This window comes from Sorangium sp. So ce321, assembly GCF_051530195.1.
Lineage (GTDB): Bacteria > Myxococcota_A > Polyangia > Polyangiales > Polyangiaceae > Sorangium.
Genome location: NZ_CP150329.1, coordinates 4,584,215 through 4,814,900, shown reverse-complemented (window position 1 = coordinate 4,814,900; position 230,686 = coordinate 4,584,215). Strand labels below are relative to the sequence as shown.

The 230,686-nt window shown below is 72.0% G+C and carries 169 protein-coding genes, 1 tRNA gene and 4 pseudogenes (1 of these 174 only partly in view); 85 read left to right on the top strand and 89 right to left on the bottom strand.

The features are described 5' to 3' along the window. Positions 1 to 117 carry the beginning of a LysR family transcriptional regulator gene (locus WME89_RS18325; RefSeq protein WP_438010402.1) on the bottom strand. 954 nt of this gene lie to the left of the window's left edge, so 117 of the gene's 1,071 nt are visible here — the first part of the coding sequence; its start codon is at positions 115 to 117; the stop codon falls past the left edge of the window. On the opposite strand from WME89_RS18325, the gene WME89_RS18320 reads away from it, so the two are divergent. From WME89_RS18320 to WME89_RS18300, 5 genes are all read left to right on the top strand, one after another. Further along, positions 65 to 784, top strand: a complete 720-nt coding sequence (locus tag WME89_RS18320) for an SDR family oxidoreductase (RefSeq protein ID WP_438010401.1) — start codon at positions 65 to 67, stop codon at positions 782 to 784. The genes WME89_RS18325 and WME89_RS18320 overlap by 53 nt on opposite strands. A 211-nt stretch (positions 785 to 995) precedes the next feature. Beyond that, positions 996 to 3,395, top strand: a complete 2,400-nt coding sequence (locus WME89_RS18315) for a hypothetical protein (RefSeq protein ID WP_438010400.1) — start codon at positions 996 to 998, stop codon at positions 3,393 to 3,395. Between the two features lie 314 nt (positions 3,396 to 3,709). Beyond that, positions 3,710 to 5,392, top strand: coding sequence for a DUF1592 domain-containing protein (locus WME89_RS18310; RefSeq protein ID WP_438010399.1), 1,683 nt, complete (start codon positions 3,710 to 3,712; stop codon positions 5,390 to 5,392). Continuing rightward, entirely contained in the window at positions 5,389 to 6,753 is a 1,365-nt protein-coding gene (locus WME89_RS18305; RefSeq protein WP_438010398.1) for a DUF1552 domain-containing protein, read from the top strand. Before WME89_RS18310 ends, WME89_RS18305 begins: the two co-directional genes overlap by 4 nt. 42 nt (positions 6,754 to 6,795) lie before the next feature. Then, a complete protein-coding gene (locus WME89_RS18300; protein WP_438010397.1) occupies positions 6,796 to 8,280 on the top strand; it encodes a discoidin domain-containing protein in 1,485 nt (494 codons plus the stop codon). A gap of 18 nt (positions 8,281 to 8,298) precedes the next feature. On the opposite strand, the gene WME89_RS18295 is transcribed toward WME89_RS18300, so the two are convergent. Further along, entirely contained in the window at positions 8,299 to 8,580 is a 282-nt protein-coding gene (locus WME89_RS18295; protein WP_438010396.1) for a hypothetical protein, read from the bottom strand. A gap of 57 nt (positions 8,581 to 8,637) precedes the next feature. Between WME89_RS18295 and WME89_RS18290 the strand changes: the two genes are divergently transcribed. The 5 genes and pseudogenes from WME89_RS18290 (at position 8,638) to WME89_RS18270 (ending at position 13,990) form a co-directional block, all read left to right on the top strand. Further along, positions 8,638 to 9,141 carry a hypothetical protein gene (locus WME89_RS18290; protein WP_438010395.1) on the top strand — a complete coding sequence of 168 codons (504 nt, stop codon included), beginning with the start codon at positions 8,638 to 8,640 and terminating at the stop codon, positions 9,139 to 9,141. A gap of 788 nt (positions 9,142 to 9,929) precedes the next feature. Next, the gene (locus WME89_RS18285) at positions 9,930 to 10,052 is read left to right on the top strand and encodes a hypothetical protein (protein ID WP_438010394.1); all 123 of its coding nucleotides are present in this window, start codon (positions 9,930 to 9,932) and stop codon (positions 10,050 to 10,052) included. A gap of 681 nt (positions 10,053 to 10,733) precedes the next feature. Beyond that, positions 10,734 to 11,417 (top strand): annotated as a pseudogene (locus WME89_RS18280) (transposase zinc-binding domain-containing protein); the annotation flags it as partial. Then, positions 11,375 to 12,313, top strand: a complete 939-nt coding sequence (locus WME89_RS18275; RefSeq protein ID WP_438011945.1) for a transposase — start codon at positions 11,375 to 11,377, stop codon at positions 12,311 to 12,313. The pseudogene WME89_RS18280 and the gene WME89_RS18275, both read left to right, overlap by 43 nt. 396 nt (positions 12,314 to 12,709) lie before the next feature. After that, the gene (locus WME89_RS18270) at positions 12,710 to 13,990 is read left to right on the top strand and encodes a hypothetical protein (protein WP_438010393.1); all 1,281 of its coding nucleotides are present in this window, start codon (positions 12,710 to 12,712) and stop codon (positions 13,988 to 13,990) included. Positions 13,991 to 14,095: 105 nt separating this feature from the next. Here WME89_RS18270 and WME89_RS18265 read toward each other — a convergent pair whose 3' ends face one another. After that, entirely contained in the window at positions 14,096 to 14,710 is a 615-nt protein-coding gene (locus WME89_RS18265; protein ID WP_438010392.1) for a helix-turn-helix domain-containing protein, read from the bottom strand. A 120-nt stretch (positions 14,711 to 14,830) separates the two neighbouring features. Here WME89_RS18265 and WME89_RS18260 point away from each other — a divergent pair, with 120 nt between their 5' ends. Continuing rightward, positions 14,831 to 15,802 (top strand): alpha/beta hydrolase family protein, encoded by a 972-nt coding sequence (locus WME89_RS18260; protein ID WP_436616909.1) that lies wholly within the window; start codon positions 14,831 to 14,833, stop codon positions 15,800 to 15,802. A gap of 110 nt (positions 15,803 to 15,912) precedes the next feature. Here WME89_RS18260 and WME89_RS18255 read toward each other — a convergent pair. The 3 genes from WME89_RS18255 to istA form a co-directional block, all read right to left on the bottom strand. Further along, positions 15,913 to 15,997, bottom strand: a tRNA-Ser gene (locus WME89_RS18255). A 568-nt stretch (positions 15,998 to 16,565) separates the two neighbouring features. Further along, a complete protein-coding gene (locus WME89_RS18250; protein WP_438003039.1) occupies positions 16,566 to 17,327 on the bottom strand; it encodes an ATP-binding protein in 762 nt (253 codons plus the stop codon). Beyond that, positions 17,324 to 18,811: an IS21 family transposase gene (gene istA, locus WME89_RS18245; protein WP_438003040.1), complete on the bottom strand. Its 1,488-nt coding sequence runs from the start codon at positions 18,809 to 18,811 to the stop codon at positions 17,324 to 17,326. Before istA ends, WME89_RS18250 begins: the two co-directional genes overlap by 4 nt. A 51-nt stretch (positions 18,812 to 18,862) precedes the next feature. Between istA and WME89_RS18240 the strand changes: the two genes are divergently transcribed. The 7 genes from WME89_RS18240 (at position 18,863) to WME89_RS18210 (ending at position 24,152) form a co-directional block, all read left to right on the top strand. Beyond that, on the top strand, positions 18,863 to 19,327 hold the full coding sequence (locus WME89_RS18240; RefSeq protein ID WP_438003041.1) for a hypothetical protein: 465 nt from the start codon (positions 18,863 to 18,865) through the stop codon (positions 19,325 to 19,327). 450 nt (positions 19,328 to 19,777) lie between these two features. After that, positions 19,778 to 20,230, top strand: coding sequence for an IS66 family insertion sequence element accessory protein TnpA (gene tnpA / locus WME89_RS18235; RefSeq protein ID WP_438010391.1), 453 nt, complete (start codon positions 19,778 to 19,780; stop codon positions 20,228 to 20,230). Continuing rightward, complete coding sequence (gene tnpB / locus WME89_RS18230; RefSeq protein WP_438010390.1) at positions 20,227 to 20,583, top strand: IS66 family insertion sequence element accessory protein TnpB; 357 nt, start codon at positions 20,227 to 20,229, stop codon at positions 20,581 to 20,583. Before tnpA ends, tnpB begins: the two co-directional genes overlap by 4 nt. 50 nt (positions 20,584 to 20,633) lie before the next feature. Next, positions 20,634 to 22,523, top strand: coding sequence for an IS66 family transposase (gene tnpC / locus WME89_RS18225; protein ID WP_438010389.1), 1,890 nt, complete (start codon positions 20,634 to 20,636; stop codon positions 22,521 to 22,523). Positions 22,524 to 22,586: 63 nt separating this feature from the next. Beyond that, complete coding sequence (locus WME89_RS18220) at positions 22,587 to 23,147, top strand: JAB domain-containing protein (protein WP_438010388.1); 561 nt, start codon at positions 22,587 to 22,589, stop codon at positions 23,145 to 23,147. A gap of 202 nt (positions 23,148 to 23,349) precedes the next feature. Continuing rightward, positions 23,350 to 23,763 (top strand): hypothetical protein, encoded by a 414-nt coding sequence (locus tag WME89_RS18215; RefSeq protein ID WP_438010387.1) that lies wholly within the window; start codon positions 23,350 to 23,352, stop codon positions 23,761 to 23,763. A 68-nt stretch (positions 23,764 to 23,831) separates the two neighbouring features. Then, positions 23,832 to 24,152: a hypothetical protein gene (locus WME89_RS18210; protein ID WP_438010386.1), complete on the top strand. Its 321-nt coding sequence runs from the start codon at positions 23,832 to 23,834 to the stop codon at positions 24,150 to 24,152. A gap of 45 nt (positions 24,153 to 24,197) precedes the next feature. Here WME89_RS18210 and WME89_RS18205 read toward each other — a convergent pair whose 3' ends face one another. Then, positions 24,198 to 25,139, bottom strand: coding sequence for a poly(ethylene terephthalate) hydrolase family protein (locus tag WME89_RS18205; RefSeq protein WP_148314137.1), 942 nt, complete (start codon positions 25,137 to 25,139; stop codon positions 24,198 to 24,200). A gap of 1,372 nt (positions 25,140 to 26,511) precedes the next feature. Between WME89_RS18205 and WME89_RS18200 the strand changes: the two are divergent. Next, a pseudogene (locus WME89_RS18200) lies at positions 26,512 to 26,721 on the top strand (LysR substrate-binding domain-containing protein); the annotation flags it as partial. 3 nt (positions 26,722 to 26,724) lie between these two features. Here WME89_RS18200 and WME89_RS18195 read toward each other — a convergent pair. The 4 genes from WME89_RS18195 to WME89_RS18180 form a co-directional block, all read right to left on the bottom strand. Then, complete coding sequence (locus tag WME89_RS18195; protein ID WP_438010385.1) at positions 26,725 to 28,329, bottom strand: hypothetical protein; 1,605 nt, start codon at positions 28,327 to 28,329, stop codon at positions 26,725 to 26,727. A gap of 684 nt (positions 28,330 to 29,013) precedes the next feature. Next, positions 29,014 to 31,518: a M60 family metallopeptidase gene (locus tag WME89_RS18190; RefSeq protein ID WP_438010384.1), complete on the bottom strand. Its 2,505-nt coding sequence runs from the start codon at positions 31,516 to 31,518 to the stop codon at positions 29,014 to 29,016. Between the two features lie 297 nt (positions 31,519 to 31,815). Continuing rightward, positions 31,816 to 32,241 (bottom strand): hypothetical protein, encoded by a 426-nt coding sequence (locus tag WME89_RS18185; protein ID WP_438010383.1) that lies wholly within the window; start codon positions 32,239 to 32,241, stop codon positions 31,816 to 31,818. A 325-nt stretch (positions 32,242 to 32,566) separates the two neighbouring features. After that, entirely contained in the window at positions 32,567 to 33,478 is a 912-nt protein-coding gene (locus WME89_RS18180; protein ID WP_437985133.1) for a sigma-70 family RNA polymerase sigma factor, read from the bottom strand. Between WME89_RS18180 and WME89_RS18175 the strand changes: the two genes are divergently transcribed. Beyond that, on the top strand, positions 33,459 to 38,327 hold the full coding sequence (locus WME89_RS18175; RefSeq protein ID WP_438010382.1) for an nSTAND1 domain-containing NTPase: 4,869 nt from the start codon (positions 33,459 to 33,461) through the stop codon (positions 38,325 to 38,327). The genes WME89_RS18180 and WME89_RS18175 overlap by 20 nt on opposite strands. A gap of 593 nt (positions 38,328 to 38,920) precedes the next feature. Next, positions 38,921 to 39,508, top strand: a complete 588-nt coding sequence (locus WME89_RS18170; RefSeq protein WP_438010381.1) for a hypothetical protein — start codon at positions 38,921 to 38,923, stop codon at positions 39,506 to 39,508. A 47-nt stretch (positions 39,509 to 39,555) separates the two neighbouring features. Here the strand turns inward: WME89_RS18170 and WME89_RS18165 are convergent, their stop codons facing one another. From WME89_RS18165 to WME89_RS18150, 4 genes are all read right to left on the bottom strand, one after another. Continuing rightward, positions 39,556 to 41,082 carry a hypothetical protein gene (locus WME89_RS18165; protein ID WP_438010380.1) on the bottom strand — a complete coding sequence of 509 codons (1,527 nt, stop codon included), beginning with the start codon at positions 41,080 to 41,082 and terminating at the stop codon, positions 39,556 to 39,558. Positions 41,083 to 41,119: 37 nt separating this feature from the next. Next, entirely contained in the window at positions 41,120 to 42,766 is a 1,647-nt protein-coding gene (locus WME89_RS18160; protein WP_438010379.1) for a hypothetical protein, read from the bottom strand. 15 nt (positions 42,767 to 42,781) lie between these two features. Further along, entirely contained in the window at positions 42,782 to 43,930 is a 1,149-nt protein-coding gene (locus tag WME89_RS18155; protein WP_438010378.1) for a hypothetical protein, read from the bottom strand. A 145-nt stretch (positions 43,931 to 44,075) separates the two neighbouring features. Then, positions 44,076 to 44,282, bottom strand: a complete 207-nt coding sequence (locus WME89_RS18150; RefSeq protein ID WP_438010377.1) for a c-type cytochrome — start codon at positions 44,280 to 44,282, stop codon at positions 44,076 to 44,078. A gap of 370 nt (positions 44,283 to 44,652) precedes the next feature. Between WME89_RS18150 and WME89_RS18145 the strand changes: the two genes are divergently transcribed. The 5 genes from WME89_RS18145 to WME89_RS18125 all read left to right on the top strand — a co-directional run bounded on the left by WME89_RS18145 (position 44,653) and on the right by WME89_RS18125 (position 52,224). Further along, positions 44,653 to 45,087, top strand: coding sequence for a BlaI/MecI/CopY family transcriptional regulator (locus WME89_RS18145; protein WP_438010376.1), 435 nt, complete (start codon positions 44,653 to 44,655; stop codon positions 45,085 to 45,087). After that, positions 45,084 to 46,100, top strand: coding sequence for a M56 family metallopeptidase (locus tag WME89_RS18140; RefSeq protein ID WP_438010375.1), 1,017 nt, complete (start codon positions 45,084 to 45,086; stop codon positions 46,098 to 46,100). Before WME89_RS18145 ends, WME89_RS18140 begins: the two co-directional genes overlap by 4 nt. A 93-nt stretch (positions 46,101 to 46,193) precedes the next feature. Then, a complete protein-coding gene (locus tag WME89_RS18135; protein ID WP_438011944.1) occupies positions 46,194 to 47,432 on the top strand; it encodes a TolC family protein in 1,239 nt (412 codons plus the stop codon). Further along, on the top strand, positions 47,429 to 49,039 hold the full coding sequence (locus tag WME89_RS18130; protein WP_438010374.1) for an efflux RND transporter periplasmic adaptor subunit: 1,611 nt from the start codon (positions 47,429 to 47,431) through the stop codon (positions 49,037 to 49,039). The genes WME89_RS18135 and WME89_RS18130 overlap by 4 nt, the downstream gene beginning before the upstream one ends. Before the next feature lie 17 nt (positions 49,040 to 49,056). Further along, entirely contained in the window at positions 49,057 to 52,224 is a 3,168-nt protein-coding gene (locus tag WME89_RS18125; RefSeq protein ID WP_438010373.1) for an efflux RND transporter permease subunit, read from the top strand. A gap of 25 nt (positions 52,225 to 52,249) precedes the next feature. Here the strand turns inward: WME89_RS18125 and WME89_RS18120 are convergent, their stop codons facing one another. Together WME89_RS18120 and WME89_RS18115 are read right to left on the bottom strand one after the other, a co-directional pair. Next, complete coding sequence (locus tag WME89_RS18120; protein WP_438010372.1) at positions 52,250 to 53,248, bottom strand: DUF1259 domain-containing protein; 999 nt, start codon at positions 53,246 to 53,248, stop codon at positions 52,250 to 52,252. Positions 53,249 to 53,291: 43 nt separating this feature from the next. After that, positions 53,292 to 54,071, bottom strand: coding sequence for a family 16 glycoside hydrolase (locus WME89_RS18115; protein ID WP_438010371.1), 780 nt, complete (start codon positions 54,069 to 54,071; stop codon positions 53,292 to 53,294). A gap of 222 nt (positions 54,072 to 54,293) precedes the next feature. Here WME89_RS18115 and WME89_RS18110 point away from each other — a divergent pair. Continuing rightward, positions 54,294 to 55,543, top strand: a pseudogene (locus WME89_RS18110) (MFS transporter). A 104-nt stretch (positions 55,544 to 55,647) separates the two neighbouring features. Here the strand turns inward: WME89_RS18110 and WME89_RS18105 are convergent. Then, positions 55,648 to 56,556: a chromate resistance protein ChrB domain-containing protein gene (locus WME89_RS18105; protein ID WP_438010370.1), complete on the bottom strand. Its 909-nt coding sequence runs from the start codon at positions 56,554 to 56,556 to the stop codon at positions 55,648 to 55,650. Positions 56,557 to 57,455: 899 nt separating this feature from the next. Between WME89_RS18105 and WME89_RS18100 the strand changes: the two genes are divergently transcribed. From WME89_RS18100 to WME89_RS18085, 4 genes are all read left to right on the top strand, one after another. Continuing rightward, positions 57,456 to 58,529, top strand: coding sequence for a cysteine synthase family protein (locus WME89_RS18100; protein ID WP_438011943.1), 1,074 nt, complete (start codon positions 57,456 to 57,458; stop codon positions 58,527 to 58,529). Further along, positions 58,516 to 59,829: a hypothetical protein gene (locus WME89_RS18095; protein ID WP_438010369.1), complete on the top strand. Its 1,314-nt coding sequence runs from the start codon at positions 58,516 to 58,518 to the stop codon at positions 59,827 to 59,829. Before WME89_RS18100 ends, WME89_RS18095 begins: the two co-directional genes overlap by 14 nt. Before the next feature lie 89 nt (positions 59,830 to 59,918). Beyond that, the gene (locus WME89_RS18090) at positions 59,919 to 60,323 is read left to right on the top strand and encodes a BlaI/MecI/CopY family transcriptional regulator (RefSeq protein ID WP_438010368.1); all 405 of its coding nucleotides are present in this window, start codon (positions 59,919 to 59,921) and stop codon (positions 60,321 to 60,323) included. Continuing rightward, on the top strand, positions 60,320 to 61,339 hold the full coding sequence (locus tag WME89_RS18085) for a M48 family metalloprotease (RefSeq protein ID WP_438010367.1): 1,020 nt from the start codon (positions 60,320 to 60,322) through the stop codon (positions 61,337 to 61,339). The genes WME89_RS18090 and WME89_RS18085 overlap by 4 nt, the downstream gene beginning before the upstream one ends. A gap of 119 nt (positions 61,340 to 61,458) precedes the next feature. Here WME89_RS18085 and WME89_RS18080 read toward each other — a convergent pair whose 3' ends face one another. The 3 genes from WME89_RS18080 to WME89_RS18070 are packed head-to-tail and all read right to left on the bottom strand — an operon-like array spanning position 61,459 to position 64,606. Further along, positions 61,459 to 62,157 (bottom strand): helix-turn-helix domain-containing protein, encoded by a 699-nt coding sequence (locus WME89_RS18080; RefSeq protein ID WP_438010366.1) that lies wholly within the window; start codon positions 62,155 to 62,157, stop codon positions 61,459 to 61,461. A gap of 27 nt (positions 62,158 to 62,184) precedes the next feature. Further along, positions 62,185 to 63,528 (bottom strand): ABC transporter permease, encoded by a 1,344-nt coding sequence (locus tag WME89_RS18075; protein WP_438010365.1) that lies wholly within the window; start codon positions 63,526 to 63,528, stop codon positions 62,185 to 62,187. A gap of 13 nt (positions 63,529 to 63,541) precedes the next feature. Beyond that, complete coding sequence (locus WME89_RS18070) at positions 63,542 to 64,606, bottom strand: DMT family transporter (protein WP_438010364.1); 1,065 nt, start codon at positions 64,604 to 64,606, stop codon at positions 63,542 to 63,544. A 78-nt stretch (positions 64,607 to 64,684) separates the two neighbouring features. Between WME89_RS18070 and WME89_RS18065 the strand changes: the two genes are divergently transcribed. Next, a complete protein-coding gene (locus tag WME89_RS18065) occupies positions 64,685 to 64,807 on the top strand; it encodes a hypothetical protein (protein ID WP_438010363.1) in 123 nt (40 codons plus the stop codon). Between the two features lie 66 nt (positions 64,808 to 64,873). Here WME89_RS18065 and WME89_RS18060 read toward each other — a convergent pair whose 3' ends face one another. The 5 genes from WME89_RS18060 to WME89_RS18040 all read right to left on the bottom strand — a co-directional run bounded on the left by WME89_RS18060 (position 64,874) and on the right by WME89_RS18040 (position 70,380). Further along, positions 64,874 to 65,452, bottom strand: a complete 579-nt coding sequence (locus WME89_RS18060; RefSeq protein ID WP_438010362.1) for a c-type cytochrome — start codon at positions 65,450 to 65,452, stop codon at positions 64,874 to 64,876. Positions 65,453 to 65,675: 223 nt separating this feature from the next. Further along, on the bottom strand, positions 65,676 to 66,644 hold the full coding sequence (locus WME89_RS18055; protein ID WP_438010361.1) for a TauD/TfdA dioxygenase family protein: 969 nt from the start codon (positions 66,642 to 66,644) through the stop codon (positions 65,676 to 65,678). Positions 66,645 to 66,741: 97 nt separating this feature from the next. Further along, on the bottom strand, positions 66,742 to 67,557 hold the full coding sequence (locus WME89_RS18050) for a class I SAM-dependent methyltransferase (protein WP_438010360.1): 816 nt from the start codon (positions 67,555 to 67,557) through the stop codon (positions 66,742 to 66,744). Positions 67,558 to 67,936: 379 nt separating this feature from the next. Next, positions 67,937 to 69,349, bottom strand: coding sequence for a hypothetical protein (locus tag WME89_RS18045; protein WP_438010359.1), 1,413 nt, complete (start codon positions 69,347 to 69,349; stop codon positions 67,937 to 67,939). Beyond that, positions 69,340 to 70,380, bottom strand: coding sequence for an ornithine cyclodeaminase family protein (locus WME89_RS18040; protein ID WP_438010358.1), 1,041 nt, complete (start codon positions 70,378 to 70,380; stop codon positions 69,340 to 69,342). The genes WME89_RS18045 and WME89_RS18040 overlap by 10 nt, the downstream gene beginning before the upstream one ends. A 167-nt stretch (positions 70,381 to 70,547) precedes the next feature. On the opposite strand from WME89_RS18040, the gene WME89_RS18035 reads away from it, so the two are divergent. From WME89_RS18035 to WME89_RS18025, 3 genes are all read left to right on the top strand, one after another. Beyond that, positions 70,548 to 71,891 carry a hypothetical protein gene (locus WME89_RS18035; RefSeq protein WP_438010357.1) on the top strand — a complete coding sequence of 448 codons (1,344 nt, stop codon included), beginning with the start codon at positions 70,548 to 70,550 and terminating at the stop codon, positions 71,889 to 71,891. Positions 71,892 to 72,417: 526 nt separating this feature from the next. Next, positions 72,418 to 74,061, top strand: a complete 1,644-nt coding sequence (locus WME89_RS18030) for a DUF1592 domain-containing protein (RefSeq protein ID WP_438010356.1) — start codon at positions 72,418 to 72,420, stop codon at positions 74,059 to 74,061. Next, complete coding sequence (locus tag WME89_RS18025; RefSeq protein ID WP_438010355.1) at positions 74,061 to 75,443, top strand: DUF1552 domain-containing protein; 1,383 nt, start codon at positions 74,061 to 74,063, stop codon at positions 75,441 to 75,443. The genes WME89_RS18030 and WME89_RS18025 overlap by 1 nt, the downstream gene beginning before the upstream one ends. Positions 75,444 to 75,696: 253 nt before the next feature. Here the strand turns inward: WME89_RS18025 and WME89_RS18020 are convergent, their stop codons facing one another. Next, a complete protein-coding gene (locus WME89_RS18020) occupies positions 75,697 to 77,721 on the bottom strand; it encodes a rhamnogalacturonan lyase (RefSeq protein WP_438010354.1) in 2,025 nt (674 codons plus the stop codon). 290 nt (positions 77,722 to 78,011) lie between these two features. Here WME89_RS18020 and WME89_RS18015 point away from each other — a divergent pair, with 290 nt between their 5' ends. Beyond that, positions 78,012 to 79,322 carry an RICIN domain-containing protein gene (locus tag WME89_RS18015; protein ID WP_438010353.1) on the top strand — a complete coding sequence of 437 codons (1,311 nt, stop codon included), beginning with the start codon at positions 78,012 to 78,014 and terminating at the stop codon, positions 79,320 to 79,322. 137 nt (positions 79,323 to 79,459) lie between these two features. On the opposite strand, the gene WME89_RS18010 is transcribed toward WME89_RS18015, so the two are convergent. The 6 genes from WME89_RS18010 to WME89_RS17985 form a co-directional block, all read right to left on the bottom strand. Further along, positions 79,460 to 80,431 carry a hypothetical protein gene (locus WME89_RS18010; protein WP_438010352.1) on the bottom strand — a complete coding sequence of 324 codons (972 nt, stop codon included), beginning with the start codon at positions 80,429 to 80,431 and terminating at the stop codon, positions 79,460 to 79,462. A gap of 86 nt (positions 80,432 to 80,517) precedes the next feature. Next, a complete protein-coding gene (locus tag WME89_RS18005) occupies positions 80,518 to 81,873 on the bottom strand; it encodes a FecR domain-containing protein (protein WP_438010351.1) in 1,356 nt (451 codons plus the stop codon). Continuing rightward, complete coding sequence (locus WME89_RS18000) at positions 81,863 to 82,426, bottom strand: RNA polymerase sigma factor (RefSeq protein WP_438010350.1); 564 nt, start codon at positions 82,424 to 82,426, stop codon at positions 81,863 to 81,865. Before WME89_RS18000 ends, WME89_RS18005 begins: the two co-directional genes overlap by 11 nt. 517 nt (positions 82,427 to 82,943) lie before the next feature. Then, positions 82,944 to 83,279 carry a 4Fe-4S binding protein gene (locus tag WME89_RS17995; RefSeq protein ID WP_437310600.1) on the bottom strand — a complete coding sequence of 112 codons (336 nt, stop codon included), beginning with the start codon at positions 83,277 to 83,279 and terminating at the stop codon, positions 82,944 to 82,946. Continuing rightward, the gene (locus WME89_RS17990; protein ID WP_438010349.1) at positions 83,276 to 84,937 is read right to left on the bottom strand and encodes an FAD-binding protein; all 1,662 of its coding nucleotides are present in this window, start codon (positions 84,935 to 84,937) and stop codon (positions 83,276 to 83,278) included. The genes WME89_RS17995 and WME89_RS17990 overlap by 4 nt, the downstream gene beginning before the upstream one ends. Positions 84,938 to 85,174: 237 nt before the next feature. Then, positions 85,175 to 86,005 (bottom strand): NADPH-dependent oxidoreductase, encoded by an 831-nt coding sequence (locus WME89_RS17985; RefSeq protein WP_438010348.1) that lies wholly within the window; start codon positions 86,003 to 86,005, stop codon positions 85,175 to 85,177. A 399-nt stretch (positions 86,006 to 86,404) separates the two neighbouring features. Between WME89_RS17985 and WME89_RS17980 the strand changes: the two genes are divergently transcribed. After that, on the top strand, positions 86,405 to 87,145 hold the full coding sequence (locus WME89_RS17980) for an alpha/beta hydrolase (RefSeq protein WP_438010347.1): 741 nt from the start codon (positions 86,405 to 86,407) through the stop codon (positions 87,143 to 87,145). Positions 87,146 to 87,191: 46 nt separating this feature from the next. Next, a complete protein-coding gene (locus tag WME89_RS17975) occupies positions 87,192 to 88,175 on the top strand; it encodes a hypothetical protein (protein WP_438010346.1) in 984 nt (327 codons plus the stop codon). A 75-nt stretch (positions 88,176 to 88,250) separates the two neighbouring features. On the opposite strand, the gene WME89_RS17970 is transcribed toward WME89_RS17975, so the two are convergent. After that, positions 88,251 to 88,814, bottom strand: coding sequence for a GrpB family protein (locus WME89_RS17970; RefSeq protein WP_438010345.1), 564 nt, complete (start codon positions 88,812 to 88,814; stop codon positions 88,251 to 88,253). Between the two features lie 159 nt (positions 88,815 to 88,973). After that, positions 88,974 to 90,284: a 3-phosphoshikimate 1-carboxyvinyltransferase gene (aroA, locus tag WME89_RS17965; protein ID WP_438010344.1), complete on the bottom strand. Its 1,311-nt coding sequence runs from the start codon at positions 90,282 to 90,284 to the stop codon at positions 88,974 to 88,976. A 254-nt stretch (positions 90,285 to 90,538) separates the two neighbouring features. Here aroA and WME89_RS17960 point away from each other — a divergent pair, with 254 nt between their 5' ends. Next, positions 90,539 to 92,407 (top strand): PEGA domain-containing protein, encoded by a 1,869-nt coding sequence (locus WME89_RS17960; protein ID WP_438010343.1) that lies wholly within the window; start codon positions 90,539 to 90,541, stop codon positions 92,405 to 92,407. Between the two features lie 119 nt (positions 92,408 to 92,526). Next, the gene (locus WME89_RS17955; RefSeq protein WP_438010342.1) at positions 92,527 to 95,637 is read left to right on the top strand and encodes a kelch repeat-containing protein; all 3,111 of its coding nucleotides are present in this window, start codon (positions 92,527 to 92,529) and stop codon (positions 95,635 to 95,637) included. A gap of 86 nt (positions 95,638 to 95,723) precedes the next feature. On the opposite strand, the gene WME89_RS17950 is transcribed toward WME89_RS17955, so the two are convergent. The 4 genes from WME89_RS17950 to WME89_RS17935 all read right to left on the bottom strand — a co-directional run bounded on the left by WME89_RS17950 (position 95,724) and on the right by WME89_RS17935 (position 98,851). Further along, on the bottom strand, positions 95,724 to 95,858 hold the full coding sequence (locus WME89_RS17950) for a hypothetical protein (RefSeq protein WP_438010341.1): 135 nt from the start codon (positions 95,856 to 95,858) through the stop codon (positions 95,724 to 95,726). A gap of 91 nt (positions 95,859 to 95,949) precedes the next feature. Continuing rightward, positions 95,950 to 96,867, bottom strand: coding sequence for an isoaspartyl peptidase/L-asparaginase (locus WME89_RS17945; RefSeq protein ID WP_438010340.1), 918 nt, complete (start codon positions 96,865 to 96,867; stop codon positions 95,950 to 95,952). A gap of 52 nt (positions 96,868 to 96,919) precedes the next feature. Next, positions 96,920 to 97,480, bottom strand: coding sequence for a hypothetical protein (locus WME89_RS17940; RefSeq protein ID WP_438010339.1), 561 nt, complete (start codon positions 97,478 to 97,480; stop codon positions 96,920 to 96,922). A gap of 870 nt (positions 97,481 to 98,350) precedes the next feature. Continuing rightward, on the bottom strand, positions 98,351 to 98,851 hold the full coding sequence (locus WME89_RS17935; protein ID WP_437310589.1) for a hypothetical protein: 501 nt from the start codon (positions 98,849 to 98,851) through the stop codon (positions 98,351 to 98,353). 432 nt (positions 98,852 to 99,283) lie between these two features. Here WME89_RS17935 and WME89_RS17930 point away from each other — a divergent pair, with 432 nt between their 5' ends. From WME89_RS17930 to WME89_RS17920, 3 genes are all read left to right on the top strand, one after another. Then, on the top strand, positions 99,284 to 101,104 hold the full coding sequence (locus WME89_RS17930; RefSeq protein ID WP_438010338.1) for a hypothetical protein: 1,821 nt from the start codon (positions 99,284 to 99,286) through the stop codon (positions 101,102 to 101,104). A gap of 64 nt (positions 101,105 to 101,168) precedes the next feature. Further along, entirely contained in the window at positions 101,169 to 102,557 is a 1,389-nt protein-coding gene (locus WME89_RS17925; protein ID WP_437665709.1) for a pyridoxal phosphate-dependent aminotransferase, read from the top strand. A gap of 90 nt (positions 102,558 to 102,647) precedes the next feature. Continuing rightward, a complete protein-coding gene (locus WME89_RS17920) occupies positions 102,648 to 104,912 on the top strand; it encodes a serine/threonine-protein kinase (RefSeq protein ID WP_438010337.1) in 2,265 nt (754 codons plus the stop codon). Between the two features lie 117 nt (positions 104,913 to 105,029). Here WME89_RS17920 and WME89_RS17915 read toward each other — a convergent pair whose 3' ends face one another. Continuing rightward, complete coding sequence (locus WME89_RS17915; RefSeq protein ID WP_438010336.1) at positions 105,030 to 105,470, bottom strand: response regulator; 441 nt, start codon at positions 105,468 to 105,470, stop codon at positions 105,030 to 105,032. A 338-nt stretch (positions 105,471 to 105,808) separates the two neighbouring features. Between WME89_RS17915 and WME89_RS17910 the strand changes: the two genes are divergently transcribed. The 3 genes from WME89_RS17910 to WME89_RS17900 all read left to right on the top strand — a co-directional run bounded on the left by WME89_RS17910 (position 105,809) and on the right by WME89_RS17900 (position 108,703). Then, positions 105,809 to 106,315 (top strand): DUF2505 domain-containing protein, encoded by a 507-nt coding sequence (locus WME89_RS17910; protein ID WP_438010335.1) that lies wholly within the window; start codon positions 105,809 to 105,811, stop codon positions 106,313 to 106,315. 238 nt (positions 106,316 to 106,553) lie between these two features. After that, a complete protein-coding gene (locus WME89_RS17905; protein WP_438010334.1) occupies positions 106,554 to 107,891 on the top strand; it encodes an NAD(P)/FAD-dependent oxidoreductase in 1,338 nt (445 codons plus the stop codon). Between the two features lie 80 nt (positions 107,892 to 107,971). Continuing rightward, the gene (locus WME89_RS17900) at positions 107,972 to 108,703 is read left to right on the top strand and encodes a hypothetical protein (RefSeq protein ID WP_438010333.1); all 732 of its coding nucleotides are present in this window, start codon (positions 107,972 to 107,974) and stop codon (positions 108,701 to 108,703) included. 24 nt (positions 108,704 to 108,727) lie between these two features. Here the strand turns inward: WME89_RS17900 and WME89_RS17895 are convergent, their stop codons facing one another. The 3 genes from WME89_RS17895 to WME89_RS17885 all read right to left on the bottom strand — a co-directional run bounded on the left by WME89_RS17895 (position 108,728) and on the right by WME89_RS17885 (position 113,241). After that, positions 108,728 to 110,227 (bottom strand): tetratricopeptide repeat protein, encoded by a 1,500-nt coding sequence (locus WME89_RS17895; protein ID WP_438010332.1) that lies wholly within the window; start codon positions 110,225 to 110,227, stop codon positions 108,728 to 108,730. Positions 110,228 to 110,362: 135 nt separating this feature from the next. Next, positions 110,363 to 112,540 carry a serine/threonine protein kinase gene (locus WME89_RS17890; protein WP_438010331.1) on the bottom strand — a complete coding sequence of 726 codons (2,178 nt, stop codon included), beginning with the start codon at positions 112,538 to 112,540 and terminating at the stop codon, positions 110,363 to 110,365. A gap of 44 nt (positions 112,541 to 112,584) precedes the next feature. Next, positions 112,585 to 113,241 carry a hypothetical protein gene (locus WME89_RS17885; protein WP_438010330.1) on the bottom strand — a complete coding sequence of 219 codons (657 nt, stop codon included), beginning with the start codon at positions 113,239 to 113,241 and terminating at the stop codon, positions 112,585 to 112,587. Positions 113,242 to 113,368: 127 nt separating this feature from the next. Between WME89_RS17885 and WME89_RS17880 the strand changes: the two genes are divergently transcribed. Beyond that, complete coding sequence (locus tag WME89_RS17880) at positions 113,369 to 114,595, top strand: lipin/Ned1/Smp2 family protein (protein WP_438010329.1); 1,227 nt, start codon at positions 113,369 to 113,371, stop codon at positions 114,593 to 114,595. Positions 114,596 to 114,617: 22 nt separating this feature from the next. On the opposite strand, the gene WME89_RS17875 is transcribed toward WME89_RS17880, so the two are convergent. Beyond that, complete coding sequence (locus tag WME89_RS17875) at positions 114,618 to 115,436, bottom strand: lysophospholipid acyltransferase family protein (protein WP_438010328.1); 819 nt, start codon at positions 115,434 to 115,436, stop codon at positions 114,618 to 114,620. A 72-nt stretch (positions 115,437 to 115,508) separates the two neighbouring features. Beyond that, positions 115,509 to 116,570, bottom strand: coding sequence for a hypothetical protein (locus tag WME89_RS17870; RefSeq protein ID WP_438010327.1), 1,062 nt, complete (start codon positions 116,568 to 116,570; stop codon positions 115,509 to 115,511). A gap of 185 nt (positions 116,571 to 116,755) precedes the next feature. Here WME89_RS17870 and WME89_RS17865 point away from each other — a divergent pair, with 185 nt between their 5' ends. Beyond that, positions 116,756 to 117,193 carry an acyl-CoA thioesterase gene (locus tag WME89_RS17865; RefSeq protein WP_437839800.1) on the top strand — a complete coding sequence of 146 codons (438 nt, stop codon included), beginning with the start codon at positions 116,756 to 116,758 and terminating at the stop codon, positions 117,191 to 117,193. 76 nt (positions 117,194 to 117,269) lie between these two features. Here WME89_RS17865 and WME89_RS17860 read toward each other — a convergent pair whose 3' ends face one another. The 9 genes from WME89_RS17860 to WME89_RS17820 all read right to left on the bottom strand — a co-directional run bounded on the left by WME89_RS17860 (position 117,270) and on the right by WME89_RS17820 (position 128,703). Then, entirely contained in the window at positions 117,270 to 118,829 is a 1,560-nt protein-coding gene (locus WME89_RS17860; protein WP_438010326.1) for an AMP-binding protein, read from the bottom strand. Next, positions 118,817 to 119,902 (bottom strand): mandelate racemase/muconate lactonizing enzyme family protein, encoded by a 1,086-nt coding sequence (locus WME89_RS17855; RefSeq protein WP_438010325.1) that lies wholly within the window; start codon positions 119,900 to 119,902, stop codon positions 118,817 to 118,819. Before WME89_RS17855 ends, WME89_RS17860 begins: the two co-directional genes overlap by 13 nt. 5 nt (positions 119,903 to 119,907) lie before the next feature. Continuing rightward, positions 119,908 to 120,843, bottom strand: a complete 936-nt coding sequence (locus tag WME89_RS17850; protein ID WP_438010324.1) for a 1,4-dihydroxy-2-naphthoate polyprenyltransferase — start codon at positions 120,841 to 120,843, stop codon at positions 119,908 to 119,910. A gap of 183 nt (positions 120,844 to 121,026) precedes the next feature. Beyond that, positions 121,027 to 122,868 carry a 2-succinyl-5-enolpyruvyl-6-hydroxy-3-cyclohexene-1-carboxylic-acid synthase gene (gene menD / locus WME89_RS17845; protein WP_438010323.1) on the bottom strand — a complete coding sequence of 614 codons (1,842 nt, stop codon included), beginning with the start codon at positions 122,866 to 122,868 and terminating at the stop codon, positions 121,027 to 121,029. 33 nt (positions 122,869 to 122,901) lie between these two features. Then, a complete protein-coding gene (ubiE, locus tag WME89_RS17840) occupies positions 122,902 to 123,633 on the bottom strand; it encodes a bifunctional demethylmenaquinone methyltransferase/2-methoxy-6-polyprenyl-1,4-benzoquinol methylase UbiE (RefSeq protein ID WP_438010322.1) in 732 nt (243 codons plus the stop codon). After that, complete coding sequence (locus tag WME89_RS17835) at positions 123,630 to 124,907, bottom strand: hydroxymethylglutaryl-CoA reductase, degradative (RefSeq protein ID WP_438010321.1); 1,278 nt, start codon at positions 124,905 to 124,907, stop codon at positions 123,630 to 123,632. Before WME89_RS17835 ends, ubiE begins: the two co-directional genes overlap by 4 nt. Before the next feature lie 101 nt (positions 124,908 to 125,008). Further along, a complete protein-coding gene (locus WME89_RS17830; RefSeq protein ID WP_438010320.1) occupies positions 125,009 to 126,085 on the bottom strand; it encodes a polyprenyl synthetase family protein in 1,077 nt (358 codons plus the stop codon). Between the two features lie 90 nt (positions 126,086 to 126,175). Then, on the bottom strand, positions 126,176 to 126,733 hold the full coding sequence (locus WME89_RS17825; protein ID WP_436617644.1) for a GbsR/MarR family transcriptional regulator: 558 nt from the start codon (positions 126,731 to 126,733) through the stop codon (positions 126,176 to 126,178). Between the two features lie 221 nt (positions 126,734 to 126,954). Beyond that, complete coding sequence (locus tag WME89_RS17820; protein WP_438010319.1) at positions 126,955 to 128,703, bottom strand: phosphoenolpyruvate carboxykinase (GTP); 1,749 nt, start codon at positions 128,701 to 128,703, stop codon at positions 126,955 to 126,957. 177 nt (positions 128,704 to 128,880) lie between these two features. On the opposite strand from WME89_RS17820, the gene WME89_RS17815 reads away from it, so the two are divergent. Continuing rightward, complete coding sequence (locus WME89_RS17815; RefSeq protein ID WP_438010318.1) at positions 128,881 to 129,738, top strand: metallophosphoesterase; 858 nt, start codon at positions 128,881 to 128,883, stop codon at positions 129,736 to 129,738. A gap of 75 nt (positions 129,739 to 129,813) precedes the next feature. Here the strand turns inward: WME89_RS17815 and WME89_RS17810 are convergent, their stop codons facing one another. Beyond that, the gene (locus WME89_RS17810; protein ID WP_438010317.1) at positions 129,814 to 131,805 is read right to left on the bottom strand and encodes an FTR1 family protein; all 1,992 of its coding nucleotides are present in this window, start codon (positions 131,803 to 131,805) and stop codon (positions 129,814 to 129,816) included. Between the two features lie 90 nt (positions 131,806 to 131,895). After that, entirely contained in the window at positions 131,896 to 133,086 is a 1,191-nt protein-coding gene (locus WME89_RS17805) for an aminotransferase class V-fold PLP-dependent enzyme (protein ID WP_438010316.1), read from the bottom strand. A gap of 528 nt (positions 133,087 to 133,614) precedes the next feature. On the opposite strand from WME89_RS17805, the gene WME89_RS17800 reads away from it, so the two are divergent. Continuing rightward, the gene (locus WME89_RS17800) at positions 133,615 to 137,166 is read left to right on the top strand and encodes a protein kinase domain-containing protein (protein ID WP_438010315.1); all 3,552 of its coding nucleotides are present in this window, start codon (positions 133,615 to 133,617) and stop codon (positions 137,164 to 137,166) included. A 227-nt stretch (positions 137,167 to 137,393) separates the two neighbouring features. Then, positions 137,394 to 138,077, top strand: a complete 684-nt coding sequence (gene mutH, locus WME89_RS17795) for a DNA mismatch repair endonuclease MutH (RefSeq protein WP_438010314.1) — start codon at positions 137,394 to 137,396, stop codon at positions 138,075 to 138,077. Positions 138,078 to 138,108: 31 nt separating this feature from the next. Here mutH and WME89_RS17790 read toward each other — a convergent pair whose 3' ends face one another. Beyond that, a complete protein-coding gene (locus WME89_RS17790; RefSeq protein WP_438010313.1) occupies positions 138,109 to 139,809 on the bottom strand; it encodes a serine/threonine protein kinase in 1,701 nt (566 codons plus the stop codon). Positions 139,810 to 140,082: 273 nt separating this feature from the next. Then, on the bottom strand, positions 140,083 to 142,221 hold the full coding sequence (locus WME89_RS17785; protein ID WP_438010312.1) for a hypothetical protein: 2,139 nt from the start codon (positions 142,219 to 142,221) through the stop codon (positions 140,083 to 140,085). A gap of 927 nt (positions 142,222 to 143,148) precedes the next feature. Between WME89_RS17785 and WME89_RS17780 the strand changes: the two genes are divergently transcribed. From WME89_RS17780 to WME89_RS17770, 3 genes are read left to right on the top strand one after another with little or no spacing between them, the layout of a single operon-like run. Then, on the top strand, positions 143,149 to 144,480 hold the full coding sequence (locus WME89_RS17780) for an HD domain-containing protein (protein ID WP_438010311.1): 1,332 nt from the start codon (positions 143,149 to 143,151) through the stop codon (positions 144,478 to 144,480). Then, the gene (locus WME89_RS17775) at positions 144,480 to 145,226 is read left to right on the top strand and encodes a hypothetical protein (protein WP_438010310.1); all 747 of its coding nucleotides are present in this window, start codon (positions 144,480 to 144,482) and stop codon (positions 145,224 to 145,226) included. Before WME89_RS17780 ends, WME89_RS17775 begins: the two co-directional genes overlap by 1 nt. Further along, positions 145,223 to 146,518 carry a DUF4147 domain-containing protein gene (locus WME89_RS17770; protein ID WP_438010309.1) on the top strand — a complete coding sequence of 432 codons (1,296 nt, stop codon included), beginning with the start codon at positions 145,223 to 145,225 and terminating at the stop codon, positions 146,516 to 146,518. The genes WME89_RS17775 and WME89_RS17770 overlap by 4 nt, the downstream gene beginning before the upstream one ends. A 192-nt stretch (positions 146,519 to 146,710) precedes the next feature. Here WME89_RS17770 and WME89_RS17765 read toward each other — a convergent pair whose 3' ends face one another. The 4 genes from WME89_RS17765 to WME89_RS17750 form a co-directional block, all read right to left on the bottom strand. Further along, entirely contained in the window at positions 146,711 to 147,715 is a 1,005-nt protein-coding gene (locus WME89_RS17765) for a hypothetical protein (protein ID WP_437930881.1), read from the bottom strand. A gap of 191 nt (positions 147,716 to 147,906) precedes the next feature. Continuing rightward, positions 147,907 to 148,488, bottom strand: coding sequence for an ExbD/TolR family protein (locus WME89_RS17760; RefSeq protein ID WP_436617631.1), 582 nt, complete (start codon positions 148,486 to 148,488; stop codon positions 147,907 to 147,909). A gap of 15 nt (positions 148,489 to 148,503) precedes the next feature. Next, positions 148,504 to 149,073, bottom strand: coding sequence for a biopolymer transporter ExbD (locus WME89_RS17755; RefSeq protein ID WP_436617630.1), 570 nt, complete (start codon positions 149,071 to 149,073; stop codon positions 148,504 to 148,506). 226 nt (positions 149,074 to 149,299) lie between these two features. Then, the gene (locus tag WME89_RS17750) at positions 149,300 to 149,920 is read right to left on the bottom strand and encodes a MotA/TolQ/ExbB proton channel family protein (RefSeq protein ID WP_231864858.1); all 621 of its coding nucleotides are present in this window, start codon (positions 149,918 to 149,920) and stop codon (positions 149,300 to 149,302) included. 999 nt (positions 149,921 to 150,919) lie between these two features. Here WME89_RS17750 and WME89_RS17745 point away from each other — a divergent pair. The 3 genes from WME89_RS17745 to WME89_RS17735 are packed head-to-tail and all read left to right on the top strand — an operon-like array spanning position 150,920 to position 152,754. Continuing rightward, positions 150,920 to 151,582: a MotA/TolQ/ExbB proton channel family protein gene (locus WME89_RS17745; protein ID WP_434047396.1), complete on the top strand. Its 663-nt coding sequence runs from the start codon at positions 150,920 to 150,922 to the stop codon at positions 151,580 to 151,582. Positions 151,583 to 151,585: 3 nt separating this feature from the next. Then, positions 151,586 to 152,149 (top strand): ExbD/TolR family protein, encoded by a 564-nt coding sequence (locus tag WME89_RS17740; protein WP_437665762.1) that lies wholly within the window; start codon positions 151,586 to 151,588, stop codon positions 152,147 to 152,149. Continuing rightward, positions 152,146 to 152,754 carry an ExbD/TolR family protein gene (locus tag WME89_RS17735; protein WP_436617628.1) on the top strand — a complete coding sequence of 203 codons (609 nt, stop codon included), beginning with the start codon at positions 152,146 to 152,148 and terminating at the stop codon, positions 152,752 to 152,754. Before WME89_RS17740 ends, WME89_RS17735 begins: the two co-directional genes overlap by 4 nt. Before the next feature lie 290 nt (positions 152,755 to 153,044). Here the strand turns inward: WME89_RS17735 and WME89_RS17730 are convergent, their stop codons facing one another. The 3 genes from WME89_RS17730 to WME89_RS17720 form a co-directional block, all read right to left on the bottom strand. After that, positions 153,045 to 156,377, bottom strand: a complete 3,333-nt coding sequence (locus WME89_RS17730; protein WP_438010308.1) for an SNF2-related protein — start codon at positions 156,375 to 156,377, stop codon at positions 153,045 to 153,047. A 94-nt stretch (positions 156,378 to 156,471) separates the two neighbouring features. Beyond that, a complete protein-coding gene (locus tag WME89_RS17725; RefSeq protein ID WP_438010307.1) occupies positions 156,472 to 158,688 on the bottom strand; it encodes a sodium-translocating pyrophosphatase in 2,217 nt (738 codons plus the stop codon). Positions 158,689 to 158,851: 163 nt separating this feature from the next. Next, the gene (locus tag WME89_RS17720) at positions 158,852 to 160,393 is read right to left on the bottom strand and encodes a TolC family protein (RefSeq protein WP_438010306.1); all 1,542 of its coding nucleotides are present in this window, start codon (positions 160,391 to 160,393) and stop codon (positions 158,852 to 158,854) included. Between the two features lie 528 nt (positions 160,394 to 160,921). Between WME89_RS17720 and WME89_RS17715 the strand changes: the two genes are divergently transcribed. The 5 genes and pseudogenes from WME89_RS17715 to WME89_RS17695 form a co-directional block, all read left to right on the top strand. Then, on the top strand, positions 160,922 to 162,700 hold the full coding sequence (locus WME89_RS17715; RefSeq protein WP_438010305.1) for a c-type cytochrome: 1,779 nt from the start codon (positions 160,922 to 160,924) through the stop codon (positions 162,698 to 162,700). A 113-nt stretch (positions 162,701 to 162,813) separates the two neighbouring features. Beyond that, complete coding sequence (locus WME89_RS17710) at positions 162,814 to 165,072, top strand: hypothetical protein (protein ID WP_438010304.1); 2,259 nt, start codon at positions 162,814 to 162,816, stop codon at positions 165,070 to 165,072. A gap of 95 nt (positions 165,073 to 165,167) precedes the next feature. Then, a complete protein-coding gene (locus WME89_RS17705; RefSeq protein WP_438010303.1) occupies positions 165,168 to 166,784 on the top strand; it encodes an aldehyde dehydrogenase family protein in 1,617 nt (538 codons plus the stop codon). Between the two features lie 25 nt (positions 166,785 to 166,809). Continuing rightward, positions 166,810 to 167,586: a 5'/3'-nucleotidase SurE gene (surE, locus tag WME89_RS17700; RefSeq protein WP_438010302.1), complete on the top strand. Its 777-nt coding sequence runs from the start codon at positions 166,810 to 166,812 to the stop codon at positions 167,584 to 167,586. 45 nt (positions 167,587 to 167,631) lie between these two features. Then, positions 167,632 to 168,232, top strand: a pseudogene (locus tag WME89_RS17695) (adenine phosphoribosyltransferase); the annotation flags it as partial. 4 nt (positions 168,233 to 168,236) lie between these two features. Here WME89_RS17695 and WME89_RS17690 read toward each other — a convergent pair. After that, on the bottom strand, positions 168,237 to 169,442 hold the full coding sequence (locus tag WME89_RS17690) for a hypothetical protein (RefSeq protein WP_438010301.1): 1,206 nt from the start codon (positions 169,440 to 169,442) through the stop codon (positions 168,237 to 168,239). A 144-nt stretch (positions 169,443 to 169,586) separates the two neighbouring features. On the opposite strand from WME89_RS17690, the gene WME89_RS17685 reads away from it, so the two are divergent. Together WME89_RS17685 and WME89_RS17680 are read left to right on the top strand one after the other, a co-directional pair. After that, positions 169,587 to 170,849: an esterase/lipase family protein gene (locus WME89_RS17685; RefSeq protein WP_438010300.1), complete on the top strand. Its 1,263-nt coding sequence runs from the start codon at positions 169,587 to 169,589 to the stop codon at positions 170,847 to 170,849. Continuing rightward, the gene (locus WME89_RS17680) at positions 170,846 to 171,610 is read left to right on the top strand and encodes a uracil-DNA glycosylase (RefSeq protein ID WP_438010299.1); all 765 of its coding nucleotides are present in this window, start codon (positions 170,846 to 170,848) and stop codon (positions 171,608 to 171,610) included. Before WME89_RS17685 ends, WME89_RS17680 begins: the two co-directional genes overlap by 4 nt. 94 nt (positions 171,611 to 171,704) lie before the next feature. On the opposite strand, the gene grxD is transcribed toward WME89_RS17680, so the two are convergent. Next, complete coding sequence (grxD, locus tag WME89_RS17675; RefSeq protein ID WP_437626406.1) at positions 171,705 to 172,019, bottom strand: Grx4 family monothiol glutaredoxin; 315 nt, start codon at positions 172,017 to 172,019, stop codon at positions 171,705 to 171,707. Positions 172,020 to 172,062: 43 nt separating this feature from the next. Further along, positions 172,063 to 172,563, bottom strand: a complete 501-nt coding sequence (locus tag WME89_RS17670) for a hypothetical protein (RefSeq protein ID WP_438010298.1) — start codon at positions 172,561 to 172,563, stop codon at positions 172,063 to 172,065. Positions 172,564 to 172,675: 112 nt separating this feature from the next. Between WME89_RS17670 and WME89_RS17665 the strand changes: the two genes are divergently transcribed. Both WME89_RS17665 and WME89_RS17660 read left to right on the top strand, forming a co-directional pair. Beyond that, positions 172,676 to 173,350 carry a hypothetical protein gene (locus WME89_RS17665; RefSeq protein ID WP_438010297.1) on the top strand — a complete coding sequence of 225 codons (675 nt, stop codon included), beginning with the start codon at positions 172,676 to 172,678 and terminating at the stop codon, positions 173,348 to 173,350. 266 nt (positions 173,351 to 173,616) lie between these two features. Next, the gene (locus WME89_RS17660) at positions 173,617 to 175,194 is read left to right on the top strand and encodes a hypothetical protein (RefSeq protein ID WP_438010296.1); all 1,578 of its coding nucleotides are present in this window, start codon (positions 173,617 to 173,619) and stop codon (positions 175,192 to 175,194) included. Positions 175,195 to 175,219: 25 nt separating this feature from the next. Here WME89_RS17660 and WME89_RS17655 read toward each other — a convergent pair whose 3' ends face one another. The 5 genes from WME89_RS17655 to WME89_RS17635 all read right to left on the bottom strand — a co-directional run bounded on the left by WME89_RS17655 (position 175,220) and on the right by WME89_RS17635 (position 184,386). Further along, complete coding sequence (locus WME89_RS17655; protein WP_438010295.1) at positions 175,220 to 178,309, bottom strand: hypothetical protein; 3,090 nt, start codon at positions 178,307 to 178,309, stop codon at positions 175,220 to 175,222. A 162-nt stretch (positions 178,310 to 178,471) separates the two neighbouring features. Continuing rightward, positions 178,472 to 179,794, bottom strand: a complete 1,323-nt coding sequence (locus tag WME89_RS17650) for a zinc-ribbon domain-containing protein (protein WP_438010294.1) — start codon at positions 179,792 to 179,794, stop codon at positions 178,472 to 178,474. Positions 179,795 to 180,114: 320 nt separating this feature from the next. Beyond that, the gene (locus WME89_RS17645; protein WP_438010293.1) at positions 180,115 to 181,866 is read right to left on the bottom strand and encodes a sigma-54-dependent transcriptional regulator; all 1,752 of its coding nucleotides are present in this window, start codon (positions 181,864 to 181,866) and stop codon (positions 180,115 to 180,117) included. Between the two features lie 298 nt (positions 181,867 to 182,164). After that, positions 182,165 to 183,811 carry a GMC family oxidoreductase N-terminal domain-containing protein gene (locus WME89_RS17640; protein WP_438010292.1) on the bottom strand — a complete coding sequence of 549 codons (1,647 nt, stop codon included), beginning with the start codon at positions 183,809 to 183,811 and terminating at the stop codon, positions 182,165 to 182,167. Further along, positions 183,808 to 184,386, bottom strand: coding sequence for a gluconate 2-dehydrogenase subunit 3 family protein (locus tag WME89_RS17635; RefSeq protein ID WP_438010291.1), 579 nt, complete (start codon positions 184,384 to 184,386; stop codon positions 183,808 to 183,810). The genes WME89_RS17640 and WME89_RS17635 overlap by 4 nt, the downstream gene beginning before the upstream one ends. 266 nt (positions 184,387 to 184,652) lie before the next feature. On the opposite strand from WME89_RS17635, the gene WME89_RS17630 reads away from it, so the two are divergent. Next, complete coding sequence (locus tag WME89_RS17630; protein ID WP_438010290.1) at positions 184,653 to 186,257, top strand: hypothetical protein; 1,605 nt, start codon at positions 184,653 to 184,655, stop codon at positions 186,255 to 186,257. 47 nt (positions 186,258 to 186,304) lie between these two features. Here the strand turns inward: WME89_RS17630 and WME89_RS17625 are convergent, their stop codons facing one another. The 4 genes from WME89_RS17625 to WME89_RS17610 form a co-directional block, all read right to left on the bottom strand. Further along, on the bottom strand, positions 186,305 to 188,404 hold the full coding sequence (locus WME89_RS17625; RefSeq protein WP_438010289.1) for an ATP-dependent DNA helicase: 2,100 nt from the start codon (positions 188,402 to 188,404) through the stop codon (positions 186,305 to 186,307). A gap of 10 nt (positions 188,405 to 188,414) precedes the next feature. Further along, the gene (locus WME89_RS17620; RefSeq protein WP_438010288.1) at positions 188,415 to 188,840 is read right to left on the bottom strand and encodes a hypothetical protein; all 426 of its coding nucleotides are present in this window, start codon (positions 188,838 to 188,840) and stop codon (positions 188,415 to 188,417) included. Positions 188,841 to 188,968: 128 nt separating this feature from the next. Further along, the gene (locus tag WME89_RS17615; protein ID WP_437626396.1) at positions 188,969 to 189,316 is read right to left on the bottom strand and encodes a PilZ domain-containing protein; all 348 of its coding nucleotides are present in this window, start codon (positions 189,314 to 189,316) and stop codon (positions 188,969 to 188,971) included. 89 nt (positions 189,317 to 189,405) lie between these two features. After that, the gene (locus WME89_RS17610) at positions 189,406 to 189,915 is read right to left on the bottom strand and encodes a hypothetical protein (RefSeq protein WP_437665801.1); all 510 of its coding nucleotides are present in this window, start codon (positions 189,913 to 189,915) and stop codon (positions 189,406 to 189,408) included. Positions 189,916 to 190,044: 129 nt separating this feature from the next. Between WME89_RS17610 and WME89_RS17605 the strand changes: the two genes are divergently transcribed. From WME89_RS17605 to WME89_RS17585, 5 genes are all read left to right on the top strand, one after another. Further along, the gene (locus WME89_RS17605) at positions 190,045 to 191,856 is read left to right on the top strand and encodes a peptidylprolyl isomerase (RefSeq protein ID WP_438010287.1); all 1,812 of its coding nucleotides are present in this window, start codon (positions 190,045 to 190,047) and stop codon (positions 191,854 to 191,856) included. Next, entirely contained in the window at positions 191,853 to 193,148 is a 1,296-nt protein-coding gene (locus tag WME89_RS17600) for a M16 family metallopeptidase (RefSeq protein ID WP_438010286.1), read from the top strand. The genes WME89_RS17605 and WME89_RS17600 overlap by 4 nt, the downstream gene beginning before the upstream one ends. 319 nt (positions 193,149 to 193,467) lie before the next feature. After that, positions 193,468 to 194,577 (top strand): ArsR/SmtB family transcription factor, encoded by a 1,110-nt coding sequence (locus WME89_RS17595; protein WP_438010285.1) that lies wholly within the window; start codon positions 193,468 to 193,470, stop codon positions 194,575 to 194,577. Then, complete coding sequence (gene ahcY, locus WME89_RS17590; protein ID WP_438010284.1) at positions 194,574 to 195,890, top strand: adenosylhomocysteinase; 1,317 nt, start codon at positions 194,574 to 194,576, stop codon at positions 195,888 to 195,890. Before WME89_RS17595 ends, ahcY begins: the two co-directional genes overlap by 4 nt. Positions 195,891 to 195,936: 46 nt before the next feature. Then, positions 195,937 to 198,009, top strand: a complete 2,073-nt coding sequence (locus WME89_RS17585) for a bifunctional aldolase/short-chain dehydrogenase (protein ID WP_438010283.1) — start codon at positions 195,937 to 195,939, stop codon at positions 198,007 to 198,009. Between the two features lie 10 nt (positions 198,010 to 198,019). Here the strand turns inward: WME89_RS17585 and WME89_RS17580 are convergent, their stop codons facing one another. Continuing rightward, complete coding sequence (locus tag WME89_RS17580) at positions 198,020 to 199,534, bottom strand: MATE family efflux transporter (RefSeq protein ID WP_438010282.1); 1,515 nt, start codon at positions 199,532 to 199,534, stop codon at positions 198,020 to 198,022. A gap of 66 nt (positions 199,535 to 199,600) precedes the next feature. Continuing rightward, a complete protein-coding gene (locus tag WME89_RS17575) occupies positions 199,601 to 202,456 on the bottom strand; it encodes a serine/threonine-protein kinase (RefSeq protein ID WP_438010281.1) in 2,856 nt (951 codons plus the stop codon). Positions 202,457 to 202,770: 314 nt separating this feature from the next. Here WME89_RS17575 and WME89_RS17570 point away from each other — a divergent pair, with 314 nt between their 5' ends. Both WME89_RS17570 and WME89_RS17565 read left to right on the top strand, forming a co-directional pair. Beyond that, complete coding sequence (locus WME89_RS17570) at positions 202,771 to 203,241, top strand: hypothetical protein (protein WP_438010280.1); 471 nt, start codon at positions 202,771 to 202,773, stop codon at positions 203,239 to 203,241. A 412-nt stretch (positions 203,242 to 203,653) separates the two neighbouring features. After that, the gene (locus tag WME89_RS17565) at positions 203,654 to 205,696 is read left to right on the top strand and encodes a DsbA family protein (RefSeq protein WP_438010279.1); all 2,043 of its coding nucleotides are present in this window, start codon (positions 203,654 to 203,656) and stop codon (positions 205,694 to 205,696) included. Positions 205,697 to 205,934: 238 nt separating this feature from the next. Here WME89_RS17565 and WME89_RS17560 read toward each other — a convergent pair whose 3' ends face one another. Both WME89_RS17560 and WME89_RS17555 read right to left on the bottom strand, forming a co-directional pair. Then, complete coding sequence (locus tag WME89_RS17560) at positions 205,935 to 210,014, bottom strand: hypothetical protein (protein WP_438010278.1); 4,080 nt, start codon at positions 210,012 to 210,014, stop codon at positions 205,935 to 205,937. Between the two features lie 213 nt (positions 210,015 to 210,227). Beyond that, entirely contained in the window at positions 210,228 to 211,001 is a 774-nt protein-coding gene (locus tag WME89_RS17555) for a sensor histidine kinase (protein ID WP_438010277.1), read from the bottom strand. Positions 211,002 to 211,315: 314 nt separating this feature from the next. Here WME89_RS17555 and WME89_RS17550 point away from each other — a divergent pair, with 314 nt between their 5' ends. The 3 genes from WME89_RS17550 (at position 211,316) to WME89_RS17540 (ending at position 213,677) form a co-directional block, all read left to right on the top strand. Then, positions 211,316 to 211,789, top strand: a complete 474-nt coding sequence (locus WME89_RS17550; RefSeq protein WP_438010276.1) for a response regulator — start codon at positions 211,316 to 211,318, stop codon at positions 211,787 to 211,789. Positions 211,790 to 212,001: 212 nt separating this feature from the next. Continuing rightward, positions 212,002 to 212,445: a response regulator gene (locus WME89_RS17545; RefSeq protein WP_438010275.1), complete on the top strand. Its 444-nt coding sequence runs from the start codon at positions 212,002 to 212,004 to the stop codon at positions 212,443 to 212,445. A gap of 410 nt (positions 212,446 to 212,855) precedes the next feature. Continuing rightward, positions 212,856 to 213,677 (top strand): sensor histidine kinase, encoded by an 822-nt coding sequence (locus WME89_RS17540; protein ID WP_438010274.1) that lies wholly within the window; start codon positions 212,856 to 212,858, stop codon positions 213,675 to 213,677. An 18-nt stretch (positions 213,678 to 213,695) separates the two neighbouring features. Here the strand turns inward: WME89_RS17540 and dapE are convergent, their stop codons facing one another. From dapE to ndk, 4 genes are read right to left on the bottom strand one after another with little or no spacing between them, the layout of a single operon-like run. After that, on the bottom strand, positions 213,696 to 214,799 hold the full coding sequence (gene dapE, locus WME89_RS17535) for a succinyl-diaminopimelate desuccinylase (RefSeq protein WP_438010273.1): 1,104 nt from the start codon (positions 214,797 to 214,799) through the stop codon (positions 213,696 to 213,698). After that, complete coding sequence (locus WME89_RS17530) at positions 214,796 to 215,665, bottom strand: 2,3,4,5-tetrahydropyridine-2,6-dicarboxylate N-succinyltransferase (RefSeq protein WP_438010272.1); 870 nt, start codon at positions 215,663 to 215,665, stop codon at positions 214,796 to 214,798. The genes dapE and WME89_RS17530 overlap by 4 nt, the downstream gene beginning before the upstream one ends. A gap of 42 nt (positions 215,666 to 215,707) precedes the next feature. Beyond that, positions 215,708 to 216,586, bottom strand: a complete 879-nt coding sequence (locus tag WME89_RS17525) for a hypothetical protein (RefSeq protein WP_438010271.1) — start codon at positions 216,584 to 216,586, stop codon at positions 215,708 to 215,710. Then, a complete protein-coding gene (gene ndk, locus WME89_RS17520; RefSeq protein ID WP_437514627.1) occupies positions 216,586 to 217,020 on the bottom strand; it encodes a nucleoside-diphosphate kinase in 435 nt (144 codons plus the stop codon). Before ndk ends, WME89_RS17525 begins: the two co-directional genes overlap by 1 nt. Positions 217,021 to 217,375: 355 nt before the next feature. Here ndk and WME89_RS17515 point away from each other — a divergent pair, with 355 nt between their 5' ends. The 7 genes from WME89_RS17515 to phoU all read left to right on the top strand — a co-directional run bounded on the left by WME89_RS17515 (position 217,376) and on the right by phoU (position 224,335). Continuing rightward, positions 217,376 to 218,071: a response regulator gene (locus WME89_RS17515; protein WP_437665831.1), complete on the top strand. Its 696-nt coding sequence runs from the start codon at positions 217,376 to 217,378 to the stop codon at positions 218,069 to 218,071. A gap of 7 nt (positions 218,072 to 218,078) precedes the next feature. After that, a complete protein-coding gene (locus tag WME89_RS17510; protein WP_438010270.1) occupies positions 218,079 to 219,557 on the top strand; it encodes an ATP-binding protein in 1,479 nt (492 codons plus the stop codon). Between the two features lie 86 nt (positions 219,558 to 219,643). After that, complete coding sequence (pstS, locus tag WME89_RS17505; protein ID WP_438010269.1) at positions 219,644 to 220,753, top strand: phosphate ABC transporter substrate-binding protein PstS; 1,110 nt, start codon at positions 219,644 to 219,646, stop codon at positions 220,751 to 220,753. 98 nt (positions 220,754 to 220,851) lie between these two features. Then, the gene (gene pstC, locus WME89_RS17500) at positions 220,852 to 221,814 is read left to right on the top strand and encodes a phosphate ABC transporter permease subunit PstC (RefSeq protein WP_438010268.1); all 963 of its coding nucleotides are present in this window, start codon (positions 220,852 to 220,854) and stop codon (positions 221,812 to 221,814) included. Continuing rightward, positions 221,811 to 222,722 carry a phosphate ABC transporter permease PstA gene (pstA, locus tag WME89_RS17495; protein ID WP_438010267.1) on the top strand — a complete coding sequence of 304 codons (912 nt, stop codon included), beginning with the start codon at positions 221,811 to 221,813 and terminating at the stop codon, positions 222,720 to 222,722. The genes pstC and pstA overlap by 4 nt, the downstream gene beginning before the upstream one ends. 9 nt (positions 222,723 to 222,731) lie before the next feature. After that, the gene (pstB, locus tag WME89_RS17490; RefSeq protein WP_438010266.1) at positions 222,732 to 223,592 is read left to right on the top strand and encodes a phosphate ABC transporter ATP-binding protein PstB; all 861 of its coding nucleotides are present in this window, start codon (positions 222,732 to 222,734) and stop codon (positions 223,590 to 223,592) included. A 17-nt stretch (positions 223,593 to 223,609) separates the two neighbouring features. Further along, positions 223,610 to 224,335, top strand: a complete 726-nt coding sequence (phoU, locus tag WME89_RS17485) for a phosphate signaling complex protein PhoU (RefSeq protein WP_438010265.1) — start codon at positions 223,610 to 223,612, stop codon at positions 224,333 to 224,335. Positions 224,336 to 224,407: 72 nt separating this feature from the next. Here phoU and WME89_RS17480 read toward each other — a convergent pair whose 3' ends face one another. The 4 genes from WME89_RS17480 to WME89_RS17465 all read right to left on the bottom strand — a co-directional run bounded on the left by WME89_RS17480 (position 224,408) and on the right by WME89_RS17465 (position 226,923). Next, positions 224,408 to 224,902, bottom strand: coding sequence for a molybdenum cofactor biosynthesis protein MoaE (locus tag WME89_RS17480; protein WP_438010264.1), 495 nt, complete (start codon positions 224,900 to 224,902; stop codon positions 224,408 to 224,410). Further along, on the bottom strand, positions 224,899 to 225,414 hold the full coding sequence (moaC, locus tag WME89_RS17475; RefSeq protein WP_437310503.1) for a cyclic pyranopterin monophosphate synthase MoaC: 516 nt from the start codon (positions 225,412 to 225,414) through the stop codon (positions 224,899 to 224,901). Before moaC ends, WME89_RS17480 begins: the two co-directional genes overlap by 4 nt. Positions 225,415 to 225,539: 125 nt before the next feature. Continuing rightward, entirely contained in the window at positions 225,540 to 226,652 is a 1,113-nt protein-coding gene (locus tag WME89_RS17470) for a GTP 3',8-cyclase MoaA (protein WP_438010263.1), read from the bottom strand. Positions 226,653 to 226,671: 19 nt separating this feature from the next. Beyond that, positions 226,672 to 226,923, bottom strand: a complete 252-nt coding sequence (locus WME89_RS17465; RefSeq protein ID WP_437930824.1) for a MoaD/ThiS family protein — start codon at positions 226,921 to 226,923, stop codon at positions 226,672 to 226,674. 126 nt (positions 226,924 to 227,049) lie between these two features. Here WME89_RS17465 and WME89_RS17460 point away from each other — a divergent pair, with 126 nt between their 5' ends. Then, positions 227,050 to 230,595: a protein kinase domain-containing protein gene (locus tag WME89_RS17460; protein WP_438010262.1), complete on the top strand. Its 3,546-nt coding sequence runs from the start codon at positions 227,050 to 227,052 to the stop codon at positions 230,593 to 230,595. The last annotated feature ends 91 nt before the right edge of the window (positions 230,596 to 230,686 follow it).

Sequence of the window (230,686 nt, the reverse complement as noted above, 5' to 3'; positions counted from 1 at the left end):
CCGGCGCGCGCCCTTGTCGCGAGCCCGCCGAGGAGCCAGATCCCGACACGCAAGGAGGATGAACATGGCATCGCTTTCGTGCTCGAACGTGGTGGTGATCGGCGGCAGCAGCGGCATCGGTCGCGCGGTCGCGACGATGGCGGCGAGCGAGGGGGCGCTCGTGACGATCGCCGCGCGTCACGAGGGCCGCCTGCGCGACGCGGCCGGCGCGATCCCCGCCGCGAAGATCGCCCTGGTCGACGTCGCGCGCGAAGAGGAGGTCAAGGCCCTGTTCGATCCGTTCGCGTCGGTCGATCACGTGTACCTGTCCGCGAGCGCCGAGCCGCGTTTCCTCGCGCTCGACGAGATCGGAGACGCGCAGGTCGAAGAGGACATCGCGGATCGTCTGCTGGCCCCGCTTTACGTTGCGCGTCACGCCTCGAAGAGGATGCGCGCCGGCGGGTCCATCACCTTCACCACCAGCGCGATGACGCGCAGGCCGCCCAGGCGGACGGCCTTGCTCGTCGCGATCGCAGAGGCGGTGCACGGCCTCGCCCGGGCGCTCGCTGTCGAGCTTTCGCCAGTGCGCGTCAACGTCGTCGCGCCGGGCCTCGTGGACACCGAGCGGACGACCAGGCTGCTCGGACCAGCGAGGGCGAAGATCATTGCGGACCGTGCGGCACGAATCCCGGCGGGTCCGATCGGATCGCCCGATGACGTCGCGCTCGCCGTCCTGTACCTGATGAAAAGCGGGTACGTCACGGGGCAGGTCAACGTCGTCGACGGCGGCGCGGCGCTGGTGTGAAACGGCGGCGAGGTGCATCCGGCGCTGCTCGCCCGCGTCGCCGGACTCGTCGCACGTCCGCCGTCCGGCCGTGCAGCGTCCGACGCCTGGCGTGCCCGGTGGGCCGGAGCACGGGCAGGCGGGTGCCACCGGGTGCAACCGCGACCTGCACCGAGAACATTCTCGTCCCAGCGATGAACAAAACGCCGGGGGTGCGGCACCTCAGCAGGTCATGCGAACGACTTCACTCATCGTCCCGTGCGTCCTCTTGATGGTCGGCTGCTCTGGTCCCGGGTCGGGCGGCAGCGCCTCCGGAGAGGCAGGCGGCGGCTCCCCCGGAGTCACGTCGGGCAGCGGGAACATCGGCGGCTCAGGCGGCGACCCCACCGGCTCAGGCGGCGACCCCACCGGCTCAGGCGGCGACCCCACCGGCTCAGGCGGCGACCCCACCGGCTCAGGCGGCGACCCCACCGGCTCAGGCGGCGACCCCACCGGCTCAGGCTCCGGCGGCGACCCCAGCGGCTCAGGCGGCGACCCCAGCGGCTCAGGCTCCGGCGGCTCCGGCGGCGACCCCAGCGGCTCAGGCGGCGACCCCAGCGGCTCAGGCGGCGACTCCAGTGGCTCAGGCGGCGACCCCACCGGCTCCGGTGGCTCCGGCGGCTCCGGTGGCGGCACCGCAGCGCTTTTCCCCCCCTGCGGCACGCCCGGCACCTGGCGAGATTCGCCCGAAGCGTTCCTCGATCTGGGACACACCCGGGTCATCCGCCGGATCCGCGTCTCCGGGGACCGCGTCGTGAGCTGGGATCACGACCGCTGGATCCTGTGGGATACGGCGACCCGCTCCGCGATCGCCGACGGTCACGCGCCCGGCGGTTTCGACGAGGGCTACCACCCCCCCGGAACGCGTCCAGAGCTTCCAGGGGGCGTCGAGCTCCGAGGAGATCTCCTGCTCGTCCAGACGGACCCGATGCACACGTTCGAGCTGCGCAACGCGGCCGACGGCTCGCTGGTGGCGGCCATCTCAGGCCTGTATGGCATCGCGGGGCTCGCGTCCGACGGGAGCTACGCATGGGCCACCCGCTCCGGCGGCATCATCACCGTCTGGAGCCGCGCTGGGGACGAGGTGCTGTCGGCCACGCTGGAGGTCTACGGAGAGGTCCATGCGGCCCCCGACGCGTTGCGCATCGCGTCGAGATCCACCGCGACTCCAGGGGTCCAGGTCGTGCCGATCGACGGCTCGCCACCGTCCATCACGCCCGCGTTCGCGGGCACCTTCCACGCGTGGTCTCAGGACGGCGCGCGCTTCCTCACGACGACCGGCAACACGGTGCGGGTGTACTCGAAGACCGGCGTCCAGGAGAGCATCGTCAACCTGCCGGAGATCGACGAGCTCGCAGCGACGGGAGACTACCTCTGGACGCACAGCACATCATCTTTCCCGGGCTACCCGCTCAAGATCTACCGGATCGGCGGAGGGAACGTTCCCGTAGCGCGGTACGAATCCAACGGGGGGGCCACGGTCGTGCCCACCGAGCGCGCGATCGGCGTCTTCACCAGTGATTCGCCGAAGCTCGCGGTCGTCGATCTCGGAGGCTCCGAGGTCACGCGAACGGAGCACGCCGTGGCGGTCCACGACCTCACCGTGGCGCACATCGACGGAGGGCTTCGCTGGGCGGTCGGTAGCTCGCCAGGCGCCATCTCACAGAAGGGCACCGTGACCGATCCCGACGCGACCGGGACGCTCGGCTGCGGAGCGTCGAACCTGGGCGGATCGGCCTCTGGGAAGGTCGCCATCGCCACGGCCGCGGGGACGATCCTCCTCTACGACACCGCCGACCTCGATGCCGGTCCCACGGCGTCCGTCCCGTTGAACAGCGCTCGCGTGCGGCTCTCGGCCGACGGGCGCGTGCTCGCCGCGCGCGCCACCGAGAGCGACACGTACGTTGACTACAAAGATCTCCGGATCTTCTCTCTGCCCGACGGCGCCGAGGTGGCCTCGCTCGACTCGGACTTCCCCCTCCTCGATTTCTCGCTTTCCTCGAGCGGGACGACGCTGGGCCGCACGTACAAAGACTCCACCGTTGCCAGAGGCGGCACCCGCATCGTCAGCGACGTGAGCGGAGAGACAGTGGTCTACCAGGACACAGGACTCCAACCGGTTCCGGTCATCTCCCCCGACGGTCGTCACTTCCTCCTGACGGACGAGGCGACAGCAACCGGCTGCGGGTTCACCCAGTTCTACGTGAATGGGGTGCTCGTCAACGCGGTGCCCGGCTGCGCGGTCGGATGGCTCGATGACACCCATGCGCTCGTCCAGACGTATACCGACGACGATTGGAACAACCGGTGGGAGTACCGGGCGTCCACCATCTACGACGAGCTGGGCAACCCGATCGCCACGCCGCCGCTGCCGCGCATCACCTTGGCTCCCTGGAACGAGACGGCCATCGGTGACGGGTTGGTCTACGGCATCGTCCCCGTCTCGCCGACGGCCATCCACGCGCTGTACGAGCACGCCATCTACGATGTCGAGACCGGGGCGACCCTGGCCACCCTCCCTGAGGCCAGCGTCCTCGCCGGCAGCTCCGTCGTGTATGCCTGCGGCAACGCGATCTGCGCCGCGCCGTACTGACATCCTCCCCCGCTCAGGTGACTTCGCTCCCGCAGGCTGCCAGCGGCGCACGAGGCGCGCTTCCCCACCCCACCCCACCCCGCTCCGCCTGCGACGCCCGAGGTCGCGCCCCCGCCACCTGCGACGCCCGAGGTCGCGCCCCCTCCTCGATGCGACGCCCGAGGTCGCGCCCCTCGCGTCAGGTGCGACATCCGACGTCGCACCCCCGGGCGCTACCCGGCGCAATCCCCTGGAAATCCCCCTCTCCCCGCCGCGGCACAGCCCGTGCTGAACGTCCTCACGAGACGCGCTTCAGCGTCCCTCGAGGCCCCACGATGCGCACTTCCCTTCTCCTTCGTCTCAGGCCACGGCTCGTCGAGCTCACGCTCGCCGCGTCCGTGGCGCTCGGCGGGTGCACTGGCGTCCTCGGCGCCGACCATGCGGCCGACGAGGACGGCGACGCCGACGGCCCCGCCGCCTGCGCGGCGTCGCCCCTGCCGCTCGCTCACCTGACGCGCGACCAGTACGACCGCACCGTGGTCGACCTGCTCGCGCTCGACCCCGGCGAGGCGCGCCCTTCCAGCGGCTTCCCCGCCGACGACGCCGTCGAGGGCTTCTCCCTCGGGCTCACGGTCTCGCCGCTCCTCGTCGAGAAGCTCCAGGCCGCCGCCGAGGCGCTCGCCGCGCGCGCCCTCGAGCACCCCGAGCGCATCGTCCCCTGCACCACCGAGGACGACGCCTGCGCGCGCGCCTTCGTGCAGGCGTTCGGCGCGCGCGCCTTCCGCCGCCCGATCACCGCGGCCGAGGAGTCCGCGCTCCTCGACGTCTACCGCGCCGCGCGCGAGGGCGGCGCGCGGCCCTTCCTCGAGGGCGTCGGCCTCGTCATCGAGGCGGCGCTCTCCTCGCCGCAGTTCCTCTACCACTGGCCCGACGACGGCGGCGCCGCGCCCGGCTCCGTCGTCGCCCTCGGCGACCACGAGCTCGCGAGCCGCCTCTCGTACTTCCTCTGGGGCACCATGCCCGACGACGCCCTCTTCGCCGCCGCGGCCGAGGGCCGGCTGCGCACGCCGGAGGACGTCGAGGCCGAGGCGCGCCGCATGCTCGAGGACCCGCGCGCCCGCGCGACCACGGCGGCGTTCTTCCGCGAGCTCCTCGGCGTCGACGACATCGGCGCGATCAACCGCGACCCCGAGGCGTTCCCGGAGTTCGACGCCGCGCTCGCCCGGGACCTCCAGGCGTCGCTCGAGGCCTTCGTCGACGACGCCGTCTGGTCGGGCGGGACGTACGACGACCTCTTCCTGTCCCGCCGCGCCTTCATGAACGCCCGCCTCGCGAGCTTCTACGGCGTCGACGGCGACCTCGGGGACGAGCTCACCCCGGTCGAGCTCGACGCCGGCACGCGCCTCGGCCTGCTCACCCAGCCGGCCCTGCTCGCGAAGCTCGGCAAGTTCGACCAGTCGGATCCCATCCGGCGCGGCGTCTTCCTGCGCGAGAAGATCCTCTGCCAGGAGCTCGCGCCGCCGCCGGCGAACGTCGAGTTCAACGTGCCCACGCCCGCCGCCGAGCCGACCAGGACCACGCGCGAGCGCTTCGCCGCGCACACCTCGCAGCCGGGTTGCCAGGGCTGCCACGCGCTCATCGATCCGCTCGGCTTCGCCCTCGAGGGCTACGACGCGCTCGGCCGCTACCGCGCCACCGAGAACGGGTCGCCCGTCGACGCGACCGGCGCGATCGTGGGCACCGAGGGCGCGGACGGGCCGGTCGACGGCGGCGTCGAGCTCGCCGAGCGGCTCGCCTCGTCGGTCGACGGGCGCGCCTGCTTCGTCGAGCACTGGTTCCGCTACGCCGTGCGGCGCGGCGGCTCCGAGGGCGACGCGTGCGCGCTCGAGTCGCTCGGCGACGCCTTCGAGGAGGAGGGCGGCGACGTGCGCGCGCTGCTCGTGAGGATCGTGAAGAGCGAGGCGTTCAGGACGCGCCGCGTGGCCGAGATCGCCGGAGACGGCGGAGGTGAGCTGTGATCGGACGAAGAATGAACCGGCGGACGATGCTCGGCGGGCTCCTCGCCGGCGCCCTTGGCTCGCTCATGACGGGCCCCACCGCGCGCGGCGATCAATCCGGCCCGCGCAAGCGCTTCGTTGTGTGGTTCACGCCGAACGGCACCATCGAGTCGGCGTTCCGGCCCACGGGCGGCGAGCGCGATTTCACCCTCGGGCCGATCCTCGAGCCGCTCGCGCCGTTCCGGGACCACCTGCTCCTCTTCGGCCCCTCGGGCGCCGCGGACTGGGACTTCCGCAAGGAGCGCGGGCTGAGCATCCGCGTCTCCGAGGACGGCCCGAGCGGCGGGCACGGCTGCTCGAAGCTCCTCACCGGCCGGCTGCCCGCGCTCTACGAGGGCAACGAGATGGCGTCCGGGCCGAGCGTCGATCAGGTCATCGCCGCCGCGGTCGGGAAGGACGACTACCTCCCGTCGCTCGAGCTCGGCGTGCGCTCCGGGGCCCCGAGCTCCCGCGACCACCTCCTGTATGCCGGCGCGGGGCAGCCCGTCCCGCCGGAGAGCAACCCGAGCGCCGCGTTCGACCGCGCCTTCGCCGGGCTCGCGACGGTGGACCCGGACGCCGAGCGCCGGAAGGACCGCCGCCGCGAGGTGCTCCGCTTCGCCCGCGAGGAGGCGAAGCGCCTCGCGCCGGGCCTCGGCGGCGCCGACCGGCAGCGCCTCGACGCCCACGAGGCCGCCCTCGCCGACCTCGCCGCCCGCCTCGACGCGCGCGTCGCGTGCGCGCCCCCCGCGCTCCTCCACGCGAGCCCGGGCGACTGGGAGGAGGGCTGGGACTCGTACGACAAGATGCCCGACGTCGGCCGCGCCCAGATGGATATCCTCGCGACAGCGCTCGGCTGCGGCATCACCCACGTCGGGTCGCTGCAGTGGACCGCCGCCGCGGCGAACGCGCGCCACCCCTTCGTCGACGCGCCGGAGTGGCACCACGAGCTCTCCCACCACGTCCTGCGCGAGGGGGATCTCTCCGTCGACCCCGACGTCACCCGGAAGGTGATCGACGTCAACCGCTGGTACGCGTCGCAGCTCGCGTACTTCCTGGGCCGCCTGAAGGAGATGCCCGAGCGCGACGGCAGCTCGGTGCTCGACCACACCGTGGTGCTCTGGTGCAACGAGATGTCCGACGGCTTCTACCACACGCACCAGAACATGCCCTTCCTGCTGGCGGGGAGCGCGGGCGGACACTTCCGGACGGGTCGTTACCTGACCTTCGAGAACCGGGCCCACAACGATCTCCTGACCTCGCTGTGCCAGGCGATGGGGCTCTCGCTCGACACGTTCGGCGACCCGGCCTTTTGCGACGGGGCCTTGCCGGGCCTCGTGTGAAGCAGCCTTTGTAAATACACCTTAACATCAGTGAGAAGCATCATGTCTCTTCGACTCATCGCTCCCGTTCTCATGGTCGTCGCGAGCCCCCTTGCCCTTGTGTCCTGCGTGGCGGACGACGCCGCGCCGGCGGACCTCACGACCTCGGACAGCGCGGCCGTCGTGACCGAGCAGAACTACCAGGGCTCGGGCATGGACCGGTTCTCCTACGCATCGCGCCTCGGCAACCACGAGGCGCTCGTCTATGCCGCGGAGGGGTGCCGGGTCGGCGATGGCGGGGGCGACTGCCCGGTCATCGTCTTCCACCACGGCAACGGCCAGAACGGCGGCGTGCAGCGCCAGTTCTCGGACTGCTGCGACGTCACGGGCAAGATCAAGGGCGGCTACCGGCCCAAAGGGCTCATCATCGCCGCGCCCGCGCGCTACCTGGGCTGGAGCGAGGGGGCGGTGGCCGACGCCACCACGATGCAGGACGCGCTGCTCGACGCGCTCGCGGCGAGCTACAAGGTGAAGTCCGGGGCGGTCCACGTGACGGGCCTCTCGGGCGGGTCCGGCCCCGTGCTCGCCTACGCCTCGAAGCGCCCGCACGAGATCGCGTCGTACTCGGTGTTCGCCGGGGTCGCGGGCTTCGAGGCGTGCCAGGGCAGCGACACGAGGAACTGCGTCGCGCCCGCGGACACGGCGGCGCTCGTCGCCCTCCCCAGCTTCTGGGGTATCAGCTGGGGGGATCCGATCGCGGGCATCGGCTCGCAGGACGGCAACGTGAGCTTCCTGCTGGAGCACGGCGGCTCGCTGTCGGACGTCCGGCAGTACCTCTATTGTCGCCGCAGCCCGGTGGCCCGCGACTCGACCTTCGACTGGTTCACCCGCGTCGCGTGGCAGGACGCGAACGACCCCGCGTACTGCGGCGAGGGGCTCGGGCACGTCGGCTGGCACTACGGCTACAGCACCGAGGCCGGCGACCCCCACGCCGTCACCTGGTGGGACTGGGTGCGGTCCACCTTCGAGGGCGCCACTGATCCCGGCGGCGACGGCGGCGACGCCGATCCGGGTGGGGACGACGACGGCGACACCGATCCCGGGAGCGGCGGCGCGTGCGTGGGCGCGGGCGGCGTCCTGAAGAACAGCTGCTTCACGGCCGTCGATGAGGGCAAGTCCGAGGCGGCGTCGCGCCTGCTCGACGGGACGACCGGGAACGATGACGCCACGGCGTGGCTGAACGGCAAGTGGCTCTTCTCGAGCGACTACCCGGCGGCGGCGTACATCGACCTGAAGCAGCCGTACAACGTGACCAAGCTCGAGTACTTCGCGGGCAACCTGGGCGGCAGCTCGGAGCTGGAGATCAGCTACGCGACCGGGAGCCCGGGCAACTGGACCGTGGCCGCGAACAGCAAGCCCGCCGGCTGGAGCACCTGGTCCACCGGCACCACGACGAGCTTCACGGCCCGCTACGTGCGCGTCCGCTTCCTGGGCTACGGCCAGCGGTTCAACGTCTCCGAGCTGCGCCTGACCGGCAGCCCGCTCTGATCGTCCGGCCCGCGCCCCTCAGGGCAGGACGCGCGTCGCCCGGGCCGCCGCGAGCTCCGCGCCGCCCGCCCACGGCGCCTGCCGGTCGTCCAGCGAGGCGCGCACCCTCGCGACCTCGTCCCTCGTGATCGGGGGCGCGCTGTTCCCCCAGCTCGACCGCACGTAGGTGAGCCAGCCGGTGCACGAGCGGTAATAGATCTTGCCGCCCTGGGCGAGGTCATCGGCCGTGACGCCGGCGGCCAGGCCGCCGCGCGGCGGCAGCGCGCGGGCCTCCAGCTTGCGCAGGACCGCACATATCATCGCCCCGGCATTTTCAGGGGCAACGAACGCATCGTCAGCGACGTGGGCGGAGAGACAGTGATCTATCAGGACACCGGACCTCAGACGACTTCGGTCATCTCCCCCGACGGTCATCACTTCCTCGTGACGGACGAGCCGATAGAAGGTGGCTGCGGGTTCACCCAGTTCTACGCGGACGGGGTGCTCGTCAACGCGGTGCCCGGCTGCGCGGTCGGATGGCTCGATGACACGCGCGCGCTCGTCCAGACGTATAACTACAACCTCTTGACCACCCGGTGGGACTATCTGGCGTCCATCATCTACGACGAGCTGGGCAGCCCCATCGCCACGCCGCCGCTGCCGCGCATCGCCTTGGCTCCCAGGGACCGGGCGGGCATCGGTGACGGGTTGGTCTACGGCATCGTCCCCGTCTCGCCGACGGCCATCCACGCGCTGTACGAGCACGCCATCTACGATGTCGAGACCGGGGCGACCCTGGCGACCCTCCCCCAGGCCAGCGTCCTCGCCGGCAACTCCGTCGTGTATCGCTGCGGCAATGCGATCTGCGCCGCGCCATACTGACATCCTCCCCTGCCCACCTCGAGGCTCTCATCCGCGCCGTAGGCCGAGGGCAAGCACGCGCTGCCCGAGACCGTCGTGGCGATGGTCCAGTCGCGCATCGAGCGGCTCGACCTCGAGGCGCGCCGGGTGCTCCGGGCCGGGGAGCGTGTTTGGCGAGGTCTTCTGCAAGGGGGAAACGATTCGGAGACGCAGAAATAATCCTGAGTGGTTCCGGAATGTTGGCTGCTGTGTCCGGCAGCTGCGCGGCAAGCGCGGGGAGGCCGGGGGAGCTGTACGGGGCCATGGGCGCGCCCGTGCCGGTGCCGGCGGCGCGGGTCGTCAAGGGCGCGGCTTCGGATCGCTGCGCCCGAGGACGCGCTCGGGCCAGTGGTCGTTCACCATCCAGCGGCTCGGTGAGGAGGAACTCGGCGCGGCCGCCGTCGAGCGCAGGGCGCCGGAGCCGATCGGCGCGGTGCCTCGCCGCGGCGCGGGCGTCGGGCCGCCGGACGGCCGCTCCGCACCTAGGCGACGCCGAGGTCCCCGGGCACGAACTCGGGGCCGCCGTCGTCTACCTAGGCACGCTCGGGTTGTCGCGGATGTCGGCCACCTCCGCTAGTTCCGCGTGTCAGAAATCCCGCCAGGATTCCGCTGCGGGGGCGAACCGTCGCGGACCGTCGCTTTCTTCGGGATTTCAGGGGGGCGTGACGACGGATCGCTCGCCCTCGGGAGGGATGGACCCAACCCCGGCCCGACCGCCGACCCCTGGGCCCGGAGAACTCGCGACGGTCGATCCATCGCCTCGAGCCGCCGTGGTTGCGTCGCTCGCCGCCACCCTGAGCCGAGCCGTCGCCCTCGGGGATGACGTGGCGGCCCAGGTCGTGCACGAGGCGATCGGTCAGCTGCTCGGGCTGCCGGTGGCACCGAAGCGGTGAGCAAGCTTGGGCCGAACGTCGAGCCCGCCGCTCGCGTCGACTCGCTGCCGGAGCCTTGCCGCTCGCCAGTGCCCGCAGGCTCACCTGGGATCGCCCGCACGCGGCGGTTGCGTGCCGAAGCGCCCCGGAGGCATCCGGAAAGTGATGCCGGCAAGCAGCAGGCCTGTGCCGGGAGGCAAGCGCGGCGGCGTGCGCAGGCGACGACCCTCTCGCCGCGTTGCTGCATGGCGACGCCATGGCGGAACTGCGGACGCCACGGGGAGCGGTGGGAAAACGAGTGGCGAAGCGGCTCCTGCATGCTGGCGCGGAGGCGGCACGCGCACCATGCGCCTCGGCGCCAGAGCGCAGATTCAAGCACGAGCCTGACACGGCTCATCCATGGTCCCGATGAGAGGCATGACCATCACCTGCTTGGTGATCGGGATCATCGGCGTAGACAGCTCCGCTAGCCGGCTCTGCTGCACCCGGATGATCTCCTCCTGCAACGCTGCGCGCTCGCGCTCTCGCGTTCTCGCGCGCCGACATATCGAGCGCGAGGCGGGTGCTCGGCGAGCGCCTCCGCCGCCGCGGCAGCGAGCGTCGCGGCCCGCCGCCCCCCGGCCCGCCGCTCCGCCATGGCGCCGCCATGGGCGATAGCCCGGCGGGTTGTCGAAATTCGCGGCGAAAACGCGCCCTCACCGCGTGGCGTGCGGCGTGCGGTGTCGGCGCCGTGTGGCCAGCGCGGCTCGCACCACGGGCGTCGTCTACGAGCGCCGTCGCCCCGAGAAGACGACGCTCTACGAGATCGTGCGCGACAACGTGGAGACGCTGTACGGGGCCATCGACGACGGCGCCATCGCGGTCCGGATACCCAAGCACGCGAAGAAGGAGATCGAAGCCTACCTCGACTGTGGGCTGCTCTGCCGCGGGTTCGCGCGGCTCCGGTGCGAGCGCTGCGAAGAGAGTCGGCTGGTGGCCTTCAGCTGTAAAGGACGCGGTTTCTGCCCGTCGTGTCTGGGCCGACGCATGTGTTCCACGGCGGCGAACCTGATCGAGGACATCCTGCCCGAGGTGGCGCACCGTCCGTGGGTGTTGACGTTTCCGTTTCCGTGGCGGCGCAGGCTCGCCCAGGACGGGGCGTTGTTCGGCGTGCTGACCCGCCTCTTCGTCGAGAGCGTGGAGCGGTTCTACGAAAAACGCGCCGCGCGCCGAGGCGCGTGCGGCGCGGTCAAGAGCGGCGCGGTGACCGCCGTGCAACGCACGTCCGGCGACATGCGGCTCAATCCGCATCTGCACGTGGTCTTCCTCGACGGGGCTTATCACGAAGACGGCACCGAGCTCGTGTGGAACGAACTCGGTCATCTTCCAACTCGCGCGGTCGGTCAGGTCATAGAGCACGCCGTCGGGCGGATGCTCCGTTACCTTCGGCGGCACGGGCATCTCGAAATCGAGCACGACGTCGAGGAGGACGGCGAGCCCGAGGCAGCGCTCTGTGCCTCCGCCGTCTCGGGACGAGAGTCGCGCCACACGTCGTCGCCCCGCAATGGCTCCGCGGGCTCTCGCCGTCTTCGCCGAGCGCGCTCGCGTACGACAAGCCGCTGTGCGCTGCGCTCGATGGCTTCACCTTGCACGCAGCGACGCGCGCCGGTGCGCACCATGCCGCGGCGAGGGAGGCGCTGCTGCGTTACGTGCTGCGACCCCCGATCGCAAAGGAGCGCGTCGAGCCGCAGCAGGACGGCCTGGTGCGGCTGTCGCTCAAGCGCGCCTTCGCTGACGGGACTGTCGCGGTGGACATGGATCCGCTCTCGCTCCTGTGCCGCCTCGCGGCCAGCGTCCCGCCGCCGCGCTTTCACACCGTCAAGTACGCTGGCGTGCTCGCCTCGGCAAGTCGCCCACGTTGGCGCGCAAGCGCATCGGACCGCGCCCTGCGAAGCCAGAAGAGCCTACGAAGGCGGACGAAGACGCCGCTTCGAAACGCAAGCGTGGCGGCTATCGGGCGGTCGACAAACCGCGCCGAGCTCTTGCGCCGCACATTTGCGATCGACGTCCTCGAGTGCCCAGCTTGCAAGGGGCGGATGAAGCGCGTCGCCATGGTGACCGAGCCAAGGAACATCGCCCGCTTCCTCTCCGCGCTCGGCGAGCCGACCGATGTTCCAGCACGCTCTCCCAACCGAGGGCCGCCGTACTGGGGGTTCGGGGCGCAGGGCGCCGCAGGCGACCCGGAGCCCCGAGCGTTGAAGAGCACCGTTCTGCGCCGCAAGGCGCCCGGTGACGCCGCATAGCGTCTCGCGACGCGCCTCCCGGGCCAGACCAACGCCCGGACGGACACGTGTGCCCACGGCACGCCGATGCGCCCCTAGCGCGCTCGGCGCCGCCCGGACCACGCTCTTTCGACCCAGGACCGAGCCATCACGACGCTCGCGGCCCCACCCTTTCGGTTTACTGCGCTACACTTCTTCGCGCTGCGATCCGGCTTCTTTTACCTACGCGCCTTCGAGCTCCGAAGCCGACGGACGCGGAGACGAAGGTTCGCGGGATGGGCCACCATGGGAGCTCAAGCAGGCTGACGACCTCGTCCGACGCGGTGCAGTCCAGGATCACCTCGTACTCATCGAGCAGCTCGCGAATGGACTCGGCATCCCTGGGAAGCGGTTCATCGAGTTCTGCGATGCGCACGTGTGGCGAAGCTCACGCGCGCGCGCAACAACGTGCGCGGAACGTACAAGTACGACTCGATCGGCGTGCCCATCACGATCGAAGGAACGATCGAGCCGAGCGGCGCGATGGCGCTCACCGAGACCGTGAACGGCAAGGCGACCGGAACGCTCCGCCTCCAGCCCACCGGCCCCGACCTCGCCGGCGAATGGACCGACGTGACCGGCAAGAAGGTCTTCCCGCTCCACCTCGCGCCGTCTGCGCCGAGTCGTCCGCCGTCGCTCGTCGAGCAGGCGCAGGCCTGCCTCGAGGATCTCGCCTGCCCCGCGAGCGAGGTCGCCCGCCTCTTCGTCGCTGCGGGCGACGCGAAGGAGGTCGGCGTCGACTGCCGCCGCTTCCTCTCGGGCGCCGGCGTGTCACGCGATCCGGCGCGCGCGCGGACGTGCCTCGAACGCGACGCCATCACACCGTGCGACGGCGACTCGGCGACGCTCTCTCGCGCCGAGCTCGCGACGATGCGCATCGACGGTGTTGGCGGTCCCGTCGACATCGCGGACGCGCGGAAGCTCTTCGCGACGTGCTTCGACGACGTCACGAAGGAGGCCGTCCTCGCGCACGCCGCCGCGAAGGAGCACGACCCCAAGGCCCTCGCGCTCGACTTCTGCGAGAAGGGCGGCACCACGATCGTATCGGAGGAGTGCGCGAGCCGCCGCCGCGACGACGAGGCGACGCGCGGCCTCCTCGCCGCCAAGAAGATCGCCGCCACGCTCGACGCCGACGGCAAGCGCCTCCTCGAAGCCGCCAACAAGGCCTTCGCCGCGTACGCCCGCGCGCGCGTCCTCTACGTGGTCGAGGTCTACAACGGCGGCTCGATGCGCACGATGCTCGCGACGAACGAGGACCGCATCCTGCAGAAGCAGCGCGCCGACGACCTCGAAGCGTTCGCGGCGTTCAAGGCGAAGGCGACCACCGCGGAGGACGTCGCGCGCGACGAAGGCGGCCGCCTCGGCCCTCGCCGCGCAGGCGCCCGCAGCGCGCGAGGAGAAGCGCGCGCTCGCGGAGACGGACAGGACGTGGAAGACCTACCGCGACGCGGAGCTCGCCCTCTACGACCACGTGCACGGCGCCGCGCAAGGCCGCGACGCGGTCCGCCGCGCCGTGACGGTGCACCTCTCGGAGCACCGCGCGAAGACGACGGCGCCGCCGGAGCTCTGAGGCGCAGGGCTCAGAGCGAGCTCGTGTCGTTGCTCGGGGCGGGCGTGGCCGCGGGCGTGGGTCGGGTCGGGCGCGGCGGGGCGGCGTAGAGCGGCGCAGCGGCGCCTAGGCGGAACGTCGGTCGTCCTCGGCATTCAAGGTCCGGGTGCGTTGCCCCATGGCGGTCTCCGCTCCATGGGGCACGTGGCTCGGCGCTACGGATCGTGCTCGAGCGAACCGTGGCCGACGTGGGTCGTCTCCGCGATGGTCTTGAGGAGCTGCAGCAGCGACCGGTGATACGCGTCGGTCATCGAACCTTCCGCGATGCCGCGAAAGAACGCCCGGTTGACGCCGCTGATCGCCGCGCGTCCGGCGACCTTGAGAAGGTCGTCCTGAGTGCCCCGCTTGTAGCTCGGGAGGGACGTGTCAGCGCGCCGCGAGACCTCGACCTCCGCCATCGCCACGACACCCGGGTTGGCCAACGCCATGGCGCGGGTGAGCGCGGCTTCCTTTCGGTCGACATTCTCCCGTGCATCCCGCCACCACAGATCGACGAGCTCGACGAAGCCGATGCGCGGGTGCTCGCGACCTAGCTCGATGAGACGGCGTTCGAGCTGCGCGGGCCACTCGATGATGAAGTCGAGCTTCGAGGTGAAGTAGCCGGTCACCGTGCGAGGCGCCACTTCGGCGGCTTCGGCGATGTCGTTGATCGTCGTCTGCTCGTAGCCGCGCTCGGCAAACAGTTTCAGAGCGGCGTGGAGGATCTGCTTCCGCCGCTTCCTCTTCGACCGCTCTCGAAGTCCCGAACCCGAGGCGTCGTCGGTCGTCATCGCATTCGCTCTTATCCGTTCGATCGGCCCGTTGCACGCGGTCGATTCCGACAAATACTTGCTATTAGCAGCAAATTTGCTATAAATGGCAAAATTGATCGCCGTGAAAGGAACATCCCCATGAGCACCGCGTACGCCGACGCCGCCAACCTCCCCGTCAGCGCCCCCACCCCGATCGTCTCGTACAGCCCGCTCGTCCTCGACGTGCCGGGTCGCCCCGTTCCGTTGGAGCTCAAGGTCTCCATGCCCGCGACCGGAACGAACCTCCCCGTGATCCTGTTCGCCCACGGTCACGGGCAGTCGACCTTCATCTCATCGCTCCGGGGCTACGGGCCCCTCGTCGACTTCTGGGCCGCGCACGGCTTCGTGGTCATCCAGCCGACCCACCTCGATTCCACGGTGCTGGGCCTGCGAACGAAGAAGCTGCCGGACGCGCCGCTCTTCTGGCGCAGCCGCGCGGAGGACATGCACTTCATCCTCGACCACCTCGAAGAGATCGAGGCGGCAGTCCCGGGCCTCGCCGGACGGCTGGACCACAGCCGGATCGCGGCGGCCGGCCACTCGCTCGGCGGCCACACCGTCGGACTTCTTCTCGGCATGCAGATGCTCGTCCCGAACGATTCGCGCCCGAAGGACCTCGCGGACGCGCGCATCAAGGCGGGCGTCCTCATGGGCGCCCCCGGCGTCGCCGACGATCACTTCGCGGCGTGGGCAAGCGAGCACTATCCTGCGCTGAAGTACTCCGACTTCGACCAGATGAAGAGCACCGCCCTCGTCGTCGCCGGCGACAAGGATCTCAACCCCTACTTCTCCGCTCGCCTCAGCTACCGCTGGGACGCGTACACGCGCAGCCCCGCCGGCAACAAGACGCTCCTCACCATGCTCGGCGGCGCCGAGCACATGCTCGGCGGCATCTCCGGCTACGACTGCAAAGAGACGACCGACGAGAACCCCGCCCGCGTCGCCACGTTGCGCGCCCTCGTCTGGGCGTACCTCCGCTCGCAGCTGTACCCCGGCGATCGCTCCTGGGACGACGCCGTCGCCGCGCTGCAAGAGAACGACACGCCGATCGCGAAGATCGAGTCGCGGTAGCGAACTCGCGACGCGCCGTCGCGCTCCACCGGCCAGCGCAACGTGACGAGAGAACCGCCGGTGTTCCGAACGCCAGCGCGAGCCGCGCGAAGGTCGGCTCGTAGGCAGGGCGGAGGAGGAGAGATTCGAACTCCCGGTGGGTTGCCCCACGGCGGTTTTCAAAACCGCTGCCTTAGACCACTCGGCCACTCCTCCAGAACTTCCGCATCCTACAAGAACGACGACGGAAGTCGACGCGCTGGCGAACCGTGCGTTATCGCGAGAGGCGTCGCTTGCGACGTTACAAGACGGCTGCGCGGTGGCCTTGCGACGCGCCTCGCTGCGAGTCCGCGACCGTTTCTGGATCGCGCACGGCCGCCGCGAACGCCGGACTGGGTTGGCCCTGAGAAGTCACGTCGACCCAACTCGGTTGGCAACGAAGGCTTTGAGCGGATAGGACGCGCAAACGCCTTTCGAGGTCAAGCGCCTGCGATGCGACCCGATGCGACTCCTCTCGGCGCAGCGCCTCGCCGAGGCCGGCGCCGATCTCGGCGGGGTCGCCACGCTGCGCAGCCTGAAAGAGGGCCTGCGCGCGTGCCTCGGTCGCGCCGTCGCTCCGCGCCAGGGGAGGCCTTGTAGATGATCTCGTCAACCCGCGGGAATTCGGTGAAGTTCACCGGTGAAACCCGCAGCCGGTGCCGGTGAAGACCACGCCGGATGCCGGTGAAGTTCACCGGTGAAGACCAGGCCGGGTGCCGGTGAAGTTCACCGGTGAAGATGCCGCTCAGTGCTTCTTGGTGCGGCGCTGCTTGGTGCGGGTGGCGTTGAGCTCCTTGGCTTCCTTCAGCCGGTAGCTCTCGGCCTCGATCTCGATCACCTCGGCGCGGTGCACGAGCCGGTCGACGAGCGTGACGACGCACGCGGCGTGCGGGAAGACCTGGCCCCAGTCGGCGAAGGCCTTGTTCGTGCTGAGCAGCAGGGGCTTCTGCGCGTCGTAGCGACGGGTGACGACCTCGAAGAGCAGGTCGGCGTAGCGGCTATCGTAGGAGAGGTATCCTACTTCATCGATGCAGAGAAGAGCGGGGACCGTGTAGCGCCGGAGCCGGCGCGCGAGCGCGGCCGAGGACTCCTGCGCGGCGAGGTCGGCGAGCATGTCGCTCGCGGTCGAGAAGCGGACCGTGTGACCGCGGACGACGGCCTGGTGGGCGAGGTTCTTGAGGATCATGGTCTTGCCGACGCCGTTGGGGCCGACGAGCACCGCGTTGTGGCCGGTGGAGAGGAAGCCCAGGCCGAAGAGGTCGTCGACGGCCTCGCGGTCGATCTTCTTGGGCCAGGACCAGTCGAAGTCGGTCATGGGCTTGAAGGCGGCGACGCGGGAGTTCTTCAGGCGGCGTTCGAGGCTGCGCTTGTGGCGCTCGCGCTCCTCGATGGCGAGCACCTCGCGAAGCCAGGGCTTGTCGGCGAGCTGCTCCCAGCAGGCGAGCAGGCCAAAGAGGCCGAGGCTCTTGAGGCGGTCTTTGGTCTCGGTGGGCGTCAGGTCGGTCATGGCGTCGGGTCCTTCTTCAGCGCGTCGTAGGTGGCGAGGGAATGCGGCGTGACGACGAGGGCGGCGTGCTGGCCGCGGGTGACGGGGATTGAGACAGGAGGCGGCAGGTGGCGCTCGGAGCGGCGGCGGTCGATCACCTGGCGGACGGCACCGATGTGGATGGTGTCGCGCTCAAGCACCTCGACCAGGGCCTCTTCGAGCTCGGCGGCGCCGACGGCATCGAGCAGTCGCAGAAGCCGGGCGATCGCACTGCCGACGTTATCGCCGCGCTCGGCGACGATGCGCAGGAATGCCTGGCTGCTGCGGGCGGCGCGGGCGAGGCGATCGAGGCCGCGGTGCTCGCGAGCGCGGCGCTTCTCGTCGACCAAGCGCTGGATGTGCTCGGGCTGCTCGATCTGCTGGCCGCGATCCCACGAGCGGACGTGGGTCGCGACGATCTGGTTGCCGTCGGCGATGCGTACCTGATCGAGGTCGGCGAGGACGACCAGCGTGCGGCGCGTCCGGTCGTGGGGGACCGAGTAGTCGTTGAGATCGAAGCGCGCGTAGGGGGTCTTTCCGACCTCGACCTCGACGCGCTCGTGGTCCGGAAACGGCGTGTCGGGGTGTTGCAGCAGCACGCTGCGCTCGTCGTCGAAGGCCTGACGCACGGTGCGGGCGCGGTCCTCGACCCAGGAGCGATCGAGCGCCGCGGAGCTGGTCCACTCGGTCGCTTGGCGATTGAGGTCTCCGAGGTCGGCGTAGGACCGGGCCTCAAAGAAGGCCTCGCGGACGTAGCGGATGGCGCGCTCGACCCGGCCTTTCTCGTTGCCCCGGGCGACGGCGACGGGGCGCGGCTCGAAGCGGTAATGCGCCGACAGAGCCAGCAGCGTGGGGTGGAACCGGATCGCGTCGCCGTGGCGCTCGACGACGGCGCTCTTGAGGTTGTCGTAGAGCAGCACGCGCGGGACGCCGCCGAAGTCGGCGAACGCCTCGACGTGCCCGCGCACGAAGAAGGGCATGGCCGCGCCGGGGAAGAAGCGCAGGAAGATCCGCCGCGAGTAACTGAGCACCATGACGAAGGCCCAGAGCGGACGCAGTGCCCGGCCGACAGCCAGCTTGCCGAAGTGCGCCCAGTCGACCTGCGCTTGCTCGCCGGGAAGCGTGCGCAGCCGCTGGAACGCTTCCGCCGGCTTCTTGGGGCGGAGACGGCCGATCACCCGGCGCAGATGATCGGGACCGCCCGGATAGCCGCGCTCCTTCAGCATGACGAAGAGGCGACTGGAGCGCAGCGAGGGATACTTACCGAGCTGCTCGACGATGAAGGGCACGAATGGGTCGACCATGGACGGGCGCGGCGCGACGACCTTCGGATCAACGCCCGCTTGTCCGAGCACGCGCTGCACGGTGGTGTGGTGCAACCCGAGCTGGCCGGCGATGGTGCCGATGGGCCACTTCTCGCCGTGGTAGAGGCGCAGGATCTCCGCCTCCTTCTCTTTGATGATCACCGCCCCCTCCCGTTACGGCGCAGGCCCTCGTGGGACGCGGGGAGCGCGTCGATGAAGAGCTGGCCGCGCGCGTCGCTCGCGCAGGGCCCACGGCGAAAGCCGCGCTCCGCAGAGCGAGCAGCGGCTGACATCTCGGAACCGATCGTCATGGTCGTCCTTTCGGCCGGAGGAGAGCTCCGGCGCGAACTGGGACGTCGACGCGGCCGCGGCTTGCGTCACCCCGTGATGCGTCACTTTCTGCGCGGGGAACTTGTCCCGCTGCCGATCGCGGTAGCGGGCCTGGCGAGCGGCCTGGAGGCGGCGAGCGCGAGGCCGGGTGCGGTAGGCGGCGCCGGCGCGACGGAGCGACTCACGGCGCCGGAGCGGGCGGCAGTCGGGGCAGAGGCGCTGGCCGCGATCGCAGCGACCGCAGAGGCGAAGCTGGACGCGGCAGCCGGAGCAGAGGACGAGGCGATAGACGGACGAAGGCAACAGGCTCCATGCCGCCGTTTTCTGGACCTGGAGCCCGGCTCGTGATGAAGGTGGGGGACTCCGAAGGCGGAGCTCCAGAAGGCTCGAGGGTGGCAGCCCTCGGGCCTTCGATTTTTCGGCGGGGCGCGCTGTCTACGCCGCGAACGCGAGCGCGGCCCAGATCGGCGTGGGTGCCGGCGGTGAACGGTGAACGCCGGCGATCACGTGGCCGCGGTCTTCACCGATCGGACGCGGGACGCGAGGATCACCGACAGGCCTGCGCCCGTGTGATAGAACCGGGAGCATGGGCCGCCCTGCTCCCGCCCCCGTCCGCGCGCTCCTCGCTGCATTGACCGGCGCCCTCGCTGTCCAGGCCGCAGCCGGCGGCTGCGCGCCCCCGCCTCCTCCCGCGTCCGCGCCCGCGCCCGCGCCCGCGTCCGCGCCCGTAGCCGCCTCCGCGCCCCCGCCCGCGCCCGTGCCCGCGCCCGCGCCCACGCTGGTCCGGCCGAGCGGCGGATGAAGCTCGTCGCCATGGTGACCGAGCCAAGGAACATCGCCCGCTTCCTCTCCGCGCTCGGCGAGCCGACCGATGTTCCGCAAGCGCTGCGCGAAGCGCCGTCTCCCCCCAGCGGCGCCGTCCAGTTCATGATGGCGAGCATGACAAGGACGAAGGCGACAGAAACGATGTGGGCCGAGCGCGTTCGCGCGTGGCGCGAGAGCGGTGAAACGGCGGAGGAGTTCGCACGAAGTCGAGGATTTGCGACATCGACGCTGCACGGCTGGTCGAGCCGGCTGTCGCGGGCCGAGCCCCCGCGCTTTCTGCGCCTGGTGCCGAAGGCGCCCGCCGTGACGAGCAGCGCTCCGGAACTCGTCGTCGAGGTCGGCGGCGCGCGGGTGCGCGTCGCCGCGGGGTTCGACCCCGCGCTGCTGGCGGAGGTGGTCCGCGCCCTCGGCGGAGCGGCGCGATGATTCCGGCGGGCGTGCAGGTGTTCGTCGCGCTGGAGCCGGTGGACATGCGCTACGGCTTCGAGCGGCTTTCGGGTCTCATCCGTGAGCGCGTGGGGTACGAGGCGCGCTGCGGAGCGCTGTTCGCGTTTGTCGGCAAGCGGCGGACCACGATCAAGATTCTCTTCTTCGATGGCAGCGGAATCTGCCTGTTTTCAAAACGCCTTGATCGCGGGGCATTCGCGCTTCCCGACCCGCCGACCGAGGGCGCGACGCACGTCGAGGTAGACGACGCGACGCTCGAGACGCTGCTCGACGGCATCGAGATCACGCCGACGTCCCAGCCTCGAAGGCGCGCGCCGCGCCGGGTTCACTGAGCCGCATAAATTCGCTCGACAAGGACGCTCGGCTTACGTAGAGCGGCGTCGTGCACGACGCCGCCTACAAGCCGACGCTCTCGGCCGAGCAGCAGCGCATCGCGCAGCTCGAAGCGGAGCTCGCCGCGGCAAAGAGCGAGCTCGTAGGAGCGCGCGATGCCCTCGCGCAGCTTCGGCGCGCCTACACCCGTGCGCTCGAGCAGCTGCAGCTGCTGCGACGTCGACTGTTCGTGGCCAAGGCGGAGCGCGCCGAGGTGAGCGCGGAGCAGCTGGCGTTCGACTCGATGTTCCTCGAAGTCCAGCGCCTCCAGAAGGCGCTCGACGCCGCTGAGCGCAAGAGCGGCGAAGAGCGGCAGCACGACGACCCCAAGGGGCCGAAACGAAGGTCCGGCGGCAAGGGCCGTCGCGACCTGTCTGAGTCGGACCTGCCCGTCGTCCGCATCGAGCTCTCCTGTCCTGAGCTCGACGCGACGGCCACGCGCATCGGGGTCGAAGAGACCTCGCGGCTCGGCTACGAGCGCGGCGGAATGCGCCGCATCGTGCTCGCGCGCGTCGTGTACAAGGCCGAGAGGCCCGTCACGGAGGCGAGCAGCTCGGGCGAGGGGGAAGCTGCCCCGCTCCAGGTCGTCGCGAAAGAAGTCCCGACGCCGACGCCCGCTGCGAGCGTCAGCCCGAAGGACACGGCAGCGGTCGGCGAGTCGAGCGCTTGCTCCACAGCGCTCGACAGGCCGCCGCCGGCGCCGGGAGAGACCTGCACGGTCTTCATCACGACCCCGCTTCCGAAGGAGCTGTTCCGGCGGTCGTTTCTCGCGCCGTCCATCATTGCGCACATCCTCACCAGCAAGTACCTGCTCGGTATCCCGTTCTATCGACTGGAGCAGCAGCTGGAGCTTCAGGGGGCGTCGCTCGATCGCGGCACGATGTGCCGTTACGCCGAAGACGCGGGCGCGACCCTGGGCGCCATCGTCGAGGCCGCGCGCAAAGAGGCCTTCGAGACCGCCTTCTGCCTCTCCACGGACGCCACTGGAGTCTCCATCCAGCCTGGGCCCATCCAGGAGCGCAAGGACAAGAAGCCCGGACCGTGCCGCAAAGGGCACTTCTTCGTCGTCCTCGCGGACAAGGATCACGTCTTCTTCGAGTACCAGCCCAAGCATACCAGCGCTGCGGTCTGCGAGATGTTCCGCGGCTTCTCGCGGTACATTCAAGCGGACGCCCACGCCATCTACGACGCCCTCTTCCGCGGCACACCGCCGCGGGGCGGTGCCGCTGACGGCGAGCGCCGCCCGCCCCCGACCGAAGTCGGATGTTGGTCGCATTGCCGTACCAACTTCTGGGAGGCGGCGGTCTGCAAGCACGAGCTCGGTGTCGACGGGCTGCGTCGCATCAACGCCCTCTTTGCCGCCGATCGCGCGCTCGCGGATCTTGCACCCGTGCAGCGCAAGGTGCGTCGCGATGCCGTCGTCCGCCCTCTGGTGGATGCGTTCTTTGCCTGGGCCAGGGCCGAGCACGCTCGTCCCCGCGAGCGCGGCCTGGTCTCCACCGCGCTCGGCTACGCGCTCAACCAAGAGCAGCCGCTGCGGCGCTTCCTCGACGACGGTCGGCTGCGCCTGGAGAACAACGCCAGCGAGCGAGCGCTGCGATCCATTGCGGTTGCGCGAAAGTCCTGGCTCTTCTTCGGCAGCGACGACCACGCCTCTGCCGCGGCCAACCTCTTCTCGCTCGTGGCCAGCTGTAAGCTGCACGGTCTCGACCCCGAGGCCTACCTGGCCGACGTCCTCCGCGTGATGCCCTACTGGCCGCGGGAGCGCTACCTCGAGCTCGCCCCCAGGTACTGGGCGCGCACCCGCGCCAGGCTCGCCGACGACGAGATGAAGCCCGCCCTCGGGCCGATCACCGTGCCTCCTCCTCTTCCCGCGGAAGAGCAGCGCGCCACGAGCTGACCGAGCCGGTTCCATCGCCCCCATCTTGCACCGGTTGGCCGAGGTTGGGGCCGACGGCGCTTCATGCAGCGCTTACTGGTGCTCGGCCTGCCCGGCGTCGGCCCGCGCCTGCTCGGCACGGCCGCTCTCCCCGCCCTCGGTCGCCTCTCGCCCGCGGCGCTGGCCGAGCGCACCCAGATCGCGCTGTTCGACGCGACCCGGCTCGCCGCCGCCTTCGAGCTCGGCCGCCGCTACCACGCCGCCCGCGCGCGCCGGGGCGCGCTGCTGACCGACGCCGCCCGCGTGGCGCGGTACTTCGGCCCGAGGCTGGCGTCCCTGGTCCACGAGGAGCTCTGGATCGCGGCGCTCGACAGCCACGGACGCGTCCGCGAGACGCGCTTGCTCGCCCGCGGTGGCGCCGACGTGCTGTACATCGACCGCGCGACCGTGCTGCGCACGGCGCTGGACATGGCGGCCCACAGCTTCGTGCTGGCCCACAACCACCCGAGCGGCGACCCAACGCCGACCCGCGAGGACGAAGACATGACCCTGGAGCTGCGCCATCTCGGCTCGGAGCTGCACGTGCCGCTCACGGCCCACGTCATCGTCACCCCCAGCGGCCGCTACGCCGCCGTCCACGAGTAAGCCATCGCGGGGCGCTGCGCCCCTCCGATGGGCGCTGCGCCCCTGCGCATCGGGCCGAAAGCCTCCAGCGCACCGCCCCCGCCCGCATCTCCGTCGCCTCCGGCAGCCGCACAACGCGCTGGAGCACGCGGAGCCACCGGCTGTTGGTTCCCCAACCTCGGTCGGGTCACGGCGCCTCCTGCCGTTCGAGCGGCCGGACCGGATGATGCGTCGACGCGACGCTGACGAGGGGTCGTACAAGCCGGCCACCTTCGACTTCCTCGGCTTCACCATCCACTGGGGCAAGAGCCTCGCGGGCAAGTGGGCAGTGAAGACGCGAACGGCATCGGATCGCTTCCAACGGGCATTGAAGGGTATCTCGCAGTGGTGCAAGGCCCATCGCCATGAACCACTCGAGAGGCAGCAGCACGTCTTGAACCTGAAGCTCCGAGGCCACTACGGCTACTATGGCCGCCCTGGCAATCGGGTGAGGCTCTGGACTCTTCTGCATTGGGCCACGCGGGTGTGGTGGCGGTGGCTGCATCGCCGCTCCCAGCGTGGTCTCTCCTGGGCGGCAATGAATCGGCTCCTGAAGCGCTACCCGCTGCTGAAGCCGACCGCCGTCCGAATCGTGTAGCGAAGCCGTGTTTCGAAGAGCCGGATGCGGGAAATCTGCACGTCCGGATCCGTGGGGGCCCCGGGAAGGTGACGACCCGGGACGTCGACGAGAGCCTGCTGAGCGCGTTCCCGCGCAGCGTCATTCCAGAGGAGCGGCGGCGGCGAGTCTACTGGAACGGCGTGCTCGCGCGCGCGGAGGTGAGCTCCAGCTACAAGCCGGCGCGCAAGCTATGGCGTCGCGAGCGACAAGGCCACTGCATGCCCAGCACGGTCGGCGTGCGAGTCGCCGGCGAAGCGGGCAAGCCGGACACCTACGTGCCGCTCGATCGCCTGCTAGGTTGCGACATCCTCGAAGAACAGGGCGCGCCAGACGCAGCCAGCCGGGCTCATGTCACGAGCCCGTCCTGAAACGTGATGCTGCCGAGCACGAACGTCTGCTCGGTGTACCGCCTGTCACTCGTTCCAGTTCTTCCACTCGTTCCAATTCTTGGACTGAGTCTGCCACACGCCCGTGTTGTTGTAGTCGCCACCGTCTTTGAGGAACGCGTCCTTGCGGGAGTTCTCCCCGCCGAGGTGCCAACGCATCCAAGCAACGTTCGCTCCGGCGCCGTCCCAAGGCCCCGAGCCGTGACCACCGCCCTTCATCTTGCCGAGCCAGACTGGCCCCTTGTTGCCGGCGTTGTTGAAGTCACCCTCGGCGTTGGGCGCCTCTTGACCCGTTTCACCGTAGATGATGCCGACAGGGATCTTGAGATTGACGAGGGCGTTGTGCTCGAAGGAGCCGCTGTTGTTGAGCAACGCGGTGGAGACGCGCTTATCGGTTTGAGCAGCCGCTTCCGACGACAGCCCGCCCATCGAGTGCCCGAACACACCAACGCGGTCGAGGATCAAGCGGCCGTACATGGGGCTGTTCTGATCGGCGTCCTGAGCCTCCAGCCAATCGATCGCCGCCGACATGAGCACGGCGTCGCCCGTCGACTCTCGAATACCGACGAGGACGAAGCCGTGCGAGGCCATGCGCGTCAGCAGCTGTAGGTAGTCGCGAGGAGGGGTACCTCCGCCCGGACCCCAAATGGCCACCGGGTGCTTCTTGTTGGGCTCGGTGGTGAGCGTCGTCGGCCTGACGAGAATGTGGCCACCGCCGCTGAACGAGAGGTCCTGAACCGTCGTCTCGAGCGGTCCGTTAGCGTTCACATTGTCACCCGCCAGCACCACTTCGGGCCGATTGACCTGGCCGCCGCTACCGCCCGCGCCCGAGTCGCTGCCTCCGGAGCTCGTGCCGGTGCCTGCGGACCCCGCAGTGGTACCACCCGAGCTGTTGCCAGCGGCCTCGCCCGTGCCGCCCGCTCCGGCGGGGTCAGCGCCGCCGCCAGAGCTGGTATCGGTTCCGCCCAAGCCCGCGGCACCCGAGCTCGAACCGCTCGCCCCTGGGCTGTAGCCGTCGCCGGGAGCGGACTCGCTCGAGCAAGCAAGAACTAGAATGAGAACAGAAGGAGCTAGTTGCCTCATGGGATACCTCGGAGCTCCGAGCGCGCTTTCTTGACGACGGCCCTCAGGCCAACCTGCTACCGGAGCGGAAAAATCCGAACGACTCGCTGCTGTGCGGCGGCTGCGATGTGAGCGCACACATGACCCGATTCCGCTACGAAGTCCACCTATTCCGCTGCCGCGCGATTGTTCAAACCGCGCTAAACTCGAGGACTTCGGCCGGACGGCTCTAGCGCCCGACGGCGGGAGTATCGTCACCTCGTGAGCCTGACCGAGCCGACCGACTTTCCCATGCCGGAGGTTGACGCCAATGGGGTCGACCAGTAGTGTACAGCTATACGGTAGGATGCCTTCCGCTTGGTGCCAGTAGTGTACAGCTATACGGTAGGATGCCTTCCGCTTGGTGCTATTGCCGCCCAGTTTCGTTGATGCTCCAGCCCCTTGCATCGAGCATGCTGCGTGAGGGTGAGGAGCTCTACGCAGCGAGGATGGCCATCATGGAGGGCGCTCGCTCCGCGTACGCAATGAGGGAGGACGACGTCCACGGATCCACGTGGCCTGCATTCCGGTTAGCTGTCCCGAATTCTCATCGGAAAAGCTTCTGGCACGTGGCAGCCTCCCTTCCGGCCACCGCTCGAAAATTCCCACCCATCGTTGCCCCCACGCCCGCCTCACGACGGGGTAGGTCCCCAAAAGGAGCGGAGCAGCGGCACGGTGCCGGCCACAAAATAGGCGACGAGGAGACCTGATCTTGGCGGACAGCCTCCTCGTCGTGCTCCGATTCTCTTGCCCAGGAATCGAAGCGGTCACAGTGTTATCCAGAGCGCCATCGACATCAAGCGCTGGCAGCAGCAACCTCCCTCGGTCGTCGAAGCCCGGCCTGCTCGCTGTTCCGCCTGCGGCGCCGCGAGCTGTCCGCTCGGTGGCGCCATCCGGCTCCAAGGCCACGGCAGGCGCGAGCGGCAGGTCTGGGACGGGCGATGACCGACGTCACTTCGGGGGGTTGGTCCGGGCCCGCTGGAACGTTCTCGAAAAGAGGCTGCGGGTTCTTTCCGCATGCGGGATCTTGGAATGCTGAGATCGTTGCGCGTAACCGCCCGGCCATCGCCATGGGCATGGCCCCTTGCTGCTCTCGCCGCGGTTGACGATGCTGGGCGCGGGGCGGCATCGGCCCACGGCACCGGGCGGGCACGGGCGGTCCTGAGATGGCGCTCGGCGACGCGGTCTCCGCCCGCGTCGCAGGCCGCTGCGATCCGGCTTCTTTTACCTACGCGCTCCGCTCCTCGCGGCGTGCCTCGCAGGCCAAGGGATCGCGCAGGTGATCGAGCTCTACGTGCGCGAGCACCTGGCCGACGGACGGCTGGTTCAAGTGCTCCCGGAGTGGGCCGAGGAGACGTATCCCGTCTACGCGTACCATCACTCCGCGCAGCTCATGTCGGTCAAGGTCCGCGCGTTCCTGGAGTTCGTCGTCGCGCTGACACGCGCGTAGCGTTCAGTGCGTCGTCGCGCCGCCGAGCGTGGGGACCGCCTCGTCGCTCTCCACCGCGAGCGCGGCCGAGGTCGTCGGCGTGGAGCACGTGTTCCCATCCGCGTGCGCCGCGAGGAAATCCTCGAGCACGCCCTCGCGGTGCGGGACGAAGAAATCGGTGAGCGCCGTCGAGAGCTCCCCGTCCTCCTTGACATGGACGAACCGGCGCTGCGTATCCTCCACGGGCCACGTCACGTTGTTGCCGAGCGAGTCGCCGGCGCTCAGCTGGTGGCACCCGGCGCACGACTGGGTGGTGGCGCGGTTGGCCACGTCCGCGGGCGTGAAGACGCTGTCCCGCCCGAGGCGCACGAGCTCGGCCTGGATCCGGTCGCGCAGATCGAGGTTCGGCAGCCAACTGTCCTCCGGCAGCAGCTGCCTCAGGTAGTCGTTGCTGTCGTCGACGGTGCTCTGGCCCGCGTTGTAGAGGGCCTCCCTCGAGTTCTTGAGCTGGATGTCGTTGATGTCGCCGCTGAGGGTCGTGAGCTTGTCGACCGACTCGAGGAAGTCGTCCATGAACCACGTGTAGCGGAAGTCGCTCTGGTCGAACTTCGTGCTGAACAGCTCGCCGAAGGGGTTCTCCTTCACCGTGACCGGCTTGAAGGTGAGCCGATCCCCGCCGTTCGGCCCGTCGGAGGTCTTCGCGATCTTGAACTCACGGAGCTGCCAGAGCTGGCCGGGCTGGGCCTGCCCGGGGGCGCCGGGGTTGCCCATGAACTGGTTGGTGCGGATCTGGCCCGTGCCGCGGCGGCCTCCGGGGCCGTGGACCGCGTCGGCGAAGTTGTCCGGGTGGAGCACCGGACCGAAGCCGGCGTCGAGCAGGCCGACGGTGAAGAACGTCTCGAGCTCGTTGGCGCGCTCGGCCGCGTCCAGGGTCGAGAGGCGCGCCCAGAACTCGGCCACCGGTAGGCATGCGGCGAGGCCGCATTCGGGGTGGGGGTTCGGGAGCTGGGCCTCGAAGATGAACAGGTTGCGGTCGGCGATGCCGGCCGTCTTCTTGGCGTAGACGATCCGGTACTCGCCGCAGTGCGAACCGTCCAGCGGCGCCAGATCGAAGCGGTTTACGACCGCGATCGGCTCCACGAAGTCCGGCGAATCCTGGTCGAACGGATCGCTCGTGGCGAGGCGGCCCTCCCTCCGGGCGCACGAGATCGGGTAGCCGTTGAGCGCGGCAAAACCTTCGCTGTTGGTCTGGTCGTCGCAATGGATGGCGTCGGGGAACTGAGCTCCAGCGGAGAGGTTGAAGAAGTCCCACCAGCGCCGGTAGAGATCGAGGGCTGTCTGTTCATCGAAGGTCCCCGCCCTCATGATGAGCTGATTGAGGACGAACTGGAGCGGGAACCGGGTCATGGCTTGCGGGTCGGTGACCTTCGTGAGGATCAGCGATCGCAGCGGCTCGATATCCAGCGGGGCCGACAGCGCCTGCCGGCGCTCCGCGGCGCGCTCCTCGGCGTCGATGCCGGCGACCTCGCCGGGCGCGCCCGCGTCGCCGCACGCGGCCAGAGAGGCGGACGCCGCGGCGCACATGACCGCCGCGGCAAACGGGAACCTGGAGGCATAATGAAGGTGCATGAACACTCCTGTGGAGTAGGGCGGACCGGGGTCGATAGCGGGATTCATACCAACGTCGCTCGCGCCGAGCGCGGTCGCCGCCGGACGGCCGCTCCGCACCTAGGCGACGCCGAGGTCCCCCGGCACGAACTCGGGGCCCCCGTCGTCTACCTGGGCACGCTCGGGTTGTCGCGGATGTCGGCCACCTCCGCTAGTTCCGCGTGTCAGAAATCCCGCCAGAAACACCGGTCGATGACGAGCGGTCGCTGGAAACAGTAGCGATTCTCATGGCTTCCGCCTGTTTCGCCGCCGAGGGCGGCTCTGGCTTCTGCCCGATGGGCGTATTCCGACGAGGCCACCGGCACCCGCACCGCCACTTCCGGTCGTGCCGCTCGATCCGGTCCCGTTTCCGGGTCCGGTCGCGCCGCCGTTACCGCTGCTCGTTGCACTGCTTGCCGTCGCGCCACCCGTTCAGGGGCTCGTCTCGCTGCCCTGAGAACACGCCACGAGGCTTGCGGCCAAGGGGCACACCGACGTCGTCTGACGGATTGAAACGCGCATTGCGATCTCCTTGTGGGGGGACTGCGGGCGAGGAGGGGAGGCCGATGTCGGCCGATCCAGCGAGAAGCCCCTCCTTTGCCCTCAGGTAGGCCGAGCACGCTGACGGCTTGCGGGCAGCACGTCTCACGCGATCGGGGACTTGATTCAGGGCATCGGGTTTTCCTCCCAGGCGGGCAGTGTGCCGATCTCCGCGAGCACCCCCGCCGAGACAGGGAACCCCCACGCCCTGAAGAAGGGGCCGAGATCTTTGTTGACCGCCAGCGAGAAGCGCAGCACCCAGCGGTCGATCTTGCCCTGATCGTCCGTCGGATCCGTGTTGGGCGCGTCCGCGTAATACTGCTTGAAGACCTGCGTGAAGGGCTCCCAGCCAAAGCCCTCTTGAAGCTGGAGGTACGTCTCGAGCGCCGTCCACAATTCCCAGTCATCCGCGAAATTGGCCCCTCCCGCCAGGTAGTCCTGGATCCGCTTGGCGCGCATCGCGGGAGCGAGATCGGCAACGCGATCGGGCATCGCGTTGCCACGAGGGATGCCGAGCACCTTCTCGAAGGCGTAGACGCTCCACAGGTTGACGCTCGCCTCGATCGAACCCGGGAGCACCCAGGGGGCCCACTGGTGGTTGTGGCCGAGCTCGTGCAGAGGGCCCCAGAAGCCCGCCATGAGCCGCGATAACGACACCAGGTCGTTCTGCACGTCCAGGCCAGCCATGATCGGGTATCCCGAGTGCATGGATCCAGTGCTGATCTGGCGATCGACGAGGATGCGCTCCGCGCGCGGGCGGGCCCGGGGGATCCCCGCGAGATCGGCGTCGGCGTCGAGGATCCCACCCCAGGCACCGAGCACCGCAGCGGGATTGGTGAGCGCGGCGATCGCCGCCGAAGGGACCGTGATCGAGAACTTGTCGCTCGCGATTTCCGCCCATGGGCCAGGCAGGCTCCGCTCCACGCTCTGCCACGCGGTAAGGGTCGTCTTGCCTAGCTGGAAGAGCGGTGCGCCCACCCCACCCTCGATCGTTACCGTGACCGGCCCGAGCTTGCTTCCGACGGGGACCTGCACGTACACGAGCCCTCCGAACGCGCTCGCGGTGTCGATCTCGGGCGCGTCGAGCGGAAAAGAGCGCGAGATCGCGGGGAAGCGAGACCAGGTGTTGCTTTTCCACAGCGTGTCGGTGTGCGCGCCCAGGAGCACCGCGAGCCCTTTTCCAGCGGCGGCGGCGTCGATCTTCACGTGGATCTTCTTGCCGGCGGGGGCATAGACTCCCGTGCTCCGCCACACCGGCTCTGTCGGGCCCGCGAACCCGAATCGGCTATCGCGACCCGCGTAGTTGCCGTCGATGGTGATCGTCTTCGAGATCGCCATCGCACCCGCGGGCACAGCGCCAGGGAAATCCGCGGCGACGAGGTGCGCCTTCACCTCGTCGGGCGGGGACTCGTTGGCGTACTTGTGATCGATGTGGACGACGGTGCGCTTGATGGGGTGATCCTTTACGAAGAGGGGGTTTGCCTTGGTGGGGACGACCGGGGCCGTCTTCTCTTTCAGGACGTTCGCCGCAGTAAAATAGTCGGTGGACGAGAGCGGGAAAAAATCGATCGCGGAAGCGACGGTGTCGGCGGCGATGTCCTGATCGGCGAAGGGGAGCTGAGCCCGGCCGGAGACGTGCTCGACGAGGCGCGACAGCGCTTTACGGGCGTGGAACACATCCGAGAGCGCCACCGGCGAAATCGGCCGATCGCTGCGGTCGGGGAGGCTGTCGGAGGTGGCCGTGGTGACGCCGATCCCCGCCGTGCGCAGGTATTTGTTGCCAGGGTAGTTCTCGGCGGCTTGCGTGTGCGAATTGCCCCACCACCAGGCGAGGCCGGCGCTCACGAGGCCTCCGCCGGACTGCATGAAGGCGCTGATCTTCTGAACGTCAGCGTCGGGATAGTCTGTGTGCGAGTTCATGCAGTAGACGTCGATTCCCGAGAGGTTGGAGGGCGTCCTCGTCGTCACCGTGAAGCCGTGCCGTGTGAGGAACTCCGCGAGCACGTAGAGCCCGGGCTGGACACCGACGGTGGGTTTCTTGGCAGGGGACATCCACGCAAGCGTGTTGAGGAGCAGCGTCGCCGCGCCTAGATCGGTGTCGAGCAGGTCCCCCAGAAACGCGTCGTGGCCGTAGTGCACCACCTTGCCCGCGCCCACGCGCGCGGCGGCGATGTAGGCGTTGTGAGCAGCGTCGACCGCGACGGGGAAAGCGGTGTCTCCATAGACCACCAGCGCGGACGGGAGCGCACCCCCCACGTCGATTGACGTGATCCCTTGCGTGAGCGCGGCGTGGTCCTTCGCGGGGAGGAACTCGCACGCAGGTGGCGCGGCCGTTGCGCTCCGACACGCGAACAGGGCGGGATCGCCGCAACCCCCGTTGTCGGTGAGGCACTCGTTGATATCGCCGAACAGGTTCGCGGTCACGCTCGCGCTCGCGGCGTCCGAGCTATCTGATCCTGTCGCATCGTGGGCGGGCGAGCACGCGAGCGGCGCCGACGCGAGGAGGGCGGCGGTGGCGAGGAAGGAGGCGAAGCGAGGGCGAGCAGGTCGTGAAGGCGTGCCCATCGGTACCCAGCGAGGAGAACGCGGCGCGCGGGTGATTGCGTCGTTCTTGATGCTCTTCGATTGCATGATGCTTCTCGTTGTTTTTCTCGGCGATTTCGCCGATTCGTCTACAGCGCTCCCCCCCGCGGTGTGGCCAGATCCCTCCCCTCGGGAGGAGGACCGGGGCCCACATCGCTCTGCCCACTTGAAGGTCACTGCGACGTGGACGGAGTCTCAAAAATAGTTTGGCGAGGGCATGGCTACCCCGACGGCCGCAAACGTCCTTCGCGCGCGCGGGGCTAGCTTTTGTCTCCCGAGACAAGGCGGCACCCACGTGCGCTACGCGAAGCGCAGCCCTCCCGCCGTACGTCTGCGAAAGGAGCTCTATTCGCGGAGGAGCGAGGCGACGCTCACGTCGAGCCGGCCCTGGATCAGCCTGGCCAGGCTCGCGTACTGCGACTCGGTGAGACCGAGCTTGGCGACGAGCTCTGCGCGCGTGAACTCGCGCAGCGCCTCGCGCGCGCCCGCAAGCCAACGCGCCGCCGTGGCTCGCCCGACCTGGTAATGCGCGCCAAGGACGTCGATGCTCAGGCCGTCGAGGAGGTGAAGGCGAAGCAGCGCCCGTTGCTTCGGCGCGAGGCGCCCCATGGCGATGCGCACCGCCTCTTCGAACTCGGCCTTGTAGCGCGCCTCGAGGTAGGTGGCCTCCACGTCGACGGAGGCGGCGATCTCCCGCTCCTCGTCGAGCGGGGTGCCCGCCGCGTCCGCCTTGCGCCGCCGCAGGTTGATCGCGGTGCGAACCGCGATCACGCGCAGGAAAGTCCGGAGCGGCGCCCGCCCCGCGTACCCGGCAATCTTCGGTGTGGCCGAGGGCGGCGCGCTAAAGAGGCCCTCGAGGAGGACGCGGCGTGCGGGTGATCGCGTCTTTCTTGATCCTTTCCGGGTGCATTTTTCTCGTCACGCTCTATCGGCGACGTGCGACGTGCGACGTGCGACGTCGCTGAACGGTCCACAGCGTTTCGCGGTGGTGCCAGGCCCTTCCTTCGCCAGGAGGGCCGGGGGCTCACACCCGCGTGCCTACCGGGAAGTCACCGTGAGGCGGACGAAGTCTCAAAAATAGTCTGGCGAGGTGTGCCTACTCGCGGAGGAGCGAGGCGACGCTCACGTCGAGCCGGCCCCGGATCAACCTGGCCAGGCTCGCGTACTGCGACTCGGTGAGGCCGAGCTTGGCGACGAGCTCCGCGCGCGTGCCCTCGCGCAGCGCCTCGCGCGCGGCCGCAAGCCAGCGCGCCGCCGTGGCGCGCCCGACCTGGTAATGCGCGCCCAGGACGTCGATGCTCAGGCCGTCGAGCAGGTGGAGGCGAAGCAGCGCGCGTTGCTTCGGCGAGAGGCGCCCCATCGCGACGCGCACGGCCTCTTCGAACTCGGCCTTGTAGCGCGCCTCGAGGTAGGCGGCCTCCACGTCGACGGAGGCGGCGATCTCCCGCTCCTCGTCGAGCGGGGTGCTCGCCATGTCCGCCTTGCGCCGCCGCAGGTTGATCGCGGTGCGTACCGCGATCACGCGCAGGAAAGTCCGGAGCGGCGCGCGCCCCGCGTACCCGGCAATCTTCGGCGTGGCCGAGGGCGGCGCGCTGAAGAGGCCCTCGAGGACCACCTGCCGGAGGTCGTCGGCGAAGGCGGGCGACGGCTCGACGCGGGCCGCCGCGCGCGCGATCACCCCGGAGAACTCCCGCTCGAACGCGGCGTGCGCACCCGGTACCCCGAGGACGCAGGCGCACGCCAGGTAGACGTCCGCCGCGAGCGACGGAGGCGGCAGCGCGCCGCCCGCGGCCGAGCAACGCTCGCCGAGGTAGCGCGCCAGCGCGGTCGCCTCGACGGCGATGGCCGGGAAGGCCGCCTGCCCCGCCTCGAAGAGCGCCGCGATCGTCGCGCCGGGATCGGCCTCGGGCATCACCCCGCCCCCGCCGAGGCCCGCCGCGAACGCAGAGGAGAGACCGCTCGCTCGATCCACCTGCGGAGAATGGCTGATGTCGGCGCGGGCCGTCAAGAAGGCGTGTCGCCTGACAGTCCCGCTCCGTGTGGTAGAGTCGGGCACCATCGAGCCGACGTCGCACTGCCCCACGGACAACCAGCTCGCAGAGTACGCCGCGTATCCGTCAGGTTTCGGAGCGATCGCGCACCACATCGACGGATGTGCGGTTTGCCGCGTCATCGTCGCTCGGCTGGCCGAGCTGGAGTTCAGGAGCGTGGCGGTGCCTCCGGGAGAATCCTTGCGTGGCGTCGCCAAGGGATCGCCGCCGGGGGAGGTCCTCCAGACCAGCGATCAGGACGACGCGACGGGCGCCCTCGGTCGCGCGCGGATCGCCACCGCAGCCCTGCGGTCGCGACCCCTGCACCCGGCGGTCGCGGCTCCGCAGGTGGACTCCACCCTCAAGCACTACGAGATCATCCGCAAGCTGGGCCAGGGTGGCATGGGCGTGGTCTACCTGGCCCGCGACACCAAGCTGGGCCGACTGGTCGCCGTCAAGGTCCTCCTCGAGTCCGACGGCCGGAGCGCCGAGCGCTTCCTCGCCGAGGCGCGGTCCACGGCGCGCTGCAAGCACGAGAACATCGTGGTGATCCACGAGGTGGACGAGGTCGACCGCGTTCCTTACATGGTGCTCGAGCACCTGGAGGGCCGCACGCTGCGCGCCTTCCTGGTCGAGCGAGGAGGGCCGCTGCCGCTGAGCCTCGCGGTCGAGCTGATGCTCCCGGTGGTGCGCGCGCTGGGCTGCGCCCACGCGCTCGGGATCGTGCACCGTGACCTCAAGCCGGAGAATGTCTTCTTGACCGAGGCGGGGCCGATCAAGGTGCTCGACTTCGGTATCGCCAAGCAGCTCGACGCCGACGAGATCGAGCGGCTCGCGGCCCAGGGCGCGAATTCGCGCTGGCTACCGGCGTTGACGCAGGAAGGAGCGCTCGTCGGCACCGTCCCGTACATGGCGCCGGAGCAATGGCGGGCGGAGAAGGTCGATCCCAGGACGGATCTGTGGGCCGTGGGGATCATGCTCTTCGAGCTCTGCACCGGGACGCACCCGCTCGCGCCGTTCGCGGTGGGGCAACTCGGGCAGGTTCGGCGTCTCGACGTGCCCATGCCGCGCGCAAGCGACACGCGTCCCGACCTGGGCGCGCTGGGCGACGTGATCGATCGCTGCCTGAAGAAGCGCCCGGACGAGCGCTTCGGCGGAACCGAGGAGCTCATCGCGGCGCTCGAGCCCTTGCTGCCGGGCGCGAAGGCGCCGGCGCTCCGCGAGGACGAGAGCCCCTTTGCCGGGCTGGGCGCGTTCCAGGAGGTGGACGCCGGGCGCTTCTTTGGGCGCGATCACGACGTCGCCGCGCTCGTCGGACGTCTTCGCAGCCAGCCGCTCGTGATGGTTGCCGGGCCGTCCGGCGCGGGAAAATCGTCGTTCGTGCGCGCGGGCGTGATCCCGGCGCTGAAGCGCTCGGGCGAGCCCTGGGAGGCGTTCACGCGCAGGCCGGGGCGAAGGCCGCTCCACGCGCTCGCCGACCTGCTCGCGCAGATCGCGGCCACGCCGGTGACGACGGGAGCTCCACCCGACGCGTCGAGCTCGCACGCCTTCTCCTCGGCGAGCGATCCCGATGCGCTCATCGCGGCCCTGCGCGCCCAGCCCGGCCTCCTGGGCGCCCGGCTGCGCGCGCGTTGCCGCAGCCAGAGCGCCGAGCACAAGATTCTCGTCTTCGTCGATCAGCTCGAGGAGCTTTACACGCAGGGTATCGATCCGGCGGAGCGGGCCGCGTTCGTCGCGTGCCTGGAGGGCGTCGCCGACGACGCGTTGTCCCCGCTCCGCGTCGTGCTCTGCATGCGCTCGGACTTCCTCGACCGGCTGGCCGAAGATCGCCGGCTCATGACCGAGGTGACCCGCGGGCTCTGGTTCCTGCCGCCCCTCGACCCGAACGGCCTCGTGGCGGCGCTGATGCGGCCGGTCGAGGCTCTCGGCTATCGCTTCGAGACCGCCGAGATGACGCTAGCGATGCTCCGCGCCCTGGAGAGCGCGGCGAGCCCCCTGCCGCTCTTGCAGTTCACCGCGACCAAGCTGTGGGAGGCGCGCGATCGTGGGCGCCGGCTCCTGACACAGGAGAGCTACGAAAAGCTCGGGGGGGTCGCAGGGGCGCTCTCCACCCATGCCGACGCGGTGCTCGCAGGTCTCTCGGGGATCGAGCAGAGCCTCTGCCGGGCGATCTTCCTCCGGCTGGTCTCACCCGAGCGGACGCGCGCCGTGGTGAGCTTGCCCGACCTGCGAGAGCTCGACGAACAGTTAGACGCCGTGGACCGGGTAGTCTTCCGCCTCTGCGAGGCGCGGCTGCTCTTGATCGAGACCGCCGAAGAGCGCGCGTTCCCGACGGTGGAGCTCGTGCACGAGTCGCTGATCGAGAGCTGGCCCAAGCTCGGGCGATGGCTGGACGACAACCAGGAGGCGGCGGAGTTCCTCGCGCGGGTGCGCCCCGCGGCCAAGCAATGGGAGGCGAGCGGCTGCGCCGACGGCCTGCTCTGGCGAGGCGAGGCGGCGGAGGAAGCCCGGCGCTGGCAGAAGCGGCAGGGCCCGGCGGCGGGCGCGCAGCAGGGCGCGCGGGAGGCGCGCTACCTCGCGGCGGTGGTGGCGCTGGGGGAGCGGGAACGACGGAGGAGGAGGCAGGTCGTCGCGGTGCTGTTCGGTGCCCTGAGCCTGGTCGTGCTCCTGGTCTCCGCTCTGGCGGTCCAATCGAAGCGGGCGGCGGAGAGGGCCGAGGCGGAGAGGGCCGAGGCAGAGCGCAGCGCCGCGAGCGCCCGGAATGCCACGCGGATGGCCGCGGCCCGCGAGTGCCAGGGAGACCCCACCACGATGCTCGCGCTACTCCGCGAGATCGAGCCGGGCCCGGCGCCGCCGGGATGGGGCGAGCTTGCGCGGTGGGCACGGGGTGCAGGCGTCGCCACGATGGTGCTCCTCCACGAGGATTTGGCCTGGTCTGCCGCATTCAGCCCCGACGGCCAGCGCATCGTCTCCGCTTCGTGGGACAAGACGGTGCGCGTGTGGAACAGTGACGGCTCGGGACTGCCCCTCGTGCTCCGTGGTCATGAGGACCACGTCTTCGCGGCGGCGTTCAGCCCCGACGGCCAGCACATCGTCTCCGCGTCGGCAGATAAGACAGTGCGCGTGTGGAACGCTGACGGCTCGGGACTGCCCCTCGTGCTCCGTGGTCACGACGCTGTCGTCTATGCAGCAGCGTTTAGCCCTGACGGCCAGCGCATCGCCTCTGCGTCGTGGGACAAGACGGTGCGCGTGTGGAACAGTGACGGCTCGGGACTGCCCCTCGTGCTCCGTGGTCACGACGACCGCGTCTATGCGGCGGCATTCAGCCCCGACGGTCAGCGCATCGTCTCGGCGTCGATGGACAAGACAGTGCGCGTGTGGAACGCCGACGGTTCGGGCCAGCCCCTCGTGCTCCGTGGTCACGACGATTTCGTCCTTACGGCAGCGTGGAGCCCCGACGGCCGACGCATCGTCTCCGGGTCCGAAGACAGGACGATGCGCGTGTGGAACGCCGACGGCTCGGGCCAGCCCCTCGTGCTCCGTGGTCACGACGGTAGCGTCTATGGGGCGGCGTTTAGCCCCGACGGCCAGCGCATCGTCTCCGCGTCTTTTGACAAGACGGCGCGCGTGTGGAACGCCGACGGCTCGGGCCAGCCCCTCGTGTTCCGTGGTCACGCAGACCGCGTCCCTACGGCGGCGTGGAGCCCCGACGGCCAGCGTATCGTCTCCGCGTCCGAAGACAGGACGGTGCGCGTGTGGAACGCCGACGGCTCGGTCCGGCCCCTCGTGCTCCGTGGTCACAGCGACTGCGTCAACGCGGCGGCGTTCAGCCTCGATGGCCAGCGCATCGTCTCCGCCGCTTCTGACAGGACGGTGCGCGTGTGGAAGGCGGACGGCTTGGGCCAGCCCCTCGTGCTCCGTGGTTGCGACCATATCGTTTTTGGGGCGGCGTTCAGCCCCGACGGCCGGCGCATCGCCTCCGCGTCGTGGGACGGGACGGTGCGCGTGTGGAAGGCCGACGGCTCGGGCCAGCCCCTTGTGCTCCGTGGCCATGACGGTGGCGTCAATCCAGCGGCGTGGAGCCCTGACGGCCAGCGCATCGTCTCCGCCGCTTCTGACAGGACGGTGCGCGTGTGGAACGCCGATGGCTCGGGCCAGCCCCTCGTGCTCCGTGGTCACGACGCTGTCGTCTATGGGGCGGCGTGGAGCCCCGATGGCGGGCGCGTCGTCTCCGCGTCGAAAGACAAGACGGTGCGCGTGTGGAACGCCGATGGCTCGGGCCAGCCCCTCGTGCTCCGTGGTCACGACGGTGACGTCTATAGGGCGGCGTGGAGCCCCGATGGCCAGCGCATCGTCTCCGCGTCCGAGGACAGGACGGTGCGCGTGTGGAAGGCCGACGGCTCGGGCCAGCCCCTCGTGCTCCGTGGTCACGACGGTAGCGTCTATGGGGCGGCGTTTAGCCCAGACGGCCAGCGCATCGTTTCCGCGTCGCAGGACAAGACTGTGCGCGTGTGGAAGGCCGACGGCACGGGACAACCCCTCGTGCTCCTTGGGCACGACGATGCCGTCAACACGGCGGTGTGGAGCCCCGATGGAAGGCGCATCGTCACGGCCTCGGACGACAAGACGGTGATCGTGTGGAGCGACCTCGAGCCGCTCTCGGGCGCCGACGACCCGAAGCTGTGGACCGCGACCAACTACTGCATGCCGCTCGACATCCGCCAGCGCCTGCTCGGCTTCCCGGAGGATCAGTCCCGCGCCGACCACGAGCGCTGCCAGCGTCGTGTCCGTGAGGTCCAGACGCAAGCCGCCTCGCCCGGGCGCTGATGGTCCGTGACCACCGACGTCGGCGCTGGCTTGCGGGCGCGCGCGCGTCGGCCTCGCCTGGGCTCCCCGGGACGTCGACTGCCATATGCCCCGACGTCATGATGCCGCCCTTGTCGGGCAGGAAGGTGTTGCCGAGGTAGTAGTCCTCGTCCCCGGGGAGCTGCGTGCGCGTCTCGGAGACGATATCGCTCGACAGGTTGATGAGCACGCAGCTCGACGCGGCGTCCCAGGTCGGCCGCGAAAAGGCCACCGGCATCGGGCGCGGCGCAGTGCGGCTTGTCGTCCGCTGTCGTCCGCGAGTGTCAGCAGGGTACAGAACTACGTAGGATGCCTACCGCTTGGTGCTACGTCGGGGTAATCCCAGGCGTTTCAGGCGTGGAAGAACCTGGCTAATCTCATTAGGCCCGTTCTGTCAATGAGCTCGTCCAGTCGGACTCCACCAGTCAGGGACGGCTCCGAGAATCGCAGGCGAGCCGCCCACCGCAGCGATCTATAGCACCGATGTCGCGAATCGGTGCGCTGAGCACCTATACGAGGAGGGCGGTCGGGATCTCCCGCCGGGCATATTCTGTGACAGACACAAATGTTATTTGTTGCCCGACGAGCAACCAAGTGCGGAGTGGATCTCCCGTGATATTGAAGCGACCTTCGGTTGCGAGCCCATGCCGCCAGAGATCGGGACCGTGCTCGTACCGGACGTGACAGCGGGCCTGCGGCTTCCCGGCGAGGTAAGACTCTACGATTGCCTGTTTTCGAACCAGCATACATGGGTGAAGCCATCGCCGTCTGACGTGTCAGCGCCCGGTGCAGATGTCGAAGCGAGCAAGCTTACAGATTCGCTCGTTGCGGTGCTTACCGTGCTCGCGGCGCTCTATCAAATCGCATGGGCCCTGATGCCTGAGGTGCAGAGCGGTTCTTCCTACTGGGTGGTGACGACGGATGGGGTCCTGCGCAAAGAGGAAGTACTGAGGGTACTTGCAAAAGTTCGCGTGCTCATGGATCCGCCGACGACTCCACGCGGCATCGCCTCCAAGCGCGAGCTCGAAGCCGCAGCGCGCGAGCTCGAAACGCTGGTCGCGTCGTGGGACGGTGAAGGCGACCCGCCGGCAGCCATGGTCGCGTGGGCCTCCCGCTTCCTGGATGGCTGGCTCGTAGACGCCGAGCCCGGAGCTCCCTCGTAGCCGTCGTGGAGATCCGTGCCGTCGTCCTCCCGGGAGGCGATTGGCGACTATTCAGAAAACCGAAGCGTCTCGTGGGCCTTGCCGCTCTCTCCCACCGTCGTGCTGCCATCGTGATTCCAGCTCGTGCCGCCCGGGCCCGCCGGTCCGATCTCGAAGGTAACGCCCTCAAGCGTGAGCTGGTCCTCGTCGAGGTAGGCGACGCCGATCGAGTCGCCGCCACGCCCTGGGCCGCCGTAGCCGCCGGGCCCGCCGTCGCCGCCATGGCCGCCGAGGCAGGAGTAGAACCCATCCCCCAGCGCTCCGCCCCGTGCGCCTCTGCCGCCTCTGCCGCCCTCCTCGGGTGGCCCGCCGTCGCCGCCCGAGCCGGCGCGGGACGTCGTGATCTTGGTGTCGCGCAGGGTCACCCGGGCATGAAGCGCGAGGACGCCGATGGACGGCTGCCCGTTCGCTCCCCCGCGGCCCCCGCGGCCTCCGCAACCGCCGGCCCCGCCCGAGCCTCCTCCTGGGCCTCCCTTGGAGGCCACGCCGCACAGGGCCAGCCCGCCCCAGCGACCGCCACCACCGCCGCCGCCCTGGCCCGGCGTGCCCCAGGTGCCCTCGCCCCCCGTGTCGCCCTCCCATCCTGTCTCGGCGAGGCGCCCGATGCCCTTGCCCGGTGCACCCTGTGTTCCCGGAGCCCCCGGGCCCCCAGTGGATCCGAGGGAGCAACTCTGGTTGTCCCGCTCTCCGAGACCGCCGCGCGAGGGCGAAGCGTAGGCGGGCTCCCCGTCGCCTCCGTCCTCGGCGCTGTCGGGCCGCCCGTCCCCTCCCTTGCCGCCGACGCTCGTGTGCCCGCTCTCGCACCGGTTCACGGGCGCCGGCCCGCCGGCGACGACGGTCGCCGAGCACGCGTCCCCACCGAACATGCCATCCGGTGCGTCCGGTTGCTTGGTCCACCATTGCTCGCCATCGATGCCCCCCTCTCCGCCGTTGGCGGAGATCTCGCTCCGCAGGATCTCCACCGCCGAGCTCGACTGAACGAGCACGCCGACTGGGCCCCATGATGGGATGTGGAGATCGGCGATCGTCGACACCCCGTCCGCGGCCCCGCTGTCCTCGAGGCCCGCGGGCTCGACGATCACCACGGGGCCGCGGACTGCCCTGTGGTTGAACAGGGTCCACGGGCGCAGGGGGTCACGCTCCCATTTCCGGCAGTGGAAGCCCCCGCGGAGATCCACGCCGGAGGGCACCTTGATCTGCTCCACGATGAACCCCTCGTTGCAGAGGAACACGCGCCCTCGTCCAGCGCGCGCGAGCTCGACGGCGCGCGGGATGGTGTACACCGGCTTCGCCTTCGTGCCGGGGTTCCTGTCGTCGCCGCCGCCGTAGTTTCCGGCGACGAACACGCCGCAGCCGTCGTCGAGGATGCCGGCGGCGACGTGCTCGATGCACACCGACTCCGGGGGCGGCTCGTCCTCGCACGAGGTGCCCTCGCAAGGCGTCACGCCAGGGTCGTTCACGTCGGGGGCAGTTCCGCAGCCGGTCGCGCATGGGGACAGCAGAAGGACCAAGGTAGTAGCGGCGGTCTTTTTCATGGGCGTCTCCTGACGTGCGCCGCCAGCACAGGGCGGTTCATAGCGGCTGTTCCGAGGCCGGAGCCTCGAACCGGTACCAGAACAGCGCAATCCCTTCTTCGCCTTGGCCGTCGCCGCTTTCCTGGGCTGCATTGCCGCCGAGGCCGCCCTTGCCGGCCTGCCCGGGCAAGACCGTCGCGTGCTCCAAGATGGCCACGGAGGCGCCCACGGAGCCGATGCCGAGCGAGTGACCCCCGAGACCGCCGCCCGCATCGCCGCCGCGACCGCCGTTGCCGCCCCCGCCGCCGCGACATGCGGGCGCCGTCTGGGTCAGACGAGCGTTTCCACCGAGGCCGCCGGCAAAGCCCAAGCCTCCCCACTGGCCCGTTCCGCCGACCCCGCCATCGCCGCCCTTGCCCCCGAGGACCTTGCTGCCGGCCTCGACCGTGATGGCGCTCCCCTGCAAGGCCACGATCGCCATGCTCGCGCCGCCATAGTCGCCCCCCCGGCCCCCTTTGCCCCCGCAGCCGCCGCTGCCCCCCGATCCGCCGGCCGCACCGCCCTGGGACCGACCCGCCGGACACGCCGTCATGTCGTCGCGCCCTTTGCCGCCGCCACCCCCGCCGCCGCCCTGACCGACGCCGCCGTTCTTCCCGTCCTCCCCGCGGACGCCGACCCATCCATCGACGTCCAGGAGGCCGGCGCCCGCCGCTCCGGCAGCGCGCTCTGCATCGGCGCCGTTGGCTCCATTCTGCCCATTCGTGCACGGCATGCTGGAGGCGCCGCTGCCAGCCACGCCGCGCTCGGGCGGATTCCCGACCGGTTCCGGCAGCCCTGGAGCACCATCGCCGCCCGTCTCGAGGCCGCCGTCGCCCCCGTAGCCACCCCTCGACTCGATACCATCGTCGCACACGGTCACGACCGGAAGGGCGCCCGGCGCCACGTCCGCGGTGCAGGCGTCCACGCCGTTGTTCCCCACCACGCCGGAGCTCGCGCGGAAGCTCGGCGCGTCCTTGCCCGGCTCTCCATCTCTGGCATCGCTTGCGAGGATGTCGCTCTCCCGCACGATGGCCCTGGCTCCGGCGCTCAGGATCATCGCTATCGACGACTTGCCGTCGCTCGCGGAGGCGTCGGCCGCCATCACGCGTACGCCGGAGATCATGGACGTCGCGTTGTCCCCGGCGATGATCGCATCGTCTCCCCCGAGGACCCGCAGCGGGATCCCCACTGGCGGAGCAATGATCGTCGGGTGATCCGGTCCGCCGAACGATCCGTCATACGACCAATCGTCGCCGTCATCGCAGAGACGCCCGCCCCACAGGTCAACCCCCGAGGGCAGCGCGATCTCCTCCTCGAACAACCCGCCGCATGCGTACACGCGCCGGGTCGGCCGTTGGCCGTTGCCTCGACCGTGTGCGGCGAGGCCGACCGCGTGCTGCAACGTCCGCACCGGCGCGTCCTTCGTACCGGGGCTGTTGTCGTCGCCCTGCTCGCTGACGAACACGCCGCACATGTCGAGCGCCACCGCCGTCGCCGGATGCCCGTCACATGGAGACGGCTCCGGCGGCGGAACCTCGCACAGGTGGGCGTCCGCGCAGTTGCCGGAGTAGCACCCCGTGCTGCCGGCCGCGCCGGTCAGACCGAGCGCGATGGACGCCAGCCAGCGGAGGCCCCCTCGACCGCGACCCACAGATCTAGAACGCATGTCCTCGCCTCCGCCTCACCATGCCCCTTCGAGGAGCACCCCAGCCCGTTCGCTCGTTGTCATGGGGACGACGCGGACGCCAGTGGCTCTGGGCGCAGCACCGAAGACGGCGACCTCCGTGAAAAAGGAGGCCGCCGTCGCCACGCCGAACACGGCGCTCGTTACCAGCGCCACCTTGCCGAGCGTGGCGAACAAGTCCCGCTCGTTCACCTGGTCGTGAATGTCGGCGCACGCCGCGGGTGCGCTCGCTTCCCGGCACGTGTGCGATGTCCATCCTTGCGCGCGACGCGCGACGCCTCCCTCGCGCAGGTCGCCGTGGACGACGTGAGCGCGCAGGAGAAGGACCGCACCGGCCGCCGCCGTCGCCGTCGTCACCGCGATGCCGCCGATCCGCGCCGTCCCCGGCCAGGAGGCCCATGGGCTGGGAGGCCCCGTGCGCGCAACCGACGGAGAGCTCGGGGCCTGCGGCGTGTCGTTCCGTGATACCGGCCCGCCCTCCTTGGCGTCGCGCGCCGACGTGCGCGGCAAGACCATCGCGATGTCGTGCTTCGCACCTGCCACGGCGCCGATGGCATGGAGCGCGTCTTCGCGGCCGGGTGCTCGGGCCCGCACCATGTGTCGGCCCGGCTCCAAGTAGAGCGTGTAGGTGCGCGCGGGCCGGCCGACTTGCTTGCCGTCGACGAGCACCTCGGCGTCCGGCGGATCCACGGCCAGAATGAGCACGGCCACGAGCGACTCTGCCTTGCGTCGGCCCTCCTCGAACCTCTTCTGCAGCGGCAAAGGGAGCGCCTCGAGCTGCCCAAGGCTCCAGGCCAAGTGCTCGGCCGCGTCACGGTGATTGTTCAGCGCGAGCTCGTACAGCCCGAGCTCCCCGGCGATCTCCGCGCGCTCTCGCCCCGTGCTGGACGCCGGGTCTGCCGCCTCGAAGGCCGCCTTGTACGCGGCGTAAGCCTCCGTCCACTGCCCCGCATTGCGCGCTCGCTGACCACGGCGGACAAGGTCCTTCACCGATGAACTGCCGCTCGGTTTCGCCTGGGGATGGACGCCGCTGGCGCCGGCCGAGCTGGTGAAGCTTGTTGCGGCCCCGAGCGTGAGAAGAATCGAGAGCGAATGCGCAATGTAACGCATCCCGGCACGGTACTGACGCCGGCCGCTCGGCGTCAACCGGCGGAAATCGCCACGTTCCGGCTGCTTGATCGAGAATTCGCGCCTGGATGACGGAAGGCACTCGGCTGGCCGCGAGCTCCGAACCGGTAGGGGCAAAATTCCAGCCTTAGGACATACGGTCCGACCAAAGTTGCTCCTCGGCTCATCGGCGAGGGCGCGGCGCGCTGTTCCCCCAGCTCGACCGCACGTAGGTGAGCACCAGCGCGACCTCCTCGTCCGTCAGGGTCACGCCGAGGTTGGGCATCACGTCGTTGAACACCGCGCCGTTCACCTCCATCGGGCCGGCGACGCCGAGCAGCATGATCCGGATCGGAGTCTCCGGGTCGTCGAGCACCCATGAGGAGCCCACGAGCGGCGGATAACGGCCGGGCTTCCCTTCCCCCCTTGCCTGGCGACAGCTGGGCGTCGCCTTCTCCACGTGTTCGTGCGCAACGTGTTTTGCCGCGAGACGGTGGTGCCCTCCAGCGACGCCACGCTGCTCGACAACCACGGTGTCGCGCCGTTGGAAGCTCCTCCGCCGGTCTCATAGGATTGACCGCGACGGCCAGCGGGACCTGGAACAGCCCAGAGGGGGGCGCTTCACAGCAGAAGTTGTGCTGAACGTCACCTCGATTCGGAATCTTCCTTGCTCCCGGCAAACCGATGGTGAGCGGCAACGGGCGAGAGCGCGGGACTCCTGCCGGATTGACGTCAACTACTCGTCGTAGTAGTTGACCTCCGTGACCTTGCCGAAGCCGAAGCCTCTCGGTGAACTCGAGGAAGCCGCGCTCTCCGCGCTGTGGAGCAGCGCGTCGCCGCTCTCGGTGCGCGAGGTCCTCGGGCGCATCCAGCGGCGGCCGGCGCTCGCGTACACCACGGTGCTCACGGTGCTCGATCGCCTTCACGAGAAGGGGATGGTCGACCGAGAGAAGGAGGGGAAGGCTTTCCTCTATCGCCCCCGCGCCTCGAAGGAGGCATGGCTCGGCGAACAGGCAGCGCGCCTGCTGACCGCGGAGCGCGGGCCGCCGAGCAGCGCCGTCCTGATGGCGTTCCTCGACTCGGCCGAGCGCGCCGATCCCGCGCTGGTCGAGCATCTGTCGTCCCTCATCGAGCGTCGGCGCGCCGGGGCGTCGCAAGCCGGTCCCCCGCCGGGCAAGAAAGGACGGTCCACGTGACGCCGCCGCTGGCCGGCCTGCCGCTCGGAGCCGCGTTCGTCGCCTTCGCGCTGGTGAGCGCGTGCGCCGTCGGCCTTGTGGCGCGGTTCGCCCCGCGCTGGCCGTCGCCGGGGCAGCGGTTGCCGTCGACGGCGCTGCGCGCCGCCGTCGTCTTCGCTCCGGCGGTCCTGGGGGCGGTCGGGTGCGCGGCGCTCGCGCTTCCGAACCCGTTCGTCGGCTGCCACTGCGCCGAGCACGGACTGCACCACCCCCACCTTTGCGCGCTCCACCTGGCCTTCGCGCTGCCGCTGGTCACGCCTTCCGCTTACCTCGTCGGGGCATGGCTTGCGCTCGTCGCGCCGGGCATCCTCCGGCTCCTCCGTGACACGTTCGCCTCGGTTCGGTGGACCAGGGCCGTGCGGCGTCTGCCGACGGTGGCGTTCGAGGGCGTCCCCGTGCGGTTCGCCGACTGTGGAGCGCCCACCGCCTTCACGATCGGTACCCTCTCACCGCTCGTCGTGATCGACCGCATGCTCTGGCGATCGCTCTCGGACGAAGAGCGGCGCGCAGTGGTCGAGCACGAGCGGGCTCACGTCGAGCGACGCGATGGGCTCACGCTGCTCGCGCTGCGCCTCTGCGTCGCGCTCTTCCCGAGCCCAGCGGGAAAGCGGCTGATCGACGCGTGGCGAGCCGCAGCGGAGCAATCCTGCGATCGGTACGCGGCCGGCAAGCTCGGCGACCCCGCCGCGGTCGCCGCGGCGCTCGTCGCGGTCGAGAAGATCCGGGCGCAGGGGGCCCGGGGGCCTGCGTTGCCCGCGCAGGCCATGGGCGCGCTCGCAGGCCGCGATCTCTCGCGTCGCGTCCTCGCGTTGCTCGGCGCGGAGCAGCCGCTCCCGAGCGCCGAGCCGCTGCTCGCCAACGACGTGCTCGCCACGGCGATCGTCGCCGCCAGCGCCCTCCTGCTGACGTTCGTGTGGCCTGGGGACGGGTTCCACCACGCGATCGAGACGCTGATCGGTCACCTCATCCACTAGGGAAGTGCAGCGATGCGCCCTCGCCGTCACGCCTTGTGCTCATCTACTACAATGCGTAGTATATTTTCCGCCGGCTGTGCCCTCGTGGCCTCGATGGCGGCCGCGTCGACCAGCCTCGCGGCGTCGCCGCTCGACGAGGTCGCGGCGACGCGGAGGGTCTGCGCCGACGGGCCCGCGGCCGTGGCGGCGCGCGCGGAGCGGCTCCGCGGGGAGGCCGCCATCACCGCGGCCGGCGTGCTGCCGAACCCGTCGCTCTCCCTCCAGCACCAGCGCACGCTGAGCGGGCCGGCCGAGAGCGAGACGATCGTCGGGCTCTCCGTCCCGCTCGGGCTCGGCGGCCAGCGCTTCGTGCTGCAGGACGCGGCGCGCGCCCTCCGCGAGCAGGCGCTCTCCGAGGCCCACGCGACGCGCTTCGACGCGGCGCTCGCCTTCAGGGAGGCGTACGTCGCGGCCGCCGCCGACGAGGCGCGGCTCGCCGTCCTCGCGCGGCAGCAGGGGGCGCTCGATGCCCTGTCCGGGACCATCGAGCGGCTCGCCCGGGGGGGCGAGAGCACGGGCTACGATCTGCTGCGGCAGCGGACCCAGGCGCGCGTGCACGGGCGGCTCCTCGCGTCGGCGCGCGCCCGGACCGCCGCGTCCCGGGCGCTCCTGGAGGCGTGGACCGGGGAAGAGGTGGCGCTCCCGCCCGAGGGCATCGCGAAGATCGCTGGCGGGCCAGCGGCGCGGCCCGCGGCCTCCGCGCAGGGCGGGGCCACCCCGGCGCCGCCCCGGGTCCGGGGTCTGGAAGCTGCGGCGCGCGCGCGTGGACTGGAAGCCGAAGCCGCGCGCCGGCGATGGGTCCCCGACGTCGAGGTCTTCGCCGGCTACCGCGCGCTCTCCGGCGCGGCGCAGGAGACGGGGCACGGGCTGTCCCTCGGGCTCACCGTCCCGCTCACGTTCTTCGATCACGGCCAGGGTGACGCGGCGCGAGCGGACGCGGAGCGGGCCGTCGCCCAGGCCGCGGCCGCCGGCCTGAAGCGCGAGAGCGCCGCCCGCGCCAGGGCCGCCTCGGCGCGCCTCGGCATCCTCGAAGCCGGCGTCGCGGAGATCGAGGGCGCCGTCGCGGAGGCCGCGGCGCTCGAGGGCCAGGCAAGCAGGCTTTACGCGGCGGGGGAGGCGTCGATCGCCGAGCTCCTCGACGCCCTCCGCGCGGCCGAGGAGGTGCAGCTCGCGCGCATCGATCTGCTGGAAGAGATCGCGCTCGCGCGGCTCGCCTGGATGCGCGCCACGGGCACGATGCTGGATGCAACGCTCGATCACGCGTGCGGCGACGCCGCAGGAGGTGGACGATGAACCCTGAGCGCTTCACCCTGGCGACCGCGCTCGCCCTCTGCGCGCTCTTCCCCGGCGCGATCGGATGCCGTCGCGGCGAGCACGGGCACAGCCACGATGACCACGGCCACGACCACGGGGCCGAGGAGAGCGAGCCGGAGCCGCTCGCCATCACGAAGTGGACCGAGCTTCACGAGCTCTTCGTGGAGTTCCCGCCGCCGGCCCCTGGCAAGCCCGTGCCCTACCACGCGCACGTCACCCGGCTCGACGGCTTCCAGGCGGTCACGGAGGGGACCTTCCACGTCCGCTTCAAGACGCCCACCGGCGTGGCCGCGGAGACGAGCATCCAGGGCGTCAAGCGGCCGGGCATCTTCACGCCCGAGGGGCCGGCGCCCGCGGCGGGCACATACACCCTCGAGATGGCGTACGAGCACGCGGGGAAGACCGACGTCTTCGACTGCGGCCCCATCACGGTCGCCGACACGCCGCCGCCGGCGGAGCCGGAGGCCGGAGGCGGCGCGATCACCTTCCTCAAGGAATCGCAATGGAAGATCCCCTTCGCGACCGCGTGGGCCGAGGAGCGTCCCCTCGCCAGGGAGATCGAGATCGCCGCCACCGTGGAGCCGGCCGCCTCGGACCAGCTCACGATCGGCGCGCCGACGGGCGGGCGCTTCTTCCATGACCCGAAGCGCGCGCTCGCGGAGGGGCTCCGCGTCGCCAAGGGCGATGTGCTCGGCGCCATCGCGCCCACCGTGGCCGGCGACGACTACACGCGGCTCCAGTTCGCCACCGAGGAGTCGAGGCTGGAGAAGGAGCAGCTCGAGCGAGAGATCGCCCGCATCGAGCCCCTCGCGAAGGACGGCCTCGTCCCCGAGCGACGGCTCATCGAGCTCAGGAACCAGCTCGACGCGGCGCAGGCGAGGCTGCGCTCGGCGCAGGGCCGGATCGGGCGGGTCCTGTCGCCAGGAGGGACGGGCGGCATCACGATCAAGTCGACCCTCGACGGCATCGTGTCGCAGGTCCTCGTCCCGAACGGCGAGCCGGTCGAGGCCGGAGCGCCGCTCGTGCGCATCGGCGGGACGGACCACCTGTGGATCCGCGCGCGGTTCGTCGCCCGTCCTGCGGCGACGTTCGAGCAGGCGAGGCCGACGGCCGTGCGCCTGCCGAGCGGCGAGCGCCTCGACATCGAGGAGCGAGGCGCTCGATTCCTGTCCCTGCTGCCGGTCATCGACGCCGACTCCCGGATCGCGACGTGGATCGCCGACGTGCCGCAGCTCCGGAGCGCCGGCGCGCCGGGCGGCGCGGGGGCCCCGGCCAGGGAAGCGGCTGCGCCCCAGGACGACCTGCGGCCCGGCGCCAGCGTGGTGCTCGCGGTCCGGCTCGGTGCCCCTCGGACAGCGCTCGCGGTGCCACGGGCGGCCGTGGTCGAGATCGACACCCGCCCGTACGTGTTCGTCCAGAGCGACGGAGAGCACTTTGACAAGCGCGCTGTGTCGCTCGGCGACGCCGACGGCGCCTTCGTGGAGGTGCGCTCGGGCGTCGCGAAGGGCGATCGCATCGTCACCCGAGGCGGCTTTGACGTTCACCTGGCCTCGCTGATGGGGACCGTCGAGTCCCACCGCCACTAGCCGAGGAGCTCCCCGCCATGTTCGACGCCATCATCCGCGGCTCGCTCCGCCACGCCTGGCTCGTGATCGCCGCCGCGCTCGTGCTGGTCGGCGCCGGCGCCTACGCCACCGCCACCATGCCGCTCGACGTCCTCCCTGAGCTCTCGGCGCCCTCGGTCACGGTCATCACCGAGGCCGGAGGGCTCGCCCCCGAGGAGGTCGAGAAGCTCGTCACCACGCCGCTCGAGCAGGCGCTGAACGGCGCCTCGGGCGTGCGCCGGATCCGCTCGTCGTCCGCGGTCGGGATCGCGCTGATCTGGGTCGAGTTCGAGTGGGACGTCTCGCCCGCCCTGGCGCGGCAGGTCGTCGCGGAGAAGCTCTCGTCCGCCCGCGCTTCGCTCCCGGAGGGCATCGAGCCGCTGATGGCGCCCGCGTCGTCGATCATGGGCGAGATCATGTTCGTTGGCCTGGCCAGCGAGGGCGACGACGAGGGGAAGATCTCGGGCCGCGACCTGCGGGACACGGCCGAGTGGTTCGTCCGGCGGCGCCTGCTGGCAGTGCCAGGGATCGCGCAGGTGGTCCCCATCGGCGGCGCGCTGAAGCAGGTGGAGATCACGCTCGCGCCCGAGCTACTCATGCAGCACCGCGTGGGGACGGCGCAGGTCCTCGAGGCGCTGCAGGGCGTCTCCGAGAGCACGTCCGGGGGCTTCTACGTCGCGGGCGCGCAGGAGTACCTGATCCGCGGGCTCGGCCGGCCGAGCTCGATCGACGCGCTCGGACAGGTGGTCATCGCCGAGCGCGACGGCGTCCCGCTCCACCTGGCCGACGTCGCGACGGTCGCCATGGGCGAGGCGATCCGGCGCGGCGAGGCGGCCGTCGGCGGCCGGCACGCCGTCGTGCTCAAGGTCCAGAAGCAGCCGCAAGCGAACACGCTCGAGCTCACCGACCGGGTCGACCAGGCGCTCGACGAGATCGCGGCCTCGCTGCCGGAGGGCATGTCCCTCTACCGCAAGGGGTTCCGCCAGGCGGACTTCATCCGCGTCGCGCTGCGCAACGTGACGACCGTGCTCCGCGACGGGGCGATCCTCGTCGCGATCATCCTCACCCTCTTCCTCATGAGCTGGCGGACCACGCTCATCTCGCTGCTCGCCCTGCCGCTCTCGCTGCTCGCGGGGCTCCTCGTCCTCCGCGTCACGGGCGCGTCGATCAACACGATGACGCTGGGCGGGTTCGCGATCGCCATCGGCGAGCTCGTGGACGACGCGATCATCGACGTTGAGAACGTTTACCGGCGCCTGCGGGAGAACGCGCTCTTGCCGGCGGGAGAGCGGCGGCCCGTCCTCGACGTGGTGTACGAGGCGTCGTGCGAGATCCGGAGCTCGGTCGTCTTCGCGACGCTCATCATCCTGCTCGTCTTCGCCCCGCTCTTCTTCCTGAGCGGCATCGAGGGGCGCCTCCTGCGCCCGCTCGGCGTCGCCTACGTGACCAGCATCGGCGCCTCGCTGCTCGTGGCGCTGACGATCACCCCGGTGCTCTGCATGCTCCTGCTCGGCCGGACCGACGGCGCCGCGGCGCACCAGGAAGGGTGGCTGGTGCGCTTCCTCAAGGCGCGTTACCGCCCGATCGTCGCCGCCGCGCTGCGCATCCCCGTGCCGATCGGCCTCGCCTCGCTCGCCGGGGCGATCGCGGCCGTCGTCGCCCTGGCCTCGTTCGGCCGGAGCTTCCTCCCCGAGTTCAACGAGGGATCGCTGAACATCGCCGCCGCGACCGCGCCCGGCACGTCGCTGGAGACATCGGACCAGATCGTCGGCCGGCTCGAGCGGTTCTTGCTCTCCCACCCGGCGGTGACCTCCGTCATCCGGAGCACCGGGCGCGCCGAGCGGGACGAGCACGCGCTCGACGTCAACTTCTCCGAGCTCGAGGTCGGGCTCGACATCTCCAAGGGGGAGCGCGAGGAGATCCTGGCGCAGATCCGCGAGCAGTCCGCGGCGATCCCGGGCCTCGCCGTGACGGTGGGCCAGCCGATCAGCCACCGCATCGAGCACCTCGTGAGCGGCGTGCGCGCGAGCCTCGCCCTCAAGATCTTCGGCGACGACCTCGATCAGCTCCGCGCGCTCGCGCGGAGGGCCGAGGCGGCCATGAAGGGCGTCCCGGGGGTCGTCGACCTCGCGGTCGAGCAGCAGACCGAGATCCCCCAGCTCGTCATCCGCCCCAGGGCGACCGAGCTCGCCGCCTTCGGCAAGAGCCCGGGGGAGCTCTCGCGCTTCGTGGAGATGGCCTTCGTCGGCAGCAAGGTCGGCCTGTTCTGGGAACAGGAGCGCGTCTACGACGTGGTCGCGAAGCTCCCGAGCTCCTACCGCTCGGATTTCGCCCTGATGGCCGCCACGCCGGTCGACGTCCGCGGCGAGCGCTTCACCGAGCTCTCGGGGATCGCCGCGCTCGACAAGACCATGGGGCCCAACCTCATCAACCACGAGAACGTGCAGCGCCGGATCATCGTGACGGCGAACGTGGCCGGGCGCGATCTCCGGGGGGCCGCCGAGGATGTCCTCGAGGCCGTGCGCGGCGGGGTGAAGCTGCCGCCGGGCTACCGCGTCGAGCTCGGCGGGGCGTTCGAGAGCGAGGCGTCGGCGAGCCGCACGATCCTGGCCCTCTCGGCCCTGGCGATCGTCGGGATGACGGCGCTCCTGCTCCTGGCCTTCCGCTCTGCCAGGGACGCGGCGCTCGTCCTGTTCAACTTGCCGCTCGCGCTCGTCGGGGGCGCGGTCGCGGTCTGGCTCGGGGGCGGTGTGCTGAGCATCGCCTCGCTCGTCGGGTTCATCACCCTCTTCGGGATCGCGACCCGGAACGGCATCATGATGGTGACCCACTACCGGCACCTGCTCGCGGTGGAAGGGCTGCCGCTGCGTGAGGCGGTGATCCAGGGGAGCGTGGACCGGCTCGTACCGATCCTGATGACGGCGCTGACGGCGGCGCTGGCGCTGGTTCCGATCGTCCTCGCGGCCGGCGAGCCGGGCAACGAGATCCAGGCCCCCATGTCCGCCGTCATCCTCGGCGGACTGACGAGCTCGACGCTGCTCAACCTACTCGTGATTCCCCCCCTGTTCGCGCGCTTCGGCGCGCCAACTGCGGCCCGAGCAGCAGCCCGGCACGCCGCGTCAGCCGATGTCGCCGGCGTGGCGACACGGGGCAGCGCCGCGCATTAGCATGCTCGTACCACTCATGATCGCTTCATGGCTGGCTCTTGGTCAGGCCGAGCGCGCCCTTCAAGACCTTGCCGAGCTCGGCGACGGGGCCCCGCCCCCAGTAGTGGAAGAACAGGATGCGCGGCTCCTCGCCGATCATGTGGTGGTGGATCGCCACGATATGGATCTTGCCCGCGCGGAGCGCCTTGAGGACGGGCTGGAGCTCGTCCTCGGTGACCGCGAAGTCGCCATCCACAACGGCGTTGTCGTCCGTTCCCGCGAACGCAGCCCACGTGTTCACGCCCATCGCCTTGCCGATCTTGCAGCCGCAGTCGGCGACGGCGGCAGGCCGGCCAATCACGGCCTTGACCATCCCGTCCTTGGCCGTGCCCTTCACGCCGAGCGCCGCCTCCACCTTGGCCGGATCGATGGCGCTCTTCGCAGGAATGGCCGGCCCCTCGAAGCGTTCGCGCGGTCGTGGCGTCGCCTTCCGGATAGCCCTCGTGGCGTCGAGGGCCGCGCGAACGCCCTTGCCGAGCACGTCCAGCTTGCCCTCGCCGCCGATGTGCATGAAGTAGACCTTGGGCCGGTCGTAGAAGAAGTGGTTGTGGAGCGCGGTGACCTCGAGCCCGGCGTCGAGGGCGGCGCTCATGGCCTCGCTCACCTCGTCCTCGAACAGGACGAGATCGCCCATCACCATCGCCTCGACGCCCGGCTTCTCGCCGGGGGTGAACCCGGCCCACGAGGTGAGCCCCATGAACGGCGGCATGGCCCAGCCATCCACCTCGACCTTGACGTCGTTCCGGGGGAACGAGACCTTCACGACGCCTTCGGCGACCTCCGCCTTGCCCCCCGTGGCCGCCTCGACGGCCGCGGGATCGAGCGCGGCTGGGGCGGTCGGCGCTGAGTGAGCGGCGGGCTCGGCCGCCGGCGGAGCCGTGGGGCGTAGGGCCACCGGCGGCTCCGCCGAGGGCGCCGGGGGTGCGTTGCTACAGCCGAGCGCCGTCAGCGCGGCGAGACCGAGCCAACCAACGATGTTCCTCATCGCTTCTTCTCCTCATCTTCTGTCTTCTTCAAACGACGTCTTCTCAGAGCGGCACAACGGTGAGGTCGTCAAAGTACGTGACCGAGTCCGCCTTGGTCCAGACGCCGATCTTTCCCGGAGCGGTGAATGTCTGGTCCGTCGCATCGATCACCTGACTTCCGTCCCAGAAGACCTGGATCCGGTCCTCGCGGGCTTCCACCCGCAGCTCGTGCCAGTTGCCGGTCACCGCGCCGCTCCAGCTCGCGAGCTGCGTCCGGCGTCCGTCCCTGACGTGATAGAGCCGCACATTGCCCTCGAGCGCGTTCGCACGGGTGATGTAGTAATTGTTCTCGTCGCGGTAGCGGAAGACGAGGCCACACGCCTGGTCTACCTTGCCCGAAACGGCCCTGCACTTGACCGAGAGCCGCAGGTCGCGGAGCGTGGGCTCGTCGACGACGGCCAGGGGGAACCGGCCGCCCGTGGGGTCCGCGCTGATCTGCGCGAGAACCCCCTTCCCGCTCGGCGCGCCGGGCTCTGCCTTGATCACCCAGCTCCCCGCGGCCCCGCTTCCTGTCCTGCCAAAGGAGAACCCGGCCGGCGGAGCGTCGGCCGGTTGCGCCTCGAAGTCCCAGGTGCGCGCCGTCCTCGGCTCGGGCGAGGCCGAAGGCGGAGGCACCGAAGATGCCGCGGGTGCGGCAGCGTTGCTGGCGCCCTCGCGAACCTCGGTCGTCGGGTTCGCGGATGTGCCGGGCGGCGGCGCCGCGGGACTGGGCGGGGCCGCCTGCTCGCCACGACATGCGCCGAGCACGACAAGGGGGAGAAACACCGCAACAAGCTTCGTCATCGCTCACCTCGCTGGGGTCACCGCGCTGCATGATACAATTGACCTATATATGTAACAACTGTTGCATCGGGCCCTGCCTGCGCGTATGAGGTGGAAAATCGGATCCCACGTGAAGCATCCGCTCGCGCTCACGGAGGCGTGCGGCGGAGGCCGACAGGAGAAGGCATGATGCCAATCGCCTCGCAAGAGCCTGGCGCGAACCGGCGCGCCGCCCTCGGGCGGATGCCTGCGAGCGCAACGGCCGACGCGCGGGCGCTCCTCGTCACCCGGGCGCTGCGCGGCTTCGCCGACGGCGCCATCAGCGTGCTCCTCGCGGACTACCTCACATTGATCGGCCTGAGCCCGCTCCAGATTGGCGCCATCGTCACAGGCACCCTGCTGGGCTCAGCGGCGCTCACGCTGGCGTTCGGGCTGCTGGGGCATCGGCTGGGCCTGAAGCGGCTCCTGCTCGCCGCCGCGGCGCTGATGTTCGCGACGGGGCTCGGCTTCCTCGGGGTCACCGCGTTCTGGCCGCTGCTGGTGGTCGCCGTCGCTGGAACGCTCAACCCCTCGGCGGGCGATGTCAGCGTCTTCCTGCCCGCGGAGCAGGCCGTGCTGAGCGGGACGGTGGAGGGCCGCGACCGCACGGGGCTCTTCGCCTGGTACAACCTCTCGGGCAACCTCGCCGGCGCGCTCGGCGCGCTGACGAGCGGGCTGCCGGTGCTGGCCGCGCGCCGGTTCGGCTGGGATCGGGCCGCGGCGGAGCGCTCAGCGTTCGTGCTGTACGCGGCCGTCGCGGTGGCGGTGGGCCTCCTCTACTGGCAGCTCTCGCCCGCGCTCGATCGACGCGCGGGCGCGGCGGACGCGGCGCCTCTCCGGCGGTCGCGCCGGATCGTGTTCCGGCTGGCGGCGCTGTTCAGCCTCGATTCGTTCGGCGGCGGGTTCATCGTCCAGTCGCTCCTCGCCCTGTGGCTCTTCCGTCGGTTCGCCCTCTCCGTGGAGACGACGGGCGCGATCTTCTTCGCCGCAGGCATCGCCGCGGGCTTTTCGCAGCTCGTGTCCGCGCGGCTCGCGGCGAGATCGGGCTCATCAACACCATGGTCTACACCCACCTGCCTTCGAACGTGCTCCTGATCCTCGCCGCGCTCATGCCCACCGCGCCGCTCGCCGTCGGGTTCCTCCTCCTGCGCATGTGCCTCTCGCAGATGGATGTGCCTGCGCGGCAGTCGTACGTGATGGCGGTGGTCCCGCCAGAGGAGCGCCCGGCTGCCGCGAGCGTCACGAACGTGCCGCGCAGCCTCGCCGCGGCCCTCGCGCCGCTTCTCGCGGGCGCGATGCTCAGCCGCTCGAGCTTCGGCTGGCCGCTCCTCTGCGCAGGCGTGGCCAAGACCGTCTACGACGTGCTCCTCTTGATGCAGTTCGGCGCCCTCAAGCCGCCGGAAGAGGCAGCAGATACGGCCATGGCAGCGGGCGGATCCCGGAGCTCGCCCTGAACCAGACCCGTCGCGCCCTCATGGCAACCACGCTGGCGACCGTGACGCTGACAGGTTCGGGGGCGGTCGCAAGTCAGACCAGCGCCAGGCGCGCACGTCGTTCCTCAATCAGCCTTTCGCGCGAGCGACTCGTACAGATCGCCGAAGAGCGCCGCTCCCCGGGCGAGCCGCGCCTCGTCGTCCCGCTCGACCATGGCGAGCCCGTTGACAAGGCACTCCACGCCGGGCCGCTCGGGTCGGTTGAACTTGGCGTCCTTGAGGTCGATGTCGTGGATGATCTCGGCGATGAGGCGCAGCGCTGAATCTGCGAGGCCAAACCGGTCGAGGAGCACCTCGAAGGTGCAACGGTCGCCTTCGTGGGTGAACTCGGCCTCGAACATGTCGAAGCGCAGCTCGCCCGGCTCCGGCGTGTAGCTCTTGCCGCTCACGAACTTGAAGCGCGCCTCCGGATCGAGGAAGCGCCGGATGAGCCACGCGCTCGCGATGCGGTCGATGTGGATGTTCTTGCGGGTGACCCACGTGCGGCCGCGGACCTCGGCGGCCAGCATCGCCGGCTGGCGCTTCGTCGGCGGTTCGCTCGCGCCGCCTTCGAGGCGCGCCTCGAGACCGTGCACCAGCCCCTCGACCGCGACGCGACCGGTGGACGCGAAGAAGTCGACCGCGGCGATCTCGGCGAGCTGCTTCTTGAGTCGCGCGATCTCGCCCGCGAGCTCGACGCGGCGCTCTTCCGGGATGCCTCCGCGCCGAGGAAGGGTCTTCTGGACGGCGCGCGCCTCCTCGGCCAGCGCTTCGTAATCGGCGTCCCTGGCTGCGTGGAACAGCGCCTCGATCTGCTCGTCCGAGAGCCCCGTGAAGAACCGCGCTTCGCACACAGACGCTTCGCCGCCGCCGTCGATGATCTCGCGGTGCACCCAGGCGAAGTCCTCTCGCGCCGAATCGGTCGCCGGGAGCGCGTAGACCGAGTTCTTGATCGCGACGGCACCCAGGCGATGTAAATGACGCCCGATCTTCACGCGAAGATACGCCGGCTTGGGCGGGAGCTGATGGATGAGCAGCAGCCACCGGCCGGCACGCGGGTCGTCCGTGTGCGCTGCAGCCAGCAGCCCGCGCGCGTGCTCGCCCGGCGAGCCAGGGACGTCATCGCGCCGAGCGTCGGGTGCGCGGCGTGCTGCGCGGGAAGGCGGCATTCAGCAGGCATGTTTTCCGATGTGGAGGTCACGTGTCAACGTCGAGAGCCGCCGTGGCTGGTATATCCCCGGGGGTCGTCGGTCGCTGGAGCGTCGGCCGAATCGACCCGGGGCCTCAGGACGGTCCGGAGCGCGGCCTCCCGAGGCGTGGGGGGCCTCGCTTCGACGTCGCGCCGTGAGCGCGCGGCTGCGGAGGTGTAGCCGCAGCCATGCGGGCCGGGCTTGAAGTCGGTCCAGGGAGCGGGGCCTGCTGGAACAAGAACGGACGTCACTCGCACCATTGAACTGCTCGCCAGCCTGTCTCGACGACGATCCACCCGCAAATCGATGCGCTGACCCTGGTCACCAACTACGCGCGGTAGTATATCGACGCTGCGGTTTGGAGGGGGCTCACCGCGCGCATGAGCAGGCGGCTTTGGCCTGGCACGGGCGCGATGCTGCGGAGACAGGCTCGATCGCATGCCGCCGGTGCGCGCGCTGAGCGCGTCGTCTCCAGATCGCGTGTGCCTGCTGAGGGTCGAACTGAGCAGCCATGAGCGGCTAAAGGCTGGACAATGGGGAGCAAGATGAGCATGAGGTACGATCGTGTCGCGGTCCGGAGCGGCCATGACAACGGGACGCAGAGGCTGTCCACGATGGAGCCGGCGCTCTACAGGATACATGCCGCGCCAGAGAGCGCTTTGCGGGAGGCGCAGCGCCCGGGCGCGGGCGCGCCGCCTGGTCTCATGCCCGGCGAGCTCAGGCCCCGGCTCGCCAGAGATGTCACCGAGGCGATCGGCCATGTCCCCTTCGTCCGCATGAACTGCATGGGGAAGGTGTGCGAGCGACATGACCTGTTCCTCAAGCTGGAGTCGTGCAACCCCGGCGGCAGCATCAAGGAGAAGAACGCCGCGTATCTCATCAAGGAAGCTGAAGCGCGAGGGCTCCTGCGTCGCGGCGGGACGATCGTCGAATCGAGCTCGGGCAATTTCGGCATCGGTCTCGCCATGGTCGGAGCCGCCCGGGGCTACCGCGTGATCATCGTGGTCGACGCCAAGACCGCCCCGCCCATGCGCCGTATGCTCGAGGCCTACGGCGCGGAGCTGATGGACGTACCGCTCTCGGCGATGGACGCACACGGATCCATGCAGGTGGCCCGCATGCGGAAGGCGGCCGAGCTCGCCCGTGAGATCCCCGGCGCGTGGTACCCTTGCCAGCACCTCAACCCCTCGAACCCCGAGGCCCACGCGCTCTACACAGCGCCCGAGATCGCGGAGGCCTTCAGCGGCCCGCCGGATGTGGTCGTGCTCGGCGTCAGCACGGCCGGCCAGCTCGCCGGAGTCGCGAAGTATTTCCAGCGCTGGTACCCCGGCGTGAAGCTCGTGGGCGTCGACGTGGCCGGCTCCGCCATCCTCGGAACGCCGCGCCACCACTACAAGATGACCGGGCTGGGACTCTCCTTCGTTCCGCCCAATTTTGCGCCCGAGGCGCTGGATGCCGCCTATTCGATCCCGGACCGGCTGGCTTTCTCCGTGTGCCACGCGCTGGCCCGCAAGGAGGGCCTGCTCCTGGGCGCATCGACCGGCGCGATCGTGGCCGCTGGCATGGCCTACATGGAGGCGTTCGTGCCGCGCCAGCGGGTCGTGCTCATCAACCCTGACCGCGGCGATCGCTACCTGGAGACCGTCTACAACCGGGAATGGCTCGACGCGCAGGGCATCGAGATCCAGGAGGGAGACGCGCTCGCCGCGGCGATCCGGGCGCTCGAACCGGCGTCTCGAGAGAGAATGATGGAGAACGCGTGGCATGAGCGAGCCTGACGAGGCGGCGGTCACGCTCCGCTCGCTCTGGGCACAGTTTCTGCCGCTGTCGCTGAGCGAGGCGACGATGGCGGCCGGCGATCCGCTCATCACGACGACGCTCGCCCACCTCCCGGAGGCCCAGACCAGCCTGGCGGCTACCGGCGTGGCGAAATCGCTCGCAGTGCTCTTCGAGAGCCCGATCATCATGCTCCTGCACGCCTCGAACGCGCTCTCGGGTGCCATGGCCTCCAGGAGGGCGCTCTTTCGCTTCATGCTGCTCGCCATCGCGGTCCTGACGGGCGGCCTGCTGCTCCTGGCCTCGCCGCCCTTCTTCGACCTCCTCGGGCGGCACGTCTTGCGCCTCGACGGCGCCGTCGCGGAACGCGCCCACACCGTCCTGAGCTTGTTGATCCTCTGGCCCGCCGCGATCGGGTGGCGGCGCTATTTCCAGGGCCTGCTCATCCGCGCCGGCCACACCCGGCCCGTGGGCCTGGCGGGCCTGGCGAGGCTCGCCGTGGTGGCCGCCGTGCTCGCGGTCGGGTTCGCGACCGGCATGAAAGGCGCGCGTCTCGCGGGCACTGCGCTCCTCTTGGGCGTGGTCTCCGAGGCGCTGACGGTGACGGTCGCGGCCAGGAAGCTGGTCACGGATCAGGTGCCGCAAGCCGAAACCGCGCGCGGCCTCCCGACGGATGTGGCGAGCGTCTTCCGCTTCTACTGGCCTCTCGCCAGCTCCATGCTCGTGGTCTGGGGCGGACGCACGGTCCTCGTGGCGCTCGTGGCGCGCGCCGCGGATGCGCCCGTCGCGCTGGCCGCCTGGCCCGCCGCGTGGGGCTTCGTGCTCCTGATCGCGAACACGACGCGCATGATACAGCAAGTCGTGATCCGCAACCGCGCCCGGGCGTCAGGCGGCCTCCTGGTCCGGTTCGCGCTGAGCGTCGGCGCCCCCTGCGCGCTGCTGCTGCTCGGTACGGCGCTGACGCCGCCTGGACGGCTGTTGCTGAACGCCTTCATCGGAGATGACGCGGCCCTTCTGACAGGAGTGCTGCCGGTCGTCCTCCTGTGCTCCGTCGTGCCCCTCCTGATCGCGCTCCAGAACGCGGCGCAGGGACTCCTCCTCTGCCAGACCCGCACGAACCGGGTGAACGCCGCGACGTGGCTCGGGACGACGGTGCTCCTGGGCGCCGCTGCCCTGGGGATCCGGGCGAAGATGCCCGGCGCCACGGCGGCCGCGCTGGCCGTGCTCGCGGCCCTCACGGCCGAGACGCTGTGGCTCGGTCTCGGGCTGCGCCAGCGCGTCGAGCGGGCTCTTGCGCACTGACCTGACGCCGCGCGCGATCGCAGAGAGCAATCCTGGAGAGCGCGCCCGACACATCGACATCCCTGGCCTCGCGCGGTAGGTATCCTCTGTTGGCCACCTCGAACGACAGGTCCCTCGGCGAGCTCGAAGCCGCTGTGCTGTCCGTGCTGTGGGACAGCACAGCACCGCTGTCTGTTCGCGACGTCCTCGGCCGGATTCCGCGGCGGCCCCCGCTCGCCTATACAACCGTTCTCACGGTGCTGGACCGGCTTCATGAAAAGGAGTTCGTGACGCGCCACAAAGAGGGTAAGGCGTTCCTGTACCGGCCATGCAGCTCCAGGGAGGCCTGGTTAGGCGAGCAAGCGGCGCGCTCGCTCACGGCCGCGAGCAAACACCAGAGCGACGCGCTCTTGATGGCCTTCCTCGACTCTGCGGAGCGCGCCGATCCGAATCTGCTCGATCAGCTCTCGGCGCTCATCGAGCAGCGGCGGCGGAGGCGGAGGCGCTCCGCATGAGCATCGTCGCCTTGATCGCCTCTTTCGCGGCGTTCTTTGCGGCGCTCGGCCTCTTGGGTGCTGGCGCCGTGGGGATCGCGGTCCGGCACGCGCGGGGCCTTTCGTGGGGCGGCCGGCACGACGTTCCGGCGCTCCGCGCCGCGGTGATCTTCGCTCCTGCGCTCCTCGCTCTCCTCGGAACTGTCGCGCTCGCCTCGCCGGCGCGGCTCTTCTCCCCCTGCCACTGCGTGGCCCATGGGCTGCACCACCCGCACCTCTGCCCGCACCACCCCGAGCTCGCGCTGCCCTTGGTCGTCCCGGCCGCGGGGCTCGTCGCCCTGTGGCTCGCGCACGCCGCGCCGCACCTGCGCCGCCTCGCGCGGGAGATTCTCGCGGCGGCGCGCCGGGCCCGCGCCGTCCGCCGGCTGCCGGTCGCGTGGATGGATGGCGTTCCGCTCCGGATTGCTGACTGCGGGGCTCCTGCCGCGTTCACCGTCGGCGCGCTTGCGCCCGTCATCGTCGTCGATCGGCGCCTGCTCGGGGCCTTGACCGAGGAGGCGCGCCGAGCCGTGGCGCACCACGAGGAGGCACACGCCAGGCGGCGTGACGCGCTGACCCTGATCGCGCTCCGGCTCGCCCTCGCGCTGTTTCCCATCCCGGGTGCGGATCGGCTGATCGACGCCTGGCGAGCGGCCGTCGAGCGCGAGTGTGATCGGTACGCCGCGGCGCGACTGCGGGATGCGGGCGCTGTCGCGGCGGCGCTCGTCGCGGTGGAGCGGGCGCGGGCCGGCGCTCGCGAGCACTCGCCGCCGGCGCTCGCGCTGGGTGCACCGGCCGGCGTCGCGCTCGAGCAGCGCGTGCGCTCCCTGCTGGAACTGGTGGAGGCTGGCGGTACCGCGCCGCGGCTCCGCAATGGCGCGCCCGCCGCCGCGCTCGCGGCGCTCGCCGCCGCCGCCCTCGCCGGCGCCGGCGCGTGGCCGGGCGGCTCGTTCCACCACGCCGTGGAGACAGCTCTCGGCTGGCTCGTCTCGTGGTAAGCGGCGCTCGTGCGCGCCCCGCGAGAACATCCAGTTCCTCCACCATCCCCGGAATGGCTATTCGAGAGAGAGTGCACCCCCGAGCCCGCGTGGCCGGCGCAGCGACCCGGCCCCGGAGCTCACGCTGAGCCGGACCCGTCGCAGGTTCCTCGATCTGCCCTGGTGGATCGCGGAGCGACGAGGTCCTCGGGCTGCTTCGGCGGCTCCGCCCCTTCGGTCGGACCCCGGCGGCGCCGCGGCTTGAGGCCACTCCAGAGGACCTGAACCACGCGCCGCGCGCGCGCATCGTTCGCTGGGACATCCGCCGTCCCTGAGAAGATGCGGAAGAGCGCGACGCTGTGCATGGCGGCGACGAGCGCCTCCGCGGCCGCGCCGGCATCGACGGGCGCGATGAGGCCGCGCCGCGAGAGCGCGCGGAGGCGATCCGCGAGGGCGTCCACGAGGCCCGCGCCCAGGAAGCGGTGGTGGGCGTGGGCCATCATCTCCGGGAAGGAGGGGTGGGTCACCAGGTGCAGAATGGCGGGCGCGGCGCTCGTGAAATAGCCGAGCACGCGTGTCGCGATGCCGGTCAGGTGGCGCCGCGCCCCGCGGCCCGCCTCGTCCTCGTCTCCAAGCAACACGCCGAGGTCCGGCGGCGGCGGGAACATGGCGGCGAAGAAGAGGTCGTCTTTCGACCGGAAGCGCTGGTACAGGACGGCCTGCGAGATCCCGGCCGCGCGCGCCACGTCGCGGGTCGAGGCCGTATGACCGCCCTGCCGGAAGACGCGCCGGGCGATCTTCAAGAGCTCTTCGTCGTCGATGGTCCGGTGCCTGCCCATGGATGCGCCTGCCGCGCGGCGGCGAGCCTACTCGTGCGCGAGCACTTCTCGCACGGGGAGGCGCAGCGCACCAGCAGCAGACGCGAGGCAGGCCGCCGAGGTCACGAGCCCAGCGAGGGCGATCCAACCTCCCACGGCCAGGGGAGAGATCACGAGCGGCAGCGCGACATGGAGGGCGACCTCACCGAGGATCCGGCCCACCACGGCCGAGAGCGGCACCGAGAGGGCGATCGCGAGGGCCGCGCTCAGCGCCGCGGCGGCCCCGCCTTCGACGAGCAGGATGCGCACCACCGCGCGCCGCGTCGCCCCCATGGCCCGGAGCACACCGATCTCCCGGGATCGCTCCAGCGCGTTCAGGCTCATGCTGGTCGCGAGCCCCAGCCCGCCGACCACGACGGCCGACAGCGCAGCGCCGGCCAGGAAGCCCACGATGATCAAGAAGTGATCGGCCATCACCTGGCGCCGGATGTCGCGCACCATCACCTGGGTCGGGAACCACCCGGCATGGAAGAGCGCCTCCTCCAGCGCCGCCGCTGCCCGGCGCTCTGCGCCAGGCTCCGTGACCACCCGGAGCGCCGCGGCGCCGCCGTCCGCCTCTCCAGTCACCGCCCCCAGCGTGCGGGCGTTCGTGTAGAGCGAGGGCTCTCCGATCTCGTCGACGACGCCGACCACGCGGACGGGGGTCCGCCGTCCGCCCGCGAGCAGCGCGATCTCGGCGTCCATCCGCAGCCCGGCGCCGCCCTCGCGGTGCCGGAGCCCGCCGTTGACGACCACGGCGCCGAGCTCGTCGGGCGCCGGCCACCGCCCCTCGGCGAGCCGCAGCCCGAGCAGCCGCGTGCCCGCGGGCGGGGCGACGAGCTCGTAGCGATCCGTCTCCATCCGGTGACCCGGCGCCGCGCCGGGCAGCTCGATGGCCGCCTGGGTCCTTCCCCACGCCTCGGCCGCCCGGACGCCCGGGATCGCGAGCGCGCGCTCGGTCAGCTCCCCTGCGGGCGCGGGGCGTAGCAGGCGCACGTCCACGTCGTCGCCCCGGGCGGCCATGGCGTCGTCCAGAGCGTGGACGAGGCCCCCGTAGACGTTGACGGCGGTCATGAGCACCGCGCCGCCGAGCGCCAGGGCACCGAGCGCCAGCGAGAGGCGGACGGACCGCCGGAAGAGGTCGCGGAAGGCCGAGGTGCAGCGCCCGCTCCCGGCGCTCCCGGCGCAGCAAGCGCGGTGAACTGCGGCCCGGAGGGCCGCGGGTACGTCCTCGTCACCCCTTCCAGCTCGATCAGCATCGTGGAGCCTCCTCTTCGTCAGCTCCGGATAAATAATCAGTCGACCGTTTATTATCAAGGAGGAGCACGGACGACGTCGCCCTGCGGCGGCCACGCGGCCGCGGACCTCAGTCGTGGTCGTGCCGGTGGTGGAGGTCGGGCACGTGCGGGTGGGCGTGGGAGAGCGGCTCGTGCCGGTGCGGATGGGCGTGCGGCTCGTCGAGCACCCCTTCGTGCCCGTGCTGATGGTGCTCGTCGTGGGTGTGGACGTGATCGTGCTCGAGCGCCGCGTGGGTGTGCGCGTGCGCGTGCCGCTCGCTCCGGAGGAGCGCGACGCCGGCCACCATGAGGCCCGCCGCCGCGAGATCCGTCGCGCCGGGCCGGTCGCCGAGGAGAGGGACCGAGAGGATCGCGCCGATGAAGGGGGCCGTCGCGAAGTACACGGCCTCGCGGGCCGCGCCGAGGATCCGGAGCGCCTTCATGTCGAGGACGAGGCTCACGCCGTAGCTGAGGCTGCCCAGCAGGAGCGCGGGCGCCACGAGCGAGGGCTCGGGGAGCGGCTGCCCTCCGAGCAGCGCGAGCGCCGCAGCGCAGGCGCCCGCCCCCAGCGTCTTGATCTGGACGACGGCGAGCGGGTCGCGGAGCGTGAGGCGCTGGCTCAGGTTGTTGTCGATGGCCCAGCTCAGGCAGGCGCCCGCGATGGCCGCGACGCCCGCCGCCGAGGCGTGCAGCTCTGCCGGCCGGACGCCGAGGAGCGCGGCGCCCGCGACGATGAGGGCCGCGGCGCCCGCCGCCCGCCGTCCGAGGTGCTCGCGGAACACGAGGACCGCGAGCGCCATGGTGAGCGGCGCTTCCAGGTTGAGGAGCAGCGACCCGGCGAGGCCGGAAACGCGCGTCAGACCGAAGAGCATCAGCACCGGTCCGACGAGACCGCCGAACAGGATGACACCCGCGAGGAGCGCGACGTCTGTCTTCCGGAGCGCGGCCTCCCGAGGTGTGGGGTCGCTCGCTGCGAGAAGCCTGATGAGGGTCAGGCCGACGCCGGCGCCGAGGTAGAGGAGCGCGGCGAGCATGAGCGGCCTGACATGCGGCAGGAAGAGCTTGGAGACGGGAGCGCTGGCGCCGAAGAGCGCGGCGGCCGCGAGCCCGTAGGCGCCGCCCCGCCCGTGGGCGGTCCGGTCAGGAGTTGCCATGCCTCAGCTTGCTACATCCGATTCCGGCCTTCATCGAGACCTGTCGAGCACACCGCGGCAGCGCGTCGGGCGCGCGAGGTGTCGCTCGTATCCATCGAGGACCCTGCCTGCCGGAAGACCTTCCTCGAGAACGTCCCCGAGAACGCCCGCACCCTGAAGCTCGTCAGGAGCTGGATCGAGCCGGGGCCCCTGCCGCGGTGAGCGATGGCAGCGCGCTCGCGGGTGAGCCCGAGAGCGCACGCCACGACGCGATCCGGCCCGCGCCCCTCAGGGCAGGACGCGCGCCGCCCGGGCGGCCGCGAGCTCCGCGCCGCCCGTCCACGGCGCCTGCCGGTCGCCCAGCGAGGCGCGCACCTTCGCGACCTCGTCCCTCGTGATCGCGGGCGCGCTGTTCCCCCAGCTCGACCGCACGTAGGTGAGCACCAGCGCGACCTCCTCGTCCGTCAGGGTCACGCCGAGGTTGGGCATCACGTCGTTGAACACCGCGCCGTTCACCTCCATCGGGCCGGCGACGCCGAGCAGCATGATCCGGATCGGAGTCTCCGGGTCGTCGAGCACCCATGAGGAGCCCACGAGCGGCGGATAACGGCCGGGCTTCCCTTCCCCCCTCGCCTGGTGACAGCCGGTGCACGAGCGGTAATAGATCTTGCCGCCCTGGGCGAGGTCATCGGCCGTGACGCCGGCGGCCAGGCCGCGGCGCGACGGCGGCGCGCGGGCCTCCAGCTTGCGCAGGACCATCCACGGCAGCGCGAGCACGCCGAACGCCACGATCAGCAGGATCACCACCACGTGGGCCGTGTTCTGCTCTCCGTCCCGCGCCTCGTCGCGCTTGCTCGTCGTCCCCACGGGCGCTCCTCCGCCGCACATGAAGCGCAGGCGTCCGCGGTCGTCAAGGACGCACCCAGCTGCCCGCGGTATGGACGCGCACTTTTGCTTCTGACATGGTCTTGTGCCGGGCGACGGACGCCACGGAGCGGAAGCGGCGAAGGAGCGGCGGCAAGCTGGACGGGAAGGTCGCGCTCGTGACGGGCGCGTCGCGCGGAATCGGCGCGGCCCGCTGCTCGGCGCTCTAGGCCGTGGCAGCGGCCAGGGGAGCGCTCGCCACCGGCGCGTTCTCGCTCCTCGCCGTGGAAGCGCGCTGCGCCTTCTTGCGGGTGACGCTGCGCCGGCCGTCGATGCTCACGGGCACGTCGCCGTCCACCGTCACCCGGCGCACCAGGCGGTGCTGATGGCCGTAGTCGTTGATCGCGTAGTGCTGGGTGGCGCGGTTGTCCCAGACCGCCACATCGCCCACGGCCCACCGCCACCGGACGGTGTTCTCGAGGCGCGTGACGTGCTCCTGGAGCACCTGGAAGAGGTGCGCGGAGTCCTGGGATGAGACGCCGGCGATCTTCTTGACGAAGTGACCGAGCACCAGCGACCGCTCCCCCGTCTCGGGGTGGACGCGCACGACGGGGTGCTCCGTCTCGTAGACCGTCGACGTGAACACCTCCTGGTAGCGCCGCTCGTCCTCCGGCGACACCTCTGGCCTCCGCGCCTGGTAGTCGTACTCGTTGCTGTGGACCGCCCACAGCTTGTCCGCGAGCTCGCGCAGCGCGGGCGTCAGCTCCTCGTACGCGGCGACCGTGTTGGCCCAGACCGTGTCGCCGCCGTACTGCGGGATCACGAGCGCCCGGAGGATCGACGCCTTCGGGTACGCGTCGACGAACGTGACGTCGGTGTGCCAGGAGTTCGCGCGGCCCCCGTACCGCGAGTCGAGCTCGTGGATGTAATCCGTCCCCTGGATGACCGGGACCGTCGGGTGCGCGACGGGCTTGCCGTCGAACAGCGCGGTCAGCGACTCCTGGGTTGCGTCGTCGAGGTGGTGCTGGTTCCGGAAGAAGATCACCTTGTAACGCAGCCACGCCTTGCGGATCTCGCTCACCGTGGCGGCGTCGAGATCGGCCGAGAGGCGCACGCCGCGCACCTCCGCGCCGATCCGGCCAGCGACCGGCACGATCTCGAGGACATTGCTGCTCTGGTTCTGTGTGGCGCTCATGCGGAGTTCTCCTGGTGGCTTGTTCAGCCGGTCCGAATCGTGAGTCTGAATCGTGGGATAGCGTCGCGACGCGGGGCGCGGCAGGCCGGCGGCCTGCTCAGTGCGACGCCGGTTTGTGCGCGACGGCGAAGAGCCTCTTCCCCTCGAGCCGGATGCCCTCGGGCGTCCGGAAGGCCTCGAGCTCGCGCTGGATGTCCTCGATGGCCTGGCTGCGCAGCGACTCCGGCAGGTGCCCGAGGAAGTTGCCGAACGAGCTCGCCTGCGAGAAGGCGATGGCGGCGCGCCCGTCCGGTTGATGCTGCACGTTCTCCTGGGCCTCGATCTTCTGCACGGCGAAGCCGGCGCCGCCGAGCAGGCCGGAGAGCTCCTCGGCCGTGACCCAGTGGGGCGTGCCGGCCTGGGACTCCGGGTAGCGCGCGTAGGGCTCCCGCGACAGCACCTGCTTCTTGATGGCCTGCAGCCGGTGCGGGTGGTCCTTCGCGCCCGTGGTGAGCCCGATCCGGCCGCCCGGCTTGAGCACGCGATGGATCTGCCGCAGCGGCTCGGTCTTCTCGGGCAGCCAGTGGAAGACGGCGTTGAGGTACACGACATCGAAGCTGCCCGAGGGGAGCTCGTCGAGCGCGTAGGCGTTGCCGACCCGGAAGGAGAGGTTCGCCTTCGCCTTGCGCTGGGCGATCTCCACGCGCAGCGGCAGCGGGTCGATCCCGAGCACCTTGCCTGTCGGCCCGACGATACCCGCCACGTGCTCCGCGAGCAGCCCGGTGCCGCTGCCGATGTCGAGCACGTGCTCGCCGGCGCGCACGCCGAGCTCGGCGATCAGCCGCTGGCCATGGCGGAACTGCCGCTCGGCGCTGCGAACCTCGTAGTCCTGCGCGAGCTGCGGTGTATCGAAGACGAGACTGAGCCCACTCATGCGACGGCCTCCGCGGAAACGCGTTGTCCTGGGGCGCTCTCGGCAGGGCCACGCCCTGGTCCGCGCCTCTCCCTCTCTCTGCGCCGGCGTCCGGCGTCCCTCGCGCTTCGCACGCGCCGTGCCAGGCATTTCCGCGCTTCCCGGCCGGGCCTCGCCCGACGGGTGCTGCGTCACGAGCACGCCGTCAGCAGCTCGTGCTGCGCACGCCGCACCTTGCCCGCCGCGAGCGCGCGACGGCGCGGCCGACAGCCGCCGCCCCGCTGCGCACCGGGACCGGCGCGACCCGCTCCCGGGATGCGGTGTACAGCATGAGCGGATCGCTGGGCGGGTTCATTGTTTCAAATGGCGCTGCGCGCCGACCGAGGCGCCGCGCTGCCCCTCAGGAGCTCGCCGGCAGGCCTGGCGCGAGGAAGGGCACGAGGAACGCCCCGGCGCGCGTGTTCATCGGGCGGGTCCCGCGCTGGCGGGCGTCCGCGGCGTGGGCGCGCACGATGGTCGGGCCGGGGATCCGCCCGTCGACGTGAAAGGGGCAGAAGTCGATCTCGATCTCCCGCTCCACGATCGCCCCGGCCTCCGACACCGAAAGGAGCGGGACGACGGGGTACGGCACGCGCTGCTGGAAGACGAACCCCTCCCGGCTGCGCGCGTCCACGAGGCGCTCCCACTCACCCCGCGACAGCCTGCCGCCGAACTCGACCCCTTCGCCAAAGGAGGAGTCCGTCGGTTTCGAGACCCACCCGTCCCGGTCCTCGAGCACCTCGCGCCGCCGCTCGGGGGCGTGCGCGAGGCTCACCGTGTCCGGGAGCGTCCGGCGGAGCAGCGCCGCCTCGTCGGGCGAAAGGCCGAGCGCGGCGACAACCGCCGCGTCGCAGAGCAGCGCGAGCGCCTCCTTGGTCGCGGTGAGGAAGGCGCCGGTGGCGTTGACGATCAGGTGCTCTTCCGGGTGGGAGCACAGGGCCTCGTAGTCGCTCACGTCCACGCCGCGCTCGCGGTACGCGTCGAGGTAAACCGAGTAGCGCCAGATCATGTCGACCTCCGCCCCGCCCACCGCGGGCCGCCCCCGGACGAGCCGGACCTCCGGGGGAAAGCAATGGAGGATGTCGACGTGCTCTCCATACCTCTCCCGCGCGGCCCGCTGGTACTCCCGCGCGACGTGCGGCAGCTCGCGCTTGCCGGGATAGCCGTGCTCGGAGACAAGGGCGATCCGCCGGGGGGTCCGGCCCGGGTAGCGGCGGAGATGCTCGCCGAAGAGCCAGTCGACGACATGGGGCGACAGCAGCCGGGGCGCGTACGCGAGCCCGAGCGCGCCGAGCATGTGCTCGGCCATGCGCTGATCCACATCGTGGTAGTGCAGCCCGAGCGGCGCGGCCTGGTTCACCTCGACAGGCGAGCACCGGCCGGTGGCGGGATCCAGGAACGCGTCCACGCGGCGCAGCCGGCGCTCGGCGGAAGCGGTCGACTCGAAGGTGCACTGACGCACGAGCCGCGCGCTGCCCTCCTCGAGCGAGCCGAGCAGCCGCCGGAGCAAAGGCTCGCCGCCCGGCGCGCGGGCGTGCGCCTCCAGCCGCACGAGCGCCTGGATCAGACACTCGACCTGGTGAAACGCGCGCGTCACCTGGCCCGTGTCGAGCTGGAGCGGCACGAGGAACGGCCGGCCCTCCAGCGGATACCCTGCCTCGCGGGCCATCCGCAGGCCGTCGCGCACGAGCCGGGCGCGCCGCGCCTCGGGGAGCCGCTCGAGCAGCGCCCGGAGGTCGGGCAGGCGCTGCTCCTCCGGGCCCTTCAGATCCACGTCGACGAGCTCCAGAGACGCAGCTGCTGCCCGATGCCGCGCCGGAGCGCCTCCCGGAAGACGCGATGCGCGACGAGGATGTCCTCGAAGGCGAGCCCCACCGGGGAGAAGAAGATGCATTCGTCGCGCGACGTCCTGCCGGCGCGGCGGCCCGAGAGGATGGGGCCGAGATCCTCGACGCGTCCCTCCGCGATGAGGCCCCACGCCACGGCGAAGGCGTGGGTCTGGATGTTGCGACTCTTCACGTCCGCCCAGCGATCCGCGATGATCCGGTCCATTCGTGTCAGGAGCGACGCCTCCACCTCGAACCCACCGATGGAGAACACCGTCACCCCGCGCTCGCCGATCCACCCGTCCTTCACGACGGGCCGATCGTCGCGCGACACGCAGGTGACGACGAACGAGCAGCCGCGGACGGCCTCCTCGGCGGTCGCCACCGGCCGGATCTCCAGCTCCGTTCGCCGCGACATCTCCTCGGCGAAGCGGTCCCTGGAGGGGCCCTCGGCGTGGACGCGCGCGCGACGCAGGCCCGGCACGGCCCGCTGGAGCCCGAGGAGCTGCGTCCGCATGTTCACGCCCGCCCCGATGAGGGCCACCTCCTGCGTGTCCGGCGGCACGAGCTCCCGGGCGGCCAGCAGCGACACGGCGCCCGTGCGCGTCGCGCTGATCACCTGAGCATCCATGATGCAACACGGCAGCTTCGTCCGCGCGTCGAACAGCGTGATGAGCCCCGCGGCGCGCGGCAGCCCCAGCGCCACGTTCGCCGGCATGGCGCCGATCGACTTGCACCCGAGGATCTCCTCGCCGCCCGTGGAGACGAGCGACGGCATGAAGTTGATGTAACCCACCTCGGGCTCCGGCGCGGACGGCGGGCTCCGCATCGAGATCTTGGCGGGCTGAGCCACCCGCCCCTCGAGCAGCAACTCGAAGCCGCGCTGCACGTCCTCGCTCGCCCGCGCCACGTCGGCGCCCCCGCACTGGACGACGTCCTCCAGGGACAGGAACAGCACCTCTCCGCCGCGTGTGCTCATGGACATCGATCGCGCAGCCGCGTCTGGCGTTCGCGCTCCCCTGGCCCGACATTCGCATCGAGATCCGACGAGCGCAACGCGGAAGCGGGCGCTCGCACGCCGTGATCGCACCATCGCCGGGTGGTACGTTGTATCAATCTGCTCGCGCTGGAGGTGCCGTGAGCTCGTTGCCGATCTCATCCGTCGTGTGTCCTTCCTCGACCGAGCCTTCGCGCGTCGTGTCGTCGTTCCGTGAGCGCCTGCGGCAGACCTCGTGGGCGGCGCCCGCGACCGAGACCTTGTGGGTTCCCGTCGAGTCGCCGGCCGGCGCCGTGCAGCGGCTCGAGCGCCAGATCATGGCGCTCTATCGCGCCCACGTGAAGGTGCTGAGCGCCGCGCTCTCGGAGCCCCTGCCCTCCGATCCCGAGCTGGGGCACCTCGCGCGCTCGCTGCGGGCGGTGAGGGCGTTCTACCGGGGCTGGCCGCAGCTCCAGGACAACGAGCGGACGCACCCGGACGCGCCGTTGCCCGTCGCCCCAGGGTCGTTTCTCTACGGCCGTCCGGACATCGTGATGGGCGCCGAGGGGCCGCGGGTGGTGGAGACCAACTTCGACACGGCCGTGGCGGGCTACGAGAAGCCGGACGCCGTGTGGTCGATCTGCGCGGAGCTCTTCGAGATCGAGGCACCGCTGCTGCGCCGCGGGCGTCCCCTGGCCGGCCTGAGGGAGTATTTCGACGAGCTGGCCAACGGACAGCCGCGCCTGATTCACTGGGTGCGGACGCTGGCCGCCGCGCCCGAGTGCGAGCCTATCCTTGCGTTTCTCAACGACAATCGGCGCGGCATCCAGCACATCGCTCACTACGCAGGGGAGCCGAGCCCCGCGTTCCCGGCGTCGGTCCCTGGCTACCTCCACCGCGCGTGCTCGCTCTACACGGTGAACCGCTTCCGCGAGCAGTTCACCCGGACCTTGCGCCCGCTCGTGCCGGCGCTCCGCGGCTGCACGGTGCCGCTCTGCCTCACGGTGCTGCAGTCCAAGCTGTTCCTGGCCTGGCTGAGCGATCCGCGCGCCAGGCCGCCGACGCTCACGCCGGAGGAGCGCGACGCCGTGGACGCGCTGATCCCCGAGACCCGCCTGCTCGCGCAGCTGCGCGGCGCCGCCCTGGATCGGGTGAAGCGCCATCGAGGCGACTTCATCCTGAAGCGGACGGACTCGCACATGGGCAAGCACGTCGTCTTCGGCTGCAACCTCGGCCAGGGAGAATGGGAGGCCCTGCTCCGCGAGCTGCCCGACCAGCCAGCGGAGCCCGGCGACGCGCCGCCCATCTGGCTCGTGCAGGAGCGCGTCCGCCCCCGGGAGTACACCTTGCTGGAGTACACGGAGGAAGGGCCCGTGGAGCGGCGCACCGGGCTCTCGTGCTCTCCCTACCTGTTCGGCGGGCGTCTCCGTGGCTTCGAGACGTGGAGCCTCCCCTCCACGCCCGACCACCAGATGCTGAAGGACGCGCACTTCATCGGTCACTTCATCCGGTGATCGCCGCGCCGCCACGCCGCGGACCAGATTCCAACCCGAGCGTCAACGGCGCGGCGAGCAGGGCTACGCTCCCGAAGCAAAGCTTCATCTTCACTGTATTCACCCTCGCGGTGAGCCGATCCGAGGGCGAGCCGCTACTGCCTGACGAGTGCTCCGCAGGCTCTCGCTTTCGCTCATCCCTCCCCATCAGTCCGCCGCCAGGGAGCGGCGCGCTCCAGTTCGTTGGGGGCAGAGCGGCGACGGCGCGCCCGCCGGAACGCAGCACGTCCCTCGAGATGATTCCATGATTTTCTCACTGGAGCGTTGATCGAGCCGAGCAGCTTCGACATCTCCTGTACTGCCGCAGGGCCTCTCCGGGGGGGGGCTGCACGACAGTTCAACTTCATAAAAGAAACCTTGTTGTTCGATGATGGGACTTCAGCGCGCCCAGAGCGGGCGAAGGGCGACATCGATGTACAGATCTTTGAACCATGAGCAGGCGCGTCCTCTTGGAGGGCTCCGGTCAGCTGTCCTGATCGCGTTGATCGTGGCCAGCGGCTGCACGGGAAGCCTGGGCGACACTCGCACCGACGACTCCACGGACGATCCCACGGGGAACCCCACCACGTCGCAGCCGCTCGCTTGCGAGGACGGCCTGGTGCACGCCGGGCGAGCGCCGCTGCGGCGGCTGACGCGCTTCGAGTACAACAACACTGTTCGCGACCTCTTCGGCGACACGACCCAGCCGGCCTTTTCGCTGCCGAGCGAGGACGTCGGAAACGGCTTTGGCAATGACGCGGACGCGCTGTCGGTCTCGAGCCTGCTGGCCGAGCAGCTGAGCACCGTCGCGGAGGGCGTCGCCCGGCGCGCGACCGCCTCCCCGGAGGCGCTCGCGAAGCTCGCCCCTTGCGCGAGCAACGTGAGACCGGAGGGCGAGGAAGCGTGCGCGCGCACCATCGTCGAGCGGATCGCGCCGCTCGCTTACCGAAGGCCGCTCGCCGCCGGCGAGGCGGACGAGCTCCTCGCGCTGTACAGCGTCGGGCGGACGGATGCGACGTTCGACGTCGGCGTCGCGACCGTGATCGAGGCGCTGCTCCAGTCGCCAGATTTTCTCTACCGCATCGAGTGGGGCACATCCGACCCGGAGCACCCCGAGCTCCGCCGGCCCACGGGCGACGAGATGGCGACGCGGCTCTCGTACCTGTTCTGGGGCACGGCGCCGGACGAGGAGCTGCGCACGGCGGCGCAGGCGGGTGAGCTCTCGACGAAGGAAGGCGTGCGCGCGCAAGCCGAGCGCATGCTCGAACACCCTCGGGCTCGGACCACCATCCGGTTCTTCTTCGACAACCTGCTCCCCATCAGCAACCTCGCGGATCTCGAGCGGAACGCGGAGGCGTTCCCGACCTTCTCCAAGACGATCGGCGCGCTCATGCGCGAGGAGACGCAGCGGTTCCTCGAGCACGAGATCTTCGAGGGGACCGGCACCTGGGCGTCCGTCTTGACGGCCCCGTACACGTTCATGAACGGGCCTCTCGCGGCGTTCTACGGCGTCCCCGGCGTGACAGGCGACGAGTTCCAGCAGGTGCAGCTCGACACGACCCAGCGCCTCGGGCTCCTCACCCAGGCGGGCATGATGGCCGGGACCACGCACTCGAACACGACGAACCCCGTGGTCCGCGGCTCGTTCGTGCTCCAGAAGCTGATGTGCCTGAAGATCCCGCTCCCCACTGGCGACATCCTGGAGCGGGTGAAGCCGCCGGATCCGTACACCGGCGCGACGGCGCGCGAGCGCTTCAGCCAGCACAGCCAGGATGAGGTCTGCCGGGGATGCCACCATCTCATGGATCCGGTCGGCTTCACGTTCGAGAACTACGACGCGGTCGGGCTGTTCCGCACGACAGAGAACGACGTCACCATCGACGCGAGCGGCTCGCTCCCGGGCTCGACGGAGACGGTGAGTGGTCCGACGGAGCTGGTGAAGGAGCTCGCCGAGACCGAAGAGGTGCATGGCTGCTTCGCGACGCGCTGGACCGAGTACGCCTACGGTCTCACCCTGCGCGCCGAGGACGCTTGCACCAAGCAGGAGATAACGACCGCCTTCAAGGCGTCCGGGTACAACGTGAAGCAGCTCCTGATCGATCTCACGCAGACGGATGCTTTCCACTACATCTCGGTTGCTCACCAGGAGTGATGGTCATGTCCAACTTTCGTTTGAGCCGGCGTGCCGTGCTGCGCGGCGCTGGCGCCATCGCCATCGCGCTCCCCTGGCTGGAGATCATGGGCCCCGAGCGCATGGCGCGCGCGGCCCCCGCCCCCGCCAAGCGTTTCCTCGCCGTCTACACGCCGGGCGGGACCGTGATCGATCGCTGGCGGCCGACCGGGAGCGAGACGAGCTTCACCCTCGGCCCCATCCTGTCGCCGCTCGCGCCGGTGCAGGACCGGCTGCTCGTCCTCGACGGTCTCGATATGAAGGCCGCGCGCGGTGAGGGGCACCAGAGCGGGATCATCGCCTGGCTCACGGGCACGCCTCAAGAGGGCTCCCCGAGGGGCTACGGGAGCGGGCCGTCCGTCGATCAGGTGATCGCCTCCCGGATCTCCGCCGGTCAGAAGGCGAAGGCGAGCATCCAGATCGCGGTGCGCTGGGCGACGGGGAAGGCCCACGGCCTGCTGACGAACATGAACGCCGCGAATTTCGAGGACGCCGCGCCGTACAGCCCGATCTCGCCGCGCCTCGATCCGATGGAGATCTTCACCGAGCTCTTCGGCTCGCTGGATCCCTCCGCCGGCAACGAAGCCGCCCGTCGCCTCGCGCGCAAGAAGTCGATCCTCGACTTCCTCGACGGGCGCTACTCCGCCCTGTCCGCGCGGCTCGGCGCCGCCGACAGGCAGAAGATCGACCAGCACCTGACGAAGATCCGCGAGATCGAGATGAGCATCAGCAACCTGCCGACCACGACGAGCGCTTGCCATGCCCCGGAGAGGGTCGACACGTCCGATTACAACCCGCGCACGGGGTTCAACGCGGACGACTTCGGCGCGATCAAGGACACCTCGACCGACGCGGCGATCCCCAAGGTCGGCAAGCTCATGATGGATATGCTGGTGATGTCGCTCGCCTGCGACATCACCGCGGTCGGTACGCTGCAGTGGAGCGACACCGAGGCGAAGCACACCTTCCCCTGGCTCAACTTGACCGAGCACCACCACTTCTACCAGCACGACGGCGGCTTCAGGCCGGACGAGTGCGAGCGCATCTGCAACTGGTATTCGAAGCAGCACCTCTACCTCGTGCAGGAGATGGAGAAGGTCGACATGGGTGGACACTCGCTGCTCGACGAGAGCGTCGTCTTCTTCGGCACCGAGCTCTCGGATCCGCCGACGCACACCCATACGAACATGCCGTTCCTCCTGGCCGGCGGCGGCGGAGGCCTGCGCACCGGACGCTGGGTCCAGTACCAGAACGACGTCCCGCACAACAATCTGCTCGTTTCGTTATTGAATCTGTTCGGTGATGACCGGACCACGTTCGGCGACCCGCGCTACTGCACCGGGCCGCTCACGAACCTGACGTAGCCATCCCGGGGGGCGGGACACCAGCTGCTTCGACAGGAACGAGACCACGTCCGGCAGCGCCAGCTTCTACACCGACGCTCACGCCGGAGTGGTGTGATATGAGAGGATATCTTCTTACGATCCCGGTCATGATGGTCGCCCTTGCCTGCGACTGGGAAGGCACGTTGTCGCCGGGCGACGGCGATACCTGCTCGTCTTGGAGCGATACGTGATGTGACCGGATGGCCGGTCCGGGCCGGCGGCCCGGGGTGCCTCAGCGGACGTGGATGTCCGGCTTCGGCACCGGGGCCATCCCCTCGCCGATGTGGAAGCTCGGGTGGGGCGGCTGGTTGTACGCGCCGTTCTGCCACGAGATGGCCACGCGGTACTGCGGATCGTGCATCAGCGTATGGATCCGGTTCTCCGCGACCTGGTTCGTCGTGAAGATACGGATCGAGTTGCCGCAGCGGAAAATCACCTCTTCGCGCCAGTCGCCCAGGATGTCCGCGCTGAGGGTCGGGCTGCTCTTTGTGCCGTTGTTCGCGGTGCACCCGTCGGCCGTGAAGTTGCCGCCCTCGCCGTCGTACTGGCGGATGCCGTTGCCGTCGAGGAGCTCCCGGCTGAGATCCGCGTCCCACCAGATGAGGAAATTCGACGACGAGGGGCGGTTCCCGACGCCGTTGCCGTCCGAGCCGCTCAGCAGCTGGCTGTTGTTCACCCACGCCTCGCTCCCGGGGTTGCGCGGATCCACGTCCGCCGCCACGCCCCGGCCAGGCCCCTCCTCGCCGCCGTTGCCTGGCCCCCGCCAGATGACCTCGCACGTGCGGGCGTCGCGCATGGCGTACGCGGGCGACTCCCCGCCCTCGTACGGCTGGAACACCTCGAGGCCGGGGCGCGACGGGATGTGATCCGTGACGTGCAGCGCGTCGCCGTGAGCGTAGTAGTCCACCGTGCAGAGGCCGGTGCCGTCGTTGTCGAAGGTGGCGCCGCCGTTGATGATCTCCTGCTGCGGGTCGTCGTCCACGTTCGCGACGCTGATGGAGTGGGTGCCCTTGCCCGCGAACTTCCCGTCATCGCGATTCGAGCTCGAGTCGAACGTCCACAGGTTCGAGAGCTCGCCGTCGCGGTAGTTCCAGGCCGAGAGCGTGGTGCGCGCGTAGTAGCCGCGCCCGAACACCGCGCTCGGGCGCCCTGTGTCGTCGAGGAACGCGATCGTGCCGACGAACCGGTCGACGCGGTTGCCATAACACTCGTTGTTGCCCCAGCTGCACGGGTCGCCGCGCCCCACGAGGAACTCGGTCGTGGCGAGCTCTGCCCCGGTCTCCCCGGAGAACACGGTGAGGTACTCCGGGCCGGTCAAGATGTAACCGTCGTTGTTGCGGTAGTCCCTGGCGTCGTCGTCGCCGGCCGCGGGCCCCTTGCTCAGGAGCTCGCCCGTCCCGTCGCGCGTCCCCGGCGCCGTCTTGACGGCCACCTCCGCTTTCCCGTCGCCGTCGAGATCGTAGACGAGGAACGGTGAGTAGTGCGCCCCGGCCCGGATGTTCACGCCGAGGTCGATGCGCCAGAGCCGCTCGCCTTCGAGCGTGTACGCGTCGAGGTAGGTCTTGCCCGTGCGGCCAGCCTTCGAGTTGTCCTGGAGGTTCGACGGATCCCACTTGACGACGATCTCGTATCGCCCGTCGCCGTCCAGGTCCCCCACGCTGCCGTCGCCGCTCGAGTAGGTGTAGCCGTCCCCGGCGGGCGGCGGCATCGTCTGGATGGACAGGGACCCATCCTTCCACACGGACGCGGCCTCCGACTCACCCTGCTCGACGCCGCCGACGACCGGCCGCACCGCGTAGACCGAGCTCGGAGAGCCGCCGCGGTCGACGAAGTTGGTGGAGTCCGTGATCGGCGCGTCGTTGACCTTGGTGCCGTCCCGGTAGACGTTGAATGCGATGTCGTCGGGATCGTAGCCGAACAGGCGGAAGCCCACGTAGATGCCGCCGTCGGTGGGAACGGCCACGACGCCGCGGTCGAGATCCTCCATCTGCGCGAACCCCGTCGGCGCGGGAGCGCCCCCGCCCGTGCCGGGGCCTGCGCCCGCGCCGACGCTGCCCGAGGCCGTGCCGTTCGCGCCGCCGCCCGACGCCGTGCCGGTCGCGCCGCCTCCGGACGCCGCGCCGGTCGCGCCGCCTCCGGACGCCGGGCCGGTCGCTTCGTCGCCGCCCGCGCCGGTGCCGTCGCCGCCGACGCCGCCGGCGCCGGTGTCGCTCGACCCGCATGCCACGAGCCCGGCAGCGAGCGAGAAACAGATCAAGAGAACAGGACGCCTCATAAGTTACCTCGCGTTGCCGCTCCTCGTCCGGTCGGCGGTTCGCCTCCAGGCCGTGAGCGGCGTGATGATCTGGTTGCTGGCCTAGGTTGTGACATCAGCGCAGACTCAATCACCTCGAGCGCTCAGATCATGCGTTTTCTCGGAGTGCTGGAAATCTGAACACCCCTCGGGAGAACGCGGCTGTGCTCCGAGCAACACCGCGGGATCGATTAGCATGCCGGCGCAGTTTTATGGTGAACCGTATAAAATTGGCGTACGCAAGAAGGCCTGACATGCAGCAGTCGCTCACGCCGCACCGCGCCATCACCAGGACGCTCAGCGCAACGGCAATCGCGGTCGGACGCGCGGCGCCCCGCTGCCTGGCCGCGGTCGCGTCGCTCGGGCTCGCGGCCTGCGAGCAGGGGCCGCTCGACGCCGTCGAGCTGACGCCGACGACGTTGACTCAGGGCATGGTCGCCTACTGGACGTTCGACGAGGGCGAAGGGACGGTCGTGACCGATCGGTCCGGCAACCGGCACGACGGCGAGCTCACCGGCGGCACGTGGGTGGCGGACGGCCGCTTTGGGCAGGCGCTGCACTTCGATGAGGGCGAGTTCATGACGGTGGGCGAATTCCCGAAGGCCACCTCGAGCTGGACCGTCTCGGCGTGGGTTCGCGTGCTGACCGACGAGCCCCCTGCCGACGACACCCTGAGGACCGTGATCAGCACGGAGAACACCGGTGGATGGGAGCTCAACATCGATTACGACGGTGAGGCGCGGGGCATACACTTCGGGTTCTGGAAGGGGCCCGAAATCAGCGACTATCACAGGATCCTGTGTCCTTGCCTGGAGCTCCAGCGGTGGACGCACGCCGCCGGGGTCGTCGACGGCGAGGCGCTGGCCATGAGCCTCTACGTCGACGGGCGCCTCCACAGCACCGAGCCCATCGAGCGGACGATCTCGCCCGGCCCTACCAGCCTCTACGTCGGTCGATGGCCGCAGGAGGGTCGGCTCCTCGTCGGGGACGTCGACGACATCGCGATCTACAGCCGAGCGCTCGTCCCGGCGGAGATCGCCGAGCTCTCCCAGCACTCCGCCCCGGCGGAGGTCGAGGCGGACGTCTCGACGGGCACCACCTACAACCTTGTCGGCGTCCAGAGCGGGCGCTGCGTGGACGTCGACGCCGCCGTATCCACGGCCGACGATCTCGTCCTGCAGCTCTGGAATTGCAACGGCGGCAATAACCAGCAGTTCCGCTTCGAGGCGGTGGACGGCGGGTATTACCGGATCCGCAACGTCAGCAGTGACAAGTGCCTCGACGCCCGCGGCGCGTCGACCGCCGACGGCGCCGTCATCGTCCAGTACACCTGCCACGGCGACCCCAACCAGCAATGGTCCGTCACCGAAGTCGGCGGCGGCGCCGTCCGCATCACGTCGCGCCTCAGCGGCAAGGTCATCGACGCTTACGGCGCCCCGCCCGCCAACGGCACCGCCCTCTTCCAGAGGGCCTCCAACGGCGGCACCAGCCAGCAGTTCAGGCTGAGTCCGGTCGGCACCGGCACCGACGCCGGCGCGGGCAACACCAGCGGCCCCGAGCCGTGACGCCCGGCGCCTCTCCGCAGGCGTGGAACCTGCTCGGCACCATCGACAGCCTGTGCGCGCGGCGGCGGCCAGCGCGGGCGACGACGCCCTGGAAGATCTCTCCCCGGGCGCGCGGCGCGACGCCGCTCGTCCTCCGATCACAGCCACCCCACGAGGCTGAGGCTGCCGAGCAGCGCCGGGCGCGCGCCGTGCGCCGCCTCGGTCTCGACGAAGCGGACCACCGGATACGGGTGTGCGACGAGCGCGTGCGCCTCGACGACGACGTCGATCCGCTGCACGATCCCGAACTCGACGCCGGCGCCGGCGTCCGCGGCGAACGCCCACTGCGCGCTGTGGGCCCCCCGGTACGGCCACGACGCCTCGCCGTCGACGGCGACGTGGAGCGCCCCGAGGCCCACCGAGAACCTCGGGCGCAAGCGCAGCTCGGGCCAGGGGAGCGCCGCGAGCTCGACGAGCCCGAACCGCTGCTCCACGGTCGCGCTGCCCTGCGGCCCAGCGACGCGCGGCGCCGTCCCGAGCCCGGCCAGCGAGAGGCGCCCCTCGATCGGACCGGGCGGCGCGAAGCGCAGACGCGCGACCGGGAGCAGCGCCGGGCCGATGCCGCCCGGGCTCGCCAGGAGCCCGCCCCCCAGCTCGACGCCCCACATCGATCGGCGCGACGGCTGATCGAGCGACCGCTCTGCCTGTCCAGACACCTGTCGGCTCGCGTTGCTCGGGGGCGGCGCGGCGGCGGGCGCCGCGGAGCGCCGCGAGGACATCAGGAGCTCGAGCAGGCTCGCGCGGAGCAGCTCGACGGCGCGCACCGCGAGCACCTCGGCGATATGCTCCCGCGCCTCGCCGCGCGTGTCGATCCGCCGCACGAGCGTCTTGTTCGTCCGCGGGTCGACCACCCAGAGCTCGGCGGCCTGACCATCCGGCGCCAGGAACAGCCCGATCAGGGCCGCGGAGCCGGCCTGCTGCCCGGCGTCGTCCATCGTCGGCCGGGGGGCGGAGGCCGACTGCGCATCGAGGAGCTCCACGTCGAATCCATCGGCGACGAGCTCCCCGCGGATGCGGATCAGCGCCTCGGAGACCGACGGATCGGCGGGGCCGGGCTGCACGAGGACCACACGCGCAGGCTCCCCCGACGCCGCGGGGCTCGCCGCACAGAGGAGGAGCGTGAGGGCCCCGGCCAGCGCCTGCGCCCGCGCGCACCTCACGGCGTTCGAGCGAGGGCCCGCGCTGCCTGTGCGTAGGTTCCGCCAGGGAACCGGCGCAGGTACGCCCGCGCGACGGTCTCGGCCTGCGCGTCGCCGTGGAGCCGCTGCACGATCACCATCTTGCGCCCGAGCGCTTCGGAGGCGTAAGCCCCCTGCGGAGCCTCCTTGAGGTAGGTCTCGAACCACGCGAGCGCCGCGGCGCCTCCCTCGTGGGTCTCCGCGAGGCGGCCGAGCAGGAACGCCGCATCCTTGCCCCGTTGCGTCGCCGGAAAGCGCCGGCGCTGCGCGAGGAGCGCCCGCCGCGCGATGTCGTTCCGCCGCGTGTAGCGCGCCGCGTCCGCGAGGACCGAGAGCTCCTCGTTGCTGCTCTCGGCGAGCGAGGCGTCGAGCCCGCGGCGCTGCGCCTCGTCGACGATGACGTCGAGCTTCCCGGCCGCGAGCTTCCCGGCCCAGTCGCGCCTCGGCTCGGCCGCGGGCGCCGCCGCGGTCGTCGGCTCGGCCGCGGGCGCCCCCGCGGTCGTCGGCTCGGCCGCGGTCGTCGGCTCGGCCGCGGTCGTCGGCTCGGCCGCGGGCGCCCCGAGCGGCTCCGGAGCCGGCGCTGCGCTGGGCTCCTCGGCGCGGTCGGACGACGACGGGGCGGGCGCCGGCGACGCCTCCGCGCCCTGTTGAAGGTCGAGCTCGCGCAGGAGCACCTCTCCCGTGCGCTGCCGCAGGGTCAGCCACTGCCCGGCGCGCACCGCGATCGGCTTGCCGGGTAGCGGCCCGCTGACGACGACGGCGCCGTTCTCGAGCCGCAGATCGAGGCGCTCGTCCTCCGGCGCCCAGGAAAGCGCGAAGGCCGTCCCGGTCACGGTCACGAGGAACGGCCCCGCATCGAACAGCCACTGCGCCTCCGACCGATGGACCACGCGCGCGTGGACCTCTCCCCGGTCGAGGGCGACCCTGGCGCCCTGCTCGTTCACCGACACGATGTGCGCGCGCGCCATCTCGGCGAGCTGAACCTCGGTGCCGTCGGAGAACCGGACCTTCGGGCGGCTCGATGTGTCCGCCTGGACGGAGCCGTCCTGTTGCACGGCGCCGCCCTCCACCTCGTAGGAGAGCCGATCGGAGCGCGTTCCTCGCTGCCACCCGTTGATACCGAGCAGGACCGCGGCAGCCACGGCGAGCGCGAGCGCTCCGCCCCGGAGGGGCGACAGCTGGAAGCCCCGGCGCCTCGCCGTCCGCTCCGTCACGCGAAGCAGCCCCTGGACACGCTGCTGGGGAGACATCGCGCCGAGCGACCGGCGAGCGAGCTCGACCGCGCGCGCGGCCTGCGGGCTGAGCGCCGCGTCCTTCTCCTCGTCAAGCATCATCCCGCGCCTCCCCTCTCATGCAGTAAGCGGCGAGGGACATGTCCTTCTCGACCTCGGACGACACGCGCTCCGTCGCCCGGCTGAGCCTGCGCTTCACGGTGGCCAGCGATACCCCGGTTGCCTCCGCGATCTCCGGCAGGCTCATCCCCTCCATGTGGCGGAGCACGAACGCGGTCCGGTCGTCTGCGCTCAGCGTGTCGAGGATCGCGTAGAGGCGGCCCAGCGCCTCGCGCGCCTCGCTGTCCGCCGGCTCGACCGCCCGCTCCGGGAGCTCGGCAGTGTCCGAGAGCTGGAGGATGCGCCGCACGCGCCTGCGGCGGAGCTCCCATTTCAGGAGTCGAACGGTCACCGAGAACACGAAGCTCCCCAGCGCATCGGGGTCTCTCAGCCCGGATGCTCTGGAGAACACGCGAACAAAGACCTCCTGGGTGACGTCCTCTGCGTCGGCGCCGGGCCCGAGCACGCGCGCGACGATCCGGAACACCTTGGGCGCATGTGCGTTCCACACCGCGGCTGCCGCCCACGGCTCCCCTGCCATGAGCGCGCGAGCCACCTCGCTCTCGTCAGTACCGCCACGACCTGACGGAGCGATGGCAAGGCTGGCTCTACGCACAACGTCATCGCTCCGAGGGCTCGTGACTTTCGCAGATCGGTCGTGATGAGCGAGCACAGTACCGAGCCGAGGTTCCCGGTGCAAGGCGGTCAGCGCGCACGGCCGGGGAGGTCGTTCCGGCAAGCTGCCCTGGTCCCACCACGGGTGTGGTGCGATCGTCGCCGCCCCCCTCGGAGGCGCCGCGCCGTCGATGACCTTGAGTGGAGTCAACATCGCATCGGACGCTCCCGAGCTGCATTGCCCGGATGCCCTGCACGGCGACCACCACGGAGGTCCGCGGAGGTCGCAAGGGTCCCGGTGGGTGCTTCGACCCAGCCAGCCAGGCGCACGTCTGTCAGGCAGTAGCGGCGCGCCCTCGAACCGGCTCATCACGGGAGGAATAGCGCGAGAACGGAAGATTCCCGTCGTGAAGGCGGAAACGACGCGGCGCGGGAGGAGAGGAACGCGCGGCGCGGGCTCAGCCGCGGCGCGCGGCCTCGAGGACGCGGAAGGTCTGGTCGGCGCCGGCGCCGGGCTTGCGCCGGGTCCCCCACCCCACCGCGGCGCGGTAGCTCCCGAGGAGCCCGGACGAAGAGAGCTGCTCCTCGTCCACCGGGACGGGCCGCTCGGCCTCCGGCGCCACGTAGAGCGCGTCCACCGGGCAATACGCCTCGCACATGAAGCACGTCTGGCAATCGCCCTGGCGCGCGATCACGGGCGCGCCCCCCGGGACGCGATCGAACACGTTGGTGGGGCAGACGTCGACGCAGAGATCGCACCCGATGCACCGGGTGTCGCTGACGAGCTCGATCATGGCGCGTGCGCCTCCACGGCGGTCGCCCCGGCGGACACCGGCGCGGGCGACTCGGGTCGCACCCACACCTGGTCGAGCCCCCCGGTGATCAGCCGGCGCTGCTGCGCCGGATCCTGCCCCGGGTGGTCCTTGTGCTTGTGCATCCCGCGCGTCTCGGTGCGCGCGCGCGCCGCGTTGAACATCCAGCGCGCGGTGGCGACCATGGCCGCGCCCTCCCGCGCCCTGACCGCCTCGCGCACCTCCGCCGCGGGCCGGGCCTGCCGCACGTCGCGCCAGAGCGCGTCGAGCCGGTCGAGCGAGATCGCGAGCCCCCGCTCGGTGCGGAAGAGGTTCTTGTCGTACGGGAACACCTCGTCCTGCACCGACCGGATCACCCCCTCGGCGTCGAGCTGCCGCGTCCCGCCGGCGGCCGGGAGCGCCGCGCGGCCGGCGCCCTCCACCTTGCGCTGGCCGGCGCGGGCGCCGACGCCGCGCGCGAACACGGCGGCTCCCTCGCCGGCCCACTGCCCCGACGAGATGGCCCACGCGGCGTTGTGGCTGCCGCCGCCCGTGAACCCGCCGCAGATGAGCTCCCGCGTGGCGGCGTCGCCCGCCGCGTAGAGCCCCGGCGCCGACGTCGCGCAGGCGTGGCTGGTGATGCGGATCCCGCCCGTGCCGCGCACGGTGCCCTCGAGCCGCAGCGTGACCGGGAAGCGCTGCCGGAAGGGGTCGATCCCGGCGCGGTCGAACGGCAGGAAGAAGTTCGGCTGGGCCTTGCGCATCCACGCCTGGAGCGCCTCGTCGGCCTTGTCGAGCTGGGCGTAGACGGGCTGGGTGAGCAGGGTCTCCGCGATCACGGACCGGCCGCGCGCCGAGCCGGCGCCCTCGATGACCCGCCCGTCCTCGTAATAGAACGTCGCCCAGTTGTAGAAGAGGGTCTTGGTGACCGACGCGAAGGCCGGCGCGATCGCGTACGCGTTGGAGAACTCCATGCCTGACATGTCGGCGCCCACCTCGGCGGCCATCAGCCCGCCGTCGCCGGTGAGCACGTTGGTGCCGAGCGCCTTGCTCAGGAACGCGCAGCCGCCGGTCGCGATGACCACGGCCCCGGCCTTCACCACCCACCGGTGCCCGAGCTGCCGGCAGACGCCGGCCGCGCCGGCGACCGCGCCGCTCGCGTCGACGAGGAGCTCGAGCGCGGGGCTGTGATCGAGGATGCGGACGCCCGCGAGCTTCACCCGGTTGCGCATGAGGCGCATGTACTCGGGCCCTTGCAGGCTGCGGCGGACGGGCTGGCCGCTGTCGTCGGTCGGGAACGGGTAACCCCAGCTCCCGAGGTCGTTCACGCTGGTCCACGTCTTGTCGAGCACGCGGTCCATCCAGCCGCGGTCGGCGAGGAAGCCGCCCAGGCCCTCGCGGCTCGCCTTGGCCGCCTCGCGCGCCTCCTGGACCGGGGGCACGTACCACACGCCGACCCCGGACGGCGCGGTGGCGCCGCTGCTGCCGCAATAGCCCTTGTCGGCGAGCACGACGCGCGCGCCCTTCGCCGCCGCGGCGAGCGCCGCCCAGGTCCCCGCGGGCCCGCCGCCCAGGACCAGGACATCGGTCTCCAGCGTCAGCGTGTCGCTCCCGTCGAGGACGCGTCCGACCTCTCCCTCAGGCTCCAGTACCTCGCTCATGATTGGACGACTCCCTTGCTCAGGCCAACCGACATGGAATGCAGCGCACATGCCATGGCGCGCCCACCGGGCCTTTCCCGCGGGCGGCGTCGCTGGTTGCTGGTGAGGCACCAGGGCTTGCTGATCGGGTGCTGCTCTGCGCGCACTCCCGCGCTCGCGCGCGCGTCCGGCGTACACGAGCGCGCGCGGCAGCGACGAGCGCGCGCGGCAGCGACGTAGCGCGGGGCTCACGCTGGCTCACCGGAGCTCGAAGCCCATCGACGAGAGCGCTGCGCGCAGCCGATCGCGCCCGCGCAGCGCCTGGGCCGACTCGACGCGCGCGGCCGAGTGGCGGCTCCAGCTCCCCTGCACGCCCATGCGCTCCTTCGCGTAGAAGCGCTCCATGAGCCGGTCGTAGGCCTCGAGCGCGCCCACGCTTCCATCGAAGGCGCCGTAGCGCTCGTGGTGCAGGACGACCTCCTGCGAGAGCCGCGGCTTGATGCTCGCGGGGGTCGCCGGGTCGGGCCAGCCGACGCACAGGCCGAAGGTCGCGAACACCTGCGGGGGCAGCCCGAGCTCGGCCGCGACCGCCTCCGGGTGGTTCCGCAGCGCGCCGATGTAGACCGTGCCGAGGCCGAGCGACTCGGCCGCGACCAGCGCGTTCTGCGCGGCGAGCGCCGCGTCGACCACCGCCATGACGAACATCTCGAGGTAATCGAGCCCCTCGTGCCCGACGCCCCGGTGGCTGGCGAGGTCGCCGAGCCGCCGCAGATCGGCGAGCCATACGAGGAACAGCCCGCAGTCGCGCACGTGCGCCTGGCCGCCGGCGAGCTCCGCGAGGCGCCGCCGGCGCTCGGGGTCCTGGACCGAGAGCACGCTCCAGAGCTGCAGGTTCGAGGAGCTCGGCGCCGACTGTGCGGCGGCCACGAGGACCTCGAGCGTGCCCTCCGGCAGCGGCTCCTGCACGTAACGGCGCACCGAGCGGTGGCCGAGCAGGGCCTCGATCACCGCGTTCCACTGCTCGAAGCGGGGCGCGGCTCCCTCGCCGCCGTATCGCTCGCCAAAGTGCTCCTGGGCGCGGTTGCTCATCGGATGTGCTCCTCCTGTTCGTCGATCTCTCCGGGCGCGCACCGGGCACGAGACGTGAATCACGGCCTCGACACAGGCGCCCGGGTGCTGCCGGCGAGCCCAGGTGCCGCGGCCACGGCGCGTGACGCTCCGAGGAGGCGAGGCCAACCAGGCTCATCCTATATAACGGACGATTATTCTGTTAAAACGGACATGTCAATACGCCGCCGAGGCGCAACGCGAGCGCGGGTTGCGCTGTGGTGTGGCGAATGTGGCGAAAAAGAGAGCAGACGAAGAGCCCGTTCGCCGCGATCCGCGCGTGAGCTGCCCTGATTTCCCGCGCTGAAACGCGTCGAGCGCGGTGGCTCGCTCGCACTGGTCCGATCCTGGCATTAGACCAGGCTTATGAAATTTTCCGTTGTGGCTCTAGCTGGGTTTGGCCTCGCCGTGCTCACGACGGGGTGTGGCAAAGAGGAACGAGCGCTCGCGGAGGAGCGCTCGGTGCAGCCGGCGGTGGTCGAGCAGCGCGCGGTCGATCCGCCGCTCGTGGCGACCGAGATGGCTGTGCCCGGCGACCTGCCGGCGTTCGTCGTGACGGGGCGGGCCGGCGCATGTCCGCGGATGATCTTCCTGCACGGCATGTGCGGGCACGGGCTGGGCTACGTGCAAGCCATGCAGGGGGCGGCGCGGGAGCACGGCGGGGTGCTCGGGCTCCAGGGCAACATCCCCTGCGGCGGAGACGGCGTGTTCAGCAAGTACTCGCCCAACCCCGAGGAGCAGGACGGCCGCATCCGGAGCGCGCTCGCGGCGTGCGACGGCGAGGCGGAAGATCTCGTCGTCATCGGCTACTCGCAGGGGGCGTACATCGCGGAGCGGCTCGCGGAGCGATGGCCGGAGCGGTACTCGCGGCTCGTGCTCATCGGCGCGCCCACGACGGCCTCGGCCGCGCGCCTCCGGGGCATCCGGGGAGCGGTGACGATCAGCGGCGAGTTCGACGCGAAATACCGCATGAAGGAGGGCGCGAGCGGCCTGATGGCGGCGAAGATCCCGGCGGTCTATCGGGAGATGCCCGGAGCGCGCCACGGAGAGATGCCGGACGCGGAGCGGGTCATGGATGAGGCGCTCGACTGGCTCGACGCGAACGCGCTGCCGCGCCGCTGAGCGCCAGGCCGGGGGTCGTCCCGCGTGTGCTATGGAGCTCGCGCCCATGGTCGAACGTGCATTCTCTGGGGCGTCGGAGGCGAGCGCCGTGCAGGCGCCTTCGAGCGCCGCGACGTCGAACGAGGCAGGGAGCGCCGCGCTGGATCCGGACGAGCCGCTCGGCGCCCTCAACCAGGCCTTCCTCGACGCCTACGCCGCGCGCCGGGAGGCCGTCCTCGCCAGCATCGAGCCGATCATCGCCCAGATCGACGACCGGCTCATCCTGCGGCGCGGCGGCCAGCGGCTCGAGGGCCCGGCGCGCACCCGGCGCTACCACGAGCTCAAGGTGATCGCGCACGTCCCCCTCGCCGTGCACGCGCTGCTGTCCGGCCGGCGCGGCGTGCTCGACGGCGGCGCGCGCGGCCGGCTCGCCGCGCTGCGGGAGCGCATCACCGCGGCCGCAGGCGACCTCGACGGCCGCGGCTTCACCCCGGAGCAGCTCGCGCGGCAGCGCCGGATCCTCGACGCGTCGCTCGCGCTCCTCGACGAGGCGATCGCCGCGGGCGGCGCCGCGCCCGAGGCGCTGACCGCCTTCAGCCGCGCGCAGACCCGGGACGTCCTGCTCAACGCCGAGGACGCGGCGCGCGACCAGATCGAGACGATGCACGCCACCGTCGAGGGCTGGAAGCAGCAGATGGCCCCGGAGGAGCGCGACCGGCTGCGGGCGGTGGTCGCCGTCTCGCACATGGCCCGCCCCGGGAACGTGGCCGCGCAGTACTTCTCGGTGACGCTGGGAGAGACGTGGCAGGGCCGCTTCGATCAGGAGGGCCTGCGGCCCGGCAAGCGCGTGCTGACCGCGGAGGCGACGTTCGACGAGGCGGAGGCGTTCGCGCTGCTCGCCACGCACGCGCTCGACGCCGGCGTGGCCACGCGCTTCTTCGGCGAGGAGACCCGGCTCGCGCGCGACATCCTGGCCGACGCGGCGGAGCAGATCCTCGCCGGGATGTTCCACAAGGAGCCGGAGCCGCCGGCGCAGCCAGCGGAGACGTAGCCACCTCGCCTGCTGCGCGACAACCTCGGCCCGACGCGCGCGGGGCGCTCGCGCGCTCGGGGCCGCGCCCCTGGCTCAGTCCTCCCACACGTCGATCCGCGGCAGCCCGCGCGCGTCGCAGGCGCGATCCACGATCGACTGGATGAGCTCGGTCTTGGCCCTGGTGTACGCCAGGCCGTCGCGGCGGTGCTCGCGGGCGAGCCGCTGCTTCAGCGCGCCGTAGGCGCGCGCGTCCTCGGGGTGGGCCTGCAGGTGGTCGCGGAACAGCCGCTCTTTCCGCTCGTGCCATGTCGCGTGCTCGACGATGTGCAGGTGGAACGCGCACGCATGCCCTGGCGCGCGCTTGCGCAAGAAGAGCCGGTTGCGCATCCCTGCCGGCGTGAGCTGATAGCCGAGCTCGCGCAGGCGATCGTGCGCCGCGGAGGCCTCGTCCAGCCGCTGCACGGCGGCCATGATGTCGATCACCGGCTTGGCCTCCAGCCCGGGGACGGCCGTGCTGCCGATGTGCTCGATGGCGATGAAGAGCGCGCCCGTCGCCCCGAGGAGCGCCTCGCGCTCTGCGCCGTACATCCCCGGCCACGCCGGGTCATGGGGCACGACGGCGATGTCCGGCTCGGGCTCGTCGGATGAGGTGGTCATTGCCTGGCTCGTCTCAGAATCGGTAGCGCAGCAGCCGGCCCATCCGCATCTCGGCGCCGAGCTCTTCTCCCCTGAGTCTGAAGATCGCAGTGGAGGCCCTGCTCGCCATCGGGCGAGGTCCTGTCCTGGGCCGCTCCCCCGGGAGGACCGCTGTCCGCGCTACCGCCCGCCGTTGTTCGGCGACGCCGCCCCGGCCGCGGCGCGGCACCGCTCGACGTCCTCCCAGAAGGTCGGGTACGTCTTCGCCACGCAGGCGGGGTTCTCGATCGTGATCCCGGGCCGGCACAGGCCCAGGATCGCGAAGCTCATCGCCATGCGATGGTCGCTGTAGCTGTGCACCAGCGCGGGCGTCAGCGGGCGCGGCTCGACGCGGAGCCAGTCGTCGCCGTGGGTCACCTCCTGCCCGAGGCGGCGGAGCTCCGCGACCGTCGCGGCGAGGCGGTCCGTCTCCTTGATCCGGATGTTCGCCACGTTCCGGATCGTCGTCGGCCCGTCGAGGAGCGGCGCGATCGCCGCCAGCGTCATGACCGTGTCCGAGATGTGGTGCATGTCGACATCGATGCCGCGCAGTCGACCGTCGCCGCGCACCGTCGTCGCGCCCGCCTGCTTGCTCACGCGCGCGCCGGCTTGCTCGAGCAGCTCGACGAACCGGTAGTCCCCCTGCAACGCGCCGTCGCCGAGCCCCGGCACGGTGATGGCGCCGCCCGCGGCCGCGGCGAGCGCGAACGGGTAGCTCGCGGACGAGGCGTCGGGCTCGATCGGGTACGCCCGCGGGCGGTACCCCGCGGCGGGATGCACCGTGAAGCCGCCGGCCGCCTCGTCGATGCGGCCGCCGAAATCCGCGACCATGCGGCGCGTGATCTCGACGTAGGGGCGGCTCACCAGCTCGCCCGCCACGCGCAGGTCGATGGCGGACTCGGCGAAGGGGCCGGCCATCATCACCGCCGAGAAGTACTGGCTGGAGCGATCGCCGCGCATCGTCAGGGCGCCGCCCTTCAGCCGGCCGCCCCGGATCCGGAGCGGCGGGCAGCCGGTCGGGCACTCGACGTCGGCCCCGAGCTGCCGCAGGCCATCGACAAGATCGGCGATCGGGCGCTTGGCCATGTGCTCGTCGCCGACGAGCACCACCTCGCCGGGCACGAGGCACGCGAGCGCCGCCAGGAAGCGCACCGTGGTGCCGCTGTTCCCGATGAACAGCTCGCGCTCCGGCGCGCGCAGCCGGTGCCGCCCCCCCTCCACCACGAGCGTGCTCGGCCCGGCGTCCTGGATCCGGATCCCCAGCGCCTCCAGCGCGGACCGCATGTGCCGCGTGTCGTCGCTGTGGAGCACCCCCTCGAGCGTGCTCTCGCCGTCGGCCAGCGCCGCCAGCACGAGCGCGCGGTTCGTGATGCTCTTCGAGCCGGGGACACGCCAGGTCAGCTCGGGGGGCGATGAGAGGGGGACGATGGACAGAGGACCGGCGGGGATCATGGGGGCGGCAGACTAGATCTTCGCGGCAGCGCTGGCTACGTGCGGCAGGAGGACCGTCGTGTTACGCGCGAGCCCGCCGCGCATGCCGGGCCCCTGTGCTGCCCTGAACGTCGGGGCTTCGCCGCGCATCACACCGCGCAGGCCCGCGGCTCGGCGCCATCGACGCTCCACAAGCGTGCTCTCTCCTCGTCGGCTCGCTCTCGAGGCTCGTCCGCCGAGGCCACACGCACAGACCCCCCTCCACGATGCCCTCGTTGCTTTCTCGCCAGGTCCAGCCCGAACGCCGCCGCGGCAGCCGCTGCCGCCGCGTCGCCGTTACCGTACCGGGGCTCTTGCTCACCGCAGCGCAGCTGACGACGGCCGCGGCCGCCGCTCCCGCGCAGCCCGCCGCCGCTCCCGCGCAGCCCGCCGCCGCTCCCGCGCAGCCCGCCGCCGCTCCCGCGCAGCCCGCCGCCGCTCCCGCGCAGCCCGCCGCCGCCACGGCGCGGGAGAGGGCGGCCGAGCACTATGCGAAGGCCCGGGCGTTCTACGACAGGCGCGACTGGTCGCGGTCGCTCGCCGAGTACCTCGCCTCGCGGCAGCTCTATGCGAGCTGGGCCGCGACCTCCGGCGCCGCGCTCTGCCTGACGCAGCTCGGACGCCACGACGAGGCGCTGGAGATGTTCGAGGCGCTGCTGCGCGACTTCGGCGACCGGCTGCCCGCCGCGGCGAAGGAGGCAGCGCAGCGCCAGCTCGACGAGCTGCGCCAGCTCGTCGGCATCCTCGAGGTCGACGGCGCCGAGCCGGGCGCGATGATCGTGGTCGACGGGCGGCACCGCGGCGAGGCGCCGCTCCCCGCGCCCCTCCGGCTCACCTCCGGCAGTCACTGGGTGCGCGTGTTCAAGGAGGGCTTCGAGCCGCTCGAGCAACGCATCGAGGTGGCGGGCGACCGGGTCGTGCGCGTCAGGGCGCGGATGCGGCCGCTCGCGCGCATGGGGCGCCTGCGGGTCGCGGAGAAAGAGGGCCGGCCGGTCGAGGTCGTGGTGGACGGCAACGTCGTGGCCAGGGCGCCCTGGGAGGGGCTGCTCGCGCCCGGCGAGCACACGGTCGCGCTGCGCGGAGAGGGCCGCGTCGGCACGCCCCCCGTGCAGGTCCAGGTGGAGGCGGACAGGGTCGTGCCGCTGACGCTCTCGGCCGAGGACCTCGCCGCGTCGCTGCGGGTCGAGCCGGTGCCGGTCAACGCCACCGTGGCGATCGACGGCGTGACCGTGGGCCGCGGCCTCTGGGAGGGGCGGCTGCGCGCGGGCGCGCACCGGGTGGAGATCGCCGCCCCCGGGTTCCTGCCAGAGTCGCTCCGCTTGATCCTCGGGCGCGATCACACGCAGGTCGCGAGCGTGACGCTGGAGCGCGACCCGAGCTCGCCCTTCTGGCGCAGGCCCGCGCGCCCGGCGCGCTTCGTCGTCGAGGCCGTCACGGGCGCGGTGCTCCTGCCCAGCTTCGGCGGCGGGGTCGCGGGCACGTGCATCCGCAGCTGCGAGGCGGCGCTCGGCACGGGCGGCTCCGCCGTGCTCCACGCGGGCTACGAGCTCGGCATGGGCCTCGGGCTCGGCGTCACCGCCGGCTACTTCGCGGCGACGCAGCGCCTCCACGGCCGCACCATGGAGGTCACCCCGGTCGGCCTGCCGCCCAACCCGGGCACCGTCGACGATCGGCTGGCGCTGCGCGGCGCGCTCCTCGGCGGGTGGCTCGGCTTCACGCTGCCCCTGGACGAGCGCATGCCGCTGCATTTCCGCCTCGGCGCGGGGCTCATCGCCGGTGCGCTGCTGGACGAGCGCACGAACGGCGCGTTCCGGGCGAGCGGCGGCGCGGCCTACGAGCTCGCGCCCTTCCTCCAGAGGCACCCGGCGCGCTTCTTCCACGCGACCCCCGAGGTGCGGATCGGCCTGCCGATCCACCGGCACATCGAGCTGAGCGCGGGCATCGCCTTTCCCGTGCTCGTCGATCTCCAGGAGCCCGAGTGGGACGCGACGCAGGCCGTGCCCGCGGGGAACGACGGCCGTGGAACGTTCCCGGTCGAGAGTCTCGCTGGTTCGGTGCTCGTCACGATCGTGCCCGGGATCGGCGCTCGTTACGAGTTCCACTGAGTAAGGACGGACGCTCGCTCGAGCGCTACTGACTGACAGAGATGAAGGGAATCGAGATGCCCATGGCTGGTTCGGCACGCCCACTCGGCCGGTGCGCGCTGGCGATCTGCTGGACTGTCATGCTGACCCTGCTGCTCGGTTGCAGCGAGGCCGCCGATCCGCTCGACGGGCGCTTCCTCAGGCGGCAGTTCCCCGAGCAGGCGGACGCCATCCTGCGAGGGCCCCTCGCCTTCGCCCCGGCGGGCGATGGTTTCGAGGCCCCGCAGCCGCTCGATGTGCGTCCGGACCGAGCCGGCGCGGGCGGGCTGCCCTTCCGGTTCCCGCGCGACGGCGATGGCGCCGTCCGCTTTTCCTTGCCGGACGGCTCCGAGGCGCAGGTGAGAGAGCTCGACGCGAAGGGCGCCGGCGAGATCGAGGAGGGCGCGGTGGCCTATGCGCGCGCGGGCGGGACGTCGTTCTGGACCGCCCTGGAAGACGGCTACGAGGAGTGGCTGCTGCTCGATCCGCGCGCGGTGCGGCGCGACGCGCCCGTGGCCACCTGGCAGCTCGACGGGGCCGCGCTGCGCCAGGACGGCGAGGCCGTGGAGGTCGCGGACGCGCGCGGCACGCCGCACCTCCGCGTGACGGCGCCCGAGGCCTACGCCGCGGGGGGGAGACCGGTCGGCGCGCGGCTCGTCGCGCAGGGGGAGCGGCTCGAGCTGTGGGTGGAGGCCGAGGGCGAGACCGTGCTGGTGGATCCGCGGTGGAGGCTCGCCAGGACGATGACCGTCCCCCGCGCCGATCACACGGCCACGCCGCTGCCGGACGGGCGGGTCCTCGTCGTCGGCGGCTATCATCGCAAGGAGGCGCAGGACAGCGCCGAGATCTTCGACCCGGCCTCCGGCGAATGGTCGATCCAGGGCTCGATGACCACCGCCCGCGCCGACCACACGGCCACGCTGCTGCCGGACGGGCGGGTGCTCGTCGTCGGCGGCGATACCGGCAGCGCCGATCTCGAAGGAGCGCTGGACAGCGTCGAGGTGTTCGACCCGGCCGCCGGCCAAGGAACCGGGTGGTCCACCGGAGCTCCCATGAACGCCGCCCACGCCGATCACACGGCGACGCTGCTGCCGGACGGGCGGCTGCTCGTCGCCGGCGGCTATGGCCCCGAAGGAATGCTCGACCGCGCCGAGCTGTTCGACCCGGACTCCGGCGTGTGGTCCTCGCTGGCCATGCTCACCGCCCGCAGGGCGCACACGGCGACGCTGCTGCCGGACGGGCGGGTGCTCGTCGCCGGCGGCGAAGGTCCTGACGGCGTGCTCGACAGCGCCGAGCTGTTCGACCCGGGCTCCGGCGTGTGGTCCCCGCTGCCTCCCATGCTCGCCGCCCGCAGGGCGCACACGGCGATGCTGCTGCTGGATGGGCGGGTGCTCGTCGCCGGCGGCGAAGGTCCTGACGGCGTGCTCAACAGCGCCGAGCTGTTCGACCCGGGCTCGGGGACATGGCTCGCCGTCAGGCCCATGGCCGCCGCCCGCGCCGACCACACGGCGACGCTGCTGCCGGACGGGCGGGTGCTCGTCGCCGGCGGCGCCGCCCCTGAAGGATCGCTCGACGGCGTCGAGGTGTTCGACCCGGGCTCCGGCAGGTGGCTATCGTTCCAATCATTGCAGAGGTCCCGGGCTGAGCACACGGCGGCGCTGCTGCCGGATGGGCGGGTGCTCGTCGCCGGCGGCTCCGTGCATGGAACGATCGACGACGCCGAGCTGCTCGACCCGGACGCGGGCATGTGGCGGTCCGTCGCCCCGCTGCGCACCCCCCGGGCGATGCATACCGCGACGCTGCTGCAGGACGGACGGGTGCTCGTCGCCGGCGGAAAAGGCGGCAACGGCGGCCCACACCCCGGAGGGCTCGTGGACATCACCGAGGTGTTCGACCCGGACTCCGGCACATGGCACGTCGTCGGCCCCATGGGCCAGGTCCGGCTCCAGTACACGGCAACGTTGCTGCAGGACGGACGGGTGCTCGTCGCCGGCGGTTACGAGATCATCGATGAAGCCGGCGAAATTCGATTGCTGAATCACGTCGAGCTGTTCGAGCCGGGCTCCGGGACCTGGCAGCCGGCCAGCCCCATGAACGCCGCCCGGCACTCGCATACCGCGACGCTCCTGCAGAATGGACGGGTGCTCGTCGCCGGCGGCCGCACTGGAGAGGGGAACGGATTTCTCGACAGCGCCGAGCTGTTCGATCCGGCTTCAGGCAGGTGGATGGTCCTCGAGCCCATGCTCGCTCCGCGACAGGTGCACACGGCGACGCTGCTGCTGAACGGGCAGGTGCTCGTCGCCGGCGGCTATGGCCCAGATGGAATGCTCGACGGCGCCGAGGTGTTCGACCCGGCTTCAGGCGGGTGGCTGCCCCTCGGGTCCATGATCTCTGCACGTGCGGAGCACACCGCGACGCTGCTGCCGGACGGACGGGTGCTCGTCGCCGGCGGTTTCGACGCGGCGGGCACGCTCGACAGCGCCGAGGTGTTCATCCCGGACTCTGGCAGGTGGCTGCCCCTCGGGCCCATGCACACCGCCCGCATTTTTCACACCGCCACGCTGCTGCCGGACGGGCAGGTGCTCATCGTGGGCGGCGCCAATACACAGGCCTCCACCCTGCAGCCGAACACCGTCGAGGCGTTCGATCCGTCCTCCGGGACGTGGTTCCCACTCGAGCCCCTGCCCTTGGGCCGGTATAAGCACAGCGCCACGCGGCTGAAGGATGGCGGGGTTCTCGTGGCCGGCGGCGGCGCTGACGTGTCGTTCGACAGCGTCGTCGTCTTCCGCCCGATGCCGGACAGCAGCCCCTGCGCTGCGGACGTCGAGTGCAGCAGCGGCCACTGCACCGATGGCGTCTGCTGCGAGCGGGTCTGCGACGTCTATCTCTGCGAAGCGTGCTCGGCGCTCCGGGGCGCCTCCGCCGACGGCGTCTGCACGTCGCTCCACCCCGACTACGCGCCGTTTGCCTGCTCGCCGCAGACCGGGGAGCAAACGAGGCCCTGCAAGTCGGTCCACCACTGCGCCGACGGCTTCGTCTGCGATGCGGGCGGAGAGTGCGTCCTGCCGCCGCAGAACGGCGGGTTCCGCGACAAGGGCGGCTGCCACCTCGCCATCGCGACGGCCGCGGAGCCGGCGGGGCGCGCGCCCGCGGAGCTCGGCCTGCTGACGCTCGCAGCCGTCTCGGCGGCGCTGCGCCGGCGCCGCAGGTGACGGCCTCGGCGGCGCTGCGCCGGACGCCCCCAGGTGACCGCGTCCGGCGCCCCCGCGAGCTCCCTGGCCCAGGAGCCGGGCGCCGCTCACCGCGGGACGCTCCCCGTCACGTCCGGCCGGTTCTTCATGAGGTCGAGCAGGTTGTCCGCTTCCGTGCGGTAGTCGTGGATGCCCGTGCCGTTGCCCCAGCGCCCGGAAGCGAAAGACGGAAACGGCAGCAAAGCAAGCCTCGATGCTGCGCGCGAGACCGCTCACAGCACCATGTGTGCAGCAGGATAGTAGAAGGGGCGGGAAGGACTTTGTAAAGACAGCTTACACGCCGCTCTCCTCACCCCAGTCCCCTGCCGCCGCCCACGACATCGTCTCCGTCGACCGCGCCAGCCCGAACCGCCCGTCCCGGTCGACCGCGATGACACCGCCGGTCATGTCGAGCCGCTCCGCCAGGTGCGCGATGATCCCCCTCGCGGCGTCGACCGCGCTCTGGCCGGCGCGCATCCGCTCCGCGGCCGAGTGCGCCACCGCGAGCCGGATCATCCCCTCGCCGTAGCCGGTCGTCGACACGGCCCCGGCCTCGTCGTCGGCGTACGTGCCCGCCCCGATGAGCGGAGAGTCCCCTACCCGCCCGACCCGCTTGTTCACCGTGCCGCCCGTGCTCGTCGCGGCGGCGGTGAGCCCGCTCGCGTCGCGCGCCACCGCCCCGACCGTGCTGCCGGCCCACGAGGTCGCGCGGCCCGCGCCCCGCTGGGCCGCGGCGAGCGCCTCCCGGGCGGCCTCCGTGATGAGCGCGGCCTCGCCCACGGGCGAGAACCCCTTCATCCGCGCGAACCGCGCGGCGCCGTGCGCGGCGTAGAGCACGTGCCGGCCGTCCTCGAGCGCCGCGCGCGCGATCGCGATCGGCTCGGCGAAGTCCGAGAGCGCGCAGACAGCGCCGGCCCGCAGCCCGCGGCCCTCCATGATCGACGCGTCGAGCTCGACGTGGCCCTCCTCGTTGAGGCACGCGCCCGTGCCCGCGTTGAAGAGCGGATCGTCCTCGAGGACGCGCACGGCGCGCTCGACCGCATCGAGCGCGCTCCCGCCCGCGGCGAGCACGCGCGCCCCGGCGCGCGCGGCGACGAGGCACCCCGCCGCGTGCAGCGGCCTCCGCTCGGGAGCGACGTTGCCCGCGCCGCCGTGGACCAGGATGGAGCGCTGTCCGCCGCGCCCGCCCAGATGATGGATGACGTGCTTCACGGTCGCGGCACGGTACCGCGGCGCGCGCCCGGAGGTCCACGCCGGCCGCCGCTCACTCGGGCGGGAGCGCGCTCCGCTTCGCCTTCAGATCGTAGGCCATCCCGCACGGCAGCGCCGCGAAGACCGGCGCGACGCTGAGCTCGCCGGCCACGAGGTCCTCGCAGCGCGATCCCGCCGTGGGCGTGAACTCGTAGGAGAGCGTCGCCTCGAACCGCCGGACGTCGTCGCTCGTGCTGCCGAGCTCCCCGCGCGCCCGGTCGTGGCGCTCCACCGAGCACGGCAGCCCCGGCGGCGCGTCGCCGCTGCGCATGTCGACCACCACGCGCCCCTGGATCGAGAAGCCAACCTCGTCCTCGTCGAGGACGCCCTCGAGGACGCCGGCGCCGTTGTCCCAGAACAGGGCGCCCTCGCCGCGCGCGAGCTCGACGTCGAACTCCCACAGGCGCGTCGCGCCGAGCGTCCCCTCGCCGCACGTGTTCGCTGTCTGTGTCCCGACCACGTGGAACGCACCGAGCGCGGTCCCCGGCCCCTGCGCGGCCTGGTCGCCGAAGGCGTCGGCGCACGCGGGCAGCACGGGCAGCATGGGGAGCAACGCGAGCAGCAGCATCCGCATCGACGCCGCCTACCAGACGGCCGAGGCGCCGGACAAGAAAGAGCGCGCTGGCCACGGGGCCATGGAAAGAAAAAACGGGCCGGGTGCTTCGCTCGCACCCGACCCGTCCCGTGGGCCTCTACCGGAGGCCTTCTGGACCCCGCTTGATCCCGCCTGTGCGGCGCCTCCCCTGCCCCATCGCGACGAGCGATTGACCCCGGAGCACCGGTGAGAACCGTTCCCGGAAGACCTGAGTCTTCCACGATTCTCTCTCTACCGGCCTCGCGGAGGTCGCGATGGCTTTCAACAGGTTGCTAGGCGCCGGACCTGGCCGAGCGCGGAGGCGTCTCGCAAGGCCCCGATGGCCCTGCGTCACGCTCCACGAGGGTCAGCTGTTCCCAGCCTCCGGTATAGAAGAGCCACTGGTACTGTGCATGGTGTCCATCCCTCCTCCGGCGTGCCGGCACCCCGCGCCGGATCGAAAGAGATCGTCCGGCATGGCAGGGGTGTTCGATTGCGGATCAGCGGAGAGCCCGCCGATCTGGTATCGACCTCGGTACCACGGTGCTCCGCGGCAGGACCATCCTGGAGCTGACGCTCCGTCCGAAGCCGAGGACCAGCCTATCATCGCTGTTCAGGCGAGCAAGGGGCTCACGCACCGAAACATGCAAAGCGACTCACTTCCTTTTTTTCGGGTGCTTTCCCGGTTGCGCAGCGACCAGACGGAAGCGCGCGCAGGGTAGCTTGACGGGACTCGACGCCGCGCGACCAAACGGGACGACACGACGAGCGCTCCGACGGAACGCCGGCGAGGATGGCCGCGCGGCGAGCTCCGCCGCGCGTGCGGCGCGGGCGGCGCGTCAACAGCGCCGCGGCGGGGCCGGGCGCCCGCTACACGTGCACGAACCAGCTCGCTTCCTCGCTCTCCGGCAGCGCCGTCGCGAGGACCGCGAGCATCGCGTCGATCTCCTCCTTCGTGTGCACGCCGCTGCGCAGGATGGCCGCCGGGCCCTCGCCCGCCGGCACCACGACGGACTCGACGGCGAGCGCCGTCTCGACGCCGTACCCGTAGGACGCCAGCGTCACGACTGCGGTGGCCTCCCGGTCGTCGAGCAGCCGGCGGATCGTCATCGTGCGCCGCACGCGCTCGCTGTCCTCGGCCCACGACGCAAGCCACGCGCGCGTGGCCTCGTCGAGGCCGACGAGCACGAGCTGCGCGGGCGGCATCGCGTCGGGATCGGCGGCGGCCACCGCAGCGCGGTGGAAGCCCCGTACCTCGCGGCACCACAGCGGCGGCGCGCCGTCGACCCGGACGAGGAAGCCATAGGGGCCACGAGCCCCCTCTCGCTCGGAGCCCCCCGAGGAAGCGGAAGAGAAACTGTCGTTCGACACGAAGGGAGACGATACACGAGCTCTGCTCGGCGGAGGAAGCCCGCTCGATTGCGCAGCACGTCGAACTGACACGGCTCCGCCCTGGTCACATGCGGTACCTGGGTACGCTCGCTGCTTGCTCCTCGCTGTTCGCTGTTCGCAAGGTCCTCGCAGGGTTCCCACGGTTCCCACCGTTCCCACCGTTCCCGCAACGAGACCGCCACACGCCCTGGATTTCGGCTAAGGTGGCGCCCGCCTCCCCCGTGGAGCCCGTCCGGGACGGGGTGCGCTGTGCACCTACGGCGCCGCCCCTCCCGACAGGCTCCAGCCCGCAGCGCGGGTCGGGGCGGCGGCGGCAGCGCTCGCCGTCGGGCACGCCGGCGCGGCACCCGGCGCAGAGGCTCGCCGGCGCGCGCTCCCCGTCACCCTCGATCCCGATCCGACACGCAGGCCATGAAGCTCACGTCACAACAAATCATCGAGATCGTCACCGCGTTCTGCGCCTACTTCGGCGTCGCGTACGCGCTCAACTCGTTCGCCCCGCCGCGCTTCCGCGTGCTGGCGCGGTACGGCTCGGTCGCCGCGGGCGTCGCGCTGTTCTTCTATGGCCTGGATCGGTACATCGACGAGCACGCCCGCGCCGTGGACCTCGCGAAGGTGCTGATCGCGATGGGCGCCGCGCTCTGCGTCTTCTACGAGACGCAGCGCGAGGGGATGCGCCGGCCGGTCGCGGAGCGCTGGAAGCGCTTTGTCGGCGTGGCGCTCGGGATCGCCGCCATCATCTGCTACTTCAACGGCTTCCGCTTCGGGTATCCCAAGTATTACCACCGCTGGGATCAGTTCCATTACTACATGGGGGCCAAGTACTTCCCCGAGATGGGGTACGACGGCCTCTACAAGTGCGCGCTGATCGCGCAGGACGAGCTCGGGCTCGTCACGTACACGAACGAGGACACCGGGCGCCCGGTCAAGCTCGACATGTCCAAGGAGGTGCGCCACCCGGACAAGAAGATCCGGAACCTCGGCGGCGACAACCTCCTCATGCCGGCCAGCGAGGTGCTCGCCAGCCCCGAGGTCTGCAAGGCGCACTTCGCCCCGGAGCGCTGGGAGCTGTTCAAGGCTGACGTGCAGTTCTTCCGGACGTCCTCGGACAAGGGCTACTGGGAGGACATGCAGAAGGACCACGGCTACAACCCGCCGCCGGTCTGGACGATCATGGGCAAGTTCTGGGCGGACCTCCAGCCGGCCAGCACGGGCTACCTCCAGTTCCTCGCCAGCTTCGATATTTTCTATCTGCTCGGGGTGTTCGTCGCCCTCTACTGGGCCTTCGGGTGGCGGGTCTTCGCCGTCGCGGCGATCTTCTGGGGCTGCCAGTCCTCCGCGCCGTTCTACTGGACCGGCGGCGCGTTCCTCCGGCAGGACTGGCTCTTCTACCTCGTCCTCTCGGCCTGCCTCATCCGCAAGCGCTACTTCAAGCTCGCCGGCGCGAGCATGGTCTACGCCGGCCTCTTGCGCGTCTTCCCGGGCCTGCCCGTGATCGGCTGGCTGACCGTCGCGGGGATTTACCTCGTCCGCCACAAGCGCATGGCGAGGTCGCACGTGCAGGTGCTGATCGGGGGCGTCCTCGCCGCCGCCGTGCTCGTGCCGCTGAGCATGAAGGTCTCCGGCAAGGACTCGTACGTGCAGTTCTACGAGCACACGCTCAAGGTGCACGACCAGACGCCGCTGACGAACCACATGGGGCTCCGCGTGCTCGTCGCCCACAAGCCGGGGACCGGCGTCGAGTCCGGCCGGATGAAGTACACGAAGGACACGAAGCTCGTCGACCCGTTCGAGGTCTGGAAGCGGATGCGCAACGAGCGCTACGCCAGGTACCGCTGGGTCGCCTACGGGATCATCGCCGCCAGCCTGGCCGGCTTCGTCTACGTGTGCCGGCGGATCCGCTCGCTCTGGGTGGCGCAGTGCCTGGCCCAGATCTTCGTCATCCTGCTCTCGCAGCTCACCTGTTATTACTACTCGTTCATGATCCTGAGCGCGCCGCTCACCCGGCTGAAACGGCAGATCGAGGTGCCCCTGTTCGGCCTGGCCGCGCTCAGCCAGTTCATCTGGATCACGTTCCACTATAACGACGACAAGTACACGGCGCTGACCGCGGTCTCACTCGCGTTCTGCTATTACCTGCTCTGCCTGTTCTCGGGTAAGCCGGCGCCGTGGTCGCGGCGCGACGAGCCCGCGAGCGCGGACGACGCGAAGCCGGCGGCCCAGCAGGCCTGAGGCGCTCGACCCTCCGCGCCGGGAGACCTCGACGGCGCACCCCCGCGATGCCTGGAAGCGAACGATGACGGACGTAGTGCGAGAGCATCCTGAAGAGCCCGGCGACCTCCAGGGAGACGGCAGCCGCGCGAGCGACCCCGGGGCGCCGGCCGACCGGGACGACAGGCCGCCCCGGCGCGGCGACGAGCGGGCGGTCCACGCGTTCCGGAAGGTCCCGCGGACGGGCGTCATCTACGTGACGACCGAGGCCGCGCGCCTCGGGTTCGCGCCGGGCGCCGACGAGGGGCCGGACGGCTGGTGCAACCTCGGGCAAGGTCAGCCGGAGACCGGCCCGCTGCCGGGCGCGCCCGAGCGCTGCGGCGCGGTGCCGATCGCCGGCGACGACCAGGAGTACGCGCCGGTGGCCGGCCTGTGGGAGCTGCGCGAGGCGGTCGCCTCGCTGTACAACCGCGCCTACCGGCGGGGCATGCCGTCGCGCTACACGGCCGAGAACGTCGCCGTCTCGGGCGGGGGCCGCATCGCCCTCACCCGCGCCGCGGCGGCGCTCGGGCAGATCAACCTCGGCCACTTCCTGCCCGACTACACCGCGTACGAGGAGCTGCTCGACGTCTTCCGGCTGTTCTCGCCGATCCCGATCCTGCTCGAGGGCGAGCGGGGGTACTCGTTCTCGGTCGGCGACCTCCGCCGCGAGATCCTCGGGCGCGGGCTGAGCGCGATCCTCGCCTCGAACCCCTGTAACCCGACCGGAAAGCACGTGCGCGGCGAGGAGCTCGCCGCCTGGGTCCGCACGGCGAAGGAGCTCGATTGCGCCCTCTTGCTCGACGAGTTCTACTCGCACTACATCTACGGGATGGGCGACGTGGCGCCGATGGAGAGCGCCGCGCGCTACGTCGAGGAGGTCGACCGCGATCCGGTGGTGATCTTCGATGGTCTGACGAAGAACTGGCGGTACCCTGGGTGGCGCGTGACCTGGACGCTCGGGCCGCGCGAGGTCATCGAGGCGGTCGCGAGCGCCGGCAGCTTCCTCGACGGCGGCGGCTCGAAGCCGATGCAGCGCGCCGCGGCAGAGCTGCTCACCATCGAGCACACCCGCGCCGAGACGACGGCCATCCACCGGACGTTCTCGCGCAAACGCGAGCTCCTGCTCGCGGGGCTGCGCAAGCTCGGGGTGACCATCGACGCGGAGCCCGAGGGCACGTTCTACGTCTGGGGCTCGGTCGCCGACCTGCCCCCCGGGCTCTCGGACGGGCACGGCTTCTTCCGGGCGGCCCTCGGGGAGCGGATCATCGTCGTGCCAGGCGAGTTCTTCGACGTCAACCCGGGCAAGCGCCGGGCGGGGCGGCCGTCGCGGTTCCGCCATCACGTCCGCTTCTCGTTCGGCCCGAGCGAGGAGGTCCTGGTCCGGGCGCTCGGGCGGCTCGAGCGCATGGTAGGCGAGCGTCGCCGGGCCTGACACCGGCGGCGCCGCGCGGCGGAGCGGGAAGACGGCGCCGAGCGCCAGGTCTTGTCGCGCTGCACGTCTTCCGACATGGTGGGGGAGCGCGTGGCCAAAGATCCGTGGAGTGATTGGAACGACGACGACCCCGGTAACTTCCAGCCGGGCGATACGATCGGCCCCTACGAGCTGCTGTTCCCTGCAGCCGTGGGCGGCATGGCCGCCGTGTGGGCTGCGCGGCTCAGGCGGCCCAACGGCTCCGTCCAGATCGTCGCCGTCAAGCTGCTGTCGGACGCGATGCGGGGGGACGACGACGCGCGGGCCATGTTCCTCGACGAGGCGTGCACCGCGTCGCGCATCCTCCACCCGAACGTGGTGCACATCCTCGCGTACGGCGAGGTCCGCGACCGGCCGTACCTCGCGATGGAGTGGATCGACGGCGCCCCGATCGCGAAGATCTTCTCGAACCAGAAGGCGAAGCGCGCGCTCCTGCCGCTCGGCTGGGTGCTCCACGTGATGATCGACGCGTGCGCCGGCCTGCACGCGGCGCACGAGGTCCGCGACGACACGGGCGAGCTGCTCAACCTGATCCACCGCGACGTCACGCCCGAGAACGTGATGGTGACGTTCGACGGCATGGTCAAGGTCGTCGACTTCGGCGTCGCGAAGACGCGGGCGCGCGCGCAGATCAGCCGCGTCGGCGCGATCAAGGGCAAGACGGGGTACTTCTCGCCCGAGCAGGTCATGGGCGGGGCGCTCGACCGCCGCAGCGATCTCTTCTCGATGGGCGTGCTGCTCTACCTGCTCGTGACGGGCCACACGCCGTTCCGCGGCAAGGGCCCGCTCGAGGCCATGCAGCAGATCGCGAACCGCAACCCGCAGCCGCCGCGCGAGATCATGCCCGAGGTCCACCCGGAGCTCGACCGCATCATCATGCGCGCGCTCGCCAAGAACCCGAACGAGCGGTACCAGACGGCCGCGGAGCTGCGCCGGGATCTCGAGCAGGTGAGCGTGGCCGTCCGCGAGAGCTACAGCGACAAGCAGGTCGGCCAGCTCGTCCGCGATCTGCTCCCCGGGGTCGCCGAGGCGCGCAAGGAGCGGATCGATCAGGCGATCGACGAGCTCGACCGGATCCTCGCGGAGCGCGCCCACCCGCACAAGCCGCAGGCATCGCGCCCCGAGGACGCGACCGAGGTGATGCTCCGGCGCATCTCCATGCTGCCGATCCTGCAGGACGGGCAGGAGGCGACGGAGGACGCGGCCGACGCGGCGCCGCCGTCGTCCAGCGCCGGGCCCGCGAGCTCGCGCATGTCGGGGCCCGCGAGCTCGCGCATGTCGGGCCCGGCCAGCTCGCGCATGTCGGGGCCCGCTAGCTCGCGCATGTCGGGCCCGACGAGCTCACGGCGGTCGAGCCCGGATCCGATGCGCAAGTCGAACCCGGATGCGACCCGCAAGTCGAACCCGGATGCAACGCGCAAATCGCACCCGGACGCGACGGTCTCGCCGCTCGACTTCCCGGCGGGGCTCTCGCCGCTGCCGCTGATCCCGCCGCCGCTGCACCCGGGCCGCGCGCCGGCGCACGCGGGTCCTCCGGCGAACGCAGCCGACCCTACGGACGCTGTCGCGTCGCTCCCCGAGCGGCGCGCGCGCCAGGCGCCGGCGAGGGGGTCGTTCGTGCGCACGGCGCTGCTCACGCTGGCCGTCCTGGGCCTGGCCGCGGTGGTCTCGCTCCTGCTGGCCCGGCGCTCCGCCGGCCTGTCGTTCGGCTCGCTGATGTCACCCTTCACGAGCCCTGCTGCGCCCGCGCCGACCCTGGATCCGCGCGACGCGGCGGCCGGTGCGGCGCCCGCGCCGACGCCGACGCCGACGCCGACGCCGGCGCAGGACGCGGGCGCGGCGGCGTCGGCCAACGCCGTCGCCGACGCGGCGGCCCCGGCCGACGCCGCCGCGGCCGAGGCGGCCACCGACGCCGCCGTCTCCGCCGACGCGGCGGACGGCGGTGCGGTCCCCGCCGACGCCGCCGCGCCGCTCACGAGCGGGCAGCCGGCTTACGGGCCGGGCGCTGCGCCCGCGCCGGCGACGCCCTACCCGGCTCCCCCGGTCGCCCCCGCCCCGCAGGTCCCGGGGCCGATGCCCACGCCGACCGTGACCTGGTCGCCGCCGCCGCGGCCCGCGGGGCAGCCCGCGCCCCCCGTGCAGCCCGCGCCCGCGGGGCAGCCCGCGGTGCAGCCCGCGCCCCCGGTGCAGCCCGCGCCGCCATCGACCCAGCCGAGCCCCGCGCCTGCCCCGCCGCGCGCGCCCGTCCCCGCGCAGGCCCCGCCGCGCGCCCCCGTTCCGACCCCGCCGCCAGGTCTCGACCTGGCGCCGCGTTAGCGCCGCCGGCCCCGCGCCACGGCAGCGCCGCCGGCCCGCCACGGCGGCGCCGCCGAGCCTCGGGCGCGCTGGCCCTGCCCGCGGCCCGCGCGTCCTGCGCCGCCGCTGGTGGCGCGATCAGTCCTTCTTCGGCCGGTCGAGCGCAGGCCCGTCGGGCAGCGGCGACGGCGGTGCCGGGGTGGCCCGGGACGCCGCTTTCTTCAGGGACGACTCCGCGAGCGACACGAGCGTCGCGAGGTGCACCGGCTTCGAGAGCAGGAAGATCGCGTGGCGCCGCAGCGCGCGGATGCGGGCCTGCTGCGACTCATCGGCGGTCACGACGAAGACCGGCGTGTCCCGGTTCAGCGCACCCTTGGCCGAGAGCCCGTCGAGGACGCTGAAGCCGTCGACCAGCGGCATGTGCAGGTCGAGCACCACCAGGTCGAACTTGCGCGCGGAGAGCCGACGCAGCGCCGGCGCCCCGCCGTTCGCCTCCTCGACGTCCCCGAGCGAGCGGAGCGCGCGCGCAAACATGCCTCGGATCGCGGCGTCGTCGTCGATGACGAGGATGCACGTCACAGCATGACGATGTTTGCACGAACACGGAAGCGTTGGAAGGCCGGCGCCGGTTTCTGCATCGCGCGGCGCGAGCGTCTCCGCACTCCGTCGTGGCGCCGCTCTCGCGAGCTTCGCCCCGAGCTCCGCGCCCGCCGCGCGCGTTCACGTCGGCGCTCGGCCTGGCCTCGCCATCTCGCGCGACGCGCGTCGCGCGACGCGCGCGCGGCGAACGCACAACGGAGACGGACGCACTTCATCGCAGCTCCTGTGTTCGGCGGCCCGAGCCCGGACATGGACGCCACGGATGGGGTGCGGTACACGCGTGGCGAGACCGCATCGCCACCGCAAAGGAACGATCCATGGGCAAATTCACCGTCACGAACGAGATCAACTGCAGCGTCGATACGTTCTGGAAGCTGTTCCTGGACAAGACCTTCAACGAGGAGCTCTACAGGAAGGAGCTCGGTTTCCCCGAGTACACCATCACGGAGCAGTTCGAGACGGAGAGCGAGATCGTCCGCAGGTCGGCCGGAAAGCCGAAGATGAACTTGCCCGGCCCCGTGGAGAAGCTGCTCGGCTCCGGCTTTCGCTATACCGAGGAGGGCAAGCTCAACAAGGCGACGAAGGTGTGGACCTTCAAGCTGACGCCAAGCACCCTGGCAGACAAGATGCGCAACGAGGGCGTGGTCCGCACCGAGGCGCTCGGCGACAACAAGACGCGTCGGATCGCCGAGCTCATCATCGAGGCGAAGGTGTTCGGCGTGGGCGGCTTGATCGAGAGCAGCGCCGAGAAGGAGCTGCGGCAAGGGTGGGAGAAGAGCGCGGTCTTCATGAACAGCTGGATCGCCCAGGGCAGAGCGGTGTAGCCGCGCCGGCGCGGACCGCCCGACCAGGCCCGGCCGCGCGCGCCAGCGAGGCGCCCGAGGAAGGCGAGGCCTGACAGCCCACTGGGCAGCTCCCCACAAGCAGGCATGGCGGCGAGCGGCCGTCTCGCCGTCCATCCGTGTCCGGGCAAGGACACGGTGCTGCACGTTCAGGGTCAAAGCGAGAGATCGGCGGTCTCGACTCTTGCCGGAGCGGGACGCAGGGACCAGGGCCTGGGCCATGGAGCACGTGGTCATCCTCGGCGCTGGCTTCGGCGGCCTCTATGCGGCGCGGACGCTCAGGCGCGAGCCGGTGCGCGTGACCGTGGTCGACCGGCGCAACCATCACACGTTCCAGCCCCTCCTGTACCAGGTCGCGACGGCGGGCCTGAACGCGAGCGACATCGCCGCGCCCATCCGGCGGGTGCTCCGCAAGCAAAAGAACACGAGCGTGCTCCTCGCCGAGGCGACGGCGATCGATCCCGTCCAGAAGAAGGTGTTCTTCGAGGACGGCGAGCTCGGCTACGACAAGCTGATCCTGGCGGCGGGGGCGTCGCACTCCTACTTCGGGCACGACGAGTGGGCGGCCTTCGCGCCCGGGCTCAAGACCGTCGAGGACGCGCTGGAGATCCGCCGGCGCGTCCTGCTCGCCTTCGAGGCGGCCGAGCGCGAGCCCGATGCCGCGCGGCGCAGCGCCTGGTTGACGTTCGTGGTGGTCGGCGCGGGCCCGACGGGCGTCGAGCTCGCCGGGGCCCTCTCGGAGCTCGCCAGGCACACGCTGGTGCGCGAGTTCCGGCACATCAACCCGTGCCGGGCGCGCATCATCCTGCTGGAGGGCGCAGGGCAGGTGCTGCCGTCGTACGTCCCGGAGCTCGGGGAGAAGGCGCGAAAGCAGCTCGCGGCGCTCAATGTGGATGTGCGGACAGGCTGCGTCGTCACCGGGATCGACGAGGAAGGGGTGTCGATCGGGGAGCGGCGGATCGAGGCCAGGACCGTGCTCTGGGGGGCCGGCGTGGCAGCGTCGGGCATCGCCCGCACGCTCGGCGCGCCGCTCGATCGGGCAGGGCGCGTGCTGGTGCAGCCGGACCTGACGGTGCCGGGCCACGAGGACATCTACGTCATCGGCGACCTCGCGTCCCTGAAGCAGGAGGACGGGACGCCCGTGCCGGGCGTGGCGCCCGCGGCCATCCAGGAGGGGCGCCACGCCGCGCGCAACATCGCGCGCACCCTGCGGGGGCAGCCGCGGCTGCCGTTCCGCTACCGCAACAGGGGCTCCATGGCGACGATCGGGCGTGCCGCGGCCGTCGCCGACTTCGGCAGGCTGAAGCTCTCCGGGTTCCTGGCGTGGCTCGCGTGGCTCGTCGTCCACGTCCTCTTCCTGATCGGCTTCCGCAACCGGTTCATGGTGCTGTTCTCGTGGGCCGTGTCGTACCTGACCTACGAGCGCGCCTCGCGGCTCATCACGGGCGAGACGCCGCGGCTCCTCGAGGAGGAGCATCGCGGCGCGCCGGAGCTCGAGCCGCGCAAGGACGACGGCGCCGCCAGGAGCCCGCCGATGCCGGAGCACGCGCGCACCTGAAGAGCGCAAAGCTCACCCGTCGAGCGGCGTCTTGCGCTCATCTGGATCTTTGCGCGCGAGCTGCGTTAGCGTCGTTGATCATGGACATCCATCTCGGTCAGGGCGCCTCAGCTCACCTCTCGCGATCTCTCTTCGCCAGTGCAGCAACTCTGGCCGCGCTCCTGCTCAGCGCATCCTCCGCCTTCGCGCAGGCGCCCCCTCCCGCGGCGTCCGCGCCGCCGGGCGCCGCCCAGGCGCAGCCGGCGCCCTACGGGACCCCGGCGCCGTACGGCGCGCCCGCCCCGTACGCGCAGCAGCCCGGCTACTACCCGCCCCCGGGGTATGCCCCGCCGCCCGGGTACGCTCCGCCGCCCGGGTACGCCCCGCCGCCTGGCTCGCCGCCGGTCGGGCCGAGGATCATGAACTACGAGGAAGGGCAGACCATCCCGGAGGGCTACCGCGTCGAGCCCAGGGCGCGCCGCGGGCTGGTCATCGGCGGCGCGGTGACGTTCGGCGTCACGTACCTCCTCTCGGCGATGGTCGGGCTCGTCGCGGAGGCCGAGGACCGCGCGGGCGGCGGCAGCGGAGCGGCCTACATGCCGCTCTACGTCCCGCTCGCCGGCCCCTTCATCACCATCGGCACGGCGGGCGCCAAGGGCGGCGGGGTCTTCATCCTCATGCTCGACGGGCTGGCTCAGGTCGGCGGCGTCGCCATGTTCATCGGCGGCCTCGCGGCGCCCGAGAAGAAGCTCGTCCGCAACGACGTCTCGCTCTCGGTGAAGCCGATCGTCACGGCCGACACGCTCGGGCTCGGCCTCTCCGGCTCGCTCTGAGCGCGGGCCGCCGCCGCCGCGACCTCACGTCACGACCGGCGGCGTCTCGTCCATCGTCTTGACCGCGCGCTTGGCCCTGCGGCGCACGTCGACGTGCAGCGACTCGTCGAAGTTGATGGCCGAGAACGCCGCGCGCGCCTCGATGTTCTTGCCGAGGGCGGCGTACGCCTCGGCCTCGTTCCACCGCAGCTTCCAGTCGCGCTTCGCGAGGTCCGAGAGCTTCGCGGCGTCGGCGATGATCTCCGGGTATCGCTGCTGCTTCCCGAGCTCGCTCCAGTACTCGGCCCTGAGGTCGTCGTCCTCGGGCGCGAGCGCGACGGCCGCCGCGAAGCCGGCGAGCGCGTCGTCGATGCGGCCCGCGACGAGCTCGGCGCGGGCGAGCGAGCGGCGCGCGCCGGCGCTCTCGGGGTGCGCCGCGGCGAACGCCGCGAGCTCGGGGATCGCCGCGTTGACCTTCTGGATGTCCGCGGGGTCGCTCGGCCAGAACCGGAGCGAGAGCGCGGTGAGGTCGCCCGGGTCGCGCTCCAGCGCGCTCTCGATCGCGGCGGGCGCCTCCTCGCCGCGGCCTGCCTGGGTGAGGCACTTCGCGAGCTCGACCCAGGCGCCCGACGAGGACGCCGCCTCCTTCACGAACGCCTGGGCGGCGGCGAGCGCCTCGTCGACGCGCCCGAGCGACCGGAGCGCGGCGATCCGCGCGAGCTGCGCGCGCTCGGCCCGCTCGCCGCCCTCGCCCGCGCCCGCGGCGGCAACCGCGCGCTCGGCGGCCGCGAGCGCGACGCCGTGGCGGAGCTCGCGCTCGTGGTAGGCGAGCTGCTCCAGGTAGAAAGCGCTGTCGCGCGGCGCCGCGTCCCACTGGCCCGTCAGGTACTCGAGCACCGAGTCGGAGCGCACGTAGACGAGCGAGGCGGCGTCGCGCGGGTTCTCGTAGATCGGCGCGAGGACCCCGAGCTGCACCATCGCGTCGAGCGCCGGCTGGCAGTCGGGCTTCGCCTCGAGCGCGAGCACCATCTCGTCGAGCGCGGCGTCCTTCTTCTGCATCGCCAGGTGCACCTGCCCGACCGCCACGTGGTAGTCGGCGTCGCCCTGGAACGTCTTCCGGATCGCCTGGAAGCTCTTCAGCGCCGCGGGGTGATCGCCCATGTTCGCCTGCGCCGAGGCGAGGTTCAGCCGCGCGGCGTGGTCGTCGGGGTCCATGGTGACGATGCGCTTGAGCGCCGAGATGGCCTTCTCGTAATCGCGCTCGCCGAACGCCTTCTGCGCGCGCTCCCAGACCGGCGCCTTGTCGAGGAAGGCCTCGAATTGCGAGACGAGCGCGCTGTTCTGCTTGCGCCAGACGCCGCTCTTGCCGGGCTCGGAGTTCGTGAGGAAGTCTTTGATCCACTTGCGGGCAGCGTCGATGCTGAGCCCCTTGTCGGCCAACCCCTCGAACTCGCCCCGAGGCACCGGCATGCGCGCGGGGATCCCCTGCCGGCGCGCCGTGTTCTCGTCGAGGCCGATAAGCACCCAGTCGCCTTGCTCGCTCATGATCAAGGACGGTACCCGCCGTGCCCCGCCGGGATCAAGCGACGTCTCGGCGCGCGGCGCCCGCGCCCGCGCCCGTGACGCACGCACGCAGCAGCGGAGCTCGGCTCCGAGGGCGGCGCGCCGCGCGGCGACGCTTCAGGAGTAGAGCCAGGCCAGCAGGACGAACGCGGCGAACGCCGCCGCCGCGACGGTGAGGGCGAGCGCGCGCGGCACCCCGAGGAGCATCGGCCGGATGCTGGCCTGGAACGCGATCGACTCCACGGAGCTCGGCGGGCTGTTCGGCATGTCGACGCCGGAGGCGCCGCCCTGGATGATGAGCGGCGCGGCTGCGCCGCCAGCAGCGCAGCTCCTCGCGGGCGCCGCGGTCGCGCTCCGCGGGGCCGCCGCGGCGCCCAGGGCGGCCGGAGCGGGAGCTTGCGGGGGCGCGCCGAAGTCCGGGGGCCGCGGCGTCGCGGGCGACGCCAGGTGCTCGAGCCCGAGCTGGGCCAGGACGGCCTGCTGCTCGCTGCCCCACGCGACAGGGCCAGCGGCCGTCTCGGGCGCGACCGTGAGCGGCGAGGACATCACCTTGTGCATCGCCCGCTCGAGCGCGAGCGCCTCGTCGAGGCGGCGCGACGCGCGCTCCGCGCCGGAGCTCGCGGCGAGGCGCAGCGCCTCGGCGGCGATCGACGAGAGGTGGGCCGCCACCTTGGCCAGCGCCTGCTTGCGCTCCGCGTGCGCGACAGCGAAGCGCGCCTCCTCGCGGAACCGGAGCGCCTCGGTCGTGAGGCGGTCGACCTCCGCGTGGAGCTGCGTCTCGCTCGCTGGCGCGCCCGGCGACGTGGGCGTGGCGCCGGCGTCGCGCGCCGCGGAGTACGCGACCGCGGCCGTCGTCGAGCGCGGCGCCTCCGCCTGCGGCGGCTCGTTCACGGGCGAAAGGCGCGACTCGGAGTCCTGCGCGGTGATCGAGCCGTACGACGGCTGGCTGCCGCGCCGTCGTCCGCCGCTCGAGCTGCCGGACGCGGGGTCCCCGCGCCCGCGGCCGGCACCCCCGACGACGACCGTCTTCTCCTCGGCCCCGTCGGACGACAGCGGCCCGCGCCGGCGGAGGCCGTCGTCCGCGTCGCGGGACGTGATGCTCAGCGGGAGCGGGGACGCCGTGCCGCTGCCGCCCCGCGCGTCGAGATCGGTCGGCTCCTCGTCCTGCGCGCGCGCCGCGCCGCTACCCCGGAGCCGGTCGGAGGCGCCCGCGCCCCGGTCCCGCGCGGCGTGCGCGGCGTGCGAGACGTCGACCGCGGGCCGGCGCGGGATCGCCGTCTGCGCCGAGAGCGAGGGGCGCGGCGCCTTGGCGACGTCGGCGAAGCCGCCCGAGACAGCGCGCTCGAACCAGCGCATCTGCCTCATCGCGTTGCGCCGCACGAAGCGGCCGAGCGCCTCCTCGTTCCCCTCGAGGTACCCGTGGCTGCGCAGCCAGCCCTCGAGCCGCGCGAAGATCTCGTCCGCGCTCTGGAAGCGCGACGACGCTTCCTTCTCGAGACAGCGCGTCACGATCGCCACGAGCTCCTTGTCGATCTTCGGCCGGAGCTCCCGCAGGTCGGCCGCCGGCTGCGTCGTCAGGTTCCGGAGGAGCTCGTAGTCGCTCGACGAGGGCCACGGGTGCTTGCCCGCGAAGAGCTCGAACAGCACGACGCCGAGCGAGAACAGGTCGGAGCGCTTGTCGGCGGGGCCCCCGCGCGCCTGCTCCGGCGCCATGTAGGTCGTCACGCGCCGCCGCGCCCCGACGGCGGTGGTCATCACGCGGAGCGAGGACTTGGCGAGCCCGAAGTCGGCGATCTTCACCTCGCCCTGGAAGCCGACGAGCACGTTGCCCGGCGTGAGATCGCGGTGCACCAGGTTGAGCAGCTCGCCGGCTGGCGAGCGCAGCTCGTGCGCCGCGGCGAGCCCACGGCAGAGCGTCGCGCCGATGTGGACGACGAGCCGCTCGGAGAAGACCTCGCCCGTGTCGAAGACGGTCTTCATGAGCCGCGCGAGGCTCACGCCCTGCACGAGCTCGACGGCGAAGTACGACCCCTGCTCGTCGGTGCCCCAGCCGGCGACCTCGACGACGTTCGGGTGCTTGAGCGCCGCTGTCGTGCGCACCTCGTCGAAGAACCGGGTGGAGACCGCCGGATCCTCGGCGTAGTGGGGGTGCAGCCGCTTGACGGCGAGCAGCTCCCCGGGCCGGTGCGGACCTGCCGACCTGCAGAGATCAACGCGGGTGGTCGCTCCGGATGCGATCTCGGCGAGGAACTGGAGCGAGAGCGCGGCCGGCGCGGGCGCTGGGAGCCGAGACATGCACGGTGAAGTCTAGCGGGCGACGGCCCCCACCGGAAAGAGCCTCAGACGCCCGCGCGCGCCGCGGCGATCGCGGCGGCGACCCCGGAGGGGGTGGCCTTGAGGTGGACGTCCAGGTGGTCATCCTTGGTCTTCAGCGCACGAACACCGAGCACCGGCGCGCAGATGCGCAGCACCCGGACGACCGTCGAATTCTGGCTGATCGCTGGAATCTTGAGCAGATCCAGGGTGATCCGGTCGTCCTTCGCGTCGATCAGCGCGGCCGGCCGCTTTGGCATGAACGACACGAAATTGCCCGGCTTGTTCAGGTCGATCGCTCCCGAGTTAATGAGCCCGGCGATCGGCGAGCTCTCGTCGCCCATGACGTGAAGCTTGAGGTCGGCGATCCGGAGGCCGACCTGGATGGCGTCCGCGCGCACGTCGAGCTCCTCGGCGTAGACGGCGAACGACGCCCGGATCGGGGCGCCCATGACCTTCACGGTGAGCGCGAGGCGCAGGCCCGGGGGCGCGGCCTCGATCACGATGTCCTTCGGCGCGCGCTTGCCGCCGCTGAGCTCCCTCGCGAGGTAGCGCAGCGCATCGATCGGGACGCCGAAGCGCAGGCCGAGCGCGCCGCGCAGCGCCCTCCCGATCTCCTCGGGGTGAGCCTTGAGGTATTCACCGGCCTGGCGGAGCAGCAACTTCGGGCTGGGCTTGGGCATCGTTGGGGCAGCTACGATTGCCCCGAGTCCGGCCCGCGCGCAAGGGCCGAGCGCGAACGTCCGCGAGGTCACCGACGCGCCGAAGGCGGTTGTTCGATGGGGGGCGACTCGGCCACACTCGGGCGCGATGCAGCTCAAGATTCTTCTTGTCATCGCCACAACCGCGCTCGCGATCGGCTGCGGCTCGGCCGACGCGACGCTCGGCGCGCCGAGCGACGAGCCGACCGGCGGCGGCTCTTCGAGCCAGGGCGGCGACGGCGACGGCGGCTCGACCGGCAGCGGTGAGGACGACGGCGGCGGCGACGCTTCGAGCGGCGCGGGCGGCGATGCGTCGAGCGGCGCAGGCGGCGATGCGTCGTCGGGCGGCGATGCGTCGTCGAGCGGCGGCGGGGCCCCGGGCGCCCGCTGCGACCCGCCTCCCGCGTGCGACGCCGCGCCGCCCGATCCGGGGGAGGAGCTCGCGTGGAACCACCCGACGTCGTACCTCATCGCCGGCGCGGGGCGCCCCAGCCACCGCGGGCGCGATCTCTACCTGACCCCTGACGACCCGCAGTGGATCATCGGCAAGTTCGCCTATGGGATCACCGACAAGGACCTGAAGGGCGAGCGGGTCGACGTCTACCTGCTCCGCGGCTGCGGCGGCGCCTGGGAGCGCCTCGGCGCGGCGATCACGACGGAGGACGACGCCGCGCACCGCGAGATCGAGGGCGTCATCGACAGCGGCGGCCGCGTCTTCTTCGAGATCCCCGCGGCGCAGCGGCTCGGTCCGGGCAGGCACCGGGTCCACCTGGTCGTCCGCGGCGATCTGTCGAGCACCGACCTCTTCATCGAGGTCGTCCCCCGGGGCGCCCCGATGTTCGTGAGCGACGTCGACGGGACGCTGACCGGCACGGAGACGGAGGAGTTCACCGCCCTCCTCACCGGCTCGCTGCCCGACGCGCACCCGCGCGCCGCCGCGGCGTTCCATCGGCTCACGTCGAAGGGCTACCGCCCGATGTACCTGACCGCGCGGCCGGAGTGGCTCGTCCAGCGCACGCGCGACTTCCTCGAGGCCTACGGCTTCCCGCCTGGCATCGTGCACACGACCCTCGACCTGACCGGCGCGCTCGGCCAGGCCGCCGCGGACTACAAGATCACGGAGCTGCTGCAGCTCTTCAGCGGGAGGGAGATCGTGCCCGCGTGGGCCTTCGGCAACACCGCGACCGACGCCGCGGCCTACGATAGCGCCGGCGTGATGCCTCTCACCCGGCGCGTGTTCTACCGGTTCGACGACGCGCTGTTCGGCGGCCGGCGCATCGACGACTACGCCGAGCTGCTCACCGAGATCGACGCGCTCCCGAGCCTCTGCGACTGATCTCGAGCGGCGCGCCGGCGCCTCAGCCGGGCGCCTGATCCGCATGGGCGCCGCTCGGCGGCGGCTCCGAGGCGGACGCGGCGCTGGCCGGCGCCTCCACGCGGCCGCCGATCGAGCGGAGGAGGTCGCTCACCGCGACATGGGCGCGCTCGCGCAGATCGGTCACGCGCGCGCCCTCGCGGCCGTCCGGGGCCACGGAGAGCGGCGCGCCGACGCGGACGCGGACGTGCCGCATGGTGCCGTCGCCCGTGTCGAGGGCCCCCTTCTTCATGAGCAGGTGCGTGCCGTCGATCGCGACCGGCACCACGGGGACACCCGCGCGGACGGCGGCATAGAACCCGCCGTTCTTGAACGACCGGAGCACGCCGTCCTCGCTGCGCGTCCCCTCCGGGAACACGAGCAGCGGCTTGCCATCCCGGAGCACCTGCTCGAACCGCGCGATCGCCTCGGCCGCGGCGCGGGAGCCGACGGTGCGATCGACCGGCACGTGGCCCGCGAGCTGGAGGTGCCAGCCGAGGAACGGGATCTTCATGAGCGAGCGCTTCGCCGCCCACTTGAAGTCGCCCGGCAGCACCGCGCCGAGGGCCAGGATGTCGAGCAGGCTCTGGTGGTTGGAGCAGTAGACGAACACCCCAGGAGGGACGTTCTCAAGGCCGCTCACCTCGATGTCGATATCAAGTGCGCGCGCGCTCGACTGACACCAGCGGCGCATCGCCCAGAGGCTCGCCGAGCGCTGCGGCGTGAGGGGTCCCAGCGTCAGAGATACGGTGCCATAGGCCATGGTTCTGACGGTGAACGGGACCCACTGACGCGTCGCCAGCCATGCGCTCTTGAGATCCATACTACAACGCTTACCACTCTCCATGTGTGGGGAAAACGCGTAGCATCTTGCGCAGTTTCGCCGCGCACTGATCTATGAGCCGAGCGGCGGCGTGAGCAGCCCCCAGCCGACCGTGGCGGGCCGCCCGGCGCGCTCGAACTTGACCGTGTACAGGCCTGTCTCTTCGGCGCTCTGCACGACCGCGGGCCGCAGCGTGCCCACCCACTCGGCCCATACGCTCGCCCCGATCTTGAGCTGCGGTTTGATGGGGAGTGGGCGCAACGCCGACTCGTCCGCGAGCAGCGCGGCTCCGCCGTAGCCGAGGGCGAACCACCGCGCAGAGCTGCTGGGCAGCGACGTGAGGACGGCGCCCGGATCGGCCGGCGGACCGCCGAGCCGCGAGACGAGGAGCACGTGGCGCCAGGTCTCGCCGTCCTTCCATGCGGCGAAGTTGCCGGGGACGAGCCCCTCGGCCTGCACCACGAAGCGCACCCCCTTCAGCAGCGCGAGCGGGGTCCGCGGGTCCATGTCGGTGTAGCGGACTTCCATCTTGTCCTTCACGAAGCGGGTGATGACGGCGTGCTTCATCACGCCGTTCCACTCCGTGAGCACCGGTTCGTGGGGACGGAGGCGGGGCGCGTCCGGCACGGGGATGACGTAGCCGGGGTGGACCTTGTACGACGGTCCGCCCCGCCCCTCGATGATGAGGTCATCGCCCTCGAAGCCGACGACGGTCGCCGCGTACAGCACGAGCGTCGATCCGAGCCTCGCCCCGGCGAGCATCCGGTCCGAGAAGGTGAACACGCGGCGGCCCGGGTCGAGCTTGACCGGGTGCGCCGGGAAGCCGAGCGGGTTCGACGCGTGCGCCGCGCCGGTCGGCGCCGGGGCCTCCGCGAACGCGGGCCGCGGCAGCGCCGCGAGCGACGCGATGGGCGGGCTCTGAGAGGGCGTCGGCGTCGGGGTCGACGTCGGCGCGGAGTCGCACGCGGGAGCGAGGCTGGCCGCGAGGAGGCAAGCGAGCGCCGCGAGCGCGCCGCGAGGACGCGGCGGCGCGGCCTCGCGGCGTCGCGCCGCGCAGCTGGGGCGCTCCTCCGCGGTGGCGCGGCCCAGCCTGCGGGACCCGGCCCCGAGGCCGCCGGGACATCGGTCAGCCATCGGGGGCGAGCATGGACCGCGGAGCGCGCGGCGGCGAGCAGAAAGGCACACGGCGCCCACGCGGATCAGGGGCAGGCGCTGCCAGCGCCCATCGCCGGCCGAGCCGGAGCCTGGGCATGCGGGAGCGGCGGTGCGCCGCTCTCCTCGCGACGCGCGCGGCCCCGGCTGCGCTAGCCTGCGGCGCGATGAAGCGCGCGTTCAGCGTCGATGAGCTCAAGCAGACCGCGCCGCGCCTCGCCGTGGAGCGCCGCGCCGTGCGCTTCCAGGACGTCGACGCGGCCGGGATCGTCTTCTACCCGCGGGTCCTCGAGTACTTCAGCGACGCGTACATGGTCGCGCTGAAGGAGCGAGGCGTCGATCTCCCCGGCCTCATCGCGGGCGGCGCGATCAAGCTGCCGCTCGTGCACGCCGAGGCCGACTACCTGCTGCCGCTCCGGTTCGGCGACGCCCTCGAGGTCGAGGTGCTCGCGCCGAAGCTCGGCGACACGTCGTTCACGGTCGGCTACCGCGTGTCGACCGCGGGCGGGATCGCCGCCGTCGGGCAGACGGTGCACGTGTGCATCGACGGCGCGCGCTTCACCCCGCGCCCGCTCCCGGACGATCTGCGCAGCGCGCTCGGGTAGCCGCGCCGCCGCCGCGCCACCGCTGCGGGCGATGGCCTCGAGGCCCCGGGCGACGGCCGCCAGGCGGATCGCCGCGCTAGCGCGCGGGGAACGGCGCGAGCGCGGCCGCGAAGCGCGCCGCCGCGCCGGCGCGATCGAGCTTGCCCGCCGGGGTGACCGGGAGCGCCGCGGCGGCGCAGAGGCGCCGCGGGCGCTTGTGCGGGGCGAGGCGCGCCGCGACGGCGGCCGCGAGGTCGTCGAGCAGCGCGGGCCGGAGCGCGGCGCCGCCCGGCGCGGCGGGCGCAGCCTGGTCGGGGACGATCGCCGCCGCCACGATATGGCCCCAGCGCTCGTCCGGCACGCCGAACACCACCGCGCCCGCGACGCCCGCGCACGACGCGAGGACGTGCTCCACCTCGGCGGGGTAGACGTTCTCGCCGCCGGTCACGATGAGGTCGCTCCGGCGCGCCGCGACGTGCAGCCGCCCGGCGGCGTCGAGCGCGCCGAGGTCCCCCGTGCTGAACCATCCGGCGCCGTCGACGAGGAGCTCCGGCGCGCGCTCCGGCCCGCGGTAGTAGCCGCGGAACAGCACGGGGCCGCGGATCTCGATGCGGCCCACGCCGTCGCTGCCGGCGCCCTCGACGCGCAGCTCGACGCCGGAGATCGGCGCGCCGGAGCCCGGCTCGCGGGTGCGCGGATCGCGCGGGCCCTGGACCGTGACCTGCGAGCACGCCTCGGTGAGGCCGTAGGTCGTGAGCGCGGGGACGCCGCGGCGCGCGCACTCGTCGAGCGCCCGCTCCGGAGCGCCCGCGCCGCCGACGAGCACCGCGCGGAGCCGGGCGAGGACGTTGTCGCGATCGACCTCGAGGAGCGCGAGCAGCATGGTCGGCACGACGGACAGCAGCGTCGCGCGATCGCGCACGATCGAGGCGAGCACCGACGCGGGCTCGAAGCGGGGCGCGAGGATGACGGCGCGCCGCGCGAGCAAGCAGCGCGTCACGATCGAGAGGCCCCCGACGTGGCAGAGCGGCATGCAGAGCAGCCAGCGATCGTCGTCGCGCACGCCGAGGTTGGCCGCGCTCCCCTCGGCCGCGGCGAGGAACGCGCGGCGCGGGAGCACCGCCCCCTTCGGGCGCCCCGTCGTGCCCGAGGTGTAGACGATCGCGAGATCGCCGGCGGGGTCCGGCGGCGCGACGCCGGCGACCTCGGCGGCGCGCGGCCCGCTGTCGACGAGCGCAGCGAGCTCGGACCCGGCCTCGTCGAGCAGGGCGGCGAGCTCGGGCTCGCGCAGGACGAGATCAGGGCGCGCGTCGTCGATCAGGATGCCGGCCTCGCCCGCCGTGAGCCGCGGGTGGATCGGGACGAGCACCGCGCCGAGCGCGAGCAGGGCGTGGAGGGCGACGACGGTCCCGAGCGCGTTGGGGGCGACGAGCGCCACGCGCGCCCCCTGCCCCACGCCCGCGCGGGCGAGCCGCGCGCACACGGCGGCGACCGCGGGGGCCAGATCGCCGAAGCGAAGAACGCCGCCGGGTCCGACGCGGAGGCCGGGGACGTCGAGCGCTCGCGGCGCGTCCGCGTCGGCGCCGCCGTGCACGAGCGCCGCACGCGCCGCGACCGCGGGGTCGCGCGCGGCCTCGAGGAGGCTCAGGCCGTCCATCGTCGGACGCCGAGGCCGGGCTGACCGCTCGCCGCGACCAGGCCGCCCTCGCGGAGCTGCGGGATCCGGACCGCGGGCCACGCCTCCAGGCCGGCGTGCGCGTCGAGGCCGCACGCGAGCGGCGGGCGCGGCAACCCGAGCGCGAGCTCACAGGCGGCGGCGAGCGCGATGGGGCCGTCGAAGAGGTGGGTCACCACGGCGTCGATGCCGCGCGCCTGCGCCCTGCGGCCGAGCTCGTGCGCGCGCAGGAGGCCGAGCATCGCCGGCTTCAGGATGAACGCGGCGCAGCCCTCCGCTTCGAGCAGGCGCTCCGGCATGCCCTCGACGGCGAGCGACTCGTCGGCCGCCCACGGGACGTCGCACGCGCCGAGGTGGTGGAGCAGCTCCGGCGCGACAGGCTGCTCGACGAAGCGCGGGCCGAGCGGCGCGAGCAGGCCGAGCCGGCGCGGCGCCTCCTCGAGCGACCACGCGGCGTTCGCGTCGAGCCGGAGCTCGATGGCCTCGTGCTCCCGCCGGAGCGCGCGCAGCGCCTCGAGGTCGCGCGCGAAGCCTTCCTCCCCGCGCGAGCGGAGCTTCACCTTGATCGCACGGACGCCGCGCGCGGCGAGGGCGCGCGCGCGATCGAGCATCTCCGGCAGCGCGACCGAGGTCGTGAGCAGCCCGTTCACCCGGACCTCGTCGTGGCGCCGGTGCCCGCCGAGGCATGCCGACACCGGCATGCCGACGCGCTGGCCGAGCAGATCGAGCAGCGCCGTCTCCAGGGCGAAGCGCGCCGCCGGGAGGCCGCGCAGCCGCGAGGAGAGCGGCGCCAGCGCGCGCAGGATCGCGAACGCCGTCGCCCGCGGCGCCGCGCCCGGCGACGCGGGCACGCCGGGCAGATCGATCGGGCCGAGCGCCCCCGGCAGCTCGGCGAGCGCGCGCCGATCGTCGTCGACCGCGTCGGGCGAGAAGCCGGGGAGCGGCGTGGCCTCGCCGAGGCCCACGCGCCCCTCGTCGTCGGTGAGCGACAGCACGAGCCCCCGGCGCGCGCCCTCGAGATCGACCTGCTCAAGGCTGGCAGCGACGACGCGCATGATCCCTACATCCGGGCGGCGAGACCCAGCGAGAAGAGCAGCGCGAACGCGAGCAGCAGCTTCGCCGTCCCGGCCAGGCAGTCGTTGAGCGGCCGGCCGTCGGTCGTCGCCAGCACCCGGAGCAGGCGCACGGCGCGCGGGAAGGTCGCGAGCACGAGGAGCGTCCACCGCCGGCCGTCGCCGACGGCGAGCGCGACGGGCACCGCGTACGCCACCGCGAGGAGCATCGCGTATTCGAGGACGCCGGCCCGCCGGCCGAAGCGGACTGCGAGCGTGCGCTTGCCGGCGACGACGTCCGTGTCGCGATCGCGGACGTTGTTCACGACGAGCACGGCGGTGGCGATGGCGCCGACCGGCACGGCCGCCGCCCACGAAAGCTGCGGGACCGAGCCGAGCTGCACGAAGGCCGTCCCGCACACGGCGACGAGGCCGAAGAACACGAACACGAAGATGTCGCCGAGGCCGTGGTAGCCGAGCGGGTACGGGCCGCCTGTGTACGCGACGCCGGCGAGGATCGACGTGACGCCGATGACCACGATCGGCCACCCGCCCACGAGCGCGAGGTGCACCCCGAACGGCACCGCGAGCGCGATCGTGACGAGGAGCCCGACGCGCACCTGGCGCGGCGTGAGCAGCCCCGCCTGCACGGCGCGGGTGGGGCCGAGCCGCTCGTGCGTGTCGGCGCCCTTCTCGTGATCGAACACGTCGTTCGCGAAGTTCGTCGCGATCTGGATGAGCATCGCGCCCGCGAGCGCCGACAGCGCCGGGCCGAGCCGCATGCCGCCGAGCGCGTAGGCGACCGCCGTGCCGACCATCACCGGCGCGAGCGCCGCGGTGAGCGTCGCTGGCCGGCACGCGAGGAGCCACGCCCGGAGCGAGCCCGGACGCACGCCGCCCGCGGCCGCTGCCCCGGCCGGCTGAGATGCCGCCGTCGCGCTCATGATCCCCTCCCCTGCCCGCCGCGGCCGAGCGCGGCGGCACGATCGCCCCCGCGCGGCGCGACGCCCGCGCCGGACGCCTCGCGGCGCGTGAGGTCCTCGGCTCCGAGACTCCTGTTCGCGTTGACCTGGCTCATGACCGTGGATCCCTCTCTGCAAGCTCGGGGTTCTCGGCGCGCGCGCCGCTCATGAAGGCTGGAGCTCGGCCGCCGCCTCGGCCGCAGGCGCGCTGCTCGCGGCGGCGACCTCGCGGCGGACGTCGGACCAGAGCCGCGCGACGCGGGCGGCGCCGTCGTGGGGCGGCACCACCGCCTCGATCAGCGTGGCGAAAGGCCGCTGGTGCGCGGCGGCGAGGGCGCGGGCGAGCCCCTCGGCGGTGCCCGCGCGCTCGTAGGCGAGCCCGAACATCGCCGCCGCGGGCGCGAACTCGAGGTGCTGCGGCATGGTGAAGGCCCGCTCGAGCAGACCGGCGCCGGTCCTGGCGATGGGCAGGTGCTCGAAGATGCGTCCGCCGTCGTTCTGGACCACCACGACGACGAGCGGCGCTTCGCCGTCCGCCGCCGCCTTCGCGGCGAGCAGGAGGCCGGTCAGGTCGTGCAGCAGGCTGAGATCGCCGAGCAGCAGCGTGACCGGCCTGGCCGCGGCCGCGCGGGCGCCCGCCGCGGCCGACACGAGCCCGTCGATCCCGCTCGCCCCACGCTGGTGCAGGACGCGCAGCGCGCGCGCCGACGGCGCGCAGTACGTGTCGAGGTCGCGCACCGGCATGCTGTTGCCGATCGCGAGCAGCGAGCCCTCCGGGCACACGCCGGCCACCATCCTGGCGACGGCGCCCTCCGTGAGCTCGTCCCCCGCGCACGCGCGCGCGGACAGCGTCGCGGCGATCTCGCCGGCGCGCGCGAACGATCCGGCCCACTCCCGCCGCGCGCGCCCGAGGTCCCGCGCCGCCCCGGCGAGGCGCCCCGCGAGCGCCTCGCAAACGTCCGCCGGCTCGGCCATCACGAGGGCGGCCGCGGCGTTCGTCGGGTCGTTCCAGCCGTGCGGGGAAACGACGAACCGGCGGCAGCTCGCGTGCTCGGCGATGTAGGTCGCGTACCCGGCCGAGGTCGGCGGCGCGCCGAGCTCGAGGAGGAGATCGGGCGCGTTCGCCGCGCGGAACTCGGGCGCGCGGAGGAGCGTGTCGAACGAGGGCGGCATGACGACGTCCGCCGCGAGCCCGCCGAAGTAGATCTGGCTCGTGCCCTCGGCGAGCACCGGGAAGCCGGTCGCCCGCGCCAGCGCGAGCACCGACCGGCGCGCGCGCGCGTCGTCCTCGCGGCTCGGGGCGGGCCCGCAGACGATCAGCCCCCGCTCGGCCCGCGCGCACCGCGCGGCGATCTCGTCGAGCGCGCGCGCGTCGACGCCGGCGCGCGCCGCCACGACCCGCGGGCCGGCGCGGCGCATCAGCGCCTCCCACTCCGCCTGCCACGGCTCGGGCCCGGCCACGTCGACCGGCTCGAGCGGCTTGCGGAAGCGCGCGTTGATGTGGACCGGCCCCGGCGTCGGGGAGAGCGACAGAGCGACCCCCTGGGCCGCGATGCGCGCCACGGCCCGCAGCGCGAGCGGCGACGGATCCGGCAGCCCGAGCTCGGCGAAGTGACGGACGTGGTCGCCGAAGAGCTTGTTCTGATCGATGGTCTGCGGGGCCGCTGCGTCGGCGAGCTCCCACGGGCGGTCGGCGGTGACCGCGATGAGGGGCGTGAAGCTCTGGTGCGCCTCGATGATCGCCGGCAGCGCGTGCGCGCCGGCGGTGCCCGAGGTGCAGACGAACACGCTGGGCCGGCCGGTGACGCGCGCCTGCCCGAGGGCGAAGAACGCCGCGGCCCGCTCGTCGATGACCGCGTGGCAGCGCACCTCCTCGCTCTCCATCGCCGCGATCGCGAGCGGCGTGGAGCGCGAGCCCGGGCAGAGCACCACGTCGCGCACGCCGGCGTGCGCCAGCGTGCGGACGAAGAGCTGAGCCCAGGCAGAGTGGAGGTTCGAGCCGCTCACCGGGATCTCCCGAGCCCTTCGCGCGCGCGCACCTCAGCCTCCCTCGGGCGTCGCGACGAAGAGGCACACGACGCCCATCGTGAGCGGCTCCACGCGCAGCACGCGCAGCCCCGCGCCGCGCATCAGCTCCGCGAACTCGTCCGGCGGCGGGAACCTCGCGATCGAGTCCTGCAGGTACCGGTACTCGTCCCTCCCCGAGATCACGCCGCCGATGTACGGGACGACCGTGTGGATGTGGAACCGCGCGAGCTTGCTCATGAGGCCCCCGCGCGGCTCGCTGAGCTCGAGGATCGCGACGCGCCCCCCGGGCCTCGTGACGCGCGCCATCTCGCGGAGCGCCCGCGCGCGGTCCGGGACGTTGCGGATGCCGAACGCCATCGAGATCCCGTCGACGCTCGCGTCGCCGAGCCGCAGCTGCTCCGCGTCGCCGACCTCCAGCTCGACCCGGCCCGCGAGCCCCGCGGCCTCCACCTTGCGGCGGCCGACGGCGAGCATCCCCTGCGACGGATCGACCCCGATGACCTTCACGTCGTGCGTCCGCGCGATCGCGATCGCGAGATCGGCGGTGCCGGTCGCCAGGTCGAGCACCGTGGCGCCGGGGGTGAGCTCGAGCGAGCGCACCGCGCGCCGGCGCCAGCCCTGATCGAGCCCCATCGAGATGATCCGGTTCAGGAGGTCGTACCGCTCGGCGATCCCGTCGAACATCTCGCCGCTGCCGGCGCGGCGCCCGTCGCGCGGCCCCTCGTCCTGTCCAGGCTGGCTCATGTCCCGCCCTCCGCCTGCCGCACCGCGCGGTGGGCCTCGGCGCGCTCGCCCGCGAACCGCTTGCCGTCGCCGGACGGCGGCGCGGCGGCCTCGCCGCCCCCCCCGCCCGGGGCGGCGGCGAGCGCGCGCTTCCGCTCGTGCAGCCGCATGTGGCCCCGCTGGATGCCCTCGCTCGCGAGCGCGCGCAGCGCCGCCAGGTTCGAGGCGAGCCCGACCGAGGCCAGCACCACGGCGAGCTCGCCCGCGCTCTTCGCGCCGACGAGCTGCAGCGCGGCGCGCACGCCGGCGTGCACCTCGGTCAAGCCGCCCACCGTGCCGACCGCGAGCGGCAGCTCCGCCCGGCCCACGAGCCCGCCGGGCACGCGCTCCCACGTGCTCAGCGGCCGGTACTGGCCGCTCAGGGCCGCGTACGCGTGCGCGCCAGCCTCGATGGCGCGGAAGTCCTGCCCGAGCGCGACAGCGGCCGCGTCCAGCCCGTTCATGAAGCCCTTGTTGTGGGTGGCCGCCCGGTAGGGATCGAGCTCCGCGAAGCGGCTCGCCCGCGCGACGCCGCTCGCCACGTCTGCGCCGCCGAGCGCGTCGTCGCCGACGGTGGCCGTCACCCGCACCCGGCGGCGGATGGTCAGGTTCGAGAGGATCCGGAGCCCGAGCGTCCCGCCGGCGATGCGCTGCACGAGCGGCGCCACCGCCTCCGCCACGGTGTCGACCAGGTTCGCGCCCATCGCGTCGCCGACCTCGACGTAGAGGTGCACCACGAGCACGCCGAGCTCCGCCGAGAGCACGCGCACCTCGAGGTCGCGGCACCCGCCCCCGCGCGCCACCATCCGCGGGATCGCCGCGTCGCCGGCCGCGAGCAGGCTCGCGCGCGCCGCCTCCAGCCGGACCGCGGCGTCCTCGGCGTCGGGCACGTCGTCGAGCTGGACCTGGGCGGTCATGATCGGCGGGTCCGCGTCGCCGGAGAAGCCGCCGGACAGGCGCACCATGCGCGCCGCGTTCGACGCGGCGGCGATGACGCTCGGCTCCTCCACCGCCATCGGCACCAGCACGTCGCGCTGGTTCACGCGGAAGTTCAGCGCCAGGCCGAGCGGGAGCGCGTGCGTCGCGATGACGTTCTCGCACATCCGATCGGCCACCGCCGTCGGCAGCCCGCCCCCGCTCGCGAGGTGCGCGAGCGCGTCCTCGTCGAGCAGGCCGAGCGCCTGGATCTCGCGGAGCCGATCCTCTAGGCACCGTTTGTAGAAGCCGCTGATCCGGCTGGACACGTTCTGGCTCATCGGGCGCCTCCGCGCGTCGACCGCGCTCGCTTCAAGGGGGAGCGCTCGCCCGTGTCACCCACGCGCGCCGCGCCCTGCATCACCGAGGTCGTCATCGCCGCTCACCGCCTCCGCCGGGGCGTCGACATCGCGACCCCCTCCAGCGCCGCCTTCGCCGGGCTCTCCGGGAGCGGCTCGATGCTCCGCATCGCGTCCCCGCAGAGCCGGGACGCGAGCTCCAGGCAGTCGTCCACGACGTGCTTCTCGACCATGATCTGCGCGATGCGCCGGCCGAGCTCGGGCTCCACCGCCGCCTCCTCCGACGCGCAGTGCGCCTCGAGGGCGGGCGTGAGCTCGCGGTCGCGCTCCATGGCGAGGAGCAGCGGGTACGTCATCTTGCCCTCGCGCAGGTCCGTGAGCAGCGCCTTGCCTGTCGCCTCCGGGTCGCCCGCGAAATCGAGGACGTCATCGACGAGCTGGAACGCGACCCCGAGGCTCGTGCCGAAGCCCTCGAGCGCCTTGCAGAGCGGCTCGCTCACGCCGCCCGCGCGCGCGCCCGCGAACATCGCCCAGCGGAACAGCGAGGCCGTCTTGCCGTCCACGATCTGGAAGTACTCGCTCGTGCTCGTGCGCACGCGGCCGCGCGACGCGAGCTGGAGCGCCTCCGCGGTGACCATCTCCTTCACGACCTGGAGCACGCGCTGGAGCACGTCGGGCATGCCCGTCGCCTGGATCTTGCAGAGCGCGTCGAGCAGGAGGTAGTCGCCGCCGAAGATCGACGCGGCGTTGCCGTAGATGACGCGCGCCGCGTCCGCGCCGCGCCGGCGGTCGCCGAGGTCGACCACGTCATCGTGGAGCAGCGTCGCGTTGTGGACGAGCTCGACCGCCACGGCGAACGTCCGCGCCGCCTCGTTGAAGCCGCCGCCGATGTGGGAGGCCAGCGCGACGCAGATCGGCCGCAGCCGCTTGCCGCTCAGCCCGAGCAGGTGCCGCGCGCTCTTGTGCGCCGGCGTGTCCCCGTCGAGCCCGACCTTCGCCAGCTCGCGCTCGACGTCCTCGAGATCCCCGTCGAGCAGCCGCCGGAGCTCCGCGAGCCGCGCGGCGAGCGTGTCGAGCCCGCGCCCAGCGCACATGCCTCCGAGGCTCGAGACGACATCGCTCCGCTGGACCGTCCCAGTAAACGTTGTTGTCGCAGTCATCCCATCTCCACCTGGAAGCACGAGCGCACGCTGCGCCCCGCACCGCGCGGGGCCCCCGTGGCGATCGAGCACTCCGAAATCACGCGCCCGCTAGGCCCCTCGCCGGGAGCGCACGGCGCGGATCGGGAACCGGACCAGATCCCCGAACCGCGAGAAGTCCACGGTCCTGCTCTTGATGAACCCGTCGAGCGCCGTCTGCGCGACGATCACGAACGAGAGGAGCCGCTCCACCCGGTCGAGGCTGAACCGGGTCGCGTCCGTCGGCGGCAGCCCCTCGAGCAGCGCGGAGGCCCGCTCGAGGCGCTCCCTCACGGAGTCGGCGATCAGCCGCTCGCGCTCGGCGAACACCTTGGAGATCATCTTCCAGAAGTCGGTCTCGGCCTCGAAGAACTCCTTCCGCTCGCCCGGTTTCCATACCCGTCGTACTACACCCCACCTCTGGAGTTCTGTCAGCGACATACTCATGGCCCCGGACGAAACCTGGAGCCGCTCGCCGATTTCCGCGGCGGACAGGGCGCCGCCTGCGATGAACAGGACGGTCCAGATCCTCCCGAGCACCCGGCGGAAGCCCCAGTGCTCGATGACGTCGCCGATCGCGTCCGCCGCGAGCAGCTCCGCCTGGCGATGGATGTCACTTGAAGGGCTCATTGAACTTTCAAAATTCTTTGAAGGAACTGTGTGGGCCAACCTAGAACGGCGTCAAGACATTCCCGACCGCTCTCGGCAGGAAACGGACGAGCACGCCTGCTCCCAACCCGGCGTCATGGCGGATCGGGCCAGCGCCGGCCGCGCTGCGGCGGCCGGTCTTCTCTATCAGGGGGTCCCGGGGAGCGCCCCGGACCGGTCGCGCTGCGGCGGCCGGCCCGAGCTCACGCCTGGATCCGGGCCGTGAGATCCCGGTTCTGTCGAAGCAGCGCCTCGGGCGTGCGCGAGCCGAACGACCCCAGGAACGCCTCGCGATCGCGCGCTTCCTCCAGCCACGCGTCGCGGTCGACGGCGAAGAGCTCGCGCACCGCCTCGTCGCTCAGGCCGAGGCCGCTCGTATCGAGCTCCCCGTCGGCGGGCATGATCCCGAGCGGCGTATCGCGGCCCGTGGCCGCCCCGCTCACGCGCGCGGCGATCCAGCGGAGCACGCGGAGATTCTCGCCGAAGCCGGGCCAGAGGAGCTTGCCCGCCGCGCCCTGCCGGAACCAGTTCACGTGGAAGATCTTCGGGAACGCCGCGCGGTTCTCGCCGAGCTCGATCCAGTGCCGGAAGTAGTCGCCCATGTTGTATCCGCAGAAGGGGCGCATCGCCATCGGGTCCCGGCGGACGACGCCCACCTTCCCGGTGGCCGCCGCCGTCGTCTCCGAGGCCATCGTCGCGCCGAGGTAGACCCCGTGGGCCCAGTCGCGCGCCTCGCAGACGAGCGGCGCGAGCCGCGCGCGCCGGCCGCCGAAGACGATCGCCGAGATCGGCACGCCCGCCGCGGCGTCGAACGCCGGCGAGATGGACGGGCACTGGCGAGCCGGCGCGGTGAACCGGCTGTTCGGGTGCGCCGCGGGCTCCTTGCTGTCCGGCGTCCACCGCTGGCCCCGCCAGTCGGTGAGCACCGGCGGCGCCGGGCCGTCGAGCCCCTCCCACCACGGCGTCCCCTCCGGCGTGAGCGCGACGTTCGTGAAGATCGAATTCCTCGCCAGCGTCGCCAGGGCGTTCGGGTTCGTCCTCGAGCTCGTCCCGGGGGCCACGCCGAAGAAGCCGGCCTCGGGGTTGATCGCCCAGAGCCGGCCGTCCGGCCCGATCCGCAGCCAGGCGATGTCGTCGCCGACCGTCCACACCTTCCAGCCCGCCTGGGACGCCGGCGGCACGAGCATGGCGAGGTTCGTCTTCCCGCAGGCGCTGGGGAACGCCGCGCAGATGTACGTCACCCGGCCCTCCGGGTCCTCCAGGCCGAGGATGAGCATGTGCTCCGCGAACCAGCCTTCGTCGCGCGCCATCGTGCTCGCGATGCGCAGCGCGAAGCACTTCTTCCCGAGCAGCGCGTTGCCCCCGTACCCCGAGCCGACGCTCCAGATGAGCCGCTCCTCGGGGAAATGGCAGACGAAGCGGCGCTCCGGGCTCAGATCCCCGAGCGAGTGCAGCCCCCTGCAGTAGTCCTCGGAGCTGCCCAGCGCGTCGAGCGCGACCCGTCCCATGCGGGTCATGATCCGCATGCTCGCCACGACATAAGGACTGTCGGTGATCTCGACTCCCACCTTCGCCGACGGCGACCCGACGGGGCCCATCAGATAAGGAACGACGAACATCGTCCGCCCCTTCATCGCCCCGTCGAACAGCCGCCCGACCCGCTGCGAGGCCTCATCCGGCGACATCCAGTTGTTCGTCGGGCCCGTCTCCGCTTCATCGCGAGCACAGATGAACGTGAGGTGCTCAGTCCGGGCAACGTCGGTCGGGTCGCTCCGGTGAAGATAGCAGTTGGGGTACTTCTCCTCGTCCAGCGCGATGAGCGTGCCGTCGCTCAGCATTCCCTGGATCAGCGCCTGGTTCTCCGCTTCGGAGCCGTCACAGAAGACGACCCGATCGGGCCGCGTCTGCCGCGCGACCTCGTCGACCCACGCTGAAAGTTTCCGCTCTTGCATCCAGCTGTCGAGCCTAGCCCGGGCCAGAAGGCCCGCCAAGGGACAGTGCCGCTGTAGTAATACAATAAACTTGGATGTTCTGGCGGACTGCAAAGGAATCAGCAGCCCGGAGGCGGCGGCTGTGGGCTGGCTCAGTTCTCGCGAGGCGGAGCAGGGGCGTTCGGCTATGCTGGAGACGTGCAGCGTGTCGTCGACCTCCCTGAACGGGGCAGACTGATCGTCGCCACCGACTTTCAGGGCAATGTCGCGGATTTCGAGCAGATCGCCGAGGTCTTCGAGCAGGCGGCGGCCGGCCGTGACGGCGCGGTGCTCGTGATCACGGGCGACCTGGTCCACGGCCCGGAGCTCGACGAGAACGAATGGCCTGATTACCTGGGTTCGTTCTACCGGGGCGACTCCGTGACCTTGTTGAAAAGGGCGAGGAGCCTCGCGGATCGGCACCCTGGCAGGGTCCACTACCTGCTCGGCAACCACGAGCACGCGCACGTGGGCGGCCCCGTGGTGGCGAAGTTCTTCCCGGACGAGGCGCAGCGGCTCGAGGAGCTGCTCGGCCCGGAGGACACGCTGGCGATGCGGAGCTGGTTCCGCGGGTGGCCGTTCGTCGCGGTCGCGCACACGGCCCGGATGGTCATGCTCCACGCCGCGCCGCACGCGCGCATCCAGAGCCGAGACGATCTGGACCGGCTCCCGCTCGACGGGTTCCTCGACGTGCCGCTCACGGAGATGAGCCTGCAGGGGACGCTCGGCGCGCTGCTCTGGGCGCGGACCACCTCGAGCGAGCGCGCCTACGCCTTCCTGCGCGCGCTCGACCCGGACGCTTGCGTGGCCGTCTACGGGCACGACGTCGCGCGCGCGGGGTACGCGAGCGAGCGCGAGCCGCTGCTCTGCCTCTCGACGAGCTTCGGCTGCTACGACGGCGACAAGCTCTACCTGGAGTGGGATCTCGCCGAGCCCGCGGAGAGCGCGGCCGACGTCGCGTGGAGCGGGCTCCGGTCGCTGTATCCCGGGGCGCCACGCGTCCACAGCGGCCCCTGAGCGCCGCGCGGCGCGCGTGGCGCGAGCGTCGCCGCGGCGGATCGCTCCGCGGCGACGCTCACCCCTGAGCGGCGCTCACGCAGCAGAGCCGGGCGCGATCTGGGCGGGCGGCGCGGGGGGCTTCGGCGCCGCGTTCGTCTCGCGGCGCTGCGCGAGGATGCCGACCAGCGCGAGGAGCAGGAGGAGGAGCTGGGCGGCCAGCGTCTCCACGGTCGGGAAGATGCCGAGGGCGGGCACGCCGCGGAAGGGCAGCGCGTGGACAGGCACCTTGCCGGCCATCTGGAGCGCCGCGACGCCCTGCCCCGCGAAGATGACCGCGAGCGTGTAGAGGAGGTAGCTGGAGATGCGGAAGAAGACCTGCGGGGGAGCGAACCTGCCCGCGCGCGTGTAGGCCGTGACGACCACCACGAGCACCACCGCGCCCGCCGCGGCCCCGACGAGCGCCGCGGTCGCGGAGGCGTTCGACGCGAGCAGGGCCTGGTAGAACAGCACCGTCTCGAACGCCTCACGGTACGCCGCGAGCAGCGAGACGGCGAAGAGCGAGAGCGCCGCGCGGCGCGGCGAGATCTGCTCCTTCAGGAACTTCATCCAGCGGGCTACCTCGCGCTTCGCGAGCAGCGAGTAGCTCACGTAGAACAGCACCGCCGTCGCGAGGAGCGCCGTCACCCCCTCGATGAGCTCGCGCTGGGCCCCCGAGATCGCGATGATGCGGGCGGAGGCGATCCACGTGAGGACGCCGAGCCCGAGCGCCGTGATCCAGCCGAGGTGCACGAAGCGCCGCCGGTCCGCGAGCCCCGCCTGGCCGGCGAGGCCGAGGAGCGCGGCGATGAGGAGCGCGGCCTCGACCCCCTCGCGCAGGATGATGCCGGCGCTCGAGAGGACGGTCGAGGCGAAGCCCTTCGGCGCCGAGGTGGGCGAGAGGAGCGCCTCGGCGCGGCCGACGTCGCGCAGCAGCGCGTCCATCGCGGCGCCGAGGTCGGCGGGGGACGCGCCTCGCTCGAGGTCGCCGCGGAGCTCCATGCTGCGGGCCTCGAGCGCGGCGGCGAGCGAGGCGTCGGCGGCGCGGAGCGGGGCCTCGATCGGCTCGATCCCCTCGAGGTACGCGTCGATGAGGTGCCCGCGGGCCGCGTCGCGATCGCCCCGCGCGATCGCCTGGCGCGCGCGCTCGAGCTTCACGCGGACGAGGCCGAGCGGGGTGCGGGCGGCCCGATCCTCGTACGGGGCGCGGAGGCGCAGATCGGCGAGCACCGCGGCCTCGGCGTCGGCCTGGACGCCGGCGCTCCGGAGCTCGGCGCGCAGATCGGCGTCCGTGCGCGCCGAGAGCTCGGCGAGCGTGTAGGCCGGCGCGGCGCCGGCCGGCGCCGGCGCGACGCCCGCGTGCCGCAGGCCCGTGACGAAGAAGGCGAGATCCCAGCGGTCGGCGTCGGAGAAGAACGTGAACGGGACCATCGCCGTCCCGTCGACGCCGAAGCGGATCGTGCTCACGACGCGGTACGGAGCGATCGCCTCGCCGCGCTCGGGGTCGTGGAAGTTCACAGGGCGGGGCGTGAACGTGGCCGCGCGCGCGGTGTCCGCGTGCCCTGTCTCGCCGTGGCACGTCGCGCAATGCTCCCGGTAGAGGCTCTTGCCCCGCTCCGCGTTCGGCGCGGCGCGCGGCGCCTCCTCGATCTGGAAGGCGCCGATGAGCTCGGCCCGCAGGCCCGTGATCAGGGCGGACACGTCCGCCGGCGGCGCCTTCTGGTCGAGCAGCTCGCGGAGCTTCGCGAGGCGAGCCGGGAGATCGAACTGACGATCCGGCGGGATCGCTGGCTGGATGCGCGCCGCGATCTTCGCGCCGTCCGCGGCCAGCGAGAGCTGCTCGGCGTACTCGGCAGGCACCGTGACGACCCCGTTCGCGACGGAGCCCCCGTAATCGGCGCCGATGTAACCGAGGATGTGCACGAGCCGCTGCGCCTCGATCTCGGGCGGGTCGCCCTGATCCGCGCGGGCGAGCGGAGCGCCCAGCAGCACGGCAGCCAGGCAGAGGAGAGCGAGCATCCGCTGGCCGCGCGTGAAGTTGATAGTCATATTCAGAAATTACGTGGACTGGATGCGGGGATCAAGGCGAAGGGCGGCGCCAGGGTGTTCGATCACGAGCGACCCGCCCGGTGGTGAGCGCTAGCGATCGAGCTCCTCGAGGAGGGCCGCGACCCCCTCGTCGATCTCGGCGTCGTCGAGGTACGGCGCCGGGCCGATCCGGAGCACGTCGCGCCGCGCGTCGACGAGCACGCGCCTGGCCCGGAGGCGCTGCACGACGTCGCCCGCACGAGCGGAGCGGACGGCGACGAAGCCGCCGCGCCGCTCGGGCTCGCGCGGCGAGACGACGTCGGCGCCGCGCCCGGCGGCGTCGAGGCGGTCGAGGATGCGCCCGGTCTGCCGGAGCGAGATCGCGCGCAGCCGCGGGACGGTGAGGCCGAAGCGATCCCAGTGCTCGAGCACCGCGGCGGCGCGGTAGAGCGCGGAGGGGTCGAACGTGGAGCCCGCGAAGCGCGCGCCCCCGGGCGCGTACGCGACGCCGCCGCCGCTGCCCGCGAGCGAGCCGAAGTCGGCGAACCACCCGGTGAAGACAGGGCGCAGCTCGCAGCCGCGCGGGACGCGCATCCAGCAGATCCCCTCGCCCATCGCCGCGTACTTGTAGCCGCCGGCGACCGCGAAGACGTGAGGCGACGCGCCGCCCCACGCGATCGGGACCACGTTGAAGGCGTGGTAGGCGTCCACGAGCGGGACGGCGCCGATCTCGACCGCGCGCGCGACGATCTCCTCGAGCCGCGGCACCACCGTCGCGCTCTCGAAGAGCACGGCCGAGACCGCGAGCATCGAGGTGCCGGGCTGGAGCGCGGCGAGCAGCCGATCGGCGAGCGCGGCGCGCGGCTCGACGCTCACCCACTCGACCTCGACGCCGTCCTCGGCGAGGCGCGCGAGCTGGCGCCTGAGCGAGTGGAACTCGCCCTGGGTGGTGACGATCCGCAGCCGCTCGCGCCGGGGCAACGCCGTGATCAGCCGGTAGACGAGCTCGTGCGTGTTCTGGCCGAAGGCGATGGAGTCGCCGCGCTCGAAGCCCATCCGCTCCAGGATCGCCTCGCCGACCGCCGAGAGCATGGGCAGCACCGCGGCGTCCCACTTGTCGTCGACGAGGCGCGCGGCGTCGTCGAAGCACGCGACGAGCGCGTCGCGCGCCGCATCGGGCCATGCCTGGTGCGAATGGCCCGTGAGCAGGATGGGCGGCCGCGCGTCCCCCGCGGGCGGCGCGAGGAAGCGCGAGTACGCCGCGCGGAACGCGCCGAGGTCGAACGAGAAGCCCTGTTCCACGTCTCCTTGCATTCCAGCTCTTCGGCTGCAGCGCCGCGCGACGTACGCGCGAGGCGGCGGGGACGCCGACGCGCCCCCGCTTAACCCACTTCCAGGTTCACTTCCACCCGATCGAAGCGTGAGATTCCGCGCGAGAGGTGCGCGGATTGCGTCCTCGGCGAGCGCGAAGCACGACCGGAGCGCTCCGCCGCGCACCGACGGCCCAGGCGGCCGGACGCGAGAGCAGCGATCGCGCCGGAGCCGCCGATCGCGCCTGAGCGCGCCTGAGCGCGCCTGAAATCAACCGACAACGGCGCTGGCCCCCTCGGCCCTGTCCACAACGTGGTCACCGGGCGAGGCCCGATCGCGCTCGTGGGAGGCGCGCGCGCCCCCGGCGCTTCCGATCATCGTAGGGGGAGGTAGCTCTCCCGGTGCCGGGCGGAGCGGCGCGAGCGGCGGACGGAGGTGGGAGGTTCCATGACGCGCGAGGATTGCTGCGGCGTGGGCGGTGGGCCAGCGCGCCGTCGCGCTAGACTGCGCAACCTGCCGATGCGACCCCGCGCGGAATACCTCGAAGGGCTCGTCGATCTCACGTCCCACGACGACCCGAACGTCCGGCGCGCGCTGTTCCGGCAGACCGTCGCGTCGATCGCCCTCATCGATGCGCTCGACGGCTCGACCCCGCTCGACTCGCTGAGCCCGGATGGACTGCTGCGCAGCGTCCAGACCGCGATGGCCGACGGGCTGCTCGACGACCTGAGCTGGCTCGCGCCCGCCGCCGCGAGCGTGGCGCTCTACGAGATCGCCGGAGCGCTCCCGCACGGGCCCGAGCGGCGCGAGCTCGGCCGGCGCGTGCTCGGCCAGCTCTACGCCGGCAACGCGGCGACGTTCGTCGCGCTCGCCACGCGCATGGCCGCCGGCTCGGCCCGCGGCCTCTCCGGGGCGGGGATCCGCGCGCGCGTCATGCTCTCGCTCTGGCTCCCCGCCGGCACCGACATCCCTGTCGATCCGCTCGCGCTCCTGCTCGCGTCGCGGCGCGAGCTGTCGCGCGACTGGATCGCGGCGCCCTCGACCGGCTCGCTCTCCGATCGGCGCCTCGCGGCGCGCCTCCTCGAGCGCGCCGCCCGCGAGGCGACCCGCAGGGCCATGCAAGGAGACGACCTGCCGCTCCGGCTGTTCCGCAACGTCAGCGAGGGGCGCCGGCGCGATCTCGACCGCAGCGCCGACGGGATCGCGCTCGCGTGGCAGACGCTGCTCGCCGACCGCGAGCCGCTCGTCTGGCGCCACGTCGCCGCGGCGCGAGGCCTGCTCGCGGGGGTGCTGCCCGACTTCGCCGACGAGGTGCGCGCGCTGCTCGCCCAGGATCTCTCGCCTACCGAGTGGCGGCGCGGCGCCGCGTCGCTCGCCGCCAGCGTCGCCGTCGATCCGGACGGCGCGCTCGGCCGCGCCGTCGAGCTGCTGCGGAGCCCGCTGCTCGCGGCGGACCCGGGCATCGCCACGGCGATGGCGTGGGGGCTGCCCATCGCGGCCGACGCGGAGCCAGAGGCCGCCGACGCGCTGCTCGACGAGATCGCGCGCGCGTCGCCGATGTCGACGGCCGAGGCGATCGTCGAGCTGCGGCGCGAGCTCCGCGGCGCGACGAGCCGCGGCGAGCCGCTGGGCGCCCGCGCGGCGGCGCGGTGCGCGCGCGCCCTCGGGGACGCGCTCGATGCGCCGCCGAGCGCGCACCTGCGCGACGACGGCCTCGCGGCGCTCGCGCGCGTCGTCCACCGCGACCTCTCGATGGATGGCGCCGGCGTCGCGCTGCTGCGCGGCGCGCTCGACGGCGCCGTCGCCGCGTTCGTCGAGACCGGGCCACGCGAGGCGCACGGCCGCGCGCTCGAGGCGTACGCGCTGGCGGCGGAGGTCGTGGGCGCGCTCGAGGAGATCGAGCTCTCCGAGCTCGACGACGCGCAGAGCACCGCCGCGCGGAGGGCGGCGGTGGGGCTCGTGCGCGAGGTCGACGCCGAGCTGCTCGGCTCCGGGGTGCTGAAGAGCCTGCTGCTCCTGAACCGCCGGCCGAGCGAGGACTCGACCGGGGTAGCTTCATTGGACGATCTCGACGAGCGGCTCGCCCGCTGGCTGCTCCGCGCGGAAGGGCCCGCCGCGCGCGCGGGCGGGTCGCCGCCCCAGCACGTGACCGTGCACCAGCGCAACCTCCGCGCGCTCATCCACCTGATCGACGGCGAGAGCACCGATTTCGGCGGCGAGCCCGAGCTCAAGGCGCGCGTCCTCGCCCGCTGGACCGGCGCCATCAGCGTGCTGCTCGACCGGCTGCGCGCCGACCGCGGCTCGTCGCTCCGCCGCGCCATCGCCGCGTCCGTCGCCCGCGGCCTCGACGCGCTCGTGCGCGAGGGGGCGGCCGACGCGGCCGACATCTTCCTGCACGCGGCGATGCGCGGCGGCGACCCCGACGACCTGGAGGTGCTCGGTCAGGCCAGCATGCACCCGGACGTCGCCCAGCTGCTGCGCGCCTACGCGCGGTTCGCGCGCGGCGGGCGCGAAGGCGGCCCGCGCGGCGGGCGGGCGCCCGACAGCGACGCCGCGGTGTCGGTCCGGTCGACGCGGCAGGGGTCCCTGGACGCGGAGCTCGCCGAGGCCGAGCGCGCGCGCGCGGCGCTCGAGCGCATCGCCGCGCTCGACGCGCTCGTCACGGCGCTGCCCGCGGGCGCGTCGCAGCGCACCGAGATCGTGCGCGGCGCGCTCGCACGCCTGGCGCGCGCGCTCGGGGCGGTGAACACGGCCGGCGCGCTCAGCGCGCTGACCGCGGCGGGCGACGGCGACGCCAACGCCTCGCCGCTCAGCGCCCTCGAGGACGCCCTGGCGCGGCTCGCGCAGCTGACCGCCGGCGCCCGCCGACGCTGCGGGGAGCACCCCGCCTCCGCGCCCTCCGGCGCGACCGAGCCGCTGCGCCTCGCCATCGAGGTCGCGCTTCAGGAGGAGGACGCGGAGCCGAGCACCGCCGCGCCGGTCGAGGCGCTCGTCTCGGCCGTGCGCGCGAGCATCCCGGCCGCGCTCGCCGATGTGGTCGCCCTCGTCGTCCCGCGCGCCATGCGGCTCCCCGTCCGGCGCCCGAGCGCGCCAGGCAGCGTCGCGCTGCCCGAGCAGCCGCTGCCCGCATGGCTGCCGAGCCGGCGCACGCTCGGCGGCTTCTACGTGCACCGGCAGCTCGGCGGCGGCTCGCTGGGGACGGTGTTCGTCGTCACCCGCACCGAGGAGCGGCACGATCCAGCGGCGGAGCGCTTCGCGCTGAAGGTGCCGGAGTACGATCACACAGCGGCCCGGAGCGTCTCGGAGGCCGACTTCCTCCGCCTGTTCCGGGAGGAGGCGGGCGCGCTCCTCTCGCTGCCCGATCACCCGAACATCGCCCGCTTCGTCACCTTCGACGCGGGGGCGCGCCCCAAGCCGATCCTCGTGATGGAGCTCATCGAGGGCATCCGCTGCGACAAGCTGCTCGACGCTCGAGGCCTCACCTCGCGCACCGCGGTGGCGCTGCTCGACGGCATCCTCGCCGGGCTCGAAGCGATGCACGCCGTCGGCGTCGGGCACCTGGACATCAAGCCCACCAACGTGATCCTGCGCGGGGGGCGCGAGCCCGTGCTCGTCGACTTCGGCCTGGCGGGCCGCCACATCCGCCCCGGCTGCGCCACCGGCTGCTACGGCGCCCCGGAGATCTGGGGCGTCGTTCCGCCCGGGGTCACCGCTACCCCGCTCACGGCCGACATCTACAGCTTCGGCTGCCTCGCCTACGAGATCCTCACCGGCAGGACGCTGTTCGACGCGCCCACCGAGGTCGCGCTCATCACGGCGCACGTCACGCACGACGGGCTCCCCGCGCCCGTCAAGCGCCTCGCCGACGATCCGAGGACCGCTGATATCGCGGCGTTCGTGTACGCCTGTCTACGACACAGTCCTCGGGACCGCGCGACAGCCTCGTCGCTGCGCGAGATGCTGCTCCGCATCACCGGCCAGCTCGCCGATCTCAGATGGCCGCTCGACGACGGGCGGTCTGTGCGGCACAACGCCGTTGCACCACGGAAAAATCATACAGGAAATTCCTGACTCGATTTTCCTCTGAATTCTCTCGGCTCCGGGCGGGCTTTAAGCAGTAGGCTCTTTCTTGGCGGCGCGTTCGGGGGGGCCGCGTATCAGGCCGCCATGGCCCCCGGGTCAGCGCTGCTCGATTCCCATCGACGTCCCGGCGCACCCCGGCGGCCAACCTATCTCGAGCGCGGCGGGCGCGGCTGAGCGCTGGAGTCGCACCGGGCGATGTTCTAAGGGCGGCGTCGTTGAGCTCTGCGCCGGAACCGCCTCACGACGAAGCCGAGCTCCGCTCCAGGGCGGAAGCGCTGACGGGCATGACGCTCGCCGATCTCGCGCGCGCGCTCCGGCGCGCGGTGCCCCGGGGCGGCGTGCGCACCAAGGGGGCGGCCGGCGCGCTCGTCGAGCGCGCGCTCGGCGCGACGGCCGGCTCGACGTCGAGGCCCGATTTCCCCCACCTGGGAATCGAGCTCAAGACGATCCCCGTCGACGTGGCCGGGGCGCCGCAGGAGTCGACGTTCGTCTGCTCGATCTCCCTGTCGGACGCCGATCGCGCGGAGTGGGAGACGTCGCGCGCTCGCGCGAAGCTCGCGCGCGTGCTCTGGGTCCCGATCGTCGCCGCGCCGGGTCGGCCGAGCGAGGAGCGGCGGCTCGGCGCCCCGCGGCTCTGGCGGCCGACGGAGGCGCAGGAGCGCATCCTGCGCGCCGATTTCGAGGACCTCATGGGGCTCATCGGCATCGGCGCCGTCGAGGCGCTCACCGCGCACGCGGGGCGCTGGCTCCAGGTGCGACCGAAGGCCGCGAGCGGGCGCTCGCGGACGCTGGCGTTCGGGCGCGATGGGGAGCTCATCGCCGCGATGCCGCGCGGCTTCTACCTGCGCCCCAGCTTCACCGGCGCCATCCTTGGCGATCCGGCCGCGGTTCCGGCGTGATCGGGACGCGGGCGCGCGGACTCACCGCGCGTCACTTGCAGGGGACGACCTTCTTGGTGCCGTCCGGCATCGTCGCGAAGCACGTCTCCATCGAGAGATCGCTGTTCACGGTCGCGGCCGGCGCGACGGTGCGCGGCGGATCCGGATCATCGACGGGGGCCGCCCCTGTCCTCCCCGTCTGGCGCCCGCGCGCTGGCCCGCGGGGCGGCTTGCTCGGCCCGGCGCTCGCGGCCGCCGTCCCCGCTGCAGCCGGTCCGGTCCCGCCGTCCGCGGCCGGCTCGCTCGAGCTGACGCCCGCGTCGGCAGCGCCCGCATCCGCTGCGCCCGCGTCCGCCGCGGTCCCCGGGTCGCCCGCGGGCACGACCTTCGGGGTCGCCACCGCGGTGTCCGGCGCCTGGGGCGGCGGCGCCACCTGGTCGACGGGAACCGCTGGTTCGCTTGGCGACGACGCGACCGGCGGCGTGGTCGCCTCGCCTTCCCCGATGGCGAACCGGCCGCGCTGGAACTGGAGCGCACCCCACGCGCCCACGGCGACAGCGACAGCCCCCACGACCACATAGAGCAGCGGGCGCCCGCGGCGCGGGGCCTCCTCCGACGGCGGCGCGGAGCCCGCGGTGCGCGAGCCCTTGTCGCTCACCGACGGGCCGCCGCTGCTCGTGCGCGACGCGCGGGACGTGGTCCTCGACATGGCCGCGCGCGACGCCGGTGGCGGCAGGTCGAGCTCCGCGGCGTGCAGGCGGAGGATCCCCGCGATGGTCGTGCGCGTGCCCGGCGCGGCGTACGGCGCGAGCGCCTGCACGAACTCCGCGATCGACTGGTAGCGATCCTCGGGCTCGCGCGCGATCGACTTCTCGATCACCTCGACGAGGCCATCGGGCACCTCGGGGCGGAGGTCCTGGAGCGGCTCGGGCGGCGACGTGTAGATCTTCGCGCACAGCTCCGGGAAGCTGTCGGCGACGTACGGTGGCCTGCCGCCGATGATCTCGAAGAGGCACACGCCGAGCGCATAGATGTCCGTGCGGGGATCGACGCTCTTCGAAGAGCGCATCTGCTCGGGCGACATGTACAGCGCCGAGCCGAGGATCGTGGTCGTCTGCGTGAGCGAGACGTTGCCCGTGTCGCCGGTGAGGATCTTCGAGACGCCGAAGTCGAGCACCTTGATGAGCGGAGCGCCGTCGGGGCGCTTCGTCAGGAACAGGTTCGCCGGCTTCAGATCGCGGTGGACGATCCCGAGCGCGTGCGCCTCCGCAAGCGCCTCGCACGCCTGGGCGATGTGATCGATGCACTCGCCGATCGCGAGCGTGCCCGCCTCGGCGGCGTGGCACGCGAGGTCATCGCCGTCGAGCAGCTCCATGACCATGTACGGCTCGCCGCTCTCCAGGGCGGCGACGTCGAGCACGCGAACGACGTGGGGCGTCTGCAGCTTGGCGACGGTGCGCGCCTCGCGCATGAAGCGCTCCGCCGCCTCGGTGTACGACATGAACTCCGGCAGCAGGAACTTGATCGCGACGCGCGTATCGAGATCGAGGTGCAGCGCCTCCACCACGAGGCCCATGCCCCCACGGCCGATCGTGCGCTCGACGCGGTACTTGCGCGCAATGACGGTGCCAGGCGCGATCGTGTAGACGTTGTCAGCCCTGGGTTCCCCCGCGCCGAGCGGAAACGCAGCCGTCTCCGGGCCGACCGATTCTTCTCCTTCGGTCGAGTCCGGCTCACCAGAGGAGCGCGCCATCGAGCTTAGGTATACACGTCGCGCTTCTCCGAAGCGATTCCCCTCACGTCGCAGGAATGCAAAGAGCTGCGAAAAAACACCGCCTGGGTGGGATGAAAGCGCGGGAGAGGCGCAAGCGAGCTCCACTTGAAGCCAGCCTGCGCTCATGGTGCACTGCCGGCGCAGCGCCTCTGCGCTCGGCCAGGGCCGCATTCGGCCGTCCCGCTCCTCGGGAGAGGCCCAGACGCCGACCCCGCGCCGCGCCGGTCCGCGCGGCGCTGGTTGGCAGCGGGCTCAGCGGGTGCGCGCTGGCGGGGTCCTGGAGCGGCGCATGTTCGCCGTCGAGGAGGTCCGGTGCGGCCCCTCGGTGCCGTGCGCCGGAGTCTGCCGCGTCGCCTTGAGGTTGCCGACGTCGGCCTCGATCTCGACGCCGAGCGCGCGGCACCGCCGGATGAGGCGCTCCAGATCGACCCCCGCCTCGATCAGCAAGCCCGAGGGGGGCGACGGATCGACGAACATCTCGGCGGCCGGCCTCCGGGTGCGGAGCAGCTCGCGGATCTCGGGATCCTCGATCCAGAGGAAGCCCGAGGCGCCGACGAAGCTCGCCTTGCCGATCACGACGCTCGCCTGGATCAGCATGCGCGAGATCGTGTCCGGCAGCGGCGCGACCGCCTCGATGCGCGCGCGCAGGGCGTCGCTGTCGAGGCCCACCGACAGCGCGCGCGCGATCGACGGCGGCGTGAGCAGGAGATCGACATGATCGCCGATGCGGCCGATCTCGGCGAACGCCGAGAGCCCGAGCACGGCCGAGACCTTGGCACCCGTGCCGACGCGCAGCGCGTGGGCCTCCACGAACTTGCTCTTGCCGTTGTCCGAGCTTGGCGCGGAGCCCGCGAGCAGCGCCCGCCCGCGCGGCGTCAGCCGGAGCGCCAGATCTGCGCTGGTCGCGTCCTCGGCCCCGCCGAGATCGATGATCCCGAGCGCCGGCAGCGACTCCAGCGCGATCCGCCGCGTGATCTCGGGGATCTCCGGCGCCTCGACCGTGGCGCGCTCGGCCCAGCGGCGGACCAGCCGCTCGACGCCAGCGATCCGCTCGTCGGCCGCGAGGTAGCCCTGCAGCGACTGCCAGGGGACCCAGCGGCCCTCGCCGAGGTCGTGCAGCGCGTCGAGCACCATCTCGCGCAGCGCGCTGATCGGGCTCGCGTCGCGGTTGTCCGACGCGACGCGGAGCACCTCCCGCTCGGCGCGCGCCTCGTCCCACGCGCCGCCGCGGCGCCACGTCGTGAACAGGAGCGGCGTCAGGTCCTGCACCTGGAGCGAGCCGGGCGGCGTGGCCGGCGAGGCGGCCGACGCGTCCCAGAGCCCGACGGCGCGCGACAGCGCGGCGACGAGCGCGACGCTCTCGACGTCGCGCCCGAAGCGCTGCGCGAGCCGGACGAGCAGCGACCGCGGCGTCCCGACGCCGGGGCGCACGTCGCTGCCCGGCTCGCGCACGCAGTACGCGAGCGCCAGCGAGAGCATCCCCGGATCCGAGGCGAAGCGAGCGCGCCGCGGCGCGTGGTCCTCCTCGATGACGAACGAGCGGATCTGCTCGCGCCGCTTCTCGCGCATCCGGCGGCGATCCGCGCCGACGATGGCGGCCACCTCGGTCGGCACGACGTGCCGGTTCGGGTGGATCGGAATGAGGAAGGCACGGCGCTCGAGCGCGAAGCCCGCCCCGCGGCGGCTCGCCGTCACCCCGCTCGCGCTGCGGAGGCGCATCGGCTCCCGCTCCAGATCGAGCAGCTCCTGCGTGTCGACCTCGCCGCCAACGGACTCGATGGCCTCGAGCAGACGACGCTCGACGGGCGCCAGGCGATCGATCTCCTCGCGCAGCTTCTCCGGCTCGCTCAGCGTCTCCCACGCGACCTCGAGCGATAGCGCGATGGGCGGCGTGGCCGGGCGGCCGAGGTAATGCGTCGCGATCGCGCTCATCGTCTCGAAGGGCGCCTGCGCGAGCAGCGCCCGGATCGCCCGCGGATCCTCGCTCTCCCAGCTCTTCAGCTGGACGAGGAACGCCGCCGGGAGCACGAGCTCGATGCCCTCGTCCGTCTTGCGCGCGTAGACGACGCCGCGGGCGATGAGCGGCTCGAGCCCGGCCGGGAGCGAGGGGACCACGAGCACGCCACCCGCCTCGGCGATGCGGTGGAGCAGCTCGCGGCTGGCGGTCGGGAGCCGCGACGGGTCGCGCACGTCGGGGAGGCCGACGAGCGCGCGCGCCGCCTGAGACGGGGCGTCGATGCGCTTCGCTGCGTCGATGCGGATCCCCATCCGCGTGATGAGGCCCTTGAGCTCCGACTCGGGAAGCGCACGGAGGATGGCGTCGAGCCGCCTCGGCGACTCGTCGAGCTCAGCCTCGTCACTGCTCGCCATGCCTCCGGATTCGCGCGTCACCCGACCTAGCTCCTCATCTGCAGGATGCCCCCGCCCCGAATGTCGTCCGTTGGTCGTGGTCATGTTCTCGACCTATCTCCCGGATATCCAATGACCCACGTGAACCAGCGGAATAGCCAGTCTCCTAACGTACACCAGGATGCTCGTCCAGCTTCAAGAAATCGAGCACTTTCCTCCTCCGTTCTCATTTTCGTTCACGGCCATCGCGACGCTTCGCCTGCACCTCGCTGTATCGACGTGTCTTCTTCATTGGCCCACTCGCGCTGCTCGCGTTGCTCGCTGCGCGCTCCGTGCGTGCTTCCGTGCGCGCGCCACGCGCCACGCGCCCCCCTCGGCCACTCGGCCACTCGGCCACACGACGCGCAGGCGCACGCACGCGCACGCACGCGCTCGCCATGCACCGGCATGGCTCGCCTGCGTCGGCACGTTCGCGGTGATGCGGCGCGGGAGGCGCGGATGACGCGTCGCCCAGCGCCGGTCGTCCGACGCGCTGGACGACGCGCTGGACGACACGTCTTTGCGGTAGGCGTTCGACATTTGCCACGCGACGTTCACCGCGAGACTCCGCTCCGGCGTGCCCGCTCGCGCGGCGGGGCTCCCGTCGCGCGTCGCGGCGCTGCCGTGTCGCGCGCGCGTCGTCCTCGCTGGCAGGTGTCGTCGACCGGGGCGCCGGAACGCTCACGAGAGAAGCTCCGTGACGAGCCGCGCTTGCCTTCCCGTACGCTCGCGTGGGAACGTCGCACACCTCCTCGTTTTCCTGTCCTTGACTCCCCGCCCCTGTTCGAGGCGCACCATGCTGTGCACTACACCGCACGCCCGAAGCGTCGAGCCCTCCACCACGCATGCACGCGCGTGGCTCGATATCATCAGGCGACTCCTGAGTGACCCGGCGCCCGCCGGGCCCATGAAGTCGCGCGGAGACCTGTTTTGATCCTGCGCGACCCGGTCCACGGCCTCATCGAGTTCGAGAGCGGCGAGGCGGCGATAGTTCCGCGCCTGCTCGGCGCCCGCGAGGTGCAGAGGCTGCGGCGGATCCGTCAGCTCGGGCTGACGTCGCTCGCCTTCCCGGGCGCCGAGCACACCCGCTTCGCGCACGCGCTCGGCGCCGCGCACGTGATGCGCCTCCTGATCGCGAGGCTCCGTCAGATCGACCGCGACCTCCCGTTCTGGCAGAGAGTCACCAGCGACCGCGCGCGCGACGCGATCGCCGCAGCGTTCCTGCACGATCTCGGCCACGGCCCGCTCTCGCACCTCTTCGAGGAAGCGATGCCGGGCGCGATCCACCACGAGCGCTGGACCGAGCGCATCCTGCTCGACCCCTCCTCGGACGTGCACCAAGTGCTCGTACGACAGGACCCCTACCTGCCCCAGCGGGTCGCCGACCTCATCGGCGGACGGCACGAGCTGCCTTACCTCGCCAAGGCGGTGAGCGGGACCTTCGACGTCGATCGCTGCGACTACCTGCTGCGCGACGCGCACGCGACCGGCGTCCGGTACGGCGAGTACGACCTGCCATGGCTGCTGCGCAGCCTCCGGTTCAGCGACGTCCAGGTGGAGCTGCCCGGCGGCGGCGCCGCGTCTGCCCCGCCTGCGCCCTCGCTCGCCATCGACGGGACCAAGGGGATGAGCGCGATCGAGTCGTTCTTGCTCGCGCGCTACTTCATGTTCCAGCAGGTCTATTTTCACAAGACCACGCGGAGCGCGGAGTGGATGATCGGCGCCATCCTCCGGCGCGTCGTGACCCGGCTGGCCGCGGGCGACCGCATCCCCGAGGTGCCCGCCGCCGTCGCCGCGATGGCCTGCGGCGAGATGCCCACGCTCGGGCAGTACATGGAGCTCGACGATCAGGTCCTGCTCGGGGCGATCCACGCGTGGGAGGCGGCGCCGGATCCCGTGCTGGCCGATCTCGCCCGCCGCCTGCGCGTGCGCTCGCTCTTCAAGGCGCTCGAGCTGTTCCCCGAGCCCGGAGAGGGGCTCGTCGAGCGAGACGCGCGGCGCGCGGAAGCGCTGGATACGGTGCGCGGGATCGCGCAAAGCGCGGGGCTCGACCCGGATGTGTACGTCGGCGTCGACGTCGCCGAGGACACGCCCTACGCCGAGGACGAGTCGCTCCTGGTCGTTTATCCGAGAGGACGCCCGCGGCGCCCCGCCGAGGTGTCCTTCTTGCTGGACCGGCTGCGCAACGAGACGATGACGCGCATCCGGATCCTCTTCGCGCCCGAGCTGCGGGACGCGGTGCGGGAGGCGCTGATTCGCTGATGACCACCTGGAACAAGGCCCCCCGGGGCTCGTTCGAGCCCGCGCGCGAGCGCCGTGCCCGCGGCGCCGCGCTCGCCGGCGCCGCGGCGCTCGCGGCGCTCGCGGTGACGTCGACGGCGCGCGCGGAGAACGACGGCGCCTACGGCCGTCTCGACGGCGACCTCGAGCTGCGCGCCGGCGCGGGCGCTTCGTTCGCGGCGGGCGGCCCGGCGCTCTGCGCGCGCGGCGCCGCCGTTTACCTCGAGACCGCCGGGCTGTACGCGCACTACACCGACGCGCTCGGCGCGGACGGCTCGCCCGTCGCGCGCTCGATCGCGGGCGGCGTCTTCCTCCAGCCGCTCTTCCTCGCCAGGTACGCGAGCGACCTGGAGCGCGGTCCGCCGTGGCTCGACCTCTTCATCGACTCCGTCGCGCTCGGCGTCGGCTCTTTCTGGGAGGCGCCGCCTGGCGCCGGCGTCGGGCCGGAGCCGGGGCTGGAGCTCTCGCTGTCGCTCGACGTGCCGCTCCTGGGGCGCGCGACGGGCCCGTTCCTCGGCCTGCGGGGCGCGCTCCGCTGGCGCGGGCCGGAGCTCGCGGGCGCCGAGGGCCTGCGCGACGCGCAGCGGGCGCTCCTGTCGGTCACGCTGAGCTGGCACCACGTCCTCGAGGTGCACCTCGTCGACGCGGGCGATCGCTCCTTCGCGCGAGGCCGCGCCCCCGCGCAGGTGGCGGCGACGGGCAGCGCGGCGGGCGCGAGGGGCCCTTGAGCGCGGCGCTCGACGGGCTGCGCGCGGCGCTCGTCACGGCGCTCCGCGACGGGCTCGCGGAGCTCGATCCTGCAGGGCTCGTCGAGCGCGCGCTCGACGCCGAGGTCGCAGCGCCCGGCGGTCGCGTGTTCGTTGTCGCGGCGGGCAAGGCGGCGCTCGGGATGGCGAGGGGCGCGCTCCGCAGCTGGGGGGACAGGGTCGCCGGAGGGCTCGCCGTCACCGTCGCCACGCCCGCGGTCCCCGCCCGCGATCAGCCGAGCGCGCTGGTGGACCCAGAGGAGGCCGCGCTGCGCCCGCTGCGCGTGATGCGCGCGGCGCACCCGATCCCCGACGCGCGCAGCGTGGATGCGGCCGAGGCCGCGCTCGCCGTCGCCGCAGCGCTCGGGCCCGGCGACCTCCTGCTCGCGCTCATCTCCGGCGGCGCCTCCGCCCTCCTCGCGGCGCCGCCTGCGGGCGTGTCCCTCGCGGAGAAGCAGGCCCTCGTGGCGGCGCTCCTCGAGGGGGGCGCCCCGATCCAGGAGGTCAACCTCGTCCGGCGCCACCTGTCGCGGATCAAGGGCGGGCGGCTCGCGGCGGCGGCGGCCCCCGCGCGCGTGCTGACGCTGCTCATGAGCGACGTCGTGCGCGGGCTCCCGCACGACATCAGCTCGGGCCCCACCGTCCCTGATCCGACGCGCGTGGAGGAGGCGCTCGCCGCGCTCGAGCGCTGGGCGCCGCAGCTCTCACGGCTCGCGCCCGCGCTCAGCGAGTCGCTGAAGCCAGCGGACGCGCCGCTCCTGGGAGCGCGCATGCTCGCAGATCCAGACCGTCTCGCCGAGCGCGTGGCGGCCGCCCTCGCTGCCCGGACAGGGCTCCGGGCCGTCGCCGCCCCGGCCGAGGACGGCGACGCGCGCGCGATGGTGGAGCGCCGCCTCGCGCTCGCGCGCCGCCTCGCCCCGGGTGAAGCGGCTGTGATCCCGTGCGAGCCGACGCTCTCGCTGCCGGCCCAGCGCGGCGCCGGCGGTCGCGCGGGCTGGATTGCGCTCGCCGCCCTGCGCGGCTTGCCGCCGGACGTCGCGCTCCTCTGCGCGGCGTCCGACGGCGCCGACGGCAGCTCCGGCGCCGGGGGCGCCGTGGTTGCCAGCGCGGCAGCGACCGCGATGGACGACCGCACGATCGACGCGGCGCTCGCGCGCTTCGACGACGCCGCCGTTCACCGCGCCCTCGGCACGCGCGTCGAGACGGGGCCGACCGGTCACAACCTCACGGACGTCCACATCGTCGCGCGGGACTTCACGTGCAGCGCGCGCTGACCTTGCACAGCGCTGCCTCGCAATGCGCGGCGAGCGCACCGCACCTTGCTGCGCGCGCTGCCCCGCGATGCGCGGCGAGCGCGCCGCGCCTTGCCGCGCGCGCTGCTCGGTGACGCGCGGCGAGCGCGCCGCGCCTCGATGCGTGCGCGCGCGCGCTGCCCCGCGACGCTCACGCCGCGCCGCTGCGCGTCCTCACTGCGGCTCGGCGACGGCCGCGGTCGTGTCGCCCATCGCCTCGCGGACGGAGAGCGCCAGCGCGCAGCTGTTCGCCTGGCGCTGCCGCGCCTCGAGCACTCCCCCCTCGACGGAGGGCGTTCCGCCGATGAGGTTGCCGCTCGCTTCCCGGCGCACCCGCAGGATGGGCTTGCCGTCCGACAGCCGCCAGACCCCGACCCGCGCCATGTGCGGCGTCCCGAGCAGCGCCTCGGTGGTCGTCGCGCCCTCGACAGGCTCGTCGAGCACGAGCAGGTAATACTGCGCCCGCGTGAGGAGCTCCGCCGCGAGCGGCACGTCGTCCCGCATCGTGTCGTCGAAGCTGGACTCCAGGAGCCGCAGGCGGAGCTCGCTCGAGGCGTCCTGCGCGTCGCGCACCCACTCGTCCGAGAGGACGTGCATCGTCCGGTAGGCGACGCGCAGGTTGAACGGCTGCGCGGGCCGGGAGCAGCGCTCGGCCTCGTTGCAGTACTCGCCAGCGGGGCAATCCCGCGTGCGCTTGCACTCCGCGCCCGCCAGCGGGTTCGGGTTCGGCACCCGCAGGAGGCACGCGGTGAACGCGTCGCGGAGCGACTGCTGCGCGTTCTTCCGGATGGCCTCGACGCTCGTCGCCTCGTCCACCCGGAGCCGCAGGTAAATCCCCGCAAGCTCACGGAAATTCCACGCCTTGAGCGCCTCGCGATCCACGAGCTCGGGCCCCGCGCCCCGCGACAGCTCGAGGGTCCAGCCCTCGACGCGCTCGCGCATCGGGATCCAGCGCGGGCCGAGCTCCACGGCGACGGCGCGCTGGCGCGCCATCAGCTTCTGGCGAGCGCTCTCCATCTGCCCCTGGGACCACTTCCAGTGCAGGATGGCCGAGACCGCGAGGACGAGCGCCGTGTAACCCCAGAACTTCGCCGGGGGCCAGCGCATCTTGGTGCGCGCCTCCCGCGCCTTGTAGACCGACGGCAAGCCGCGTTCGCGGGGCGGCTGTTCAGAGGACATAGGAGAGGCTCCACGCAGGAGGCACCGGCCGAGCACGCCGGCAGGGCAGCCTCCTCCGCGCGAGCCGCGCGGAGGGGAAGGCTGCGCCGATCGCGCCGCCGGAGCCACCACGTTCGATGGTGACCGGGGCCGCCAGGCACCGCCCAGCGCGCCCCATCCTTACTCTGCTCGATTAGGTCAAGAAGCGAGGGTCAATTCGACTTCGGGAGCTTGCTGACCATGAAGCTGACGTTCGGGTAACCGGCGAACGCCGCGGTCTGGAACACGCTCTTCACGACAAGCGCGGGCACGTTCTGATCGACCTGGAGGATGCACACGCCCGGGAACGGCTTGTTCGGCTGCACCTGCTTCCACAGCTCGCGCTTGTTCTTGAGCAGGTTGAAGAGCTCGTCGATCTTCTGCATGCGCCCGAGCTCCTCGATCGCGCGGGTCGACCCGGCCAGGTTGCCGTCGACGAGGATCTGGTTGCCGTTCACGGCGACCATCGGCGCGTCGATGACGTCTTCGACGTTCTCCGCCTTCGGGAGCTTGACGTTCTTGTCGACGGCGATCTCGCCCGACGCCGAGAAGGACATCAGGAGGAAGATCACGGTCACGACGAGGAAGTCGATGAAGCTCACGAGGTTGAGCCCCGCGTTCGGGCTGCGGGCGCCGTGCCCGGACACCTTGTTCCACACGAACCGCAGCGGGACGCCCTTCATCAGCCGGCGGCCCGGCTGGTGGATCACGTGAGCGTGGGGGTTCTTGTGATGCTTCGGGTTGAACCTATCCATGTGCGCGCTCCTGCCTCAGCGGACCGAGAACGTCATGTTGAACACGGGGACCTGCTTGTTCCCGTCGGGCAGCCTCATCTCGCGCTTCGGCGCGTAGAGCGCGTCGAGCACCGCGACGATCTCCTTGAACGGCGTGCGGTTGTCCGTGTGGAGGATGGCCTGGTCGAGCTTCTTGTCGCTCGGGTCGCGGTGGCCGCCGTGGGTCTTCCACTCCTCCTCGATCCGCTTCGCCAGCTCGGGGTAGCGGATGATCTTCGAGGACGGGTCGCCGAGCTCGACCGGCGCCTTGTTCACCTTGACCTCGTTGACCACCGTCGCGCCCTGCTTCCACACGAGCCCGAACTCGCTCTCGCCGATGTGAAGGTTCAGCACCTTCTCCGGCGTCTGCGGCGTGAGCTCCTTGTTCGGATCCGGAGGGCCAGGGACCTGGGCGTCCGCGTTCATGCGCGAATTGGTGACCCAGACCGCCGTGATCAACAGGAATGCAATCGTGACCATCAGCAGGTCGATGAACGGGATCATGTTGATATCGCTGTTCGTCGACCGCTTCTTGCCACCACCGTCGCCGACGTCTACGCCGCCCATATTGCCTTCCCAACGTGAGCCGGAGCTCACCTATCCAAGTTGTTCCGGGGAACGCCCTGCCCGCAGCTCGCGGTGGGGCACCATGCTGGGTCTGACTTCGTCGTTCTTCCGAAGTTCCCGGGGCCCCGGCGGCGCGAGCCGCCGTCCGGGGCTTCGAGGCGAGAGAGCGGGCCCAGGTGGAAGCGCACGCGAGGGGCGCTCGACGACCCGGGCCCGCCGAGGACCATCAGGCCGCCGCCTGACCCACTGCTGCGACATTCACCTTCTGGCGGTTCGCGACGACGAGGTTGAGGATCTGCACCGATGCCTCGTTGATGTCGTCCTCGATGTGCTGCGTCTTGCCGTTCAGCACGGCGAAGCCGATGAGGCCGATGATGGCCACGCCGAGGCCGAAGGCGGTGCAGTTCATGGCCTCGGAGATGCCGAGGGCGAGCACGCGAGCCTTCTGGCTCGGGTCGACGGACTCGCCGGCGACGGAGCCGAAGGACTTGATGAGGCCCGTCACCGTCCCGAGCAGGCCGGAGAGCATCGCGAGGTTCGCGAGCAGCGCGAGGTACGAGGTGCGCGCCGAGATCTTCGGCAGCTCGCGGAGAGCCGCCTCATCCATGGCCGCCTGGACCTCCTCGTCGGGGCGGTTCACCTTGACGAGGCCGGCCTGGACGATGCGCGCGAGCGGCGCGTTCGCCGCGGAACACATCTTCACAGCCTTGGCGACGTCGCCCGCCAGGATGCACTTCTGCATGGTGGCGAGGAAGACGTCCTTGTTGATCGACGAGCCGAACAGGTAGAGGGCGCGCTCGACAATGATGCCGATCGTGAGGATCGACCAGAACAGGATGGGCCACATACCCCACCCACCCTCTTTGAAAGCTTCATACGCTCCGTGCATTGCTTCTGTCCTCCAGTTCGCCTCGCGTCCCCGGGATGAGGTTGCGCGCAACTCGATCGGTTCCCTTTGTCAGACTCGTGTTGCCGAGGGGCGGCAGTCTTTCGCTCACACGTAACAACGGATGAGAGGCCTTTTTCGCTTGGCGGCGCTGGCCGTGGACGGCGTGCTCCTGTCGCTCTCTGGCGAGATGCCCACGGGACGCTAACCGAGCGGCGCTGACCTCTGCAAGAGTCCTGATCGTCTCTCCTGGCGCCGGCGCCCGGCGCCGCCCCAGCTCTCTCACCTGTCGTCCAAGACTGACTTCACGTCGTCACGCCAGGGCCGCTTCGTGGCCCGAGGCGCGGCTCCCCCCCGTTTACCGCAAGTCGCGCCGCCTTTTCGTGGGCGAGATACGCCGCTGCGCCCGGGGGACTCGCGCATCTTCGCGATTGAGACCCGGCGCCGTCAAGAGAGATTTGGCCACACCTGAGCGCTCTGATGCGGGCAAAACTTTACAACAATCGCAGGGTTATGACACGATCCGGCGGGAGCGAAGCGGGCGGGCCGACAGCAGAGCCCGCGGACCTCGGGGGACGCGGCGCCGCGGTCAGGGGGCGCGGACACGACAGCGCACTGCGGCAGTGCGAGCAGCATCACCCGACGCATCACCCGACCATCGAGCGCTCGGACCTCGGCAGGCGAGCGGACGCGGGGGTGCTGGAGCGCGACGGTGTGGCCAGGGGGATCGGTCCGATTCAGGGCGCTCCGTACGCTCGGCCGCCGACGGCGCGGGCTCGTCGCGGAGCGCACGCTGATTTTTTGCCGGGATTTTCGCGGATCCTGGCCTCTCGCCGCTGGTCCCTGCTGCATCGCCGAGCTTGCACACGGGATCGGGCGGCAGTTATAGTCGCCGCGCCTAGAGATTGTCGGGCTTCTGACGACGCTGAGAAAGGGACTGCGAGGATGCGTCATCTGCTGATGTTGGCGGCCGAGGGTGGTGGCGAAGGTGGGATGTGGGAGGCCATCAAGCACAATCCGACCTTCCTGATCGCGAACCTGGTCGTCTCGGCGGTCGTGGTGACGATCATCATCGAGCGAACCGCGTTCCAGCTGGGACGCTACCGCGTGAACTCCAAGGAGTTCTTCGCGCAGGTCAAGAAGCTGGTGGCGGCCGGCAACATCGACCGCGCCATCAAGCTCTGCGACGCCAGCGATTACCCCATCCTGCAGCTCGTGAAGGCCGGCCTCACCCACGCGAACAAGGGCGCCGACGAGATCGACGCCGCCCTCAGCGAGAAGCTGTCGGAGCTCAAGCCCGCCGTGGAGAAGCGCATCGGCGCGCTCTGGTCGCTCGCGAACATCGCGACGCTCATCGGCCTCATCGGCACGGTCTCCGGCCTCATCAACACGTTCGCCTCGATCGCCGCCCAGGGCCTCTCGCAGGCCGACAAGCAGCGGATGCTCTCGAACGGCATCGCGGAGGCCATGTACAACACGGCGTTCGGCCTCGCGATCGCCGTCGTGTGCATGATCGCGCACGTCCTGCTCCACACCCGCTCCAAGAACATCCAGCACGATCTTGAGGCGACCACGGAGCGCGTCTTCAACCTGCTCACGATCAGCAGCAAGCCTGGCTACTAGCCCATGGCGGCCCCGCAAGACGTCCCGCTCAGCTCGGCGCAGCGATCCAAGATCCGGCGCCTCTCGCAGCCCAAGGAGCCCGAAGCCGGGGAGGAGGCCGGCGAGCTCAATGTCGTTCCGTACCTCGACATCATCACGAACATCCTCATCTTCGTGCTCGCCAGCGTCTCGGTGACATTCGTGTCGTCGATCGACACGACGCCGCCGTCCATCGGCGGGGGCAAGGTGCGCAGCGAGCTCTCCAGCAAGGCGCTGAACCTCTCCGCGTTCATCACCAGCCAGGGGATCTCGCTGAAGACATCGAGCGGCAACATCGCGACGGGCTGTCAGGACGTGGGCAGCGGCGTCACGGTGCCGAAGACGAACGACAGCTATGACTATCCCGCCCTCACGGCGTGCGCGAAGCGCCTCAAGAACGCCCGCCCCGAGTTCAACGAGGAGACGCAGGTGACGATCACGGCGAACCCGGGCATCGACTACAAGACGATCATCGACGTGATGGACGCGCTGAGGAGCGTCGACGGGGAGGCGCTGTTCCCGGAGGTCCACTTCGGAGTGGCCCGATGAGCGCCGACCCGCCCCGTACGCCGCAGCCGAAGGCGAGCATCGTCCGCTACAAGGCGGCCCTCAGGAAGGCGATCCGCCGGAACCGGCGGGATCCCGAGATCGACTTCCTGAACATCACCGCGATGCTCGACCTGATGACGATCATCCTCGTCTTCTTGCTGAAGAGCGTGGGATCGTCGGCGGCATCCATCCCGCAGTCCAAGGACCTCACCCTGCCGAAGTCGGTGATGCAGGCCGAGCCCTCGCAGGAGGGCGTGGTCGTCATCGTCTCGAAGTCGCAGATCCTGGTGGGCGAGGATCCGACCCCGATCGTCGTGCTGCCCAACCGCGAGCAGCTCGCCCAGTCCGGCGTCGACGCGAAGTACAAGCGCAGCGGGCCGAATGACCTCTACATCGTGCCGCTCGCGAACGCGCTCTCTCACGCGCGCGAGACGGACAAGGCCATCCGCGCCGCGAAGGGGCTCGATCCGTCGTCGTCGGAGGCGATCATCGTGGCCGACGCGACCACGCCGTACCGCCTGCTGATCGAGGTCCTGTTCACCCTCGGGCAGAGCGAGTTCGGCAAGTACCACCTGATGGTCCTGAGCGGCGGCACCAAGCAGTAGCCGCCTCCCCCCCGGCGGCGGCAGAAAGCACGAGCCGCCCCTCCCCTGCCCTGCTTCACGGGCCACCCACCGTGGCCGCCCACCTGACCCTACGCCGCACCGCGCTCCGAACACCGGCGCCCGCCGCCGTCCGGCGTTCGCTGCGGCGTGGCGCGCGCCTCAGCTCGATCAGCGTGGACCTCCGACGACGGGCGCGCTCCCCCCCAGCGCGCCGTCGGCCGTGGCGCGCTTCCCCCCAGCGCGCCGTCGGCCGTGGCGCGCTCCCCCCCCAGCGCGCCGTCGGCCGTCCTTCAGTCCACAGCGAACAGCTCTTCCAGGTCGGCCTTGGTGAGCTTCTTGGCGCCGCCGGCGTCCTCGCTGAGGACGGAGGCGACGAGCTGACGCTTCTTGTCCTTGAGCAGCAGGATCTTCTCCTCGATCGTGCCCGCGGCGATGAGCCGGTAGGCGGTGACCACCTTCGTCTGCCCGATGCGGTGGGCGCGGTCGGTGGCCTGCTGCTCGACGGCGGGGTTCCACCACGGATCGAAGTGGATCACCGTGTCGGCCGCCGTCAGGTTCAGGCCGGTGCCGCCCGCCTTGAGGCTGATGAGGAAGACCGGCACGCTCGGATCGCTCTGGAAGCGCTCGACGCGCTCCGCCCGATCCTTCGTGGAGCCGTCGAGGTACTCGTAGGTGACGCCGTCCTCCTTCATCGCCTTCTCGATGAGCCTCAGCATCATCACGAACTGGCTGAAGACGAGGACCTTGTGCCCGCCCTCCACCGCGTTCGAGATGAGCTCGCGCACCGCGACGAGCTTGCCCGAGTCGTCGTCGCCGAACTCGCGCGGCAAGCCGAGCAGCCGCGGGTCGCAGGCCGCCTGCCGGAGGCGAGTGAGGCCGGCGAGGATCTGCAGCTGGCTCTTCGCGAGCCCGACGCGCTCGACCTCGCCGAGGACCTGCGCCCGCACCTCGCGCGCGACCTGCATGTAGAGCGCCCGCTGCTCGCCGGTGAGATCGCAGATCTGGTCCATCTCGATCTTCTCCGGCAGGTCCTTGGCGACCTCCTGCTTCGTGCGCCGCAGGATGAACGGATGGATCACGGCGCGGAGCCGCTGCGCGGTCTTGTAGTCGCCCGCCTCGATCGGCCGCGAGAAGCGGGCCTCGAACTTGTCGAGCGAGCCGAGCAAGCCCGGCGAGACGAAGTCGAAGATCGACCAGATCTCCGACAGCCGGTTCTCGATGGGCGTGCCGGTGAGGGCGAGCCGGCGCTTCGCGCGGAGCCGCTTGGCCGCGGCGGCGGTGGCGCTCATCGGGTTCTTGATGTGCTGCGCCTCGTCGAGGATGGCGTAGCTCAGGTCGAGCTGCGCGAGGAAGTCCTCGTCGCGACGGAGGAGCGCGTAGCTCGTGATGACCACCTCGGCGGCCTTCACCTCGTCGATCTGGTCCTTGCGGTCGGCGCCGTGCCAGAGGGCGACCGAGAGCGAGGGCGAGAACCGGGCGAGCTCGCGCTCCCAGTTCGTCACGACGCTCGTCGGGGCGACGATCAACGCGCGCATGTGCTTCTCCTCCTGCTTGACGGCGAGCAGGAGGGCGATCGTCTGGACCGTCTTGCCGAGGCCCATGTCGTCGGCGAGCACGCCGCCCGAGCCGATGTCATGGATGAACTTGAGCCATGACAGGCCGGCCTCCTGGTAGGGACGCAGCGTCGCCTTCAGGTTCCGGGGCCGCTTGGTGCTGCCGATGTCGTCGATGTTGCTGAGCTTGTAGAAGAGCTCGCGCGCGGAGGCGGTCACGCTCGAGCCGCTCGCGTGCTGGAGCAGCTCGTGCACCCGCCCGGCCTGCGCCAGCGGCAGCCGGCCGTTCTTGCCCGCGGTCGTCATCAGCTCGATCTCGCGATCGAGCATCGCGCGGACGGCGTCGGGGTCGAACGCGGCGAACGAGCCGTCCTCGAGGCGGACGTAGCGCTTGCCCTCGGCGAGACAGCGGCGCAGCTCGTCGCGATCGACGTCGACCCCCTCGCTCTCGAAGCTGACCTTGACGTTCAGCCAGTCCATCCCCGAGGTGACCTTCGCGAACATGCCGATCGGCTTGCTGCGCACCTGCGTGTCGACGAGATCCTCCGGGACGAAGAGATCCCAGTCGTCGGGGAGCTCGGCGAGGCCCTCGGTCCAGAAGGTGAGCGCCTGGTCGCCGTTCGCGAGGAAGCCCTGGCCGGTCTCGTCGGGCTTGAGCCCGAGCGCGAGCAGCTTCCCCGCCGCGTCCTGCTGCGCGGCGATGTCCACGCGGATACAGCGGGCGCGCTTCATCCCCTCCTCGGGCGGCTGCACGAGCACCGGGGGAGAGATGCCGTCGGCGCGCACGGCGACCTCCGCGTCGCCGTAGGCGGCGAACAGCGTGACGCGCGCCTCGATCAGCGAGCCGCCCGCGCGCATGCGGAACGTGGGCACGAGGTCGACGACCTCGGCGATCTGGTTCAGATCGGGCAGCTCCGCGCCGACCTCGAGCGCGATCTTGGGCAGCCCCTGCATGATGATGCGGGGCAGCTCGCTCATCGGCTCGCCGATGGTCGGCGAGCGGAGCAGGCGGCGCATCGCCGCGGCGGAGACGCGCTTGTCGATGCGGCGCGCGATCCCCTCCTGCGTGTCGATGTGCCAGCCCGGCCAGCCCTCGAACCACCCGCCCTGAAGGAGAGAGAAGCGGCGCTTGTCGTTCCCCCGCTCGAAGCTCGCCTTCACGATGATGGTGTCGCCGCCGACGGTCTCGAGATCGAAGCGCGGCCGCAGGCTGTCCTCGCCGAAGCGCAGCTGCATCAGCGCCGGCTCGAGGAGCACGCGCTGGCCTTCCAGCAGCGGGAGCAGCTCGGCCACGTCCTCGCCGCGGATGTCGACGGCAGGGTGGCGCGGGTTGCCGCTCTCGAACCGGGCGAGCAGACGGAGCGCGTCGCGATCGGGCGTCGGGTAGAGCGCCTGCCAGGCGAGCGCCGCGGAGGGCAGCACCGGGACGCGCGCCTCGGCGTCGAGCACGGTGACGGTCAGCGCGCCCTGCCGCACGTGGAGGCGGAACTCGACGCGGCGGGCGCCGGAGACCCCCTCGGGCGGGAGCCAGGCGCCGATCCCGGTCTGCTTGGCCGTGGCGTCCAGGACCGGCGCCGTGAAGGCGGCGACGGCGGAGCCCGGCGGCCCGTGGTTCCCGACGACGGTGGAGACAGGAACCGGCGGCGTGATCGCCAGCCGCCCGCGGCGGTCACGACGGCGCACGCGCTTCAGGGCGTCACCGCCGGCGTGGGCGGTCTGCGGGACGAGGGCCGGGATCGGCGGCTCGCGCCGGGGCTGCGCGCCGCGAGCCTGGTCGCGGATGCTGATGAGCAGCGCCGCGACGTGCTTGCAATGCTGTCCGGCCTTCTGGAATGCCGGGCAGGAGCACTGGGACTGGATGCCATCGGGCGAGAGCTCCACCTTGACCGGATACGGCTCGGAGTCGGCGGCGCGGACGGTGCCGCTCGCCATCGTCTCGTGGATGGAGATGTCCTCGACGACACGGCGGCGGAAGTACTCCAGCCCGCGGAGGAAGGTGCGGGCGCCAAGGAGCCTTCGCAGGCCACGATCGCTGAGGGTTGAGAGTGCGTCGGAGATCGGAGGCGGCACGTCGTGGGCTCGGGATCCAGGTGCGGCGGCAATTCGCCGGGAGGGGTCGGGTGGACGGGACCGCTGGCGGATCCCGCTGGATGAAGAACCGGCATCAGATGAAGAACGGCAAGAACACGATGGTCACGGCGGGAAGCATCTTGATGAGCACATGGATCGCGGGACCGGCCACATCCTTGAGGGGATCGCCGATCGTGTCGCCAACGACGGCGGCGCCGTAGGTGGGGTTGTCCGCTCGCGCCCCGGTCTCGTCGACAAGGTAGCGCCCGCCGTGCGCGCCGGTCGCGATGTACTGCCTCGCATTGTCCCAGATCGCCCCGGTATTCCCCAAGAAGAGCGACCCGAGGACGCCTGCGACCGTCGCGGCCATGATCAGGGCCGCGACTGAATCCGCCGCGACCAGAGGATTATCTTCCGTCCTTGCAAAGCGCAAGGCAAGTCCCACGACGACGGGCACCGCCGCCGACACCAGGGCTGGCGCGATCATGTGGCGTAGCGCGGCCTGAGAGACCATCTCGACGCAGGGCTCGTGGTCGCCGACGAAGCCAGGCGGGCGAGCCCGTGCCTGGCGCCGCACCTCGTCGAGGACGCGGCGGCCGGCCTGGAGCACGTTGCGGATACAGCGGCCCGCCAGCCAGAAGACAAGCAGGATCCCTACCAGCGCGCCGAGGTAGACCTCGGGCCGGTCGAGGCGTACGACCATGGAAGCCGTCTCGCCGCTGCCCGGCGCGCTCGACGCCAGCGCGCGCCGGCGGGACTCGTCGAGGTAGCCGGCCACCAGGAGCAGCGAGGCGAGCGCTGCTACCCCGGCCGTGTACGCCTTCGTGAGCGCCTTGGTCGTGTTGCCGACCGCGTCCAGCACGAGGGTCCGACCTCGCACGTCCGGCCGCTCGCGGGCGACCGTCACGGCGACGATGCCGCCGGCGTTGTCCACGATGGGGCCGAACGCGTCCATGGCCATGACGTACCCGGCGGTGCCCAGCATCCCCATGGTGGCGACCGCGGTGCCGAACAGGCCTCCCCCGGCGAGCCCGGAGCGGGCGCCGAGCAGGTAGGAGCCGAAGGTCGCGCCGACGACGACCAGGAGCGGAAGCACCGAGCTCTCAAGGCCGATGGCGAGCCCGCGCAGCACCGCCATCGCGGAGCCGCTGCGCGCCGCCTCGGCGAGCTCGCGCACCGGGCGATGCCGCTGCTCGGTGTAGTACTGCGTGACGTGCAGCACGCACACGCCCGTGACGATGCCGATGACGCCGCACGCGAAGAAGACGACCCAGTGGGCGCCGAGCAGCCACTTGGCGGCGCCGGCGATGCCGACGGCGTGCAGGATGGCCGTGACGTAGAGCCCGCGGACGAGGGCGTTGAAGGCGTCCTCCCGGTCGTCGGTCTTGACGACCATCACGCCGAAGAGCGTCGCGATGAGGCCGAAGGCGCGGCTGACCAGCGGGAAGAGCACGACCGCGAGGGCGCTCGGGAGCCCGGCGTTGTTGCGGAAGAGCATGGCGCCGACCACCATGGCGCCCGCGTTCTCCGTGACGGTCGAGGCGAACACGCCGGCCGCGCGCCCGGCGCAGTCGCCAACCATGTCGCCCGCCAGGTCGACGATCGTCGCAGGGTTCTGCAGGTCGTCCTCGTCGAGCCCGACCTCCGCGCCCGCGAGGTCCGCGCCGACGTCGGCCGCCTTGGAGAACGTGCCGCCGCCGAGCTGCGCCATCAGGGCGGCGAAGGAGGCGCCGAGGGGGTAGCCGGCGATGACCCAGGGGATGGTCGGCGCGAGCGCGAGCGCCTCGGCCGGCTCGGCCCCGAAGCCGCCCCGGAACGCGAGGACCGCGGCGAACAGGCCACCGAGGCCGAGCAGGCTCGTGCTCGCGACGAAGAGCCCCGAAACGGCCCCGCCGCGGAGCGCGATCTGGAGGGCGAGGTCGAGCGAGCGGCGGGCGCCGCTCGCCGCGCGAACGCTGGTGCGCGGCGCGATCCAGGTCGCGACCCGGCCCGTCGCGACGGCGCTGGCCGCCCCGACCGCGAACGAGAGCGTGAGCCACACCCCGAGCTCCAGCGCCGGCACCGGGTTGTTCTCCCCCGCGCGCCGGAGGAGGCCGTACGCGAGGAAGATGGCGCCCCCGAGCATCGCGGAGACCGCGGCGATCACGCTGCTCTGGCGGCGAAAATACGCCTCGGCGACCCCCTGGATGAGCGCGGCCACGCGCTGCATCTCGGGCTCGACCGCGGGTCGCGCGATGACCCAACGAGCGAGGTAGGCCGCAAAGGCGAGCCCGATCAGGCCGCCGCTGAGGATGAGCGCAAGCTCCGTCATGACGGGCGGACCGGGCGCGCACCATGGACGCGCTACCTCGGCCGGTGAGGATGGTGCGGGCGATGCCCGCGAGAGCGCCGCAGGAACCCGCGCTGCAGCGGCGCACGCCTTCCCTACTCCGGCCAGCAGGGCCGCGCAAGCGAAGACGACGCGCGCGGCCCGCTCATTTCACGTTGTTCGCATCGCGCCCGACCGCGTGGTCCAGCCGCGTCTTCGCGACGAGCGTCCCCACGCGCGCGTTGAGCTGCTGCAGCCGCGCGCGCGTGACCTCGGTCTCCGCGTCGACCACGTCGACGCTCGTGGCCCGTCCCGCCCGGAACAGCTCGGACCGGACGCGCATCGACTCCGCGGCCGCTGCGAGCTGGCGCTCGGCGGACTCGATGCTGCTCGCCGACTTGCCCAGCTCGGCGTAGGCGGACGCCACCTCGAGCCGGAGGGCGTCGCGCAGCGCGGCCTTCTGCTCGGCGACCTGCGCGGTGCGGGCGTTCGCCTCCGCGGAGGCGGCCGCGGTGGTGAAGACGTCGTTGAGCAACCAGGTGGCGCGAACGCCGGCGGCCCACGTCATGTCGAACTGGTTCTGCGACGGAAAGATGCGCTGGTTGGGGTTCGCGTAGGTGAGGTCGGCGAACGCGTCCACGCGCGGGAAGTAGCCGGCCCGCGTGACCGCCTCGACCTTCTCGAGCGAGTACTGCGTCTCGTCAAGGGCGCGGATCTCGAGGCGCTTCTGGAGCGCCTCCTGGAACAGCGCCGGGAGCGCCTCGGCGGGCGGCTTCGCGGGCGCGCTGCCCATCACGTCGATCCCGAGGGCGAGCGGCCTGTCCTGCGCCGCCCCGAGCGCGATCCGGATCTGGTCGTCCGCGACCAGGAGCGCGGCCTGGGCCTCGATGAGCACCTGCTCCGCGCCGGCCACCTGGGCCTCGAGCCGGAGCACGTCGGCCCGCGAGAGCAGCCCCACCTCGAAGATGCGGCGCGCGTCCTCGACGTGGGCCCTGGCCTGGGCCACGGCCTCGCCTGCGACGACGACCTGCCCCTTCACGCGGACCCAGTTGAAGAACGCGAGCTTCGCGTCGGACGCGGCCTGCAGCGTCTCCGCCTGCAGCTCGAGCTTCTTCGCGCTCTCCGCGTGCGAAGCCGATGCATACCCCTGCGAGAGGCGGAGCACGTAATCCGAGATGGGCACGGCGAGGTTGGCCGTGAGCGCGTACGTGTTCACCGCGTTGTAGGGCTCGTCGGCAGACTGTCCGCCCGGCCTCGGAATGCTCGCGAACAGGTCGGCGAGCGGGTTCTCGACCTCGGACAGCCGGGTGTACGTCGCCGTTACCGTGACGCGCGGAAAGAAGTTGACCAGCGCCTGGTCGACCCTCGCCGAGGCTGCGCGGAGCTCGGCCTGCTTGGCGCGGATCGACGCGCGCGTCCTCAGCGTGGCTTTCGCGACCTCCTCCGGCGTCAGCCCCCCGGGCTGCGGGGCGAGCGCGGTGGCGAGCGGATCGGCCTTCGGCGCCGCCGGCTGGGCCGCTGCGGGAGGGGCCGGCGCGGGCTGCGGCCGTCCGGCGGCGGGAGGGACCGGCGCGGGCTGCGGGGCGACCGGCGGCTGCGCGACCGGCTGCGCCGCGGCCGGCGAGGCGATGAGCCCGAGGGCGAGCAGCCCGGCGAGCGTCGAAGCCAGCGAGATGCTGCGTCGAGACGAGGGTGCGGTGCTTTTCATGACCGGTCGGTCACTTATGGGCGGCGTAAGCACCCGTCAAGATCACAGGCGATCACCCGCATCGCCCCTCGGCGATCGCTCGGCTCACCGTCTCGCGAGCGTGACCGGCAGCGTGCGCGCTCCGCGGCGGCGCGCCTCCGCTGGCGCGCGAGGATCCGAGACGGCCCGGGCAGCGTCCGTGACCGCGCCGGACAGCGTCCGTGACCACGCCGGGCGCCGGACAGCGTCCGTGCCCGCGTCGGGCTCTGACGTGTTCGTCATGCCGTGCCGCAGTGGGCCATGACAGCCGGGACATCAGCGCCGGCGCGCGGGACGGGGAGCGCCGTCCGCTGCACCGTTCCGTGCACCGCGCGTCCCCACGAAGCGCGCTGTGGACGGCAGCAATTCGTCGCTCGCTCGACGGCAACGCGTATTGCAGCGCTCCATCGGATAGTCGAACATCCAATGAAGTGGCCGCCATCTTGCTTGGCGGCGGACCGGAGGCCCCTCATGCATAGACTGCTTGCACCGCGCCGCAGCTTGTCCCCGATGCTCGCCATCCTGGCGACCGCATCATCCTTTGCCGCCTGCGCTCCGTGGGAGCTCGCGGAGAACGATCCCCCCGAGGTCGATGATCCCGGGAGCGTCTCCATCGCGGCGGAGCCGCCGCCGGCGATCAGCGGCGGGACGCTCGCCGTGAGCAAGAGCGCAGTCAGGGCGGTGGCCTCGGATCCGGATCGCGACCGGGTGTGGGTCGTCGATCTCCAGGCGCAGAAGCTGACCGCGGAGATCGCCCTGGAGAAGGGCGACGAGCCGGGCCGGGTCGTCGAGGATGACGCGGGGCGGTTCCACGTCGCGCTCCGCCGCGGCGGAGCGATCGTCACGATCGACGCGGGCAGCGGCAAGATCGTCGACCGGCGCGCGGCGTGCCCGGCCCCGAGGGGCATCGCCTACGATGCCAGGACAGACGCGCTCCACGTCGCCTGCCTCGGCGGCGAGCTCGTGACGCTGCCGGCCGGCCCCGGGGCGGCGACGCGCACCCTGCGGCTCGAGCGCGACCTGCGCGACGTCGTCGTGGATGGCGATCGGCTCCTGGTCAGCAAGTTCCGTTCTGCGCAGCTGCTCACCGTCGACGAGGACGGCAGCGTCGTGGCGCGCGAGTCGGCGCCGCGGTTCGACCTGTTCGGGCAGCAGTTCACCCCGGTCGTCGCCTGGCGGACGCTCAAGCTGCCGACGGGGGGCGTCGCGATGGTGCACCAGCGCGCCCTGGTCGCGCCCGTCGAGATCGTCGAGGGCGGCTACAGCTCCGGCGGCTGCGACGGGAGCATCGTGCACAGCACGGTGTCGGAGCTCGGGACGCCGGCGTCCGAGGGCCAGACGAGGGTCTCCGCTGCCATCCCGTCCGCGACCCTCCCCGTCGATCTGGCGATCTCCGACGACGGCGCGTCCTACGCGGTCGTCGCGGCCGGCACGAACGAGATCCTCGTGACCAGCCATGTGAGCCTGTCCCGGGACGTGGGGTTCGAATTCAATGGCGAGGACCCCTGCGATCAGGCGTCCCAGCGGATCGCGGTGGACGGCGAGCCCACCGCCGTCGCGTTCGCCGGCAGCGCCATGATCGTGCAGACCCGCGAGCCGGCGACCCTCCAGGTGGTCGCGCTCGACGGCTCCAGGCCCCGCACCATCAAGCTCCCCGGGGAGAGCCGGAGGGACACCGGCCACGAGATGTTCCACAAGAACGCGTCGGGCCCGATGGCGTGCGCGTCGTGCCATCCGGAAGGCGGCGAGGACGGCCACACCTGGGTCTTCAACCCCATCGGGCCGCGGCGCACCCAGTTCGTGAGCGGCGGGATCCTCAACACCGCGCCGTTCCACTGGGACGGCGACATGTCCGGCATCGAGGCCATCATGGGCGAGGTCTTCGAGCGGCGCATGGGCGGCATGCACCAGGGCCCGCGCCGGGTGAAGATCTTCGCCCGGTGGATCGACAGCCTCCCCGCGCCGCCGGTGTCGTCGACCCCCAACGCCGAGGCCGTGGCGCGCGGTGACGCCCTCTTCCACGACAAGACCGTGGACTGCGCGAGCTGCCACGCGGGCGCCCAGCTCACGAACAACGAGTCGTTCGACGTCGGCACGAGCAAGGCCTTCCAGGTGCCGTCGCTGGTCCGGATCGGCGCCCGCGCGCCGTTCATGCACGATGGATGCGCGGCGACGCTGAAGGACCGGTTCGTCAACCCCGCGTGCGGTGGCGGCGACAAGCACGGCAAGACGTCCCACCTGTCGGACGAGCAGATCGACGACCTGGTCGCCTACCTCGAGACCCTCTGACAGCCCTCCTGCCGGCTCCCCGGGCGGGATTTCCGCCGGGGAGCCCGCCCCGATCGCGCCCCCCTCACCGCGAATGATGTAACGAGCGCCGAGCCGCGATATGCTGGCGCGGCGTGAACGTCGCAGAACAAGTCGCCACCCTCGAAGCGCTCCTCCAGCGGGTGCAGCGGAACGCCGCTGCGCCTCGAACCCGGACGCAGCTCCCGGTCTCGGCCGAGCTCGTCCCGCACCGCGGTGAAGCGCCCGGCGCCATCGCCAACGACATCGCAGGCGCGGCCTCGCCGGACGGCAGGCTGAGCCCGGCGGAGGCGTCGCTGGCAGGCGAAGCGCGGACCGCAGCGGCGGCCGGCGCGGTCGCGCCGCGCGCCCCCGAGCCGGTCCTGGACGACGTCGGCGGGCTCGACGGCGCTGGTCCAGCCGGCGATGCGCGCCAGGTCGCCGCGTCGCCGGGCGCTCAGGCGCCGAAGCAGCCGGCTGCGGCCGCCAGAGCACCGCAGCAGCCTCAGCCCGCCGCGAAGGCGCCGCAGCAGCCACAACCCGCGAAAACGCCGCAGCAGCCTCCGGTGAAGACGCCCGCGGCTGCCGCGGCCGTCGCGACCGGGGCCAAGGCGCCGGCCGGCAAGCCGGCCGCCGCAACGCCGGCGCGCACCCCGGCGCCTTCGGCGGGCTCAGCCGATAGGGCCGCGGCCGCGAGACCCGCAGCGTCGCTCGACCTGCCGCGGGCCGAAGCCCGCGACGCTGGCCCCCCCGCCGGCGCGCAGGAGACCTACCGTCCGCCCGCGGAGCCCGAGATCAAGCCGAGAGAGGCGGCCCGGCCCGCGGCGGTCAAGGTCACGGCGCCGGTTGCCAGGTCAGCCGGCCAGGGCAGGGACGCGCTCTCCGGGGGCCCGGCGATACCGCCGGCCCGCGGCTCCAGCCCGCGCGCAGAAGGGAAGCCGTTCTTCCCTCACGAGGACGCCGGGGCGAGGCCGAAGGTGGCCGAGAGCGACAGCGAGCTCTCGTTCGCAGGGCTCCTCCCCGACGAGCCCGAGCAGAGGCCGGGTGCAGCGCTGAAGCTCCCTGCCGAGCGCAGGCCGGCGCCGGAGGCTGCCGCGCCCGAGGCCCGCGCCGAGCGCAGGTCGTTGCCCGACCGCGCCGAGGTTCCCGCCGCGGCGCGCGCGACGGCCACGCCGGTCACGAAGGAAGAGGTCTCCGCGGAGGCGGCCACGGCGCGCTTGATGGTCGCCACCGGCGAGCCGCTCACCCCCAAGGCACCGGCGGAGGCGGCCGCCGCTGCGCGGCGCGCGATCGGGGAGACGCCCGTCGAGCGCGAGCTCAGCCGCGAGATGGTCGACGACGAGCCGACCGTGATCCGCGGCATGCTCGAGGACGAGCCGACCGTGATCCGCTCGAGGCCCGAGGGCCTGGAGGACGAGGAGACGGCGGTCCGCTCCGCGCGCTCCGAGGCCCAGGCGATCGCGCGCTCGGTCCATGATCAGGAGACCGTCGAGGCGCCGCCCGGGGTGCTGCCCAGGGAGGCGAGCGAGGAAGCCGAGCGCAAGGCCAGGCCGAGGCCCGCCGACCGCGACCTGCTCCCGAAGGTCATCACCAAGGATCCGCCCATCCCGGCGGAGCGAGCGCCGAAGCAGTCCGAGGTCGCGACGACGCGGCCGCCTGCGGAGGCCAACGTCGTCACCGAGCTCCCGGCGCCGCGTCCTCGCTCTCGCGTGGGCATCGCCCTCGCGGTCGTGGCGCTCCTCGTGGCGGGCGCGGCCGTGGCGCACCGCCTCGGGCTATTCGGCTCCGAGCCTGCGCCCCTCCCCGACACGGCCCCGGGAGCAACCCAGGAGGTCACGGCGCAGCCTACGGCCGCGCAGCCTGCCGAGACGGCGCCGACTCCGCCCCCGGCGCCCGTCGAGACCGCGACTGCAGCGCCGTCGGCGGTCGAGGCGGCGGCGCCGGCCGAGACCGCAGCGCCTGCTGCGAGCGCTGCGCCTGCCGCGGGCAGCGCGGAGGATCTGCCGTCGAACCGTGGCCATCTGCTGGTCAAGTCGTCCGAGCAGGCCTCGGTGTACGTGAACGGCTCGCTCGCCGGGGCCACGGGAGAGACGCTCGATGTTCCTTGCGGGACGCGTTACGTGCGGCTCGGCAAGCTGACGACCGAGAAGGCGTCGACCCCCACGTGGCTCTCCGCCGGCCAGGCCGTGATCGTGGGCTGCCGCAAGAAGACCGAGGTGTCGATCGACGCCACGGCCGCGAGCCCGGCGCCCGAGCGGCCCGCAAAGCGGAAGGCCCGCCCGTCTGGTGCCGCCGCCCCTGACCAGGAGGGCGCCGCGCCGGCGCCCGCCGGGGGAGACACGCCTCCCGCCCCCGCCCCTGACCCCGCCCAGTAGCAGCTCACCTCCGCGGTGATCTATTCGAAGCCGCCCTCCGGGCGGCCGGACGCTTCTGCAGGGAGCCAGGAGCGCGGTGCTAGGCTGCGCGCCTCATGGAACCCAAGACGACTGCCCTCCCCCACGCGGAAGGCGCGGCGGCGGATGAAGCAGCGGCAGTGCCGGCGCGCGGCAGGGCGGCGGGCGCCGGGCCCTTCCCGGCGCGCAGCCCAGCAGGGGGCGAGCTCCTCGACGACGTCGAGGAGACAGCGCCCAGCGCCGTCGGGGAGCTCGTCGCCCGAGCGCGCGTGGCGCAGGGCGCCTGGGCCGAGGTCCCGGTACGGGAGCGGGCGGAGGTCATCGCGAAGGTCAAGAAGCGCCTGCTCACGCGGGCCGAAGAGATCGCGGCGCTCGTGCACCGCGAGTGCGGCAAGCCGATCGAGGAGGCCGCGCTGGCCGAGGTGCTGCCGAACGCCGATCTCATCGACTACTGGACCCTGTCGATAGAAGAGCTGCTCGACGCGTCTCCCGTGGATCTCGATCCCCTCGCCTACCCCGGTAAGGTCGGGCGGATCCAGAGGGCCCCGCGCGGCGTCGTCGCGCTCATCACGCCGTGGAACTACCCGGTTGCGATCCCGCTGCGCACGATCGTGCCGGCGCTGCTCGCGGGCAACGCCGTGGTCTTCAAGCCGAGCGAGGTCACGCCGCGCGCGGGCGCGCTCGCAGCCTCGCTGTTCGACGGGCTGCTCCCCGACGGCGTCCTCGCCGTCGCGCAGGGCGGCAGCGACGTCGGCGCCGCGCTCATCGAGGCCGGCGTCGATCTCGTCGTCTTCACCGGCAGCGTCGCCACCGGCAAGAAGATCGCGGTCGCCTGCGCCGAGCGCCTCATCCCGACGTCACTCGAGCTCGGCGGGAAGGACAGCGCCATCGTGCTCGGCGACTGCGACCTGGAGCGCGCCGCGCGCGGCGTCGTCTGGGGGGCCTTCACGAACGCCGGACAGAACTGCGCCTCCATCGAGCGCGTCTACGTCGAGCGAGCGATCGCGGACCGCTTCATCGAGCGGGTCGTCGCCCTCACCGGGCAGCTCCGCGTCGGCGTCGACGTCGGGGTGATGACGACCGCGCGGCAGGCGCAGGTCGTGCGGCGGCAGCTCGAGGCGGCGGTCGAGGGAGGGGCGGAGATCCTCGCCGGCGGCGCCCCGGAGCAGGGCTCGCTCGCCTTCCCGCCGACGGTCGTCAGGGTGGAGCGCGAGGACACGCCGCTGCTCCGGGAGGAGACCTTCGGCCCCATCCTCCCTGTCCTCGTGGTGAACGGCGCCGAGGAGGCGGTCGCGCGCACCAACGCGTCGCGCTTCGCGCTCACGACCAGCCTCTGGACCCGCGGCCAGGAGCGAGCTCATGCGCTCGCGCGACGGCTGCGCTCGGGGGTGGTGACGATCAACAACCACGGCTTCACGGGCGCGCTCCCGGCCGCCCCGTGGACGGGGACGGGCGACAGCGGCTCCGGCGTCACGAGCAGCCCGCACGCGCTCGCGGAGCTGACGCGGCCGCGCTTCGTCCTGGAAGATCGCAGCAGGGCGAAGAGCGAGCTGTGGTGGTACCCTTATACTCCAGCGCTCCGGACCATCGCCTTCGCGATGGCGCGGGTGCGAGGCGGCGCCGGATGGTTCGGCCGCGTCAGCGCCCTGGTCGAGCTCGCCGCGGCGTTCGCGAAGCGCCTGCTCGGTCGCTGACCCGGAGCCCTCATCGAGCTAGCGCATGCGCCCTTTGATCCTCCTGTCCAACGACGACGGTTACTCGGCCCCAGGTCTGATCGCGGTGCGAGACGAGCTCGCGCGGCACGCCGAGGTCGTCGTGTGCGCCCCCGCGGTCAACCAGAGCGCGACGAGCCACTCCCTGAGCCTGCACCGCGTCCTCCGGCTGCTGGAAGCTGCGCCCGGCGTGTTCGCGGTCGACGGGACGCCCGCCGACTGCATCTATGTGGCCCTTCACGCTGGCACGCGCGTGCTCCCGCGCCGCCCCGATCTCGTCGTGTCCGGCATGAACCACGGGCTCAACCTGGGCTCCGACATCTTCTACTCGGGGACGGTGGCCGCTGCGCGCGAAGGAGCGATGCGCGGCATCCCGTCGATCGCGCTCTCCGCCGACGCGGGCGCGTCGCGCGAGGCCGCGGCGGCCCTCGGCGTGAGGCTCGCGCTCGCGCTGCACCGGGCCGCCGGGCAGGCAGCTCGCCGGCCTGCGCCGCTGCTCAACGTCAACATCCCCGCGGGCAGCAGCTGGCCCGTGCGCGCCACGCGCATCGGCGCGCGCCTGTACACCGAAGAGGTGATCTTCCGCCAGGATCCGCGCGGGCACGAGTACCTCTGGATCGGCGGCGCAGGCGTGCGCCACGACCTCGTCCCCGGCTCGGATACGGAGGCCTATGACGAGGGGGCCGTCAGCGTCACCCCGCTGACCCTCGACCTGTTCGCAGCGCAGCACGAGGGCATCGCGAGCGGCATCGCCTCGGAGCTCAACGACGGCCGCGCGCCCTGACGGCGGTCACGCGGCGGCGCCCAGCTCCGCTTTCCGGCACGGGGGCGCTCGCCTAGGCTCGGCGCCCATGTTCAATCACGACGACCTGCCCTCCGAGCACGCGCTCCGTTACCTCAAGGCCCACCTCCGCAACGTCCCGGATTTTCCGAAGCCGGGCATCCTCTTCAAGGACATCACGCCGCTCCTCGCGGACCCGCGGGCGCTCCACATCACGCTGGATCTCCTGGCCCAGCGTTACATCGGCGAGCACGTCGACGTCGTGGTCGGCGTCGAGTCGCGGGGCTTCATCTTCGGCGGCGCGCTGTCCGCCCGGCTCAACGCGAGCTTCGTGCCCGTGCGCAAGCCCGGCAAGCTCCCGGCCGCGACCGATCGCGTGGCGTACGCGCTCGAGTACGGCACGGCGGAGCTCGAGATGCACAAGGGATCCATCAAGGCGGGAGCCAGGGTCCTCGTGGTGGACGACCTGCTCGCGACCGGCGGTACGGCGGCGGCGGCGGCGGAGCTTGCGCGCAAGCAGGGCGGCGAGATCGTCGGGTTTGCCTTCGTCGTCGAGCTCGACTTCCTGGGCGGCCGGGCGCTCCTCGCGGAGCGCGCTGGAGGCGCGGCGCGCGTCTACTCGATCGTGCACTTCGCCGCGGGCGAATGACCGTTCAGTCCTGTCCGACGCCGACCTGCAGCTTGCGCGCGACGATGCGGCTCGCGCTCGTGGCCCGGGTCGGCCCGCCGACAGGGAACGTGATGACGACGGCGCCCGCCCCGCCCCTGGCGATGCCGCCTCCGTGCGCCCCCACGAGCTTGCTCAGGCCCGCGAGGTCGAGCGAGGCGCCGGCGTTGCGGAGCGCGTCGATCGGCCCCGTTCGTCCGAGCGCTGTCAGCGCCCCACGATCCACCGCCGCCAGCTCAGCGAAGAGGCCGGAGGAGTAGACGAGCGCCGCCGCCGCCGCCGCCGGATCCGAGCCGCGGAACCAGGCGCCCGCGTCGTGGTAGGGCAGGTGCGCGCAGCGCGCGTACAGGGCGCCGAGCTCAGCGCCGGCCCCGTCAGCCATCCGGTCGGCGAGGGCGACGAAGCGCGCGCGGAGCGCGGGATCGAAGTACGCGCGCGCGTATCCGCCGGAGAACCGCGCGGTGATCGCGCGCCATGGCGGCGAGCGACCTGCCTCCTCCGGGTCGAACCCGGGGACGATCTCGACGAGCCCGTCGGTCACCGCGGCGAGCTCGGCGTCCGCGCCCGCCGTCAGCTTGCCCTGCGCGATGAGCGCGCCCATGCCCACGGCCTCGGCGTTCAGGGGCTCTTGTGCAGCGGCAGCCTGCGCGGCGCTGGCGCCGCGCGGCATCGCCAGCCAGAGCTCCGCGACCCAGCCCGCGAGCTCGAACGGCCCCATCGATGCGCCGGAGTAGATGCGCTTGCGCGCCGCTTCGCAGGTGCGCGCGTTCCGCGCCGCGTCCTCGCCGGCGGTCGTCTCCGGCGCGGGCGGCAGGGCAGCCGGCGTCTCCCGCGAGCGCAGCATGCGCACCGCGACGAGCACGCCGACGATCACGAGCGCGACCACGCCGATGGGGATCACGATGTGGCGCGCCGGCCGCGCCGACGTGCTCGAAGCGGGCGGCGCGAGCGAGCCCACCGCGCGGTGCGCCTGAGCGAGCCGTCGCGCGATGTCGGACGCCTTGCGCGTGCGCAGGTCCTGCGGCAGGAGCGGCCATTGCTCCACCAGCTGCTCCAGGTCGATGGCGACCGGCGCTCCGCGCCCGTGCAGCGCGATCTGCCGCCCCTGGACGCTCACCGATCCCGATGTTCCAAACAGGCCGAGGGCCTCCTGTACAGCCGCTTCGATCTCCCGCGCGCTGAGGTCGTCCACGATCGCAGGGTAACCGGAATTGCGGTCGACCTGCGCCCGCTTCTTCGCGCTTGCGCCCGGGGCTCCTCGGCGGCAAGCGCGGGAGGCGCCCGGGGAGCGCGGGAAATGCCACGCCAGGGCGATGGAAATGGCACATTCCTGCGCGTGCAGAAGACGCGCGTCTACCTATCGCCCGGCATGTTCGGCTTCGCCACCCTCGCCTCTCTCGAGTACTTCGAGCATTTCATCCGCGCCATCGAGGAGCGCTTCCGCGACCGCGGTCGCGCCGTCGAGATCCGCGTCTGCGAGGTGCACCCGACGGCGTCCATCCTCCGCCGGGCCGCGAAGCTCGCCCGCCTCGTGGACGAGAGCGCCGGGGACGACGGCGGCCCGATCCACATCATCGGCCACTCGACGGGTGGCCTCGACGCCCGCCTCGTCGCCTCGCCCACGGTGCGCCTCCCCGGCAACGCTCACTGCCGGCTCGGCTGGACGAGCCGGCTGCGGTCCGTCACCACGATCAACACGCCCCACTTCGGCACGCCGCTCGCCGCCTTCTTCGCCACGGTGAGCGGTCAGCGCCTGCTCTACGCGGTCACGGCGCTCACGGTGGCGGGCCTCAAGCTCGGCGCGCCGCCGCTCGCGGCTGCCTCCGCCCTCGTCGCCGCGTTCGGGCGCGCGCAGCTCGGCTTCCTGGAGATCGAGCTCATCGACCGCGCGATCGAGAGCTTCATCCGCGTGCTCGACGACGCCTCGAGCCGCGAGCTGCGCGCCTGGCTGAAGCTCTTGCGCGATGACCAGGGCGCCATCGTTCAGCTGATGCCCGAGGCGATGGATCTGCTCCACGCCGGCCTGCAGGACCGCGCGGGTCTCCGTTACCAGAGCGTCGCGACGTACGCGCCGCGCAACGCCGTCCGCGACTGGGTGTCGGCGCTCCGGTCGCCGTGGGGGGCGATGTCGGCGGCGATCTTCACGGCGCTCTCGAACATCACGGCCCGCCTGAACGAGCACTACCCCTGTCGCTCCCATGACGGCTCGATCGAGCAGAAGCTCGCGCGCGTGCTCGGCGAGCTGCCGCCGCCGGACGCCAACGACGGCGTTGTCCCGCTCGCGTCGCAGGTCTGGGGAGAGCTCATCTGGGCTGGCAAGGCCGACCACCTGGACATCGTCGGCCACTTCCCTGGCAAGGGTGGCCACATCGACTGGCTGGCGAGCGGCGCGCGCTTCAACCGCCTGCGCTTCGACGCGGTGCTCGATCGCATCGTGACCGGGATGATGGCCGGCGAGCAGAGCAGCGTGGCAGAGCAGGCGCCGGCGCCGCCGCGCCCGGTCATCGAGACGCTCGCGCCGGAGCGCGGCGACGTCGAGCAAGCTGCCGCCGCGGCGAGCGCGATCGGAGCGCCCCCGGCCGGAGAGCCCGCGACGTGAGCGGCGGCGGCGACGCGGCGCGCGCGCTCGAGCAGATCGCGGCAGAGCTCGTCGAGTGCCGGCGCTGCCCGCGCCTCGTGGCGTGGCGCGAGGACATCGCGCGCGAGAAGCGACGCGCCTACCGGGACCAGACCTACTGGGGCCGCCCGGTGCCAGGCTTCGGCGATCCGGATGCGCCGCTCGTGATCGTCGGGCTGGCCCCGGCGGCGCACGGCGCGAACCGCACCGGCCGGATGTTCACGGGCGATCGGTCGGGCGACTTCCTCTATGCGGCGCTCTTTCGAGCCGGGCTCGCCTCGCAGCCGACGAGCGCGTCGCGCGACGACGGGCTCTCGCTGCGGGGCGTGTTCATCACCGCCCCGTGCCGCTGCGCTCCCCCGAACAACAAGCCCGAGGGCGCCGAGCTCGCCGCGTGCCGCAGCTGGCTCGAGCGAGAGCTCGAGGTCCTGCGCCGCGCCCGCGTCTACCTCGCGCTCGGCAAGATCGGCTACGACGCCGTCGGCGCAATCGCCCGCCCCCAGCGCGCGGCCGCCGCCGGGATGCGCGCGCAGCGCCGCGCAGAAGACGACCCTCGCCTGCCGCAGTTCGCGCACGGCGTCGAGGCAACGATCCCCGATCCGCGCGGCGGTGGCGGCGAGGCGCGGCTCTTCGGCAGCTACCACGTCAGCCAGCAGAACACCCAGACCGGGCGGCTCACCGGCGAGATGTTCGACGAGGTCCTGCGCCGCGCCATGCGCGCAGCAGGGCTGCGCGCTGTCTGAGGACCGCGCGTCGCCTCGAGCCCGCGAGGACCAGCGGAGCTCCTCGCTCGCGCGCCGCTGGCTCGACCCGCTCGCGGCGGTCGTCGGGCAGCGCCTAGTCCTGCTTCGACAGGAGCTTCTGCAGATCGCCCGACTGGAACATCTCCATCAGGATGTCGGAGCCGCCGATGAACTTCCCGTCCACGTAGACCTGCGGGATCGTCGGCCACTGCGAGTAGTCCTTGATCCCCTGCCGCAGCGAGGGGTCGCTCAGGACGTTGACGTCCTTGAACTCCACGCCGCACTTCTTGAGGATGTCGACGGCGCGTGCCGAGAAGCCGCATTGCGGGAAGGTCTTGGAGCCCTTCATGAAGAGGACGACGCGGTTGCTCTCGACGGTATCCTTGATCGCCTGGTGGATGTCGCTCATGGCTCGTTCCTGATCTCCCGCCGCGAGCGGGATCGTCCATCTTTCAGTGTACACACAAGCCGCGGGATCGCCGGACCACACGCCAGGCCAGCGCTTGGCTCGCCTGCGGGTCACGTGACCGCCGCGCCCCGGGCGCGAAGTTCTGAGCACGCTTTCTGGTGTCGACCATCGCCCGCGTCAACTGCTCGCGAGCGCCGCGGGCATCCGATGCAGGGGGCAGCGCGCCTGTAACCGCGAGCGGTGCTGCCGCAGGCACGCCCTCTTCTTCGAGGCTTCGAGGCGACGGGGGCGGATCTGACGCGACCAGGTCGGCGCGGTGCCGGCTCAGCGCCCTCTCGGCGAGTGACAGGCGGCCGCGACCTTGAAGGCCCGCGGCGCTCGACGTGTCGCGATGCTCGTTTCCGTGGAGCTGTCGAACGCTGATCGACGGCGCGCTCGAAGCTCCGTGGCCTTCCAGGAGCAGCGCCACTTTCGGGCGTTTTCGCGCCTCGAGCCCCAGGCACCTCAGCGTCTGGCTTCGCGCCGGCAAGTCGTTGTAGAACACGTCCCCACCTCAGCCGTCTTACCGTCCGTGACCGCGGCCGTGAGCCGCCGCGGGTGTGGCGAGCGTCCAGATATCGCGGCCTCATCCCGCACAACCCTGTAAGGAGCCTCGTATGCGCGTGTACGTCCTCATCCCTGCGGCACTGCTCGGCCTCGCGGCCCTCGGCTGCGGAGGCAGCGACCCGGAGCCGAACAACCCGTCGCAGATGCAGAACCAGTACGGGGCGTCGAACCAGTACCCGCCTGGACAGTACCCCCCGGGGCAGTATGGTCAGCCCGCCCCGGCCGGGCAGTATGGTCAGCCCGCCCCGGCCGGGCAGTACCCGGCACCTGCCGGCACGACCCCCACGACGCCGACCACGCCCGCCGCGGGCTCGACCGGCGGGCAGGCTGCGCCGATCGCGCCCACGATGGTCGCCGCGGCGACCCCTGTGCTCACCGCCATGGCGGCGTCCGAGGTCCAGGGCATGCAAGCCGAAGGCGGGGCCTTTGCCGGGCAGTTCCAGGATGGCCAGACGCTCGAGCAGCCGTTCAATATCCAGCCGGGCAAGTGTTACTCGGTCATCGGCGTGGGCGTCGGGCTCCAGGAGCTCGACATTCAGCTCGTCGCCCACACGCCGCCGATGCCGCCCGTGGTGCTCGCCCAGGACAGCACCACCGGTCCGAACGCCACGCTCGGCGGCAAGGGACAGTGCTTCAAGAACCCGCTCCCGATCGGCGGTCCCGCGAAAGCGGTCCTGCGCGCGCGCGGCAGCGGGATGGCCGTCGGCCAGATCTACGTGAAGTAGTCGCCTCCGCGGCGCCGCTTCCCGGGCAGTCGCAAGCCCACGCGGCGCCGCGACCCCGCACCCCACGGCCCCGATGCAACGGGGCCGCACGGCGCTGCTCGCGAGCGCCCTCGGGTGTGAGCGCGCGAGCAGGCTCGTCCTCGCGTGAGCGCGACTGCCCAGTACGCTGCTCTCAGCAGCATGGCTGACCGGCGGCTCACCAGGAGCGCCGCGATGCGCTCGGCGCGCGCCTTCTCGCCAGGGAGGACGCACGGTACACTCCAGGTGTGTACTTGCCTTGGAAGCGCTGGGCGCCGCGGGTCGCCATGGTCGGGCTGGCGTCCTGCTCGTTTCACGTTTCCGACGGGACGCGGACGCAGACCGAGGACCCGTCGGAGGTCCCTCGTCCGGTGATGCTGGCGTTCGAAGAGGAAGCGACGCTACAGCTCGTTCCGGGGGAGCTGCACACGGTCTGGGTCAGCGGTCAACCGCCGGCGCCCTACGAGGTGAGCTTCACGCTGCTCGGCGACGCCGCGGGCGCATGGGTCGACCGCACGACGGTCGTCGCGGACGAGAACGGCAGGGCCTCGGTCCAGCTCCAGGCCTCGAAGCTGGGGAGCACGTTCCGGCTCCGCGCCGCCATGGAGGATGGCCCAGCCGCCGAGCTCGGCGTGTCGGTGAGCGCCGAGGGCTTCGGCACGCTGCGCATCATCCCGGTGTACCAGGGCACGCGCCTCGCGAAGGAGTGGACCGCGAGCGTCGTCGCGCGGGCCACCTGCGAGGAGAGCGCAACGGCAGCGCCCGAGGCGCCCGAGGGCGCGCTTGTGGCGCACAGCGGCCCGGACGAGCCGGTGGTCGTCGACGGCGCCCCTGTGGGGCCGAGCCTCACCGTCGCGCTCCACAGCGGTCGGATCATGTGGGGCTGCACGGTCGTGCGGGAGCTGCTGGCCGGCTCCTCGCGCGACGTGAGGGTCGCGGTCAAGGATCTGCCCATCAACCTGGCGGCGACGAGCCTCAACACGAAGCTGACGATCGCGTCCGCAGACGGTCTTGACGCGATGCTGGAAGCGGCGACCGACCAGCTCGTCGACGCGTTCCTGCCCGCCGGCGCCGAGGCCGAGGCCCTGCTCGACGCGATGCAGAGCGCCGCGCCCCAGGACGAGGCGCCCGCGTTCGCAGCGCGGCGGATCGAGGCCGGGTGGGACGCGGCGGCGCAGGCGCACCTCGCCGCGCTCCCGACCCCCCTGCGCAACAGGTGCCGTGGATGGGCCCACACCGGGCTGGCGGCCGCACCGCTCACGACGATCGACGGCGAGCTGAGCGGCGTGAGCGACATGCCGGGGCGGGCGCGCTTCGAGGTGAGCTGGCTCGGCAGCGTGACGGCCGAGAACGCGGGCATACCGCCAGGTCGTCTCATGTCGTGGACAGCGGATCCCGGCGACGTGCTCCGGCTCGCCGGGGACCTGCCCTGGGTGCCGAGCCGCTACATAGGCGACGCCGCGGGGCTCGGGGCTGCCGCGGAGATGGCGGTCGACTCCGTCCCTGCGGCGCTCGCCGCCGCCGCGGACTGTCCGAGGCTTGGCGAAGTGCTCGCCGGCTACTCCGGCTGTACCGGCGACTGCATGGCGATGCTGTGCGTGGCCGGGCTCAAGAGCCGCTGGCGCGCTGGCCTGGAGGCGTCGAAGACGGCCGGGATGACCGGCGAGATCGTCGTGAACGCCTCGGGACGGGCCCGGGTCAACAGCGCCGCGGCGCCGATCGACTGGACGGGAGACTGGCTCGGGACCATCCGCTACGGGGACGGCGCGGAAGCGAGCGTCGAGGGACAGGTGGACGCGGCTTCCACGGACGTCATCGCCAACTAGGATCGCGCGTCGACCGGCCGGCGCGTCACCTGGCAGCGTCCTTCGGCTCGCAGCGCAGCCGCCACCTCCGGCCCGTCGCCCGCTCGGTCGCGGCGAGCGGGATCGCGCTGGCTGCATCATCGAGCTGCCGCTCGGGTGCCTTCGAGAAGGTGCCTTGCAGCCTCACCGACATCGCATCGACGCAGGCGACGCCCGGATCCAGGCGAAGCCGGAACTCGGCGCCGTCGACGGACGGGTAGCTGCCGCCGAGGTCGAAGCTCGGCGAGCCCTCCAGGCCGGTGTCCAGCAGCCAGCCGTCCTGCCCCGGATGACAGCGGTCGAGCGGCGTGTCCACGAGGTCCTTGCGACCGAGCGGTACCGCCTCCCCGAGCGCGCCGGTGTCGCGGTCGACCGGGAGCACGTGCCAGGAACCGGCGCGCACGCCCGGATCCGGGGCCGTCGAGATGAGCAGGCCGACCCCGCCGCCCAGCGCCCGCCGGACCAGGCGCGGCGGATCGACGCCGTAGCTCGTGCGGGCGGGGCGATAGTAGGTCGCCAGCTGCCGCGCGATCCCGAGGTCGGCGCGCCACAGGGTCACCGTCTCGTACGAGCCGCCGGGCGTCACGAAGAACCAAGTCTCGCCGAGCCGGACGGCGCCGTTCGGAAACGGCCGGAGAAAGTTGCCGGCGCGGCCGGCGCCGTCGCGCAGCGGGAGGACCGGCAGGCCCTCGGAGACCGCGAACAGGCTGCACCCGGCGCCCCGGCACACATGAGTGAGCGCTGCCCGCCCGCCGGGGTCGAGGTACCCGCCCCAGGACGCAGACCCGTAGGAGACGACCCCGAGGGCCTCGGCGGCCGACGCCTCGTCGGACCAAGGCGAGGCGCTGACCGCGCTGGCGCGCACCCCGCCGTCCGGATCGAAGCGGTCATCGAAGCGGATGAGCCAGCGCCCGGCGCGCGCCCAGTCGGCGCCCCGCTTGCCCCATGCGTACGCGCGCACCGTCACGATGTCGTACGGAGCCCCGTTATCCAGGCCGATCTCGTCCGCGCCGAGCGTGGGCGGCAGCGTGTTGCGGAAAGGAGCCCACGCAGAGCTCGCCGTCTCCTTGGGCTGCTGCGGGCGCGTGGCCGGCGGCGCTGGGCGCGCCGCGGGCGCGGCGGACGGCCTGTCCGGCAGCGGCGGGGTCGTGGAGCCGAGCGCCTCGCAGCGCATGGCGATCGGGCTCCCCGCGCGCAGCGGCGTCTGGAGCGACGGCGGCGGCTTCGCCTCGGCGAGATCGTCGGGCAGCACCGTCTTGCCCCAGCCGACCCGTATCCAGCCCTTGAAGACGCAGCCGACAGGTCCGCACGCGCGCGTCCGCGGCGCTGCTGTGTCGTCGTCCCGCTCGGGCAGCTCGATCGAGCGCCACGTCATGCCGCCGTCCGTCGACTCGGCGGCGTGCTCGCCCTCTCCGAGCGAGAGCGCGAAGCGCCCGGACAGGAGCGCGCCCGTGCCGTCCTGGCGCGGTGCGCCGGCGGTCACGCTGCCGCTCTTCACGTCGATCCGGACGCCCACGATCGGGCCGCCCGCTTCTACCCAGCCGCCGAGGACGCCGGGCTCGCGTTCCTCGAACCCCTCGAGCCACATGCCGCGCTGCAGATCGCGAACGGTGCTGCGGGGCTTGCCCGGAAGGACCAGCGGGACGCTGGCGACGTCGCTCCCCTTGATCAGCGTGAGCTGCCCCGAGGTGCCGGCGCGGGGCGGCGAGAGGACGGCGACGCGGCCGTCGGAGAGCGCGACGACGCGCTCGACGCCGACATCGCCCGCGGACGCACGGACGCGGACCTCGCGGGTGGCCCCGTCGGCAGCGACGATGCAGTAAGCACGGCCGGCTGGCGCGTCGCCGTCGTCCCCGCAGGCGCCGCGGATCACCAGCGCGCCGTTGCCGCTCGCGGACACGAAGCGCGGCCCGTCGAAGCGCTGGAGCCGGCGCATGCCGAGCGGCGGCTGGAAGGCGTAGAGCGTCGTCGCCCCATCGCGCTCGCCGCAGACGAAGCCGAACGACGCGCCCACGCGGATCGCGTGGCAGGTCGCCTCGCGCTCGGGGTATGCGTCGGGCGCGACATCGACGACGGCGCCGTCGCGCAGCGCGACGCGCGCCAGCGCGCCGCCGCGAGCCACCACTGCGGTCGTGCTCGAGTCGGGCCACCCGTCCTCGACCACGGCGCGCAGCGGGCGCCTCCCGAGCGGCCCCTGGGCCCGCGCCGGCGCCTCCTGCACGTCGTCGGGCGCATCCAGGGTGCGGTACGTCACGGCCCCGCGGGCATCGACCGAGTAGAACCCATTCGCCGTCATCACCGCAGGGTCGCCGCCGATGACGGCGAGGGAGGTCGGCCGCGCGTCGACCTCGACCTCACGCCATGTCGCCCCGGCGTCGAAGGTGACGAGCAGCCCGCGCAGATCGGCTTCGACGACGGCGCGCCAGCCGTCGGCGAACGCGAGCTGGCCGTACGCGCTCGCCGCCGGGAGCGGGCCGAGCGGCATCGCCGCGCCGGTCTGCGCGTCGATCGCGAAGAGCCGGTGGCTGTGCGAGAGCCGGGCGTAGAGGCGATCGAACCCCGCGGTGATCTCGTTCGCCTCCGACGGCAGCTGGACGAGCGGCTCGAGCGGGGCAAGCCAGCCCTGAGCCCGCCAGAGCTGCGCGCTACCGCGGTTCGAGGCGTAGAAGAGGTAACCGCCGCCGAGCCGCGTCGGGAGCTTCAGCGCGGTGACCGGACCCGACGGCAACAGCTCGACGGCGCGCTCGAGCGACCCATCGTCGTGCGCGATGACCCGCATGCGATCGATGAGCACCCGCCTGGACCCCGCCTCGCTGGCCACCACGCCGCGCTCTCCGACGAGGTCCGGCAGCAGCAGCGATGGCGTGACCATGGTCACGAGCCCCCCCGGCGTGGAGCGCCCGCCCGGAGCCGCGGGCGCCGCCAGCGCGACGCCGCCGCGATCGCGCGACGCCTGCGCCCCCGACGGCGCTGCCGGCGCTCGTCCGCCGCACCCTGCGGCGCCCGCGCCGAGGAGCAGCGTCATCGCGAGGAGCCGCGGGGCGCCCGGCGTCCACCGAAAGAGCGGCGCGTGCGGCCGCCGGTCGGGCTCGCTCATGACGGAGGATGCTAGCGCGCCCCCCTGGGCGCCGCACCGTCCTTGCTGCTGGTCGCTCCACGGAGGGAGCGGCGGCCGGCACGAGGCGCGGCCGCGGAGCGCACGGCCCATCGATGGGGATCTCGGCTCACCGCGCGGGCGTGGACGACAGCCCTCGCGCGTTCACTTGCCCTTCGCGGAGCACTGCATCGCGCACATCAGATCGCCCGCCGCGCACCCGCAGCCGCCGCGCTTGGGCGCCGGGGCAGCCGGGGCGGCCGGGGACGCGGCAGCAGGCTGCGCCTTGCCTGCGGTGCCGCCGCTGGCCGGGCGCGAAGGCCGCCCCCCAGGACGGGCCGCGGGGGCGGCGCTCGGCGCGGCGGAAGCGACCGGCTCCGCCGAGGCCGTCGCCGAGGCGGTGGCCGTCGCCGCTGCTGTCGGCGTCGGATCGGGCTCAGGCGGCGTCGTCGTGGCGGGGGCCGCCGTGGTGGTCGTGTTCTCGGCAGCGGCGGGCGCCGGCGGCTCGCCGCCGCCCTTCATCAGGAGGAAGACGCCCGCGATCGCGATGCCCGCGATCGCGATGCCGGCGCCGATGATGAGCGGAGCGCGGTTCTTGGGAGGAGCGTCGATGTTCGTCGGCGGCGCGACGGACGGCGCGCGCGCCGTGGTCACGATCGGCGCGCTGAGCTGAAACAGGCCGCCATCGTTGGCGACGATGCTCGCGACCGGCGACGGCGCCCTGACGCCGGCCCCCGAGGCGAGGGCCTTCAGATCGATGAGGCCCGAGTCCTCCGAGGCGGTGACGGTCGGCCGCGCAGGAGCCGGCGCGGCCTTCGCCGTGAGGGCGCTCAGCGAGAACAGCATCGAGTTCTCGTCGCGCTGGCCAGGGGCGGCGCCGCTCTTGAAGAGCGGAGCGCTCGTGGCCACGTCGTCGGAGCTGGGCCGATGTGCCTCGGGCCCCGCGCTCCCACCGAAAAGGTCCTGTGTCGGCCGCGCCGGATCGCGGCGCACCGCCGCGGCGCGAGGAGCGGACGCCGCGACCGCCTCGATGCCAGGCGAGGTCTGGCCCACGGCCGCGCCCGCGCTGGGCACCGACTGCGACGGCACGGGCGCGGTCTCCTGCGCGGCCATCGAGACCGGCGCGCTGCCAGCGTGCAGCGCCGCGACGATCGTGTCGACCTGGCCGACCGGCTGCCAGTCGGCCATCCCGTCCGCCCAGATGTACGTCTCGGCGTTGATCACCCCCGCCTGATAGCTGGCGACGATCTCGGCCAGCGTCATCGAGCGTTGATCGCCGTCCGCCACGTTGACCAGGTACGTGGTCCCGTCGTTCGGAACGCTCGTGCCGGAGACCGGATCGGCGACCCCGCCGTTGGTCGTCACGCCCGAGCTGTTCACGAGGATCGTGGCGCCGCACTTGCGGCACTTGATCTTGACGGTTCTGCCTTGGACCTTCTCGTCCGAGACGGTGTATTTCGACTGACAGGACTGGCAGGTGATCTTCATTGGGGCTGGCCCGCAGGGGGGTAATGCCGGCGAGGCGTCGCGTAAAGTTTACGTTGATACCGCGCCGGTGGCCCGCTCTCTGACGTGCCAGTCGCGCGTCTGATCTCGCAGCTCCGCTTTACGATAGCCGAGGTCTTCGGCCCTGCGTAAAGCACAAAGGAACGGAGCTGCAGATGAGACCCCTGTCGGGGCGCGTCACACGGGCGCGCAGGCCGGCGCCCGGGGTGCGACCGGCCAGCTCGCCGACGGCGCCGGTCCGCCGCGGAGCTGGGGGGCAGGTCACATCCCGCGGCTGACGCTGCGGCGCTCGGGCGGGCCGCTCAGGCGTCGCCGCGCGCAGAACCGAGCTCGTCCAGGTTGGGCTCGTCGGTCACGACCGGCACATCGTCGACCGGGTCGTGGGGCTCGGCGCTCTCGCTCGGCCCCGGGGCCTCGTGGCTCCCCACGTGCTCCCCGTACGCCTGCAGCTTCGAGTACAGGCCGCGGCGGCTGATCCCGAGCACGCGGGCCGCCCGCTGCTTGTTGCCGCGCACGGCCTCGAGGGTCAGCAGGATGAGCTTGCGCTCCGCGTCGGCCAGGCGCGTGCCGACCGGGAGGCGCAGCACGAGCGGGTGCTCCGCCGGCTCGCCGGCGTCCCGCGGCGGCTCCGCCTCGTGGATGCCCCCCTCCCCCGCAGGCCTCCGCGGCAGCGAGGCTGGGCCGACGGAGGGCGGCGCCGGCTGCGCGACGGCGACGTGGGACGGCGCCGGGTCGGAGGGGACCGCCATGTCGGCGGGGTGGACGATCGGCACCGACAGCGGCTCGGAGGGCTCGGGCGGGACCACCGGCGCCGGAGCCCGCTGAGAAGGGACGCTGTCGTAGAGGCGCCGGCCGGACCGCCGCTCGATCCGGCCCTGCCCGAGCTGGACGTCGTTCGCCGAGACCATCTCGCTCGACGCGAAGAGCGCGGTCTGCTCGATGACGTTGCGCAGCTCGCGGACGTTGCCCGGCCAGTCGTGCTCCGTCAGCCGCTCGACCGCGGCGTCCGTGAGGCGGCGAGCCGGGGTGCCGTAGCGCTTGGCGAACTTGAGCAGGAAGCGCTCCGCGATGGGCAGGATGTCATCCCTCCGCTCGCGGAGCGGCGGCAGCGTCACCGTGAACACGTTGAGCCGGTAGTAGAGATCCTCGCGAAAGACGCAGTCGTCGACGAGGTCGAGCAGATCCTTGTTCGTGGCGGCGACGACGCGCACGTCGGCCTCGATCTCCTTGCGGCCGCCGACACGGGTGAACCGGTACGTCTCGAGCACGCGCAGCAGGCTGACCTGCACGGCGGCGTCCATCGTGCCCACCTCGTCGAGGAAGACGGTGCCGCCGGCCGCCGCCTCGAACTTGCCCTCCGCGGCCGCGAAGGCGCCGGTGAACGAGCCCTTCTCGTGGCCGAAGAGCTCGCTGCCGATGAGCTCGCGCGGGATCGCGCCCGTGTGCACCGGCACGAACGGGCCGGCGCGGCGGCGGCTCCGGTTGTGGATGGCGCGCGCGACGAGCTCCTTGCCGGTGCCGCTCTCGCCGACGATCAACACGGGCGCCATCGTCGCGGCGACGCGCTCGATGCGGGTGAAGACCTCCCGCATCCGCGCCGAGCCGCCGATCATCCCCTCGAACACGAGCTGCCCGTGGAGGGGATCATCGTCCTCGCCCTCGACGAACTCGCGGGCCGGGCCGTCCGACAGCAGCTGGCGCACGAGCAGCACGAGCCGCGCTGGATCGAGCGGCTTCTGGAGGTAGTCCGCCGCCCCCAGCTTGAGCGCGTCGACGGCGCTCGTGATCGACGCGGCGCCCGTGACCATGACCACGGCGGGCGGCGGCGTCTTCGGCTCCGGCCCCTCGAGGTCGCCCGGAGCGAGCCGGCGCATGAGGTCGACCCCCGTCATGCCTGGCAGGTTGAGGTCCGTGACGAGCACGTCAGCCGGCGTCCGCTGATGAATCTCGAGCGCTTGCTCGCCGCTCGAGGCGACGACGACGTCGAGCCCTTCGTGGCGCAGCACCGCCTCGAGAATGGCGGCCTGGTCGGGCTCGTCCTCGACCAGCAGCACCCGGCCGTGGTGGCTGTGGCTCCGATGTGGCGAGCGCGCTTGTCCACGCGGCATTGCAGCTGAAACGGCGTTCGGTCCCAAAGCTTCCCTCCCAGCTCGGCGGACGGACGGCTCGGCCCCGTGCGATGTGAAACGTGCCGCTAAATCTGTACCCCGTGGGAGCATCGCATCAACTCGGGAGTTGCCTCCTTTATCGGTGCAAGGCCCCCCTCACATGCCGCCCGTGACATGCCGTCCATGCGCAACGGATGCGACGCCCCCGATCGCTGACCCCTGTGGTGACACGCCAGCGCGTGCATCACCAGCGCTCGATGATGCCGCATGCGATGCGATCGGCCAGCGCCATGCACGTAAGCATCGGATTCACGGCGGGACTTCCAGGAAAGACGCTCGTGTCGGCGACGTAAACGTTGTCGAGGTCGTGGCAGCGCCCCTCTTCGTCGACGACGCCGTCCTGCGGCCTGCGCGACATGCGCGCCGAGCCGAAAGCGTGGTTCGCCGCGGTGACCGTGTCGCGTCCGTCGAGCCGCTTGCTCTTCAGGATCTCGGCCTGTTCCGGCGACGTCAGCTCGTCGGGGACCCCGTGCAGCCCGGGCAGGATCGATGCAGCCCCCGCCGCCCAGCAGATGTCCGACAGGATGCCCAGGCCGCGCTGGATCTTCTCGACGTCCCGCGGCGCGTAGTCGAACCGCACATCGGGATCCCAGCCACCGCGCCTGGGACGGACCGTCCCCCGCGACTGCTCGGCCGCGATGATCACATCGAAGGGCGCCATCCGGTGGTACGTCCGGAGGTGACGCTGGTAGTCGTGTCCGAAGCCGGGGAACCGCGCGGCGAGCACGGCGGGGGGCGACCAGAGGACCTCGAGCTTGATGCCCTGATCGAGGAAGTGGAGCGAGTGGTAGCCCTGGGTGGCGCCCTCCCACGGATCGATGGGCTCAGGGAAGACCGCCATGATCGCGAGCCCCGGGTGGAGCTGGAGCTCGTTCCCGACGTAACCGCTGGAGTTGGCGGCGCCGCTGCGGAGCAGGATCAACGGGGTCGCCATGCAGCCCGCCGCGAGCACGACGAGCTTCGCCCGGATCTCGACGGGCGCGCCCTCGCGCCACGTGAACGGCTCGATGGCGCGGCCGCGCATCCCGACGGCCCGCTTGCCGGAGAGGAGCAGGTGCTCGGCGCGAACGCTGGTGAACACGCGCGCGCCCGCCCGGATCGCGGCGGGGACGTACGAGATGTCGGTCGACATCTTCGCGCGGTTGCGACACCCCGTGAAGCACTCGCCCGAGCCGCGGCAGCCGCGCACGTTGCGGTGGGTCGGCTCGCTCGACAGGCCCAGCGCGTCGCAGCCTCGCTTGAAGCGCAGGTTGCGCTCGCCCTGCACGTCCATGGGCGTGGGCGAGACGCCGAGCAGGCGCTCGACCCGCTCGTAGTGGGGCGACAGCGCGTCGAGGGTGATCGAGGCGGTCCCGGTCCGGTCCGCCCATTTGTCGAACACCCAGGCGGGCGAGCGCGCGCAGATCGCCGAGTTGACGACCGAGCCGCCCCCGAGCGCGATCGCCTGCATGGTCGGGATGAGCATGCGCCCGCGGGACGCCCGCATCCCGCCCTCGCGCAGCGTGCGCGCCATCGACTCGCCCGCCTCCTGCCGGAAATCCTCCACCCCGAACGGCGGGCCTTCCTCCACGAGGATGACGTCGCGCCCCGCCTCGGCGAGCTCCTTCGCGACGACCGAGCCGCCCGGCCCCGACCCGACCACGAGCACCTCGCAGGACACCCGCACCTCGCCGTCGTAGTCGGCGAACACCTTCACCTGGGGGCGCGGCTCGCTGGGCGCGAGCGGCTCGACCGCGGCCCTCGACCGGAGCGCTACCGCAGAGAGCGAGCGCCGCTCGACGCGCTCGGGGCTCGCGGGCGGAAGCGACCCCGCCAGGCCGGGGAGCTTCATGCCGTCACCCCCGGCGCGAGCGACGGGGCCTTCACGGCGAGCGCCGCGCCCGCGGAGGCGCGGCGCTCGAACGGCGTCGCGCAGCAGGCGACGCCGATCGCGCGGGCGACCTTCTCATTCGCGAGGTAGCCCATCGAGAGCAGCGTCCGGAGCGAGAGGAACGTCACCCGCCGGAGGTAGATGCAGCTCTGCGCCATCGACGCGAGCACCGCGACACGATCGGCCTCCGGGAGGCGCGTGAAGCGCGCGCGGCGCGGCCCGAAGACCCAGGGCGAGAGCTCGACGAAGTGGAGCAGCAGCCGCATGTACGGCCGGAGCGGCCGCGGCGTGCGCGCGACATGGTGATCCATGTACTCGACCAGCCCGGCCTCGGTGCCGGAGAGCGGGATCGGGCCTCCGGCGGGGAACAGCGCGTCCGCGCACGCGGCCACGATGGCCCGCTCCCTCACGGAGAGCGCGCGGGAGGGCGCCCCGGAGGCTGGAGCCCTGCGCGCGAGGCCGAGCGCGGCCAAGGCGAGCGCCGCGAGGGCAACCACGAGACAGATCAAGGGTAGGTGCGCCACGAGGTCGCTCATCACTCGACTCCTTCCTTGCCGGCGCGGGCCCGGGCGGCGCTCCGCTCGGCCGCCCTCGCGTCCACGACACGGTTCATCTCGCCCGAAGCCATCGCCATGACTGCCTCGACAGCGTAGTCCTACGAGCGGAGTGCGCAATTTCGTTCGCACTGCGTCGGGGTGTTCGCACACCATCCTGTCCTGATTTACGCAGCTCGAGGTTACGGCTGTGACAATCGCGGTATGGTCGGCGCCCGATGAGCGATGAGCCCAGAAGCGCCGTGGAGATGAGCGAAGAGGCAGGCCCCGACGAGTCGATGGAAGAAGAGGAGTCGGCGGACGAGGAGCGCCCCACGTCCCCGGCGCGCGACCTCCGATCCTGGCTCGCCGGCGCTCCCCTCCCCGCCTGGCTTCAGATCGCGCTCGGGCTGGTCGCGCCGATGCTGATCACGATCGTGGCGGCGCTCCGCGTCTCGAGCTTCACGATCGACGACGCCTACATCTCGTTCCGTTACGCGGAGAACCTCGCGCGCGGCAACGGGCTCGTTTACAACGTGGGCGAGCGCGTCGAGGGCTACACGAACTTCCTCTGGACCGTGCTCCTCGCCGCGGCGGTGAAGGTCGGCGCGACACCGACAGCGGCGTCGAAGGTGCTCGGCGCCGCCTGCGCCTGCGGCGCGCTCGTCCCGACCTACCTCCTGTCGCAGCGGCTGCGCCGCTTCTCGAACGTCCCCTGCCTCGCGACGTGGCTGCTCGCGATGAGCATCCTCTTCTCCGGCTACGCGGTGTTCGGGCTGGAGACGCCGCTCTTCCTCCTGCTCACGCTCGCGGGGACCGAGCTCTTCCTCCGCGAGGAGGACGCCGCTGCGGCCGGCGACGGGGCTCGGGCCGCGCGCGTCTTCCCCTGGTCCGGCGTCGTGTTCGCGTTCGCCGCGCTCACCCGCCCGGAAGCGCCGCTGTTCCTCGGGCTGCTCGTCCTCTGGCACGTGGATCAGGCCTTTTCGCGCCGGAACCTGCTCCGCCTGCTCGCCTTCGCGCTCCCGGTCGCCGTCCACCTGCTCTGGCGGCACAGCTATTACGGCGCGTGGCTCCCGAACACGCTCGCCGCGAAGACAGGCAACTTCACGCAGCAGCTCCAGGGCGGGAGCGACTACGTCCGCAAATACGCGCAGCACGCCGGCGCCTTCCTGTGGCTCGGGCTCTTCTCGGTCGCGTCGTCGATCGTCCACCGGCGCCGGAGCGGCCTCGCGATCGCGTCGATCGCGCTCCTCTTCGGCGTGTACGTCGTCACCGTGGGCGGCGACTGGATGCCGTACTTCCGGTTCCTGGCGCCCGCCGAGCCGTTCGCGTTCCTGCTCGTCGACGACGCCGTCCGCGCGATCGCCGCCCGCCGCGAGCGGGCCGCGTCGCTCGCGATCGCCGCGTTCGGCGCGATCACGCTCGCGACCCGCGCCGGGGAGCTGGAGCGGGCTCAGCGCAACATCCTCGTCAACGACAAGGGGTTCTGGGATGACGCGGCCGGGCGCACGGCCGCGTGGCTCGTCGACAGCGCGGAGCCTGGCCCCATCGCCATCGCCGACATCGGCTACGTCGGCTACCGGACGGGCTACCCGATCGTCGACATGCTGGGGCTGCTCAGCCCCGAGGTCTCGAGCCTGCCGGGCGGATACACGCACAAGGTGGGGACCGGCTACACCGACGCGCTCTTCGCCAAGAACCCGCGCTACTTCCTGATCATCGCCTCCGGCGCGGACTGCAAGAACCCGACGGTCCCCTCCTCGCGCGCCTCGTACAACGATCCCCGCTTCAAGAAGGACTACAAGCTCAGCCAGTCCATCGCCCTGAAGAAGGGCGGCGCCTGGTGCATCTACGGCAAGAAGTCGTACCCCTGACGGCCACCTCGCCGCGCGCTCATCTCACCGCGCGCTCGCCCCGCGCCTCACGGCGGCTCCTCGCTCCGCACCTGCGCTTCTCCTGACGGCTCCGGCGTCGCGGTGGCCCAGAACGCGCGCACGTCCTCGATGCGCTCCGTCCGGCGCGCGTCGGGCAGGCTGTCGAGCAGCACGCGGCCGTAGCCGCGCGTGCGGACCCTGCGGTCCAGGATCGCGACGATGCCGCGGTCGGTGCGCGCGCGGATCAGCCGGCCAAAGCCCTGCTTCAGGGTGATCGCGGCCTGCGGGACGCTGTAGGCGATGAACGGATTGCCGCCGCCCTGCTCGATCGACGCGCACCGGGCCGCGACGACCGGATCGGTCGGCACCGCGAACGGGAGCTTCTCGATGATCACGAGGCGCAGCGCCTCGCCGGGGACGTCGACCCCCTCCCAGAAGCTCATCGTCGCGACGAGCACGGCGTGCCGCTCGGCGCGGAAGCGGCGGAGCAGCGCGCCCTTCGGCGCGTCCCCCTGCACGAGCAGCGGGAGCTGCTGCCGCGGCGCGCCCCCGACCGGCAGCGACGGATGGCCGGGCGCGCGGGCGAGCCGGACGCGCAGGGCCGCGGCGAGCGCCTTCATGGCGCGAATCGAGGTGCAGAGGACGAAGGCGCCGCCGCCGGTGATGCCGATGAGCTCGGCCATGCGATCGGCCGCGCGCTCGATGAACGCCGCGTCGGTCGCCTCGGGGAGGTCGCGCGGCGTGTAGAGCAGCGCGGTGCTCGGGTAGTCGAAGGGAGACGGGACCTCGAGCTCGTCGACCGGCACCGCCACGTCCTCGTCGAGGCCCATCCGCGAGCGGAGGAAGCGGAAACCGGACCCGGAGGAGCCGCCCGTGGTGAGCGTGGCGCTCGTCAGCACCACGGCGCCGATCCGCTCGAAGACGTGCTCGCGCAGCATGTCCCCGAGATCGACCGGCGACGCGCCGAACGAGACGGAGCGGCCGCGCACCTCGACCCACGTGACCTGGTTGGTCGCCGGGTCGACGATCCGCGCGGCGTCGTCCCGCAGCTGCGCGGCGCGGTTGCTGACGAGCTGCACCGCCTCGCTGATCGCGTTCGCGCTCGCGTACCCCGCGAGCGCCTCGAGGTGGTTGTCGAGGCGATGGTAGGCGCCGAGCAGCTCGCCCGACCAGGCGTCCCGGGCGAGCGGGACCCGGGCCTCGCCCCGATCCGCGCTGCCAGCGGCGCCGCCGAGCGAAGCGAGCCGATCGAAGAGGGCGTCCGCGGACTCGCGCACCACGGCGGTGATCGCCGTCCCCTCGCCCCGCCCGAGGATGCGATCGGCCAGGCCGGACGAGATGAAGGCCCGGTCCGCGTCGCGGAGCATCGAGTCGACCTTCGCGCGCGAGACGCGGACGCCGAAGAAGCTCGTCGCGATGTCCTCGAGCTGGTGCGCCTCGTCGAAGATGACCGCGTCGTACGGCGGCAGCGCGCCGGCGCCGGCGAAGCCGCGGCGCGCCCCGGCGATCTTCAGCGCGAGGTCCGCGAAGAAGAGGTGGTGGTTGACGATGAGCAGCCGCGCCGACTCGCTGTCGCGCTTCATCCGCGTGACGAAGCACTCGTCGTAGTAGTCGCACGAGGCCCCGAGCCGCGTCTCGCTGGACGACGCCACCTCCCGCCAGACGGGATCCCCCTCGGCGAGGTAGGCGAGCTCCGCGACGTCGCCCATCTCGGTCTCCTGCGCCCACGCCTCCAGGAGCGGCAGCGAGCGCCCCGCGGTCCCGGCGCCCGCGCCGGGGCTCTGGCGGAGCTCGTTGAAGCGGCGGAGGCAGAGGTAGTTGCCGAGCCCCTTCACCAGCGCCGCGCGCGGATCGAGCCGGAGGTGCTCGGCCACGAGCGGCAGGTCCTTCGTGTAGATCTGGTCCTCCAGCGCCTTGGTCGCGGTCGACACGACGACCTTGCGGCCGCTCAGGATCGCGGGGACCAGGTAAGCGAGCGTCTTGCCGGTCCCGGTGCCCGCCTCGCAGAGCAGGATGCGGTCCTCGGCGATCGCCCGCTCGACGGCGCTCGCCATCGCGATCTGCCCCTCGCGGTCCTCGTACCCCTGGAGCCCGCGCGCGAACGGGCCGGCGGGGCCGAGCAGGCTCGCGGCTCGGTCGAAAGGCATCGTCTACCGCTTACCGCGGCAGGGCAGTCTTCTCCAGCGAGAGGGCGAACCCCACCTCGCTGACGGCGAGCTCGAGCGACGCCACCGGCTTCTCGAACTGGACCTCGCACCATGTATCCAGGGTCCGCTCGCCATCGCCCGGGTCGCGGACGTCGCGGAGGGCGGCCTCGCCCTCGGTGTAGCCTCGCGCCACGGCGGGCTCGGCCAGACCGCGCGCCCGCTCGAAGAGCTGCTCGTCCGCCGCGCCAGGGAAGTCGGTGCGCTGGGCGCGCACGACGAACGCGACCCGCAGCGGCTCGGCGCCCACGACGATCCCCGAATCCATGAGCAGGTTCTCCCGCACCCGCTCCGCGACGTGCACAGCGTCGCCACGGGTGCGGTAAACCTCGAATCCGGCCTGGAGCAGGGCTTTCTTTATCTCCGCGGGTGTCGGCATCTTCCGCTGGTTCCCGGCTACCCCCATGCCAGCAGGAACATCCATCGCAAAATTGCGGGTCGCTCGTCAAGCTGACAGCGCTGACATGGGCGTGTGGCGCTTTGGCGCGCCGACGCATTTGTGCTCGCTCACGAGCTCGACCGTGAAGGGCCCGGGCTCCCGTCGTTCCCGTCGTCCAGAAAGCACACGCCCACGATCGATCCGTCCGGCTCGTCCTGCACCCAGGTGATCCGGCCCGGGCGCGGGGCGCTGCCGTCGAGCCACACCGTTAGCTCCGTACCGGGATCGAGTGAATTTTCTATCACCACCCGAAGCCCGCCCACGCTGACGTTCAGCGTCCAGCCGGAGACCGCGCGCTCCCCGGTTTCGAGGCGAACGCGCTCGCTGAGCTCGCGGCGCGGGCTTCTGCGGCGGTTCGCCAGGAGCTGAGGCGGAATCTGGAGCGACGGAGGAGTGAGGGTTCTGCGTCGAATCACGAAAGAAAATTACAAGCACACTCCGTGCCCGGGGGTACAGCTCGCAGGCGTCCGGCTGGAATTCAGCGGGGACGGGAGCAACGGGTCGCTCAGTGGGCGTCGGCGTGGTCGGGCTGGTGGCCGGAGCCGTCGTTCGGCTCCTCGAAGACGGAGACCGGCTCGAGCAGCGACAGCTGGTCGCGCTTGATGCCCACGCCCTTGTCGGAGAAGAAGAGGTCGTTCTCCTGCAGCCGCGAGCGCACGCGGGCGATGAACAGGATAGGCATGCCCGCCTGCGTATAACCGAGCTGCACCAGCGTGCCCTTGGGCCAGTTGCCCCCGTCGAACGTGAGCTCCTTGCGGAGCGTGTAGAACCCCTCCGCGGGGAGGCGCTGCAGCGAGTCCGCCCACGTCGTGCCCCGGAACGCGACGGCGGGGCCGTGGAAGTGCCAGCGGTTGTGGACGTTGTGATCGGGCGTCGTGACCGTCGGCAGACCGTTGTCCGAGTGGTTGTGGAAGGAGACGAGGATGCCGGCAGGCACCTTGTCCTCGTTTCCGGGGAGCGCCTTCGTCGTCAGGTAGAGGCCGCAATCAGGGAGGTGTGACTTCGAGCTTGCCATGGCATGAGCCCCTAGCCCCGCTCTCGACCGCCGTAAAGACACGCCGTCGACGCCGTGCTATGCCGCGCCAGGCCAAGGCGAGAGGCTGCTCGAGGAGCGAGCAGCGCGCGCCCCGGGAGCGAGCCCTTCGTGAACAGACTGAGCCAAATCTTCGGCGCCGCCATCGTCATCGCGATCGCCGTCGTCTTCATCGTCCAGTTTCGCCCGAACACCGGCCCCGTGCAGTCGGCCGCGAGCACGTGCGTCGTCGAGGTCCGAGGCAGCTGTATCTCCTCGGTCGATTTCAACGCCTCGCGGAACCTGCTCGCGATGCGCACCGTCGACGAGAACCGCCTGCGGGCGATGGGGTACCGGCGGCTCACCGCGGAGGGGCTCTACGAGCGGTGGCTGCTCAACGAGGACGCGAAGCGCCTCGGCATCAGCGTCTCGGACGACGAGCTCACGGCCGAGCTCGTGGCCGGCAGGGTGCGTGTCTCGCTGCCGGCGGACAAGGTCCGCCAGGTCGGTTACGCCCTCAACCTGCGAGAGGACCTGATTCGCTACCTGGACGTCCGCAACCGCCAGACCAAGAAGTTCGATAGCAAGCAGTACGAGCGGCAAATCAGGAACATCACGAAGATGAGCCCGACGGACTTCCGCGAGTACCAGCGGAAGGAGCTCATCGCCGCGCGGATGCGCGACTTCGTCCGCGCGCGGGTCCGGGTCGGCGAGAACGAGGCGTTCGAGCAGTTCTCGCGGGAGAAGTCCACCCGCACGCTCAGCTACGTGCGCTTCGATCGGCGCTTCTACAGCGACCTCATCGTGGACACCTCGGAGAAGGCGATCCAGGCCTGGGCCGACGCCAACAAGGAAGAGCTCGACAAGACCTGGGAGGGGCGCAAGGCGCAGTATCTGCCCGAGTGCCGGGTCGCGCGAGATCTCGCGGTCGAGGTGAGGTCCGACGAGGCCGAGCAGGGCCCGGAGGCGGGCAAGGCCGCCGCGAAGGCGCGGATCGAGCAGGCCGTCCAGCGCCTCAAGAAGGGCGAGAGCTTCGCCGACGTGGCGCGCAGCGCGAGCGACGATCCGAGCGCGGCGCGCGGCGGCGAGCTCGGCTGCGTGACCAAGGGCCGGCTCAGCAAGCCTGTCGAGGACAAGCTCTTCGAGATGAAGGCGGGCGAGGTGTCCGACCTCATCGAGACCGAGGAGGGCTTCCACGTGATCAAGCTCGAGCAGATCGCGAAGGACGCCGACGCCGAGCGGATCGGCCGCCTGGAAGCGGCGCGCGACCTCTACATGGCCCACGAGTCGGAGCGGCTCGCGGCCGAGGCCGCGAAGCAGGTGCTCGCCGCCGCGGCCGGCGGCAAGTCGCTGGAGGACGCGCTCGCGGCCTACATGGCCCAGCTCACGCCCGCGAAGAGCGCGACGGCCGCGGCGCCGGGCGCCGCGAAGCCGGCAGACAGGGCCGCGAAGAAGGACGGCGCCAAGGACGAGGGCGCGGACGCGAAGAAGGACGGCCAGGCCGAGCCGAGCGAGGCGCGGGTGCCCTACACGATCGCGACCCACCCGAACCGGCCGACGGTCGAGGCGAGCCTCCCGTTCAACGTCTCGGGCTCGCCGATCTCGGACGCGAAGGACAGCACGGAGCCCGCGCGCATCGCCTTCCAGCTCGACAAGCCGGGCGACCTGCCCAAGGACGTCGTGGCGCTGGAGAACGGCTATGCCGTGATCCAGCTCAAGGAGAAGACCTCCGCGAGCCAGGAGCAATGGGACAAGGACCGCGAGTTCTACACCTCGGCGATGCGGGCCGCGAAGCAGAACGACGCGCTCGTCGGGTACATGCGCCGGCTGAAGTCGACCCTCGGCAGCGAGGTGAAGTACGACCAGAACCTCCTCAAGGAGTCCAAGCCGGCCGAGGACGGCTCCGGCGCGCCGGAGCTGCCGCTCGAAGACGAGGGGGAATGACGTCGCTCCCGCTGCGTGACGATCGGGACATCGTCCTCTCGAACGGCCTCAAGGTCGTGCTCGTCCCGCAACCGCACGTGCACCGGGCGGTCGCCTCGCTCTACCTGCGCGTCGGCTCGCGGTTCGAGACCCAGCAGAACAACGGGATCTCTCATTTCCTCGAGCACATGGTGTTCCGGGGGACGCCGACGCTGCCGACGGCGCACGCGCAGGCGCTCGCCTTCGAGCGCCTCGGGGGGACGCTCTACGCGGCCACCCACGTGGACCACGGCGTGATGAGCATCTCGGTGCCCCCGGCGAACCTGGACCCGGTGCTCGCCCTGCTCGGCGAGGTCGCCACGTCGCCTCGCTTCACCGCGATCGAGGTCGAGCGCGGCATCGTGCGCGAGGAGATCCTCGAGGACCTCGACGACGAGGGGCGCGACATCGACGCGGACAACAACGCCCGCGCGCTCATGTACGAGCGGCACCCGCTCGGCTTCACCATCACCGGCGGCATCGACGCGCTCGACCGCTTCGACGAGCCGACGCTGCGCGCGCACCACGCCCGCCACTACACGGCGGCGAACGCGGTGCTCTGCGTCGCGGGGCGGTTCGATGCCGAGGCGTGCGCGCGGGTCGCCGAGCGGCACTTCGGCGCGCTGCCGCGCGGCGAGCAGGTGCCCGCCACACCGCCGCCGAACGGGCAGAAGAAGCCGCGGTTCCGCTTCATCGAGAACCAGTCGAGCCAGACCGAGCTGCGGGTTGCGTTCCGCGGCGTGAGCGAGCGCGACCCGCGCGAGCCCGCGGTGGAGATGCTGCTCCGCGTCCTCGACGACGGCATGTCGACGCGGCTGTACGAGCGGATCTGCGACCGTCTGGGCCTCTGCTACGACGTGTCGGGGATGTTCGAGGCGTACGAGGACGACGGTGTCGTCGACATCGCCGCGGGCGTGCAGCACGACCGCGCGACCGTGGTGGTGCGGGAGCTCTTCGCGCTGCTCCGCGAGCTCGCCGAGACCGGGCCGCGCGAGGACGAGCTCGCCAAGGCGCGGGACCGCCACCTCTGGTCGGTGGAGGCGATGCTCGACGATCCCGAGGCGACGGCGGGCTTCTACGGTCTCTCCGCGCTCGCGGACATCGCCCGCACCCCGGAGGAGCGGCACGAGGAGCTCGCCCGCGTCACGGTCGCGGACGTGCGCGAGGCCGCCCGCGCGCTGTTCCGGCCGGAGCGCCTCACCGTCGTCGCCGTGGGCCTGCTCCGCTCTTCCGAAGAGGCGAAGCTCGAGAAGGCCGTCCGCTCGTTCGGCTGAGCCACCGTCCACCGCCGGCCGCGGCGCGTGGGCGCCGTGACACAGACGAGATCAAAAACACGACGGAATGAGCCCACCGAGCTCGGCCGAGGAGGAAGTGCCTCCATGGCTGCCGGTGTCCGCTCGCTCGCGGGAGCGCAGCGCGCGAGGGCCCGAGCGCTCTCTCGCCACCATCGCCCGGTCCGCCTCCGGGGCGTGGCTCCCCTTCCCGGTGGCTCCTCGCCCCCTGGGGGCGTGGGCCACGCCGCCGTTGTGAAGCGCGGGCAGGGTCACGGAGATTCCATTTGCATTCATGCGCATCGACGCATATAGAAGATCCGTGGTCACGGTTTCAGAGGCCCCGGCCCAGCCTGTGGAGGCGATCGCGCGGTGCGAGCTGTACCGGCTGCTGGCCGATCCGGTGCGGGTGCGGCTGCTCGGCCTGGCTGCGGCGGAAGAGCTCGCCGTCGGCGAGCTCGCCGAGTTGTTGCGCGAGGGGCAGCCGAAGATCTCGCGTCATGCGGCCGCCCTCCGCGAGGCGGGCATCCTGCTCGCGCGGCGCCAGGGCACGTGGACGCTGCTCCGCCTCGACCCGCGCGCCACGACCGACCCCGTGGTCGACGACGCCGTGCGCGCCGGCCAGCGCGCGTGCGCGGCGGATGGGACGCTCGCGCGCGTCGAGGAGGTGCTCGCCACGCGCGACGCCGAGACCCGTGAGTTCTTCGCGCGCGGCGGGCGGCCGTTGCGCCCGGGGCCGCCGTCCGAGCTCGCCGCATACCTCGCCGCGCTCGCGCCGCTCCTGCCCCACCGCCGGCTGGCGGTCGACGTGGGCACGGGCGACGGGGCGTTGCTCGAGGTGCTGTCCCCCGTCTTCGGCCGCGTCGTCGCGCTCGATCGCGCGAGCGCCCAGCTGCAGCTCGCGGGGGAGCGCATGCGGCGGCGCAGCCTCGAGAACGTCGAGCTCGTGTGCGGCGAGATCGATGGGCCCGAGGTGATCCGGGCCGTGGCCCGCGCGCTCGGCGGCGAGCCGCCGGCGGCCGGCGAGGCCCTCGCGGGGGGCGCCGACGTGGTCTTCGCGGCCCGCGTGCTGCACCACGCGCCGCAGCCGGCGAAGGCGATGCGCGCGCTCGTCGAGCTCGCGCGCCCGGCCGCGCCCGGCCACGCGGACGACGTCCTGCCCGCCCGCGGCGGCGCGGTGTGCGTGCTCGACTACGAGGCGCACCACGATCAGACGCTGCGGGAGCAGGAGGCGGACGTCTGGCTCGGCTTCTCGCCGGCCGACCTCCGCCGCCTCGCCGAGGAGGCGGGGCTCGCCGGCGTCGAGATCCGGCGGCTGCCGTCCGCCTGGCAGGGCGAAGGTCCGGATCGACACCTGGTTTGGCAGCTGCTCGTCGGCTGGCGCGGCGCGCGCTCGAGCGCATTCACCGGAAAAGGCAAAGGGACACCATGACTGCTGAGAAGAAGCTCTCCTACAAGGTCGCCGACATCACCCTCGCGGACTGGGGTCGCAAGGAGATCCGCATCGCCGAGAAGGAAATGCCCGGCCTGATGGCGCTCCGGGCCGAGTACGGCCCGACGCAGCCGCTCAAGGGCGCGCGCGTCGCCGGCTGCCTCCACATGACGATCCAGACCGCGGTGCTGATCGAGACGCTGGTGGCCCTCGGCGCCGAGGTCACCTGGACGAGCTGCAACATCTACTCGACGCAGGACCACGCGGCGGCGGCGATCGCGGCGGCTGGCGTCCCGGTCTTCGCCTGGAAGGGCGAGACCCTGGAGGAGTACGACTGGTGCATCGAGCAGCAGCTCTACGCCTTCAAGGGCGGCAAGGGGCCGAACATGATCCTCGATGACGGCGGCGATCTCACGATCATCGCCCACGAGAAGCACCCGGAGCTCTTCACCGGTAACGACCCCATCCGCGGGCTGTCGGAGGAGACGACGACGGGCGTGCACCGGCTCTACGAGATGCACCGCGCCGGCAAGCTGAAGGTGCCGGCGATCAACGTCAACGACTCGGTGACGAAGAGCAAGTTCGACAACCTCTACGGCTGCCGCGAGTCGCTGGGCGACGGGATCAAGCGCGCCACGGACGTGATGTTCGCCGGCAAGGTCGCGGTCGTGTGCGGCTACGGCGACGTCGGCAAGGGGTGCGCGCAGTCGCTGCGCGGCCTCGGGGCGCGCGTGATCATCACCGAGATCGACCCGATCTGCGCGCTGCAGGCGGCGATGGAGGGCTACGAGGTGAAGCGCCTCGAGACCGTCGCGCCGATCGGCGACATCTTCGTCACGGCGACCGGCTGCGACGATGTCGTCCGGGCCGAGCACATGATCGCGATGAAGGACGAGGCGATCCTCTGCAACATCGGCCACTTCGACTCCGAGATCCAGATCGGGTGGCTCGAGAAGAACCCCGAGATCAAGGAGGAGAACATCAAGCCGCAGGTCGATCACTTCATCTTCCCGGACGGCAAGCGGCTGATCGTCCTCGCGCGCGGCCGGCTCGTGAACCTCGGTTGCGCCACCGGCCACCCGTCATTCGTCATGTCGACCTCGTTCTCCAACCAGGTCCTCGCGCAGATCGCCCTCTGGACGGAGAAATACACGGTCGGCGTTCACCTCCTGCCGAAGAAGCTCGACGAGAAGGTCGCCGCTCTCCACCTGGCGAAGCTCGGGGTCGAGCTGACGCAGCTGACGCAGGAGCAGGCGAAGTACCTCGGCGTCCCCGCCGAGGGCCCGTTCAAGGCAGAGAACTACCGCTACTGAGCGGCGGGCTTCCGGCGCCCCCGTCGCTGGGGTAGGCGGCCGGTCGATGGATTCTCGCCACAGCAACGACGAAGCCCAGCGCTACCTCGACACCTACGCCGCCACCTGCGGCGAGGATCTCGCCCTCCGCGTCTACACATCCCGCCTGCTCGGCGCCGACCCGTCGCTCGTCCTCCACGGCGGGGGAAACACGAGCGTCAAGAGCACCGCCGTCGACCTCCTCGGCGATCGCGTCGACGTGCTCTTCATCAAGGGCAGCGGCTGGGATCTCGCCACCATCGAGCCGCGCGGCTTCCCGGCGTGCCGCCTCGCGCCGCTCCAGCGCGCGTGCGCGCTCGAGCGGATGACCGACGAGCAGATGGTCGCGCTGCTGCGCGGCCAGATGCTGGACCCGGCGAGCCCCACGCCGTCGGTCGAGGCGCTGCTGCACGCGATCATCCCCGCGAAGTTCGTCGATCACACGCACGCCGACGCCGTGCTGTCGGTCATCGACACGGGCGGCTCGGCCGAGGTCGTCGAGGCGATCTACGGGGACCAGGTGATCTTCGTGCCGTACGTGATGCCGGGCTTCCTGCTCGCGCGCCGCGTCGCCGAGCTCGTCCGGGAGCGCCTCGAGCGAGGAGCGCTCCCGTCCTTGATGATCCTCGACAAGCACGGCGTCTTCACGTGGGGAGACACCGCCGAGGAGAGCTACACGCGCATGATCGACGCCGTGACGCGCGCCGAGCGCCACGTCGTCCAGCGCAGCGCGATCGTCTCGCACCCCACGGTCGCGGTGCCGGACCCGGACATCCGCGCCGCCATCGGCCCGGTCGTCCGCGGCGCGCTCGCCCGCGCCTCGGGCCGCCCGTGGGTCAGCACGCTCCGCACCAGCCTGGAGCTGATCGCGTTCTGCGAGCGCGACGACCTCGCCCGCATCTCGCAGATCGGCTGCGCGACCCCGGATCACGTCATCCGCACCAAGGCGCGGCCGCTCGTGGTCGACGGCTACAACGTCAGCGACACGGCGCGCTTCCGCGCGGCCGTCGAGCAGGCCATCGCGAGGTACGTGGCCGAGTACCACGAGTACTTCCGCCGCTCCTGCGCCGCGCGGGGCGTCACGCGCGACGAGCTCGATCCGTTCCCGCGGGTGCTGCTGTTCCCCGGGGTGGGCGCGCTGTGCGTCGGCGGCTCGCGCGCCGAGGCCGACATCGTGGCGGACGTCTACGAGCACACCGTCTCCGTGATCGAGGCCGCCGAGGCGCTCGGGGGGTACCAGCCGGTCCCGGAGCTCGACCTCTTCGACATGGAGTACTGGAGCCTCGAGCAGGCGAAGCTGAAGCTCGGGGCGAGCCAGCGAGGCCCGCTGGATCGGCGGATCGCGCTGATAACTGGCGCCGCTTCGGGGATCGGCCACGCGACAGCGGCGGCGTTCCTCGCGGCGGGGGCGCACGTGGCGCTGGTCGATCGCGACGAGGAGCCGCTCGAGAAGGCCGCCGCCGAGCTCGGTGGTCGTCACCGCGGCCGCTGCATCAAGATCGCCTGCGACGTGCGCAGCGAGGCGAGCGTGAACCGGGCGTTCGCGCAGGTCGCGGCGCACTTCGGCGGCGTCGACATCGTCGTCTCGAACGCCGGCCGCGCGTTCTCGGGCTCCATCCACACGTCGGAGGGGCACGAGGCGCTGTGCGCCTCGCTCGAGCTGAACCTGCTCGGCCACCAGAACGTCGCCCGCGCCGCGGCGCGGGTGCTGCTCGCCCAGGACCTGGGCGGCGCGCTGCTGTTCAACGCGTCGAAGAGCGCGTTCAACCAGGGGCCCGACTTCGGCCCCTACGCCGTCGCCAAGGCGGCGCTCGTGGCGCTCATGCGCCAGTACGCGGTCGATCTCGGTCCCAAGGGCATCCGGGCCAACGCCGTGAACGCGGACCGCATCCGCACCGCGCTGTTCGACGCCGGCCTGCTGGAGTCCCGCGCCCGCGCCCGCAACGTCTCGGTCGACGACTACTTCCGGGACAACCTGCTCCGGCGCGAGACCACCGCGGCCGACGTGGCGCAGGGCTTCCTCTACCTCGCGACCGCCGAGGCCACGACGGGCTGCGTCGTGACCGTCGACGGCGGGAACGCCGCCGCGTTCCCCCGATGAGCGCGCAGGGTCAGAGCCCCTGCGCGCTCGGACCGCCGCCGCCCTCGCCGACCGCGGCTTGGTCGGGCTGACCCTGCGCGTCGAGCCGGATCTTCTTCCAGTCGCCCGAGCGGAACTTCCACACCATGGCCGCGGCGAGCAGGACCACGTAGGTGACGCCGGCCGTCCAGATGCCCATCAGGCCGAAGCCGAGCGTGATGCCGAGCAGCCACGCGAGCGGGACGAGGCAGGTGAAGTGCAGGATGAGCTCCACCACCATCACGAACAGCGTGTTGCCCGCGCCGAAGAGCGCCTGCGTGAGGATCATGCCGACCGCGACGAGCGGCGTGCAGATGCCCATCACCTGGAGCGGCCGGAGCGCCGCGGCCTGGACGAGCTCGCTGCTGCTGGCGAACGCGAGGATCTGCGGGGCGAAGATCGCCTCGATCAGGCCGACGACCCCGAAGATCGCGAGCCCCAGCCGGACGCTCACCCAGCCAAAGCGCGCGGCCTTGTCGCCGTCCTTCTCGCCGAGCGACTGCGCCACCAGGGTCGCCGTCGACGTGCCGAAGGCCAGGCAGGCGGTGAACGTGAGCTTCAGGATCCCGACGATCACGGTCGTCGCCGCGCCGTAGACCGGCTCGGCGCGGCCGCCCGGGCAGAGCGGCGAGATCACGCCCGCCGGGGCGACCTGGTCGAGCTTGCTCGCGATCGCGTAGAACAGGGCGAAGCCCGTCATGATCGCGATGGTCGCGACGGCGCTCGGGATCGACAGCTTGAGGATGGACCAGGTGAGCGGGACCGAGAGCTTGCTCGGGGCGAACGGGCGGTAGGCGCGCCGGTACTGCGGCAGGAGCGCGTACGCGAGCATGATCGCGAGGCCGACGTAGGTCGAGACGAAGCCCGCCATGCCCGCGCCGGCGATGCCGTACTTCGGGATGCCGAGCGACGCGTTGCCGAAGATGAGCAGGACGCAGAGCACGATGTTCAGCGCGTTCATCGCGAGCGCCGAGACGAGGTGGATGTGCGTCTTGCCGATCCCGTCGAAGAACGCCTTCAGCGCGAACGTCGCCGCCATCGACATCACCCCGAGCAGGCGCCAGCCGAGGTAGTCGAGCGCCGCCTGGCGCGCGTCCGGCACCTTGATGATGACCGACAGGATGTAGGGCATCGTCAGGTAGCCGATCGCGGAGAAAACGACGCCGGCGACGAGCGCGAAGAACAGGGCGTTCGCGAGGACCGCGCCCGCGTCCTCGGGGCGCTTCTCGGCGAAGCGGCGCGCGGTGAACGCCTGCGTGCCGACCGAGATCGCGCTGAGCGAGCCGCCGAACAGCCAGAGGACGATCAGCGACGGCAGGAGCGCCGCGTGCGCGTTCGACGACTCCGGGCACGGCAGGTGCGCGAAGAAGACGATGTCGACCTCGTTGACGATGCTCTGGGTGAGCATCGCCGCCACGGTCGGCAGCGCGAGCCGCAGGATGGCGCGATGGGGTGGGCCCGATGTAACGGCGTTCGAACCCGGCGCGGACAGGGCGATTTGAGCCATCGCAGGCTGCGCGGTATACAACGCCGCGGCGTACGCGCGAGAGAAATGCGCCGCGTGGAGCGAAGCTTACTCGGCCTTGGCGACCCGGGACCGCCGCTTGTGACGGCGCCGCTTCGCTTCGCTGCGATCCTCGTGCCCGTCCTTCTCTCCCGTGTCAGCCTCGCCACGCGCAGGTGACGGCGCGGGCGCGGCCGACTCGCGCGCCGGTGCCGAGGACGATCGCTCGCGCGCCTTCGTCTCGCGCTTCGCGACCTCGCGAGAGCTCCGATCGGCCGCGTCGCGCGCCGAAGGCTTCTCGGTCGTCTTCGGGGCCGAACCGCGCGCGGCCACGGCCGGGCGCGCAGAGGCCTCGCCCCTGGCGGGCTGCTTCGCTGCCTCGCTCTTCGCGGCACCCGCCGCCGCAGGCGGGGCGACCGGCGCTCGCAGCGCGGCCGCCTCGGGCGCGACCGCGAGGGCCGAAGGCGCGTCGGCCCCCTGCCCCGGCGCGCTGGCCACGGGCGCACCGGCGGCCGCGGGGGCGCCTGGCGCCGGCGCGGCGGCCGCGGCGAGCGCTGCAGCTGCCGCGACTGCCGCCGGCGCCTCTGCGGCCGTCGCCGGCGCCTCTGCGGCCGTCGCCGGCGCCTCTGCGGCCGTCGCCGGCGCCTCTGCGGCCGTCGCCGGCGTCTCCGTGGCTGCCGGCGCGCCGGGCGCAGCGGCCTGAGCCGTGTCGCCTGAAGGAGCGGCCGCCTCGCCCGCGACGTCGACCAACGCGGCGCCCGCGGGGACGCCGGCCGCGAGCTCGCGCCCCTTGCCCACGACGAGCACGCCCGCGAGCGTCATCACCGCGGCCACCGCCGCGAACCCGACCGCGCGACGGCGAGAGCGCGCGCGCGCGGGCGTCGCGAGCGCCTTCAGGGCGGCCTCGCGCATCTCGGCGGCGCTCTGGAAGCGGACGCTCGGGTGACGGGCCAGCGCGCGCATCACCAGCTCGTCGACGAACGAGGGGATCTGCCGGGCCGGCGCGCGCTCGCGGAGGCGCTCGGGGCTGCCCTTGATCTTCGCGTCGAGCAGCGCGACGAGGCTCGGCTCGACGAACGGCAGGCGCCCGGTGAGCATCTCGTAGAGGACGCAGCCGAGCGCGTAGAGATCGGCGCGCCCGTCGATGCGCCCGGACGCCGCCTGCTCGGGGGCCATGTACTCGGGCGTCCCCACGATCGCGATCGCGGCCCGTGCGGGGCCTTCCCCCGCGCCGGTCGCGTCCGCGACGCCGTCGGCCTCGCCGCGGTCCTCGGAGAGGCACTTCGCGAGCCCGAAATCGAGCAGCTTCAGCCCGGCCTCGCTCAGGGAGGAGGAGGCCGCGGCGCCGCTCGGGCGCGTCAGGAAGAGGTTCTCGGGCTTGACGTCGCGGTGCACGAGGCCCTCCGCGTGCGCGAGCTCGAGCGCGCGCAGCACCTTGACGGCCATCGCGAGCGCGTCGCGCCAGTCGAGCGCGGCTCCGCGGACGAGCATGGCGTCGAGCGTCTCGCCCTCGAGCAGGTCCATGCCGCAGAAGAGGCGGCCATCCGCGGCCATGCCGAAGTCGTGGACCTTCACGAGGTGCTCGTGCGAGAGGCGCGACAGCACGCGCGCCTCGCGGCGAAATCGGTTCGCGACGACGTCGGTCGCGGAGTGCTCGGCGGAGACGACCTTGAGCGCCACGCGGCGCCCCAGGTCGACGTGCTCCGCCTCGTAGACGGTGCTGCTCGCGCCCGCCCCGATCTCGCGCAGCAGCCGGTAGCGCGTGCCCGGCAGCATGCCCTCGTCCCCGCGCTCGGCCGAGGCCATCGCCTCGGCGCGGGGGCTCACCGGCGTCACGGCGGTGGCCCGGTGCGCCTTCGCGGCCGCGACGAGGCTCGCGAACTCGCTGCGCGAGCGCCCCGGCTCGCCCGGGAAGAGCCGCTGCATCAGGTGCGCCGCGCGCGCCCGCACGCCGCGCTCGCCGCCCGGCAGGGCCACCGCCGCCCCGAGGAGCGCGGCGAGATCGCGCGCGGCGGCGCGGCTCGACGGGTACCGCGCCTCCCTGTCGAACGCCGTGAGCCGCGCGATCGCGGCGTCGAGCGCCGGTGGAGCCCCGAGCCCCACGGCGATGGGCGGCGGATCGTTCTGGTTGCGCGCGACCGCGGCCATGTGCGTCTGCGCGTCGCCCTGGAGGAAGCGCCGCCCCGCGCACAGCTCCCAGAGCATGATCCCGAGCGCGTAGAGGTCGACCCGCGCGTCGCCCGGGTCGCCGTTGGCCACCTCCGGCGCGACGTAGCCCGGCTTCGCGAAGACGACGCCCGCGACCGTATGGCAGCGCCGGTTCTGCCCGCGGGCGGTGCCGAAATCGATGATCTTCACGTCGCCGGAGAACCCGAGCATCACGTTCTGCGGCGACAGGTCGCGGTGCACGATGCCGAGCGCGCCGCCCGACGGGTCCCGGCGCTCGTGCACGTGCGCGAGCGCCTCGGCGATCATCGTCGCGATCGCGACCGCCTCCGCCCAGTCGAAGCGATGCCCGAGCTGCACCGCCCTGGCCCGGACCTCGCCGAGGCTCCGGCCCTCGACGTGCTCGACCACCGCGTACGGCTCGCCGGTCGCCGGGTCGACGTCCGCCTCGATCACCTGCGCGACGCCGGAGTGCTGGAGCTGCGCCTGCACGCGCGCCTCGTCCAGGAAGCGGGCGATGTAGCTCGGGTCGGAGGCGTGCTCGCGGCGGATGATCTTCACAACGACCGCGCGCTCCGCTCCCTCGAGGCCCGTCGTGGAGGCGAGGAACACCTCGCCCATGCCCCCGCGGGCGATGCGCCGCAGGAGCACGTAGCGGCCGAGCGGCCGGGGAACATCGTCCGCGGCGAACCCGCTCTTGGTGGGCTCGTGCGAGGGCGGAAGAACCGGGCGAGGCACGGTCGCAGAGGAGTTCGCCATGGAGCGAACCTACCGGATGTAGGACAAGGTGGGCCAAATTCGGGTGGGTGGTTCGCTCCACCACGCCGAGACCGCTCGATTTCGGAGGCGATCCCGGTCCGCCGCACCATTTCGACACAGGGGCTCTCCAGTTTATCCACAGGGTTATCCCCACCCTGTCGACAAGTCGCGTCCGGCGCGCGTTTCGAATCGACGGCCGAGATCCGTCCGGACGGGTCCCGGAACGTGGCAATCTCCAGCAAAATGGGGCCATTGCTCTTGCGGCGGGCCTCAGCTACTTCTTGCCTCGGATGTCGCGGCACGCTGTCCAGCGCATGATGACCTTGCTGACGTTCGCGTTGGCGCTGGTCCTCCCGCTGCGTGCGCGGGCCGCGATCGTTCCGATCTGCGACGACGACCGGATGACGATCGTCGCTCCGCCGGATGAGCCGTCGTGCACCGTCCTGACCAGCGTCGACGACGCGACGGGCGAGACGAGGGACGCGCCCATCTGCGACCCCCGCGGCGCGTCGTCGGTCGCGCCGCCCCGCACCCTGCCGGTCGCCGACGATCGGATCGACGCGGCCCCCGGGTGCGAGTGGAGCGAGCCCTGGCCGACGGTCGGACCGAGCTCGCATCATCCCGTTCCTGTCAACGAGCTCGCCAGCGCGCCGCAACAGGCGCTGCTCCTCCCGGAGTTCGTCTTCCCCGCCCCCTCCGCGCCCATGGCGCAGTTCTCGTTCATCGCGCTGCCCGGGGGACCGCGCGCCGGCGTCGAGCAGGGCGTCTACCACCCGCCTCGATGAGGCGAGGTCGCCGGCAGGCTGCAGTCGACCGCGCCACGCGGCCCCTCGGAGGCCGCGGATCGAGGCGCGAGCTCAGCGCTGCCGCGAGATCCGGAGCGTTGCCGGTCTGACCCGAGCCCGCCAGGCGCTCGTCCGGGACCATGTCGTGAAGGCGCGCCGCCCTCGAGGGCGGCGCGACCCTCGCGGCCGGGCCTGGGCGCAGCTGCCCCCATGACGGGCCGAGGGCGGTCCTGGCGCTCCGCCGGGGGGTCGTCGCCACACGCGGCGGCGCCTCCTTCGGCCCGGGGTGGCTCGCCGCCCCGGAGTTCACGATTGGCCGTCTTGTCGCGGGCGCTCCACCTGGTGTCGCGCCCGCGTTGAAGGAGGGGCCCGCCTGGCGGAGCTCCACCAACGTTGAGAGAGGAAATCATTCATGAACAAGGGAACAGCCATCGTCGGCTTTCTTCTCTGCTTCATCGCAGGGATGGGGCTGATGTGGAGCATCGATCGGAGCGCGGGCTCGCGCGGGCATGAGGTCGCGACGAGCGTCGACGACGGGCAGCCGTGGAGCGACGAGGACGCGGCCATCCCCGTGTCGTCGAAGGACCCGCTGTGGGGCGCGCGCACGGCGCCCGTGACGATGGTCGTCTTCAGCGACTTCGAGTGTCCGTTCTGCAGCAGGGTCGAGACGACGATCAACCAGCTCAAGGAGAAGTACGGCCCCGACAAGCTGCGGATCCTCTGGAAGAACAACCCGCTCCCCTTCCACAAGAACGCGCGCCCGGCGGCGCTCGCGGCCGAGACCGTGTTCCGCCTCGGCGGGTCGAAGGCGTTCTGGAAGTTCCACGAGCTCGCCTTCCAGAACCAGAAGAGCCTCACGCCCGCCAACTTCGAGGCGTGGGCCGCCGAGGCCGGCGTCGACAAGGCGAAGTTCAAGGCGGCGTACGATCGGCAGGAGTACATGGCCAAGATCGACGCCGACATGGCGGTCGGCAAGTCGTCCGGGGTCACCGGCACGCCTGCCTCGATCATCAACGGCGTGTTCCTGAGCGGCGCTCAGCCGATCGACAAGTTCACCTCCGTCATCGACGAGCAGCTCAAGGCCGCGCAGGCGGCGGTCGCCTCGGGCACCAAGCCCGACAAGGTGTACGCCAAGCTCGCCGCGGAGAACAAGGCGAAGGCGCCGCCCAAGCAGGACCGCGAGCGCCCGCAAGAGGACGACAAGACCGTCTGGAAGGTGCCCGTCGGCGACGCGCCCGCCAAGGGCCCGGCCACCGCGCTGGTCACCATCGTCGAGTGGTCCGACTTCCAGTGCCCCTTCTGCAGCAAGGTCGTCCCGACCATGGACGAGCTCGTCAAGACCTACGGGGACAAGATCCGGTTCGTCTGGAAGAACAACCCGCTGCCGTTCCACCAGCGCGCCGAGCCCGCGGCCGAGCTCGCCATGGAGGCCCGCGCGCAGAAGGGCGAGAAGGGCTTCTGGGATGCGTATGACCTGCTCTGGAAGAACCAGCAGAAGCTCAACGACGAAGACCTGCTCGGCTACGCCAAGGAGCTCGGGCTCGACGTCGAGAAGGTGAAGGCCGCGATCGCCACCAAGAAGCACGGCGCGTCCATCGCCGCCGATCAGGAGCTCGCGGACGACCTGCAGGCGTCCGGGACCCCGCACTTCTTCATCAACGGCCGCCGGCTCGTCGGCGCGCAGCCGATCGACAAGTTCAAGACGATCGTCGACGAGGAGATCAAGAAGTCCGAGGGGCTGCTCGCCAAGGGCATCGCCCCCAAGGACCTCTACGCGGAGATCATCAAGGACGGCAAGGAGCCGCCGCCGCCCGAGCGCAAGGAGGTCGCCGCGCCGGCGCCGAACAGCCCGTGGAAGGGCGGCGAGAAGGCGAAGGTCGTCATGCAGGTCTTCTCGGACTTCGAGTGCCCGTTCTGCAAGCGCGTCGAGGACACCGTCTCGCAGATCTCGAAGACCTACGGCGACAAGCTGAAGATCGTGTGGCGCCACCGGCCGCTGCCGATGCACAAGAACGCGCCGCTCGCGTCCGAGGCCGCGCAGGAGGCCTACGCGCAGAAGGGCAACGCGGGCTTCTGGGCGTACCACGAGGTGCTCTTCAAGAACCAGGGGCAGCCTGAGGCCTTCTCGCGCGCGTCGCTCGAGAAGTACGCCGAGGAGCAGGGCCTCGACATGACGAAGTTCAAGAAGGCGCTCGACACGAACACCCACAAGGCGTTCGTCGACGCCGAGAACTCCGTCGCCGACAAGGCGGGCATCAGCGGGACGCCGGCCTTCGTCGTGAACGGCTACTTCATCAGCGGCGCGCAGCCGTTCTCGAAGTTCAAGAAGCTCATCGACAAGGCCTTCAAGGAGGCCGGTGAGACCGCGCCGGCCGCGGCGAGGGTCGACGCCCCCAAGAAGCCGGCCGGCGCCGCGCAGCCCGCCGCCCCCGCCGCTCCCGCCGCGCCGAAGTGAGCCGCCGCCGCGCGGTCTGACTTCCCGCCCCCCCACACCAGCCCGCCCCGAAGGGCGGCTCCCGTGAACCGGATGAGCCGCCCCCCTGCTCGACGCGGGGTCCGGTGGACCTCTCTCTTCGCGATCGCTCTCCTGTGGCAGAGCTGCGGGGCGCTGCCTCGCGCCCGCACCGCAGGGCCGAAGAGCGCTGCCTCGCGCCGCACGGCCGTGGCGCCGCCCGCGCATCGCGCGGCCAGCGTCAGCCCGTGGTGCGGAACCGCGAGCGCCCCTCGGAGGTCCACCACGCGCGGTAGCGCTCCTGGGCGGCCTCCCGCTCCTGCCGCGGGAGGTCCTCGTAGTAGCCGAAGTACTCCTTGGTGATGCCCTTCAGCTCGTCGATCGCGGCGCGGCGGATCGCAGGCTTCTCGTGCGTGAGCGCGTCGATGATCCACTCGATGCGATGGCGATCGGCGTTCCTTGACCACCACGACGCCCACCTGCGCGCGTCCCGGCCGTGATCGTCCCGCGTGATGACGACCAGCGCCCGCGCCGCGGCGTCGACGATCGCCTCGTGAGGGTCGGTGAGCGCGCTCAGGAGCGCAGGCACGACCGAGCCGGAGCGGATGTCGGCCATCGTGTCGATGGCGGTCAACCGCCGCGCCGACGCTTCCTCCCGGTCGCGCGCGATGTGATCGAGCCCCTGCAGGATCGGACCACCGGCGGGCGGCGACGCGATCAGCTGGGTGGCCGACCGGACGGCGATCCGCCGGACGGCGATGTTGTCGTCGAAGAGCCGGGGAAGCAGCGCGTTGGCGGCTTCCGGGTACGGAAGCTCGCCGAGCACGTGCGTGGCCCAGAAGCGCACCTCGGGATCGGGCGAGGCGCTCCGCACGGTCATGAAGGGCAGCGCCGGGCGCCGGATCGCCACGATCAGATCGAGCAGCGGCCCGCACTGCGAGGCGGGAGGAGCTGCGGCGACACCGGCAGCTCCGTCCGGACCGGCGAGCTGCTCGCGGAAGCGCTGGCGCTCGCCCCGGAGCGGGCCTGGAAAGCGCGCGGCGATGACCGAGACCGCCGTGTCGCCGTGGCGCACGAGCTCGGCGAACGCCCTCGCGCCCGCCTCGCCGCCCGCGAGGACATGCTGCAGGAGCGAGGTGTACTCGGCGCGCAGATCGCCGGCGCCGGCCGGCGAGGGCGAGACCGCGGCGCGCCGCTCGGACGGGGGCCTCGCGTGCGGGGCGGGGCTCTCGACGGCGGCGGGCGTGCGGCGGCGCCAGGAGGAGCGCCCCACGGCCGGCGCCGGTCCGAGGTCGCGATGCTCCTCGCCGCCGGGCGTGATCGAGCTGTCGAGCATCCACGGAGGCCGTGAGTACCGCCTCGTCCGCCCCTCTTCAGGCTCGCTGAGATCGAGGTCCTCCGGGGGCGCGGGCGCCGCGGGGATCTCGAGGTCGGGGATCTCGTCGATGGCGGCCGGCGGCGTCGGCCCAGTGATGGCCGGCATCATCGGCTCGGTGACCGCCTGCATCATCGGCGCCGTGACCGCCGTGCCCGACACGACGTCCACGCCCGCCTCGAGGCCCAGCCGGAACTGCGGCTCGATCCCCAGGGTCGGCGCGCGCGGCATCGGGGCGGGCGGGATGGTCGAGCTGAACGCCATCGCGTGCGCGGCGCCCTCGTCCGGCTGCACGGGCTCGGCCTCCACGCCGGTACCGCGGAGCCCGAAGGCCCGCGCGACAGCGTCGATCCCCGAGCCGCCGTCCTCCGTGGACCAGCCGCCTTGCGGCCGCCTCGCGTGCGGCTCGACGTCCGCGCTGTCGGCGCGCCGAGGCTCTCCCGCGCCGAGGTGCGCGTGCGCTGCGCGCGACGCGGTCCCGACGTCAGCGGCGGGCGGGCCGTGCGCCTCCGCGCGGACCATGTGGCTCAACTCCATCAGCGCGGCGCGGGTGCGCAGGGAGAGCGGCCCCTCCGTCGCGTGCTCGTCGCCCGGCGCGGCGGCCTCAGCCGACGGCGCAGCAGCGTGAGGCGGCGGCGCGGCGGCCTCGGGCGACGGCGCAGCAGCGTGCGGCGGCGGCGCGGCGGATTGGTGGGGTGATACCGCGGCTTCTTGAGGCACCGAGCTGTCGCGCTGCTGGGCTGCCCCGCCCCGGTTCAGCTTCTTCCGCAGGATGAGCCGCTCCAGCACCGTCGCCGCGAGCCCGGCGAGCGCGATGAGGTCTCCGATGCTGGAGAGCTCGACCGACGAGGCGCCGTCGTCGCCGTAGACGAGCGCGACGACGCGGCCGCGCACGACCACCGGGACGACCGCGACAGCGGCCGCGTGGACCGCCCTGCCGAGCTCACGCTGGAGCTCGGCGTCGGGGGCGCTGCCAGCGAGCGCGGTGACGAGCGGCGCGCGGAGCGTGCGCGCCCTGGCGAGGACGCACGGGCGATCGAGGGGCACCGCGATCTTCGCGACGCGCTCGCGCTCGGCGCCTGGCCCTGCGGCGTTGCGGCCTTCGGCGCGCTCGCCGTGGACGGTGAACAGGACCGTGTACTCGAAGTACTGCTGCGCGAAGTCGAAGAAGACCGCGAGCACCGCCTCGCTCGCGTCGACGGCGGCGAGCTCCTGTTCGGCCATGGCCAGCGTGAACGGGCCCTTGCGCCGCTGCGCAGCCGGCGCGGACCGGCCCGCTGCGCGCGTCGCGCCATTCACCGCCGGTGCGCTCGACGAACGCTCGCGCCGATCCGCGACGGGCGCGGGCGCTGCAGGCGCCGGCGCAAGCGGCGCAGGCGCATCCGGCGCAGGCGCATCCGGCGCAGGCGCATCCGGCGCAGGCGCATCCGGCGCGGAGGCTGCAGGTGCAGCCACGACCTGCGCGGGCACCACGGGTGCAGGCGCGACCGGCGCGGGCGCTGCAGATGCAGCTCCGCTTGGCTGGTGCTGCGACGCGGCGGCCTGGAGCGGTGTGTCCTGCTGCACGCGGTGCGCGGCCGATGCCCGCTTCAGCCAGCCGGTCAGCAGGTGATTGCCCGCCGGCGTCGGGCGCGCGCCGGACGACACCGGCGCGGGCGGCGCTGACGCCCTCATGGGCGGCGCCGGCGCTGCCACCGGCGTCTCCATCACCGTCACGAGCGGCACTTCGTGCACGGCTCCCGACGCGGCGAACGGCGCCAGGCGCGGCGCGAGCTCCTCGGACCGCGGTGTCGGCTCCGGCGGCTCGATCGCGGGCTCTTCCTCCGTCGCAGCCGCCTGGGCGGGATGCGCGGCCTCCTCGTGCGGCCCCGCCGCGGCGGGCGTCTGCCTGGCTGGAGCGGCGGCACCTCGGCCGCGCTGCGGCGCGAGCTCGGCGAGGCGCGAAGCGAGCGCCTCGACCCGCGGCGTATGCGCCTCGAGGTTGCGCAACGACGACAGATCGAGCGGATACTGGGCGACGACGGTCGGCTCGTCGTCCAGCTCGTGTAGCGGCGGCTTCCTCGGCGTGGGCACGGCCTCGTTGAGCGCGACCTCTGCGACGACCGTGTCCTCGTCGTAGATCGAGGTCAGCGCCTCCACGGTCGGAGCGTCATCGATGCTGGGCCGCTTCTGCGCGTGCGTCTCGACCGCCTCGTCCTCCTGCTCGTCGACGCCGGCGAGCGAGGCCGCACCGGTGTCCGAGGGCGAGGTCGCGTCGATGTCCGCTGGCGAAGCGGCATCGCCCCCCACCGGCAAGGGCGCTTCGACGCTCGCCGGCGGAGCGGCATCGACCTCACCGGGTGCGGTCGCATCGTCTCCTGCGGCTCCTGCGGTCGATGCGGCACCGGTACCGGCGGGCGAGGTCGGCAGCGGCGACGCGCCCGGCGGGGGCGCTGCAGCGGCAGCGGGGCTGGGCTCGACCGCTTCCGCGGGGCTCGGCTCGGCTCGCGCGTCGAGCTGCTTCACGAGCCGCGACAGGCGCCGCTCGAGAGCGAGCCCGTAGTGCTCCGCGAGCGCCTGGCGGATGCGCACCAGCGGCGCCGCGAGCTGCCGCAGGTTGACCCCCAGCGCGACGCTCAGCTTCTCGACCGCGGCCGGCGAGAGGGGCTCAGCCGTCGCGATGACCAGCGTCGCCTCGGGCTGCGGGGCGCCGGTCGCCGCGGCGTCGAGATCCGTGCGCACGTCGAGCGGGAACACGCGGTGCTCCACCGCGAGATCGACCGGGATGGTCCGGAGCACCTCGGGCGACGCGGGCCGCAGCCGGCCCACGGCCGGCGGGAGCCCGACGCTCTCCGCGAGCAGCGCCGTGAGCTCGCGCTCGCGCACGGCGCCCAGCTCCAGGACGTTCGTGGCGAGATCGCCGCCATGAAGCACTTGGCGAGCGATCGCCTCCTCGACCACTCGCATCGAGGTAACCCCATGCTGCACGAGGAGAGAGCTCAGCGTCGGCATCGAGGCGCATTCATCCGTGTGCGGTGGAAGATGGAGCACGATCGCGACGTGCGACCCAGTCCATCCTAGACGAAGTCTTCATCGGACACGATCCGCGCGTTGAGGCCCCGGAGGACCACATCCGTCCGTCATCGCCGCTCCACGTGGAAGCGACCTTCCATTTCAGGCTCAGGCAAGCCCGGGGTGGGCGTCCCCTCCAACGCCGCCAAGGGTGCACGTGAAGCGCAGCCCGCTCGCGGAGAGGCCGGCGTCCGGCGCCGCCGAGCCGCCGTCCCGGCGCTCGGACGAGGATTCCACGGTCAGCCCGCCCCCGTGCGCGTCGAGGATGCCGTGCGCGATCGCGAGCCCCAGGCCGAGCCGCTCTCGCCGGCGCGGCGCGACAGGGTCGGCGGGGATCGCCGCCCGCTCCCCGAACGGCTCGAGCAAGCGGGCGAGCGGCTCCGGCGGGACCGGGCCCGCCTCGTCAATGACGGTCACCACCGGCCCACCGCCGGCGCTGGAGACGCGGATCCGCACCGGCCGATCGCGCGAGCGCAGGACGGCGAAGCCGAGCACGTACTCGAGCGCCACCCTCAGCAGCTCCGGATCCCCCTCCAGGGTGGTGCCCCCGTCAGGCTCGCCCTCGAAGGAGATGCGCACCCCGCGAGCGGCCGCCGCGCCCTCGAGGTGCACGGCCGCGCGACGGACGAGCTCGACCGCGTCGCACCGGCCGATCATCATCGGACGGCTCGCGTCCGCGCGGAGCCAGATGGAGTTGTCGAACTCGTCGAGCAGCCGCTTCAGCCGCTCGCCTGCGCCTCGCACGCGCTCCAGCATGTCGCGCGGCGCTGCCCCGAGATCTTTCTGGTAGCGCAAAAGATAATGGACCCCCGCGAGCATGGTCGCCAGCTCGCCCCGGAGATCGTGGCCCACACGCGCGAAGAACTCGTCATTCATCCACATAGACGCCTGCTCCGAATATGCAGCAGCGCGGACCTTGAGCATCAGACGAGCAAGCCAACTGTCGTCGGGACTGCCCCGAAACAGGGGTCGCCGGCCGGTGAGGACAGACGGCGCAGAGGGTCCATCTGCGCTGGACAGTTGATGGTTGCGGATAAGCGACCTGGGCACAAGATGTACTCGGGGTGCAGGTTCCACCTCCACCAGGGCGGGGGGACCTTTCCAGAAACGCCAGCGGGGAGCCGTTGCCCTCCCTGCCGCGCATCCAGGCCCGAGCACCCCGGGAGTGCTGTCAGCCGAGCCGCGAGCGGGGGAGCATGTCCGAGGCAGAGCGCAGAGAGTTCGCCGAGCACTGCGAGGAGCAAGGCGACGAGGATAGCCTGGTGATCGAGAAGCGGCGCCGGGTCCTCATCGTCGATGATGATCCCGATTTCCTCGTCATGGCGGAGGCGGCGCTCGACGCGCACGGCTTCCTGGTGGAGCGGGCGGCGGGCGGCCTGCGCGGGGTGTTCCTCGCCACGCAGGACGTGCCGGATGTGATCCTGTGCGACCTGCGCATGCCCGGCATCGACGGCTTCGTCGTCGCCGAGGCGCTCCGCGCCGATCCGGCGACCCAGCACGTCGCCATCTTCGCGTGCACCGGCCGGCGCGATCTCGAGGCCCGCGCCGCGCTCAACGCCTCGGCCTTCGACGGCGTGCTCGTGAAGCCCGTCGACTGGGACAGCGCCGCTCGTTTGCTCCACGAGATCGTCGGACTCCGCCGGCCCTACGGACCTACCCAGGGTGAGTAAGGAGGGGCCTGAGATCCCCTCAGGGCAAGTGCAGGGCGGTCCCTGCGCGGGAGGGGAAATGCCCGGCGTCAGGCCCGCAATAAGGTATACAAACCTCGCGTGACCCGAGCGGATCGCCCCCCTAGATGGATCGCGTCGATGCCAGCCGGACGATGTCGGCGTCGCTCGCAGCCAATCGGCCGGCGTGCTGAGGAATGGAAAGGTTCACTGGGATGGAAGTGAAGTGTGACGAAAACGCGTTCTCGCCGCTCGTCCTGGTCGTGGACGACTTCCAGGACAACCGGGAGATGTTCGCGGAGTACCTGTCCTTCTCCGGCTTCCGCGTCGCCGAGGCGGCGACCGGGCGGGAGGCGCTCGATCGCGCCTTCGAGCTGATCCCGGATCTCATCCTGATGGATCTGTCGCTGCCGGAGATCGACGGCTGGGAGGCCACGCGCCACCTCAAGAGCGATCCGCGCACGAAGCGGATCCCCATCGTCGCCCTCACCGGTCACACCCTCGCAGGGCACTCGCGCGAGGCGAAGGACGCGGGCTGCGACGCGTTCCTCACGAAGCCTTGTCTGCCGGACACGCTCGTGCTCGAGATTCGCCGTCTCCTGTCGCGCAGCGAAGGCGAGGCGCGAGCAGCGTCGTCGCAGCCGGATAGAGCGACCTGACGCATCGCGGGGCCGCGCGCGGGAACGCAGCACGGACATCCGGCGAGGTCGGCGCGGCGCACACGATCCGACGGGATCAGCGACGCCCACGCCGCGAAGCGGGGCCTGCGAGATCGCGAAACACGCAGAGGCGCTCCCGGGTTGCCTCGACTTGACTGAGGCACCACCTGACTATTCCCACCACATTCTTTCTGGCTAACTGATCGCTTGAGAGACAAGAGGGGACAAGGATGGCGGGGGTGACCAGAAAAAAAGCTGGAAAAAACGCGCCAGAGGGCGCGGATTCAGCGCACGGCCGCACGATGCGCGGACGCCCCTCGGCGGTGCCCCTGCGCGCACCGAAGAGGAGCTCGACGTCCGCCGCGGGGAGCGGGCCTCGCTCCGCAGGACCGGCTACCCTGCGCGCCAGGGTGCCCAGGCGATCGAAGGCGGACGCGGAGCGGCACGCTCCACGGAGCGATGCGGCCGAGCGCGAGCGGCTCGAGGCGCAATGTCAGCGGCTGGAGCTCCGCGCCGAAGCGTCCGAGCGCATGCTCCGCGAGACGGTGTCCACCATCTCTCACGACCTCAGGAACTCGCTGAGCGTCATCGTGGTGAGCGCTCGCATGCTGATGCGATCGGTCCCTCAAGAGGGATCGGGGCGGAGGCAGCTCGAGGCGATCACCCGCGCGGCGGACGAGATCAACCAGCTCGCGCAGGACCTGGTCGACGCCATGAGCATCGAGAGCGGCTCGCTGAAGATCGGCAAGGGCGCGCACGAGGTCGAGCCCATCCTCGACAAAGCGATCGAGCTCGTCGGGCCGACGGTGGCGCTGAAGCCGCTCGAGATCGCGAAGGAGCTGCCGCACGACGTGCCCCCCATCGCGTGCGACCGGGATCGCATCGTCCAGGTGCTCGCGACCCTGCTCGGCAACGCCATGCGCTTCACCCCCAAGGGCGGACGCATCACGGTGCGCGCGGAGGTCTCGGGCACGGACGCGCGCTTCTCGATCTCCGACACCGGCCCGGGCATCGCGTCGGAGATGCAGCCGCTGCTCTTCGCCCGCCACGCGCCCGCTCGCCGCCCCCTGGGACAGGGGATGGGGCTCGCGGCGTTCGTCACGAAGGGCATCGTGGAGGCCCACGGCGGCACGATCTGGGTCGAGAGCTCGCCCGGCCAGGGCAGCACGTTCTTCTTCACCATCCCCGCGGCCGGGCTCTCGGTGCGCGCCCCCGAGACGGAGCGCGCCTAGCGGCGTGGCGACGCGCCGTCAGGCCGGCCGGAGCGCCGAGAGCCAGCGGCGGAGGATGGCGCGACCCTCCGACAGCTTCTGCAGCGACGCCCACTCGTTGCGCTGGTGCGCCTGGGCGTTCTCGCCGGGGCCGAAGTTCACGGCGGGCACGCCGAGCTCCGCGAAGCGGGCCACGTCAGTCCACGCCTGCTTCGGCTCCACCGCGGCGACGCCGGCCTCGCGCAGCGCCACCACGAGCGGGTGCGACGCGTGCGGCGGCGCCGAGGGGCTGAGATCGCGCCAGGCGATCTCGGCGCGGCCGGCGACGAGCGCCTCGATCGTCCGCTGCGCCTCCTGGATCGATGTTCCGGGCGGGAAGCGGTGGTTCAGGTTCATCGTGAACTCGTCGGGCACGACGTTCCGCCCGCGCCCCCCCTGCGCCATCGTCGCCGTGGTCACGGCCCGGTAGGTGAACCCGTCGATCTCGACCTCGCGCGGCGCGAGCGCGGCGAGCTCGACGAGGAGCGGGCCGGCCTTGTAGATGGCGTTCTCGCCCTGCCAAGGCCGCGCGCTGTGCGCCGTGCGCCCGCGGAACGTCAGCCCCGCGTGGAGCGAGCCGCTCGCGCCGAGGCTCAGCTTGTTGTCGCTCGGCTCGAGGCACACCGCGAGATCGAGCGCGCAGAGCGCCGGCTCGCGCTCGATCACCAGCGCGAGCTCGTTCTCCAGGTAAGGGCCTTCCTCTCGCGCGTAGAACACGAGCGTCAGATCGACCCCGGCGATGTCCTTCCGCTCGCCCTCCGCGAGGTCGAGCATCAGCGCGAGGCCGGACTTCATGTCGCTCGCGCCGGGACCGTAGAGGCGATCCCCCTCGATCCGCGGCGGCCCGTCGTGCGAGGTGCGCACGACGTCGAGGTGACCGGCCAGCGCGATCTTCGGGCCGCCCGTGCCCTGGGTCACCTGCACCACCAGCGAGTCGCCGTGGCGGCGCACCGGCGCGGCGAGCTGAGCCCGCCCGAGCCGCTCCGCGACCTCCGCGCAGAGCGCCTGCTCCTCCCCCGTGGGCGAAGGGACAGAGCACAGCCAGAGCAGCGTGTCCGCGAGGCCTGCATCGGCCGCCGCGTCCCGGTCGGGCCGGACGCTCACACCGGCACCGCGAAGTCGCGCAGCGCCGCGTTCAGCGACACCTTGCGGTCGGTCGCCTCGCTGCGCTTGCCGATGATGAGCGCGCACGGGATCGAGAACTCCCCTGCAGGGAAGCGCTTCGGCCGCGTGCCCGGGATCACGACGCTGCGCGCCGGCACCCGGCCGCGGTGCTCGACGACCTCGGGCCCCGTGACGTCGAGGATCGCCGTCGACGCGGTGAGCACCACGCCCGCGCCGAGCACCGCCTCCTCCTCGACCACGACGCCCTCGACCACGATCACGCGGGAGCCCACGAAGGCGCCGTCCTCGATGATCACCGGCCGCGCGCCCGGGGGCTCGAGCACCCCGCCGATGCCGACGCCCCCGGCGAGGTGGACCCCGCGCCCGATCTGCGCGCAGCTGCCGACCGTCGCCCACGTGTCGACCATCGACCCCGAGCCGACCCACGCGCCGATGTTCACGTAGCCGGGCATGACGATCGCGCCCTGCTCGAGGAACGCGCCGTAGCGCACCGTCCCCGGCGGGACGACGCGCACGCCCGCCTTGTCGAGCCCCCGCTTGAGCGGGATCTTGTCGTGGAACTCGAAGGGGCCGACCTCCATCAAGCTCATGCTGCGGAGCGCGAAGTAGAGCAGGATCGCCTCCTTGATCCACGCGTGCGTCACCCACCGGTGCGCGGCGCCCTCGCCCGCCGCGCCCTCGCCGCCCGCCTGCGGGGCGTTGTCGCGCTCGGCGACGCGGAGCTCGCCTTGATCGAGGCGCTCGATCGTGCGGAGGACCGCGGCCTCGTGCGCGGGCGAGCGCAGGAGCTCGCGGTCACGGAAAGCCGCCTCAACAAGGGACTTCAAGGATTCATCGGTGGCCATGTCGCCGCCTTTAGCACGGCCGCGCCACCACCGGCACCGGCGTCAGAACGTCATCGTGACGACGCGGCCGCCGGTCCCCTCGACGAGCTCGATGCGCGCGCGGCGCGCGACGACGCGGGCCACGGCGACGGCGCGCTCGCCGCCGTCGCGCACCACCACGTCGAGCGCGACCGCCGGCGCCCCCTCGCGCGGGCTCCGCTCCGCGATCCGCACGATGGAGCGCCCGTCCGGCAGGCGAGACACGGTGAGGTGAGGGCTCGCGACCCCGGCGGCGCCGACCATGCCGACGGCGAGCTCCATGAGCCCGCTCACGGCGCGCACGTCGCCCTCCACCTCGTTGGCGCGGCCGTCCGAGGACACGACCGAGATGCCGACGACCGGCCGCCCCTCGGCCGCCGTGGCGCTCCAGTTGCGGAGCACGTCGATGAGATCGAGCGGCGTCGGCCGCAGCTCGAGCGTCGCCATCACGAGCTCGGACAGGCGCAGCGCGCCGCTCAGCTCCCGGGCCGTCCTGCGCACCGACGCCTCGAGCGCGAGCCGCTGCCGCGCGTCGATGCCGCGCTCGGCGCCGCCGCGCTCCCCGCGGCCGCGGACGGGGGCGCGCCCCGGCGCGGCGCCGGCCGCGGCGCGCGACAGCTCGTCCGTGAGGCGCGCGACCTCGACGCCCGCGTGGCCGAGCACGGCGCACGCCGCGTCGGCCGCCGCGGCGTCGCCCGTCTCGACGAAGCCGTCGCGGACCGCCGCGGAGAGGCTGTCGAGGGCAGAGACGAGCGCCGCGCACCCCTCGCACACCTCCGGCAGCGCGAGGGCGACCCCGCGCGGCCCGACGCGCCGTGAGCCGAGCAGGTGCGCGAAGCTCTCGATGCCTGCAGCGCCGTCCCGCGCCGCGCCGAGCGCAGCCGCGAGCCGCTCGCCGAGCATCAGTTCGTCGCGCTCGGAGCGACCTCGTAACCCGCGAAGAAGTACGCGATCTCGCGCGCCGCGGTCGCCGTCTTGTCGGAGCCGTGGACCGCGTTCTCGCCCACGTTCGCCCCGTAGAGCTTGCGGATCGTCCCCTCCGCCGCCTTCGCCGGATCGGTCGCGCCGATGACCTCGCGGTACTTGGCGACCGCGTCCTCGCGCTCGAGGGCCATCACCAGGATGGGGCTGCGCGACATGAACGTCACGAGCTCGTCGAAGAAGCCGCGCCCCTTGTGCTCGGCGTAGAAGCCTTCGGCCTCCGCGCGGGTGAGGTGGATGCGCTTCATCGCTTTGACAGTGAAGCCCTCCTTCTCCAGGCGGGCGATGATCGCGCCGGCCGTGTTCTTTTCGACCGCGTCAGGCTTGATGATTGAGAGGGTTCGTTCGAGGGCCATGGGCGGCCCAGTTAGGCGAAAACTCTGAGATTTGCAAGCGCCACGCGCGCCAGCGGGGATGCCGCCGCGCGCTGCGTCCGCGCCGCCGCGCGCTGCGTCCGCGCCACGAGCGCCCCCGCGCGATCTCGTCGTTCCCGTCCGCCTGCCGCCGCGGACGTCCTGGCTGCGCCCGCGCTGCACTGCGGCACCTCTGCGTCGCCTCGGATCGGCCTGTCCGCCGTCCCGCGCGCCTCTCTGCGCTTTCCTCGGCCTCTCTCTTCACCTCCTGCTCACCGCCATTCCATCTCGTGGAGACGACGCGCGACACGCGAGATCGCCATCAAGCTGTCACAATGCGCTGCTACATCCTTCGGCCATGCCGAGCCACGTGCTCATCGTCGAGGACGAGCGCGACCTTCAGCGCGTCCTCACATACAACTTTCGTCAGGCTGGGTTTGATGTCGTCTCCGCCGGGAGCGGAGAGACAGCGCTCCGCGCGGTCAAGGAGGAGCGGTTCGATCTCGTCCTCCTCGACCTGATGCTCCCGGACATGTCGGGGACCGAGATCTGCCGCCGCCTCAAGCAGAACCCGCAGACCTCGGCGGTCCCCGTCATCATGGTCACGGCCAAGGGGGAAGAGATCGACCGGATCGTCGGCTTCGAGCTCGGGGCCGACGACTACGTCGTCAAGCCGTTCAGCGTGCGAGAGCTCATCCTGCGCGCCCGGGCGATCCTGAAGCGCTCCGAGAGCCCCACGTCGGCCCCGGAGAAGTTCGACTTCGGGATCCTGCGGGTCGATCGGGCCGCGCACCGGGCCTGGGTGCAGGACAGCGAGATCGCGCTGACGGCGCTCGAGTTCCGCCTGCTCATGATGCTCCACGACCGCCGCGGCCGCGTGCTCTCGCGCGATCTCCTGCTCGACGAGGTGTGGGGGTCGCACGTCGACGTCACCTCGCGCAACGTCGACACGCACGTGAAGCGGGTCCGCGAGAAGCTCGGGGCGGCGGGCGACTACATCGAGACAGTGCGCGGGGTCGGCTACCGGTTCCGCGCCGAGCCCGAGGTCGCGTAGTGCCGTCATGCGCGCGCTGAGGCGGCTCGGCATCGGCGCGAAGCTCGTCGTGGCGACGGTGTTCGTCCTGCTCGTCGCGGGCGTCCCGGTCGAGCGCCTCGCCGCGCGCGACATGGAAGCGGCGCTGCTCGCGGAGCACAGCCCGCGCGCCGCCGTCGACGCGGCCCTCTGGCGCTCGCGGCGCGCCATGCTGATCGGCATGGGCGCCGTGATCGTCGTCGCCATCTCGGTCGGCGCCGCCACCACCTTCTTCATCACGCGCCCGATCCGGAGGCTGACCCGCTTCGCGCTCGCGATGTCCGAGGGCGACCTGTCGACGCGCGCGCCCCTGCGCGGCTCGGGCGAGCTCCGGCAGCTCGCGCGCGCGCTGAACCACCTCACGAGCGAGCTGTCCCGCTCCATCGCCGACGTCCGGACCGAGCGCGACCTGCTCGCGGGCATCCTCGACGGCATGAGCGAAGGCGTGCTCGTGCTCGATCGCGACGGGCGGATCGTCCTCGCGAACCGGGCGCTGCGCGCGATGGCCCCGCTCGGCGACGATGCGCTCGGCCGATCGGTCATCGAGGCGATCCGGAACGCGCGGCTCACCGAGGCGATCCAGCTCGCCGGCAAGCGCGACGAGCCTGTCGACGTCGAGGTCGAGCTCGGGCGGACGCTGCCGAGGCGGCTGCTCGTGCGCGTGTCGCGCCGGAAGAGCCCGGCGGGGCTCGGGCGTGACGCGCGCGGCCCGGATCACGACGGCGCCTCGGCCGAGCCGGGGCTCATCGCGGTGTTCCACGACGTCACCGATCTCCGGCGGCTGGAGACGATCCGGACCGACTTCGTCGCCAACGTGTCCCACGAGCTGCGGACGCCGGTCACCGCCATCAGCACGGCCGCCGAGACGCTCCAGCTCGGAGCGCTCCAGGATCCCGACGAGGCCGCCGAGTTCGTCGACGTGATCGATCGGCACGCGAAGCGCCTCCGCCACCTCGTCGACGACCTGCTCGACCTCTCGAAGATCGAGGCGAAGAACTTCCGCCTCGCGCTGGCGGAGCTCGACGTAGCCCCCGCCATCGACCACGTAACGCACCTGCTCGGCGAGGCGGCGCGCCGCCGCCGGGTCACGGTGACGGTCGACGCCGCCGCCCTCCCGCGCGCGCGGTGCGACCGCCGCGCGCTCGAGCAGGTGCTCATGAACCTGCTCGACAACGCCATCAAGTACGCGGGCGAGGGCGCCCACGTCACCGTCAAGGCGCGCTCGCTCGACCAGCAGGTGACGATCGCCGTCGCCGACGACGGCCCCGGTATCCCGCCCCACCACCTGGGCCGCATCTTCGAGCGGTTCTACCGCGTGGACGCTGGCCGCTCGCGCGACCTCGGCGGCACGGGGCTCGGCCTCGCCATCGTGAAGCACCTGGTCGAGCTGATGAACGGTTCGATCGAGGTCGAGAGCGCCATCGGCCGCGGCACCCAGTTCACCGTCCGTCTCTCGCGCGCGGCGTGACCACGCAGAGTCAGGAAAAACCGGTACTCACCGTTCCACCCTGCTGTCACGCGGCTGTCACAGAACTCGATTACGCCTGATGTTGCATGGCTCGAATTCTGCTCACCCTCACGATGTTCCTCCTGGCCGCTGGATGCGGTCGCTCCGATGCCCCGCAGGACACCGGCTCGCTGCCCGGCGCGAATAAAAACGCCGCGCCCCAGCCGACCGCCGACGGGGAAGTCGCCCTGACGGGCGCGGGTGCGACGTTCCCGTACCCTCTTTATACCAAGTGGATCGCCGAGTTCCAGAAAGCGAACCCCAAGGTCAAGATCAACTACCAGTCCATCGGCTCCGGAGGCGGCATCCGGCAGATCACCGAGCGGACCGTCGATTTCGGCGCCACCGACGCCCCGATGACCGAGGAGCAGCTCGCGAAGGCGGCCGGCATCCTGCACCTGCCGACGTGCCTTGGCGCGGTCGTGCTGACCTACAACCTCGAGGGCGTCCCGTCGGGCCTGAAGCTCACGCAGGAGGCGGCCGCGAACATCTTCCTCGGCAAGATCAAGAAGTGGAACGACCCGGCCATCCAGAAGGAGAACCCGGACGTGAAGCTCCCCGAGAAGGACATCGCGACGGTCCACCGCTCGGACGGCAGCGGGACCACCAAGATCTTCGTCGACTACCTGAGCGCGGTCAGCCCGGAGTGGAAGAGCGGCCCCGGGAGCGGGACCAGCGTCAACTGGCCGGGTGGCCTCGGCGCCAAGGGCAACGACGGCGTCTCCGCCCTCATCACCAGCACGCCCGCCGCGATCGGCTACATCGAGCTCGCGTACGCGATGCAGAACAAGCTCACGTTCGCGTCGCTCAGGAACAAGAGCGGCAAGTTCGTGGCGCCGTCGCTCGAGAGCACGACGGCAGCCGGCGCCGGCGCCGCCACGAGGATGCCGGACGATCTCCGGATCTCGCTCGTGGACGCCGAGGGGGAGGACGCATACCCCATCGCCGGCTTCACCTACCTCCTCGCGTACCAGGAGCAGAAGGATCTCGCGAAGGGGAAGGTGCTCGCCAGCTTCATGAAGTGGGCTGTGCGAGACGGCCAGAAGTTCACCAACGACCTCCACTATGCGCCGCTGCCCGCGGCCGTCGTGGAGAAGGTCAACGCGAAGCTCGCCGCGCTGGTGGGTCCTGACGGCAAGCCCCTGCTCGCCCCATAGCAACCCCGAAGGAAGGCCCGCCAGCGGCGCCATCGGCGGTCTCCGCCGTGCGCCGCTGCGGTGCGTGCAGGTAGGTCATGAGCACGGTAGAAGTTCCGATGCAACAAGCTGCCTCGTCCGCGCAAGGGGGCGACACGGCGCGCGGGACCCGCGGCGCGGACCGAGCGTTCCGCGCGATCCTGACGGTGTTCGGCCTGACGGTGCTCGCGGTGCCCGCGCTGATGGTGCTGGAGCTCGTCCGGTCATCGCGGCTCGCGATCGACAAGTTCGGCCTTGGGTTCCTCACCGGGAGCGTGTGGGACCCCGCGCGCGAGCAGTTCGGGGCGCTGCCGTTCGTCTACGGCACCGTCGTCACCTCGCTGATCGCGATCGCGATCGCGGTCCCCGTCTCGCTGGGCCTCGCGATCTTCATGTCGGATCTGGCGCCCCACCGGATCCGCAAGCCGCTCGGCTTCATGGTCGAGCTGCTCGCCGCGATCCCGAGCGTCGTCTACGGGTTCTGGGGCATCGCCGTGCTCCGCCCCTGGCTCAGGGACAGCGTCGAGCCGGTCATCATCAAATATTTCGGCTACGTGCCCCTCTTCGAGGGCCCGCCGCTCGGCTTCGGCATGTTCGCCGCGGGCGTCATCCTCGCGATCATGATCGTGCCCACGATCACCTCGGTGTCGCGCGAGGTGATGCAGGCGGTCCCGCAGCTGCACCGCGAGGCGGCGGTCGGCCTCGGCGCGTCCGCCTGGGACACCATCCGCTACGCGGTCCTGCCGTCCGCGCGCTCGGGCATCATCGGGGCGATCATCCTCGGGCTGAACCGGGCGCTCGGCGAGACCATGGCGGTCACGATGATGATCGGCAACGTCCCGAAGGTGAGCGCATCGATCTTCCACCCCGGGTACTCGATGGCGAGCGTCATCGCGAACGAGTTCGTCGAGGCGACCAGCGACATGTACGTGTCGGCCCTGTCCCAGATCGCGCTGCTCCTCTTCGGAGTGGCCCTTCTCCTCAACCTCTTCGCCCGGTGGCTCGTGAGCTCGACCAAGAGCAAGCTGGAGCAACGCGCATGAGCAGCGAGACCCCTCCCCCCTTCGCGAGCCCCTCCGGCGCCCCCCGGCGCACGCTGCTCGCACCCGCGCCGGGCGAAAGCCTGCGCCGCGCCCGCGGATACTTCTTCGAAGGGCTCTGCGTCGCGAGCTCCGTCGTCGTCCTGATCCCGCTCTTTCTGATCTTCCTCTACGTCGTCAGCAAGGGCGTCAGCGGGCTGTCCCTCGACTTCTTCACCCAGCTCCCGAAGCCGGTCGGCGACGCGCGGAGCGGCATGGGCAACGCCGTCGTCGGCACGCTCATCCTGGTCGCCATCGGCTCCGGCATCGGGCTGCCGACAGGCATCCTCGCCGGCATCTACCTGGCCGAGATGGGGCGGGGCAAGCTCGCGAGCGCGATCCGGTTCATCGCGGACGTGCTCGGCGGCGTCCCCTCGATCACCATCGGCGTGTTCGTCTACGCGCTCGTCGTGGTCACGATGAAGCGGTTCTCCGCGCTCGCCGGCGGCATCGCGCTCGCGATCGTCATGCTCCCGACGGTGACCCGCACGACGGAGGAGCTGCTCAAGCTCGTGCCGCCCCACCTGCGCGAGGCGTCGCTCGCCCTCGGCGTCCCGGAGTGGCGCACGAGCCTCTTCGTCGTGCTCCGGACGGCCTCTCCCGGCATCGGCACCGGGGTGATGCTCGCCGTCGCCCGCATCGCCGGCGAGACAGCGCCGGTCCTCCTCACCGCGCTGGGCTCGCAGTACTGGAGCGTCGCCATCGACCGTCCCATCGCCTCGCTGCCCGTGCAGATCTGGCGCAACGCGACATCGCCCTACCCCCAGTGGCAGCAGGAGGCCTGGACCGGCGCGCTCGTGCTGATCGCCATCGTGTTTTTCTTGAATTTGCTCGCCCGCATCGCCACGTCTCGCAGCGTCAAGGCGCGTTAAAGGCACTCGATGAGCTCGTTTAACTCACCGCGCAATGCACAGACCGGCGAGCTTCGCCGAGGGCTCGACCCGGACGGCGCCGACCGCCGCTCCGTCGAGCCAGAGGCCGACGCGCCGCCCGCGAAGATCAGCGTCACCAGGCTGAACGCTTATTTCAATAAATTCCATGCGATCCACGACATCACGTTGAACATCCCGGATGGCCATGTCACTGCGGTCATCGGCCCGTCCGGATGTGGCAAGTCGACGTTCCTGCGCTGTCTCAACCGGATGCACGAGCAGGTGCCCGGGGCCACGGCGAAGGGCTCCGTCATGATCGATGGCGTGAACATCTACGACAAGGCCGTGGACCCGGTGCGGCTGCGCCGCCGGGTCGGCATGGTGTTCCAGAAGCCCAACCCGTTTCCCACCATGTCCATCCGCGAGAACGTCCTGGCCGGCCACAAGCTGAACGGCATCTCGGTGAAGAACGCGACCGGCCTCGTGGAGAAGTGCCTGCGCCAGGTCGCGCTCTGGGACGAGGTGAAGGACAAGCTCGACCAGTCCGGCCTCTCGCTCTCCGGCGGCCAGCAGCAGCGGCTCTGCATCGCGCGCGTGCTCGCGGTCGAGCCCGAGGTCATCCTGCTCGACGAGCCGTGCTCAGCGCTCGACCCGATCGCGACCGCGCGCATCGAGGAGCTCATCGACGAGCTGAAGCAGCGATATACTTGCGTGCTCGTCACGCACAACATGCAGCAGGCCGCGCGGTGCTCTGACTACACGGCTTTCTTCTACATGGGGGATCTGGTGGAGTTCGACAGAACACAGACAATCTTCACCAACCCCAAGGAAAACAAGACCGAAGATTACGTCACAGGTAAGTTCGGCTGAGGGGAATGGGGAGATTCATGCCGACGTCGCACACGAGCAAGGTCTACGAGCACGAGCTACGCACGCTGCGAGAGAAGCTGCTGCTGATGGGCAGCCTGGTCGAGGAGATGATCCAGAAGGGCTCGACCGCGCTCTCGACGCGCGACACGGGCCTCGCCAAGGCGACCATCCGGCTCGACCGGCGGATCAACAGCCTGGAGTGCGAGGTCGACGAGCTCTGTATGCGCATCCTCGCGACGCGCCAGCCGGTCGCGTCCGACCTGCGCTTCGTCACCACGGCGCTCAAGATCGTCACCGACCTGGAGCGCATCGGCGATCTCGTGGTGAACGTCTGCGAGCGGGTGCAGGAGCTCAACGAGGAGCCGCCGCTCGCGCCGGCGTCGGAGCTGCAGGGCCTCTCGGACGAGGCGATCGAGGTGGTGCACGAGGCGCTCGACGCGCTGGTCGCCCGCGACTGCGAGCGCGCGAAGCAGCTGCTCACGCGCGACGACGTGATCGACGAGCACTACGCCCGCATCTTCCAGGAGGTGCTCCTGACCATGAGCCGCGACCCGAGCACCGTGTTCAGGGCCACGCGGATCCAGTCGATCGCGAAGTACCTGGAGCGCATCGCCGATCACGCGATGAACATCGCCGAGTCGGTCGTCTTCCTCGTGAAGGGGACGGACATCCGGCACAACAACCGCCTGAAGGAGAACGACCCGCTCTCCACGCCGCCGCCGCCCGGCCTGCGGCTGCGCTAGGCGCCTGGGCGCTACCCGGGGGCGCGCCGCGCCGCCGATCGACAGGCGCGCCGCGCCGCCGATCGACAGCCCCTAGGCGCCCACGCTGCCCGGGGGCGCCGAGCCGCCGTGCGCGTGGCCGTGGTGCTCCTCGGGCCCGTGCTCGCCGCCGCAGCGGGCGTCCTCCCATCCGACCCAGTAAGGGCCGTCCGGGCCGTGCTCGCGCTTCCAGATCGGCAGGCGCGCCTTGATGCGGTCGATGAGCAGACGGCACGCGCGGAAGGCCTCGCCCCGGTGCGGCGCGCTCGCGGCGCAGGCCACGGCGGCGTCGCCGATGTGGAGCGCGCCGACCCGGTGCGTCGCGGCGACGCGCACGCCCGGGATCTCCGCGGCGAGCTCCGCGAGGATCCGCTCGAGCTCGGCCTCGGCCATCGTCCCGTAGGCCTCGTACTCGAGCAGCGTGACCGACCGGCCGTCGTTCACGTCGCGAACCACGCCGAGGAACGTGGCGATGCCGCCCGCGCCGGGGTGGGACACGGCGGCGATGAGCTCGTCGAGGCGGAGCGGCTCGGTGCGGATCCGGCTCACGGCGCGCTCCTCTGGAAATGGCCGGAGCGGCCCCCGCTCTTCTCGAGGAGCTTGATCTCCGAGATCACCATCTCCCGATCGATCCCCTTGAGCATGTCGTAGATCGTCAAGCACGCGGCGCTCACCGCCACCATCGCCTCCATCTCGACCCCGGTGCGATCGAGCGCCTCCGCCGCGGCCGTCACCCGGATCGCCGCGGAAGGCTCGTCCACGTCGAGCTCGACCGCCACGTGCGTGAGCGCGATCCCGTGGCAGAGGGGGATGAGCTCGGGCGTGCGCTTCGCCGCCATGATCCCCGCGATCCGCGCGGCGGCCAGCACGTCGCCCTTCGGCGCGTCGTGGCGCGCGACGCGGGCGATCGTCTCGGGGCGCATCAGCACAGCGCCCGACGCGACAGCGCGGCGGTGCGTGACCGGCTTGCCTTCGACAGGCACCATGCGGGCCTCGCCGCTCGGGGAGAGGTGGGTCGAGAGCGCTTGGCCCTCGCCGGGGCGATCAGGGGTTCGCGACATCCCCGGGAATCTGACACGGCAGCCCGCGGGACCGGAAGCCGAACCGTGTCCCCGGGCGGCGCCGGTCAGTCACCGCATGAGGCACCGCATGAGGCACCGCATGAGGCACCGCATGAGGCACCGCGTCAGCCGCCGATCGCGCGGATCGACACCGAGGACGCCGTCTCCTCGGTGCAGCCCTTCCAGACCGTACCGTCCGGCTTCAGGCGCCACGCCTCGTCGAGGCGCTGGCGGATCGCCGCGTGATCGCCGATCTTCGCCTCGCGCGAGGCGTCGACCCCATCGTCGGTGGCGAGGCACGGCCGGAGGACGCCCGTCGACGAGACGCGCAGGCGGTCGCAGCTCTCGCAGAACGTGTCGCTCGTGCCCGTGATGAACCCGACGCGGAGCGATGGGTCGTGGCGGGCACGGACGTACCTGGCCGGGCCGAGGCCCGGGTCGGTGACCGCCTCGTCCGGGAGGAGGTGCTCGGCGAGGCGCGCCCGCATCTCGGCCGCCGTGACGAGGTGCTCGCCGACGAGCCTGGCGCCCTCGGCGATCGGCATCACCTCGAGGAAGCGCGGGATCATCCGCAGCTCCCAGGCCCACAGCGTGATGCGCTCGATCTCGTCATCGTTCACGCCGCGGAGGACGACCGTGTTCAGCTTGATGCCGGAGAAGCCCGCCGCGATCGCGGCGCCGAGGCCCTCCAGCACCCGGGCGAGCTCGCCGCCGCGTGTCACCTCGCGGAAACGCTGGGGATCGAGGGTGTCAATCGAGACGTTCAGGCGGTGCAGCCCGGCGTCGCGCAGCGGCCCGGCGAGCCGCGCGAGCTGCGACGCGTTCGTCGTGAGGGCCAGATCCTCGAAGCCGAGCGAGGCGAGGCACGCGACGATGGAGACGATCTCGGGGTGGAGGAGCGGCTCGCCGCCGGTCAAGCGGACCCGCCGGATGCCGGCGTCGCGCAACGCCTCGAACATGGTGCGCCAGGCGGACGTCATCAGCCGGCCGTCGGTGTAGCCGTCGTGGCGGGACGGGCGGCAGTAGGTGCAGGCGAAGTCGCACCGGTCCGTGACCGAGATGCGCACGCTCCGCGGCGCGGGCCTCGGCTGCGCGCCGGGCGCATCGACGTCCCGGTACGGGATCGCGGCCGCCCGGCGCGGGGCGTCTCCGCCGCCGAGGAGCGGCAACGAGCGCCGCCGCAGGGCCGATGTGTCGATGGAAATGGGCGCCGGGTCGAGGCCAGTCGATGAAGCCATGCTGTCCCTCGCGGCTCCGCTAGCCGCCCGCCACAGGCGGGATGAGCGCTACCTCGTCGCCGAAACCTACAGGATCGCTCGGCGTCGCATAGGTGCCGTTCACCGCCACCCGGATCGATCCCTTGTAGGGAGCGAGCCCAGGATATCGGGCGCACACGTGCTCCAGGAGCTCCGCCGCCGTACAGGGGCCAGCGAGCGGCAGCGCGACTTCTCCGGCGCCGAGAACATCTCTCGCACCTGCGAATGCGAGCACGCGAACAGCGGCATCCATGGGCGGAACCTAGCATCGCTGCGCTGCCGCGACACGACGAACTGGGGCCGAGCGCCCCGGGGAGGCCCCCGCGAGATGAGCCTACCGGGCACGGCCGGCACGGCTATCATCGGACCGCTCACTGCCATGTCCGAAGAAGGCTTTTTACCGGGCACCATCCTGGCCGGTCGCTATCAGGTCCGTCGCGAGCTGGGGCGCGGCGGCATGGGCGTCGTCTATCTCTGCCGGGATCTCGTGATCGACGAGCGCGTCGCCGTGAAGCTCCTCGACCGGCCAGGCGCGGCCGCGCGGCCCGAGGACGCCTGGTGGTTCCAGGAGGAGGCCCGGGCGCTCGCCGGGCTGTCGCACCCGGCGCTCGTGAAGGCCCGCGACTTCGGGGCGCTCGCCAACGGGACGCCGTACCTCGTGATGGACGCCGTGCCAGGGAGGTCGCTCCACGAGTGGCTCTACCTCGCCCGGCTCGAGGACCCGCTGCCCTGGCCGATCATCTGGAGCGTCATCGACCAGGTCCTCGGCGCGCTGGCGCACGCGCACGCGCGCGGCGTGATCCACGGGGATCTGAAGCCCTCGAACGTCCTCGTCGATCTGCAGCACGGCGGCGAGCCGCCGATCGTGCACGTGCTCGATCTCGGGCTCGCCTGGCTCATCCAGGACCGGATCGATCACCGGCTCGACGGCTCCCGGGAGAGCGAGCCGACCGTGCGGTGGGGCGCCGGCACGCCGGGCTGGATGGCGCCGGAGCAGATCCGCTTCGCGGCGCCCCACGTCGGGTCTGCGACGGACCTCTACGCGCTCGGCTGCATCCTCTACGCCCTGCTCGCCGGCGGCGAGGTCTACGACGGCTCGAACGACGAGCTGCTCCAGCAGCACCGGAGCGCGCCGATCCCGGATCTGCCGTTGCCCCCGGAGGTGCCCGGCGACGTCGCGAAGTTCGCGAAGCGGCTGCTCGCGAAGCGGCCGTGGCACCGCTTCGACTTCGCGGGCGACGCGCGGCGCGTGTGGAAGCGGTTCGAGCCGCGCAGCGACGTGAACGTGGCCGCGACGCCGCTGCCGATCGCCTTGCTCACGAGCGGGCGGCTGCCCCCGAGCCGCAAGGAGCTGCTGACGCCCGAGCTGATCGAGCCTCCAGACGACGACCCGCCGCCGTCCGTGACGACCACCGGCCTGCTCGCCCTCCGGCCGAGCCCGTTCGTCGCGCGCACCGGCGAGCGGGCGCGGCTCATGGAGGTCGTGGCCGAGATGGTCGACGCGCCGAAGGCGATGCACCGGTTCGTCCTGCTCGCGGGCGAGGCCGGCGTCGGCAAGAGCCGGCTGGCCGAGTGGCTCTGCGAGGAGGTCCACGAGCGCGCGCTGATGGTGCCGCTGCGCGCGCGCTACCGGCGCATCGCGGCGCCGCTCGACGGCGTCCTCGGCGCGGTGACCCAGCACTACCGGCTGGAGCGGGCCGAGCGCGAGATCGTCGAGAAGGTCCTGATGAACCTCTGGGAGGTCCCGCCCGAGGACGAGGTCGGCAAGACGTGGGTCGCCGCGACCGCCGAGTGGATCAAGCCGTCGCCCCCCGGCAGCGAGGCGGTCGGCCCGACGGGGAAGCGCTTCCGCCTGGATCGACCGGAGCTCCGCTGGCTGATCATCCGCAAGACGCTGGAGCGGATCGGCCGCGACCGGCCCGTGCTGCTCTGGCTCGACGACCTGCACTACGCCTCGTCGACGACGTTCGAGGGGCTCCTCACGCTCCACCGCGACGCGCCGAACCTCGGGCTGCTCGTCGTGGCGACCGTCCGGAGCGAGGCGGTCGAGTGCGATCCGGTGGCGGCGAAGCGGCTGGAGGGCGCGCTCGCGGCGTACGGCGGGGAGCGGCTCGACGTCGCCCCGCTGAACCCGGTGCAGACGCACGCGCTGCTGCGGGAGACGCTGCCGCTCGACGACGCGGCGGCCGAGGCGGCGACGGCGCGGAGCAAGGGCAACCCGCTCTTCGCGCTGCAGCTCCTGCACGCGTGGGCGGGCGGCGGCCACCTCCAGCTCCGCGCGGGCAAGTACTTCGTGCCGAGGGGGTCGATGGCCGTGCAGGCGGCGACCACCGCCGACCTCTGGGAGGAGCGGCTCGCGGCGCTCCCGGAGGAGCTGCGGGCCGGCGCGCGCGCGGCCGCCGCGCTCGGCGGCGACATCCGGCGCGAGATCCTGCGCGAGATGCTCACCTCGCTCGACATCCCCGCGGACCGCGCGATCGCGGCGATGCAGCGCGCGCAGATCCTCCTCGCCGTGGGCGATCGCCTCCGCTGGCCGCACGCGCTGCTCCAGGAGCACCTGCTCTCGCAGCTCTTCCTCGAGCTGGACGCGGCGCGCGTCTTCCGCGCCGCCGCCGACGCGCTCGGCGCACACCCGGCGGCGTCGAGCCGCCGCATCCTCCGGCACCGGGTGGTGAGCCTGATGCGCGCCGGCGACACGGACGAGGCGGCGGCGCTCATGCACGCGCACGTGGCGGCGCACTGGCAGAGCTCGCGCGACATCGCCGCGACGCTGCGCGATCTCGCCGTGCTCGACGGCAAGCTGCCCGGGGGCAGCGACTCGCGCCCGGGCCTCAGGGGCGGCGTGGAGACGCGGCCCGTGCTGACGGGGACGCGGCTCGGGACGCAGCTGCGCTTCCGGGCCGAGGCGCTGCGGCTGGCGGGCAGGCTCGACGAGGCGCGGCGCGACGCGGAGGACGCGCGCCGCATCTTCGAGCACGCCGGCGACCGGGAGAACCAGGCGCACTGCCTGCGGCTGCTCGGGCACATCGCGTCGGACGTCGGCGCCGAGGCGCAGGGGCGGCGGCTCGTCGCGCGCGCGCACACGATCTTCGACGAGATCGGCCACCGCCACGGGCAGGCGCAGTGCGAGGTGCTGCTCGGGGAGATCGACTTCCAGCTCGGCGAGCACGCGCGGGCGCGGGCGGTGCTCGCGTCGGGGGAGGCGCGGTTCCTGGAGGTCGGCGATCGACTCGGCCGGGCGCAGTGCCTGCTCCTGCAGAGCATGGTCGAGCAGGCCGGGGCGCTCGCCGAGCCGGCGCGGGCGCTGCTCACGACGGCGCGCGCCGACTTCGACGCGATCGGCTACCGGCTCGGGCTCGCGCAGTGCGAGCTGACGCTCTCGCACGTGGAGCACCGCCTCGGCCGCTTCGATGCGGCGCGCACCGGCGCGATCGCGGCGCGGCAGAGCTTCCGCGATCTGGCGAACCCGCGCGGCGAGGCGGGGTGCGAGCGGCTCCTCTCGATGGTCGCGCTCGACGCGGGCGCGCCGGAACTCGCCGAGGAGCACGCGCTCGCGGCCGGCAGGCTCTACGAGACGCTGGCGGACCCGTGGGGCCTCGTCGAGGCGCGGCTGCTCTTCGCGCAGATCTCGCTCCACCGTGGGGACGCGGAGCAGGCGCGCGAGCACCTCGTCGCCTGCGAGGCGGTGGCGCTCGCCGAGGCCGAGCCCCGGCAGCACCGGCACCTGACGCTCGCGTGGCTCGCTTACCACGAGGGGCGGTTCCACGAGGCGGCGCGGGAGCTCGACGCGGCGCGGGCGTCCTTCAAGGACAGCCGGACCGGGGATCACACGCCGCAGCTCCTCGAGCGGTTCGCGAGGATGGGTTGGCCCAAGCCGGCGGGGACGCGGATCAGCGGCTGGATGCGCACCCTGGCGCCCGCCTGAGGGCTGACGGCTTACGCTCGAGAGGAGCGCTGACTCCGACCGCGAGGGCTGGCGTGGACCGGGTGGGGGTGATCAGTCACCGAATTTCCAG

Bases quoted from the DNA above. Each gene is read 5' to 3' on its own strand.
- WME89_RS18070 (WP_438010364.1), bottom strand. From the start codon at position 64,606: ATGGCAACTCCTGACCGGACCGCCCACGGGCGGGGCGGCGCCTACGGG.
- WME89_RS18135 (WP_438011944.1), top strand. From the start codon at position 46,194: ATGGCGGCCGCGTCGACCAGCCTCGCGGCGTCGCCGCTCGACGAGGTC.
- WME89_RS17750 (WP_231864858.1), bottom strand. From the start codon at position 149,920: ATGTGGCCCATCCTGTTCTGGTCGATCCTCACGATCGGCATCATTGTC.
- WME89_RS17460 (WP_438010262.1), top strand. From the start codon at position 227,050: ATGTCCGAAGAAGGCTTTTTACCGGGCACCATCCTGGCCGGTCGCTAT.
- WME89_RS17555 (WP_438010277.1), bottom strand. From the start codon at position 211,001: ATGTGGATGAATGACGAGTTCTTCGCGCGTGTGGGCCACGATCTCCGG.
- WME89_RS17745 (WP_434047396.1), top strand. From the start codon at position 150,920: ATGTTGGCGGCCGAGGGTGGTGGCGAAGGTGGGATGTGGGAGGCCATC.
- WME89_RS18195 (WP_438010385.1), bottom strand. From the start codon at position 28,329: ATGCACCTTCATTATGCCTCCAGGTTCCCGTTTGCCGCGGCGGTCATG.
- WME89_RS17510 (WP_438010270.1), top strand. From the start codon at position 218,079: ATGCGCGCGCTGAGGCGGCTCGGCATCGGCGCGAAGCTCGTCGTGGCG.
- WME89_RS18160 (WP_438010379.1), bottom strand. From the start codon at position 42,766: ATGCGTTCTAGATCTGTGGGTCGCGGTCGAGGGGGCCTCCGCTGGCTG.
- WME89_RS18005 (WP_438010351.1), bottom strand. From the start codon at position 81,873: ATGATGCTTGACGAGGAGAAGGACGCGGCGCTCAGCCCGCAGGCCGCG.
- WME89_RS17585 (WP_438010283.1), top strand. From the start codon at position 195,937: ATGGATTCTCGCCACAGCAACGACGAAGCCCAGCGCTACCTCGACACC.
- WME89_RS17765 (WP_437930881.1), bottom strand. From the start codon at position 147,715: ATGTCCTCTGAACAGCCGCCCCGCGAACGCGGCTTGCCGTCGGTCTAC.
- WME89_RS18320 (WP_438010401.1), top strand. From the start codon at position 65: ATGGCATCGCTTTCGTGCTCGAACGTGGTGGTGATCGGCGGCAGCAGC.
- WME89_RS17655 (WP_438010295.1), bottom strand. From the start codon at position 178,309: ATGAGCGAGCCCGACCGGCGGCCGCACGCGCCGCTCTTTCGGTGGACG.
- WME89_RS17905 (WP_438010334.1), top strand. From the start codon at position 106,554: ATGGAGCACGTGGTCATCCTCGGCGCTGGCTTCGGCGGCCTCTATGCG.
- WME89_RS17865 (WP_437839800.1), top strand. From the start codon at position 116,756: ATGAAGCGCGCGTTCAGCGTCGATGAGCTCAAGCAGACCGCGCCGCGC.
- WME89_RS17720 (WP_438010306.1), bottom strand. From the start codon at position 160,393: ATGAAAAGCACCGCACCCTCGTCTCGACGCAGCATCTCGCTGGCTTCG.
- WME89_RS17885 (WP_438010330.1), bottom strand. From the start codon at position 113,241: ATGCCCAAGCCCAGCCCGAAGTTGCTGCTCCGCCAGGCCGGTGAATAC.
- WME89_RS17990 (WP_438010349.1), bottom strand. From the start codon at position 84,937: ATGAGCGAGGTACTGGAGCCTGAGGGAGAGGTCGGACGCGTCCTCGAC.
- WME89_RS17820 (WP_438010319.1), bottom strand. From the start codon at position 128,703: ATGCAAGAGCGGAAACTTTCAGCGTGGGTCGACGAGGTCGCGCGGCAG.
- pstA (WP_438010267.1), top strand. From the start codon at position 221,811: ATGAGCAGCGAGACCCCTCCCCCCTTCGCGAGCCCCTCCGGCGCCCCC.
- WME89_RS17900 (WP_438010333.1), top strand. From the start codon at position 107,972: ATGGACATCCATCTCGGTCAGGGCGCCTCAGCTCACCTCTCGCGATCT.
- WME89_RS17830 (WP_438010320.1), bottom strand. From the start codon at position 126,085: ATGACTGCGACAACAACGTTTACTGGGACGGTCCAGCGGAGCGATGTC.
- WME89_RS17835 (WP_438010321.1), bottom strand. From the start codon at position 124,907: ATGAGCCAGAACGTGTCCAGCCGGATCAGCGGCTTCTACAAACGGTGC.
- WME89_RS18220 (WP_438010388.1), top strand. From the start codon at position 22,587: ATGCAGCGCTTACTGGTGCTCGGCCTGCCCGGCGTCGGCCCGCGCCTG.
- WME89_RS18165 (WP_438010380.1), bottom strand. From the start codon at position 41,082: ATGAAAAAGACCGCCGCTACTACCTTGGTCCTTCTGCTGTCCCCATGC.
- WME89_RS17560 (WP_438010278.1), bottom strand. From the start codon at position 210,014: ATGCGAGTGGTCGAGGAGGCGATCGCTCGCCAAGTGCTTCATGGCGGC.
- WME89_RS18130 (WP_438010374.1), top strand. From the start codon at position 47,429: ATGAACCCTGAGCGCTTCACCCTGGCGACCGCGCTCGCCCTCTGCGCG.
- WME89_RS18190 (WP_438010384.1), bottom strand. From the start codon at position 31,518: ATGCAATCGAAGAGCATCAAGAACGACGCAATCACCCGCGCGCCGCGT.
- moaC (WP_437310503.1), bottom strand. From the start codon at position 225,414: ATGTCGCGAACCCCTGATCGCCCCGGCGAGGGCCAAGCGCTCTCGACC.
- WME89_RS17665 (WP_438010297.1), top strand. From the start codon at position 172,676: ATGCGCGTGTACGTCCTCATCCCTGCGGCACTGCTCGGCCTCGCGGCC.
- WME89_RS18315 (WP_438010400.1), top strand. From the start codon at position 996: ATGCGAACGACTTCACTCATCGTCCCGTGCGTCCTCTTGATGGTCGGC.
- WME89_RS18175 (WP_438010382.1), top strand. From the start codon at position 33,459: ATGTCGGCGCGGGCCGTCAAGAAGGCGTGTCGCCTGACAGTCCCGCTC.
- WME89_RS17725 (WP_438010307.1), bottom strand. From the start codon at position 158,688: ATGACGGAGCTTGCGCTCATCCTCAGCGGCGGCCTGATCGGGCTCGCC.
- WME89_RS18125 (WP_438010373.1), top strand. From the start codon at position 49,057: ATGTTCGACGCCATCATCCGCGGCTCGCTCCGCCACGCCTGGCTCGTG.
- WME89_RS18120 (WP_438010372.1), bottom strand. From the start codon at position 53,248: ATGAGGAACATCGTTGGTTGGCTCGGTCTCGCCGCGCTGACGGCGCTC.
- ndk (WP_437514627.1), bottom strand. From the start codon at position 217,020: ATGGCCCTCGAACGAACCCTCTCAATCATCAAGCCTGACGCGGTCGAA.
- WME89_RS17800 (WP_438010315.1), top strand. From the start codon at position 133,615: ATGCGACCCCGCGCGGAATACCTCGAAGGGCTCGTCGATCTCACGTCC.
- WME89_RS17755 (WP_436617630.1), bottom strand. From the start codon at position 149,073: ATGGGCGGCGTAGACGTCGGCGACGGTGGTGGCAAGAAGCGGTCGACG.
- WME89_RS17630 (WP_438010290.1), top strand. From the start codon at position 184,653: ATGAGCGAAGAGGCAGGCCCCGACGAGTCGATGGAAGAAGAGGAGTCG.
- WME89_RS17635 (WP_438010291.1), bottom strand. From the start codon at position 184,386: ATGAGCGACCTCGTGGCGCACCTACCCTTGATCTGTCTCGTGGTTGCC.
- WME89_RS17855 (WP_438010325.1), bottom strand. From the start codon at position 119,902: ATGCGCGTCGTCGCTGCCAGCCTTGAGCAGGTCGATCTCGAGGGCGCG.
- WME89_RS17975 (WP_438010346.1), top strand. From the start codon at position 87,192: ATGGTCGAACGTGCATTCTCTGGGGCGTCGGAGGCGAGCGCCGTGCAG.
- WME89_RS17875 (WP_438010328.1), bottom strand. From the start codon at position 115,436: ATGGATCTCAAGAGCGCATGGCTGGCGACGCGTCAGTGGGTCCCGTTC.
- WME89_RS17910 (WP_438010335.1), top strand. From the start codon at position 105,809: ATGGGCAAATTCACCGTCACGAACGAGATCAACTGCAGCGTCGATACG.
- ubiE (WP_438010322.1), bottom strand. From the start codon at position 123,633: ATGAGCCAGCCTGGACAGGACGAGGGGCCGCGCGACGGGCGCCGCGCC.
- WME89_RS17465 (WP_437930824.1), bottom strand. From the start codon at position 226,923: ATGGATGCCGCTGTTCGCGTGCTCGCATTCGCAGGTGCGAGAGATGTT.
- WME89_RS17790 (WP_438010313.1), bottom strand. From the start codon at position 139,809: ATGGCGCGCTCCTCTGGTGAGCCGGACTCGACCGAAGGAGAAGAATCG.
- WME89_RS18215 (WP_438010387.1), top strand. From the start codon at position 23,350: ATGATGCGTCGACGCGACGCTGACGAGGGGTCGTACAAGCCGGCCACC.
- WME89_RS18015 (WP_438010353.1), top strand. From the start codon at position 78,012: ATGCAGCAGTCGCTCACGCCGCACCGCGCCATCACCAGGACGCTCAGC.
- WME89_RS18250 (WP_438003039.1), bottom strand. From the start codon at position 17,327: ATGACCGACCTGACGCCCACCGAGACCAAAGACCGCCTCAAGAGCCTC.
- WME89_RS17970 (WP_438010345.1), bottom strand. From the start codon at position 88,814: ATGACCACCTCATCCGACGAGCCCGAGCCGGACATCGCCGTCGTGCCC.
- WME89_RS18100 (WP_438011943.1), top strand. From the start codon at position 57,456: ATGCCCGGCGAGCTCAGGCCCCGGCTCGCCAGAGATGTCACCGAGGCG.
- WME89_RS17810 (WP_438010317.1), bottom strand. From the start codon at position 131,805: ATGACTATCAACTTCACGCGCGGCCAGCGGATGCTCGCTCTCCTCTGC.
- WME89_RS17995 (WP_437310600.1), bottom strand. From the start codon at position 83,279: ATGATCGAGCTCGTCAGCGACACCCGGTGCATCGGGTGCGATCTCTGC.
- WME89_RS17470 (WP_438010263.1), bottom strand. From the start codon at position 226,652: ATGGCTTCATCGACTGGCCTCGACCCGGCGCCCATTTCCATCGACACA.
- WME89_RS18095 (WP_438010369.1), top strand. From the start codon at position 58,516: ATGAGCGAGCCTGACGAGGCGGCGGTCACGCTCCGCTCGCTCTGGGCA.
- surE (WP_438010302.1), top strand. From the start codon at position 166,810: ATGCGCCCTTTGATCCTCCTGTCCAACGACGACGGTTACTCGGCCCCA.
- WME89_RS17925 (WP_437665709.1), top strand. From the start codon at position 101,169: ATGACGGACGTAGTGCGAGAGCATCCTGAAGAGCCCGGCGACCTCCAG.
- WME89_RS17775 (WP_438010310.1), top strand. From the start codon at position 144,480: ATGACCACCTGGAACAAGGCCCCCCGGGGCTCGTTCGAGCCCGCGCGC.
- WME89_RS17580 (WP_438010282.1), bottom strand. From the start codon at position 199,534: ATGGCTCAAATCGCCCTGTCCGCGCCGGGTTCGAACGCCGTTACATCG.
- pstB (WP_438010266.1), top strand. From the start codon at position 222,732: ATGAGCTCGTTTAACTCACCGCGCAATGCACAGACCGGCGAGCTTCGC.
- WME89_RS17545 (WP_438010275.1), top strand. From the start codon at position 212,002: ATGGAAGTGAAGTGTGACGAAAACGCGTTCTCGCCGCTCGTCCTGGTC.
- WME89_RS17850 (WP_438010324.1), bottom strand. From the start codon at position 120,843: ATGAGCGCGACGGCGGCATCTCAGCCGGCCGGGGCAGCGGCCGCGGGC.
- WME89_RS18265 (WP_438010392.1), bottom strand. From the start codon at position 14,710: ATGACGACCGACGACGCCTCGGGTTCGGGACTTCGAGAGCGGTCGAAG.
- WME89_RS18240 (WP_438003041.1), top strand. From the start codon at position 18,863: ATGAAGAGCTGGCCGCGCGCGTCGCTCGCGCAGGGCCCACGGCGAAAG.
- WME89_RS17955 (WP_438010342.1), top strand. From the start codon at position 92,527: ATGCTGACCCTGCTGCTCGGTTGCAGCGAGGCCGCCGATCCGCTCGAC.
- tnpA (WP_438010391.1), top strand. From the start codon at position 19,778: ATGAAGCTCGTCGCCATGGTGACCGAGCCAAGGAACATCGCCCGCTTC.
- WME89_RS17620 (WP_438010288.1), bottom strand. From the start codon at position 188,840: ATGCCGACACCCGCGGAGATAAAGAAAGCCCTGCTCCAGGCCGGATTC.
- WME89_RS17760 (WP_436617631.1), bottom strand. From the start codon at position 148,488: ATGGATAGGTTCAACCCGAAGCATCACAAGAACCCCCACGCTCACGTG.
- WME89_RS18260 (WP_436616909.1), top strand. From the start codon at position 14,831: ATGAGCACCGCGTACGCCGACGCCGCCAACCTCCCCGTCAGCGCCCCC.
- WME89_RS17705 (WP_438010303.1), top strand. From the start codon at position 165,168: ATGGAACCCAAGACGACTGCCCTCCCCCACGCGGAAGGCGCGGCGGCG.
- WME89_RS18295 (WP_438010396.1), bottom strand. From the start codon at position 8,580: ATGATATGTGCGGTCCTGCGCAAGCTGGAGGCCCGCGCGCTGCCGCCG.
- WME89_RS17575 (WP_438010281.1), bottom strand. From the start codon at position 202,456: ATGGCGAACTCCTCTGCGACCGTGCCTCGCCCGGTTCTTCCGCCCTCG.
- WME89_RS17640 (WP_438010292.1), bottom strand. From the start codon at position 183,811: ATGAAGCTCCCCGGCCTGGCGGGGTCGCTTCCGCCCGCGAGCCCCGAG.
- WME89_RS18085 (WP_438010367.1), top strand. From the start codon at position 60,320: ATGAGCATCGTCGCCTTGATCGCCTCTTTCGCGGCGTTCTTTGCGGCG.
- WME89_RS17565 (WP_438010279.1), top strand. From the start codon at position 203,654: ATGAACAAGGGAACAGCCATCGTCGGCTTTCTTCTCTGCTTCATCGCA.
- WME89_RS17930 (WP_438010338.1), top strand. From the start codon at position 99,284: ATGAAGCTCACGTCACAACAAATCATCGAGATCGTCACCGCGTTCTGC.
- WME89_RS17625 (WP_438010289.1), bottom strand. From the start codon at position 188,404: ATGCCTTTCGACCGAGCCGCGAGCCTGCTCGGCCCCGCCGGCCCGTTC.
- WME89_RS17570 (WP_438010280.1), top strand. From the start codon at position 202,771: ATGATGACCTTGCTGACGTTCGCGTTGGCGCTGGTCCTCCCGCTGCGT.
- WME89_RS17525 (WP_438010271.1), bottom strand. From the start codon at position 216,586: ATGCTCGGCGAGCGGCTCGCGGCTGCGCTCGGCGCGGCGCGGGACGGC.
- WME89_RS18310 (WP_438010399.1), top strand. From the start codon at position 3,710: ATGCGCACTTCCCTTCTCCTTCGTCTCAGGCCACGGCTCGTCGAGCTC.
- WME89_RS17870 (WP_438010327.1), bottom strand. From the start codon at position 116,570: ATGGCTGACCGATGTCCCGGCGGCCTCGGGGCCGGGTCCCGCAGGCTG.
- WME89_RS17530 (WP_438010272.1), bottom strand. From the start codon at position 215,665: ATGGCCACCGATGAATCCTTGAAGTCCCTTGTTGAGGCGGCTTTCCGT.
- WME89_RS18025 (WP_438010355.1), top strand. From the start codon at position 74,061: ATGGTCATGTCCAACTTTCGTTTGAGCCGGCGTGCCGTGCTGCGCGGC.
- WME89_RS18080 (WP_438010366.1), bottom strand. From the start codon at position 62,157: ATGGGCAGGCACCGGACCATCGACGACGAAGAGCTCTTGAAGATCGCC.
- tnpB (WP_438010390.1), top strand. From the start codon at position 20,227: ATGATTCCGGCGGGCGTGCAGGTGTTCGTCGCGCTGGAGCCGGTGGAC.
- WME89_RS17890 (WP_438010331.1), bottom strand. From the start codon at position 112,540: ATGTCTCGGCTCCCAGCGCCCGCGCCGGCCGCGCTCTCGCTCCAGTTC.
- WME89_RS17610 (WP_437665801.1), bottom strand. From the start codon at position 189,915: ATGGCAAGCTCGAAGTCACACCTCCCTGATTGCGGCCTCTACCTGACG.
- WME89_RS17985 (WP_438010348.1), bottom strand. From the start codon at position 86,005: ATGAGCAACCGCGCCCAGGAGCACTTTGGCGAGCGATACGGCGGCGAG.
- WME89_RS17825 (WP_436617644.1), bottom strand. From the start codon at position 126,733: ATGAGCCCTTCAAGTGACATCCATCGCCAGGCGGAGCTGCTCGCGGCG.
- pstS (WP_438010269.1), top strand. From the start codon at position 219,644: ATGGCTCGAATTCTGCTCACCCTCACGATGTTCCTCCTGGCCGCTGGA.
- WME89_RS17860 (WP_438010326.1), bottom strand. From the start codon at position 118,829: ATGGACGGCCTGAGCCTCCTCGAGGCCGCGCGCGACCCCGCGGTCGCG.
- grxD (WP_437626406.1), bottom strand. From the start codon at position 172,019: ATGAGCGACATCCACCAGGCGATCAAGGATACCGTCGAGAGCAACCGC.
- WME89_RS17515 (WP_437665831.1), top strand. From the start codon at position 217,376: ATGCCGAGCCACGTGCTCATCGTCGAGGACGAGCGCGACCTTCAGCGC.
- WME89_RS17880 (WP_438010329.1), top strand. From the start codon at position 113,369: ATGCAGCTCAAGATTCTTCTTGTCATCGCCACAACCGCGCTCGCGATC.
- WME89_RS17550 (WP_438010276.1), top strand. From the start codon at position 211,316: ATGTCCGAGGCAGAGCGCAGAGAGTTCGCCGAGCACTGCGAGGAGCAA.
- pstC (WP_438010268.1), top strand. From the start codon at position 220,852: ATGCAACAAGCTGCCTCGTCCGCGCAAGGGGGCGACACGGCGCGCGGG.
- WME89_RS17600 (WP_438010286.1), top strand. From the start codon at position 191,853: ATGACGTCGCTCCCGCTGCGTGACGATCGGGACATCGTCCTCTCGAAC.
- WME89_RS18055 (WP_438010361.1), bottom strand. From the start codon at position 66,644: ATGAGCGCCACACAGAACCAGAGCAGCAATGTCCTCGAGATCGTGCCG.
- WME89_RS17740 (WP_437665762.1), top strand. From the start codon at position 151,586: ATGGCGGCCCCGCAAGACGTCCCGCTCAGCTCGGCGCAGCGATCCAAG.
- WME89_RS18040 (WP_438010358.1), bottom strand. From the start codon at position 70,380: ATGAGCACACGCGGCGGAGAGGTGCTGTTCCTGTCCCTGGAGGACGTC.
- WME89_RS18300 (WP_438010397.1), top strand. From the start codon at position 6,796: ATGTCTCTTCGACTCATCGCTCCCGTTCTCATGGTCGTCGCGAGCCCC.
- WME89_RS17715 (WP_438010305.1), top strand. From the start codon at position 160,922: ATGCTCGCCATCCTGGCGACCGCATCATCCTTTGCCGCCTGCGCTCCG.
- WME89_RS18115 (WP_438010371.1), bottom strand. From the start codon at position 54,071: ATGACGAAGCTTGTTGCGGTGTTTCTCCCCCTTGTCGTGCTCGGCGCA.
- phoU (WP_438010265.1), top strand. From the start codon at position 223,610: ATGCCGACGTCGCACACGAGCAAGGTCTACGAGCACGAGCTACGCACG.
- aroA (WP_438010344.1), bottom strand. From the start codon at position 90,284: ATGATCCCCGCCGGTCCTCTGTCCATCGTCCCCCTCTCATCGCCCCCC.
- WME89_RS17735 (WP_436617628.1), top strand. From the start codon at position 152,146: ATGAGCGCCGACCCGCCCCGTACGCCGCAGCCGAAGGCGAGCATCGTC.
- WME89_RS18050 (WP_438010360.1), bottom strand. From the start codon at position 67,557: ATGAGTGGGCTCAGTCTCGTCTTCGATACACCGCAGCTCGCGCAGGAC.
- WME89_RS17895 (WP_438010332.1), bottom strand. From the start codon at position 110,227: ATGAGCGAGCAAGGCGACTGGGTGCTTATCGGCCTCGACGAGAACACG.
- ahcY (WP_438010284.1), top strand. From the start codon at position 194,574: ATGACTGCTGAGAAGAAGCTCTCCTACAAGGTCGCCGACATCACCCTC.
- WME89_RS17650 (WP_438010294.1), bottom strand. From the start codon at position 179,794: ATGAAGATCACCTGCCAGTCCTGTCAGTCGAAATACACCGTCTCGGAC.
- WME89_RS17940 (WP_438010339.1), bottom strand. From the start codon at position 97,480: ATGCGGATGCTGCTGCTCGCGTTGCTCCCCATGCTGCCCGTGCTGCCC.